Genomic DNA, 230,686 nt, shown 5'->3' on the forward strand with positions numbered 1-230,686 from the left:
TTAAAATCAATATAGCATTTCTAAATGAACTCACGGAGTGATTGTGAATTTTTTGTCACATTTAAAATAGCAGAATAATTTTTTGTGCAAATTTATACACATTATTACTATAACCAAGATCATATCAACTAAATATTCCCCAGCCATGACCCACAACTCACAATTGCATATTTTTCAAGGGAGTCATATCTTTTAAGCCCTTACTCCACAATACTTTTGAGGCGCTTGTCACCCCGTAAGCCTTTTCCCTCCTCCCAATTCCCTTTTTACCGAAAATTTGGGTCTAAAGCCTCGCCCTTCTAGGGCGACTTTTTAGTTGATTTTATTTCTATAAATATGTTATCATACTATATAGTTTAAATAGGAATTATGAAAGCTAGATTTAAGTATCGCATATATCCAACACCGGGACAAAAATACCGATTAGCCAAGCTATTTGGTTGTGTTCGTGTGGTTTGGAATGATAGTCTAGCTTGTTGTCAAGAAAAGTATCAATTAGGAGAGAAAAAACCCACTAACTCCGAGCTACAAAAACAGTTTATCACTCAATCGAAAAACACTGAAGACAGAGAATGGTTATCAGAAGTTTCTGCTATACCATTGCAGCAATCTTTAAATGATTTAAATCAGGCTTATCAAAATTTTTTCAAATCAACTAAAGGTCAGAGAAAAGGTAGACCTATTAAACCTCCTAAATTTAAAAGTAGAAAGTCAAAGCAAACTGCTAGGTTTACAAAGGGAGGGTTTAAAGTTGGTCAACATAAAGTCTATTTAGCCAAAATTGGGAAGCTGAAAATTGTATGGTCAAGAGAATTACCTACTGCTCCATCATCAGTAACAGTAATCAAAGATTCAGCTCATAGATATTTCTTGAGTTTTGTAGTAGAAATACAACCAGAAGTCTTACCTAAAACTGATAATTCAGTAGGTATAGATTTAGGTATTAAAACTTTTGCTACATTTAGCGATGGTACAAAGGTTGATGCTCCTAAGCCACTCAAAAAACGAATTAAGAAGTTAAGAAAGTTAAGCAAGTCATTATCTCATAAAAATAAAGGATCTAAAAGGTATGAAAAAGCACGGTTTAGAGTGGCTAAGTTCCATGGAAAACTGAAAGATACTAGGACTGATTTTCTACATAAATTATCTACTAAAATAATTCGTGAAAACCAAACAGTTGTTTTAGAAGATTTGAATGTATCTGGTATGGTAAAAAACCGCAAATTATCCAGAGCTATATCCGATTTAGGTTGGCGACAATTTAGAACCTTCTTAGAAGGAAAAGCTGAGAAATACGGTCGTGATTTTAGAGTAATTAGCCGTTGGGAACCTACAACTCAAGTTTGCTCAAATTGTGGCTTTAAAGGTGGGAAGCTAGACCTTCAGGTGCGAGAATGGGAGTGTCTCAACTGTGGTGCAAAACATGATAGAGACGAGAATGCAGCGATAAACATATTAGTCGCGGGCGGGCAGTCCGAGACAAAAAACGGACGTGGAGGCAAGTGTAAGACTACCGCCTACGGTAGCAGCAGCCTGTGAGACGTCAACCCACCGAAGAGCTAAGGCTCGGTAGGAATCCCCGCGCCTTTAGGCCGGGGAGGATGTCAACGGATATTTTTATACAACTCAAATAAGACTACTATAGCTATACAAAAATAGAAAATTAGAAGGGGGATTTTTTATTAAAGCTTTTCATAATGTTACCAAACTTTTAACCCCCAATCTTATAGCGCTTTTGATATAGATAGACTACAGTTAGTACGGGCAACCCAAAAGCATTTTTCTACTCCCTACTGGAGTGGCACACCTAAAACTGTGTAATAGATTTTTGTTTCTAGGTGTTTTTATCTCCCTATCTCCCCTACTCCCCTACTCCCTCTTTTGCAATATTAAAAATTTACCGAAAAGCCTATCTATAATGAAAAATATTCTATATTTTGAGAAAAAATTAGTGACTACTACACCTCTAAACCCTACTTCAACTCAACAACCAGATACCCTTGGCAGATTTGGCCAGTTTGGCGGTAAATATGTCCCTGAAACATTAATGCCAGCCCTATTTGAACTAGAAGCGGCCTACAAAAAATACAGTCAAGAACCCGCTTTTCAGAAAGAACTCCAACAACTTCTGCGAGACTATGTAGGTCGTCCTAGTCCTCTTTATTTTGCCGAACGTCTCACAACTCATTATGCCAGACCTGATGGCACTGGTCCACAAATTTACCTCAAACGGGAAGACCTCAACCATACTGGTGCGCACAAAATTAACAATGCTCTAGCTCAAGCTCTATTAGCTCTGAAAATGGGTAAAAAACGTGTCATTGCCGAAACAGGTGCTGGTCAACATGGTGTTGCCACTGCCACAGTTTGCGCTCGGTTCGGACTGGAATGTATCATCTATATGGGCGTTCACGATATGGAACGTCAATCTCTCAATGTATTCAGAATGCGACTAATGGGAGCAGAGGTACGACCAGTGGAAGCTGGCACCGGCACTCTGAAAGATGCAACATCAGAAGCTATTCGAGATTGGGTGACAAACGTGGAGACTACCCACTATATTCTTGGTTCCGTTGCAGGACCTCACCCATACCCGATGATGGTACGAGACTTTCATGCTGTTATCGGTCAAGAAACCCGCACTCAATGTTTGGAAAAGTGGGGCGGTTTGCCTGACATTTTGATTGCTTGCGTTGGTGGTGGTTCTAATGCAATGGGTTTATTCCATGAGTTTATGAATGAGTCGTCAGTCCGAATGATCGGTGTAGAAGCTGGTGGTGAGGGAGTTGAGACTAATAAACACGCTGCTACTCTGACTCTTGGTCGTGTTGGTGTGTTGCATGGAGCTATGAGTTATTTGTTACAGGATCAGGAAGGTCAGATAATTGAACCCCATTCTATTAGCGCAGGTTTAGATTATCCTGGTGTTGGACCCGAACATAGTTTTTTGAAGGATAGCGGTAGAGCTGAATATTATAGTGTGACTGATAATGAGGCAGTAGCTGCTTTTCAACGTTTGTCTCAGTTGGAGGGTATTATTCCAGCACTGGAAACTGCTCATGCGATCGCTTATTTGGAAACTCTTTGTCCGCAGTTAAGCGGTAGTCCCCGTATTGTGTTCAACTGTTCTGGACGTGGGGATAAGGATGTGCAGACAGTGGCGAAGTTTTTGGAGGGATAACGAAGTCAGAAGTCAGAAGTTATTTTTGTAAGATTTGAGCAAGCCTCCAAAAATATTTTGCCTTAGAGGTTGTCTGAGAAGTCCCATTTGCTAAATCCAAGCCCCCTAAATCCCCCAAAGTTGGGGGGCTAGGGGGCAAAATTCAGTATCAAAAAACTTTTCAGATATCCGAATTTCTCTACAATAATTTCAGAAAAAGCTTATGTAATTCCAGATATATCTGGTGTATATAAATGTAGGCATCAGCTATAAAATTAGAGAATACATTTGACTATAAGCTAATGAATAAATATTTAAAACAAATTTTCTGGAGTCTGGCAATATTGTTGAGTAGTTGTAATTATCAACAAGTCATTAAAAATTTGCCAGAAATGCCAGAAATTCAAAATTCTAGACAAACTCCTGTCTATAGAGCAAATGCAGCAGTTCCATTAAATATTAATGAGTTAGAAAAATCTGTATTTGCCCAAATAAATCAATATCGACAATCTAAAAATTTACCAGTTCTCTACTGGAATAGCACTATTGCTCAACAATCTAGAATTCATGCTGAACAAATGGCTAATGGACAAACAACTTTTAGCCATGATGGTTTTAAGGAAAGAGTAAAAGTAATTAGTCAACAAATTCCTTACAAAAGTGCTGCTGAAAACATAGCTAATAATATGGGTTATAGTAATCCTGGAGAAAAAGCTGTGGAAGGTTGGATCAAGAGTCCTGGTCATCATAAGAATATGGTAGGTGACTATAATTTAAGTGGTATTGGTATTGCTCAAAATTCTGAAGGAACATATTTCTTTAATCAAATTTTTATTAAAACTAGATAGCAAACGTTTGACTATTAAGTTGAAATAATTCAGATTATTTGATTAGTAATTAGACTATTATGAGCATAATTTTTATTGCTATTTCGAGCTGACAAAAATTGACAATCTTTTAAAGGAAACTGAAGCTTAGGAAATTTATCGGCAGTTAATAGGTGAAAGTTATCAAGATAGTAATAGTCATAGGACTTACACAAATCAACTTTTAAAACGCTGTATGTAGGGGCGAATGGCATTGGCTAACGCCAAGCTCCGCTTTACATGTCGCGGAGCGTTAACGGAGTTATACGACAGCAAAACGCCCTCTCTGTATGTAGATTCTCTGCGTAAATCCTGACATTATTAATCTTAGGATGATAACCCAGAAGAAGCAGCTATTCAACTTTCAAAACACTATAAAGTAAGGATTTAGAACAGCTAATTTATCTGCTTAACCATAATTTTTCCAGCTAAAAATTAGAGTATCAAGTATCTAAATAAGTGAATACTTAAAGGCTCAGTATAAATAATGAATATTACATTATTGGTGAAATTATGGTTACAGGTTTAGATGAAATTTATTAATACGAAAAGGTGCGCTAATAACGCACCTCGATTAACATCAACTTGCTTTTACTAACTGTTTTTTCTCAGAAGATACCAGAGGCGCACTTAAAGCTTCTTCCAGTTCAGCACGACCTAATTTTTCTTCTAAAATATTCATTACTTCACGACCAAAATCATTAGAATTTCTTTGCCAAGCTTCTAAACAAACTTCTCCGAAAAATGCACCTAAAGGTTCTGGGTTCCATAATAACTTTCTCGCAGTCCAAGGCATTAAACTCATGGGGTCATATCCTGGTTTGAGAACTTCATTTTTCAGGGCATAATCTTCTAAATGAGTGTGAGGTTGTAACCCAATAAAAAAGATAGCAGGTTCAACTTTTTCTGCTCCAAAAATTTTCTCTAATTCTCGATGATAAGCAATAGTTTGTCGAATCGTTTCGTAGGTTTCATCTATTACATTAAATGAGTAATTAACCGAAACTAAATCATTAAAACCAGCAGCTTTTAAATCTCGACAATTTTCCAATACTACCCGCAAGTTATAACCCATTCGCATTTTGCGGACGAGTTCCTGGGAACCACTGGTAATGCCAATTTCAAAATAATTCATCCCTGTCTTTGCCATGAGGTCGCACAACTCGGGAGTTAAATTATCAGCACGAATATATGCCGCCCAGTGAATATCATCCATACCTGCATCAAGGATTTTTTGCAATAATTCAACTGCATCATCCATAAACTTACGAGCAGGAATAAACTGAGCATCAGTAAACCAGAAATTACGAATACCGCGCTCGTATAGTTGCTTCATTTCTGCAACTACTTCATCCGCAGGGTTGATCCGGACTTGTTTACCTTCAATAACTGTATAAACACAGTAACAACAGTTATGAGGACAACCACGTTTAGTTTGTACCCCTATATAGAAGTCTTGGTCTTGTAAGTAGTATACAAATTCTGGCCAGATACTATTAATATAGTCGTAGTTACAGGCAGTTTTTTCAACAGGAGCAGGTTTTTCGTGAATTAAGCGATCGCGTGGTGATGTTTCTCCTACTACATAACATCGTTGATCGTTAAAATCTTCTTCTCGAAGCAGTCTTTCTAACAATACCTCTCCTTCTCCCACAGATACAATAGTACCAGTGGGTAGACTACGACCCAATTGTTCGTAAAATACACTTACCGCTCCACCACCGACTACTGCACGAGTTTCAGGTCGATAATTTCTCGCCCTCTTGAGACCCTGTTTTATTAATCCTATATTGCGCCAGAGTTCTGTATAATAGGAAACAGCTAACCGCAAACCTCCTATTGCACCTCTAAATTTAATCAGAGGGTTTTTCGCATAGTAAAACTCGAAAGCATTTTGCAGAGGGTTTCCTCCACGACCTCCTACAGGTGCATATATCTGAATATCTCGCCAGGAAAAGACTAATAGATTTGGCTTAAATTCATCAATACAATTATTTAGAGCTGTTTTATAGTCCAAAGGAGGTACTGTCCCAAGGTCAAATATTCGTTGTTCTACTTCTGGTAAGTACTTGTGGACATGATCTGCTAGATAAACAACTCCGATGGGAAAAATGGGATTACAAGGAAGACGAACGTAAAGAACTTTATTTTCCATAATCAATTTCTATTATCACATATATAACTTTTTGTAAGTATTTTTTTGAAGAAAGATCACAAAGATGGTGGACTTATTTAATTTTAGTATTTATTTTCTTAAAATTTTGATACACAATCTTAATAATCGTAAAATATAGGTGTTGCTGATTTTAAGTATGAAATTTATAATAATGTAAGTTTTAATACAAAAATTCAAGGGTGCAAATCATCACCTAATTTCCCTAAAACCGATACCCGACTATACAGAGCTACATTCATTCCCATGTATAAGAAGCTTCAATCAAACAAAAAGCTGAAAATTTGGAATAATCTTAAGATTTTATTCAGATTTATATGGGCCATGTGATGCTAATATTGTTAGTCAGTATTCAAGATTACAACTGATTGGGATCGGTTGATGTTAACTTGTAGATATAACTAAAACTTGTTTAAAGTAAAAACTTTTCAATAGACTATGACACAAATTCTTGATCCCTTACCATCTAACAGTTCAAATCAAATTCTTTGCTGCTACGTTAATGCAACAAGTCAAATCCAAATTGCGAGAATTAGTAATATACCAAATTGGTATTTTGAGAGGGTTGTATTTCCAGGACAGCGTTTAGTTTTTGAATCTGTTATGGGCGCTTCTATGGAAATTCATACAGGTATGATGGCAAGTTCTATATTATCTGATACAGTACCATGCGATCGCCTCCAAATAAATGAAGGTCCTTATTCTTCTATATCTCAGACTGAAAATACTACAGCAAAGTTATTTACTTTACCTCAAAGACGGAAAACCCCTTCAAAACCAGCAGCAGTTTTGAGTGCAGTAGATTAATTGAATTTAACTTTCCTGGCGGGAAGTCCCGCGCTTTATCTATTGATTACAGCGCCGTATGGGAGAGCCAGAACATGGTATACTGAGGGAGACAGGGGGAGGACATCACCTCTGTATAAACTGCAACTCCGCGTGCGAGTTGAAGAATCTCGCGTTGTCGCTCAAGCGCAACGTCGGGAGTATGTCAATAGTGTCGAGGATATACCAACTGAGTGATAATTATTCCATCATAAAAAAGTTGACATCCTAGATAATTAATACTCCTAAACAATGCAGGAATTTTGTGTTCTTGTATTCAATGGGGATGTTAAAGAGGGAATGGGTTTATACCTGTTTCCTCTAAAGTTTTTAATGGACAAATAATCAACCTTTTAAACTAAATATATTTAGTAAGATTTAGTAATAACAAATGTCTCAAAATCAAGATTCAGAAACTTTTATATTTAGAATTTCTCCTCTGATTAAAATAACTCTTTTAAGTTTGTATGTGGCATTGACTATACCTCTACCTTTTCTCTCTCAAGCCACAAATTCGCCGCTACCTCCTATGATTTTAGGAGTGGGACTAGCGCTAGGAGCAGTAGCATTATATGCAGCTTTAACAGAACGAGTAATTATTGATGATGAGGGAATTAAGGTATCTTATCCAGTCTGGGTGCCAGACCTGTTTCGCAAAGGTTGGTATTTGCCTTGGACAGAAATAAAAGCTCTCAAACCTCGGACTACAGGTCAGGGCGGTCTAGTATATTACTTTGTCAGTAATTCTGAAAAGGGTTATTTGTTGCCCATGCGAATAGTGGGTTTTGCCAAGTTGGTTAGAATAGTTGAGGCCAAGACAGGTATAGATACAACTGATGTATGTCCCTTATCACAGCCTTGGATGTATTTGATTTTATTCGGTTGTACGATATTGTTACTATTAGTAGATGCTTGGACTATTTCTAACGCGATCGCTATTTCCTCTTGAAGAAGGAAGAAGGAAGAAGGAAGACGGAAGAAGCAAGAAGGCAGAAGCAAGAAGGCAGAAGGCAGAAGACAGAAGGCAGAAGGCAGAGGTAAGAAGCGAAGGACTAAAAAAGTCTATGGAGATAGTATTCTACATAGAAGAAGGAAGAAGGCTAATTAACGAAGAACGGAATTTTTGTTTCTAGGTATCTTTATCAAAATAATTGGGTCGTGCAACCCCCGCCTTTTAAGGCGAAATATTTTTGGAGAGTTGCTCAAAACCCCGTGACAAAAATAACTTCTGACTCTCTTGGTGCGCGTTCCCTTGCGTCTGTCGCCGACGCGGGGTCGCACCGCTTCTGACTTCTGAATTATGACTTCGTTAACACCCCATCACCCGATCAGTGTGGGGTATTAAACTCATAAAGAATAAAGATCAAAAATGGGACAGCAGCAGAGTCAACTATATTTAGACCGAGTAAGTTTGACCGCTCCAGTTAGCTCTCAGTATTTACTGAAAGATATTTCTCTTGCTGTAGAAAAAGGTGCTAGGGTGGCGATGGTAGGTACTTCTGGAGCAGGTAAAACATCTCTACTGCGATTATTAAATCGACTAAATTCCCCCACTTCTGGTTCTATATATTTAGATAACCAGGACTATAGCAAGATTCCTGTTACTCAACTACGACAACAAGTGACAATGGTATTACAGGAGTCAAAACTTTTAGGAATGTCTGTAGCAGAAGCGATCGCTTATCCTTTAAAACTCAGAGGAATAAGGCCACCTGAAATTCAGCAAAGATGCAAATATTGGATAGAGCAGTTGCACATTCCTGAAAATTGGTTATCCAGGTCAGAATTACAACTTTCAGTGGGGCAAAAACAGTTAGTAGCGATCGCTCGTGGTGTTGTAATTCAACCTAAAATTCTATTATTGGATGAACCGACCTCATCTCTAGATGTTGGTACAGCAGATCGAGTTATAGAAGTCTTGAAAACATTAACACAGAGTGGGGTAACGGTTATTATGGTTAACCATCAAATAGATTTAGCTCAACAGTTTTGTACACAATTATTACATTTAGAGCAAGGAGAATTAATTGAAGACTCTCCTAGTAGTAAAGTTGATTGGGTTAATTTACGCCATAGTATTATTCAGGCACAAAGACAAATACAAGAAGCTGAAGAATGGAGCTAGTTTAATATGAGGCAGGTGCAACTTTTTGAGGTTGTCTGTAGTTCTGATAATTCTGTTCCCATTTATTCATAGTTAAGATTTCTCGATTAAATCTATAACCTACATTCCTAACTGTTTGAATTAGACTAGGTTGGCGAGGGTCAATTTCTATTTTTTTCCGTAGAGATAGTACATGGGTGTCTATGGTACGAGGATTATCTATAGAGTCTGGCCATGCTCTGTGTAGTAACTCTGAGCGAGTTAGAGGTATTCCCCCTGATTGAGCTAAGACATAAAGGAGACTAAATTCTTGTGGAGTTAAATCAATCAAACTGCCTTTCAAGCTCACTCTACGATGTACTAAATCAATAATCAAGTCACCATAATCTAGACTTATAGGTGGACTACAACTAATACTCCTCTGACGACGTAGTAGTGCTTCTACTCTGGCCATAAATTCTTGCATACCAAAGGGTTTGGTGAGATAGTCATCTGCTCCAGATTTTAATCCTGCAACGATATCTGCTTCAGTTGTTTGTGAGGATAGCATAAAAATTAATGACTGTTGCTGTTGCTGAACCCACTGACAAAATTCTAGACTATTTCCATCCGGTAGGTCAGCTTCCATAATTACTAGATTTGGGCAATGACTATTTATTAATTTTTTGGCATGATGAATATTCGCTGACTGATGTACCGAGTGGTTTGTTTGCTGCAAATGCCAACCAAGCAGCGATCGCAAACGCGGATTTCCTTCTACAATTAGAATACAAGCAGCTCCCACTTAATTTCTACTGACTTTCCCTATAATTAGCTACTACTAAGCTAACATAAAGTCTAGTAAGAGTTTTGTAACATAGGTCACTGCTTAGATATTTTCTCCAAAAGAGGCAGTAGGCAGTAGGCAGTAGGCAGTAGGGGAAAAGAATTGATAGTTTATGTCCGATAATTGATTGGATTTTTTATTATCACGCCTATGTCTAATAGACATCTCCTCCATGCATAGGGAGTAGGCAGTAGGTAGTAGGGGGGAAAGAATTGATAATTTATGTCCGATAATTGATTGGATTTTTTATTATGATGTATTTCGATTTTTTTCCATCTCCCCATCTCCCCATCTCCCCATCTCCCCGACCATTTAAATCTATATCAACTGTGTTCCAGGGAAAATTTTCCTTAATTCCTGATATTTTGCACAACCAAAATCAAAGTGGTGTAGTGTATTCAAAATTTCACTATATCACATATTTTATCTTTCTTCCAACTCAAGATTTTTGAATTTCTTTTGAAAATTACCGGAAAGTACAATAAATCTATTGTAGAAATAAGATGGACTGGTAATCAATAGATTTATCAGTCTACTAGAGAGTTGAGAGGGTTGAGGAAATTGTTTTAAAATAAAAGCAGCAAAAAGAATAGTCAAAAAAATGTTCAACTATAAGTGTTCCTGTAATGTGTAATACCAACTTTATAGTTAATTAACACTAATCTAAAAACAAACACTCTTTAGTTGCATTAAAAATAAAATTACATTAACCTAAAGACTAGGTTTTAACTGAAAATATAACCATTAATTCTGAGAATAAAAAGGTCATGTTAACCGACGCTCTAACAATTCGCCACTATCAAAAACTCACTGACGCCCTCGTCGAAATGTGGAACCGTGGTTACCGCTATGAGGAGATGCGTATATATTTAGATGGCTACCTAGCATCTTTAAGAATCTCCAAAGCGATCGAACCATTTTTAATTAATAGATTGGAGGAAGAAACAACTCGCTACATATACGACCCTTCAAATTTTGAAATGCCAGCATTACAAACTGAAACTGAAGTAGATTATTACTAAATTACAGTAGTTGGAATGTAAAAATGAAGGGTATTGAATAACGCCCTTCATTCTTTTTTTAAATAGTTTTAGATTGACAAATGCAGATTCTCTAAGAGGCTAAAGCAACTGCTACCTTTTGCTCTAGTTGTTCTTTATTGTTATTGAACATTTCAATTATCACATCAGAGCCACCGATAAATTCGCCACTAATGTAAACCTGGGGAATTGTTGGCCAGTTAGAATAATCCTTAATTCCTTGACGAATTTCTGGATCTCCTAACACATCAAAAGTTTCATAGGTAGCTCCTAAAATATTCAATATTTGTACAACATTGTTAGAGAAACCACACTGAGGCATCATTTTAGTACCCTTCATAAAAACCATAATTTTATTCTGAGTAACTAAGTCATCAATTTTTGCTTTCAATTCTGGAGTTAGAGTCATGGCTATTTCCTCAAATAGGTAGATGGTCATCTAAGCATTCAGCATTTAGCTGATACCAACCTATGGCTGATATCTTTGAACTAAATAGCCGAGTGCTTTTTGATTTATAGATACTATTAACTTGCCTGATATATTGGGGCAAATTATCAGAGTTAATCAATTATGGCTAATATAACCAAATAATCCTGTCTGCCTTGTAACTCAAAAGCAAAAATTAAGAAGTTTGTCCCGCAGCTTCCCACTCTTGAGGAGTATAAGTTTTTAGAGCCAAAGCATGGATAGCTTCAGAAGCCATAGGTTCTTGTACAGCAGCATAAACCATTTGATGTTGTTTAACTCGAGTTTTTCCTTCAAACTGAGACGAAACAACAGTCGCTTGTAAGTGGTCACCACCTCCGGTTAAATCTTGGACTTGTACTTGAGCATCTGGCAACTCAGCTTTAATCATTAATTCAACTTCTTCTAGATTCATTGTTCTTTCCCTGTAAAGTTACTGTTATTCTACATAATTAAAATTAACTATTCGAGAGGGTTTGGGGGAGCGATAAGTCCCGCTCCATAATCTACGATTTAGAGTCGGGATACATGGACTTTCCCAAGCTGCTTTGATCCGGTCAACCCCGGTAAAATCAGCAATTACCGGACTTATTTTTTTGTGGTAAAATTGCTTGTATGTTGATTTTGAACTACACTTATAGAATTAGAGGTCAGCGCCGGGAATGTCACGAGACTGGGATGAGTTAGGAGGTTGGTCCTCTCCAGAGGATCTAGGATAGGGAATATCAACAAATCCTAATTCTAGTAATTGTTGGTAGGCTTTTTTTCCTAGATCCCGAGTAGGTTGCTGAGAACTGATAATTTGAACAAGTAATGGTACTGCTAATTCAGGTTGGTTTTGCGCCCGGTGGACTAAAGCTAATTGATAAGTGGCCTGGTCTCTCATTTGAGCAGTGTCCAATGCTTTGGTACGTTGGTCATCTGCCAGACGATTATCAATACCAGAAAAACTAGCAGCTAATTGACTATAGAAATTAGAAAGTTGATTAAATATTTGACGAGCTTCTTGAAGTTTTTGACTAGCTAAATCATAATTCTCTGAGGCAATGGCATTATCAGCTTCGGTCATTAAACGTTGTCCTCCCTGAAGACTGAGAAGACTGTTTTGTTCATTTAAAGGACGAACATTTTCGGGTTGTGTGGGTTGTATTGGAATTGGAGAAGAAGGAAGGTTTTCTGGGTCTGTGGAGTTTTCTGGTGGAACTTGAATTGGAATTTCTTGCTGTGCGGAATTTTCAGATTGAGCATTTAGTGGTTGTTGTAAAAGAATGAAAGCTGCCATAATTGAGAGAGTAAAGCCGAATTTGGAGCGAATTAAAGGAATAGGTTGAGTAAATATCATAATTATTTAGTGGGTTCGTATAAATAAAAAACTATCATAAATGTTGAAAGAGGACTGCCGTTATAGTCCCGATATTTAACGGTGAAATTGTCAATTTTGAGATATACTATGAATTTTTCAAAAATATATGGTTTTGAAGAGGGTTGTATGTTTTAGATTTTAGGTTAATTTTTCTATCTTATAAATAGAGAATTAAAAAGTGTTTCGGTCTGGAAATGCTGTTTGCGGAGCATTCCGGTACGGAAAATGCTGATAGTTAGTTAAACTCTAATCAATTGTGGACACCGCAGGTAACGATAATATATTGTTATCTTTTCCTTTATGGATTTAATACCTCAACTTCTACACAGTGTCTACAAGTTTTTTGGGTTTTATCCACTTTTCCCTTCTTCCTTCTTCCCTCTCTCCTAGATAACTAAAGCCTTTTTTTCTTCTTCCTTCTTGCTTCTCTCCTAGATAACTAAAGCCTTTTTTTCTTCTTCCTTCTTGCTTCTCTCCTAGATAACTAAAGCCTTCTTCCTTCTTCCTTCTTGCTTCTCTCCTAGATAACTAAAGCCTTCTTCCTTCTTCCTTCTTGCTTCTCTCCTAGATAACTAAAGCCTTCTTCCTTCTTCCTTCTTCCTTCTTCCTTCTTCAAAAGAATGGTGGTAGTTGCCATAATTTGGGTTGAAATTCTGTTAAGGAATTAAGAATTTGATGGGCGGAATAAAATAAGGTTTTATCCATATCAGGATCGGGTACAACTATTACGGACATTCCTGCTGCTAAGGCAGCTTCCATTCCTGCTAAAGAGTCTTCAAATACTAAACAATTTTGGGGAGAAACATCTAATTTTTTGGCAGCTATTAAGAAAATATCTGGTGCTGGTTTTCCATGTTTAAGATTAGGGTCATCTCCTACAACAATATGATTAAATACTTGGAACCATTCTTGATGATTTTTTGTTTTTAAATTAAATGGTTCTTTGGAAGAACTGGTAGCTACAGCTTGAGGTATTTTATTTTGATATAAATGTTGGGTAAGATGAACTGCACCTGGCATTGGTTTTGCTTCAGGAAAGCGTTGATATGTGAGGGTATTTCTTTGTTGAAGATAATTTTCGGGAGTGACTGGTAGTTCTAATAATTCTACAATTGCTTTGGCAGAATCAATTGATTTCCTACCAGTAATTTTACACTTAGTTTGTTTGTCGAATTTTTTGCCATAACGACTGGTAATTTCTGAATTTACCTGAGCATGAATTGATTCTGTATCTAGTAGTAAACCGTCTAAGTCATAAATAACATGAGTGATTTTTGGGAATTTATTCATCGGTTTTTTATAGTTATAATTAATTTGTTATACCGTTTTTACGAGTTTTCGCTATAGATACTTAGGGTATTTTTAGTAGTAAGTAATCAGGAGAAATAAAATCTATCCTTTTAGTAAGATAGATATTAAAACAATTTATACCAAATTCATTAAGAAGTTGTATATAATAATATTTTAATTGTACGCTCTTTATCAAGAGCAGTTCTATTTTAATTAGGGCTTGCTGAATAAAGTCTTTTGGTAGGGGTAGGAGACAGGAGACAACCCACCCCTAACCCCTCCCAACCCACCCCTAGCCCCTCCCAGGAGGGGAGGGGAAGACAGGAGAAAAAGGAATGAGCGAGGAGGTAGGAGTAACAATTGTAAGAATGATTTTTATGCCCAACTATGCACCTAAAATACGCTCCTTTTTGAGCGTGAATAGCTGAAAATCAGGCACTTTTTTCGATCCAAAAAAGGCTACAACCTTTATCTGTAAATACTTTTAGATTTAATCAGCAAGCCCTAATTATCTTAATTATTAAAAGTGGTTGATTTCTTCTCAATCAGTCATAATTAATTGTGATAATCACTTGATTTTGTAATTTTGAAAAATCAATCTAAGATCATATAGCAGAAAAACTATTCTATTATTTTATTTCTCCGATTTACTACCTGTTAATAACTAAATTTATTGACTTATATCCAGGGTGGTTTTCATGTTTAAAATTGAGAGAAAAATTCATTAGTAATAAATTGTTAATATTACAAAAATATCATAGTTTTATATTTTTTTTGTTTAATAAACCGCCATCTATATAGCAATCCTAAATAGGTTGTGACAAATCAAAAAGTAGATAAAAAAACTGAAACTCTTACCTATTGCCTTTTGCCTGTTGCCTAAAAGTTGTAAGATTTTTATACACAAGTAAAATAGGATTGCTATAGGATGTTTACAATTGGTTGGAGTTTGAGTCCCCATCCACTTTTTCCTTTTTATTTCTTTCTTCTTCCTTCTTCCTTTTTCCTTCTTCAAGGATTATCTGAGTAAAGTGTTTTAAATCTGGAGTTTTAAAACCAACAACTTTAGCTTGGTCATCCCAAATTCTTAGTTTTACTGCATCTTTTGCATAGGGTTGATGAATAAATTGAGCAGCAGTATCAGAAGAAAATATTCCTCCTTGTAATTCTAAACTTTGTTGAGAAGCTGGTGATAAACTTGAAAAATAGTTAGGTTTTGTTGCGCAAAGATAACGTTTTGCTTCAACATGAAGACGAATTGGTTCTATTACAGCTTCTCCAAATAAATGTTTTAAATATTTGATACTACGATATTCGTGATGGTCGTTAATACCTTTGTTTGCAGCATCTTCTCCTAAGTCGTGAATTAGATGTCCTAAGTCGTGAAATAAGCAAGCGACAATTAGTTCATTATTGGCTTTTGCTGTTTCTGCTAAAGTAGCACATTGGAGAGCGTGTTCTAGTTGACTAATAGATTCTTGATTATATTGAATATGACCTTTTGAGGAAAGAATTGAAATGATTGTTTTTATATCAGGTTTCATTTTCATTTTGAGAGTAGGTTTAATAATTAATAATTAATAATTACCTCTCCTTGAAAAGAAGAGGATTGACTCAAAGGAACATTTTTTCTTCTCTTGGTCTATTGGGTATGGTTAGGAAACCTCGCCATCTCTCGACCGTTTGTTTCTCCTTTAAAGGAGAGGCTTTAAAGCTTAATTGTTCGGTAAAAAGATATAAGATATTTTGGTTTAATACCGATAATCGTTACAAACATTGCTGGACTATTATTATTACTTAATAACTGAAAGTTTTTATGAAGTATAGCATTATTTTTGGCGATTGGTATAATTAGTTCTTAGGGGTTAATTAAAACAGATTTACTGTTTACTTTATAATTCTAGTAAATGAATATTTTACCGTTATTTTATGGTGTTTTTTTGAGGTTATCTATTTCAGTGAAATGAGGGCTGTTTTAACCATTAACTAAATTTTTTTACTAGGGTCATTTCAGTTATCAGTTATCAGTTATCAGTACCTCTGCAATAAGGAAGCTTGAGATCAGGAATATTCTATTTTTTTATCCCCTTAAAAGGGGAGGCTTTAGACCAGGATTTTTCGGTAAAAATTTACTAGGGCAACCTTCATACTAAGTTTTAAAATTTTGTGAAGGGGAATTAGCCGACAATTTTTTACAGCCTAAAATACTTGATTGATTTGAAATTTCATTTTGGCAAAATATCCTTAAATTAAGACTTAAAAAAAATCCTCCCTTCTGTAAAATAAACAGTTTAAGCAACACGACGACCATTAATAATCGCTGAAGTTAAATGGGGGACTATACCATCATCATGCACTGTAATTAAATCGGCACGTTTGCCAACTTCTAAACTTCCTCTATCGTGAGATAAATTAATAGTTTTAGCTGGATTAATTGTAACTAACTTCATAGCTTCATATAAAGGTTTACCAATTTTATGACTAATAATAAAAATAGATTGTAATAAACTCCGAGGTACATAATCTGAAGAAATTACATCTACTAAATTTTGCTCTACCAATTCCATTGCAGATACATTTCCAGAATGAGAACCTCCTAATACTAAATTCGGCGCTCCCATCAATACTTGTAATCCAGAATTATGAGCTTCTTTTGCCGCTTCTAAAGTAGTTGGAAATTCTGCTAAAACTGCTCCATTTTCTAAAGCTTCTTGCACATGACTTATTGTTGCATCATCGTGAGAAGCGAGAGAAATTTCGTTTTGTTTTGCTAATTCAACTAATGCTTGACGATTTTTAGGAGCATATTGTTGTTGAGTTTCCTGACGATGAACAATAAATTTATTCATTTCTGCTTCGCTAATTCCATACTTACCCATGTAATATTCTTTATATTTTTCCACACTCACAAATTGTCTTTGACCAGGAGTATGATCCATCAAAGACATGAGAGAAAGAAACGGATTATTTGCATATTTTTCCGCAGCAGTAAATATACCTTCAAATGAAACTTCACAGCGTAAATGTAGCCGATGATCTGTCAGAAGTCTACCTGTTTTTTGCCCATCAAAAATAGCTTCAATCATTTCACTAAAACGCTTAACTCGGACAGAATTAGGTTTAATATCTCCAATGGCGATCGCGTCGCAAACTGTTGTAATTCCAGAGCTAATTAAGTCTCGGTCGTGGTAAGATACTGCTGCTGCTAAAGGCCATTTTACGGCAGGGCGAGGAGACATACATTTTTCTAGGTTATCTGTATGAAGTTCTATTAGTCCAGGCATTAAATATTCTCCTTGACCATCTTGACCAATATTAACAATTCCTGGCTGAATTTCGGCTATTTTTCCATCACGAACTATGAGGGTTCCAATAGTTTCTTGGTCTGGTAACTGTAGGCGATAGTTTGTGTAAATTTGTTCGTTCATATTTATTTAATCAACAGTTAATCTTAAATTAACCAATTGGAATTTTTAGTTTCTCTATAGTAACGTAAGCATTCAGCTATTAGCAGTCAGCTATCAGCAATGAGTAATGAATAATTACTTCTCAGGTTGAGAAAGGGGACTTTGCTAGTAACTTTTTCTTCTTTCTCAATTTCAAAGGTTACTTTTACCTTCTCCAAAATTAATAGCTGATAGCCAATAGCTGACGGCTGAATGCTTACATAGTAACTTCAATTTCTGTTAAAATACAGGAGCAGTTTTGAAAGATTGATTTATATGATAGTACATATAGTTTTATTTAAGTGGCATCCAGATACTTCAGCAGAAAATATTGCCTCGGTTATGTCTGCTTTGAAAGGAATGAAAGGGAAAGTACCGGAAATAATTGATATATCTTGTGGGAATAATTTCTCGGAGCTTTCTCAAGGTTTTCAAAATGGTTTAGTAGTGCAATTTAAGGATAAAACTGCTCTTGATGCTTATGCGAAAAATGCCCATCATCAAGAAATTATCAAGAGTTTGATTAAGCCAATTTTGGCAGATAAAATTACTATTGATTATGAAGTTTAACTGTAAGCATTTCCTACGGAATGCTGCGCAAACAGGTGTCAGTTATCAGCCATCAGCTATTAACTTAATTGTCCTTGAAGGAGGAATCAATATTGAAAGATTTAACAGAATTCAAAGTATAAAATAAATAAGCTACTTGCTCACGACTCAATATTACTCAAATCCTCAAACTACTAATTCCTGTTAACGTAGTTCCTCCGGAGGAGGAAAACTGACTGCTAATGGCTGAATACTTATCTTTAACTCTCTTAATTCCTGGGGGGAAGAGAATTCAATAATTGATAATTGATAATTGATAATTATTGCTCTGCTGATTAATTCTAAAAGTATTGACTGATATTGGTTTTAGCGTTTTAGAGTAAAAAAAAGTACCAGCTTTTCGGTGGCAAGAGCTGCATAAAGCTAGTATTTTGGGATAATTATGGCAGAAAAATTGAGAGACAATTCTTAACTCCTACCTCCTCGCTCATTCCCATTTATCCTGTATTTCCCTCCTGGGAGGGGTTAGGGGTGGGTTGTCTCCTGTCTCCTACAAAGAGCAAAAAGACTTTCCATACGCAAACCTTAATTATTAGGTAAAAATATGGCAAAAAGCAGAAGGTTAATTAAGGTTAATTATTGATATTCTATAGTTCCTAATGTTCCATAAACTCTAACTTTATTTTGCGATAAAATATAAAACTTTCAACCTTCTCATTTTTTTCTTTTTCTAGATGTTGTTTTTAAGAAAAACTACCCAATAGTCAAAAAATGATACTGTTCAATGAAAAATGTTTTAAATTCACTATTTGGTCTGGAAAATTGTTTAAGTTTCATTGTAAGCATTTCCTGCGGAATGCTGCGCAAACAGCTATTAACTGTTAGTTCGAGCGCAATAAAACTTTCCTCTGAAGGAAGTGTTTAAATGAATATAGACTTTAACCTCAAAATAACCTGCTTTTGTAAGATTTAATTATCACTGAATTCTGGCTGAATAATACCCCTTAATATGTAAGTATTTCCTGCGGAATGCTGCGCAAACAGCCATAAGCATTCAGCTATCAGCTTTTTAATCAATAAAGCAACCATCGGCTTAATTTCATAATACATTTTCAACTAATTATTGGAAATCTCTCAATTACTTTTTCCTCCTTTAAAGGTAATAAAAAAAGCTGATGGCTGATAGCTGAATGCTTACCTGAATATAGGGTTTAATAAAGCTCAAAAGCAATAGCTGATAGCTGACGGCTAAATGCTTACGTTTCATTAGACATCTTCAAAAATTAAAATAAAATCAATTATCGTACATAAATAAAATAATCAATTATTTATCCTTACTTTGTACGACGTTGTATGCAACCTCCCTACTCTTTTATGGAGACATATATTAGTTAAATTTCAAACATAATTTCTCTGGTACAAAGTCTTCGTTTTACTTCTTCATCATGGAAAATGCCGATTAAACCACAGCCATTAACTAGGCGTTTTTCTAAAAGTTCAATTACTACTTGACGATTGACAGAATCTAGAGCTGATGTTGGTTCATCTAATAATAAAATTGGATAATCAACTGTTAGGCATCTAGCCAGATTAATTCGTTGTTTTTCACCTCCAGAAAAAGTAGTAGGAGAAAGATGCCAAAGACGTTTTGGTAAATTCAATATTTCAAATAATTCTTCAACTTTTTGATAGGCTAATTTTGGCTCAATTCCTAATTCTAATAAAGGTTCTGCTGCTACTTCTAAAGCTGGTACACGAGGAATTACTCGTAAAAATTGACTGACATAACCAATGGTATTTTTTCGTACTTCCAATATTTGATGAGGTGCTAATTTAGGAATATCGACCCAGGTAGATTTATGTTTGATTAAAACCGAACCTTTATCGACTCGATAATTACCGTAAAGGCAACGCATCAATGTAGATTTTCCCGAACCAGACTTACCGGATAAAGCAATACATTCTCCTGGTGTTAAACTGAGAGAAATATTTTTTAATACCGATAATTTTACTCCACCTTGGTTGTGTAAAGTAAAGTTTTTTTCTACAGCTTCTGCTTTTAATAATAAAGAGTTTTCTGGGAAAGTATTTTCTGGCTGATTATTTGCTGTTAGTAGTTGAGTAGTCATTTCAGTTATCAATTATTAGTTATTAGTTATCAGTATATCTTTCTTCAGCAAGAGGATTTAAATCTGGAATATTATGTTTTCTCATCCCTTGAAAAAGGGAAGCTATTCACCATAAATTTTCGGTCATAAATCATTGTTCATATTTGAGTACTGTGAGATGTTGATGGTGAAAATTTTTTTTTGCTTCTCGTAAGTTGGGTAAAACCAAAAAATATGGCAAATATAGCAATAGTTAAAAGTCAAATTATTGCAATAACTGAAACTAGAAAATTTGTAAAGATTCACTTAATATTTAACTACTGTATAGTTGTTTTTGATTTTCATATTGCTGGAACAAACAAAGGGATGAGAATTTTTTCCTAATTCTTTTGCTGGTGTTTTGAGTAGTCGAGGAGTTTCGACCACACTATTTTCTAGCTGATTATTTGCTGTTAGTAGTTGAGTAGTCATCAATAATTTTTCATATTTGAGTACCGTGAAATGCTGATGGTGAAAAATTTGTTTGTTTCCCCTAGATTGGGTCAACTCAAAAGAGGTTAGATAATTTGATAATTCCTTAGTCCGTATTCAACTACTGTATTGTATAGTTGTTTTTGATTTTCATATTGCTGAAAAAAATAAAGGGATGAGAATTTTTTCCTAATTCTTTTGCTGGTGTTTTGAGTAGTCAAGGAGTTTCGACCACACTATTTTCTAGCTGATTATTTGCTGTTAATAGTTGAGTAGTCATCAATAATTTTTCATATTTGAGTACCGTGAAATGCTGATGGTGAAAAATTTGTTTGTTTCCCCTAGATTGGGTCAACTCAAAAGAGGTTAGATAATTTGATAATTCCTATTGCTGGAACAAACAAAGGGATGAGAATTTTTTCCTAATTCTTTTACTTGTGTTTTGAGTAGTCGAGAAGTTGCGACCACACTATTTTATAGCTGATGATTAGTTGTTAGTAGCTGAGTAGTCATCAATAATTTTTCATCTCTAAGTCAGGTAAGATACTAATGCTGAAAAATTGGCTTCTCATAAGTTGGGTAAACTCAAAAAATTTAACAAATATAGCAATAGGTAAAAGTCAAATTTTGGTAGAGATCAGGAATAGGCAAAAGAAAAGATGCACATCAGACAAACTAGGACAAGAAAAGATGTAATTTTGACTTTTGTCATAAATTTTTTTCTTCGCTCTTTCTTCCTTAATATTATGTCCGTTGGCGCAGGTTTGTGTAAACCCAAGCGTGAATATATACAGGAAATTAAACTTTTTTTATTACTCTTAAACCTTCCTGCCTCTTCCTTCTTCCTTCTTCCTTCTTCCCTCTTCCTTACCTCATGGAATTAATGTTGAACTAACTAATTTTTGAGTATAAGAATGTTGAGGGTCATCTAATACTTGGTCAGTCAAACCAGACTCAACAATTTGCCCATTTTTCATTACTAATAAACGGTGAGCAAGTAATCTAATTACCCCTAAATCATGGGTAACTAAAATTACACTTAAACTGAGAGTTCGCACCAGAGAACGAATTAAATCTAATAAACGAGCTTGTACCGAAACATCTAAACCTCCAGTAGGTTCATCCATTAATATTAACCTGGGTTTTGTGACTAAAATACGAGCTAATTGTAAACGTTGTTGCATCCCTCCAGAAAACATTTTTGGTAAGTCATCTATTCTATTAATATCTATTTCTACTTGGTTTAACCAATAAGTTGCTTCTTCCCGAATTTTTCCATAATTTTTTACTCCTATATTCATTAAACGTTCACCAATATTTGCTCCGGCAGTTACGTTCATTCGCAAACCATCACGAGGATTTTGTTGAACAAATCCCCATTCATTTCGCATTAATAAACGGCGACGGGTTTCTGATAGTTTTGGGAGTGTTAATACTTCTCCGCTAGAGGTAGTATAGGTGATATTTCCGCCTTCAATTGGTATGTTTCCTCCAATAGCATTTAATAAAGTAGATTTACCTGAACCTGATTCTCCTACTATTCCTAAAACTTGGGCAGGATAGAGATTGAAAGAAACACGGTCACAAGCTTTTATATTCCTATAAAACTTACTCAATTTTTCAACATTTAATAATGGTTCCATAATTCACCGTGATTTAGTTTTAATTTGGCTTTTATGTAAGCATTCAGCAGTCAGCTATTCCGTAAGAAATGCTTACGTTTTTATACTTCTTTATTTATCTGGAATTTTGGGTTTAATACCCCGCAATTTACCGAATAATTAAGGTTTAAAACCTCTCCTTTAAAGGAGAAACAAGCGGTCGAGGGATGGCGAGGTCTCCTCGCCATATCCAATCGACCAAGAGAGAAAATATTTTCCTTTTATTCAATCCTCTTCTTTTTAGGGAAAGGTAATTATCAATTATTGAAACGGTGTTTACCGAGTAATTAATAATTAATAATTGTTAATTAAATAATTCAGGTTTATTAGCCTCCTCTTTCAAGGGGAAAAAAAGTGCTAGGATATTTCCTTATATTTAATCAAGAACGGTTTTAACCAGAGGTAATTATCCATTATCGATTATCGATTATCAATTAATGAAAATTGGTTGGAGTTATCAGACGCGAAGTGGTGTATCATTTCAGTTATCAGTTAGCCTCCTATCGGAGGAACTGCGTTAACAGTTATCAGTACCTCTAGTTAAAGTATTGGGATTGAAATATTGAACTTGATTTTCTCTTAGTCGGATTGGATATGGCGAGGTTTCCTCGCCATCCCACCCTTCGGGAAGCTCCGCTACGACCGCTTTTTCATCCCCTTGAAAGAGGAGGCTATTGACTTTATTTTTGAGTCAAAGATTATCCCCATCCACTTTTTCCTTTTTCCTTTTTCCTTCTTCCTTCTTCCTTCTTCCTTCTTCCTTCTTCAAGTTTTATTTGCTGTTGATGACAATAATCTGTATCAGAACAGACCCACATTTTATTTCCTAGATCGTCTATCAAAATTTCATCCAAAAAGCTTTCTTTAGAACCGCACAACTCACAAGCTTTATTCCATTTTTCCACAGTAAAAGGATAGTCTTCAAAATCTAAACTTTTTACCTGAGTATAAGGAGGTATTGCATAAATTCGCTTCTCTCTTCCTGCGCCAAAAAGTTGCAAAGCAGGTAAATAATTCATTTTAGGATTATCAAATCGTGGAATAGGAGTCGGACTCATTATATAACGGTCATTTACCATTACTGGATAATCATGGGTTGTAGCAAAATCTCCTAATCTAGTAATATCCTCATACAATTTTACATACATTGCTCCATAATCTTCTAAAGCGTGCATTTTTCTAGTTTCTTTTTCAGAGGGTTCTAACCATCTCAATGGTTCCGGGATAGGCACTTGATAAACAATAATTTGACCTTCCTGAAGTGGAGTTTCTGGAATCCGATGACGAGTTTGAATAATTGTTGCTTCTGTAGTTTTTTCTGTTGTTTCTATTCCACAAACTTTCACAAAAAAACGACGAATATTTACAGCATTTGTTGTATCATCCGCTCCTTGGTCAATTACTTTTAAAATGTCTTTTTTTCCAATAACTGAAGCTGTAACTTGAATGCCACCCGTACCCCATCCATAGGACATTGGCATTTCTCTAGAACCGAAAGGTATTTGATGACCAGGAATAGCAACTGCTTTGAGTAAAGCACGGCGAATAGAACGTTTTGTTTGTTCGTCTAAATAGGCAAAGTTAAAACCACTTTCTGGTGAGTTATTTACTTTGCCATTTGAGCTTTCTAGATTTTGGTTATTTGACATATACAGAATTTACATTAATAGCGAATAGTTCATTCATGGATAATGGATAATTACCTCTGGTTAAAACTGAGACGATTGAATGTAAGGAAATATTATTTTTTCTCTTGGTCTCATGGATATGGCTCCGAGACCCGCTCTTATCAGAGCCACTCCGCTTTATATGTTGCGGAGCAAAACGCCATCCCACCCAACGGGTGCGCTCCGAAGATAGAACTCCGTTCCGAGATGCGCGAACGACCGCTTTTTTACCCTTGAAAGGGGAGGCTAATAAAGCTTTATTAATTGTCTTACTACAAAAGTTGGCTCCCTTGCTCTTAAAGTCAGTTGTTAATTTAAACACTGTCCCATAAGAGAGAGTCTTGTTGCTGAAGTCCGCAGTTCCTCTGTAGGAAGCTAGCTGACAGCTAATAGCGGAATGCTTGCGAATTATTTAATTAATAATTATTAATTTTTCGGTAATAGGTAATAGAAATTCGTAGCAAACATTTATCAAACTGTTACTAGGACTCATGAGTCAGAATAAATAACTTAAATATCAGGTGGTAGTGTATTGTAATAGTCTTACATTGTCATTATTTGTGTTACGAGAATAGTGGGAGTATCTTGCTCCTGTACCAAGTATTCCTTTTTGTTGTTGGCTATATTTATCTCCGAAAAAAAATATCAATACCACTTACCGAATAATTATGGTTTAAAGCCTCTCCTTTAAAGGAGGAAAAAGAAAAAATTTTCCTTTGAGTCAATCCTCTTCTTTTCAAGGAGAGATAATTGTTAATTATTCATTATTTATTGTTTAACACCTAATACCAAGGGTGAAAAAAGAATGCTTAACTTAGACGACACTTCAATCATTAAGTAATTAAGACTAGGGAATAAAATTAGGCAATTAATTTTGCCTAAGCAATTAATTGTTGATTATTAATTATTCATTATTAAATGTGTTCCTTCCTCAGCTTTCTAATTAAATTTATTTCTGCTTGAAAATCAATATAGTGAGGTAATTTTGAATGTTGTACAAACCCTTGAGCTTGAACATTATCTGAGTGATACAAAACAAACTCCGGGTCTTGAGCAGGTCCTTGTATTTCTTCCCCTAATTCTTTAGCTTGCATGGCACGGTCCACTAACGCCATTGACATTGCTTTACGTTCGTTATAGCCAAAAGTTAAACCATAACCACGGGTAAGTTGTGGTGCTGCTTCCTTACTACCTGTAAACATATTTACATTTTCAGCTTCAGTAATAGTAATCTCAGCGATCGCTATTTCAAAACCCAATTCTTCTGGACAAATAAACACCTCAACTTCGCCCATTTTAATTTCTCCAGCGAAGGGATGGGTACGACCATAACCCCTCTGAGTTGAATACCCTAAACTAAGTAAAAAACCCTCATCTGCACGAGCTAAATTTTGTAATCTCGCGTCTCTTTCTGCAGGTAATTTTAGAGGTTTTCTTGTTAAGTCATAAGGTTGTTTGTCATCCTCTACTTTTTCCTCATAAACTAATCCTTCTTTTTCTAGAATATTCATTACTCTGGGAAGGTTTTCATCCAAGTTTAAATTTTGGCTTTGAGGTGGAGTAGAGCTATTTCCTTCCGCAGCTAATTTAAAGTCTAATAGTCGATGAATATAATCAAAAGTTGGTCCTAAATATTGACCTCCGGGAATATCTTTAAATATTGCAGAAATTCGCCGTCGAATCTTCATTTTGCTAGTATCCAATGGTTGACTATAATACAGTCTTGGTAAAGTAGTTCGATATGCTCTTAATAAAAATATTGCTTCAACTAAATCACCCCATGATTGTTTAATTGCTAAAGCAGCTAAGTCTGCATCGTATAGGGCACCTTCGCACATAACTCTATCAACTGCGAGGGTAAGTTGTTGTTTAATTTGCTCTAAACTTAGTTCAGAAATATTGGGGTCTCCCCGCCGCAAAGCTTGCAATAGTGCTTCGGCATTTTTGATTGCTTCTTCTCCACCTTTTACTGCTACATAAGCCATGTTTTTTTACCTCAAATTTACATCTTAATTTGCCATTTTTTTGTAAGCATTCAGCGGTCAGCATTCAGGGTTTCAGCTATCCTCCTATGGTCGAAACTGTGTTATCAGCTTCATTACCTTTTATTGACAATTAAAGCTCGTTGTTTTTGTGCTTCAATTTTCTGGTTAAAAATGTAGTAAAACTTAAGCAAATGCTTGCTTCATTCGTTAAAGATATAGCGTTTCTCAGTAAGCGTGAGATACACTCTTATCTTTACTTTACTGTTGCCTGTTGCCTAGAGTTTTCTACCTCACTCTTTTTGGGAATTGCTATATCAGAGCTAACTCCTAATAGCTGTTTACTGAATAATTAATAATTAATAATATAATAATTCTGGTTTAAAGCCGACCCTTTTAAGAGGAAAAAGCGGTCGAGGGATGGCGATCTTCGGAGCAGCTCTGATAAGAGCGGGTCTCGGAGCCATATCCAATGGACCAAGAGAATAAATAATATTTCCTTATATTCAATTCCGTAACGGTTTTAACCCGAAGTAATTATCAATTATCAATTAATGAAGTAGCATTCCACAGGAAATACTTACATTTTTACTAATCTACTTTTAGTTGTTCTTGGTAAACCAATAACTGTATTTTGAGCAAAGAAAAATATATCTACTCCCAGAGGATAATTGTTAAAGTTAACTTCCCATTCAGACCAGAAAAAATCCGGTAATTTCGGAATTGAAATTGCTATTTCTTCTAAAATTCCCGGTCCGGTTAATATTACTTTATCGCCCGATTCTAAATTCGACCCTTGCACAAATAAAGTAGTTGAATTTTCTGGTTCTTCTGCTGTACCATGATGAAAATTTGATAGGTTGGGAATAGTTTGAATATTCTTAATTACAGCAAAGTCAGCAATTTGAGAATTGTTGGTAAAATGACAACCTGTGTGAAACAATAACCAAGCTTTTACATCTTGATGAAAATCTGAACTTAACCATACTTTTGTTTCCAAATCTAACATTGTTAAACAGGCAGCAGCACAAGCTATATTCAAGTCAGATGGTGGTGTTAATTTAGCATCTATTTGTTGATGCTTTCCTGGATAAGATAAGGCATTTAGTAGATTGAGAAAGGTTCTTTGAGAATCATCTACAATATCAGGCAATCCTGGTAGTTTAGTAATCATAAAAAAAGGAAGAATAAAGAAGGAAGAATAAAGAAGGAAGAAGGAAGAAGAAAAAATCTTAGCTTTGTGTTAGTTTTAAGTTTTTGATTTATCCTCACCTTTCCTTCGACTGCTCTAAAATTTTATTTTTGATAATTGCTGTATACCGCTTCTAGATTTTAATGACTTAAAAAAGCAAATAATCTTCTAGGTTTCGTGGTTGAAAAATTTCAGTGTAATCTTTTTTTTTTGAGAATAAAGCTTGAATTTGTAACGGGTGCATCTCAATATTTGCCAAAATACTTTTTTCCTATATATTCGCTGTTGCCTTTTGCCTTCCGGAGCTGTTGCCTAAAAGCGATAAATTTTTGGCTTTATTCACGCATTGAGATGCTCCCTTTGTAACTTGATATCTTCATCAAAAAATCATAATTAACAACAGAAATAGCACTAATAATACACCTCACACAAAAATTGATTAGTCCCCTCTGGCAATAGTAAAAAAATTAACTTTCGTAGCTTCTGTTTGTAGTTGTTGAATTTCCTTTTTTTGATTAACTTCTGCTTCAATAAATTCAAGAACGACAGACTTTACAATATCATGCCATTCAGGCAGTTGCATTAAACCATCGCACAGAGCAGCAAGTTCAGCATGACGATGCGATCGCCCTGCCACATAACCAAAACCCATAACATCCTCTATCTTGACTGTACAACGAGTAATAGTTATTTCCCCTAGATTAAATATTTGTCCCGTTCCACCAGCGCGACCTCGCACCATTGTCAGACCTATTTCTGGTGGCCTTATAAAGTTGTATGTAGGCAATTCGCCCATCTGTGCAACTTTTGTCTCTAATTGCTTCAAATTAGATTTAGCTAAGGTTTTGATCCATCCCTGTCGCATTTCTGTTTGAATGTCCATAGATTGGTTTTCCAGTCCAATTAACTAGAGCAATATTTGTCTATACAAATTCCCATATATACAATATATAATAGATATATACTTTTTATCCAAAAAAACTAACTGCTACATTTTGATCGTCAATTATGGTCAAAATATTAGTATTCAATTATCAAGTAAACGCCCATTTCTCAAAGTAATTTCTGGCAATTTAGGTGGTGGGGGTGAAATCTCTATTGTCTGAATATTTTGAATAGGTATGACTAAGAGTCGATCTTCCAACTCAATTATCAATTCTCTGGAACTCATGACTTTTTGCAGATAACTGGCCAAGTTGGGCATATTTTTTTCTAATTCTGGAAAAAACTCAAAACTTTGTTCAATACCGTTAGTATATTTAACTGTAAGAGTGAATTTTATTGATTTACTCATATTCCTGTACCTATTGCCCTTGATAATTGTTGGCTGCTCCACAATATTTATCTAAACTAGAAAAATATTAAACATAAATATATCTAAATATATTCAAGATGCCATGAGCCGTGAAATATTACCAGTTTATACTCGAATTGCTGAAGAATTACGCCAAAATATTCATCAAGGAATCTATAAAGTAGGAGATAAGTTACCAACTGAAGCTCAACTGAGCGAATATTTTTCTGTTAACCGTCATACATTGCGTAGGGCGATCGCCATTCTCAAAATTGAAGGGTTAGTGAGAGTGGACCGAGGTCGTGGGACTTTTGTCGTTGGTACACCCATTAAGTATTTTATAGGTAAAAGGGTACGCTATAATCAAACTCTTATGGCCCAAGGCCAAAAGCCTCGTTTTAGATTATTGCAAGTGGTTGAAATACCTGCTGATGCTTCTATTGCTAAAGGATTAGAAGTAGAAATAGGTACTCCTGTAGCTTTAATTGAACGTTTAGCATTTGCAGACGATCAACCTATTAATATTTGTAGTAGTCATTTTCCTTTAGCTCGTTTTCCAGGAATTATACAGGAGGAAGCAATTGAATTTTTGCAAGAGAAAGGTTCAATTTCTCAGTTGTTAAGGGAAAAATATAATAGCGATCATATTCGTCGTACAACTCATGTTTATGCTCGTATAGTCAGACATGAAGATGCTTCTGTGTTGGAAGTTCCTCTGAATCATCCTATTTTGTTAGCAGAGTCAATTAATGTCAATCAGGATGGCAATATTATTGAATATGGGGTGACTAGATTTAGAGGCGATCGGATGGAGTTGGTCTTTGAAAATGAATGAGCTTGAATATTTAAGATTGTTGAGAAAAACCTGAATCTTTCTTGATTTTTTCCAGCTGTTCCCATAGTTCCTGAATCTGTAGATAAGCAGAGCTTATTGAAATTTTTCCTGATGTTTGTAAACCACTTATATAACTTATTTTATGAGAAAATTCTTGTAATTTCGCATTGAAATTGATATTTGCTGGAGTTGCTTGTCCGTAATAGGGACTTTGTGGATATAGAAATTCACCCTTTTTCATTTCAGCTGTTCCTTAGTTTATTTCAAAAATTTTAAGTTTATTTTTTATCTTAATATAAAGCATATTATATCAATTTTGATTTGCCAATTTTTAAAGTCTTTGATTTGAGTTAATAACTATTAACTTTTTGTCAAATAAATATACTTCTTTACTGAATAATTAAGGTTTAAAGCCTCTCACTCGCTGTGGAGAAACAAGCGGTCGTTTGCGGAGCATTCCGTAGGATGGGATGGCGTTCGCGTAGCGTCCCGGAGGGAACGGTCTCCTCGCCATATCCAATCGACCAAGAGAGAAAAATTTTTCATGATTAGTCAATCCTATCCGTTTTCAAGGAGAGGTAATTATTAATTATTAATTATTAATTATTAATTGTTGAAAGTACTTTTACTCTTGGATTTAGTAGATATAAGTGTTAAAGTTTCTAGAGTTGAATCTACAAAGAAATAACTTTGATATAGAATCCGGTTATAAAGTATATGTTGATAATTCTATCCACACTTCAATATTCAATTTCCCCACCTCCTCATCTTCCTATCTCTCCCAACTATATAATAGGTATTCAAACTGATTTTATCTGATTTGTTGCAGTAACAGAATCAGCTTTTTTCAGTTACTTTTTGAGATTTAAGTAGACGGACATACATAATTAGTCATATCATGTCCGCACTTTATCGTTTGTGTAAACTCAAGGGTGAATATCTACAAAAAATTTAAGTTTTTTTGGACTTTTAAGTCTTCTGTTCTAGATAACTAAAGCCTTCTTCCCTCTTCCTTCTTCCTTAAAAATCTGGTTTTTAATTATGAAAAATAAGAGTCATACAAAATCATATTTTCGGAAAATTTTATACAACTCTTCTATGCAATATTAATCTTCAAGCAAGATTTATCTAATTGTATAATCAAATATTTTTATGGTCTGAATTATTTTCAGAGTCTGTACCTATTCCTAAATTTTCCTTAGAATTTCTCAACTGTTTCCAAAGTTCTTTGATTTGCTCGTAAGCTTCTTCAGGAGAAATTTTTCCACCAGTTTCTAAGCCACAAATTATACTCACTCGTTGAGCAAATTCTTGCAGATTTGAATTAAACACTAAGTTTTCTGGGGTGAAATTACCTTGATATCGACTGCGGGGGTACAAAAAATCATCATCAATTGCCATTTTTTTTTCCTCATAAATATCCTAAATTTGATTTAAGCTTAAAAATGAAAAATAGAATTAACTATTTACATTAACTGTTACTCCAGCCAATCTACATTTTATCTAGTTATATCATGTCCGTTGGTATCATTTGTGTAAAAGTTAGCGTGGATATCTACAGGAAATTTAAGTTTTTTTCTTGCCTGTTGCTTTCCGGAGCTGTTGCCTGTTGCCTATTTACTATACAAGACCGATGCTACCGGACATGATATTATATCAAATCCGGTTAAATACCCTCACAATCAATAGACATCTCCAGAAAATAGGGAATAGGGGGAAATAATTGATAATTTATGTACGATAATTGATTTTATTTTTGATTTTTGGAGTTCTCTAATAGCTTAAAACCCTGATTATTACGTTATATAGAATCCGGTTATACAGTATATATTTATAATTCTATCGACACTTCAATATTAAACAATATTAAATCAGACCATCTCCCCAAATTCCCCTCCACCGGAGGGGTCAGGGGTGGGTTCCCATCTCCCCATCTCCCCAAATTCCCCTCCACCGGAGGGGTCAGGGGTGGGTTCCCATCTCCCCATCTAAATTACACTGATGCTACCGAAGAGGATAATACCTAGCTAAAAACTTCTCAGCATCAGAGCGATCGCTCACCACCCCATCCAAAGTAGCAGCTAAAAGAGCATCCAACATTAACTTAAACTCACGTCCCGGTTTATATCCCATTTCCTTCAAATCATTTCCATTCAAAACAGGTTTAATATTCGCCCACTGAGTCAAATATTGCCAAACCTTACGTCGCACCCAACGCTCGCATTGTACCGCAATTAAAATCAACATCGGCAAGTCATACTCCCTCAACAACCACACCACCTGACTCGGAGTATTACATTCTGGCAAACTCTCCATCACCTTACCCTTTGCCAATTCCAACTGCTCCAGTCGCTTCACACTATCCACAGGCAACTGCAAATTTTTCCCCACCAAACCCCGATAGTCAGACTCCAAATAAGCAATCAAAACCTCCAACCGCATTTGCCAGTGAGATAAACTTTTCTGGGCATCAAAACGTTGCAGACACCTATCCATCAAACATACCTGCTGCCACAATTTCCGGTCTAGCTCCATAGTTGGATGCAGACAACGCAACGCCCCCAGACTTCCCAATAACTTTAAAGCAGGTTTCCAGTAGAGAGCTTGCAAAATATATTTCAACTCACTTTTGAGTCGAGTTTCCAAAGCAGGCACCCTTCTATTTTTTCCCGCCTTCCCAAAATTTTCGCGGTCATAAACCCCACTATTAATAGCGTAACGAATATACTCCTCTGTTTTTGCTTCAATTTCAAATCCTAATCTCACAGCAAACCGCACCGCTCGATAAATACGAGTAGGGTCCTCAATAAAACTGTTGGCGTGCAACACCCGCATTTGTTTCGCCTGCAAGTCTGACAACCCACCAAAAAAATCAAGCAATTCTCCAGCACGAGGTTCAGTCAGTCGTGCTGCCAAAGCATTAATAGTAAAATCTCGGCGATACAAGTCTTGACGAATTGAACTTGCTTCAACTTCTGGGTTAGCTGCTGGATAGGGATAAAATTCTGTGCGAGCAGTGGCAATATCTATCCACAGGGACTCTAACACCAGGTCATTGTGCCAAAGCAACGCAGCAGTTTTAAATTGACCGTGAACTTCCAAACGTGCTGTGGGGTAAATTTTTTGCAGTGCTTTTGCCAACTCCACCGCAGGAGCTTTTTCTGCTGACTCAGAGTGACAACCATCTACAACTAAATCTATATCTGTTAACAGTAAAGTCTCATCAAATTTTGATAATAATAAATCTCGCACCCCTCCACCAATTAGATATAGTTGCCAACCTCGTTTTTCTGCCAACTCAGCAACACAGGTGAGTAGTTGCCAAAGTTGAGGTGCAAGACGTTCTTGTAAAAGTTCGGCAACTGATTTACAAGTTTCACCAGGTATGCAGCCAAGTTGTATATTTTGCAGGGGTTGTTGTTGATGCAACTCCCGTAAAACATCAGTGCGGGTAACTATTCCGACTAAACGGTTATTTTCCAATACAGGCAACCGCCCAATATCATAAGTAACCATCAATTCTTCTATTTCTGGGAGTGTGGTTTTTGGGGAAATAGTTTTGAGTTGGGGAGTCATGTAACCTTTGACTGGAGCATGACTAAAACCATGGTGGAGGGCGATGTCAAGATCTCGCCGAGTAATAATTCCGACTAATTCTCTGGATGAGTCTACTACTGATAAACCAGAATGACCGTAACGTAATAGTATGCGGTGAGCTTCTTCTATAGATGTCTCAGGAGGAATGGTGCGAACTGGAGATGACATCAAATCTCTGGCGGTGGGAGGTTGAGGAATTTGATTTTTGAGTTGGTCTACCAGTTTTTCCAGGGTTGCTTCAGGGTTACTATCTCGGAGACTAACTGCTGCTGCTCGGAGATGACCTCCACCACCGAGAGGTTGTAATAGTTCGTTGAGGTTGGTGTCTGGGATACGCGATCGCCCGATAATACTTAAGCTTTTTTCTGTTGTATCTTTGAGGGAGTGGGTATGAGCTAGGAGGAGAGCGTCTATTTCTGTCAAGTCTATTAAACTAGAAGCTAAACTGGATAAACCGGGAACATATTCATCTGTGTGTAATAGTATCCACCCTATTTGATAATTTCTCACGGTGGAGCGTTGGATATTTTCCAGAGCTATTTTCAATAAATCTTGCAGTTGTGGTGACAAACCAGGTTGAATATATTCGGCGATCGCGGGTAAATTTGCCCCTTGCTGCATTAACCATGCTAAAGCTGCTGCATCTCGTGGTGTTGTATGGTCAAAAGTCAGGGAACCAGTATCAGCATGGATACCTAAAGCCATAATTGTTGCTTCTGCTGGAGTTAAGACCGGGGTGGGTTGATTTTGGAGAGTCTGGAGTTTTTCTGCGATGAGGGTTGTGGTTGCTCCCACTGCTTCTATATAAGTTTGGGTAGCTGGAATATCGGTTTGAATTTCACAGTGATGGTCGTAGATGATAATTTCTGATAGGTGGGGTAGGTCTAACCATTGGGCAGTTTTTCCAAGTCGGGAGCGAGTTTGAGTATCGACGATAAATATGGAGCGGATTTGTTTTGGGTTGACAGAGCGGCGTTCGATGATGGCAAATTCGTCTCGATGGAGAGCGAGAAATTGTTTGACAGTGGGGTAACAACCACCAGTTATTACGAGGCGACTACCTGGGTGGAGGTGAGTTAGTCCGACGGCGGCACCGAGGGCGTCGAAGTCTGCGGTTGTGTGGCATAAGATTATGTTCATTTCATATATTAAGTCAAAAGTCGTAGGGGCGAATGGCATTCGCCCTTACAAAAGTCAAAAGTGAGATTTTATAGGCTTAAAAATTTTAGGATAGCATAAATAATTAAGTCATCTTTAGATTACTAAAGGTAACTGATTTATTATAGCTAATTAATAAGACTTGATATTATTTCTATAGGATGAGATTGTTGAATAAATTCACAGAATTCGTCAAGAATACTCTCGTTCATTCAACCACGATATCGAAGCCATATTTGCTGATTTACAAAAGAAGCAAGCGGAAAGTGGCATGAAAGTTGTGGATTTATCTCGAAAGTCTGGTATAATAAAACATTGGAACAATAAAAAACTTATGATTGCTCAACCCCAAGATTATCACAAAATTAGCGCAGAAGAATATCTAGAATGGGAAGCTAAACAGGAATTTCGCCATGAATATGTAGACGGTGAAGTTTTAGCTATGACTGGGGGAACTATTCCTCATACTAAAATTTACCTCAATTTCTACAGAGCTTTGTATCCTCATTTGAGTAAAAGAGGTTGTGAAGCTTATGTTTCAGATGTGAAAGTTCAGGATAGTAAAAATAATCGTTATTTTTATCCCGATCTAGTGGTTACTTGTAATGCTGAGGATTTAAAATCTCGTGACTTTATTAAACATCCTAAAGTCATTGTTGAGGTGCTTTCCCCTAGTACAGGAAAATACGATCGCGGCGATAAGTTGAAATATTATCATCAATTTCCTAGTTTGCAAGAATATGTTTTAGTAGATTCAGAGTCAATTTATGTAGAAATTTATCAACGTGGGGAAGGAAAAATTTGGAATTATTGTGGATATACAGAAGGTGAGTCTATTACATTAGAGAGTATTGAATTTACTTCTGCTATTGAAGTTTTATACGAAGGAGTTAATTTTGAAGTTCCAGAAAAGAGGGAGCAAGTGTAGGTTGGGTATCGGAACGTTAGCGCCAGCTTATCCGTTAGGATAAACCCAACTCAACCTAACCAGAATAAAGCGTTTGTTGGGTAGAACGAAGTGAAACTCAACCTACATTACTGATACCGTTGGGCAAGAAGAAACGTAGTGCTACATTGTCGTTTCACTTATCAGTAGCGATCGCTGTCTCTTATACCAATTTGAAAAAAGTACGGTAGAACAATGGTAAGTCAAAAGTCAAAACTCAGAAGTCAGAAGTTGGAATTTAGGAGTAGGTACTAAAAGGGTATTTTAGTTTCTTAGTAGCATTATATTATCAAATTAAGATTAAATAGTCAATTACTAATGATGGAAGGAGGAGTCATAATTCAGGAGTTTGAACTGAAAATTTTAATTAACAATAATTTCAGGAGTTGATTTCTATTGTCGTGAAAAAAGCTAATAAAAAGCGGGCGGAAACTTCCGCTGCATATTCACGAAATTGGTCATTTTTATCATAATCAGCGTAATCTTGAACTCCTTTGACAATAATTATGGGAATTTCCTGAATTTCCGCTACTGCACCAATAGCTGCACCTTCCATTTCTACTCCTAATATTTTCCGTTGCATTTTTTCGATACGTTGGAAAAGTTTGGGGTCTTTTTGTACTTTGCTGGTAGTAGCAATTACACCAATATGAATTTGAGGATTTAAGGGGTCTTTGTAATGTTGCTCTGCTAAATATTCTAGTCGTTCATTTTGAATTTCCTTGAGAGCTTTTTTAGTTAATTCTAAAGAGTCTGTTTTTAATGATTCTTGTTTTCTTAAACGTTGAATTACTTCTTTCCAGTCTGGGCATTCTTTGATTTTTTCTGGATGATGCTGAGGAGCAAGATATTTGTATGGTTGTTGTTGATAATCATATAATTTGTTGAGTAACCAACTTTCTTGATGAAGGTAAGATTTTGGTCTAGGAGTTTGAATAGTATTCAGCCAATCTTGGGAGAAATTTTGAATAGGAAATTCCCATTTATGTTTCAGGTTATAGGTGCGAATATCATGGAAGATTTCTTCAGTACGAATTTGTTGATTATCTATTGATTCGTAATGAGCAACAAGTTTACCATAGTCTAGTTTAAAGACTCGATTAGCAACTATTACATCACCTAAAAAAACCTCTTCTTTATTGCCTGCACATACTCCAGTCATTGCTAAACAATGAGGTTTTAATTCGGCAACAAGTCGAGTAGCTAGATTATTAGCATAGTTTTCTCCCATTTCCACAGGTCGCGCTGCTAATATATTTAATTTCTTACCATTTTTATTAGGTAAAGTAGTTTTGTAGTAGGGATAGCCGGAATTATCTTTTAATTCTTGCCAAGTATTTCCAGATTGATTATCACAGTTTTTTAGAGCATCTAATTCATCTTTGAGAGCTGTAATAATTAGAATATCAATTGTTGATGAAGGAGGTTTGGTATCGGGTATTGGTGGAATAGGTGATGGATTATTTGGAGTTGAGGAGGGAATTAAAGTCGTTTTAATGACTTCTCTCAATCTTTTCCATGCTATTTCTCCCTTGAATTGTTCCCAAAATGATGAAGGTTGGTCATAAAAATAAAGTGTGGATTCATCTAAACAGTAAACAATAGGAACTTCATACCATAATAAATCAACATTATCATCGAAAGGATTTTCTTGGCGTATCTTAGTTTGAATTTCTGGGTCTAAATCATTAACAACAGCAATAGAAAAACAAATATTACAAGGTACTCTAAAATTATAAATTTGTGTACCAACAGACGAAGTAGCTCGATCTTTTGCATATTCTAGGCATTGAGTAGAATACTGTCTTAAAGCTTTTGTATTTATAGAGGGCAAATAATCGAGGATAAAAAAGGCATCTCCCCTCATATTAAATGCACCGAAAGGAAGTTCAAAATCAGTTATTTTTCCTATAAGTTCAAACTCAAAGTTTCCATCTTGACTTTGAAGGTTTTTTTGTATATCTAAAGCACCTTGATTTTTAAGATTTTTTTCAATTGTGTTTAAGTAATTATCTAAGCTTTGATTATTAATTTTTATTGTTTCAGGAGGTTGGTTTTGCAGAATTTTTTGAATTTGTAAATTTCCCATTTTATGCAATACTTCTAAATATTGAATATCTCCTTCTTCTAAATAAGAAAATTTTTTTCTAGGTTGATTAGTTACAAAATGTGTAATTAGTAATAGTGGATGATAATAAGGATTTTGGCGAGAGACTCTATAATTTTTTAAATCAGCAACTAATATACTTACAAATTGCTGAGGAGGTAATTTAAAATCTAGGCTATCTATAAAGTAATTATCAATACCAACATTTTGTATAAACGCCCGCCTTTCAGAAATAGAATCAAATTGTTGAAACAATTTTTGGAAGATTGATTCTAGGTGAATAATATTATCTCGGTTTAAAATAGAAAATATTATTGCTTCAGTTGTACTCATTATTTTCTCCTAGATTAAAGTTATGTATTTTTTAGTTTTTGATAGTAAACTACAAGAAAAATTTTCTAAAGGTATATATTTATCAACAGATAGACAGAAGTTAAGCAGTAGGAAGGTTAACTTAAATTGTAGCGAAAAAAGCTAATAAAAAGCGGGGAGAAACTTCCGCTGCATATTTACGAAATTGGTCATTTTGAGGGTTGAGGTTATAGGTGCGAATATCATGGAAGATTTCTTCAGTACGAATTTGTTGATTATCTATAATTACCCCTACTGACTTTTTACTTGCTAAACGCATTTTCAATGCGTCTTAGCTAACTGTTATCTGAGTAAAATAAAATTCTCTATATACTAGGGAATTAAAGTCGTTTCAATGACTTCTCTCAATCTTTTCCATATTACTTCTCCCTTGAATTTTTCCGATAATGACGAAGGTTTATTGTCAAAATAAAGTATGGCTTCATCTAAGCAGTAAATAACAGGAAATTCATACCATAATTTATAAGTATTATAATAATCAAAATCAAAAATATTTTCTTGGCTTATCTTAGTTTTAGTTTCTCGATATAAGTTTTTCACCACAGCTATAGAAAAACAAACATTACAAGGTATTCTACCATTTAAAATATCTGAAAAAACAGATGAAGTAGCTTGATTTTTTCCATATTCTACACATTGAGTAGAATACTGTTTTAAACGTTTTACATTAATAGAAGAAAAATATCTAATAAGAAAAAAAGCATCTCCTTTCATCTTAATTACATCGAAATAAAGTTCAAAATCAGTGATTTTAGCTACACGCTCAAACTCAAACTTTCCATCTTGACTATGAACGTTATTTTGTATATCTAAAGCACCTTGACTTTCAAGGTTTTCCTTAATTTTGTTTAAGTAATTATCTAAGTTTTGATTATTACTTTTTCTTGTTTCAGCAGATTGTTGATTTCTACTTAACAAAAACTTCCTTAAAACTTCAAATGCAAAAGCACTTGCATGACTAGCAGCTAGTTCTTGAGAACCCCCTTCATCTGCCTTACTTTTCCCATCAATTAAATCAGAAATACCCCGAATAATTAACGCCGAAACCTTTTGATTAGCATGAGCAGCTTGCAGAATACCACGACCTTCCATTTCCACAGCTAAAGCATCACCATAATTTTGCTGAAGAAACTTAAACAAATCTGACTCTGTATTTGCAACTACCTTTTCTCCCGCAGCAATAGGAGCAACAAATACACTAGGTTTAGCTGAATCAGAAAGTCTAGCTAACCAATCTGTTTTTCTCGCCTCAGCTTTTGCCCGTTGAATCATATTGTAATTTGAAAGACCAACATCCGGTCTTGGCCTAAAGGTCTCAGCTACCTTACCAGACTCATAACCATAAACCTTAGTAGCAGCAACCACATCTCCCAGTTGGACATCCTTAATTCCTCCAGCTATCCCAACAAATAGAATTACATCAGGCTTAAAATAAGCGATCGCCCTTTCTGCTTCTATTGCTACGGGAGAATTTCCAGTACCAGTATCTACAATACCCACTTCCCACTTTTGACCACCAATAGAAAATTTACCCCTCTCATAAATTGTCCCTTGAGGGTGCATCTCCTCCTCCAAGTCACTGAGATGAGCGCGTACTGCCATATATTCGATACGAATTGCTGTTAAAATAACCGCACAAGCCATACCTTTACCTATTAATTGAACTGCTTTCTATTATGGGTAATTTATTTTGAAATGTGTAAAAATTAAACTGCTTTTCAATAAACTTTAACTCATTTCAAATACAGGTCAATTACTAATGCTTATTGTGAATTTTATCTTCTGGCGATCGCTGATAATAATTTTAGGTTAGTAAGTCAAAAAATTAAATATTTGTAGTGCGGGTATCTTGCTCGCTATAGGAATATTTTATCAAAGTTGAATCTGCTGTATTATTGTTTGGTTTCCTTAGCGTCAACCCAACCTACTGTGTGAAAATTAAACTGCTTTTAGAGGAATTATGAAAAGTTTTTTGATACTGAATTTTGCCCCCCGAGCAAGCCAACTTTGGGGGGAACAAGAGTCAATTTTCTCCTAAAATTCCCCCAAAATTGGGGGATGCGCGGGGGCTTAGATGTAGCAAATGGGACTTTTAATAACTCCTCTTAAATCAACTTTAACTTATTTCCAATACTACTCAATTGCTTTTGTTGCCAACTTATTACTTATTACAGAAAAAAATTTCTATGAACGACCAAAAACCAATACTTCAAGTTTTTCTACTTGAATATGAAAAATTGAAAGATGAACAACTCAAACGTATTGCCTTCCGAGACCAAATAATTTATCTAACACTGGGAATATTTGGCGGAATACTCTCTTTTGCTCTATCAAATAAAACTAATTTTTATGCCCTCTTAGTTATTCCTTGGGTTTGCCTAATTCTCGGTTGGACTTATTTAGTTAATGATGAAAAAATCTCTGCTCTTGGAAAATATATTCGATTGACTCTCACCGAAAAAATCAAAGCACAAATAGATGATTCAGATATCGAATCTATCTTTGGTTGGGAGATTTTTCATAGAAGCGACGAAAGACGAAGAAGGCGAAAAATAGAACAGTTAATTATTGATGAAATTACTTTTGTGTTCTCTGGTTTAGTAGCTTTATTTGCCTTCTGGTCTCTAGGTACAAATCTTTCTCTAGTAATTTATATATTTTGTGCTTTTGAACTTATTCTATTAGTAGTTTTAGGCGTAGAAATTATTATTTATGCCGATCTAACTCAAGGCAGATAGATTTGAAGAATTAAAAATCAATAAAATCTTAGTAGTTATTACTCAAAAAAAGACTCTGTATAGAAATTATGAAAAATTTGATAAATTTGCTTTTATTAATTTTACGCCCAACCTAGTTGTTAGGAACTAATACTCTACTACCTACCTGTACAAAAAATTCACCACTCAAATTACCTTTTCTTTTGTGGCTTTAATACCCCACCGTCAACAGGGATGCTGAAAATTGTTTGGGGTTGCTAAGACACGAAGTGGCGTGTCGGAGACTATCCATAAGCAATTTTCCCTCCCGCCTTCTGCCTTATGCCTTCTGCCTTCTGCCTTATGCCTTCTTCAAGATTACCATCGCACAACTTATGATATTCTAATTTTTTATAGGATGAGTTTGTTGTTATACCGGGAGAAAAGATGTTAACATTCTTGTTTCAATTTGTACTACTTCTATTAGTAGTCTTATCTTTTGTTTTAGTAGTTGGTGTACCTGTTGCCTATGCTTCTCCTCAAATCTGGAGTCAAGGCAAACCTTTGATCTTTATTGGTTCTGGTTTGTGGGTAGCACTGGTAATTGCAGTAGGTGTTTTGAACTTTTTGGTGGTTTAGGCCAACAATTTTGATTTGAGATTGATAGAATCAGACAATTCTATTGGGCAATACCCAGAAAAAACATAGTGTAAGAGGCAAGAGATAGCAAGTTAGTGCTTGTTACTACTTGACTCTTAACTAAACATTTATACTAAAAGTTATTAGCTTTTATCTAAAAAATTTAAGTAAAAAAAGAATTCTAATATGACAGTTTTCGAGGGAACATTTACTCAAACTGAATCCTTACGCTTTGCTATTGTGATTGGTCGCTTCAATGACTTAATTACTGGTAAATTAATTGAGGGTTGTCAAGATTGTTTAAAACGCCATGGTGTAGATCCAAACCCAGAGGGTACTCAAGTAGATTATGTTTGGGTCCCTGGTAGTTTTGAGATTCCTCTAGTCGCCCGTCAACTGGCCATGAATGGTACCTACGATGCAGTAATTTGTTTGGGAGCTGTAATTAAAGGCCAAACTCCTCATTTTGATTATGTAGCTGCTGAAGTATCTAAAGGAATTGCTGCGGCAGCATTTCAAACGGGAGTACCAGTAATTTTTGGCATTGTAACTACAGATACCATGCAACAAGCTCTAGAAAGAGCTGGTATTAAAAGCAATAAGGGTTGGGAATATGCCATGAATGCTCTAGAAATGGCTAGTTTGATGCGTCAAATGAGAGGTGGTATAAATTCCTCATCTAATAATCGTAGTATTACTGGTACAACACAAGCGTTACCCATAACTTCAAACAATTTAGTAGAGTCTGATGTATCTCCAGAAGCTTAACGAAGTCAGAAGTCATAATTCAGAAATCAGAAGTCAAAAGTCAAACCACTCCTAACCCCTCCCAGGAGGGGAAGTAGGGGATTTGAGCAAGGCTCCAAAAACCCGATCGCCTTAAAAGGTGGGGTTGCGCGACCCAATTATTTTGATAAACCAAGCGATCGACAATTTTTGATCGGAAAAAATCTGCTAGGGGGTTGACAAATAAAATTATTTGTGAAATGATGAGTTATAGTTAAAAACTGCGGGTATAGCTCAGTGGTAGAGCGCAACCTTGCCAAGGTTGATGTCGCGCGTTCGAATCGCGTTACCCGCTTAATTTAAGTTAAAACTTTTATCTAATAGAGCCTAAGTTTGTCTATTAAATAGTTAGAACAATGAAATATCAAGAATAAAACTTCTTCCTTGATCCTTATTTACTCTTGCTTCTGCTATAAGTTAGAATTGAGATGATATACCTATGCTGATTATTAGATTGTCTTTTCTCTATCAAAAATGGGGCGAGAGGACTCCCGATAAATCGAAGATTATACCGGGAGATGAATCGCCACCAAACAAACAATAAGCACCCCATCATCGAGGTGTCACTGCGGTCGGGCAGATCGTAGAATAAATTGACTGTGTAGGCGTACTGTCAGGGGCTGGCAACAGTCTAGATAAGTGCCATTCAAGCAGTAAACCTAAATCGTGAGGTTTGGGAATCTCCCATTATAATATTTGATTTAACGGGAGAGAATGTCAACAACGCCAGTTCTACGATTACTTTGCGACCTCAAAAAGCTCTGAAAATTGATTTGAATGGAGATTACCCCTGTCCATGTCGGCGTAGGGGTCACTTAATTGCAATAGCCCTGACAGATGCCTTTGGCTGTAATCGCTGTCAGCAAATATTTGTGGTAAATGAAAGTGGCGATACTATTGAACAACTCTCCACTCACTATCCCTACAAACCAGCTTGGCGATGGACAGGCAAACATTGGAATCGTGCCTATTCTAATTGGAGAGCGCATTATTTACCAATAGCTCTAGTAATGATTTTAGTCCCATTAGTGATTTGGCTGCCTCTGGCCTTACACTCTCCTGGCTCTAATATAATTATTTGGGCACTGGTGGCAGTGGTTTTGGCTATGCTTCCTGCCTTGATTGTTTGGCTTGCTTATAGACGGTGATTTGAGTAGGGGAGTGTTCAACAATTAATAATTAATAATTAATAATTAATAATTACTTCTCCTTGAAAAGAAGAGAATTTACTCAAAGGAAAATTTTTTGTTTTTTCTCCTTTTAAGGATAGACTTTAAACCTTAATTTTTCAGTAAACATAACAGTAATTTGGTAGTCCTGCTCGCGTAATGATATACAGGAAAAAGGAATACCCTTCAATAATTAATAATTAATAATTAATAATTAATAATTACCTCTCCTTAAAAAGAAAAGATCAGACTCAAAGGAAATTTTTTTCTTGTTTCTCCTTTAAAGGAGAGGCTTCAAACCTTAATTATTTGGTCATGGGAGCAAGATGCTCCCACTGTTCTCGTAACAAAAATAATTACAATGCACGACCATTACAATGCACCACCACCAAGTAATTAACATGAACTGACTAATAATTATCGAAAAGGTTATTATTTCTGTGTTAATTATTGAATAATTGAAGCTTCAACTAATTTTATTGATCAGGGGAGTAGATAGCAGGGAATAGTGGGAAATTTCAGACATTTTCAAGATAATGAAGAAGAGTATTTTTACAGCATATTCTAAGCATATAAAGTACAGATATTAACAATTAAATATTTATAGTGCAGACATCTTGCCCGCAATGGTTGTACCTCACTAAAATGGGTCTGCTGTATTATAGCAATGTGCACTGGCATATTTACAAATTACAAGAACTGTCCAATAGCTAAAAGTCTTACAATATCGGTTTTTTATTCCTCCAGATGAGCTGTTGCCTGTTGCCTGTTGCCTGTTGCCTGCGCACAGCGCTATACTATTAATGAGACCTAATATCACCCTAGCAAAGCAAAAAAAGATGAAGTATTAAAGCAGAAAATAAGTAAGCATTTTGGAGGAGATACTTACAAAAATAAACCTATATGAAAAGCATCATATAGGGTAAAAAAATTAATTTAGGACTCTTATAGCAGTCGAAGTAAAGGTTAGGATAGTTCAAAAGAAAACTCAGACAACGTGAGAATTTTACTTCTTACTTCTTCCTTCTTCCTTCTTTTTTCTTCCTTCTGCTATGCTATTTTGTTGCTAGTTTCACATCAGTTGCTAAACCAAAAACTTGTAATAATTGAATCATCATCCAAGTCGTATCAATTTCCCACCATTGCAAACCATGACGTGCAGAATACTGAAAAGCATGATGGTTATTGTGCCAACCTTCACCATAAGTTAATACGGCCACCCACCAACAATTAGTCGAAGAATCACCAGCATCATAAGTACGATAACCAAACTTATGAGTGGCACTATTAACTAACCAAGTGCAATGAAAAACAGCAACTATTCTGAAGAAAATACCCCAAACTACAAAAGGCAAACCTCCTATAAGGAAAAGTAAAATGCCAAAAGCAAACTGAATGGGAATAAAGTTTACTTGCAAAAACTTATAAACAGGATCGTCTGCTATATCTTTGGTATAGCGAGGAACTTCCGATCTGATTGGTAGATGATGAAGCATCCAACCCATATGACTCCACCAAAACCCACGATGGGAGTCATGGGGGTCTTGTTCATTATCTGAATGTAGGTGATGAATACGATGTAAACCTACCCAGTCACAAACTCCACCTTGACAGGCAAGTGTACCGCAAAAAACTAAGAAGTATTCTAGCCACTTGGGAGTTTTAAAGCTGCGGTGTGTCACCATACGATGAAAGCCTAATGTAATACCTAGACCACCTGTAATCCAATGTAATAATAAGGCTAGGCCAACTGCAGTCCAACTAAAGTTACTGGGAAATAGGGCAAACAAGGCTCCAATGTGCAGGAATGCCATAAAGCCTATGATGCTCCAATCAACGGAAAGTTTTTCTGATGCTGAAATTGTCATGAAAATCTCTAGGTTAAGAACTAAATAGCTCAAAAGGAGCTAGCTTAAATCAAAGCAAATTTATATGTTCGTATAGGATATGGAAAATATTTTGGTAATAACTACTTAATCTATATCTATTAATTCAGAAGCAGAAAGTTAAAAAATATTCTTATGCCAAAATCCAGGTATTTTAAGTGTTTAAGTTTAGATTCCTAACTAATAATACAGGATAATTTTTCTTAAACCAAGCTACTATAAATATACTAAATAAATATAGTAAAATCTCTAAGTTTTAGTAATTGACTATGAAAATTTGATTAATAAAAAAAGTCAATTACTATTTTTACATTGAGTAAAACACTGCTTTGTTTTTTGAGTTTTTTTACTTCAAAATTGTCATAATTTTTTGATGACACTTTGTTCAAAAAAAAAAGCACAGCGTCAATATCTAAAATTAACTATTTGTTTAAAAAGTAATTTTAGGTTTTATGGTGAATTTGAGTATTAACAAAAATTTACACTTTGTTTAGCATATCACAAATCAAACAAATTAAATTAAAAATGAGCAGCACTAAATATCTACAAACAGCAGAACAAGAGTTATTTCCCATATTTTCCGATATTGATAGCTTAGTCAAGCAAAATCTCAGACGAGTTATAGATGCTTTTCGGGAGCATCGGGTAGGTGTCCATCACTTTGCAGGAGTTACTGGTTATGGCCATGACGATTTAGGACGGGAAACTTTGGACAAGGTCTTTGCTCAGGTTATGGGGGCTGAGGCAGCAGCGGTAAGGGTCCAATTTGTTTCTGGAACTCATGCGATCGCCTGTGCTTTGTTTGGCACTCTTAGGCCAGGGGATGAAATGTTGTCTGTGGTGGGTTCTCCTTACGATACTTTGGAGGAGGTTATTGGTCTGAGGGAGGAGGGTCAAGGTTCTCTGAAAGATTTTGGTGTTAGTTATCGGGAATTGCCGTTAACTGAGACTGGTGCAATAGATTGGCGAGGGTTGGAGTCTGCTATTACTGAGAAGACTCGTCTGGCTTTGATTCAACGTTCTTGTGGTTATTCTTGGCGGGCTAGTTTGTCTATTGCAGATATTGAGAAAATTGTCAAGATAGTTAAGGAACAAAATCCTCGGACAGTTTGTTTTGTGGATAACTGTTATGGGGAGTTTATTGAAGAGCGGGAACCTCTTGTGGTGGGAGCTGATTTAGTGGCGGGGTCTTTAATTAAAAATCCTGGTGGTACTATAGTTCCGGCTGGTGGGTATGTGGCGGGTAGGGAAGATTTGGTGGAAGCTGCTGCTTGTCGGTTAACTGCTCCTGGTATTGGTAGTAGTGGTGGGGCAACTTTTGAGCAGAATAGGTTGTTGTTTCAAGGTTTATTTTTGGCGCCTCAAATGGTGGGGGAGGCGATGAAGGGTAATCATTTGACGGCTTATGTTTTTGATAAGTTGGGTTATGCTGTTAATCCTCTTCCTTTTGAAAAACGACGGGATGTTATTCAGGGGATAAAGTTGGGTTCCCCGGAGAAGTTAATTGCTTTTTGTCGAGCTATTCAGCAATATTCGCCTGTGGGGTCTTATTTAGATCCGGTACCTGCACCGATGCCTGGATATGAAAGTCAGTTGGTTATGGCGGGGGGGACTTTTATTGATGGGGCGACTTCTGAATTTTCGGCGGATGGTCCTTTGAGGGAACCTTATGTGGTGTTTTGTCAGGGGGGAACTCATTGGACTCATGTGGCGATCGCTCTGGAGGCGGCTATTGAGGCGGTAGGGTTTTTTTGAAGTCAGAAGTTAAAAGTTAAAAGTCAAAAGTTAGAATTTTTTAATTATGAAATTTTTCCTTTTATTACTATTGAACAATAGTGGTTTTATTTGCTGAAGCTCCTAGAGATATGAGGATGAAATTTTTTCCTTTTATTACTATTGAACAATAGTGGTTTCATTTGCTGAAGCTTCTGGAGGTGGAGGATGGAAATTTTCTCTTTTATTACTATTGAACAATAGTATTTTCATTTACTGAAGCTCCCGGAGATGGAGGGTGAAATTTTTCTCTTTTATTACTATTGAACAATAGTAGTTTCATTTACTGAAGCTTCCGGAGGTGAAGGATGAAAATTTTTCCTTTTATTACTATTGAACAATAGTATTTTCATTTGCTGAAGCTTCTGGAGATGGAGGATGAGGTTTTTCTCTTTTATTACTATTGAACAATAGTATTTTCATTTGCTGAAGCTCCTGGAGGTGGAGGATGAAATTTTTCTCTTTATATTACTATTGAACAATAGTAGTTTCATTTGCTGAAGCTCTCGGAGGTGGAGGATGGAATTTTTCCTTTTATTACTATTGAACAATAGTGGTTTCATTTACTGAAGATCCTGGAGATGGAGGATGGAATTTTTCCTTTTATTACTATTGAACAATAGTGGTTTCATTTGCTGAAGCTCTCGGAGGTGGAGGATGAAATTTTTCTCTTTTATTGCGGATAGAGCAATAGTGGTTTCATTTGCTGAAGCTCTCGGAGGTGGAGGATGAAATTTTTCTCTTTTATTGCGGATAGAGCAATAGTGGTTTCATTTACTTAAGCTTCTGGGGAGGATAAAATTTTTCCTTTTATTGCGGATAGAGTAATAGTGGTTTCATTTGCTGAAGCTCTCGGAGGTGGAGGATGAAATTTTTCTCTTTTATTGCGGATAGAGCAATAGTGGTTTCATTTGCTGAAGCTCCTGGAGGTGGAGGATGGAATTTTTCTCTTCTATTGCGGATATAGCAATAGTGGTTTCATTTACTGAAGCTCTCGGAGATGGAGGATGGAATTTTTCTCTTCTATTGCGTATAGAGCAATAGTGGTTTCATTTGCTGAAGCTCCTGGAGGTGGAGGATGACATTTTTCTCTTCTATTGCGTATAGAACAATAGTATTTTCATTTGCTGAAGCTCCTGGAGGTAGAGGATGAAATTTTTCCTTTTATTGCGGATATAGCAATGTTAAATGATTTCTATAATAGGCTTAGTTAATTTATCGGAGTTTATTCAAATGGATAATGAGATGGATAATGAGAATCTAGAAATTCCACCTTTTTCTATTAATAGAAAGAACCCTTCAATCAATCTGCCTATAAACATGGAGGCTTTTAAAGAGTTCGTGGTTTCTCTTCTGGGTAAACCAGAGTCGGTTGAGGGATATGTAGAAGGTGCATTTGAGATAGGTTTTAGAGGATTTGAACAGCTTAATTACATAATTGATGACAGAATAACAAAGCAGAACCAGAAATAACCAACTACAAACCATAATAATTTCCACTATTTACTTAACACCAATTCCGCGACTAAAGGCAAATGGTCTGAACCTGTAGTTGACAAAACTTCAGCAGATTTAGAAACCCAATGATTTGAATACCAAATATAGTCAATTCTCAACAGAGGATAATTCAATTTCCAGGTAGAATTTGGAATTAGAAAATCCAGACGCCACCCCGCAGGCCAAGTTAAACCAAAACCCATTCCTGATACTCGAAAAGAATCATTTAATACTTGTCTTAAATAATAGTAGTCCTCAGATTGTTCGCTCATATTAAAATCACCCGCCACAATAACTGGCAAACTTTCTTTTTTTAGTCGTTCTATTAAGTCTTGAATTTCTAGCGATCGCTCATCAAATTCATAAACTGGAATTGTCAAAAAAGGTAAAATTTTCCGAAGTCGAATCCAAGGTGAAATTGTTTGAATATTATAGACAACTATTAGCTTTTCCTTAATTTTAATAATTGCTCGTTGTTGAACTTCTGAATGACCTGCTAAGTGTAGATTTTCCTGAAATTCTATAGGATATCTGCTGAGAATAGCTGCTCTATAACCTTTAATATCATCTGAAGTTTGATAAGGATATTCAGCTTTTAATTTAGGAAAGGATTTTGTAATATGATTTCTGGTAATTTCTTGTAAAAATACAATGTCTGGTTTTTCTCGTTTGATTATTTCTACTAGGGTTTCGGTTTCAGTCTTATGCCAACTATTATTTAAGGAGAAAATTTTCAGAGGTTGAGTATTTGCTGCGGAAATAGTTTGAGGAGAAAAATATTGTGTATGTAACCAACCAATAAGCAGCAGACAAGCAATAGATGAAACTATCAAAAACCAACGTTTTTTTATAATTAAAAATGCCGGGAGTGGCAGAATTAATATTGGGAAAAGAATTAAAGGGATAAAATTTCCAATTAAAGCTATTAGCCAGAATTTATCCCAGAATATTAGTCGGAGTATGAAGTAAATTAAAATTAATCCTGAATAACTATAGACAAATACTTTGGTAATTATTTGTAAAAGTAAGAAGAGATTCATTTGCCCATTGCCTCCAAACCTATTTACAAAAAAAGTAAGATTTGAGTTTTTTTCTTCCTTCTTCCTTCTTCTTTCTTTAAAACTTTCTTCCTTCTTTAAAAATCAGTTTTCCCTTCTTCCTTCTTCCTTCTTTTCTCTTCCTTCTTTAAAACAGCTTCTCTAAAACCTAGCACTACTAAAATATTAGATAGTGTTAGAAATACTTCTGCACTACCATGTAACCAATCAATATTTGCTAAGGCTTCGCTATAAACTTGTTTAGCATAAATTCCGGCGGGAATAGTTACACCTACAAATACTAAAGTTCCATAAAATCCAATTAAGGCTAAACGGGGTGTTTTGCCTGAACGAGTGAGAAACCAAAGAAAGCCTAAATAGGGAAATAGAGAAAGAGCAAACAGAGTATCTTTAGAAATCATATTTTTAGGAGTATAAAAAATTTTGTTGTATTAAGTAGCTAGTAGTCTAGAGTCAGGAGTGAGTATTTCAAAGACTCTAAATTTACAGATTTAAAACTATAACGTTATAGATTATCTGGTGTGGGATGCTGAAAAATAGCTTACTTCTGAATATATGTAATTTGTCAAAAAATTATAGTCTCTAGTCTAGATTCAGTTCTCAGTATTCTAAATACTCTCTCAAAACTATAACGTTATAGATATATAAGTCTGGAGTGCTGAAAAATAGCTCACTTCTGAATATATGTAATTTGTCAAAAAATTATAGTCTCTAGTCTAGATTCAGTTCTCAGTATTCTAAATACTCTCTCAAAACTATAACGTTACAGATATATAGTCTGAAGCGGGGAAAAATCACTCACTTCTGAATCTCTGTAATTTGTCAAAAAATCATAGTCTCTAGTCTAGATTCAGTTCTCAGTATTCTAAATACTCTCTCAAAACTATAACGTTACAGATATATAGTCTGAAGCGGGGAAAAATCACTCACTTCTGAATCTCTGTAATTTGTCAAAAAATCATAGTCTCTAGTCTAGAGTCAGTTCTCAGTATTCTAAATACTCTCTCAAAACTATAACGTTACAGATATATAGTCTGAAGCGGGGAAAAATCACTCACTTCTGAATCTCTGTAATTTGTCAAAAAATCATAGTCTCTAGTCTAGAGTCAGTTCTCAGTATTCTAAATACTCTCTCAAAACTATAACGTTACAGATATATAGTCTGAAGCTCTGAAAAATAGCTCACTTGTGAATATCTGTAATTTGTCAAAAAATAATAGTCTCTAGTCTAGAGTAAGTGTCGTACCGAAAAATTAACTCTCGCCACTTTCTTCTTGCTTTTCACTACTAGAAAATATCCACCAAGCAGCAGCTAATAGAGTAAAATTTCCCAACAAAGTCATTGAAGCTTGAAGAGTAACCAACCATTCCAAATTTGGGTCATTATCAAAATAATGCCAAGTACAGGCACACATCGCACTTACCAATGCAGGTAACATGGCAAAAGATAAACCATACCAGGCACGGTTATTAGTGACATTGCCATAGAGAGAAATAAACCAAATGGCAGCTATCCATTCAATAACGCTAGAAATATGAATAATCCAAGTAGGAATTGATAAAGCGTGCATATCTAAAAAATCTGAAAATTTAAGTATCAACTTTGGTATTCTACAAGGCTATATCAAAAGAATAATTACTCAGACAAATGCGAGCAATTTTATCTGGTTACTACGGAAAAGGTAATAGTGGAGATGAGGCATTATTAGCATCTTTGTTGCAGATGTTGCCCGATAATATTCAACCTTATGTTTTGTCTGGCAACCCCATCGAAACTCAAAAACAATATCAAGTCGAAGCGGGCGATCGCCTCAATACTTTTACCATTCTCCAGGCAATGAAACGTTCGGATATATTTATCTGGGGGGGTGGAAGTCTGATTCAAGATGCTACAAGTATTGCCAGTCCTTTTTATTATGCCGGATTAATGGGAATTGCTCAAAAAATGGGCTTAAAAACAATTGCCTGGGCACAGGGTATTGGGCCATTACATCATCAAAGTACCCAATTTTTGGCAAAGCAATGTTTTAAGGGTTGTACTGCGGTTAGTGTCAGAGATGCCAATTCGGCAAAAATAGTTGCCAAGTGGGAGATTCCTTTTACTTTAGCTCCGGACCCAGTTTGGGCTTTGGAAAGTTCCTCTGTCCCCGGTCTTTGGGATTTACCTGCACCGAGAGTAGCGGTTTGTTTGAGACCTCACCCACAACTTACTCCGGCACGTTTAGCAATTTTAACTGAGGCTTTGGTTTCTTTTCAAAAGGCAACTAAAGCGTTTATTTTGTTGTTGCCTTTTCAACCGATAAAGGATTTAAAAATTGCTGAATCTATTCATAACAAATTGCCTAATCATAGCAAGATTTTAACTATAGAAGACCCTAGAGTTTTGAAGGGAGTTTTTCGGGGTGTGGAAATGGTAATAGGTATGCGTTTTCACAGTTTAATTATGGGTTCTGCGGAGGAATGTCGTTGTTTTGCTATTAGTTACGACCCGAAAGTTAGTCAGTTAATGACTGAGTTGGAAATGCCTGGATGGGAATTAGCTGAATTGCCGGAAGATGCAAATTTAATTAGTAAGATGTGGATTGAAAATTATGCGAATGGGGATGCTTTGTTTCCAGAAAGAATAAATTTTTTGAGAGAGCGATCGCTAATTCATCAAGAGGTATTATCTTCAATTAATAATTAACAATTAATAATTAATAATTGTAAGCATTTCCTGCGGAATGCTGCGCAAACAGCAGTCAGCTATCAGCTATCAGTTATCATACCAAATTGATAAATGTTTGCTACAAGTAGTTAGGGTATTGATTATAATTTCCGTTTGTCATGCTCCGCAAACATAATTTAGAATTTAGAATGCACTTGGGGATAGATTGAATACCATTTTTGATGTTGCAAATTACCTTTTTCGTGAAACAGACTTGATCTGAAAGTCTTTTTATGGTGCTTATTATTCGTAACATTCTTTTTTCAAAATGGTATCAACTATCAGCTTTATTAATCTTTAGTGGAAAATTTAATTTTGCTGTTCTTGTGCTTCAATTTTTTGTTTAAAAATGTCGTAGAAGTTAAGCAAATGCTTGCTTCATTTATTAAAAAGTTGTTTGCGCAGCATTCCGCACCGAAGAGCTGACCGCGAGCTAGCTGTTTGCGCAGCATTCCGCAGGAAATGCTTACTAATAATTAGGGCTTGCTGATTAAATATCAAAACATTGACATACAGCAGAAAAATTGAGCGACAATTCTTTCGACTGCCTTCCCTGTAATACCATTACGGTTGCAGGACTGCAAAAATCTGGAAAAACTTCCACAATGAGTAGATAGAAGTCGTGCATTCTCAAGTCTGAATTATGATTCTTGATTTATCATTTTATTTTGTTTAGTAAATAGAACGTTAAATACATGGGATCTTTGATAATAATTACCGATAGTTAACTTAACTAGCTGATTAATTTTGTCTGAGGTAATTAAATAAGTTTCATATTTTAATGAACCCATAAATTCTCTTAATTCTGTTTCATTAGTTCCCATTTGTTGTAATCCAAATCTATTAATTTCACAAATAATATAGGGAACATCATACTGATAAAGTGTATTTACCCAATAATTAAGGTTTAAAGCCTCTCCTTTAAAGGAAAAACAAGAAAAAATTTTCCTTTTATTCAATCCTCTCCCTAAAAGGAAGAGGTAATTATCAATTATCCATTATCAATTATTAATTATTGAACTTTGATGCCTACTGTTTTTGCAGCTAAAACAGAATAATATCCAATATGAGCGCCAATATCAATAAAACAGTCACCATTTTGTAGGAATTTCCGAATTAATTGGAAAATTTCAGATTCATAAGCTCGCCCTTTTTGAACAGAGTCAAGCATCAATTTTTGAGTAAATTTATTAGAATCTAGGGAGAGCTTTATTTCTTGTTGTTCAGAATTAGATTGCTATTGGATACTGATAATTTTAGTAGAATTTTCTGAAGTTATAGTCGAACTATTTTTCCTCTGAATCATTGCCCAATAGATATCTGGACCTATAGGCACATTAAATTGAATATCTAATACTTGTAAAATTTCAAATCCTGTTCTTTGAATTAAATCTAACCACATCGTTTTTCCCAATACACTGTAGTGATTTTTATTAGTTTGATGTTGACAACTTGTATCAGGAGCAGGTACTTCTAAATATAGATAACCTTCGGGTTTAATAACTCTATAAATTTCTTGCAAAGTAAAATATGGAAAAATACTATGTTCTAAACAATGTCTGCACCAAACAAAGTCAAAATAGTTATCTTCAAATTCTAGAAAAGATTGATCCATTTCATAAACTTGATAACCTTTTTGTTGGCAAATAGCCACATCTTCACTATTTAGAGTAATTCCAGTTGGTGAAAAACCATGTTTTTTAAATATCTCTAAAGCTACACCTTGACCACAACCAATATCTAATATTTTGGCTGCCGGTGGTAAAAATATTTGCTTTAGACATACATCAAACATTTGCTCAGTTATTTGATTATGAAGTTTGGTTGGAGGTTCAGGATAAGTATCATTTTTAATTTTTTCTAGAAAGTTCTCAATTTTTTTTATTTGTGATGAATTTAGTTTCATAATATGTAGGTATTCAACAATTAATAACAATTAATAATTAATAATTAATAATTAGGGCTTGCTGATTAATTATTAAAGTATTGATATATAAAGGTTTGAGCATTTTTCAGGTCGAAAAAAGTGTGCCTGTTTCAGTTGAAAACGCTCAAAAAGCTAGTATTTTGGGCTGACTATGGCAGAAAAATCATTCTTACAATTGTTACTCAATCCAATAGACCAAGAGAAGAAATAATATTTCCTTATATTCAATTCCATAACGGTTTTAACTAGAGGTAATTATCAATGATCAATTATCCATTATCCATTAATGAACTACTCCCTATCTGAATTAGTGGTAAAAATTTACATAATTATCGTATAATTAGAGATTGCTGATTAAATCTAAAAGCATTGACATATAAAGACAAGTGCCTTTTTGGGGCCTTTAAAAAGTGCGCCTATTTCAGTCTAAAACGCTCAAAAAGGAGCATATTTTAGGCTCATAGTTGGGCAGAGAAATCAAGGGACAATTCTTACTCCTACCTCTTCACTCATTCCCATTTATCCTGTCTCCTGTCTCTTGTATCCTGTCTCCTACCCCGGCAAAAAGACTTTCCATACGCAAACCTTAATTATAACGCAAAAATAGAGGTATAAATTTTGGCAAGAGTCAGAGTAAGACAGCACGTTAATCCTTTCTCTAGTAAATATCAAGAGTCAGTAAATCTACCAAATTTTAGTAATATTTATTCTGATTTGAATAAGCCATTACATTTAGATATTGGTTGTGGTCGGGGTAAATTTTTATGGCAGATGGCACAGACAGAACCTGAATGGAATTTTCTTGGTTTAGAAATTCGGGAACCATTAGTTATAGAGGCTAATAATTTGCTAAATGAACAGGGTTTTAATAATTTGCACTATTTATTTTGTAATGCCAATATTTCTCTGGAAAAAATATTACAATCTTTGCCAGAGGGAATATTACAAAGAGTCTCAATTTTATTTCCCGATCCTTGGTTTAAAAGACGTCATCAAATACGGAGAGTTGTACAACCAAAATTAGTCGAAGATTTAGCAAATTATTTAACAGTGGGAGGAAAAGTTTTTCTTCATTCTGATGTAGAGAAAGTGGCAAAAGAAATGTGTAAACGCTTCTCTGCTCATAGTTCATTTTCTCGAAGTTCTGATGATTGGTTAACTGAAAATATTTTGCCAGTATTATCAGAAAGAGAAATTTTTACTTTAGCTAAAGATCAACCTGTGTATAGAGCATTATTTCAGAAGGTAGTGCCGCTCGGAAGTCAAAAGTCAAAAGTCAAAAGTATTGATTGGTAAGGCTTTTAGGATTTTCTAAATGGTTAGTTATTTCTGCCATCCTGCAGTAGTAGATAGTAGGTGATAGGTCGTAGATGTTAGATTTAATCTTCAATTTATGGGAAGATAATTATGATTAAAAGTTTCTCAAGTTATGGGAATTAATAAGGGATGAAATATCTGGTTTTTGGTGATGAGTAAAAAATTAAAATATAGAACTTCTAGATGATTCGTAGAAACTTTCCTCTTCTATCGAGACTTTAGAAAAAAATAGATTAAAAATAATCTCAAAACCTTACATAGCAATTTTTTTATCTTTAATTAAAAGACTTTTTAATATACAGGGTATTCCACTTTGATCAGGTACACCTACGCGAGCAAGATGCTCGCATTGATAGGATTTAATTATTAATATCTGTACTTCATATACTTGGAATTTGCTGTATTTAGGTTTTCCTAATCATGCTACGCAAACAGCAATTTTTAACTTTTTAAATATTTATTGTACTACTACTGGGTGGGAAGTAATTTTTGGTTAAAAATATCAAAGTACCACTATTTTCCCTTGATTGATAACTTAGTTTATAGTGTTTTTCTCAAAATAATTAGGTTGCCCAATCCCACCTTTTAAGGCGATCAGGTTTTTGGAGAGTTGCTCAAATACCCTACTTTCCCTCCAGGGAGGGGTTAGGGGTGGGTTAACTTCTGACTTCTTACTTTTGACTTCATTCTGCCTTCTTTAAATCCAAGAACGAAACCACATCCTAATCTGCCAATTTTGCGGAGATATAGGTAATCCCAAATAAACAGGCATCCAAAAAACAAAAGCAAATAAAATGATAAAAATAACTGTAACTCCTATTACTCTAAGATGAACTTGTCTACTATTTAACCACCTATCAATCCACCAAGCAAGTGCCAAAATAGCAAACACAGCAGCACCCATATAATGATAGATAAAAGTACAACGACTCACTTTTGACCAAGGTAAAAAATTGGCTAACCAATTTAATAATAAATATAGTAAAAACCACATTTCTGAGGCCGGAATAAATTTCACTTTTGCCTTGATGACAATTTTATTACGTCTAGCTTTTCGTTTTTTTTCCCAATCCAAAATACGGTTAATTAATATTAATACTAAAGATAAAATTGCTACTGCTGATAACCACCAAAGAGGGGGATTTCCCATGGCATGAACATCATAAATTAATGGATTAACTTTTGGATTTCCAATATCTGAAGATAATGGTGGTAAAGAAGGTTCCGGTTTATCTAATAATCCTGTATTTTTATAGAAATAAACCACAGGTCTGAGCATCAATGGCCAAGTAAACCATTGAGCACAATAAGGATGAATATCTGGTCCACTACCAATTCTTTGATGATAGCTGAAAATTTGTTTTTGCATTTCCCAAAATCCATATTTCGGATTGAGAATAATGTGGGGAATCCAGAGTAAACTGTAGGTTATTATGGGAATAAAAAATAAGTTTAAAGTAAATTGAACCAGATTTAGTTGAGTTAAATTTCGTAAAGGAGATATAAAATCAGACTTTTTTGGTGGTGCTAAAAATTCAAGAATCCAGGCAAATATCCAGAGTAAATAAATACTGAGCAAAAATCCTAAACCATTCCATTTTATTGCCGCACTTGCACCAAAATTTATTCCGGCTAAAGCTAACCAAACTTTTTGCTTCAATTGCCAATCTTGCAAAGCAATAATTAAACATAACTGACCTAATAATCCAAAAATTACTAGATAAATATTATTTAAAGCGTAGCGGGATTCAACTAAAAATAATCCATCTAAAGCAATGAGTAAAGCAGCAAGAAAACCATAGCTTTGACGGCGAGTTAATTGATAAGCGATCGCTCCTACTATGACTGGAATAAATGAACCAGTTAAAGCGTTTACCCATCGATAAGTCCAAGGAGCTAAAGTAGAACCTGTTTCATTATTCACTATTTCTTGTCCGAACGGCAGATGAGAACCTATCCAAATACTAATAGCAATAATATATTGACTGAGTGGAGGATGAGCATTAAAAAAATCAGTTTTAGTTAGGTAGTTGTTGGCAAATTTAGCATAATAAACCTCGTCAAAAACGAGAGTATTAAAACGACCTAATTGCCAGAATCTGAACATGATTGAAAATATAAATATACTCGCCATGCCAGCAATAAACCATCTAGATAATTTACGAGATATTAGTTGCATAAATAGAATCAAATTTAGAGTGTTTTTATTTTAGTATAAAGACATAAAAAACAGCCCTAAAGTACGAACAAATAGGGCTGTTTTTGTATAATATCATGTCCGGTTGAATTACTTATAAATAAATGAGGGAGAAGTTAGGAGTCAGTAGAGAAGAAAAAAGGAAGAGACGAAAATTTTTTGATCACTAATTAGGGTTTGCTGAAAAAGTCTTTTAGTAGGGGTAGGAGACAACCCATCCCTAACCCCTCCGGTGGAGGGGAAGACAGAAGACAGGAGACAGGAGAAATGGGAATAAGCGAGGAGGTAGGAGTAAGAATTGTCCCAAGATTGTTCTGCCCAACTATGAGCGTAAAATACGCTCCATGTATGAGCGTTTTAGACTGAAACAGGCGCACTACAATTCGACCCCAAAAAGGCACTTGTCTTTATATGTCAATGCTTTTAGATTTAATCAGCAAGCCCTAATTATCCGGACGTGATATAAATTAATAATATAATACATTCTTTTACTGAAAATGTCAAGTATTTGTCAGTAAGCTAATCCTAAAATAATTTCCTTGATTCAGATATAGCAATTCCCATATTGTTGAGGTACAAAATTCGTAATTTCTAGGGAGTAGGTAGGGATGTTGCATGCAACGTCCGTACAGAGTAGTAATTCGGCAAACAGAGGATAGCGGTGCTAAGGGTACGACAGACGCACCTGGTAGCACACTCCTGTGATATCAAATCCGGTTGAATACTTATTATATATATAGTTGGGAGTAGGGGAGTAGGAGAGTAGGGGAGTGGGGGAGATTGAAGGCTTGAAGTAATTATAGAATTATCAACATATATTATATAACCAGATTCTATATGAGAAAAGAAGAAAAACAACTGTATCTCACTTTGAGCTAATTTATAAAGACAATCTAAAAAAAGTTTGGTCTAAGTAAAATTAGCTGTTAGCGTTAAATGTATCCAAGTCAAATTGTAACTAATGAGCCGTCTACCAGCGATACGGCTAAATTCATCCTCTGCGAACGCCAACCCTAAGCCTCAATCATACCCAAGTTACTTAAGTAATTAGGGTATTGCATAGGCTAGAAGTCACTAGAAATAAAAGTAAAAGTATTAGCAATTACTAAATTTTGAGGAAAATGGAAAAAACAACAGAACTATTAGGGCCTTTAAATGAACTAGAATCTCCTCTTAACAATTTTGTTGTAGGAGATCAAGATATTATTCCCTTAGACAAATTTTCAGGTTCTGATGAGGAGACTAATTTACCTCCCGTGTTAAATGTTGAAGAGCATACTGATGATATTTTACTAACAAATATCGATTCATTTGATGGCTTCAGAAATGCAACTGACCAAAGCTCTACAGATGAGAAAGAAGTAATTGTAGGTCGGTTTGAACAAGAAGATTTGAAAGACCTTGGAACGGAAAACGCCGATTTATTAACAGGTCTACCCAAAGAAGAATCTTCTGATAATTCACCAGAAAAACCCACTGATGTTACTTTACCCAAAGAAGAGAAAATATCTGTAGATGATGGAGAAAAATCTGAAACAGATGTCGTAAATATTCCACCAGAAGGAAAATTCACAGAGACACCAAGTAGTATTGCTTCATTAGAACCAGAAGAGAAAGTATCGCCAGAAGTGTTAGAAGCGATCGCTAATGGTGAAGCCCAAGAGCTTTTAGTTTCATTAGACACCACTGAAATTGATGCACTGGTAGAAGCCCGAATGGTGGAACAAGGTTTAGAAGCAGGTAGCGATGAAATCTTAGAATACAAAGCAGAATTGCTGGCAGAACTAAAAGAAGAAGTATTCTCTGACTTACCAGAAGGATTTGAAATTATAGATGATTATGGTAATTTGCCAATTTCCTTTGTTCGGTTTGAGTCACAAGAACCTCTGCTAGAACTGTTAGAAAATGATGACGTTTTAGCAGCAGCAGTTCCTGAAGTAAATGAAACATTTCTACCACAAAGTCTACCCATCATCAATCAACCAGAAGCAGAAGCAGCAGGATATACAGGGGATGGTACAACTGTTGCAGTTCTTGATACAGGCGCTAATCCAAATGCTCCTGGCCTTGAGAATCGAATAGTATTTGCTCAAGACTTTGGCAACGATGATGGTCAAGATGACAACGATGGCCATGGAACCAATGTTAGCGCCATTGTTGCTGGAGTTGCACCAGGGACAAATATTGCAGCACTAGATGTTTTTGCTGGATTTGATGATGAGGGGAAACCGATATCTTTCTCATCAGACCAGATCGCTGCCATTAACTGGGTGATTGAGAACAAAAACACCTATAATATTGAAGCCATCAATATGAGTCTTGGTGGTCGCACAAAAATTACAGATCCACTCTCTGATGCTAGCTCTGCTAGGGGTTTAGCCATTGCTGAAGCAAAATCAGCAGGTATTCTCACCATTGTTGCATCGGGAAATAATGGCTACACAGATGGAATATCAGCACCTGCTGCTTTTGAAAGTGCAGTATCCGTTGGTGCCACCTATGACTACACAGGTAATTATGGAACTCGCGACTTCGACGTTGTACCAGATCGAGTAGCAGTTTTTTCCAACAGTGCCCAATTTCTAGACATACTAGCACCTGGAGCATTTATAAATGCAGGAGGATTAAACCTTCCTGGAACTTCAATGGCAGCACCCCATGTTGCCGGAGCAGTTGCGGTCTTATCTGAAGCCTTCCCTGATGAAAGTCCAGACGAAATTCTCCAACGGATGCTCAATTCTGGTGACCCCATTACAGACCACCGCAACGGAATTACTAAACCCAGACTGAATCTAGGTGCTGCATTAGAGGTAGAAACTACTAGACCTGACAACGATAATTTCCTAGATAGCGAAATCCTGTTTGGTACATCAGACAGCGACTCTGGTACAAATGTTAATGCTACCGCACAGTCTGGAGAACCAAACCACGTTACTTCTGTTGGAGAAAATAATTCTGTTTGGTGGAGTTGGACAGCTCCTACTTCTGGGGAAGTGACAGTTAATACTTTCGGTAGTGACTTTGATACTGTATTAGCTGCCTATACAGGTTCTTCTGTATCTAACCTCACTGCAATTACTGGTAACGACGACACTTTTGATGAAGATAATAATTCTGGTCTCCAAAGTCAAATAGTCTTTGATGTAACGGGAGGAACTACATATCATTTTGCCGTAGATGGATATTCCAACCGCACAGGCAATATTGAACTAGACCTTTCACTGGAAACAATAGCTGTAGAAAACGATAACTTATCTAACAGTATTTCTCTAAGTGGTTCATCCACTAGCGCTACTGGCAGTAATGTTGATGCTACCAAAGAATCCGGAGAACCAAATCATGCTGGAAATGATGGTGGTAGTTCTGTTTGGTGGGATTGGACGGCACCCAGTTCTGGTTCAGTAACTATAGGAACTGATGGCAGTGATTTTGATACGATATTAGGGATTTATACAGGTTCTTCTGTGTCAGACCTAACTGAAGTTGCCAGTGACGATGATGGGGGTGATGGATTACAAAGTCAGGTAACTTTTGATGTTGTTGGGGGAACAAATTATCAGATTGCGGTTGATGGATATTCTGGTTCTGAGGGTAATATTGTTTTAGATTTAGACCTGGCAACATCACAGATATCTAATGATGATTTTGCCAATAGTGCTAATCTCAGTGGTACTTCTGATAACGCAACTGCCAGTACCATCAACGCTTCCATAGAATTCGGAGAACCTGATCATGCTGGAATTTCTGGTGGTCATTCCCTATGGTGGAATTGGACAGCTCCTAGTTCAGGATTAGTAACTATTGATACATTTGGTAGCGATTTCGATACCATTTTAGCCGCCTATACAGGTTCATCAGTCTCCAACTTAACTGATATTGCTAGCAATGACGATAGTAGTGGTCTGCAAAGCCAAATTGTTTTCCCTGCTGAAGCTGGAACTAACTATCAAATTGCAGTGGATGGATATTTGGGAGCAGCAGGTAATGTGGAGTTAGCTTTGTTATTGGAAGCGGATACCTTAGCCAACGATGATTTTGCTGACAGGATTTCTTTAAGCGGTTCACAGATTAATGAAACAGCTACGAACGAAAACGCAACAGTAGAGTCAGCAGAACCTCTTCATGCTGGAAATGATGGCGGTGCTTCTCTGTGGTGGAGTTGGACTGCTCCTAGTGATGGTACTTTAACCGTCAATACTGGCGGTAGCGATTTTGATACAATACTTGCAGCTTATACTGGTTCATCCCTCTTTAACTTAACTGAGGTAGATAGTAATGATGATAGTGTAAACTACGGTCTCCAGAGTGAGATTATCTTTGATGTAGTTGGAGGTGAAACCTACAACATTGCAGTGGATGGATTCAATGGTAGCGTTGGTAATATTAATCTCGAACTGATTCTCTCTACCTTTGAAGACCAAATAGATCTATCTAGTGATGTCTTTGCAATAACTTCACAAGAAGTTGGTCCTGGTGATTCTATTGATATTGACTTCTCCGTAGAAAATACAGGCAGCGATGATGCTACTGGTTTCTGGGTAGACTTCTTCTTATCCGAGGATGGTGATATCGATCCACAGGAAGACTATCTACTTGGTTTTACCTGGGTAGAAGAGTTGCCAGGAAACAGTAATACTGGAGTACTAAGTGAAAGTTTTTTCCTACCTACTATAAACGAGTTCTCTTGGGATGAGAATGCAGATTATCAGATCGGTATGCTCGTTGACAGTTTTGATTTTGTTGCTGAGACTGACGAATTAAATAATACGATCACTGAAACGATTTCAATATCTACTACAACGTCATCAGAACCATCTTACATAAGCACCCCAGTCACAATTAATGGGGAATATGAACCCATTGCAGGTGACTTTAATGGGGACAACAATACTGATATTCTGTGGTATCGACCAGGACCAAGCCAGGATTTCATTTGGTTCTTTAACTCTGACAATAGTTACGATAGCAGTCCTTTCACCGTCAATGGTACTTACACGCCGATAGTAGGAGATTTTAACGGTGATAGCACCTCAGATATTCTGTGGTATCGACCAGGGTCAGGCCAGGATTTCATCTGGTTCTTTGATAAGGATGGAAATCGTACCAGCAGTCCTTTCACCGTTAACGGTGTTTACACCCCAGTAGCTGGAGACTTTGATGCTAGTGGTACTACAGATATTCTCTGGTATCAACCAGGTACAGCTCAAGACTTTTTATGGTCTTTCAATTCCGACGGTACTTTTGAGAGCAGTCCTTTCACCGTTAACGGTGTTTACACCCCAGTAGCTGGAGACTTTGATGCTAGTGGTACCACAGATATTCTCTGGTATCGACCAGGTACAGCTCAAGACTTTTTATGGTCTTTCAATTCCGACGGTACTTTTGAGAGCAGTCCTTTCACCGTTAACGGTGTTTACACCCCAGTAGCTGGAGACTTTGATGCTAGTGGTACCACAGATATTCTCTGGTATCGACCAGGTACAGCTCAAGACTTTTTATGGTCTTTCAATTCCGAAGGTACTTTTGAGAGCAGTCCTTTCACTGTTAACGGAACTTATACCCCCATAACTGGAGACTTTAACGGCAATGTCTTCTCTGATATTCTCTGGTATCGACCAGGTACAGCTCAAGACTTTTTATGGTCTTTTCAATAGACCTGATTTAACTGACTCCGCGACCTCAACCTTGGTTTAGTGAGTAATATAATTTCTACCGTCTGTAGGGGTAAACGGCCGTTTGCCCCTACAATTTTAGGTAGTGGTCATTGTAATGGTATAGCCAGTGGGAGCATCTTGCTCCCGTTCTAATATCAAATCTCAAAAGTTTGCTATATATCTTTAGTAATGGGGAGATGGGAACCCACCCCTGACCCCTCCTGGGAGGGGAAGGGTGGGGAGATGGTAATCAAACATAGCATTACTATTCACAAATAGACATCTCCAGAAAATAAATCTTTTAACTAGAGCAAGCTAAGGATACGAAAAATTCACCCTAAAAAATCCTTTTTCGTGCCTTTTTCATAAAAATATCTTACCTGTTGCTTTCCGGAGCTGTTGCCTGTTGCCTACTCCTGCAAAAAATCTATATCTTTTTCGGAGATGTCTAATGGGCGTTGGTAAAGCGCGTGTATGATATTAATCTTAATTAGGGCTTGTTGATTAAAGTTAAAAGCATTTACAGATAAAGGTTTTAGCCTTTTTAGGGTCGAATTGCAGTGCGCCTGTTTCAGTCTAAAACACTCAAAAATTTAGTATTTTGGCAAGATTTAGGCAGAAAAATCATTCTTACAAAACGCCCGCTCCTACCTCATCGCTCATTCCCATTTCTCCAGTATAGCTGTCTCCTGTCTCCTGTCTCCTACCCTCACCCATAAGACTTTTTCAGCAAACCCTAATTACTCAAGAGTTAACCCACCCGAGCGCCCCTCCCAGGAGGGGAAGGACCGAGTCAGGAGGGAAGAAAGAAGAAGAAAGAGGAATAGAAGGAGAAAGTTTTTTCATCGGGTAAAGGTCACGGAGTTCTATAGATATCTTATCCGGACATGATATCATACCTCAAATTACCAACGCCCAGAAATGGTATGACTACTAAATTGAAGTGAAGTTGTTCAACTAGATTTGATATTACTAAATTCTGAATTATATAGGACTTATATCATGTCCGGATAATCAGTTATAAAAAAACTTTCTCCCTTCTCTCCTTTTCTTTTCTTCTGCCTTCTGCCTTCTGCCTTACTTACTCCAAATGGTATCGTTTGTGTAAAAACTGGGGAAATATCTACTTCTTCCTGATTTCAATTTTTTTTCCTTAATTGCCAATTGCAAGCAAGATGCTCGCACTATTTATCTTTTTCTTTATGAGAAAGTTTAATATATTAAACTTTTGAACAATTTTAACATTTATTTGACAACAACTCTAATACTAATTCCTCCCTGAAAGACATAGTTTAAATGCTCAACATTTTACTAAAAACTTTTCCATGAAATTGACACTTTTTAAATTCTATCATACCATGTTCTATAAATAATTGTGGCATCGGTAAATTAGTGTATGATATTAATCTTAATTCTTTAGGAGTCAACCCACCCGCGCGCCCCTCCCAGGAGGGGAACTCAGGAGTCAGGAGTCAGGAGAGAAGAAAGAAGAAACTCCGAGTAGAAGGAGAAAGTTTTTTGGTCGCGTAAAGGTTATGAAATTCTATCGCGCTCTTATCCGGACATGATATCATACCTCAAATTATCAACGCCATAATTGTTAAATAAAATCAAAATTATTGTATACAAAAAATGTAGATTCATCACAAATAAATCATAGTTATTCGATCAGGAGGTAGAAACATAGAAGAGAGACCCCAAAAATAAATTTAGTTGCTCTAAATTCTTTAGCGTAACAGGAACAATTTTTTTTAAATACCTTGATTTCGTCAGAAATTAATACCGTATGTAGCTACTTTGCATAAAAACTCAACTGAATTATGCAATTCAAGCAAATTATTATTTTCGGCGTTGCTGATTATGGGTATGATGCAAGCCCCCCGAGCAAGCCAAATTTGGGGGGAATAAAACTCTAAAAGTCCCCCGGTTTTATCCCCCTCCCGTCCCCCGCAGGATCGGGGGAAGCCAGAGGATGCTGCGCTTTTTGTTGAAAGGGGGATGCGCGGGGACGAAGGCGAGAACCAAAAAATCGCACATTCATACTTCAATTCAGCAACGCCTTATTTTCTTAACTCAAGCTTAAACATTATCTATAAAACCCATTTGAGATCTATAATAATTATGGTAGTAAAGTCTTTTCGTGCATCAATTTTGAGGAAAAATCATCTGAAGGAGTGTTGAATTTTTTGTATTATTTCTCCCCACATCTTCCCTCTTCCCTCTTCCCTTCCCCTCCAGGGAGGGGTTAGGGGTGGGTTGTCTCCTGTCTCCAGTATAGCTGTCTCCTGACTCCGAGCTAAAAAAACTTAATATTTATGAAGATACCAAATGGGTTCTATAAAATATTTAATAAAAATCAATAAATTATGCCTGTAGAAAATCAAGAATATAAAAAAAAATTAGCAACAGCGATCGCTCGTATTCCAGCATCTCTAGACCAAGAAACTACTTTCAAAATTACTGTAACAGAGGTACGACAGTTAATCAATGCAGACCGAGTGACCTTGCTGCGCTTCTATCCTCAGTTAAATTGGCAAGGAGAATTTCTTTGCGAAGATGTAGCAGATGATTGGAATTCCATTTTAGGAGTGAAGGTAGAACATTGGCCTTTTAGGAAAGAATTGGCTGCATATAATACAGAAGGTTATATTGAGACTATAACGGATATTAAGCAAGCAAAACTCAGTGAATCTGAAGCCAAAATTTTCCAACAGTTTCAGGTACAAGCTCATTTAGTAGTTCCCATACTCACAAAAGTAGATCACACCAAAGATGCTACAACATTAACTAAACCCGAACTGTGGGGATTACTTTGTATACATCAATGTAGCAGACCTCGGCAATGGCAAGATGTGGAGATTGAACTTGCTCAGACAATGGCTCAAAATCTAGGAGTAGTCATCAAAAATACAGACCTTCTAGAAGCAGCACATTACCAAGTACAACAACAAAAAGCCTTAGCTAGAGTAATCAAGAGAATTCGTACCCCACTAGATTTAGAAGAAATTTTTAAGATTACTGCCACAGAAGTACGTCAACTACTCAAAGCTGACCGCGTGGGAGTGTTTCGTTTTTATCCAGAAAGAGACTGGGAAGGAGAATTGGTTTCTGAAGATGTAGGAACAGAGTGGAATTCAGCATTAGCAGTTAAAATATACGACCACTGTTTTGGGGAACAATTTGCTGTTTATTATCAAGAAGGTAGAGTACAAGCAGTGGCAGACATTTATCAAGCAGGATTAAGTGATTGCCATGCAGAAATTTTGGGGCAATTTCAAGTACGAGCTAATCTAGTTGTGCCTCTACTCAAAGGTGCAGGTACAGAAATATTACCCGAACTTTGGGGTTTGCTGTGCATTCATCAATGCAGTAGTCCCCGTCATTGGCAAGAGTACGAAATAGAATTTGTCCAACAAATAGCCGATCATTTTGGTGTAGCGCTACAACAAGAAGATGCTCTGATACAACTTGAAAAACAGGCAGCACAACTGGCGATAAGTAGACAAAAGGAAAAGTTATCCGAACGCCAGAAAATTGTAGGTGAATTATTTGACAAAATTCGCCGATCTTTTAATATTGAGACAATTTTTGCGGCTGCAACCGAAGAAGTAAGAAAACTTCTGCAAGCAGAGCGAGTGGCAATATATCAGTTTTTGCCTGACTGGAGTGGGGAATTTGTTGCCGAGTCTTTTGCGGAAGGATGGACTCCTCTTGTCGGAGTTCAGCCCATTATTGAAGATACTTTTTTACAAGAAACTCAGGGGGGGCGGTATGTAAACAATGAAACTTTTGCCGTTGACGATATTTATCAGGTGGGTCATGATGAGTGTTATGTTCAACTTTTAGAACAATTTGAAGCCAGGTCTTATGCACTTGTGCCAATTTTACCTGGAGAAAAACTTTGGGGTTTGCTGGCAGCTTATCAAAATTCTGCTCCTCGTCATTGGCAAAAGGATGAAGTAGACTTGCTAGCTCAAATAGCTGCTCAGTTGGGAGTTGCTCTCCAACAAGCTGAGTATTTTCAGAAAGTTCAGGAGCAGTCGGTACAACTAGCAAAAGCAGCAGAGCAGGAAAAATCAGCAGAACGTGAAAAAACTCTGGCTGCAATTGTGGGCAAAATGCGTCGTTCTCTGGATATTGAGACAATTTTTCAAACAACTACCCAAGAAGTGCAACAACTTTTAGATGCAGATAGAGTTACAATATTCCGCTTCAATGATGACTGGAGTGGAGAATTTATGGCTGAGTCAGTAACTGAAGGTTGGGTTAAGTTAATACAGGGGCAAAAGGAAAATCCTAAAATTCCTGCAAATGTTAGTAAATGTTCCGTTAGAGATTTGCCAAATTCTCTAACTGATACTTATTTACAGGAAACTGAGGGCGGAGATTTTACCAAAGGATTAGTTTATCGTACCTGCAACGATATCTATAATTCAGGTTTTAGTAATTGTTACATTGAGGTATTAGAGTCTTATCAAGCTAGAGCTTATGCCATTGTTGCTATTTATCAGGGCAAAAAACTTTGGGGTTTGCTAGCAGCTTTTCAAAATTCTGCACCCCGTGAGTGGGAAACAGCAGAGGTAGAATTATTAGCTCAAATTGGCGATCAGTTGGGAGTAGCGCTGCAACAAGCTGAGTATCTCAAACAAGTTCAAACTCAAGCAGCAGAGTTGGCGAAAGCAACGGAACGACAAAAGGCACTGTCAATTACTATTGATAGAATTCGGCAATCTCTTGATATTAATGCAATTTTTCAGACGACTACTCAAGAGGTACGACAGTTACTAGAAGTTGAGAGAGTCGCTATTTATCGTTTTTATCCAGACTGGAGTGGGGAATTTGTGGCAGATTCAATGATTGATGAATGGACTCCTATCGTTCAGACTCCTTTAGCAATTAATCCTGTAATCAGTAAACTGACTCATGCTGGTACACTTCCTAGAAATGAAACTTTTGTGCCCATTTTGCAGGGAGATCAACTTTGGGGGTTACTGGTTGCTTATCAAAATTCTAGCCCTCGTTATTGGCAAGATGAAGAAATTAATTTGCTAGCACAGGTGGGAGTGCAGTTAGGTATTGCTTTACAACAAGCTGAATTACTGGAAAAAACCCGTACCCAAACTGAAGAGTTAACAAAAACTCTGCAGGAGTTAAAACAAACTCAAGTGCAGATGATTCAGGGTGAAAAAATGGCTAGTTTAGGGCAGTTAGTAGCAGGTATTGCCCATGAAATTAATAATCCTGTAAATTTTATTTCTGGCAATCTGACTCATGTCGATGAGTATGCACAAAGCTTGCTCACTTTGATGAAATTATATCATCAACATTATCTTGATCCAGTTTCTGAAATTCAAGATTTTTCAGAAGATATTGACTTGGAGTTTATTATTAAAGATTTGCCTAAGATGATAGATTCTATGAAGATGGGAGCTGAAAGAATTCGTCAATTAGTATTATCATTAAGAACATTTTCTCGCCTTGATGAGTCTAAAAAGAAAGAAGTAGACCTCCATGCAGGGATTGATAGTACCTTGTTAATTTTGCAACATCGATTGAAACTTAAACCAGAACTTCCTCAGATTACTATTGTTAAAAATTATGGGAATTTACCTTTAGTTCCGTGTTATGCAGCTCCAATTAATCAGGTATTTATGAACCTGCTTAGTAATGCCATAGATGTATTGGAAGAAAAACTGGAAACAGATGATTTTTTTATTCCTACTATTACAATTACTACAGAAATTAATCCAGATAATACTGACACAGTTTTAATTAAAATTGCTGATAATGGTTTGGGGATTACTCAAGAGGCAAAAGACAAAATATTTGACCTATTTTTTACTACTAAAGAGGTGGGAAAAGGAACTGGTTTAGGACTTTCTATTAGTTATGAAATTATAGTACAAAAACATGGGGGTCAACTATTGTGTAATTCTCAACTAGGTCAAGGAACTGAATTTATTATTCAAATTCCAATTCATCCAGCGATCGAGTAAGTTTAACAACTGTATTAACAGGAGTCAGTCCTCAGGAGTCAGGATAAATAAAGGATTTGAATAGCATGAGTTTTTCAATTCGTATTCAATAGAATATCTCTATTACAGCGCTTTTCAAATTGATGAACCACATCTTCACACATCAAACCCTGTAGGGACGTTCCATGGAACGTCCCTACTGTGGTCTACTAATCATGAAAACCGCTGTAAGATGAATTGACTACTCCCCTGGCTAAAGCCGAGGGGATTCTAAGTTGATACTACGCAACAGGATAAATCCTTGTTGCTTCGTTTCTCCTTAGCTGACCAAAGATATATTCTTTGGGGACAATTTCATTGTGCCCCTACACAGTCGGCTTAAGTCTAAACCTAGCCTTCTGCTTACTTTTGTCTAAACGTTTGTATATCCAGATAATAGCACAGGACAACTAAAGTTGTCTAGCCTAAACGACTCGCTTGAATATAATATGTATGCTACAAAGAGAAAATCCCCGATGAACAACACAGATAACGCCCGGCTTTCCCATACGACGCTCCCCTCCGGGAGAGCGCGGGACTTCCCGCCGGGGGAGTTAAAAAGATTAGGTCAAATTATCAATTAATTATTATGTTACAACGTCCTATATATCTCGACTGCAACGCGACTACTCCTCTTGATGAACGAGTATTAAAAACAATGTTGCCTTACTTCACCGAACATTTTGGTAACCCTGCCAGTGTTACTCATCAATATGGTTGGGAAGCAGAGGCAGCAGTTAAAAAAGCTAGAGAAATTTTAGCTTCAGCTATTAACGCCACCCCCGAAGAAATTGTGTTTACCAGTGGAGCGACAGAGGCAAATAATTTAGCAATAAAAGGAGTCGCTGAAGCTTACTTCAATAAAGGTAAACATATTATTACTATTGCCACGGAACATAATGCTGTTCTCGACCCATGTACATATTTACAAAACTTGGGATTTGAAGTTACTTATTTACCTGTAAATACAGATGGAATTATTGATTTAACTTCTCTAGAAACTGCTATACGTCCCGATACAATTTTAGTTTCTGTTATGGCAGCAAATAATGAAATTGGTGTCTTACAACCCTTGGCAAAAATAGGAGAAATATGTAAAGAAAATTCCGTTATTTTCCATACTGATGCTGCACAAGCTATTGGGAAAATTCCTCTAGATATGCAGACAATGAATATTGATTTACTATCATTAACTGCCCACAAAGTTTACGGACCAAAAGGTGTTGGCGCTCTCTATGTGCGTCGTCGTCATCCCAGGGTAAAATTAGCACCTCAAATACATGGGGGCGGTCACGAAAGAGGAATGCGCTCTGGCACTTTGTATACTCCCCAAATAGTCGGTTTTGGTAAAGCTGTGGAAGTGGCAATAGCAGAAATGGAGTCAGAGGCAAAACGGTTAACTACTTTGCGACAAAAATTGTGGAAAAAGCTGCAAACAGCGGAAAATATTTTTCTCAACGGACATCCGACTCAGCGTTTGCCAGGAAATTTGAATATTAGCGTTGAGGGTGTAGATGGGCAAGCATTGTTATTGGGGTTACAACCTGTGGTGGCGGTCTCTTCCGGTTCTGCTTGTACTTCTGCAAAAATAGCGCCTTCCCATGTTTTGGCAGCTTTAGGGCGCTCAGAAAAGTTGGCTTATGCTTCCGTGCGTTTTGGCATCGGGCGGTTTAATACTGCGGAAGAAATAGACTTGGTGGCCGAACACGCGATCGCTACGATTACATCTTTACGCAAAGCAACCGTTTATAAAGATGGGAAGTAGGGGAGTGGGAGAGTGGGGGAGTAGGGGAGTAGGGAGCATTTTTCGGTGGTGGTGCATTTTCATTATTTTTGTTACCTACGGCAGTGGGAGCATCTTGCTCCCGTGCCAGACATCCTTTGTTCTTGTCTACCATTACGCTCCGCAGGACTACCCACTTTTTTACCTTTTTTCTCCTATTGTCTAACTTATATCATGTCCGGATAAGAGCGTGATAGAACTCCGTTCCGCTTACGCGACCAAAAACTTTCTCCTTCAACTCCAGTTCTTCTTCTTCCTTCCCTCTTTCCTCCTGACTCCTGACTCCTGACTTCTGACTCCTTTATTTATAACTGTTCAACCGGATAGCATAATGACAATAACACAGCCCATTTTACCAATTGAAGCATATACCTCACAAGATTGGTTCGACCGAGAACAAGAAACTATCTTTAGTCAGACCTGGCAATTTGGTGGATTTGTTGAAGACCTGAACCAATCAGGAGATTATCTGACTGTGCAAGCAGGAGTTAATAATATTTTAGTGCTGTTGGATGATAACAAACAGATGCGTGCTTTCCACAATATCTGTCGTCACCGTGGTACGCAACTACTTCGGACTTCTGGGAAACGTAAGAAAGCGATCGCTTGTCCTTACCACGACTGGACTTATAATCTTGATGGCAACCTCACTGCTGTACCAGAATGCAAAACCCAATTTCCTGACCTAGATTTATCAACCCTATCCCTCTATAAAGCTTCAGTAGGAATTTGGCGAGGTATGATTTTTGTTCACCCCGATCCTAATGCTAGGTCTTTAGTTGATTGGTTTAGCCCTATTGAACCATACTTAGGCCCTCATCAGCCAGAAAAACTGGTAGAATATGTAGAAGGTAGAATTCGTCACCAGATTAACGCTAACTGGAAAATTATTGTCGAAAATTATATTGACGGTTATCATTTACCTCACCTCCATTCTCAAACGCTGTTTATGTATAACCATAGGCGACAGCAGACTGGGTTTGTCGGCGAACATTTTCATTTTTATGAACCACTAACAAAGGATTATCTGGAAGGAATAGAGAATAACTCTCCACTACCCCTGATTAATCATGTGCCAAAAGATAAAATTGGTGCTTATGTACCGATGCTATTTCCCAATCTGGGACTAAGTGAAACTGAATCAAGCTGGTCTACGTTTCATGTAATTCCAGTTGCTCCCGATCGCTCAATTGTGGAAATTAGGTCGAAGGTGATGCCTGTATCCAATTGGAAGTATATGCAGCAGGAATGGAAATCTTGGAATTATTTTGCGCAGCGAAAATGGGATAAGTATGGTACGGGGAATGAGAACGACCCCCTCGCATCTGGCGATTTTATAGCTGAGGATATTTATGTGTGTGAACAACAACAACGGTCACTAAAGTCTCCCTATTTTTCTATTGGTGCGATCGCGAAAGATTTAGAACAATCAGTCTATCAATATCAAATAAATGTGCTAAATTATATGAAATATTCAGAAAAGAAGTCAGGAGTCAGGAGTCAGGAGTCAGGAGGAGATAGAATCACAAAGATTTAGTAGTTATGACGATTGGAGATTTTTTTTATGTCCAATTCCCCCGGGTTTGATACGATCGCGAATTACACAAATTCACCTTGAAAACGTCATATGTAGGGGCGAATGGCATTCGCCCTCACTGTATTTAGCGTTCGTCCGTAAGTCCTGATTATATCATGTCCGGATAATAGATCAAAAAACTTATCCCTTCTAAGCTTTTCTTCCCTTCTGCCTTCTGCCTTCTGCCTCCTGCCTCCTGCCTCCTGCCTTCTACCTCCTGCCTCCTGCCTTCCTTCAGACATGATATTACCACACGACTTGTAACCTTTCTGCTGCAACTCTCTGATAAACCACGTCTGTTTGTTTCGCTATCCTACCCCAACAAAATTTATACTCTAGTTCCTGATAAGCATTACTAACCAATTTTTGCATATAACCAGAGTCTCTCAACGCCTCCAAAATGCCTTGTGCCAAAGAAGCATAATTACCAACTTTCGTAACAATACCTGTTCTACCATGTTCCACCACTTCTGGCAAACCACCCGTATCCGAAACCACTACAGGCACCCGCGCGGCAAAACTTTCTAGGGCAACAATACCAAAAGGTTCGTAAAGACTGGGAAATACTGCACAGTCAGCGATCGCTTGAAACTTATCTAAATTTTCCTCAGACATAAACCCAGTAAAATGAAATCTTTCAGAAATTCCCAAATGCCAGACTTCTCTTTTCCAAAGGTCTGTTTTTCCGCCACCGATCATAATAAATTTTACCCGGTCTCCCATTTCTGAAATTACTCTCGGCGCTGCATGAATTAACACAGAAAGACCTTTTTCTGGGGTCATCCTACCTAAATAGTAGACAATTTTTTCTCGATCTTCTGCAAAATGCCTGCGGAAATTTACTGCATCAAACTCATCTCTACTTGGTTTTTTTGCCGCACAAATACCATTATAAATTATATCTATTTTATCCCAAGGACTGTCTAAAGTTCTTGCTACTTCTACCTGCATATATCTAGAGCAAACAATGACTCGCCAAGCATTATAAACTAGCTCTTTTTCCTTTTCATTTATGTACTGTTGGCTATGATTATGAATACCATTGTGACGACCATTTTCTGTGGCATGAATTGTCGCTATTAACGGTAGTTTAAAGATATGTTTAAGAGCGATCGCTGCATCGGTGACTAACCAATCATGGGCATGAATTATATCAAAATTTTTCTCTTCTTTTATTAGTTTGCCTCCATGACGACCCATAGCTTCATTCATATTTGCTATCCAATGAAAGAAGTTTTGACTTGGTCCGACTGGCACTCTATGTACTTCTATTCCTTCTACAATTTCATACATTGGCGCTTCGCCAGACTTGACTGTGATTAAATGCACTTCATGTCCTAATTTCACCATTTCTGGATATAATTCTGCAACATGACGTGCTATACCTCCAATAATTCTTGGTGGAAACTCCCAGCTTAATACAAGAATTTTCATTACTACATAACTCCTATTTTTTACAATTCTTAATCTTTAGTTATTTTACTTCAAAGATGATTTTTAAGATTTAACATTTTCTCAAGAAATTATCACCGATGCTTTAATTCAACTATTCTTGGCGATGTGAGTTAATTCCGGTTAGTTACTATACCAAAAAATATATTTAATAATGATATTTATCCTAGTGATATTTTTCTCCCGAGTGCCGCTACGCGGAAGTTAAAAGTCAGCGAACGGCATTCGCCCTTACAAAAGTCAATCATTTTTGATTTGTAATTGTTTTAGGATTTTGTAACCAGTTATTTCTGCCATCCTGCACTAGACTATTTTATAAATTTTGTCAAGATTATTAAATGACTGAAATACGAACTTGATCTTGTTATGGAGTTGTAAGCATTTCCTGCGGAATGCTGAGCAAACAGCTATTAGCCATCAGCTAGCCTCCGGAGGAGGAACTGCGGACTTCAGCAATAAGACCCTGTGCTTAAGGACGAGGTTTAAATGAATATAGACTTTTGAGCTGACTTTTGTAGCAAGATTTTTCGTTTCTCAATTAATAAAGCTTTCATCACTCACTAAAAGCAATAGCTGATAGCTGACGGCTGAATGCTTACATGGAGTTAGTATATACATGATAATTTGACTTAATATTAATAACTATTATTCCATTATCTTTTTAAGATATCATTAATTTCCCCTAACTCAAAATCTTAAGCAATCAATAAAAATAAGTATAATTATATAAGTATGAGGAATTATTAAAAAATATTAAGTCACTGCGATCGCTCTATTCAGCCTGTAAGTAATTATCTACATTAGACATCTCCAAAAATCAAAAATCAAATCAATTATCGTACATAAATTATCAGTTATTTCCCCCTCCATACCTATTCCCTATTCCCTCTTTTGGAGGAGATGTCTATTTATTCTCTCAACTCTCAAAATATCAAAATCATATGATTGACAGGCAGAATAATCAAAAATACTGGAACTAAAGGTAATCTTGCACCTGCTAATTTCATTGCTTAAAACTATGATGAAAATTTCAATGCTTTAAATATTTTTGTTTCCCAATATTCATAACGTTCAGGATAATTCAAAAGAAGTTTTGCTGCTTGATTGAGGATATTTTCTAGCAAAATATTATCTGGTATATTTTCAATTTCACTATCATCTATTAAAGGTGTTTCATAACGCTGACAACCTGGTCATAATTCCTGAATGCTTAAAATAGCAATTTCTACAATACTTTTTAATAAAGTTTTCGGGTAAATTTTTTTCTTATTTTGACTTTTTTTATTGTTTGCTGAAGTGCAGAACTTTCACTAGGAAACCAACGACCATCGCGATGAATTATCATGTTGTTTATCTGAAGCTTTTTTTCAACAACAATAGTTTTGATATATTCTGTAAGACGCTTTTGTAACTCTGGTTTTTTTATTGCTTCCTTGATGGGACCTTTACTTATAGATTCTCCAAATTGCCTATCTACTAATCTGCCTCCTGTTCCATAACTTGGGCAAAAATCTCTTTAATTCTTTTCCACATCTAACCAATTTTTTAAATTTATTCCCTCCACCCTAGACATATCAGAATCATTAGAAACTAGAGTTAAATTATGAATAATTGCCGTTGCTGCAATAAGTATATCAGCATCTTGTACTAGTCTGCCTTTCCTTCTCAAATCTATGTGAATTTCTGATGCTTTCTCAATAATTTCTAAATTGTCTAAGAATAAAATTGTAACTTCTTGACAAAATTCGTTAAACTGGGAGAGTTTTCGAGTAGCATTCACATATAATAATCCTCTTTGTACTTCATAAAAGCTAATACAGCTAATATAAATATCCTGTTCTCTAGTATATACCTCCAATAATTTATCTCTAATTTTTTGATTCTGATTCACAAACGCTGAAACTATATTAGTATCTAATAGATAATTCACCTTTCCCATCTCCCTTCTACTACAGTATTAAACATTTCTATTTCTTCTGGGGTCAAATCATTAGGTGTTGTCCATAATAATTCTGTTGCCATAACTCTCCGAACTCTTTTTTTCAACCTTTCATCATTGAGAGGTAGGAGAACTTGAGGTGACACTCTATCTAATAATGTCGAGAAAGTCTGAATAAGTTCATCTCGATCTAATTCTTGATAAATACTTTTGCTTTCCATTACTTGGTCAATCATGTCTGAAATTCTTTTAAGAACTGTATTCTTTTCTACGGAAGCTTGAGTCATAATGTACTCCTATAATTTTTTGATTCTGGTTTACAACTGCTGAAACTATACTAATATTTAGTATATCATTTACCTTAATATATCCCTTCTACTGCAGCATTAAACATTCCTATTTTTTCTGGGATAAAATCATCAAATATTGTCGATAATAACTCTGTTGACATAACTGTCTCAATCCTTTTTTTTAGTTGTTCATAATTGAGAGGTAGGAGAATTTGAAGTGACACTCTATCTAATAATTTTGAGAAAGTCTCAATAAGTTCATCTCGATCTAACTTTTAATAAAGACTATCGTTTTCCATTACTCGATCAATTGTTTCTGAAATTCTTTTAAGAACTGCATTTTTTTCCACGGAAGCTTGAGTCATAATCTCCTCCTAATAATTATATATAAATTGAAGAAGCCCCCTATTTCTAGAGAACCTCTTTAAATTATAATTGATATATTAAGATAATTGATAATCAAGTCAATAAAAAAACAATTGACTTATGCTTTAGTTTTAACTATTAGGCTCCAATAGCATTTTTTATGATTAATTTAAGTTCTAATGAAATTGGTAATCTATCAATTTCTCTACCTAGATTTGATAAAGGTTCACCATCGGATTTTCTCTGTAGATAAACTCCTTTCAACAAAGCTTCTAATCCATACTTTGCCAGTGCATCTGATGCAAGTCCTATTATTCCCAGGAATACAATACCACCAATCATTCCTCCCGGTCCTAACATTGCTAATGCTGCTGTAATTGCTGCAATCAGAATCATTAGAAACTAAAGTTAAATTATGAATAATTGCCGTTGCTGCAATGAGTATATCAGCATCTTGTATTAGTCTACCTTTCCGCCTCAAATCTATGTAAATTTCTGATGCTTGCTCAATAATTTCTAAATTGTCTAAGAACAAAATACTCCACCTTCTGCGACACAAATCATTAAAGTCAGATAGCTGTCTTGTAGAATTAACATATAATAATCCTCTTTTAATTTCATAGTAAGTAATGCAACTAATAAATAATGACTTTCCTTGGAAATTAACTAATTTTAATTTATTTATTAATCCTTGATTTTTTTTGATAATAGCTGTCACTAGATTTGTATCTAATAAGTAACTAATTCTTATTATTTACCTGCTACTCCTGCTTCAAAAAAATCTATTTGTTCTGGCGTAAAATCATCTAATAAATGAGACATTGCGTCTACTATAATTACTCCTTCTATTCTTTTTGTTAATTCCCGATTATCCAGAGAGTTTATCTCTTGAGGAGAAATTTTGTCTAATAATTTCGAGAAAGTCTCAATTAGTTCATTTCGGTCTAATTTTTGATAAATGTTCTCCTTTTCCATTATTTTATCAATAATTTCTGAAATTCTTTTAATTGCTGTATTTTTTTCCACAGAAGCTTAAGTCATCATTTCCTCCAATTATATAAAAAAATTTAAAAGGTTCTCTATTTCTAGAGAACCTCTTTAATTATAATTGATAATCAAGTCAATAAAAACAAAATTGACTGATACTTTAGTTTTCACTATTAGAATAGCATTTTTTTTTAGGTCTAGTAATTAGTAAGGGAATTTCCTCACAAATTACTAGGAGTTTTATGCAAGCTATCGCCTAAAAATTAAATCTTGATTTTTGAACAATTTATCAGGTAATATTTAGGATAATTCAATCATTAATTTCTGATTTAATTAAGCGATCGCTACATATACAGGACTACCCCTGTCCGAACCTATGATCGAGCCCGAAATTCAAAAGGCAATCCCACATCCCCGATACCTACTCCTTTTGCCAAGCCTTGCCAAACGATGCTATCTCCGTCAATCTTGAAGTTTGCATCCCTGGCAACTTGAGACCCAATTCCAACATCTCTTGAAATTGTTAATTTGCCATCAGAACCTATTTTCCCTGTAAACCCAAACTGAATTCCGCTATGCGGCCCTCCTACAAACTCACCAACGCCATTAAATTCTCCAGCAGGAAATATTTGTTGGATCGAAAATTTAACGGCATGACCATGCCAAACGCCTGAATAGTCTCCTGGTCGCAATACATTCTTCACCATCTCCAGAGGAGCGTCGCCCATCGGGTCTACGGTGTCATTAGATGCTGGTTCGGAAGCAGTTGCAGAGGGAGAGAACGATGCAGAAATTCGCTCCGAGCCGACCCCTGCCTTTTGCTCCTCCTGCCACAAATAGTAGGCTGCCTCAATATCAGGATCGACATACCAGTCGCCATATCCCTCTTGCGCTGCTGCCAGCAATCCCTCTGACCGCAGGAGGAGATAGCCGTAGTACGAATAGCCTGACGGCGAATCTTCTGACCACACGTACCACGTCTCCCAACCCTCAATGCCCGCTCTTTCTGCTATGTAGTCATCTATTGTTCCCTCTTCTACAAAATAAATGGCGATAAACGTGTCGTGCTTCTCGTCCCTTTGGAGAACCATATGCCCTCGATAAGGATCGAGAGTGATCGTCCTTTCGCGATACTGATGGGAGATTTCCTCCCATGTCCTCGGCAGCGAATACCCATTCGGTTCTAGTTGGGTTTTGCTGTATTTCTGCATCATCTGGAGTGCAGTGTGAGCTTGTTTAAGCGTCAACCTTGTCCCACTTTGCAAATGCCTAGCTAACGAATGGCCAAACCGCGAATCCCTCTCATTGAAGCCAATACTGTCTTCCAAGTTTTCATCATTACCGCTTCCTGCCAAAAATAGAATTGCATTTTCTAAACGGTGATCGAAATTTTGCTCAATACGCGCAATAATCTCCTCAATTCGCCTTGCCATTTCTTTCTCTAAGGCAAGCAATTCATCAATGGTTGAGGGAGTTGCAGAGTGAGAGAACAATCCAGAAATTTGCCCATCCTCAATCCCTGCCTTTTGCTCCTCCTGCCACAAATAGTATGCTGCCTCAATGTCAGGATCGATATACCAGTCTTCGTTAGCAGCGTATGCCAGCAATCCTTCTGCCCGCCAAAAAGGGTAGCAGCAGTTCCAATTGTCTGACGACACAGGCCAGCTCTCCCCATCCTCAATGTCTGCGTAGTCTTCTAAGCTCTCTCGTATTCCCGGGATTTCAACGTTAACGGGGTAAAGAATGGCGATACAAGCGTCATGGGCCTCATCCTTTTGGAGACCCAGATGTATTCGATAAGGATTGATCTCGATCTCCCTTTCGCGATACTGATGGGAGATTTCTTCCCATGTCCTCGGCAGCGAATACCCGTTCGGTTCTAGTTGGGTTTTGCTGTATTTCTGCATCATCTGGAGTGCAGTGTGAGCTTGTTTAAGGGTCAACCTTGTCCCACTTTGCAAATGCCTAGCTAACGAGTGGCCAAACCGCGAATCGTTCCAATTGAAGCCAATACTGTCTTCCAAATTTTCATCCTTACCGTTTCCTGCCAAAAATAGAATTGCATTTTCTAAACGGTGATCGAAATTTTGCTCAATACGCGCAATAATCTCCTCAATTCGCCCTGCCATTTCTTTCTTAAAGGCAAGAGATTCATCAATAATTCCTCTCCCTAAGAAGGAGTCGATTTTTTGGGTTTGCTTTTGCTTATTTTCGTTGTTCATGGAAACTCCTATAGTTTGCATATACAGGACTACCAAATTAAAAAGGCTCCCTATTTCTAGAGAACCTTTTTAATTATAGTTGATATATTCAGGTAATTGATAATTAAGTCAATCAAAACAAAATTGACTTATGCTTTATTTTTAAATATTAGGCTCCAATAGCATTTTTTACTATTAGTTTAAGTTCTAATGAAATTGGTAAACTATTAATTTCTCTAGAGAGATTTGATAAAGGTTCACCATCCGATTTTCTCTGTAGATAAACTCCTTTCAACAAAGCTTCTAATCCATATTTTGCTAGTGCATCTGATGCAAGTCCTATTATTCCCAGGAATACAATACCACCAATCATTCCACCTGGTCCTAACATTGCTAATGCTGCTGTAATTGCTGCTGCACCAGTGAAACCTGTGGTTGCCATTGCAATTAAAAGTATAACACCAGGTAATCCTACACCTGCTATCTTTCTTACAGCTTCATCCATAACTATTTTTCCTTTTTACCGCATAAGTTTTTTCCTAATACAATAATAACTATCTAAATCGTTGATCAGCAATAGTAAAATCACAGAAAATTAATTTATTTTTTATTAATAAAAATCAGAATAAAACCTAAAAAATACTGAAGGTAATTTCTATGTTTGACTAGGGTGAGAAAATATTATCTCAATCATATTTATCTAATTCCTAAATAATATTTACCTACGATACAACTACTACAAATAAACCCATTCTCATCATTTATATCTGTAAATTCAGTCGTTGTTATTGCATAATTTCATCTTAGAAAAAAATCCAATCAATTGCCTGATATTTCTTTCATTGTTAGCAAAAAGTTTAGCCAAGCTTGGTGCATTACCCAAAACATATACAACCCTGCTAAAGAACTACTAATAATAGTCAGCTCAAAACTTCTAACTGTCTTTGCTATAGCCATAAAGACTACCAATAGCGAGGAAATTACAATTACAGTAGATGGCTCCAGCATTATCTAAATTCTCCTTAACAAAATTAAAAAGGTTCCCTATTTCTAGAGAACCTCTTAATTATAATTAATATTTTGAGATAGCTAATGAGCAGATATAGCACTACGCACTAAAATCAAGACAACTATAAAACCTTAAAGCTATTATGTGTAAAGTTTTGACTTTAGCTGAGTGCTGAAAGCTGAGTGCTGAATGCTTATCCACCATCAAAACTAACCCAATACTTCCTTAGCTTTAGCAACAATGTTATCAACAGTGAAACCATACTTCTCCAGTACAACACCACCAGGAGCAGAAGCACCAAAAGTATCAACACTCAAAGTCGCACCTTCATCAGTCACATAACGATGCCAACCAAAACTAACACCTGCTTCCACTGCCAAACGCTTCTTCACAGATGCAGGGAACACAGACTCTTTATAAGCTGCATCCTGCTCTTCAAATAATTCCCAACATGGCATAGAAACTACCCGTACTTTCTTACCTTCAGCACGGAGTTTTTCACCAGCGTCAACACATTGGTAAGTTTCGCCACCAGTACCAATTAAGATAATATCTGGAGTACCTTCGCTGTCACTAACAATATAAGCACCCTTAGCAACCCCATCAATAGAACTACCAGCTAAATTAGGTAAACCTTGACGAGATAATGCTAACAAAGTAGGTTGAGGATGAGTTCCTTTAGCTTTTTCCACTGCAACCTTATACGCACCAGAAGTTTCATTACCATCCGCAGGACGCATTACAAGTAATTGTGGAATTAAACGTAAGGAAGCAATATGCTCAACAGGTTGGTGAGTTGGTCCGTCTTCACCTAAAGCAATAGAGTCGTGAGTCATTACCCAAATAACACCAGCTTCAGCTAAAGCAGACAAACGGATGGAGTTCCGCATATAGTCAGTGAACACCAAGAATGTTGCACCATAAGGAATTAACCCAGAACCATGTAGAGCAATACCATTACAAATTGCTCCCATACCATGTTCCCGCACACCAAAACGCATATTCCGGTTTTGATATTGACCTTTTTGGAAATCTCCTAAACCTTTGAGTAGAGTTTTGTTGGAAGGAGCTAAGTCAGCAGAACCACCAATTAATTCTGGTAAAACACCAGCTATAGCATTCAATGTTGCACCAGACTGGTTACGGGTAGCATCCTTCTTGCTTTCAGGAGTATATTTAGGTAGTGCATCTGCCCAACCTTCAGGTAATTTACCACTTACCATCCGCTCCAAAGTCGCTGCTTCTTCAGGATATTTAGATTTGTAGTCAGAGAAAAGTTTATCCCATTCTTCCTGATATTTTGCTCCTCGGTCAACTGCTTGACGGAAATGACTCAGAGCATCCGCAGGCACCTCAAATTCTGGATATTCCCAACCAAGATTTTTCCGAGTAGCTGCTACCTCATCCGGTCCCAGTGCTGCACCGTGAACATCATGAGTATCAGCTTTATTAGGAGAACCATAACCAATAAGAGTAGTAACTTTGATCATGGAAGGTTTGTCAGTAACCGCTTTCGCTTTTTCAATAGCGTCAGCGATCGCATCTAAACCAGTATTACCATCAGTAACGTGCTGAACGTGCCAACCATAAGCTTCAAAACGCTTACTTACATCTTCAGTAAAAGAAATGTCTGTATGACCATCAATGGAAATGTGGTTATCATCATAGAAAGCAATTAACTTACCTAACCCCCAATGTCCAGCTAAAGAAGCAGCTTCACCAGAAATTCCTTCCATGTTACAACCATCACCCATAATGACGTAGGTATAGTGGTCAATTAGGTTACAGTCTGGCTTATTGAACGTAGCAGCTAAATGGGCCTCTGCTGCAGCTAATCCTACAGCGTTGGCAATACCTTGTCCTAGTGGACCTGTAGTAACCTCAATACCTTCAGTGATGTGATTTTCTGGGTGGCCAGGAGTTTTGGAGTCCCACTGACGGAATTGTTTAATTTCCTCCATAGGTACGCTGTCAAAACCTGTGAGGTGCATGAGAGCATAAAGTAACATACAGCCGTGGCCAGCCGATAGAACGAAGCGATCGCGGTTTAACCATTTAGGATTTTTGGGGTTAAAGCGCATGAACTTATCCCAGAGGACAAAGGCCATTGGAGCAGCACCCATGGGTAGTCCAGGATGGCCAGAGTTAGCTTTTTGAACTGCATCAATTGCTAAGAAGCGGATTGAGTTAATACAAAGTTCTTCGAGTGATTGAGTTGCAACAACCATAGTTATCGTTTCTATATATTTGAATGTGTGAATACCGGAGCCGATCGGCCAGATATGGAATTTTTCTCAGGCCATATAGTTCATAAAAATAATAGTCAAATATCACATATCCTTATTTTGCAGGTGTTATCCTGACTGGGTGAACTACAACACCCTCTATCCCATAGTCAAATGCATTTGGGACTGCTTTTTTCATAATATTTAGAGAACCGTTCACATCAGCATTGATTAATCTTTTGCTGGCGGTACGATACAAACCTCTTTTAATTCTTTTTCCTGAAAAGGTGACATGATTTTTCTCACCTTCCTTGTACACTGGAATCAAATCATTATCTATAAAACTCGATGCGGAGGTATAAGATTCTTCTGTAATTATTACATCTATCCCTACCATTTTAGCTTTATAAGATAACATTTCTATTAATTTGTTATAGGGAACAGATACAAAGTTTTGATTATTTCTTTTCCCTAAATTTATCTTCTGCTTCCACTCTTCATTGTGCCCTATTATCAATCTTCCTATTTTCTGATTAATTAGAGTATCAATAATCAAACGAGACGCTTTATGAAGATAATCGTTGATTTTAAATTCTCTTTTATTGCACAACTTTTTCAGTCTCTTACTCGAGCTATTTTCCTGGAGTTGAGATTGTAGGCAGCTTTTAACTTTATTATAGTATTGATTTATAGATTTTAACGGTCTGCCATTTATCAAGAGCGGTTTTATTCCGGCTTGATTAAAAGTTAATGTAGCTAAATTGTTTAATCCTATATCAATACTTGCGCAACGATTTTTTTCTAGCTCGTATTGTTTTTCGCATTTCTCATAAATAACCTCTATTACATAATGGTTTATTCTAGGGACGAGACGAACTTGTTTAATTTGTGAAGTAGGTACTAATGTTTTTAGATAAATTCCTGTCTTACTAGGATTAATAATTCCTTGTTTTAATTGCCTATTGCTGATAGCTTGTGTCGTATAAACTACAATATTTCTTCCCGTTATTTTATTTTTATATCTAGGAAGGCGAGGACGAGCATTAAACTTTGATGGGTTCTGTTTATAGACTTCATTCGCTGCCAAAAAACTTTTCCAGTTTCTATCTAGTATCATCAAGATTTGTTGAGAGACTTTAGCTGGCATTGCTTGATAGTCTGATTGAGTAGAGAGTGTTTTTTGCAGGTCATAATAGTGACGACAATTATTTTCAAAGATGAAAGATTGACGAACTAAATAATTAGCATAGTTATAAAGATTTTTCGACAATAAACAAAGTCGGTCAATTTCATCATAAAACCGATGATTTGTCTGAATAATATGCCTCTCAACTAATTTCATAAACCAAGGAGTTAGAATTATATTAGGATTCGAGAAGTTCGGATTTTTTCTGATTATTTAGTCTGGAACTCTCAGGCAATTTCATTATACTATTAAACAGATGGTCGATATTTATTAAATTTTGTCAAATATTTAGTAGCTATGCTTGTACAAATCAACTAAGATATTTGACATAATTTGACTATATCTGACTATATTTATGTATAACTTTTACTCTACATTACAGATCATCTCATCATAGGGATCTCTAGGCAAGAGAAGTTATGGCGCTACGCGCAAGTCAGAAGTAGGGGTGATTTCCTCCGGAATGCTGGCGCAAACGCGTAATTAGGGCTTGCTGATTAAATATAAAAGCATTCACATATAAAGATTTTAGCTTTTTTAGGGCCTTTAAAAAGTACCTGGTATCACGTCTAAAACGCTCAAAAAGTTAGTATTTTAGGTGCATAGTTGGGCAGAAAAATTCAGGGACAAAACTTAGCTCCTAATTCCCTCTAAATTCCCATTTCTCCTGTCTCCTGTCTCCTACAAAGAGCAAAAAGACTTTCCATACGCAAACCCTAATTAGGAGCATGACCTTAGGAAATTGCCCCTACAGAAGCTGACAATCTGGATTTTAGCCCTTATTTTAAAGATTAAATCAGGTCTATTTTGTTTGTGGCACAAGATACTGACCATGAAAAAGGGGGCCTGCGCCCCCTACATAATTTCTAGTCCTAACCTCTAGACATATAGTCATTTAACTTTAGATTTAGACCAAGCTTTCTTGCTCTGAGGTAGTTTCAGAGGAAAAAACCTCTCTTTTTTCAGTTAAACTACTATCATCCTTAAATTTCTTAAATACTAGAGTGACATTATGGCCTCCAAATCCAAATGAGTTGGATAAGGCTGCTTCTACTTTGTGAGCACGACTTATATGGGGGACATAATCTAGGTCACATTCTGGATCGGGATTATCTAGATTGATAGTCGGTGGAATTTGGTCATAAGCGATCGCCATTACTGTTGCTATAGCCTCAATACCCCCAGACCCTGCTAACAAATGACCAGTCATTGACTTAGTTGAACTAATTGCTACTTCATAAGCACTTTTACCTAATGCCTTTTTAATAGCTTTTGTCTCTGTTGGATCATTTGCTCCTGTACTGGTACCGTGGGCATTTATGTAACTAATTTGTGCTGGAGTTAAAGCAGCATCTTTCATGGCCAACTGTATAGCTCTACTTGCCCCCTCTCCATTTGCAGCAGGAGCGGTCATATGATAAGCATCACAAGTCATACCATAACCAACTACCTCTGCATATATCCTTGCCCCACGACTGAGGGCACATTGCAACTCTTCTAGAAGTATAATTCCAGCACCTTCACCCATAACAAAGCCATCGCGGTCGCGGTCAAAAGGACGACTTGCATGAGCTGGGTCATCATTACGCCTGGATAAGGCCTTAGCAGAAGCAAATCCTGCCAATCCTAAAGGGGTAATGGCAGATTCTGCCCCACCACAAATCATTGCTTGAGCAAATCCCCTTTGGATCAGACGAAAAGCATCTCCTACAGCATTAGACCCTGAAGCACAAGCAGTCACACAACAAGAGTTAGGTCCTTTGGCTCCAGTATGAATTGCCGTTAGACCTGCAGCCATATTACCAATCATCATTGGAATCATAAAGGGGCTACACTTAGAAGGACCACGAGTCAGATATATCTCTTGTTGATCTTCTAATACTTTTAGGCCACCCACCCCAGTGCCAATTATTACCCCCACCTGTTCTGCGTTGAGGTCGTTGATTTCAAATTTTGCATCAGCTACAGCCTGTTTGCTCGCTGCAACTGCAAACTGGGAAAACCGGTCCATTCGTTTCGCATCTTTAGGACCAACATAGTCGTGAGGGTCAAATCCTTTTACCTCTCCAGCAATACGACATTTGTGTTTAGAAGCATCGAATCGGGTTATTAGGTCTATACCATTTTTGCCACTTAACAAGGCATCCCAATAATCAGATAGGGTGTTGCCAATAGGTGTTAAAGCACCCATTCCAGTGACAACTACCCGTTTCAACTCAGAATTTGTCATAATTTTCGTTTCCAGAAATTCCACACCCAGAAGGCAGAAACTTTGGGTTTTGGGAATGATGTTATGCTTTGGTTGTTAGTTGTTCGTTAATATAGTCCACAACAGCTTGAACAGTAGAAATTTTTTCTGCTTCTTCATCTGGAATCTCGATTTCAAATTCTTCTTCCAATGCCATAACTAACTCTACGGTATCTAGAGAATCAGCTCCTAAATCATTGGCAAAGTTAGATTCTGGTTTGACTTCTTCTTTTTCTTTTTCTAGCTGGCTGGCCACAACTGTTTGTACTTTGTCAAAAATGTCATCTTGGTTCATAAAATTTTCTCCTTTTTAGTTTGGATGTCGCGTATATCATCTTATCTGAAAACTGAGACCCCTCTATTACGGCATATAGGCAAATGAGTTTTGTAAATGCCTTTTTCTATTTTGTGGTTAAATTTTGTATCAGAATAAGCTTTTAATTATAAATAAGTAACAAAAAAATTATATATACTAATAAGTTATGTCTATAATACTTGCCTTCCTTATATAATTAGTTAATGTCATGCCCTCTCAAATACTGAAATATGCTTACTTCCCTGGCTGTGTTGCTCAAGGAGCTTGCCGGGAGCTTTACCAATCTACCCAAGTTCTTACTCAAGCTCTGGGAATAGAGCTAATAGAATTGAAAAAGGCTGCCTGTTGTGGCTCTGGTACTTTTAAAGAGGATTCTCAACTATTAGAAGATACTGTTAATGCCCGTAACATAGCTTTGGCCGAAGAGCTAAATTTAGCCTTACTAACGCACTGTAGTACTTGTCAAGGGGTAATTGGTCATGTAGATGAACGTCTCAAGGAATCTCAACAAACCAATCCTGACTATGTAGATCAAGTTAATGGCCTCTTGCAAAAACAGACTTGTTCTCCCTATCAAGGCAGCACAGAGGTCAAACATTTACTTCATGCCCTAGTTGCAGATTATGGTCTAGAAGAAATTCAAAATCGTGTTACCCGTAAACTCTCTGGCCTCAAGTGTGCTGCGTTCTATGGTTGCTATCTACTTAGAGGTCAAACTAATTTGCCATTAGATGACCCCTATCAACCAGAATCTATGGAAAATATGTTTCGGGCTATTGGGGCGACTCCAATTTATTACCGAGGCCGGACTCAATGTTGTGGTTGGCCTCTTTCTAGTTATGCCACCAATCAAGCTTTTCAAATGGCCGGAAATCATGTAAGCGAAGCTATTGACAAAGGTGCTGATTGTATGGTAACGCCTTGTCCTTTGTGTCACTTAAATTTAGATTCTCGTCAACCAGAGGTAGAAAAAGTGATTGGACGTAAGTTAGGTTTACCAGTGTTGCACTTACCTCAACTGATAGCTTTAGCTTTGGGTATTTATCCAACAGAATTGGGTTTGGATCGTCATGTAGTTTCAACTCGTCCAGTATTGGAAAAGTTAGGACTATAGCAGAAGTCAGAAGTCAGAAGTAGGGGCGAACGGCGTTCGCCCGTACATTATTGCTGTGACTAAATTTGAGAGGAGCAAGAATGTCCTAACAGTAATGGCGACTGCTATATATAGCAATGTGCGCTGGCATATTTACAAATTACAAGAACTGTCCAATAGCGAAAAATCTTATATTGTTAGTTTTTTCGATAGTCCTGCATGGTAATGGTAGGATACATATTCTTTAATTTCTCTCATACTCCCCATCTCCCCATCTCCCCATCCCCCCATCTCCCCATCCCCCCATCTCCCCATCTCCCCACACTCCTTTACCATTACTATGCACCACCACCGTTTTTTCTTCCCCCTGTTGCCTGTTGCCTGAGCACAGCGCTATAAATTCAGAGGTGTGCTTCTCTACTCTGAAAAAGTTTGGTCATTACATCACTAATTTACCCGAACATTGAGATATTTTAAGTTTTTCAACAATGTTTATCAAGGATGAGAAGTGGTGCGGTAAACTAAGTCGAAGCATTCACTTCTAAAACTTGCTGTCTCATCTGCCTTTATGCAGGTACGGCAAAATCAATTTGTTGGGAGAATTTAATTCATGTCTCATTCAGTAAAAATTTATGATACTTGCATCGGTTGCACCCAGTGTGTTCGTGCTTGTCCATTAGACGTTCTAGAAATGGTACCTTGGGATGGTTGTAAGGCAGGCCAAATTGCTTCATCTCCTCGTACTGAAGATTGCATTGGTTGTAAGCGTTGTGAGACTGCTTGTCCCACTGACTTTTTGAGTGTCCGGGTTTATCTGGGTGCTGAAACTACTCGCAGTATGGGTCTGGCTTACTAATACTCCTTTCCCTCTATTGGTTTTTGATTTTAGATTTAATAGAGGGTTGGAAAATTTTAGATATAGCAGAAGAAAGAAGGAAGAAGAAAGAAGGAAGAAGGAAAAATCTTACGTTTTCTGAGTTTTAAGCTTTTGATCTGTCCTAACCTTTCCTGCGATTTTTATAAGGTATAATAAATAAAAAATTTTGTAGAGGGAATTAATAATTTTCCCTCTATTTTTTATTTAGTTTCTACAATTATTACAGGAGTTTGGGAAAATAAAATGATGGAAAAGCCTATTCTTAAATAGGTTTACTCTTGCAAAATATTGATTCAATGGCAATTCCATGACTTATCTCTTTTGCCAAGTTTTATCTTAAGAAATATGTTTATAAAACATAGCCGTTTAAGGGGATGAAAAAAATAAACTTTAGTATCAGGACTTACGCAAAGGCAATATGTATAGAGTCCAGTAACTATTGGACAATAGTTTTGACCAGTATATATAGCGTATCTGCTTCATTAATGGATAATTGATAATTGATAATTACCTCGGGTTTTAACCGCTACGGAATTGAATATAAGGAGATATTATTTCTTCTCTTGGTCGATGGTCAGACAGCGAGGAGACCCGTTCTTGCAGACCCGTTCCGAAGATCGCCATCCGGAGACCGCTTTTTTTCCCCGATCAAGGGGCAGGCTTCAAGGCGCGAATTATTTAATTATTAATAATTAATTATTAGGTAAGTCCTAAGTATTTCAAGCCTCCCTATTGCACGAGTTACTGATAACTGATAACTGAAATGACACCCAATTTAAATGAAGTAATTAATTTTGTAGATAATACTACAAATTACAACAAGATTGCTTCAGCAATGAGAGAGCTTGTGGGTCAATTTATGCCAATTAAGGTCATCGAAGATTCTCCACCTTTTGCAGTTGCAAGGTTGGGGGTATTTTCCCGACCGGGACAAGCGCTAATTGTTGAAGAACTTGTAATGTATCTGCCTAATTCTCGTCATAGAGCTCATATCCATGATGAACCAGATGCAATTATCAAAATAATTACTGGAACTGGTGTTGTAGTTATTAAGGGAAAGCCTATACCTTACCAACCAGGTGATGTGCTTGATTTCCCAAAAAGTATTAGCCATGGTTTTGAGGTAGGAGATAAAGCTACACTTTTCCTATCGACTCAAACGCCTGGGATTATCAGGAGTGATGGCTCTGTAGACTTTAAGATATGCAGATTGAGAAGAGAGTTCTACTTCGCGGTAAAAAATTGCTTGATATTAACATAATACTTGAAATATTCAGGTAAAAAAAAGTAGTGAAATGGATTTACAAGAAGCTTTAGAAAGATATCAGGGTACTAAACTCAACCTAGATGAATTAAGCAAATATCAACAGTGGGCTTTCCGTTATTTCCATAATGAAGAAATTGTTTTGAACCCAAACCTTTCAGTAACTATACACTTAGACTTGGTAAAACCTCGTGAGGTTTATGAAAGGTCTTTTCAAAATACTCAAGGAGCATCTTTTCAAGGTTATCTTGTCTGGAATTTAGTTAAAGCTTTATCTCTGGAGTGGACTTTTTGTACCCGTAAAATTGATGGGGAATGGTATCTGTTTAAAAATCTTCCAGTTTTTTTCCCTATTGCTGTTGGTGGAGATAATAGGTTTAAAAATGTGATTATTAATGATGTTATTTCCATGGATTGGACAAAGTTTTGTAGGGTATATCGAGACTCTATTGGACACTACAACATGGATACTGATTCTGTTCCTAGACTTATATGGGAGATTTCTCATTTTATTGGCAACCTACCTTACTTAAACTTTACATCATTTCAAATGCACAGTGAAGTTATGAAAGCTGGTCGGTCTATATTTTACTTTGGACAACGCCACAATTTGTACCAAAGACAGACTGTTCCGTTAAGCATTACCTTCGACCATGCAAATACAGATCCCTATGTGTTGAACAATCTCATGCAAACCTATCAAAATTTGTTGATAACAGTTTAATTTAACTGAGGGAAACAATTTTGAACAAGGCAAGCAAAAGAATCAAAGAAAAAAATCATTTACTCACTGAGGAAATAGAATTTGAGAGAGCAAATTTAGGCTCCCAAAGTCTGGGAAACAAGAATCTCAACCAGCAAAACTCACCAGAAAATTTTCGCCCTCGTTTCCTGCGGTTCACTACTGTCAATATTCTTTCAGACATCATAGTTCCTCTAGCAGGTTTAGTAGATACAACATTCTTAGGACATTTGCCTAATATTCATCACTTAGCAGGAGTTTCTCTTGCTAGTGTAATTTTCAACTATCTTTACTGGAGTTGTCTTTTCCTATATGTAGGAACAACTGGACTAACAGCTCAAGCATCAGGACGTGGCGATCGCCATCAAGTTCTGCTGGTTTTACTACGCAACTGTTTGATAGCTTTACTTTTAGGAGTGCTGATACTGCTGTTGCAAAACCCGCTACAGAAAATAGGATTTCACTTACTTGCTGGCACTCCAGAAGTTAAAGCTCTAGGTCAAAAATATTTTCAAGGCAGAATTTGGGATGCTCCTCCCACTCTGATTAACATGGTACTGATGGGTTGGTTTGTGGCACAACAACAAGGGAATAAAATTTTAGCAATGTCATTGGTTGTAGGTGGAACAAATATATTTCTGGATTACTTATTGATAGTGAATTGGGGATGGGGGAGTTTCGGTGCCGGGATAGCAACAGCAGCTAGTCAGTATCTGACTTTGGTTGTAGGAATAATATTCTTGCCTTGGGAAAACCTTCGGGCGTTAATTCCGAGAATATATCAAAAGATATTTCAACTACAGGAACTGAAAACTACTTTTCAGCTAAAGGGAAACTTTTTTATTGCTACAGTCATATCTATCTTGACCTATGTAATTTTCATCAACCTGAGCGCAAGTTTTGGCACTTTGATCTTACTGAGTAATAGCTTAATGTTTCAAATAGTTAGTATGTCAACTAATATACTTGGGGGGCTGGCTTCAACAACGCAAGTTTTAGTGGGAAGTTATTATGGTGCTGGAGTTAATCAAAAATTACTCCCTATTCTGAAATTTTCTTTTCTGATTGGGTTCAGTTTAGTACTACCTATTGCTTCAATATTTGTCTTATTTCCAGAGCAACTCTTTGGGGTATTCACAAATAATGCTGAATTAATTGCTATTGTTAGTAATCAGGTTTTTTGGTTACTGCCACTACTTGTCTGTATGTCTATGGCTCATGTTTTGGATGGATATTTCAATGGTTTAAACAAAAGCTTGGTTGTTCTCAGAAGTAGAGCTGGTTCTTTAATTGGATTTTTGCTTGTAGCATTTATCGCTTGGCAATTAAATTCTTCCGCTCTTTTGTGGTTAGCTTTCTTATTGTTTATAGCTACAAGAGCTATAATATTAGGAATTAAGGTGTTCTTAAATAAGTAATCAGCAATCAGCAGTCAGCTCAAGAAACCATTATGAACGACTACCTCCTCTATAGCTCCCATTTCTCCTGACTCTTAACTACTCCCTACTCCCTTTTTCCCCTCCTGGGAGGGGTTAGGGGTGGGTTTATTTTCCCCTCCTGGGAGGGGGAGGGGCGAGGGGTGGGTCCCTACCTCAACAAAAAGACTTCCATCAGCAAACCCTAATTAGTGCGATGTATCCAACCATTAATAGTAAAGCGACTGTCTGCAAAAGCTTGAGATGGGCAACTTACTGGCAAAACTTCGTGTAGATAACTACTGAAGAAAAATACAATACTATTGTTTTTTGGCTCTATGGTTTTAAATGTATTAGCTGTTGAATAATATTTTCCCTGAATTTTACTGTCGTAAATTCTTAAATTTCCACCTGTAAATGCTTTGGGTTGTTGATAAAAATAGTAAACATAAGTAATAACTCTCGTATCAACAGGATATTGATTATCAACATGAGTCTTGTAGAAGTTCCGGTCGTTATGAGCCGTTAACTGAGTTTCAAATTTACTAATTGAAAATTCCGGAACATTTAATTTTGTGAATACATCTGGCAAAATTTCTTGAATTTTTTTAACAATTAATTCCTCGAATTTAGCAAAAGATGGTAATACTAAAGCACGTCGATTTTCGTTATTTTTAAACCTATTTGTGGTTGGCTCATTCGATACTACTGCCGGGACAAAATCTGATTCTTTTGGCAACACATAATTCAATAATTGTTGATTTTCTGAATAGCTGAGGAAATTTTCTCTAAGTAAATAATTAGATTCTAAAATTTCTATTTGAGGAGTTGGGTCGGGGTCAGTTTTGATATTCGGTTGAGTTTGTTGTATTTCAATGTTAGCCATTTTTTAACTCATGTGAAATTAGTAATATCATGTTCGGTTGAATACTTATAAATAACTGTTGTGAGGAGTCAGAAAGTAGGGGCGAATGGCCATTCGCCCGTACAGGATGGAAGGAGGGAAAAAAGGAGGGAAAGAGGAAATATTGGAGAATAGTATTGATAATTTCAGTATTTCTTTGGTACTGTCGGTACTGTCAGTCCTTAAATTTTATTTATAGCTGATGGCTGATAGCTGACGGCTGTTTGCGCAGCATTCCGTAGGAAATGCTTATTTACAATGTATCCAACCATTAACAGTAAAACGACTGTCTGCAAAAGCTTGAGACGGACAACTTATTGGCAAAACTTCGTGTAGATAACTACTGAGAAAAAATACAATACTATTGTTTTCTGGTTCTATGGTTTTAAATGTATCAGCTTTTGAATAATATTTTCCCTGAATTTTACTATCATAAATCTTTAAGTTACCACCTGTAAAGGCTTTAGGTTCTTGATAGCAATAGTAAACATAAGTTACTGTTCTCGTATCAATTCCAGGATGTTTATTATCAATATGAACCTGATAAAAATTCCGGTCGTTATAAGCAGTTAACCGATTTTCAAATTTACCAATTGGAAATTCTGGAATATGTAATTTGGCGAATACATCTGGTAAAATTTCTTGAATTTTTTGAACTATTAATTCCTCGAATTGAGGGAAAGATTGCAAGACTAAAGGACAATGTTGATTTTCATCAAAATTCAACCTATTTGTGCTTGAATAATTTGATACTATAGTAGGTAAAAAATCTGATTTTTTTTGCAACGCATAATTCAATAATTGCTGATTTTCTGAATAGCTGAGGAAATTTTTTTTAAGTAAATAGTGAGATTCTAAAATTTCTGTTTGAGGAGTTGATGTGGGGTCAATTTTGATATTCGGTTGAGTCTTTTGTATATTAGACATCTCCAGAAAAGAGTGAATAGGGAACAGGGAACAGGTATGGAGAGGATAGTAATTGATAATTTATCGATAATAATTGATTTTATTTTTGATTATCGGAGATATCTATTGATGTTAGCCACTTTTTACTTAATTTGAAAATTAATCAGCTTGGTCTTACACAAAGACACTCCATATATAGTATTTTCAACTCAAAAAATCCGGTGTTGCTGAATAAGGAGATTATATATAGGAACTTAGTTTCTCAAATCAGCAACACCTCAATCAATGAAATGTTAATTATATATTTTACTTATCCAGGACTTACGCATTTTTCCGACAAAAACACCATATATACCATAGTGCTATAGTTTTTATCTACTATATGTAGTGCCTTTGCGTAAGTCCTGTTATCCTAAAAATTTGCCTAATTTTTCGCTAATTTCCTACTGGAGCAGGAGGTCCTGGAGGACCTGGAATTCTCAATTCACCCTCTACTGGAGCAGGGGGTCCTGGAGGACCTGGAATTCTCAATTCACCCTCTACTAGTGCGGGAGGACCTGGAGGACCTGGAATTCTCAATTCACCCTCTACTGGTGCGGGAGGACCTGGAGGACCTGGAATTCTCAATTCACCTTCTACTGGTGCGGGAGGACCTGGAGGACCTGGAATTCTCAATTCACCTTCTACTGGTGCGGGAGGTCCTGGAGGACCTGGAACTTTCAAATCATCTTCTATAAATGGGGTGAGCTTATCCAAAACTGTTAGTTGGACCATTTTTTTAACTCCGTTTAGAATATTTCGATTTAGAGAATTTGTGCTGCAATTATATCCCATAAGGATAGGCATTTTACCTTAATTATTCGGTAAGGATAATAAGTATTCGAGAGGACATGATATAATTTATAGCTTTACTCATATCGGAGAATTTGAGAATTGTCCTAACAAAACCTGCAATTACTATGGCAAAGAAAAACCTGATTCTCCTACGGGATAACTAACTTTGAGTAAGTATTATATATAGTCAAAGTTAGTCAGAATAAAAAATAAAATGTGTGGAATTGTTGGTTATATTGGTACGCAGTCAGCTACAGAAATTTTACTATCTGGACTAGAAAAACTAGAATATCGGGGTTATGATTCTGCCGGACTGGCCACTGTTTGGGAGGGACAAATTAAATCTGTCCGCGCTAAGGGTAAACTACACAACCTGCGGGAAAAATTGGCCGGAATAGAAGCACCAGCGAATATTGGTATTGGTCATACTCGTTGGGCGACTCATGGCAAACCGGAAGAATATAATGCTCATCCTCATACTGACGATACTGGACGAGTGGCAGTAGTTCAAAATGGAATTGTTGAAAATTACCGAGAGTTACGCAAAGAATTAGAAGAGCGGGGACATAAATTTATTTCTGATACTGATACGGAAGTTATCCCCCACTCGATCGCAGAATTTTTATCTAATTTTACTGAAGGCAAAAGGGAAGCATTTTTAGAAGCTGTACGTCAGACTGTGAATAAACTGGATGGAGCATTTGCGATCGCTGTTGTTTGTGCAGACTATCCCAATGAACTTATTGTTGCTAGACAGCAAGCTCCTATATCTATTGGTTTAGGACAGGGAGAATTTTTCTGTGCTTCTGATACTCCTGCTCTTGTATCCCATACTCAAGTTGTTGTCAGTTTAGAAAATGGTGAAATGGCTCGTTTAACACCTCTGGGGGTGGAAATTTATAACTTTGCAGGCGATCGCTTGAATAAAGTACCCCGCATTCTTAACTGGAGTCCGACTTTGGTTGATAAAAATATTTTTAAACATTTTATGCTCAAGGAAATTTACGAGCAACCAAATGTTATTCGGGGTTGTTTAGAAACTTATATTAATAGTGATTGGGATATTAATAACGATGGTGTTTCTCCGACTAATTTAGAATTATCTCCTGCTCTATATCAAGACTTAGAACAAGTTGAAATATTTGCCTGTGGTACGAGTTGGCACGCTAGTTTAATTGGGAAATATTTATTGGAACAATTAGCGGGAATTTCAACTACAGTTAATTATGCTTCTGAAGCTCGTTATGCACCTTCTCCTCTGAAGAAAAATACTTTGACAATTGGTGTGACTCAGTCTGGAGAAACAGCAGATACTTTGGCAGCTTTGGCAATGGAACAACAACGACGTTTAGATAAACCAGCCGAATTTTCATCAAGGTTGCTAGGAATTACTAATCGGAGTGAAAGTTCTCTTGCTAGTTTAGTAACTCAAATTATTGATATTCGGGGAGGTATTGAAATTGGTGTTGCTGCAACTAAAACATTTGTGGCACAGGTAATGGCGTTTTATTTATTGGCTCTAGAATTAAGCTGGCAAAAACAATATTTATCTGGCAAACAAATTGCAGAAATTGTTAATGGTTTGCGACAGATACCTGCACAAATGGAACAGATATTAGAAACTCAAGATAGCCAAATAGAAGACTTTGCTCACCAGTTTAATGATACTCAAGATTTTATATTTGTGGGTAGAGGAATTAATTATCCAATTGCTTTAGAAGGTGCTCTTAAACTGAAAGAAATTAGTTATATTCATGCAGAAGGATATCCCGCTGGTGAGATGAAACATGGTCCGATCGCTTTGTTGGATGATAAAGTACCTGTAGTTGCGATCGCTATGCCTGGTTTAGTATATGAGAAGGTGCTTTCTAATGCTCAGGAAGCTAAAGCGAGGGATGCGCAGTTAATTGGGGTGACTCCTGAAAGTACCGAAGCGGATGTTTTTGATAATGTGTTGGCAGTGCCTGCTGTGGATGAGTTGTTGTCTCCGATGTTGACGGTTATTCCTTTGCAGTTGTTAGCTTATCATATTGCTGCTCATCGTGGTTTGGATGTGGATCAGCCGCGAAATTTGGCGAAGTCGGTGACTGTGGAGTAATGTTTCAGTTATCAGTTATCAGTTATCAGTATTTTCTGTTGAAATACTTGATTTTTAATCTCACCAAACTCCCCTTTTCAGTTATCAGTATCTTCTGTGGAAATACTTGATTTTTAATCCCCCCAAACCCCACTTTGAAAGCTATGCTTTATAAACATCTTTCTTAACATAAAACGTAGACAAAAAAGACAAGTTATGTGTAAGTCTAAGAGCGGCTTTTTCGGGAGAAAATTGTATTGAAAAATACACGCAAGTGTGAGGACTGTAGACAAAATTCTTACTTCCCCCTCTTCCCCCTCTTCCCCCTCTTCCCCCTCTTCCCCACCTTCCTACAAGGGTTTCAGGAGTTCCTTATAAGGGATAGCTTTGAAAGGGGGCTTAATAATTTATATTTACGGGGTAAATTTATTAAAATTAAAATGGTATGAGTAGACCACAAAGTAGGGAGGTTGGATATAATCAAGACTTACACAAAGTGTTCAAGAAACTGGGTTTATTGTCGCGATTTTGTTGTTAAAACCACGAAATTTCCGCAAATAAACTCGGTTTCTGCGTAAGTCCTATTTATAGATAGGAAATGGGTTCTATAATGATTAGGATTTAATCAGCTCTCCAAATTTTTTTGGAACTCTAAGTTAAGAAATAGAAGTATATCACCAAGGCTAATTCCAATTGTGATAAATGCGGGTAAGGTTTCTGAAAGTACGGACACCCAAAAAGGGTTTATAAAAGGAATAGTATTCAATAATTTACTAAAGACTATTTGTAATCCAATAGATATTAAACCCACTAAAAAACTGAAGAAGAAAACTCTCCACCAATTACCTTCAACTATAGAGCGACTATAAAGGAAAGAGGGTTCCCCCTTTTGGTCTCGGAGAATAAAAGCAAGCCCATAATATCCATTATTGACTAAGTAAATTATTCCTGGTATGAAAAGTAGTAGACATCGAAGAAAATAATTAATCCCAAACCTAAAACTTAATAAGAATAGAGGAACTAAGGTCACAAATATTTTTTTGACAACACTTTGATAATTGGTATTTCTTTCGTGAACATAATTATCTGTAATAACTGATACGGCTATGTAATAGATAAAACTTACAAGAATGACAAAAATCAAAAAAACATAATAAAATGCTAAAAATAATCCCGAAGGACTATTTTGAAGCTCAGTTGTCAAAGCTGACATAATTATCGAGAAAGGCAAACTTATTGTACAAAAAAGCAGTAGGATAGGTTTCAAGTTTTTCAGATAAACATAAAATCCCATAGAGATTAATTCTATTAATCCAAGTTTCCTACTTTTAAGTTCAGAGAGAATACTCATTTTTAATTACTCCATATATAGTTAAGGTTATTGAGACAGTAAATAATACGAAAGTATCTGTATCATACTGGAGGTTTATATTTCTTTTTACTGGATATTTTTTGGCCTCCTAACTTTAACTTTATTATAACAAGACTACCTGAAAGATATTTTTATAAAAGTGCTGAATATCTTGATATTACAGAGTTATGAGTGGAAAAGACTGATTTTTTTGTAAAAAAAGGAAAATAGAATCATGTTAAAACAAAAGGAAAATAGAATCATGTTAAAACAACTAGAACGAATCACTTTTGACCCGAAAGTTATGACAGGAAAAGCTTGTATTCGAGGAATGCGAATACCTGTTTCTTTAATTCAGAATTTAGTTGCTAATGGGAAACCTAATCAGGAAATTTTAGAGGAATATCCTGATTTAGAATTAGAGGATATTAAACAATGTTTGTTTTATGCTGCTTGGTTAGCTGAAGAAAGAGTTATTCCTATTGAAAAAAGGCAGGAGTTAGAATCAGTAACATGAAGTTTCTAGCAGATGTGGGTATTTCTCAAAGAACTGTATAATGGCTCCGAAATCAAGGCTATGATATTGTTCATTTAAGAGAACAAGGGTTACAAAAATTGGCAGATGAAAATATCTTAGCTAAAGCTATAACTGAGGAACGAATTTTATTAACAATGGACTTAGATTTTACCAATTTACTAGCATGGAGTGGGGGTGCTTTACCCAGTGTTATTATCTTTAGATTAAAAAATCAGAATTATAATAATGTTAACGCTCAATTAGAAAATGTTCTGAGTCAATGTCAAAATCAATTATTAGCAGCGGTAATTATTTCAGTCAGCGATGATGCTTTCCGAGTTCGCAATTTGCCTATTTAACAGTTATCAGTGCGATCGCTGATTGTTTGATAATGTGTTAGCGGTGCCTGCGGTGGATGAGTTGTTGTCGCCGATGTTGACTGTTATTCCTTTGCAGTTGTTAGCTTATCATATTGCTGCTCATTGTGGTTTGGATGTGGATTAGCCACGGAATTTGGCGAAGTCGGTTACGGTGGAATAGTATAGCGCTTCCCGTTTTTGTGAGGTACACCTATGGCGGGCAAGATGCCTGCACTACATGATTTTCACCATTTATATAGAATTTAGTCAGAGCGATCACCCAAATAAGACCCAGACCCAGAATGAATTTAATAATAGTAGGTTCTGATTGGTCAATTCCCACAATATAGAATCCGGTTACACAATATATGGGTAGTACATTAGCAAAATTTTCATTTTGTGAAGCTTCAAAAAAATCTAGAGAGGAAGATAGATTGCATTCGGTAAAAAACCGTGGTAGTATAAGTATATTGGGGTAAGTTCGCCCATACGCCTGACTTTTTATTCAACACAAAAAAAAGAGACTTTTAGACAAAAAGGAGCGATCGCTCAGATCAGTTCAAGTTTGCTCATTTTGTGAAGCTCAAAAAAATCTAGAGAGGAAGATAAATTGCATTCGGTAAAAAGCCGTGGTAGAATAAGTATATTGGGGGAAGTTTGCCCATACGCCTGACTTTTTATTCAACACAAAAAAAGAGACTTTTAGACAAAAAGGAGCGATCGCCATTCTAGCTGAACTAATAAATAATTAAATTAACTCCAACGTTGTAGTTGTAGTAAAGACAAAAGCAAAATTCCAACCTTTCCTTTTCCTTTCCTATTATTTCAACCAAGGACGAGTAACTTCTTCCAACTGATTAAATTCCTCTTGACTTATCTCCCAACCAATAGCCCCTAAATTTTGTCGAACTTGTTCAGAATTTTTACAACCAGCAATAGGAATCACACCATCTTGAAAAACCAACCAATTCAGAGCAACCTGAGCCAGAGTTTTGTCATATTTTTCACCAATTTGTTTTAACAAAAACATCACAGGATCAATTTTTTCCAAACCCTTTTTATGGAAACGAGAGTCAAATTGACGAGCGCCAGTCGGCGGTTTTTCCACAGTATATTTCCCAGTTAATAAACCTTGAGCCAAAGGACTATAAGCTAAAATTGTCACCCCTAATTCTCCAGCTGTATCTAAAATTCCTTGAGCTTCAATTTGTCGAGAAAGCAGAGAATATCTCACCTGATTAGTTGCTAAAATTACCCCTCGTTTTTCCAGAATTGCATGAGCTTGACGCATCTCTTCCGCCGAATAATTACTAACACCAACCGCTTCAATTCTGCCCTGTTTTACTTCATCAGCCAAAGCATTTAATAAAGTTTCCTGACTCATAAAAAAAGTAAACGGCCAATGTACTTGATAAAGAGTAACTTTCGGCAACATTAATCGTTTCAAACTAGCAGTAACAGCATCAGCAATAGACTCTGAAAAAAAACGCCAAGGAACAGGACCATATTTAGTCGCAATTTGCACAGTTTGTTCAGTTTTTTGCATAAATTTTCCCAGCAATTCTTCTGATAAACCATTGCCATAAACTTCAGCAGTATCAAAGAAATTTATCCCTGCTTCTAAAGAAGTTTGAAAAGCAGCTTCTACTTCATTAGCTCCATAATTACTGCCATAATTCCAGAAAAATTTATCCCCCCATGCCCAAGTGCCAATACAAATGGGATTAACAGTTATTCCTGTTTTACCTAAAGTAGTTGTTGCCATGTTCAAAAAAATCTTAATTAGTGTATAATACAAATTGATAAATGTTTGCTACAAATAGCTAGGATATTTCTTAGGAGTCAGGAGTCAGGAGTCAGGAGTCAGAATGAATAGCTTTAATAGCAGTTTTTAGGTCTGAATTTATCTTTTTTGTCCAAGAAACATCTCCTATAAAGTATTTTAATTGCCCAAATTAATTCGTAACATTCTTTTTTTACGCTTGGTATAATACTTAGAACTAGACTAACAATTTTCAGTAAAAATTCAATCTAGATAGATGTTAATTTACCAAAAAATAATTCAGTTATCAGTCTTCAGAATTGAAAATAAAATTCAGTAATGCTTCTGTATGAATAACAGGGTTTAAAAGCCCATTAAGTCATAAAATTGATAGTTTTCAATTAGTTCATAGTCAACAATCACCGAATAATTATTTTGTCTTCTAGTTTGGTAAGCATTCAGCGGTCAGCTATCAGCCATCAGCTATTGCTTTTAGTTTTAGATAAAAGCTTTACTTATTGAGTCAGAATTTGTACTTACTATAAAAGCTGGCAGAAACAGTCTATAATTCATTAAAAACCTCTGCTTTTGCTGAGAGCTAACAGCTAATAGCTGTTTGGGCAGCATTCCGCAGGAAATGCTTACTTAGTTTGTGGCAACTGACTTAAAAAATCAGGTCTCAAACCTCCCTTTTTAATGAGGATAAAACAGAAAATTTTGCATCTTCTCGCCTCCCTATTATAGGAGGTACTAAAAAAGGAGGCTATAGCAATCATAAATCATTTGTAAAAAATCTAAGGATATATAAAAATTCTGAAACTTTTACCGAATAATTAAGGTTTAAAGCCTCTCTTTTAAAGGAGAAACAAGACAAATTTTTCCTTTGAGCCAATCCTCTTATTTTCAAGGAGAGGTAATAATTAATAATTAATTATTAATTATTAATTGTTGAACCCTGTTGCCTGTTCCCTAAATTCAAAGATTTTTTTACCCGCACCTGAAATAGGATTGCTATAACTGATATAGCGTTTTCAAATGAGATGAAATGTCAAACAAGAGTTGGTTATTTACTAACAGTAAAAATCGGGTAAACCTTCTTACCTGTTCCCTGTTGCCTGTTGCCTGTTGCCTAAAAGCGACGAGTTTTTGGTACGCAACTCAAATGAAATTACTATAACTGATAACTGAATTTACTCCTTATTCAATACTTAATAATCATATAGTTATGACAATCAAAGATTCTTCCAGTCCACTCAAATTTATCAAATTAATCCAAGAAAACTTTCTATTTTTTAGATTAGGTTTATATCAAATGGGATTAGGAACAATGTCAGTTTTAACACTTGGAGTTTTGAACCGAGTGATGATTACTGAATTAACAATACCTGCCACAATTGTAGCATTTACTTTATCATTATATCAATTTATGGCACCAGCAAGGGTTTGGTTTGGTCAAATGTCTGATGTTAAACCTTTGTTTGGTCAACACCGTACAGGTTATATGTGGATAGGGGCAGTTTTGTTTACTTTAACTGCTTTTATTGCTGTACAAGTTATGTGGCAGGTTGGTGATAGTTTAGAAGTGAATGGTTGGACGAATCCCACATTTTTTTGGGTCGGAATGTTGGGTTTAATGTTTATAATTTATGGTTTGGCTTTAAGTGCAAGTTCTACACCTTTTGCTGCATTATTGGTAGATATTTCTGATGAAGATAATCGTTCTAAAGTTGTCGGTATAGTTTGGTCGATGCTAATGGTAGGAATTATTATTGGAGCAATTACCAGTAGTATTTTACTTAAACAAGTTGGGGTGGGGGCACCATTAGAAACTGTGAAGGCATCTGTTAATAGTTTGTTTATTAAAGTGCCAGCAATTGTATTAATTTTTGCCTTTATTTCCACAGTGGGAGTTGAACAAAAATACTCTCGTTATCGCACTCGTTCAACTATTGCTAATCGGGAAGATAAAGTTACTTTAGGAACAACTTTAAAAGTTTTAAGAGCTAGTCGTCAAACAGGCATATTTTTTACATTTGTATTTGTATTAATTATTAGTTTATTTATGCAGGACGCAGTTTTAGAACCCTATGGTGGAGAAATATTTTCTATGCCAATTTCTGAAACTACAAGATTGAATGCTGTATCGGGTATGGGAACTTTAATCGGATTAGGTACAACGGGATTTTTAGTAGTACCAAGATTGGGTAAGAAAAATTCTCTCAAAGTGGGATGTGTAGCAACAACAATTAGTTTTATTTTGATAGTTATGTCGGGGTTTACTGGCAACCCTGCTTTATTTAAGGGAGCTTTATTTTTATATGGTTTAGCTGCTGGTTTAACTACTACTGCTTCTCTAAGTTTAATGTTAGATTTAACCGTGGCAGAAACAGCAGGAACTTTTATCGGTGCTTGGGGATTAGCTCAAGCAATGGCAAGAGGATTATCTACAGTTATTGGTGGTGCGTCTTTAGATTTAGGTAGGCTTTTATTTAATATTCCAATGCTTGCTTATGGCTTAGTTTTTCTCATGGCAGGAATAGGAATGATACTGTCAATTTTTCTGTTAAATCGAGTCAATGTACGAGAATTTAAAGATAATTCTAAACAAGCGATCGCTACTATTTTAGAAGGAGAATTAGATTAATTAATAATTAATAATTAATAATTAATAATTAGGGTTTGCGCTCAAAAGTCTTTTAGTAGGAGTAGGAGACAGGAGACAACCCACCCGCGGGTGGGTTGGGAATGAGCGAGGAGGTTTGAAGAAGAATTCAGTATACAGAATTATGGAGAGAAATTAGGTTGGGGTTTGATGGATAAAAGTAGCAATTTTTTAGTATCCCTATCATATTTTTCCTGCTTACTTCTTACTTATAACTTCTTGCAGATAAATGGAGGGATAAAAATTTCTCAAGTAATCCTGATTAACCATCATCTAGATATGAGGTGGTGGGTGAATAAATTATTTGGGGATAGGTGGTAAAAGCTTAGTTTTGAACAAGAACTCAGAATATAGGAGTCTGGGGAAAAATTAGATTGGGGTTTGATGAACAAGAGTGGCAATTTTTCCCGATCTCCATCATTTTTTCTCTTCTTACTTCCTACTTCTTACTTATAACTTCTTGCAGATAAATGGAGGGATAAAAATTTCTCAAGTAATCCTGATTAACCATCATCTAGATATGAGGTGGTAGGTGAATAAATTATTTGGGGATAGGTGGTAAAAGCTNAGTTTTGAACAAGAACTCAGAATATAGGAGTCTGGGGAAAAATTAGATTGGGGTTTGATGAACAAGAGTGGCAATTTTTCCCGATCTCCATCATTTTTTCTCTTCTTACTTCCTACTTCTTACTTATAACTTCTTGCAGATAAATGGAGGGATAAAAATTTCTCAAGTAATCCTGATTAACCATCATCTAGATATGAGGTGGTGGGTGAATAAATTATTTGGGGATAGGTGGTAAAAGCTTAGTTTTGAACAAGAACTCAGAATATAGGAGTCTAGAGAGAAATTAGATTGGGGTTTGATGAACAAGAGTGGCAATTTTTCATTATCCCTATCATCTTTTTCCTTTTTATTTCTTAGTTCTTGTTCGCTACTTTTTGGAGATAAATTAAACGATGAAAATTCCTAGTTATTGCTGGTTAATTCTTAGGTATAAATTTAGGGTTACTCCATTTTTTTACTGACTTTAATTCGGGCTTGCTGATTAAATCTAAAAGCATTGATATATAAAGACAAGTGCCTTTTTGGGGTCGAAAAAAGTGCCTGGTATCACATCTAAAACGCTCAAAAAGGAGCGTATTTTAGGTAAGAGTTGGGCAGAAAATCTTGGGACAATTCTTACTCCTACCTCCTCGCTCCCAAGCCATTTCTCCTGTCTCCTGTCTTCCCCTCCCCTCCTGGGAGGGGCTAGGGGTGGGTTGGGAGGGGTTAGGGGTGGGTTGTCTCCTGTCTCCTACAAAGAACAAAAAGACTTTATTCAGCAAACCCTAATTCTTTCCACACCAGAATAAATATTAAATTTTTTCCCCCGCAAAAATCCAACCAAAGTAATATTAAATTCCCTAGCTATTTCTACGGCTAAACTACTAGGCGCAGAAACAGCACAAACTATCGGCACACCTACAGTTATACATTTTTGTATAATCTCAAAACTCGACCGCCCACTCACCATAACAATATGATTATTTAAAGGTAATATACCTGCTAAAAATTCTGACCCTATCAACTTATCTAAAGCATTATGTCTACCCACATCTTCTCGCAATTTTAACAATTCTCCTTGAGTATCAAATAAAGCAGCAGCGTGTAAACCACCAGTAGATTTAAACACCCTTTGAGCATTACTTAATTTCTCAGGCAAACTATAAATAACTTCCGCCGGAACTTTTGATTTTAAAGGAATAGCTGAAAAACCTTTAATATGCAGAGATTCTATACTTGCTTTACCACAAATTCCACAAGCGCTAGAGGAAAAAAAATGTCTTTCTAAGGTTTTTAAATTTGGTTTTAATTCAGACTTAAGAGTGACATTAAGAATATTTTGGAGTTGCTCCCCATCAATTTCTGGGTCTACACAATAACTAATTTTTTCAATATCTTCACGATTTTTGATAATTCCTTCACTATAGAGAAATCCTGCTGCTAAATCAAAATCATTTCCTGGAGTCCGCATAGTAACTGCTATAGTTTGTTTCGGAAAAGTCAGACGAATTTCTAAAGGTTCTTCTGTTACTAATTGGTCATAACGAGTAAAAGAAATGCGCTCTTCTACTACTAAAATTTGTGCTTTAGTTTTGCTACTAGGAGAATAGTTCATATTTTTTTTCCTAATCTTTTTCTTGTGTCTTTACTTATTGCTATTTTCCATTCACTTTTTGTTTTTTTCTGTACCATTTTGAAATTCTTTGGAGACTTTTTGCTTCATTCTCTGACTGTAAGCATTCAGCTATCAGCCATCAGCTATCAGCTAAGGTTAAAAAATTAGCAAATTTGAGCAGTTATTAAATTTTATTCGTCAAAATCGGTCAGATAATAAATAAACCATGAGCACAAAAAGTTTCAGCGTCTAGGTTTGGTTAAAGGGGAATAACTCTATTAACTAACACAATATTATAGCTATTCGTCGTAATCCACTAATGATTCTTTTCGACTAAGTATATAGGCAGGAATAAACGTAACTATGTAACGAAATATTTATGCAGTCTAAACTTTTGAGATTACTTCTTTCCACTCTGTTCCAGTCTCTTCGGACGTAGTTGTAAATTTTCCCTCCTACATACTTATATTAATAACTATTAACTAATAACTGAAATGACAGATACTATTAATCCTATTATTGATTTATTTCTCTATGACCAAAAAATAGGGTCTCAAGCCTCCCCTTGGCTGCGCCGCGAGCTACCGCTCTACAAGGGGATGAAAAAAAATCAAGTTCAATATTTCAAGCCTCTGACTTTCCTGCGGAATGCTGCGCAAACATAATTAAAACCCGATGACCGCGCTCGTTATTTTCTGCTGCCTGTTTCTGAAACTGTGCCACCTGGTCTAAAAATACTTTCAACTCATTACTTGCACCGCGCTCCAACAACAATTCATCAAACCCATCCAGCAAAAACAGAAACCGAGTGTTACAGTCTGTCAACCAACCGCTATCAGTCTTGACAAAATCCCAACCTACGGCATTAGTTAGAGTCTCATCAATATTTGCTGCAAAATTTCTGACATCCCGCAACCGAATCAAAATAGGTGTATAAATAGGATGTAATTCCTGGCGCACCCAGTCGGCAAACATTCGGCAAAATACACTTTTTCCTCTTCCCGGGCCCGCTTGAATAAATAACACCTGTTTGTCTTTGTTTTCATCGAGCAAAATTGTTTTTGCCCACTCCTGAATATTCTGAGGAGTTGCTGTTTGTTCAATCTCCCCATGAGAGTTAACAGTTTTTACTTCAAGTGGCACATAAATTTCTCGAAAAGTGAATTTTTCATCAAATACTTCTTCCTCTGGTTTAGTAGCAATATTCTTCTCTAAATATTTATCTATACTGCCATAAATTTCCAAATCTTTCTGCCACCCATCCCCATAGATTGCTGCTAATTTTTTAGCATCATCTTTCACCTCTGAAACCGCAAGGAAAAAATTTCTTCTCTTGGTCTCATGGATATGGCGCAGTTTTCCTCGCCATCCCACCCTACGGGAAGCTCCGCAACGACCGCTTTTTTCCCCTTGAAAGGGGAAGCTAATAAAGCTAAATTATTTAATTATTAATTATTCAGTAATATTAATTAGGGCTTGCTGATTAAATCTAAAAGTATTTACAGATAAAGGTTTTAGCCTTTTTGGGGCCTTTAAAAAGTGCCTGGTTTTCAGCTCTTCACGCTCAAAAAGTTAGTATAAGGACTTACCCAAATTAACGTTGAAAACGCCATATGTAGGGGCGAATGGCATTGACTAACGTTAAGCTCCGCTAACGCCCTCACTTGATTTAGTGTCTGTGCATAAGTCCTGAGTATTTTAGGCTCATAGTTGGGCAGAAAAATCTTGGGACAATTCTTACTCCTACCTCCTCTAAATTCCCTTTTCTCCTGTCTCCTGTCTTTCCCCTCCACGGTCGGGGGAGGGGCGAGGGGTGGGTTGTCTCCTGTCTGCTACCCTCACCCATAAGACTTTTTCAGCAAACCCTAATTAATAATTAATTGTTGAATCCTAACTCCTCGCTCATTCCCCGTTCCTCCTGTCTCCCCCTCCACGGTCGGGGGAGGGGCGAGGGGTGGGTTGTCTCCTGTCTCCTACCCCTACTATTCAACCGGACATAATATAAGTCAGCCTTGAGCCAAATTAGCTCTTGCAAAAATCTCTCAATAAGTATATATTCATATTAGTAATGCATTTATTCAGAAGCAAATCTGGGCAATCATAAAAATGGTATTCTATCAGCATGATTCACTTAAGTCTGAACTAAATCAAAGAGGTTGGCGTTTGACCCCCCAAAGGGAGACTATTTTACAAATGTTTCAACACTTACCTCAAGGTAAACACTTAAATGCAGAAGAAATATATAATCTGTTGTTGCATCAACAGGAAAAAATTAGCCTTTCTACTGTCTACCGAACCCTACATCTCTTGACAAAAGTAGGTATTTTGCGGGAACTAGAATTAGCTGAAGGACACAAACATTATGAGATTAACTCCCCCAACCATCATAAACATCATCATCTAGTCTGTCTTCAATGTCACAAAACTTTTGAATTTAACGATGATTCTATAACCAAAATTAGCCAGAAACAGGCTGAAAAAGAAGGGGTCCAAATGTTAGACTGCCAATTAACAGTTCATGCTGTCTGTGTAGAAGCTTTACGCAAAGGTTGGCCTGCCTTAGTACCTACAAGTTGGTCTTGCCCAAGAACTCACTTACAAAAAATGTCTAACTCAAATTCAAATCATCAAAAGGTAAAATTGGAGGAGGAGGAGGAACTACCAAATGCTCAATAACTGCTCTATGACTTTCGCGGTTAGTTTGTACTTCAGCTGCGATCGCCTCAATTTTTATTTCTAAACAACCATAAGCAATATACAGTTCTGTAATTACCTCTACTTGCCCCATGCCATTAGGAATAAAATCAGTTAACCAATGTGGTCCTGCAACTATTGTTTGAGCTTGGCGGTCGTAAACCCATATCTTAACATAAATACGAGGCAAACCCTCTGGTAATTGTACTCTAACTTTTACATCTTTTCCAGCAACTACCTCTTGAGCCAGTACTTCTAAATGAGGCACTGGCACTGGTCGGTCGTCTGGTAAAATATAAGGCTGTCTAGAAATTGATTCATCTTCTGACTGAGAAATATTTGCTAAGTCATCATTCCATTGCTTTTCTTGTCGGTCTAACTGTTCATCATGTTCATCTTCAACCACAAATTCTTGTGCTTCCCAATTAGTCTCATCAAAATTTTCACTGACAAGTTCCTCACCATCGACTATCATATTGATAGAATCACTATCTTGCAAATCATCTGTTCCATCTTTATTTTTAGAATCTGATATATTTTCTAATTCTTCAGTTGAAGATAAAGAAGAAGCCTTCATCCATTGGGACAACTCAGAATCATTAGCCAAGGAATTCAGCCGATCAAATAATTTATCCTCTAAATTCAAAGCCTTAAATGCCTCTTTTCTAGGAGCAAATTTTGTCGGAAAGGGAACAAGGTTTTGCTGGTTTATAGGTACTTCCTCTTCCTCAATAGTGTTCGACTCCGACTCCGACTCTGAATCTTTTATTTCTTCCCCTTGTAAACTTGTCTTTTCTGGAAGTTTATCTGGACCTCCCCAGACATCATCTAATTCATCTGAATCTTGAGGAGCATTTGACTTGGCCAACAACTCATTAATCAGAGTCTTGTCTTTGGCCATTTTTTCCGGTGGTGGGTTTCCAAAGGTTGGTAATTTGAGCGCTCCAGAATCTCCCTCTTCTTCAACAGGTTGATATATCTGTGGTGGTAAAGGTTGTTCTATATCGGATTCCTTTTCGGGTTTAACTTGATTAATTTTTTCTACTAACTCTTGAAAAGAAGGAGATTTTTGCTCTGGTTTTCTTGCTGGCTGAGTTATTTTATCAGCCATTCCCTGATGGTCATCTTCACTAAAATTATCATCAATTGCTGCCAACCAATTCTGTAGTGGGGCTGTAATTGTAAAAGATGTATTAGCTAAAGCAACTGTATTATTTGTGAGGATAATTTGCCCTAATATTAAATTAGTTTTAATATTTTCTGGAACATTAATTGTACAAGCAAATATAATAGGTGGAGCTTGCTCTGGTAGAGTTTGTTGTACATCAATTAAAATTTCTGAAGTTTGAGGATTACGCAGACAAATTTTCAAATTCCCATCAACAATTGGAGTATTATTTTCTGGAATGGAGGACTCATTTTTTGTTAAGGTATTCTGCGATATAAGGTGATTAAAATCTTCTGTAGATTGAAGATTTTGAAGTTGATTATCTAAGACTATCTGACCAGATAAAATTAAAGCTTCTCCTGGTTGAGCAGTATAAGATGCTTGGTCTAAGGTTAGTTTTAAAGGATAATTTATAATAGAGTTAGTCTGATTAGTAGCGTTAGTATCTGTCTCTTGATTTACCTCTAATTCTATTGCTTGTTCTTGCTCAAATTGACCAAGTATTGATGAATTATGCCTGATAGTTTCAGTTAGTTCTTGTAATTTGTTTTCTGTCTCTTTAATATCTGATATATGACTTTTATCTTCGAGTTGGTTGTGAACTTGAATACTTAAATCTTCTTCATCATCATCTAGTAAATTAGTGGGATTTTGCTCTTCAATTTGAGCATCCAATAATTCTATTTCATCTGATTTAGATGTTAATTCAAAATCTTTTTTTTCTGTATTTTGCTCTGGATTATCTATTGAGTTTATTTGACTATAAACAACAGATATATTTTCATTAGTAATCGACTCATTTGGCTGAGTTTCTGAATCTGTTAATAGATATAGTTCTTGACTCTGAACATCTAATGTTTGTGAGAAATCTGAATCATCATAATCAGTGGGTAATACTTCTAAATGGACAATATGTTGTTTTGCTTTGACAGATGATGTAGTTGGTTTACTTTGACAACGAAATTCCCATTTACCTGGTTTGAGACGGGTAAAAGGTATAATAGATATGAGACCTTGAGAGTGAGTATGACTAGAACGTTTCTGAACTCGCCTTAAGGGTGGGACTTCTTCGGTAGAATCGTGAATAATCTGAATTTGGACTTCTGTATTGGCTATATGGGTATGAGCCACAATACGATAACGACCTTCTAGAATTTCCACATCGGCTGATTCTAGAGGTAGCCAGCTTCGATCGCCTTCTTTCTGTAGCAAAAATTCCCAGTTTGACATCTATTTAAGTCTACAGAGTGTCTTTACATAATATATTACTTTAATTTATATCAGATTTTTTTTTCTGCGTAATTTTAGTCACTAAAGTTTAGAGTTTTTTGAACTTGAAGAAGTGGTCAGTAGTCAGTAGTCAGTAATTAATAGTCAGTAGTCAATTTAAAGCAATTATACCAATTCCCACTCATTAATACTATATTTAAGTAACATTTCAGTTATTAAGTAATTAACACAGGTATAATAATTTTTGGCGTTGCTGATTCTGGGTATGATGCAGAGCTACCCGAGCAAGCCAAAATTGGGGGGGAATAAAACTCTCAAAGTCCCCCATTTTTGTGGATGCGCGGGGGCGAAGGCGAGAACCAAACAATCGCACATTCATACTTCAATTCAGCAACGCCTAATTTTTGTGCTAATTAGCAACCTAGTCAATATTAATGATTCTCATGTTTAATTATCTTGTACTCCCCTCTTCCCCTCCACGGTAGGGGTTAGGGGTGGGTCCCTACTCCCCTACTTAAGAAAATGTAGAAAAGTTTTTGAGAAATGGTATTACCACTATGGAACCCAACCCAAAATTGTCTCTACTTCAGTTGCCAGAGACATAGGATCGAAAGGCTTAGTAATTACTCCATTTATTCCCAACTGCAAAAATTGATGGCGATCTTCTGAACAAACTTTCGCTGTCAGGAAAATTACTGGAATTTGCTGAGTGGCCTGATTAGCTCGTAGTTGTTTAAGAGTAGAAAATCCATCTATTTCAGGCATCATTACATCTAAGAGAATAGCATCTGGTTGTTCTGCTTCTGCTTTAGCAACAGCTTCGCTACCTGAGATACCTGTAATTACTTGCCAACCACCTACTATTTCTAGACTAAGTTGGGCGACTTCTCTAATATCTTCTTCGTCGTCTATTAGTAAAATACGTTTTTTTGCCATCCGATAAAATATATTTAATTTGACATTATTGAATTTGTGTTAGTAAACAAAAGATTAAGTAGGGTGTGTGATAGCACAGTTACCATTGCTGGAATAACTATAAAACTCCGTTCCGCTTTCCTACAGAATGCTACGCAAACGCGATCAATTTGACTTCACGCACCACGTGCTGTGGTTGGCGTGGGTTACGTAAAACTAACACACCCTACTGGACCGACACAGCTAAAATAGTGCATTAGATTTGTCATTTTAAGCATCAGTCGGATAAAACACAGATTAATTTTAGCACTCTGCGTTTTTAAGATTCCTTTTCCTGCGGAATGTTGCGCAAACAAAATTTTTGGTCAAGCTTTTACACCTTTTACCATTGTAAATAATGGCATTCAGAAAACTAATAAGTATTTCTTGAGATTGATTAGAGTCGAATATTCTTTTAAAGGCATAATCAAATTTAGGACTGATAAATCTCATAATTATAATAGTGAATAGAGCTATAAGAATATATTAATATTATAGAATATTTAAGGGAATAAAAATCATGTCTGAACTACAATAATTAAGAAAAAAAGCTCTGAATTTATCCGTAGAAGAAGGAAGAAGGAAGGAGGAAGAAGGAAGAAGGCTTAAAAGCTTGAAAAAACGTAAATTTCCTGTAGATATTCACCCTTGGTTTTACACAAACGCACCCCAGCAGACATGATATAACAGCATGACGAGTTCTAATTTACATTCTGCTCTCAATTCTGCTCTAGCTTCTTGTGTCGCATAATTTATTTTTTCTATCTTATCTTGTAACATCATCGCTCGTCGATCAAATTCCTCTAATTATAATATTTAGATAAAATAAATTTGAAGGAATAAAAATCATGTCTGAACTACAATAATTAAGAAAAAAAGCTTTGAATTTATCCGTAAGCGATCGCCTATCTTTACTCAAGGCCATTACAGATTTTTTGAATGAAGTTTGTAGGTTGGGTTGACGTAAGGAAACCCAACAAAAAGATGTATCTGTTGGTTTTTTTTCCTCAAACCAACCTACGAGAAATATTTATAGATTCTCCAACCAACTCAATAAATCTTCTAGACTATTCAAATCAAACAGTGCTTTAACTAAATTTTCTAAATTTTCACTAGACAAATTAGAAATCTGATTACTAATATTTTTATCAACCTCTCCAAAATGTTGGTTAATTAATATCATGTCCGGTAGCATCGGTATTGTAAGCGTGAAGGTAAGGAAAAAGGAAGAAGGAAGAAGGAAGAAGGAAGAAGAACTGGAGTTGAAGGAGAAAGTTTTTTGGTCGCGTAAGCGGAACGGAGTTCTATCACGCTCTTATCCGGACATGATATTACAGTTTGCTATTCCCTGTTTCCTAGCGCGTAGCGCCATATAAAAAAAAACCACGCTGAAACTTGCCAACGTGGAAAAAATATAATTTCTCAATTTTCAAGCTATTATTACTGCAATCTTTCTTGCAAATGTTCCCCTACCCGCAAAGCATTAGCAATAATAGTCAATGCAGGAGTCACTGCTGAACTTGATGGGAAAAAACTGCTATCTACAACATATAAATTATCCACATCGTGGGTACGACAGTTAATATCCAAAACCGATGTTTTCGGGTCTTCCCCAAACCGACAAGTACCACATTGGTTTGCTACAACCTCAATGGGAACTTCCCCACGGGGATAAATGCTGCCGCGCTTCAAAACAGCATTTCCCACCTCTTTGTCTACTAACTTCAATACATCCATCCAACGATGTACTAGGCGATCGTGTGCTTCCCAGTTGTTGGGGGTGTAATGGAAAAACAATTTATCCCCTTTGACTTCAACTCGGTTATTGGGGTCTGGTACTATTTCCGAATGCAACCACCAACCAATGGAACGCAATGCTAACTGTTTCAACCCAAACCCTGGCATCGCTTTTGCTAACACAGATAAAATTGGTGGAGACTCAGCAAAAGTAATATCTTGCAGCAGACCACCTGTATTTTCTATGTGACCCATGGGATAGGCAAAATTCTCATCCCCCCAATAAAAATCATTCACACTCACGCTTCTGAGAAAGTTCCCAGAATTAGGTTTGGGACTAGGTTGCACTACGGCAGTCATCAGATGTTTCATTAGGTTGCGTCCCACTTGTCCGGAACTGTTTGCTAAACCATCTGGATGTTTTTCATTAGCAGAACGTAATAGTAATGCTGCTGAATTTACTGCTCCACAAGCAAGTACGACAATATCCCCAAAAAATAGAAATGATTGTTTGCCAATTTCTACTTCTACTGCTTTAACTGTATTACCAGAGGAGTTGGTGAGTAAACAGACTACTTTTGCATTAGCTTTAATAGTAATGTTAGGAGAGTCGAGCAGTGGTGCAATACCGAATACTTCCGAGTCTCCAGTGGGGTCTTCCTCTTCGCGGGTAAGAGTTAATGGTAAAGTTTCTGGATGTAAACCTTGCCCGGCGATCGCATCGACAACTTTTTTAATTTCTGGGTCGTGGTCAACTGCGGGATAAGGATATTCTGCACTGTGGGTAGGTTCGGTTGGGTCTTTGCTAACTTGACCGTGAACTTTATAAAGTTTTTCTGCTTCAGTGTAATATGGTTCAAAGTCTTTGTATTTGAGACACCATTCTGGAGAAACTCCTTCTTGATGTGTTACTGTTTCAAAGTCTTTTTCTCGCATCCTAATGAGAGCAGCGCCATAGATTTTGGTATTGCCACCTACGGCATAATTTGTCTGAGGAGAAAAGGGTTCCCCTGCGTTGTCATACCAATTTTCGGGGGCACGATAAAGTTCTTTTTTGAAGATATCAACATGAGCTCTATTTTGAATTTCTAGGGGCATAAAATCACCCCTTTCTAAGATGAGTATTTTTTTTCCGGTACTAGCAAGTTTAGAGGCTAAAGTTCCTCCTCCTGCACCTGTACCGACAATAATTACATCATAATGTTGGTCATCAATAATCATTTGATTCTTCCTTTAATAATTTTTTTGAGGTGTATTGAATTAAGTATATAGGAGTCATAATTAATGGAATGAGAATTCAATTTAAACTATCAATATTTAATTTTTTGGTAGTGGGAGCATCTTGCTCCCATATTCAAAATCACCCCATTTTCAGATTTTGGTAGTGGTAGCATCTTGCTCCCATATTCAAAATTCTCCCATTTTTCAGAACCCTGGTATGTGGAAATTTCTCCCATTTTCAGATTTTGGTAGTGGAAGCATTTTGCTTCCATATTCAAAATTCTCCCATTTTTCAGAACCCTGGTATGTGGAAATTTCTCCCATTTTCAGATTTTGGTAGTGGTAGCATCTTGCTCCCATATTCAAAATTCTCCCATTTTTCAGAACCCTGGTATGTGGAAATTTCTCCCATTTTCAGATTTTGGTAGTGGAAGCATTTTGCTTCCATATTCAAAATCACCCCATTTTCAGATTTTGGTAGTGGTAGCATCTTGCTCCCATATTCAAAATCACCCCATTTTCAGATTTTGGTAGTGGAAGCATCTTGCTCCCATATTCAAAATTCTCCCATTTTTCAGAACCCTGGTATGTGGAAATTTCTCTCATTTTCAGATTTTGGTAGTGGAAGCATCTTGCTCCCATATTCAAAATTCTCCCATTTTTCAGAACCCTGGTATGTGGAAATTTCTCCCATTTTCAAATTTTGGTAGTGGTAGCATCTTGCTCCCATATTCAAAATCACCCCATTTTCAGATTTTGGTAGTGGTAGCATCTTGCTTCCATCTTCAAAATTCTCCCATTTTTCAGAACCCTGGTATGTGGAAATTTCTCTCATTTTCAGAACTCATGCGTGAGCGAGACGCTCACACTATCAACATTTTAAAATCTTGTAAACAGACCGCTACACAATTTATTCTGACTCCTGACTCCTGACTCCTGAATTCCTAATTATTTCACTGCCAAATATAAATCAGGATAAACAAAATAATCCAAATTACGTCAACGAAATGCCAAAATAAAGAAGTAGCATTGATGCCAAAGTGACCGTTATCATAGTTACCAGGAATAAAAGAGCGACCCAACATAATACCTTGCAACAAAATACCAGTCATAACGTGCAAGCCGTGAAAACCAGTCAACAGATAGAAAGTTCCACCGAATACTCCCGTTGTGAAACCAAATTCTAGACTATTCCACTCAATTCCTTGACCCACTACAAAGTAAGTTCCCATTGCCATTGTGGCAAACAGAAATATGCGAAACCAAGTCAAGTTATCCTTTTCTAAAGCTTTTTCGGCAAAATAGATAACGAAACTACTAGAAACCAAAACTACTGTATTAATAGCAGGTTCTCTAACTTCCAAACCAGAAACACCAGGCGGCAACCAGTCGGTAGCACTTGTTTTGTAGATAATGTATCCGACAAAGAAACTCAAGAAAATTATGCTTTCCGAAAGTAGGAAAACGATAAACCCGAACATACTATTGCCTTCTTCATCGTGAGTATGTTCGGCAACTCCTGAATGCAAAGGGTCCTGTAGTTGTTCTGATGCGATCGAACTATCCATGTTTGAATTCTCCTTTAATTTACTGATTTTATCCTTGTTATTCTCTGTTGTAGGTTGGGTTGAGGAACCCGTTAGCGCAGCTTATCTGTAAGATAAACCCAACAGACGCATATTACAGATACAGGACTTACGCAAAGGCACTACATAAGGAGTCTTGCTCAGTTACGCTAGCGCTAACACACCCTACTAGCGCGTCAAGCTTGAAATAGTGTTTTAGGAAAATTCTCCAAACCTTATTCATAGCAATAATTATACTAAAAAATTTAATACATCATTTTCAGCTTGACGCGCCACTACCAATAGCGCTCATGCGTAAGTACTAAGACAGATATTTTTGTTGGGTTGCGCTTTCGCTTAACCCAACCTACCACTGCAGGATGAACCTAACAGTTAGGTTGGTGTAGGTTTGGTCGAGTTTTGTTGGGTTGCGCTGTCGCTTAACCCAATCTACGACTACTGCAATAACTGTTAACTGTTAACTGTTAACTGCATGATGTCCGTTGGGGTCATTAGAAGTCAAAGGTTCCGACTTACCATAACCGTAGGGTTCCGCAATAATTATCGGAATTTCTTCAAAATTCTCCACATCTGGTGGGGAAGAAATCATCCATTCTAAACCGATCGCTCGCCAAGGGTTAGCAGGAGCTTCCTTACCTTGTATCCAGGAACTGACAATATTTAAAATGAACGGTAAAGTAGACATTCCTAATAAAAACGCCCCCAGACTTGCAACCAAATTCCAAAACTCATACTCAGGTGCATAAGAAGAAACTCGACGCAACATTCCCTGTAAACCTAACGGGTGCATAGGTAAAAAGTTGAGGTTTGTGCCGATGAATGACAGCCAAAAATGCAACTGACCCAAACCTTCATAGTACATTCTCCCAGTCATTTTGGGGAACCAATGGTAAATAGCAGCATACATTCCCATGGTCACGGTGCCGTAGAGAACATAGTGGAAGTGACCCACCACAAAATAAGTATTATTAACGTGAATATCTACAGGAACAGCAGAGAGCATAATGCCAGTAATACCAGCAAACACAAACATGATCAACCCACCCAAAGCAAACAACATGGGAGTATTCAGTCTAATTTTTCCACCCCAAATAGTCGCCACCCAGGCAAATACCTTAATTCCAGTAGGTACAGAAACACACATAGTTGACAACATAAAAATCATCCGCATCCAGGGAGGAGTACCACTCGCATACATATGGTGTACCCAAACTAAACCACTTACCCCGGCAATGAGCATTGATGAAATTACTACCACTTTGTACCCAAATAGTGGTTTGCGACTGTACACTGGGAATATTTCAGAAAAAATGCCGAAGATAGGCAGAATAATCACATAAACTGCGGGGTGAGAGTAAAACCAGAAAAAGTGCTGGAAGAGAACCGGGTTTCCTCCATTGGCAGGATTAAAAAATCCAGTTCCCATTGTGATGTCAAATAGTAACATCGTTGCACCTGCTGTTAGTGCTGGCAGTCCGAACAATTGAATAATCTGAGCAGCAAATACTGTCCAAACAAAAGCTGGCATCCGGAAAAATGTCATACCAGGCGCTCGCATTCTCACAATAGTTGTGACGAAATTGACCGCACCCATAATGGAGGAAACACCAGAAATGGCAACAGCAAGTATCCATAGTACCTGACCATTGATTAAATTACCCGTGGGATTTTGTATACTTACTGGAGGATAGGCCCACCAACCTGACTGTGCGGGACCACCGGGAACAAAGAAACTGGCTATCATCAGGATGCCAACTACTGGCACCATCCAAAATGCAGCAGCATTTAGACGGGGAAATGCCATATCTCGCGCCCCGATCATTATCGGTACGAGATAATTTGCCAGACCAACTAAAGATGGAAATGTCCACAGAAACAGCATGATCGTGCCGTGCATAGTGAACATTCCGTTATAAATAGTGCGGTCTACCAGGTCTGATTCTGGTGTCATCAGTTCCCCGCGAATTACCATGGCGAATATTCCACCTACTAGGAAAAATAGGAAGGAGGTAACTAGATATTGGATACCTATGACTTTGTGGTCGGTACTGAAACTGAAATATCGTCGCCAGTTAGGCGGTTGTTCGTGTTCTGGTTTTTCCGTGACATCACTGATGCCGTCAATTGTTATTTCTTTCATTGAGTAATTTTTTTCCCTTGAGTATCTAGATATAAATTTCTGTAGGTTGGGTTAAGCAGAGCGCAACCCAACAAAACAAGTACATAATTTTAGGTTTGCTTGCTTAAGTATAAGTTGGGTTAAAGGCGGCTGTCAGCCAACATAACGTCTATATGATGTTGGGTTTCCGTAAACGTCAACCCAACCTACCTTACTACCGATGCTGTCTATAGTTATTTCTTTCATGGAATAATTTTTTTCCTCGATCTCTGCAAATAGTCTCGCTCCTTTAAATATCAAATAATTGCCTGAAATTATCGTCTGATCAAAGTTTTTAGGCGTTCAAGTCTAATTTTTGACTTCTTAACTATGATAATTAACTACAGGAGGTGCAGCGGGTTTAACAGTAGGCCAACCTGCTTCCACTGGTGCTTTTGATTTTTCAATATATTCAGTAGTTGCCTGATTTGCTGCAGGAGAAAGTTCGGTATTTGCTGCTGTGGCCAACCAGCTTTGATAATCTTTAGCAGATTCAACTACTACATCTGCTTGCATTGTGGCAAAATATGTACCACTATATTGGGAGTCAGTTAGACTATATTTGCCGACACGAATGGGAGTAAATTCAAAATCTATTGAATGGTTGGGAATAATGTCTTGCTTCAGTCGGAATGCTGGAATATAAAATCCATGCAGCACATCCTCTGAATTTAATGCTACCCGTACTCGCTTATTTGCTGGTAAGTGTAGTTCGGTGCTAGTAACACCATTTTCTGGGTATTTAAATACCCAAGACCATTGTTTGGCAAAGACTTCGATTTCCTCCACAGGTTCAGTTACGGGTTTTAGTGGGTCTGCAATTGCTGATTCCATTTCTAATGGTGTATGCAGATGTACTAATTCCATCGGTCCCTGAATTCCCATTTCTCTATAAACATTGTAGCTATAAGCAGCAATCCAAAATACTAGAAAAATAGGAATTGCTGTCCAAACAACTTCTAGGGTGATGTTGCCTTCAATATGAGGGCCGTCGCTGTAGTCATATTTGGCAGCACGTTGGAATAGAACTGAATACATTAGGGTTCCAGTTACCCCCAGAAAGATGAATGTACCCAGGGTGACGAGAAAACTAAATAGGTCATCTATCAATATAGATTCTGCTGCAGCTTGAGGTGGAAGCCATGAATATGATAGGCGTCCAACCCCAATACTAACAGCTGTTAAAACGAGAGCGATCGCTCCCAATGTCAAAATAGTCCGGATTTTCATCTAAAATAGTTGCTGGAGACCTACACTATAATCTATGATTTAGTGCTAGGGGGAAAGCAACCAGCAAATAAATTACTTTCCTCCAATAAATTAGAACAATTAAATTTGTTCTCTATCAGTACCATTAAACTTTTTCTTTTTCCTTTTGACTTTTGTTTGTACTTTGCTTTGCAACGCTAACACCAACAGTAGTTAACTCAGAAGTATCAAACAAATTAAGTAGAATTGGAGTATCTAAAACTTTAACTACCTTCTTGACAAAGTTAGTACTTTCCTGTTTAACTAATTCACCAAAACTATAAATGTATCCATCTGATTTATGGATGATTTTACAATACTTATAACTAATTCCTTGCACGGTTTCAGTTTGAGTTTTGATATTAAAATTGCCAGTCTTTCTAACAGCAACTCGACCAACATAAGTGCCAATCTTTTTACCTTTAGTAACAACAGCTTTGACAATATCTCCAGTTTGAAAACCATAGAATGATTTCTGTCTTAGTTTAGGCTTTGTTTTAGGAAAACCATATTTATCTGGCTTAACCATTTGTCTATTACCTCTACCCATAGCTTTGATTATTAATGGCTGATAGTTACTAATATTTAAACTATCTGGAGTAGAAGTACCAACACAAGCAGCATCAGTCCAATGAGATTTACTAATACCATGTTGACGATATCTGGTTTTACGGTTTCTACGAAAACGTCTAACTTGTCTACGTTTAATTAATGATTCAGATATTTGAAAGCCTCTATGTTCAAGTTCAGCACACCAAATTATATTAGAATTTGATAGCAAAGCTAAACCAGTGAATTTTGCACCGGGGTCAACCTTAATTCTGTAATTTTTTGTGGGTTTTGATTCCGACTTCAAAATAATAGTAAATGGATAGTTTCTAAATACTGCTGCTTTACCTTCCGATAATAATTTTCTGGCCTTAGCAGGATGAATTGGGTCACAAGGTACTTTGTTATTATTTAGAACAAAAACTGAATTTTTGTTTAACATAAGAATCTCCTATTGCTAGGGTAATGTCCAACTTGTCAATGTTATTTAAGCTTTTTAAGGTGGCCACACTTCCAATACCCAAATAAGATGTTTAATGACTACCGATAGAGCAAAAAACTGTTGGAGCATTTGCAGGTATCGTGACTTAAATAACGTAGTGAATGAACACTTAGACGGGTCAACTAAGACTTAATTAGAGACTAGCCCTATCAAGCCTACACTATATTCTAGGAATTAGTTTTGGGTCGTTGACATCAAAATACCATACTAAATTACTTAAGTACTTGGTTGGGGTTTTCGCCTATTTTTAGCAATGCATCAGCAGTATTATGTACTCCAAACTCAGCAGCTAACTGTGCTCCCAGAGTTCCGTGAACATACATCAAAAACATGATGAATAAACCCACTGCTAAATAGCTCCACTGCACTTGTTGAAGTTTGTCCTTAGACCAGATATAGCGTTGAAATCCTCTCCAGATCGTCATCCCTACAATGAAGGCTAAAAGGAACACACCACCAACACCGTGCCAAATCATAGTATCCATAGCTCCGAATCCCCAGGCACTTTTTAGCTCTGCGGATGGTCTCGCTAGCATGATTTCATAAAACCCTGCTGCTACCGTAAAAAATGTAATTATTGATGAGGCGAGCATATTGTACCAACCTACATCAAAAAAGTTAGAACGAGTAGTGGATATTGCTAAAAGTTTAAATACTGGTTTTTGTAGAGGGAAAAGTACACCCACAATATCAAAAGCGATTCCCATAATAAACAAACCTAAAGTCAGATGAACTAAATTAGGATGAATTGGGATGCTGTATGGGAGACCATTTGCCCCTAATTGAGAACTCAAACTATCTATTAATTCTGGGTTCATTGTAAAATTCCCTCCTCGATCGCTTCCACTACTGGCACTGTATGTAACCCATATACCCAAACCAGTTTATCTCCAAGATATACCTGGAAGAAAACTATACCTACTAGCACCAACCCCAATCCCAGATATGGCATCGGCAGTTTTTCTGTATTATTTGAACGAATCACATACCGCCAACCAGTAAGTGCAGCAATGATTCCTGACAGAGACCAACCAATCAAGGTATGTAAATTTAGGACCGGTTGGACTGCTTCGTAGGGTTGTGCCAGACCTGCTTCAAACTGACCGAATATTATAGCGATAAAAATAGAAATTGTGGCGAAAAACATATTCCACCAGCTTACTTCATATAAACGGTAATTACGAGTAAAATAACCAATAAGATCGCATACGAAAGCAAATAATACCATCGCTATTACGAAGTGGACAACGATGGGATGTATTGTATCTGGATAGGGCAAGTAATGATCGTTTAATGGTGGTAGATACTCCCACATAGTCTTCTCCTTCAGTAAATCAGTAGATATGCGTGAAAAAAATGTAAACTTTATGAGTTACGACAGGCAAATATTTGCATCAACTTTTTCTCACAACGTTCTAACTGAATTTATAAAATCTGTCTGTTTTTTACCGTATCAATTCTCACAGTTTTTCTCAAAATATACTCATTTTTTTTCTTTAATCAAAGTGAAAAAGTAATGTAGTCAAGGCAACATTATTTTTTTTTCAGATTTTATGGTTTGTCATAATTAACTAAACTATTTTTATTCTGAAAAGGTAAAAAAAATCATAATCCGTAGTTCTGACAATCCTTAAAATTATATATCTTTTCTGTAATAGCTATATAGCTTAATTTCCAAAGATTATAGGCATTTAATTAGAGGGGATATTAAGTCGGATTTTGTATTAGCAATAATCGACCTCAACTCTACAAAAGCTAGATATTTAATTAAAATTTAATATTATGATATTTTCAATCTGACTCAAATCCTGTAACTAAATTTACAGAAAAAATTAATGTTTTTCAAGCTAAATCAGTCTTGCTTTCCAGATTTTTTTATGCTTTAATTAAAGATTAACATTAATCTTTATACCTTATGGGTTTAATACCTCACGGTCTACACGATGCAAATGCGGTTGGTGGGGTGAGAATTCCCATCGACCCCATTCTCCTGTACACGGTGCTGATAGTGTTTTGTACTTGGGGTTTAACTCCTGTGAGTCGGGAGAATATTGATCAATATAGCGGGTTATAGTCATTTAACTTTAGATTGAGACAAAGCTTTCTTGCTCTGAGGAAGTTTCAGACGAAAAAACGTCTCATTTTTAAGTTAAACTACTATACTACAAGAATGGGCAGTTGAGGAGATTTTGCTTTATGGCTGTAATGTCGGTAGCGATCGCCAATTTCTCTATTCTCTCAACCAGTTAACAGGAGCAAATATTGCAGCATCGGCGCATCGGGTGGGAAATATTGCGAAAGGTGGTAGTTGGCAGTTAGAAACTCGGATAGGACTGATGAAAATCTCGACTTAGCCACAGCTAACATTTTGGTGGCGTTCGATAGTGTCTCAGTGTTATTAGGAAATAGAGATGGCTCTTTTGCTGATGCTACTAATTTTGCGGCGGAAATTGCTGGTTTAGAGAGTAATGCAGGTGAAGGCTTCAGTGTGGAAACAGATTTTGCCATAGTTGAAAGTGATGATGCTGTTGCCACTAATAGTGCTTTTATTGTTTATAATTCTGCCAGTGGCGCATTATTTTATAATGCTAGTGAATCTGGTTTAGGAGATGGTGCTCAATTTGCCATTTTGAATAATGATGTTTCTCTAGAGGCGAATAATTTTCAAATTAGGTAGTAAAATTAATTAGCTAAATATTTGCTACAAAATAAGCAACTAATTAATATAAGGAATTAGGATTATCACCCAATTCCAAATGATTAATTTAAGCAGTAACTGAAGTAGTTAATGTTGATGTTTCATTTTGTTTAATCCATTCAAAAATTCGATTCAATGCCCACCAAACATCAGGATCTTGAGCATGAGCTTGACAAGAATTACTGCTAACATGAGCTACATGACCACCGTAACGAGTTAACATTAAATCAATAGCAGAATTACTGTCACAAGCAGCTTTTAAATCTGCTGCAATTGTTGGGTCAAACATGGGGTCATCTTCAGCATAAATAATCAATGTTCGTTTTTTTAAATGAGGCAAAAAATATAGAGGACTTGTTGCTTGATAGTAAGCTTCTACTGATGAAAATCCTAACTTTTCAATCACAAATTCTTCATCAAATTTCCAGATAGAATCAGCACGCTCTATTGCTTCTGGATCGATAAAATCTGGATGATGCTCGTGAATTAACCAAACTAATTTTTTGAGGTTTTTAGTAATTCCTTTATCCAAGTATCTTCCTAAAGGAGAACTATCTAAATAAGAGAGAGAACGTTGAGCTTCTAGACTGGGGCAAATAACTGCACAACCACCAATATCTGTTTCTGCTAACCCTAATTCTGGGGCCAAACTGTCTGCTACTTTTGCACCCCAAAGTGCTAGTTGCCCTCCCAAAGAATATGCAGTAAACCAAAAATTAGGCGGACAACCCATTGCTTTTGCTTGAGCAGCAATATGAACAAAATCTTGCCCTTCATAAATGCCATCTGAAGTTAGAGTTTCTGATAGTAATGCTGTCTTGCCATGGGCACGCCAATCAAATAAAATTACGGCATAACCTTGAGCATAAGCTTTACGTCCTAATAGTTTTAAGAACCATTGATTATCTAACTCTCCTGTAATTCCATAAGTCCCAATAATTGTACCTTTTGGGTTTTCTGGTATAGCCATCCAGCCAAAAATTGGCACATCATTTGCACCAATAAAAATTTTCTCTTGGTAAGAAGGCTTTGGAAATGTAGTAGTTTCTTCCCAAAAACGGGGTGTCCAAAAGGCTGCATAAAGAGTCATTGCTAAACCATTTTTCAGGAACCACGGAGGAGTATAAGAAGGATAACCCATAGATAAATGTTAATCTCATAAAACTTAAATTTGTTGATTAGATAGTATATCAGTTGGCGATGAAATTTTATAATCCAGAATTTTTCGGTCAATAATTGGTCTTTATAAGTAATTCAACCACCACTTGCCTCGATGCTTTTTCTTGTACTTAGTGAACCAGTCACAGATAATGTATAAAAGGAAAGTTATTAACAACCAAATTAGATAAATAATTGGTAAATCATACCCAAATGCTTTTGGTTTCCAATTGATGCCTACTTGGGAGAAAGTAAATAGATAGTTCTCAAATGGGTTCTATAATTATTATTTCCGATTCTCTGTTCCCTAAAAGCATAAAAATTTGTACCTCCAAAACTCGAAAACTGCTGTAATATCAATTTAGCAATTAGCATAATTATCTTTGTCCCATTAGGAGTTACATTATGTCCAAAATTAGAGAAGAAATGCCCGTATTAGTCCGCCATGAAGGAGATTGGAAAGGAACATATACAATAGTAGATAATGAGGGAAATATTATTGATAAACACAATTCTCATTTAACTTGTCAATTTCCAGATAATGGAGAATATCCCTATTTTCAAACTAATCGTTATGAGTGGGAAGATGGTAAAAAAGAAGAATATAAATTTCCTGGAATCTATCGAGATAAAAAGATTTGGTTTGATACAGAAAGGTTGGATGGTTACGCTTGGGAAGCTGATAATTCAACAATTATTTTGTGGATTACTTATAAAGGAATGCCAGATTTATATATCTATGAAATGATTAATATTAGTCCTGATAATAATCATCGCGCTAGAACCTGGCATTGGTTTAATAATCATCAAATAGTTAAACGAACAATAATTAAAGAAGAAAGAGTCATAAATTAGGAGTCAGGAGTCATAAATTAGGAGTCAGGAGTCATAAATTAGGAGTCAGGAGGGGAGATGGGGAGATGGGGAGATGGGGAGCATTGACTTAATCAGAGAATAACGATATAATACGTTAAAAAACATACTTTTAGACAAGCTGCACTTACCCATAAATGAAATCCATCATTACAAAGCTGAAACTTAATAATAAACAGAAAACTCTGATGGCTCAACACGCTGGCTATTCGCTCTGGGGTTTATAACTGGGGCTTAAGTCTGTGGAATGCTGCTTATTAGAGATGGTTATAAGCCTAATGCTTCCTGCGGAATGCTGCGCAAACGTAAGCTTAGAGAGGTTTTTACCAATCACACAAAACCACTTTATCCAAGGATAAAAAACTTGTCATCTAAAGTTTATCAATATGCTTTTCGCAACTTAGGTGAAGCATTTAAGAGGTTCTTTTCCTACGGAATGCTGCGCAAACAAGGGTTGGGTAAACGCCCAAGGTTTAAGAAAAAAGGTAAACATGATTCTTTTCCTACGGAATGCTACGCAAACAAGGGTTGATAATTGTGGAAAGCCAGTAGAATTAAACGGGTGGAATCATAAATTACCTTTTATTGGTATGGTCAAAACTTATGAACCCATTGAGGCAACAACTAAAAAAATAACTATTAGCAGACAAGGTGGTGATTGGTATCTGAGCTGTAGCTATGAATTTCAGGCCATAACCACACCCAAAACAACTGATGTCATAGGTGTAGATTTAGGTGTAAAAACCTTAGCTACTTTAAGTGATGGAAAAGTATTTGAAAGTGTGAAATCTTATCAGAGTATGACAGCTAAGTTGTCTAGGCTGCAATACCTAAATCGTCATAAAGAGGTGGGTTCTGCTAACGGTCGGGCAGCACAACTGAAGATAGCTAGGTTGCATAGAAAAGTAGCTAACATCCGCAAAGACGCACTTCATAAATTGACAACAGACTTAGCCAAAAACCACAACCCACCCCCATCCCCTCCTGGGAGGGGAGCAAGAGGGGTGGGTTCTAAGGTGGTAGTAGTAGATAGATTCTTTCCATCATCAAAGACTTGTTCTAACTGCGGTCATGTTCAGGATATGCCATTAAATCTCAGGACTTATGATTGCCCTGAGTGTGGCTTGTCAATAGACAGAGATTTAAACGCCAGTATAAAGAGCGAGAGATGCGGTCGGGCAAGACCCGTCAATGCCTGTGGACGGAGTGCTGCCGACAGTTCCGGTAGAAGCAGGAAGTAAACAGTAAAATGTCGCGCTTATGACGTTTTATATCGGTTTTATAGAGCAGTGTGGGAATAAATTAAAAAATATATATCTTCACACGTTAGCGAGCAGGACAAGCAAATAGTTTAAATAATACCATTTTGGGCGTTGGTGATTTAAGGCATGATATCATGTCCGGATAATTAGGGATAGAACTCCGTTCCGCGCTCCGCGTTAACGTGCGTTGTGCGCCAGCAAACAAAAAACTTTCTCCTTCCCCTACTGACTCCTGACTCAGTCGTTCCCCTCCTGGGAGGGGGAGGGGCGAGGGGTGGGTTGACTCCTAAGAAATATCCTAACTATTTGTAGCAAAAACTTATCAATTTGGTATAACACACAAAAAATGAAAGCAGTTCGCATACATGAATATACAGGTATTAATGGTATTCGAGTAGAAGAAACAGAGACTTTAACACCAAATATTGGTGAAATTAGAATGCGTGTAGGAGCAGCAGGAATTAATAACTCAGACCTGCAAATGACCTACGGAAAATATAAAAGACCAGGGAATGACCCACTACCTCAAACTCTGGGTCAAGAAGCAGCAGGTATAGTTGATGCAGTTGGGGAAAAAGTTGAAGGGTTTTTGCCAGGAATGCGGGTGGTAGGACACGTTAAAGGTGCTTTTGCCGAAATGGCGATCGCTCCAGCAACAGAATTATTACCTATTCCTGATGATATATCCTTTGAAGTAGCTGCCAGTTTACCTATTAACTATTTGACTGCTATTTTAGCTCTGATATATCGGGCAAAAGTTCAGGTGGGAGAGTGGGTATTAGTCCATCCTGGTAGTGGTGGTGTGGGGACGACAGCAATACAACTAGCGAAATTATTGGGAGCAAAAGTTATCGCCACTGCTGGTAATAGAGCTAAAGTGGAATACCTATTGAAACTGGGTGCTGACTATGGCATTGACTATAGCAGTCAAAGTGTAGTTTCTGAAGTCAGAAAAATTACAAATAATATAGGGGTACAGGTGGCAGTGGATGGTGCTGGTAAGGTGACATTTGCTGACTGTTTAGAAGTTATAGCTAATAATGGTCGTATTGCTTGCTATGGTACGACTACTGGTTTAGATGCTGCTTTACCAATGGGAAAATTACTGGGGCGGAATATTACAGTTTACGGTATTGCCCTTTGGTATAACAGTGATTATCAGACGAGTTGGCAAACTCTCAAAAATTTAGTTATACCAGCATTTGTAGAGGGAAAGTTACAGTCAACTATTGAGCAAGTAGTCAGTCTGGAGGGAGTGTCAGCAGCATTGACGAAAATGGAGCAGCGTCGTTTGATGGGAAAAATTATTGTAGTTCCTTAAAAATCATAAAATTAAAAATCTAACTAGGAGTTTTACCGATGAATTATATTGACGTGACAAGACAAACCAATACAAAAACTAGAATGACTAACCTATATGAAACAGATTTTGTTCAATGGACAGAAGAACAAGCAAAAGCTTTGAGTGAACATAATGAAAAAGCACTTGATTGGGAGAATTTAAAGGAGGAGATAGACAACTTGGGAAAAGAGCAAATTAACGCGGTTCATAGCTTTTTAAAACAAATCATAATCCACAGGTTAAAGCTAGACTACACTAATGAGATTCAATCGCGTGGACATTGGATTGATGAAATTGATGATTTCCAAGATGAAATTGAGAGAAGACTTACTAATACCATATTAAATAAAATCAATATTGAAGCTGAATATGAGCGAGCAAAGCGCAAAGTTTTAAAAATGTATGATGTTAGTTTACCTGATATTTGTCCTTATACTTTTGAAGATTTGATGAAAAGATTGCCAGAAAATTGATTATCGCGGTTTTCATCACGACGATCGATTATTCTGCTTTTATAGCACTACAAGAATTGGGCACGGACATTTTTTAATCCTAAAACCCTTTTACCGAAAAATTGTGGTTTAAAGCCTCCCCTTTTAAGGGGATAATAAAGAAAAATTTTCATTATTAGTCAATCCTCTTCTTTCAAGGAGAGGTAATTATTCATTATTCATTATTAATTGTTGAAAGTTTCCTATTCCCTGTTTCTTGTTCCCTATTCAAGTAGCGTTATAAAGTTTGACTAAACCGATGAATATTCCAAAATAAAGATAATTCTAACCCACCATCAACATAAATATGTTGACCTGTAATAAATTGACTTTCTGGAGAACATAAAAACCCAACCAGAGGAGCAATATCTTCCGGTTGTCCCCATCTTCCCATAGGAGTTACTTGGGGAGGCATTTTATCAATATAAGGTACTTTCTCGAGATAGCCATCCCATGCTTGAGTTTTGATATAACCAGGGGTAATAATATTAACAGTAATTCTCCGTGGAGCAACGGCGATCGCGTAATGTTTGGCCAAGGTTTCCATTGCTGCTTTTGCGGGTGCGGCCATTCCATAAACTTTTCCTGGGTTATGAACACCTGTTGCAGAAATAACAACGACCCTACCTTGACCATCAACCATATAAGTTAGAGCTTTTTCGATACAGCGAATAAATGCTTTAGGATAAATTTCTTGAGCTGCTTCATACTGTTCAAAAGTAAAATTTCCTGGGAGTGTTGCGGTAATAGCATAACCAGCGACATGAACAAAAGCTGTAAGTTGACTATTGAAGTTTTCTTCGACTACCTGAAATAAAGCATCAACGGTTTCAGATTTTTTGATGTCTCCAGCTACAGTAATAACCTTAATATTCAATTTTTCTAACTCTTTTTTAACTGCAAAAGCAGCATCATGGTTAGAATGATATCCCAGGATAAGATTAAAACCATCTTCAGCTAATTTACGAGAAATAGCTAACCCTATTCCACGAGTTCCGCCAGTAATTAAAGCAACTTTCATAAGTATTAATATAGTTAATTTTATCACCGAATTCGGTATTATATCATGTCCGGATAATTAGGGTTTGCTGATTAAATCTAAAAGTATTTACAGATAAAGGTAAGTGCCTTTTTGGGGTCGAATTGTAGTGCCTAGTATCACGTCTAAAACGCTCAAAAAGTTAGTATTTTAGGCTCATAGTTGGGCAGAAAAATCATTCTTACAATTGTTACTCCTATCTCCTCGCTCCCAAGCCATTTCTCCTGTCTTCCCCTCCACGGTCGGGGGAGGGGCGAGGGGTGGGTTGTCTTCTACCCTCACCCATAAGACTTTTTCAGCAAACCCTAATTAGACATCTCCAGAAAAGAGGCAGTAGGCAGTAGGCAGTAGGGGAAAAGAATTGATAATTTCTATGTGATAATTGATTTTATTTTTTATGATCACGCCTATGTCTATTAGTAATAAGAAACTTTCTCCTTCTGTTCTCCTTTCTTCCCTCCTGACTCCTGACTCCTGAGGACTCCATCATTAAATTAATTCTCTAATTATCTAAAAAATCAACAACTATTTTAGCAATTTCATTAGGCATTTGATTCATCATATAAACAGTACCACCTTCAACATCAACCATCTTCGCATTAGGAATTATTTCAGCAATTAATTTTCTATTTTTTGCTTCTGCAATTCCTAATTTTTCTAGTTGTTTGATGTCTTCAGTTCCAGATAATATCAAAGTTTTACAATTGATTAATCTAAATCTTTCTAAGCTTTTTTCTGCATAATTCATTATTGCAAAGGGACCATAGGGAGGATAACCATGACATTTAAACTCATCTAATAAACAACGATGATTTAATTCTAAATCTACATAACTTAAACGAACAGGCCATCTTTCTATTAGGTGAGAACCATCTTGTTTAATTTGGTAAGCTTCAGAAAATCTATTATAAAGTGTTTTTCTTTGCTCTTCCTCAAAATAATCAATACCAGATAACACAAGTTTATTAATTCTTTCTGGGTATACTGCTGCAACTTCTGCTGCCACAAAACCACCTGTATGATACCCAAGAATATTTGCTTTTTTGATTCCTAATTTATCTAGAAGTAAAATAACTGTTTTGGCATAGTCTTCAATGTAATACATTCTGGGAGGTTTATCGGATTCACCAAAACCCAAAAAATCCATAGCAATAACTAACTTTTTTTCTTTAATAAATATTGGCATTAATTCTCGATATTCATTACTACTTATTGGATTTTGATGCAGCAAAATTAGTGGTTCACCTTCTCCTCCAATTCGATAGTGTATTTGACCATCTTCTGTGTCTAAAAAAGCTCTCTTGATTTTCATAATATTTAATTTATCCTCATTTATTTTCATCTAAAAAATCAATAACAACTGTAGATATTTCTTCAGCCATTTGATTAATCATACAAATGGTTCCCCCTTTAACTTCAAAAGCTTGACTATGGGGAATTGCTTCTGATAACCAACCTTGATTTTCTGCTTTTGCTAAACCATATTTTTCTAAAGGTTCTAATGCTTTAGTTCCTGTACAAACTAAGGTAGGACATTGAATAAGTTTAAACCTTTCTTGAGCAGAAACACAATATTTACTAACTGCTAAACCAGTATAAATAGGTCCACCAAAAGTTTTTAAATCATCAATAAGACAACGGTGATTTAATTCCGCTTCCAGATAATTACTCCGTGTTAACCATCTTTCCATGAGGTGAGAACCATCTTCTTTTATGGTAAATCCTTGCCTATATCTTTCGCCAATTTTTTCAGCTTCTTCTGCATCAAAACCATGAGTATTACAAAGGATTAATTTATTCAGGCGATCGCTATAAGATACGGCTACTTCTCCAGCAATATAACCCCCCGTTAAACTGCCCAAAATACTGCATTTTTGAATTTCTAATTCATCTAACAATAAAATGACAGTTTTAGCATAGTCTGCAATAGAATATTCTCTAGGAGGTTTATCTGAATTTCCTAACCCCATTAAGTCCATGGCAATAACACGATATTTAGGAGCTAAAATTGCCATTAACTCTTGAAATTCGTCGCTACTTCGAGGAGTCATGTGCAGTAAAACTAGAGGTTCTCCTTCTCCCCCTATGCGGTAAAAAATTTGTCCGTCTTCTGTGTCTAAAAAAGCTTTTTTAATTGTTTTTTTCATTTTCCTTGAGTTATGTATATGACATCAATTTCTGTATTTTATATTAGACTACCTGTAGCATTATTTTTCATATTTTTCGGTATAGCAGAAGAAAGAAGGAAGAAGAAAGAAGGAAGAAGGAAGAAGGAAAAATCTTATGTTGTCTGAACTTTCAGCTTTTCATTTGTCCTAATCTTCCTTAAACTGCTATAAATATTAATAGACATCTCCAAAAATCAAAAATAAAATCAATTCTTATCAATAAACTATCAATTATATCAAATCTGCTCAGGTTCGGTATAAAAAAATGGGCGTTGGTAATTTGAGGTATGATATCATTTCCGAATAAGAGCGCGACAGAAGTCCATTACCTTTCTTTACACGACCAAAAAACTTTATCCTTATACTCGGGGTTTCTTCTTCTTTCTTTCCTCCTGACTCCTGACTCCTAAGTAATTAAGATTAATATCATACACTAATTTACCAACGCCAAAAATGTTCCATCCTCGCGCCATTGCCAAATCTTTCTCGGTCTCCCCACATTCCCCTCCTGGGAGGGGGAGGGGCGAGGGGTGGGTTCCCACACTCCCCATCTCCCACACTCCCCATCCCCCCATCTCCCCATCTCCCCATTTCCCCATCTCCCCATTTCCCTAGAGAAATCTAATGAATTGGCATAAACTTATAATCTTGTGCAGAACTCACTCGCCAAGTTTCATCACCCATAACTTCCAAAACTTGGTGGTGATATTGTAACAAAGTTGGTCGATGTCCGACACTAACATAAGTAGTCGATAAACTTTGCAAATGTTGGTAAAGACTTTGTTCGTTTTGCACATCCAGAGCGCTCGTTGCTTCATCTAAAATTGCATAACGGGGTTGAGTCAACAACAAACGAGCAAAAGCTACCCGTTGTTGTTCTCCCATTGACAACACACGGTCCCAATCTTCAACAGCATCTAAACCACCAAATATTTCTACTAATTTTGGCAAATTAACTTGGTTAAGCACTCGATAAATTATTTCATCAGAGATATTTAAGTCAGTGCGTGGATATAGCAGTTGATCTCGTAGGGAACCTAAAATCATATAAGGATGTTGTGGTAAAAAAAGAATCTCTTCTAATTTCGGTCGGTAAATTGTCCCAGTTCCAGAATTCCATAAACCAGCGATCGCTCGTAAAATAGAACTCTTTCCACTACCACTCACCCCCACAATTAAAAGTCCTTCTCCCGGTTGTAATTCTATAGATACATTTTTAACTAAAGTTCTTTGATAGTTAGGAGTTTGCAAAGTAAGATGCTGTAAGCTTAAACGTGATTCTTCAACAGTATCAATTGTTTGACTACCCTCCACTGGTGATGCTTTTGGTTCTTCTAGAACTTTCACAAAACTCTCTAAACGTTCAATCCCTGCGATAAAACTGGTGAGAAATTCAAACATCCTAACTATGATATTCAAGGACCTAAAGACCCTTCCAAAAGCTCCATTAGCTTCTTGTATTGCTCCCACTTCCAACCCTGGTTCCCCTGCCAAAATTCTCGGACCAATAACTAAAGCAGGTAACATCCAGGTAATATAATTATATATATTTTGAAAAATATCTAAGTTTCTCTCCCAAGTAATTACTTTATTATAAATACTTAAAACCGGAGCAAATATCTGCTTAATATAGGTAAATTCTCTATTACCTCCATGATAAAAAGCAATTGATTCAGCATTCTCTCGAATTCTCACTAAACCAAATCGAAAATTTGCCTCTCGTTTCAGTTGTTCTTTTTTAATTGGAATCAAAATTTTACCAAAACCTATAGTTGTAATTAGCATACCTCCTATAGAATATATAACTAAAATCAGAACCAAGAATTTTGATTTTTCCCAAAGTAGAATTCCAAATGCAAACAAGTTAAAAATTGCTAAAGTAAACTGCCGAAATAGCCTCACAGAACGATGACAAAATGATGTAATATCTTCTGCAATTCGCTGATCGGGGTTATCAATTTCTCGATAGAGGGTATTTATTCTATAGAAACAATCATTTTGGAAATACTTATCTAAATAAAATTTGGTTAACCACTCTCGAGAATACAGACGGATTTTATCTTCCACATACTGCCAAGTAGCAACATTAACAGCTAACACAACAGAAGCACCAATATAGAAAAATGCAGATTTCCAGAATCTCTCAGAGTCCGTATCAACTAAAGCAGAAATTAATTCTCCTTGTTGTTTGAGTTGATTAACTCCTATAGTTGAATCTAAACTGAGAAGACAAAGCAACAATATAAATAAACCAATTGCTCGCCATCTTTCTGGAGATTCCCACCAATATAGTTTACCAATTGCCCAAAACCTCTGGAAAATACTGAAATTAAGTTTTAGATTTTTCATTCTGTCTATTTACAAGGTAAGACATTTAATAAGTTTAAACCTTTCTTGAAAAGAATGCTATACTTATAGCAAAAGGAAGAAGGAAGAATCTGGCGTTGTCTGAGTTTTCAGCTTTCCTTCCTACTATTGCAAAATTTTATATCATGTCTCATTCAATAACTATAATAAACAATCTTTACCCAACCTGGTAGGGACGTTGTATGCAACGTCCCTACATTGCAGTTAATTAATGTTATATCATGTCCGGTAACATCGGTCTTGTATAGAGAAGGTAAGGAAGACCGAAGTTGGAAGAAGCTTTAAGAAAAGGAAAAATTTTACTTATATGGCGGTAGATATTTCCCCAACTTTTACACGGGACTATACCAACGGACATGATATTACTTGATATTAGGTGTGTCGCAACAGAGCGATCGCTAAACTTGCTTCCATAATACTGACAAAATCTATAGCGCTATCCTAATATGCGGATACAATTAAATTTGCTTGTATTTAATCCAATTAGAGAGGAGATTGTCATATGGAAATAGAGGAATATAGAAAAGTAATTAAGTCAATTGTCAAAAAACATTTTGAGTCCGATCCTGATGACCGGGAAGTAGAAACTCAAATTGCTTTCGACCTCTAACGCGATCGCTATCTGATGTTTCATGTCGGATGGTGTGGAGAAAAACGAGTTTTTGGATGTGTGATTCATATTGAGATTAGAGCGGGGAAAATTTGGATTCAACGAGATGGAACCGCAGTCGGGATAGCTAATGAGTTAATTGAAGCAGGAGTTCCTAAGTCTGATATAGTGCTAGGATACAAGTCGCCTTATATGCGTAAGTTTACAAATTTAGGTAGAGAGGTCTATAAATATTGAGCGATCGCTCCTAATATTAGCTTGAAGTTCAATTTCGCAATAGAGCAATAAAACCTGCTTGTTCAAAATGCTTATCATCAGCAAGTACCTATAAAATATTGTAATATTCCATTATTTGAAAAGAAACACAATCTGTAAGACTCCATTGTTTATCTACTCTTTGTTTATACAAAAATAATCCTTCTTGAAATTGACTATTTGTTTGCTTAACTACCGTAACATTAGAATGCTTATAAATATTTTCAATCAATTCTATGACAGCTTGACGAAAAAAATTACCTCAATATTTAACCATTGCGGAATAGATATTTTGGGGAAATTTGAGTAGTGATGGGAGGCGATCGCTACACTTTTATCAATCATAATACTAACGAAATCTATCGCCCTATTCTAACAATATACAAATTTATTCCATTAATTGTTGTACTTCATTTAATGGTAAATCTACTGCTTCAGCAATTTGCTCTGCTGTTAAACCCAGTTTGATTAATTTAGAGACAGTATTTAATTTATTTGTATACAAGACGTTTTCAATGGTGGGTTGGCAAGAGGTTGTCTTTTTGTCATCTGATTTAGTATTAACAAAATCCCTATTTTTTAGTTCTGTTGTTTCGGGATTATTGCAAAGATTAATATTATCAACACGAACATGATTTACTATTATATTTGCCATTCCTAAACGTTCGACTGTAGCGCAAAAATTTGACTTCTTTAGCTTTTCCCCAAAAACCTCTGATAAAAGTTGCCAGAGTTCGTATCCTTCATCTTTTGCATGACCCTTAGTACCCCCGTACATTTGCGCAATTTCCGTGTATTTCTGACCATTTAGAACTCCCTTCAAAATTGCCATTTGTAGACTATCCAAATGTTTTCCTGTTTGTTGAAAGACCAACTTATCAATTGAATTTAAAACTGTTTGCCAGTCCATTTTTTTACAATTAATTTGTTTGAATAATTTATCCGCTATTATCCTTCATTATCCGTCTTTTTCAAAGTTTTTAATAAAATCTCCTTCTTGATCCGTCCTTTTTCGAGTGGTCGATATTAATATAGCTTGATTAAAATGAGAATATCTTGAGCAATTAGTGAATCTGAACAATAAAGGATAACTAAAGTTAGGATGTATTTTATTTAGGCAAAAAAGGACATTTCTTACAAATCTTAGAGAATCAAAATGAGTAGATTAAATGTAACTAATAATACCATTACTTTGGACAATAAAGTTTATCAAGTCAGAAATATTACTAGCGTAGGAAAGTATCGAATTAAACCAAACTATTTTTTCAAGCTAAAATTCATCATTGTTGGCGTTGTCCTCAGTTTATTGGGAATTGAATGGATGAAGAATAATCCAGATGTGTCGTTGTTCACATGGAGCGTAATTATTCTTACTGCATTGGGAATTATAGAGCGATTTACTAAGGCTAAAAGATATGGCATCACCATAGAAACAAGCGCTGGAAGCACAAGATTGCTCACATCTAAGGATGAAAGTCTCATCAACAGAATTATTAACACAATTACTGAAATTATGAATAACCAGGATAAACCCGCTAATTATACTTTCAATGTTTCTGATGGAGACATAATAAACCAAAGCGGTTCCTTTGAAAATGGGGTTCAAGTTGGGTAGTTAAAACATACTATTTACTTAAATTATATGGAGGGAAAAAAATATGAATAATCAAGGACAACAAACTAATTTTAACCATGCAAAAGGAGACATTACTAACCAATCAGGAAATTTCCAGACTGGAGTTGATAAAAGAAAAATAACCAACATTAATAATTCTCCAGACCTAGCACAAGCAGCTAAAGATATTAAAGACCTACTAAATCAACTTTCAGCAGATTATCCTAACGATAGTTATAGAGATTTGAGTGATAAAGCTGTAGATGAAGTTGATAAAAACCCTCAGTTAAAAGAGCGAATTATCCGAGGAGTAAAAGCAGGAAGTTTTGCAGCTTTAAAAAAGACGATCGAGCATCCCGTTGCTCAATTTTTTATCGAAGGTGTAAATGAAGTATTGAAAAAGCATTGAATCCTTCAATGAATTGTTGAGATAGTTTTTGTAGGTTGGGTTGAGGCAACGTTAGCGTAGCTTATCCGCAGGATCAACCCAACACAAGTAATTTTTGTCAAAACCCTATATCTAAATCTATTTTAATTTGTCAGTCATAAATGCTATAATTCAACCAAAATTTGCTGTATATTTAAGAAGTTAACTTTATGTTAGTAAAAGGAATTAAAAAAGGAAAAATTATCGAGTTATTAGAGGAAATAAATTTACCAGATAACCAAGAAATTTTAATAGAAATTAAAGAGGTTAATGATTTTTGATAGGCTGACCAAAAATTTAGGGCAAAAATAGAACAAGAAGGAATTACTCTCGATGATAATACTTTTGATAACTTACGAGATAAGTCACCAGGGAGAGAGGTTGATTTATGAATTTAAAGTATTTGCTAGACACTAATATAATTTCTGAGTCTATGCGTCCTTCTCCTCATCCTCAAGTTGTTAATAAGTTTAGGATCAATAAATTAAAAATTTGTACAGCTACAGTAGTTATTCACGAGTTGTTATATGGTTGCTGGCGTTTACCAGAATCAAAGAGACGTAATTTTTTTGAGGAATATATTAACGATCTGATTTTAAATATCCCTGTATTTAATTATGATTTAAAATCTGCACAATACCATGCACAAGAGAGAAATAGATTATCTAAGATAGGTAAAACTGCTAGTTTTATTGATAGTAAAATGGCCTCTATTGCTGTTACTAACAATCTAATTTTAGTAACTAACAATGTAGTTGATTTTGAAAATTTTGAAGATTTAAAACTAGAAAACTGGTTTGTTGAATAAAGGTGAATATTCCAATAATTGATAATTGATAATTACCTCTCCCTAAAAGCTATCCCTGATAAGGAGCTCCTGAAAACCTTGTGGGAAGTAGGGGAGTAGGGGAGCAGGGAGCAGGGGAGAACAGAATCTAAAACTTATCTAGACACTATCTTCTAGCTCATCTAATAAATCAGCAATCAAATCATTCACACTTCCTATAACTGTGATTAAAAAAGCACCTACCTAAACTGTCTAATTTCCTATTTCCAATTTACCCAAAGTGATTAAACTTTCTAAATCTTCTTGTGCAGTTGATAGATAAATTTTAATAACTTCTCTAACTTTATCTAGTTCTTTTTCTTTAGCTAAACCTAACATCCGACTAATATCTGCTAAATCTTGAGTTCGACTAGCTGATAGTTTCATTAAAATTAAATATGGTAGGGCAATAATTGGTAAACCATCAGGAGCATAATTAGGATTAGCGATCGCTTCTTCTACCCAATCATCTTCTCCTTGTAAAACATCTAAAGAAGTATTATCTGGTAATTTCCATTGACTACCACTGATACTTAAATCACCTATTTTTTGACTATGAGAATTTTCTAAATCTTGGTAAATTAAATTACGGTCTTCAAATTTAATTAAAATATCAATATCTAATGTCATTCTTTCTGGCATATATAGTCTAGTTGCTACACCGTTAACTACAACAAAAGGTGCTTGTTTGATGATTAATTTTAGATTACTCACAGGATAAGTCCAAGTACGTTTTTCCAAAAATTCTAGACTGCTACCACTCCCAAATTTTACTCGTTTTTTGACTAAACCGATAAACAACTTTCTTTTTTGTCTATATATATCATTAATTAACATAAAACAAGTCTTAATATTCAAAAAATGAGGTTCTGCTTTTCCCAATCCCTCAAACGGCGATCGCTCTATATCTTTAATTAGTTCGACAATTTTACGATAATTTTTTTTATCTAATTTTGCTCACTCAGTAAAATCTGCAAAAGTAGATAATTCAAAAACAATTCTTCTGCTCATTGCAAATCTTCTAAATTAACTTCGACTAAATTTTGATGCTCTTTTACATTTTTAATAGCTTTTAATAGTCTATTTTTGTTGCTTTCTGACTTGAAAAGATAATCTGTTTCATCAAATTCTGAAACAACTATCTCAATTTCTTTTTCTCCAAATTTAGCTTGAATTTCTTCTAGAAAATGATGGTCTATTTCACTGGCTTTTAAACGATAAACTGTTGACATGATTTCTACCTATTGTTAGTTATAATAATTACAGAAGTTTGCGAAGTTATGAGATATAGAGATTAACAAGGCTTGGATGGCGAGGTTTCCTCGCCATATCCAATCGACTAAGAGAAAAGAAAATTTCCTTCCTTAAGGAGAGAATCTTGTTGCTGATAGCTGACAGCTAATAGCTGAATGCTTACACTGATAACTGATAACTGAAATAACCCACCCTAAAACTTTTTAAGAAACCTTAAATCGCATCTGAATCATTCGCCAAATTTCTCCAATCCACAACACAATAGAAGTACCTCCAATAATTACTAACCAATCTTTTAAAGATAAAGGAACTGTTCTAAATACAGCTCCACCAAATTGCACCATTAAAATTTGTCCGACAAAAATAAATGCTGCAATCGCTACAAAACTGACATTTTTACTAATATTAGAAAATGCAGATTCTTTTAAACCAAAACATTTGGCATTAAACATATTCCAAAACTGCAACATCACAAATGTGGTAAAAAATAGAGATAATTCATAAGGAGTTACTACTCTATCTTTCTGGATATAAAGTAAGAAAGCAACGAAAAATACCAGGAATACTGCAGCTACTGAAAAAATATTCACCATCATTGGTTTAGAAATAATAAAATCTTGGGAATTTCTCGGTGTATTTTCCATCACTTTTTGATTTGGTGGTTCCGTTGCTAAAGCTAAAGCAGCAAAAGTATCCATAATCAAATTCACCCACAATAATTGAGTTACCGTAAACGGCAAATTAATCCCAATAAACGGACCCAACAAAGCTATTCCACAAGCAGCAACATTTATTGTTAACTGAAATAGAATAAACTTTTGAATATTTTGGTAAAGTGACCGCCCCCACATCACAGCATTTTCAATACTGCCAAAAGAGTCGTTCAAAATAATGATATCGCTTGCTTCTTTAGCAACAGAAGTACCGCTACCCATCGACAAACCTACCTGCGCTTGATTCAAAGCAGGTGCATCATTTGTACCATCACCCGTAACTGCCACAACTTCCCCGCTACTTTGTAATAACTGTACAATACGTTGCTTATCCTGGGGTCGCGCTCGAGCAATCACTTTAACTTGTTTCAGCACCTCCAAAACTGCTTCATCATCCAGGGAACGTAATTTACTACCAGTAATACAATAATCATTAGGATCGTCCTGACTGATAATACCGATTTCGCGAGCTATTTCTACGGCAGTAAGACGACTATCCCCAGTAATCATTTTGACCTTGACACCAGCTTTTTGACAGATTTTGACTGCATTTGGCACCTCTTCCCGAACTGGGTCAGCGATCGCTACAAAACCCAACCAAATCAAATCATGATATTGTTCGAGTTCTTTTCCTTGTTGATAGTCTTGAGGGTCTCGAATATAGGCAAATCCCAAAGTACGTCTACCAATAGTTTCATACTGATTTAATTCTGCTGCAATAGATACTCTTGTAGAATCTGCAAAAGGTTTGACACCCTCCGCAGTCAGAATTTGATGACAACTCGCGAGTAGTAATTCTGGCGCACCTTTAATATGGAGTATTTTGTCCCCTGTGATGGAGGAATTTCCCATAGTTGCCATGTACTTTCTGTCTGCTGAAAAGGTTAACTGACTAACGATATCAAAATCGTCTCGTTTATCAATGTAGTCAATATTATTTTCTTCTAACCACAACAACAAAGCACCTTCTGTATGGTCTCCTAGAGGAATAGACTCTTCACCTTTTTTGTATTCTAAGTTAGCTGTACTGTTGCTACAAATTGCTTCTACTATAACGTTGTCAGCATTGATAGTCTTGTCCTCTAAGCTAGGAAAATTTACATCACTCACCTGCATTTTATTTTCGGTCAAAGTACCTGTTTTATCAGAACAAATGACTGTTGTAGCGCCAATGGTTTCACAAGCGTGCATCCTGCGGACCAGATTATTTTGTTGAGTCATTTTCTGCATACTGTAAGCTAGACTGAGAGTAACGCTCAATGCTAGTCCTTCTGGTACTGCCACCACAATGACGGCAACTGCAATCATAAAGTAGGTGAGAAATTTAACAGCGACATCTGCAGATATCCAGTCAGTGGGAGAAGTAGGAACCAATTCTAAATAGTAACCGACCCCGATACCGATACCAGATATTGCCAGAGCGAGCAAAATATTTTTTACCCAAGCTATCCCGCTATCATTTTCCAGCCACTCTGGTAGTTCGATTTCTTTACCTATTGATTCTAATCCATCTACAATTATTGGCAACCATACTCTAGTCAGAGCAACAATTAAGCTAACGGTCAGGATACTGATAATGTACCATTGTCCGGAGGTGAGATCGAGTTCTCCGGTGAAGATACCTCGTGCTACCAAGGCGATATCAATTAAGACTGCTATGACTAAACCGAGAATCCCAATGAGGTTACTCAGACGTTCTAGTTGTAGATTCAGAGGCGTTTCCACATCTGTGATATCTAGAACGCATCTAGCAGTTTTACCAATTTCTGTCTCATCCCCAACTGCTGTGATTTCGATTACTCCATGTCCATCATTGACTACAGTATCTCGCAATACTTTGTTTGGCGGATAGGCGCAACCAGTATTACCATTAGAGGATAAGTTTACATCTGCTACTTTGGCAACAGGTATTGCTTCTCCCGTTAAACTAGCTTCATTAACTTGTAGGGAAACTGCTTCTAATACTTGACCATCTGCTGCTATTTCGTCTCCTGTTTCTATCAGTACAATATCGCCTACTACTAAATCTTTTTTCGGAACTGTTGTAACTTTATTATCTCTAATTACTGCGATAGGAATTTCATCATTTACTTGATTGAGAATATCGAATTCTTTACTAGCTTTATATTCATTTAAAAAAGCAACAGAGGTAGCCAGAATAATGGCAGCGATAATGCCTAAACCTTCTACATAATTACCTTCAAAAATTCCGACAGTAATGGCAATAACGGCTGCGATTATTAGAATCCTAATTACTGGGTCGTCGAACTTTTCTAACCATAATTTCCACCATGGCGATCGCTTGGGTGGCGTTAATAAATTAGACCCGTGTTTTTGCCTATTTGCCTCAACTTCAGGCTGTGTGAGTCCTTTATAGCGGCTGTGTTTTTGCCGTGGTTCTTGAGTGGTTTTCATTAATTAATCTCCTTGCCAAAGTTAACTTTGGTGAGTATCGTTCTAATTTTAGTATTTTATTATTTTATGTCTTAACTTTATTAATATATCTTAAATGCGTGATTTTGTCTAGAAATGTTTATAATTAGGACTTACGGACGGACACTAAATAGACTGAGGGCGAATGCCATTCGCCCCTACATATGCCGTTTTTGAGGTAAATTTGCGTAAGTCCTGATAATTAGGAAAACAACTCATTTTTTTGTCTGTTTTTGCAATCAAAAGATTTGATTTTATCGTAAAAATATGCTATATTTTATTTTTCCAAAAAACTGCTTATTTTGTTTAATAAAATGTTGATTGAAGGTCTCAATAAAACACATTGGAAAACACCACCAAAACTTATCTCTTTATTTTCAGGTTGTGGAGGAATGGATTTACCATTTCATTACGCAGGATTTAAGGTTATTTGGGCAGTTGATTCTAATTTTTATGCCTGTCAAACTTTTAAGAGAAATATTGCTGATGTTATCGAGCATAATCAAATTGAAAATATAGATATTAATGCAGTTCCAGAGGCAGATTTAATTACGGGAGGATTTCCTTGTCAAGATTTTTCAATGATTTGGAAGCGTCCTGGTTTAGAGGGTACAAGAGGCAATTTATATACTTATTTCTTAGAATTTGTTAAACAGAAACAACCAAAGGCATTTATAGCAGAAAATGTCAAAGGTTTATTAAGTGCGAATAAACATCAAGCAATTCAACGGATAATCTCAGATTTTGAAAGTATATCTCCAGGTTATTTAGTTAAACCTAAACTATACAAATTTGCCGATTATGGAGTACCTCAATTTCGGGAAAGAGTAATTTTAGTAGGCATTAGAATGGATACAGGTTTTAACTTTATTCATCCTCAGTCAGAATATGGTCTTGGTCGTAAATATCCTTATAAAACTGCTGGTGAAGCACTTAAAAATGTAGAAAAAGTTCTCAACAATAATGAACATCAAAAAATTCAACCTCGAACAATTGAAATATTGAAAAGGATAAAAGCAGGAGGTAATTTTAGAGATATTCCGAAAGATAGTCCCTACTATGTAAAAGGGATGATTAGTCATGTTTATCGACGAATTCATCCAGACAAACCTTCTGCAACAATTATTGCAGGTGGGGGTGGAGGAACATGGGGTTATCATTATCCTGAACCACGGTCTTTAACAAACAGAGAAAGAGCAAGGTTACAGACATTTCCTGATGATTTTATTTTTGCAGGTTCTTTTACTGAAATTAGGCGACAAATTGGTAATGCAGTACCTCCAAATGGAATTGTTTCTATTGTTGAATCTTTGATTCCATTATTTAAAGATGATTATCATAAAATAGATTTATATAGTCTTAGTAAACATTTACAGGGTATGTCAATCAAATATAGATTAAAGTTAGCAGAATCAGAATTATAATTACAATCAATACAGTTAAATTCAGGATCAAATTTTCAGATTTATTTTATAGCTATTTAGAGTAATTATCCTTATTTATGACTAAAGTTAGTGATTGTTAAGGAAGCTATTTGTTCAATGTTGTAAACACTTAATACTTGATATATTTAAGTTTAGTAAATAGGTGTTTTAATTAATAGATTTAAAACAAAAACTTCTTTAAAACTGGCTTAAATTGTAATTTTCGTCTTCTGGATTTTAACTTTTACTGATGTTTACCTACTTATTTGACATGGGGTACTTGCTATAATGCTATAATCAGCAACATCTAGAACAATAGCAATAGCAGGGACAAAGGCATCAGTAAGAGTCGATGGCAATCCAATGTTGAAAAAACACAGATTTACACTAGCGCGTCGAGGTCAAAAAGGTCAAGCATTATTTGAGGTTCGGAAGGCGCTTGATATATACCCAAAACATAGGTTAGCTAAAGAACTTAAAGAAGAATACCAGGAAGCCGAAAAAGAACGAGCATTACCAAAAGGTTCTGGACCTTTTGCTCAAGCTAAACGTGTTGATGTCATACAAAATGATTCTAAAAAAGCGATCAAGTTGTATCATCAAGCTATTAAAGAAAACGATCAAACTGAAAGTGCAGTTAAAGATCTTGCTGCTCTTTATTTAAGGGAGGGGCGAGATGATGATGCGATCAAACTTTTGAATAAACACCACAATAAAGTTAGTAATAAACAGACCATTATTAATCAGCTTGCAGAAATTTATAAAAGAAATGGAAGATATCAACAAGAAATATCTTGTCTAGAGAATATTTTGCATTTTACGAACGATCGGCAACCTAACATTTACAAGCGTATTGCTAGAGCACAATTTAATTTAGAGCAATACCAAGAATCAAAAAAGACATTAGAAAAGGTTCTACAACAATCTCCTGCTAAATTGTAATCTCATAGCCACCTTTGCAAATAGCATCTTTAGGTATACCAGCGGGGGAAAATATGACTACACCTGCTAAATCTCCAGGTGTATCTTTATTTGCAGCATACTTAAAATCTTTCTCCTGACATATATTTTTAGCAGCAGCAACTAAATTATCAAAAACTGGTTGATCACATCCTAACATCCATTGTTTTGCTTGATTATTATTGTTAATAATTACTTCTAATTGTGTCTGTATATATTCAATGCTGCCTCCCATAACAAGAGCGGTCACAAAATCTTTATTGTTGTCTAAATCCTGCGACATAAACACACTATCAGTAATTTGTTTATACCCTGTATTTCTTTGTTTCGGTATTATACCAAAATTAGGTTCTAACTGTTTTCTACGTTTTGCTTCACCCATACAAAATTTTTCCTAAATGTATTGCGACCGCTCTCCACAAAACCTAATATTTATAATAGGAATTGTTTTGTTATAGACTATATGAATAGTATAACAAAAAATCTAATAACTAATCAAATGAAAATGAAAATACCTTTACCACTCTAGACATGGATGGCACCATTCGTAAATCTAAGTATACTTCATATTGACATTAACTATTAATGATTTTAATTGATAATTTAGTAGTAGGTATATCCAGAGACAGTAGACTATTAATTGTTAATTACCTAATTGATATTGTCGGACATTCTCTCCTAAAGTTCTCTCTTAAAATTTGTGACGGATTCCACCTTTAAATGTTATAATTATGGTGTACAACAGATAAATAAAGATGGTAGTCAATATAAAATCCGTACATCACTATTTGATATTGTTAATCATTAATTAGGAGAAAAAATACTATGAAATTTGTTAGTCCTAAGATAGATTATGCTTTTAAAAAAATCTTCGGTTCGCAGCAAAGTCAAGATATCTTAATTAGCTTTCTCAATGCCATAATTTATGGGGGAAAAAAAAATATTCAGTCTTTGACAATTGTTAATCCTTTTAATCCTGGTCAATTGCTCAGTTTAAAAGATACATATTTAGATGTCAAAGCTGTTTTAGTAGATGGTTCTATTGTAGTGATTGAAATGCAAGTAGCACGAATGACTGCTTTTAACAAACGGGTAGCTTATAACCTAGCTAATACTTGTGCCAATCAGTTAGAAACAGAAGAAGATTGTCTCCTACTAAATCCGGCGATCGCTGTGACTATTACAGATTTTATTTTGTTTAAAGATACTGAAGATGTAATTAATAAGTTTGTCTTTCAACAGGAGACTAAAAACTTTAAATTTCTAGAAGAAGAATTACAACTATTTTTTGTAGAATTGCCCAAGTTTAAGAAAAATTTGTCTGAGTTAGATAGTTTGAGTGATAAGTGGATTTATTTTCTCAAAGGTGCTAGCCGTTTAGATGAGATACCGGAGAATTTAAGAGAAGTGTCGGAAATAGAAAAGGCTTTAAATGTTGCTAATAAAATTAACATGACAGCGGAGGAGTTAGACATAGTTGAGCGTCGAGGAATAGCAATGCAAGATGAAAGAGGACAGATAACTTATGCGGAACAACAAGGGGAGCAAAGAGGAGAACAAAGAGGGGAACAAAAAGGCCAACAAAAAGGGAGAGCGCAATTAATAATACGTCAACTTAAAAAGCGTTTTGGAGAAATTCCAGAGACAATAATTAGTCAAATTGAAGATTTATCTGTTGCAGATTTGGATAATTTAGGGGAAGATTTTTTAGACTTTAATAATTTGGAAGATTTGTTGAGTTGGTGGCCGAATAATTAATAATGAATAATTAAGAGGTGATAGTTAATAATTATTCATTCAACAATTCACGCCTTGAATCCGACCATTTTTGTAATGAATAATGAATAATTACAAAGCATAAATCAAGTCAGAGACTCTCTTATTAATTATCAATGCAACGACGAGTGATAATTATTAATTGTTTGTTAATTATTCAGAACAGGTAATTATTAATTGTTAATTGTTAATTACTGAAAGGAACGATCTTGAACCACAGTAGGGAGATTTCATAGAACATCCCTACATTGATTTAGTTATTATTTGATTTGTTGCTTAGTTAAGATGTCAGTACCTCATCAAGAATTACAATGGGTAAGCCTGTGACTACCCTTAGTTGTCCATCGTTGGTGAGAAACTGGGTACAGCCAGTAGCGATCGCAGTTGCTGCATGAATAGCATCAGGTGTTTTTCATGAAGGAATAGTTGCGCGTAGTCTAGCTGCTTCACGCAGAATAGGCAAACCAACTGGGATGAGTTGCAGCACTGAAGAAAGAAGTAGCTGCTCATAGGTAGTAATCAGATTGATGTTAGATTGCCTAAATGGGAGTACTAGAGATTCCATGAGCGTAAGTTCGCTAGTAATCAACTCAACTTGTCCTGCTTGAAATTTTTGCCACAGCGGTTGCAGCAATTGCCAATAATTGGGATTGACCTCAATTGTATAAATTACAACTGAGGTGTCGATGTAAATTCTGGCGGAATCTGGTAAATTTAGTTGTCCCATGAATCTCTTTCGGCTTGCAGGTTACGGTTAATTTCTTCGGCGCTTCTGAGGGTTCCTCTGCTACGCGCCTGCTCAATCCATTCCAGAATATTTTGTCGCACTAATAGTGGTTGCTCTGGTAGCANAATAAGTATTTGATTAACTATACCCAAGTTTTTAGACTGTTCTGGGGGCGATGTTTCTGTCATTTTGAATGTTTCCTTTTGAGATGAAAAATACAATTTTCCATCATACTATAGGAAGGAAGAAGGAAGAAGGAAGAGGGAAGAAGGAAGGAGGAATAATATCATGTCCGGTTGAACAGTGATAAATAAATAACTACGGAGGAGTCAGGAGTCAACCCACCCCTAACCCCTCCCAACCCACCCCTAACCCCTCCCAGGAGGGGAGGGGAAGTCAGGAGGAAAGAGGGAAGAGGGAAGAAAGAAGAACAACTGGAGAAGAAGGATAAAGTTTTCAGGACTTACGCATAACCACTATATCTAGTAGGGGCGTTACGAAGCAAACGGCCGTTCGCCCCTACACCTGGTATATGATTTGCTATTTTGCGTAATATCATGTTCGGATGCTCACTTACAATAAAGTCATTGCGACTGGAACGGAGTAGAAGGAAGCAATCTCAAGGGTTTGAGATACCTCTTTCATCTATATCCTAATCATAACTATTCAACCGAACATGATATAAGTCCTGTAGGAAAAAAAAATCCTCCCAACCCTTGACATTTATGTAGCATAAAATATAGAGCAGTGGATATTTACAGCGGTTTTCATTTGGGTAGACCACAGTAGGGGCGAACGGCCGTTCGCCCCTACACCTGTATATGATTTGCTATTTTGCGTAAGTCCTGTAGGAAAAAAAAATCCTCCCAACCCTTGACATTTATGTAACACAAAAATATAAAACAGTGAATATTTAGGGTTTGCTGAATAAAGTCTTTTTGCCAACTCCCCACTCTCAACTCCCCATTCCCTATTTAGGCAAGATGTAGCGATCGCATGATTCAATACAATAGACCGCTATTGTCAAATTGTTCCTCGGCAAAGACAAGGAAGAACAATTTTACTCACCCTTCCTCAAAAAAATTACTCTTGTTGTTGACTTACTGCTTCTGAATGAGCAACTGCTGCTGCAAATTCTGGATTTTGTTGTAGGTCTTCTGGAACTCCTATTGCTTCATGTAAACCGATAGTATTTGACCACTTGGTTTGATTATCCCATTGGATATTACTGAGGTCGGCATGAATGAGCTTGGCCAAAATGAGGTCGGCATGAATGAGCTTGGCCAAAATGAGGTCGGCATGAATGAGCTTGGCCAAAATGAGGTCGGCATGAATGAGCTTGGCCAAAATGAGGTTGGCAAAACTGAGGTCGGCACCACTGAGGTTGGCACCACTGAGGTCGGCACCACTGAGGTTGGCATCACTGAGCTTGGCATCACTGAGGTTGGCACCACTGAGGTCGGCACCACTGAGGTCGGCACCACTGAATTCTGCAGCACTGAGGTTGGCACCACTGAGGTTGGCACCACTGAGGTCGGCACCACTGAAGTTGGCACCACTGAGGTCGGCACCACTGAGGTCGGCACCATTGAGAAAACTACCTACTATTTTCACAAAAGCAAAATTCCCAAGACATTGACTATAACCAATCATCCTCAATAGTCTTGTTCTATCAAAATCTTCACTACCAGGTTGACCGCAAGGATAAAAATGCAACTGCTCTCGCAATTCCTCCTGAGACTGCCCATAACGATGCAGCTCAAACAACAAAATCATCACATTCAACCCCGTATAAATATCCACCTGACGTTGCCCAGACTCAATTCCCCACTTCCACAACTGCCTCACCTTCTGAGATAAAGCATCCTCCATCTTCTCAATAAATTTCCCTTCACACCAGTCTAGATAAAACCCATGCAACCGCTTAAACAACACCTCCAACTTAACCTCACTTTTCACCAACAACGCCATCAAATATTCCACAACCTCCACAGTCAAACGGCCATAACCAAAGAGGTCGTAAACCTGCCGTTCCAACTCCTTATCAGACACAAAATAATTAACCTGGCCTCGTCTTTCAGTTTTCTCCGTCAAATCTTCCAGACCTTCTACCATCCGTTTTGCACAGAGAAACTCACCAAAACTCTTGTGAAAAAACTCCACTGAATTATTGGTTGCTGTTTCCGACTTCTTCAAATAAAAAGCAGCCAAAGCATTTTTCAACCCATCCTCTCGCTTATTTTGCCGAGCATTCTCAATTAAATCCTTCAACTCCTGACATCCCTGCTCCAGAAGTCGGTCTTCAATCATTTTTATAGCAGCATATTCGCCACCAGACTGCACCACACACAACCCTGCTTCTGCCAACAAAATTTCTAAATCTCTTGGCTCTAACTTTATAATTTCCGGATTAAGATTTCTGCCCTCTTCAAATCGCTGCTTCTCTAGTACCCACTCCAACGCTTGCTCATAAATCAGAATTTCGGCTCCACCAACATTAGCATCAGCAAACATCTCTGTCTGTAACTTCCCATCCCGATGCATTGCAGCTAGCAAATACAACAAAAGTGGCTCCCGTGCCAACACCTTAACCTGCTTTGGACATTGCTCGCTGTGCAAAAACTCCCGAAACTTTTCTGCCTCCACTTCCCCAACAATAGTCTGCCACTTCTCAAACCACCGTTGCTGAATATCATCATCCATTGGCAAAATACTCACCCGCTGTAAATTTTGTGGCATCAACCTTTCAATACCATAAAGTGCCAAAGGTCTACCCGTAATTAAAACTCGATGACCGCGCTCAGAATTGTCTCCTGCCTGTTTCTGAAACTGCGCCACCTGCTCTAGAAAAGGTTTCAACTCATTAGTCGCGCCACGCTCCAACAACAATTCATCAAACCCATCCAGCAAAAACAGAAACCGAGTGTTGCGGTCTGTCAACCAACCACTATCGCTAGTAACAAAATCTCTACCCACTGCATTAGCTAAAGTCTCATCAATATTTGCTGCAAAATTTCTGACATCCCGCAACCGAATTAAAATCGGCGTATATAATATATAGGATGTAATTCCCGACGCACAAAGTCAGCAAACATCCGGCAAAATACACTTTTTCCTCTTCCGGGCCCTGCCTGAATAAATAACACCTGTTTATTTTTCTTTTCATCCAGCAAAATTGCTTTTGCCCACTCCTCAATATTCTGGGGTGTTGCTGTTTCTTTAACTTTCCCATCGGAGTCAACAGGTTTAACTTTTAGTGGTACATAAATATCCTGAAAAGAGAAATTTTCATCAAATACTTTTTCCTTTGGTTTTTCAGCGATCGCCTCCTCCAAATACTTATCAATACTGCTATAAACTTCCAAATCTTGTTGCCAACCTCCCCCATATATTCCGGCTAACTTTTTAGCATCATCTTTCACCTCCAACACTGCTTCTTTCAGATAACGGTGAGTACTGCGAGAAATTCTTTCAGTGACATTTTCTGCCATATTGTCATCTAAACCAGACTCTTTCAGACGAGCAAATAAAATATCATCAAACTTTTCTCTCAACGGTGAATCATAGAAACAAATCAAAGTATCCTTAGCTTTTCGGTCATTAAAATCAATTTCTTCATCCCATTTTTTTATCTTTTTTTGCACTGCTTCTGATGCCTCAGTTTCCAGCTTTTCTGATATTTCAGGATGGTCTATTAAAAATTCTCGTAAACTTTCTAAATAAGCCGCCTGAGCCACCAATTCTACTTCATCTTCTAAAGTTGGTTCATGCCCAGTTTTTTTAATAATATAAGTAATAATTCCAGTTGCAATAGGCAAAAAAGGTAAACCCTCCTTGACAACTTGTCCCAAAGGAGAATTTAGTGCATCCAAAAGTGAATCAATATTATTAATAAAGGGGTTTAACAGACTTAACTCTGTAGCATTTTCTTGTATAACTTCTGCTATTTCAAAAACCGCTTTACCACCCTCAACCCCTCCTTTAACAGTTTCCGATTCCAGTAAATTCAATTCTATTTCTGTGTTGAGAACTCGCCAAATATTCTGCAATAATTTAAATTTACTTGTCATAGTTAATATTTCTTCCTTTAATTTTTGCCCAATATAGCGCTGTGCGCAGGCAACAGGCAACAGGCAACAGGCAACAGGCAACCCACCCCTCGCCCCTCCCCCTCCCAGGAGGGGAATAAAAAACCGTTTGCGCAGCATCTCCGTTGGAATAGTATAAGACTTTTAGCTATTGGACAGTTCTTGTAATTTGTAAATATGCCAGCGCACATTGCTATATATTTTTATATCTACAATTAAGTCTCTGTAAATTCCCGATGTTAAAAGAATTGTATTCCAGTGTAAGCATTCAGCCGTCAGCCAGCCTCCTATGGTCGTAACTGCGTTAACAGCTATTGCTTTTAATTTAGGATAAAAGCAATATTTAATTGTCTTACTACAAAAGTTGGCTCCCTTGTCCTTTTAAAGCCAGTTGTTAATTTAAACACTGTTCTATATGAGAGAGTCTTGTTGCTGAAGTCCGCAGTTCCTCCGGAGGAGGCTAGCTGACAGCTAATAGCTGTTTGCGCAGCATGACCTAGGAAATGCTTACATTATTTCTGTTTTTGATAGAAACCTAAAACCTTCTCAGTATAGCTACCAATCTCACCTTGATTATATTGATTCGGATCTCCTGCCATCCACCATGCTGCTGCTCGACGTACTGCTAACGACTCATCATTACCACTAGCAGCATATTGCTCTTTCAAAATATCTTCCATTACACATCCCAAAATTTCCCTTGCTTTTGTTGTATTTGCTTCAAACTCTTTTACAGTCATTTCCTCTCCAGTGCAAAGTCTCGACCACCTGGGAATATTATCTGGCTTAATTTGCCAGTCGCTATACAATCCATCATTTTCTGTTCCTGTTTGCGGTGCCGCTAGTCGGAGTGCTTCAACTAATGCCTGAACTTGAGTATTTGATATCTGTGCTTTTGCTGGCATTACCCAAATAGTTAGAACCGCGATTATCCCTAATATAAATCTCATAGTCTCTCACCCATAACCAGAAGTAAATTTGATTTTAAATTATATATTAACAGAACTTACACAGAGCCACCACCTGTAGGGGTTAACCGCCGTTAACCCCTACAGGTGGTATAAGTCCTGATTAAGTTATATCATGTCCGGATAATTGATGAATATCTACAAGAAATTTAGGTTTTTTTCTTGCTCAATAGTCTTTCCCCGTTCTTAGAAACCTACGATTATCTATATAAATCTATGATTATCTATAGATAGCCTGTTCTATTCCTGTTTCTACCTGGCAAGGTCGGCGTTATCCAGTCCACAGACTGTCACGGTCGTTTGCTTCGCAACGCTAGCGCGAAACGCGTTAGCGTTGCGGAGCAAACTGACCGCCATCGCTAAATTTATAGTAGATAATCTATGATTATGTCAAGCTGTTAATTACCCTCTTCCCTAAAGTAGCGTTCTTAACATCTATTCCGCAACTATATCGCTCTATTTGGCTCTAATTGATGTTAATTTTACTATTGTCCAATAGTTATTACTCCCCACACAAAGCGATCGCTCTATTTGGCTCTAATTGATGTTAATTTTACTATTGTCCAATAGTTATTACTCCCCACACAAAGCGATCACTCTATTTGGCTCTAATTGATGTTAATTTTACTATTGTCCAATAGTTATTACTCCCCACACAAAGCGATCGCTGTGTTTGGCTCTAATTGATGTTAATTTTACTATTGTCCAATAGTTATTACTCCCCACACAAAGCGATCGCTCTATTTGGCTCTAATTGATGTTAATTTTACTATTGTCCAATAGTTATTACTCTGCACTGGCAAGCGATCGCTCTATGAAAGGGATGGCTTGATGTTAATTTTACTATTGTCCAATAGTTATTACTCCCCACACAAAGCGATCGCTATGTTGGGCGACTATTGATGTTATATTTACTATTGTCCAATAGTTATTACTCCCCACACAAAGCGATCGTTATGTTGGGCGACTATTGATGTTATATTTACTATTGTCCAATAGTTATTACTCCCCACACAAAGCGATCGCTATGTTGGGCGACTATTGATGTTATATTTACTATTGTCCAATAGTTATTACTCCCCACACAAAGCGATCGCTATGTTGGGCGACTATTGATGTTATATTTACTATTGTCCAATAGTTATTACTCCCCACACAAAGCGATCGCTATGTTGGGCGACTATTGATGTTATATTTACTATTGTCCAATAGTTATTACTCCCCACACAAAGCGATCGCTCTATTTGGCTCTAATTGATGTTCTATTTACTATTGTCCAATAGTTATTGCTCTACCGATAAAACCTCAAAGCTTTTACAGGTAAAAGTTTCAGTTTTTTTTACCTCAAACATTGAAGTTATATTTAGGGCTTGCTGATTAAATCTAAAAGCATTGATATATTAAAGACAAGCGCCTTTTTAGGGTCGAATTGCAGTACCTGGTTTTCAGCTCTTCACGCTCAGAAAGTCAGTATTTTAGGCAAGAGTTGGGCAGAACAATCTTGGGGCAAAACTTAGCTCCTACCTCTTCGCTCATTCCCATTTCTCCCCTCCTGGGAGGGGTAAGGGGTGGGTTGTCTCCAGTATAGCTGTCTCCTACAAAGAGCAAAAAGACTTTCCATCAGCAAACCCTATTTATCTATTGTCCAATAGTTACAGAAGTTTCCGCGCATTATGAAGTAGATATGCACAAGCAAGTGCGGCAGCTATATACTTTCATGCAACAAAGCCATTATTAATTATTAATTAGGACTTACGCAGATACGCTATATATAGTACTCATAACTATTGTCCAATAGTTACTGGACTCTATACACAGTGTCTTTGCGTAAGTCCTGTTAATTATTCGGTAATTATTATAATTTATAACGCGAGCAAGATGCTCGCATTAATTGTCAAACACCAACCAGGTGGTTGCTATATGTTTACTACTCCCCCGCTCCCCTACTCCCCTACTCCCCCACTCCCCTACTTTCTCCTCAGTTCGCAGTTACCCAAAAGCTTTAATTTCTGCAACTAATTTATCAATTTCTGCTTCTTGAGTAAAATAATGAACACAAGCTCTTACACAATCTGGATCGAGAATAGTTCGTACCATAATTTCCTGTTTTTCTAGATATTCAACTAACTGCTGATGAGACTTACCATTAGTTAACTGAAAAGAAACTAATCCTGCTTCTGGTGGTGCAGTTCGCAAACAATTAATCTCAGGAATTTTCTTTAAATTTTCCCATAAATATGCACTTAATTCTTTTATTTTTTCATACCTTTCTTCAGCAGTTCCCCACTGATTATGTAGAGCGATCGCCTCATTTAAAGCCGGAGATAAAGGATAAGCAGAAGTCGCAATTTCGTAACGTTTACCATTAGGTTGCCAAGCAATTGGTTTACCACTTTTATCTTTAATAATACTCCGCCATCCAATAAAAGTAGGGTTTAAATTTTCCCTAGCTTCAGCACTGACATAAAGTCCCCCCAAACCACCAGGACCACACCACCATTTATGACCAGTAAAAGCATAAAAATCAACTTCTGTTTCGGCTAATTTTAAAGGTAAAACCCCTACAGATTGAGCAGCATCAACTAATACTTTAACTGGAGAAGGAGAGAAGGTGTGACACATTTTAACAATTTCAGTTAATGGCAAAACCTGACCTGTATTCCACAATATATGGCTAATTACTAATAATTTAGTATTTGAGCGTAAATTATTAGCAATAACTTCTACCGGGTCTCCTTCATTTAAAGTAGCCATAATCGGGCAAGTAGAAACCTCTATATTAAAACGTCTTTGAATCTCCTCAATTGTAGCAATAACTCCTGGATGTTCGCAGTCAGAAAGTAATATATGGTCTCCTGCTTGCCAATCAATACCCCAAAGTGGAATATTACAACCGACAGTAACATCTTCTGTCAAAGTAATAGTATCTGGAGAAACTCCTAACTCAGCAGCGATCGCTCTCCGGACTGAGGCTACTTGTTTTTCTACCCAAATTCCAGCTTTTCCTGAAAAAGGTCCGATATTTTGTAATTCTTGATAAGACTGATAAATCGCCTGTAAAGATACTTCAGGCATCGGTCCTTGCCCACCATAATTAAAATAAATTTTATTAGCTAAAGCCGGAAATTTTTGTTGATAATTTGATAATTGAGAAGGATGATGATTCATAACAATATTGCAGATTATCTAATAATTTAGTGCTTAGGAATTATACCATAAATTTTTATTTAAACGGCGTTGGTGAAAAGAGGTATGATATCATGTCCGGATAAGAGCGCGAACAAAAAACTTTCTCTTCTACTACTCTTTTCTTTCTTCTGATTTATTCCCTCCTGAGTTCTGAGTTCTGAGTTCTGACTCCTAAAGTATTAAGATTAATATCATACACAAGCTTCAGCAACACCATTTAAACTTGTGCAGGATGGCAGAAATAACTAGCCAGTTACAAAATCCTAAAAGCCTTACCAATCAATACTTTTGACTTTGAACTTTTGACTTTTAACTTCCGGGTAGCGGCACTTGTAATTCTTTTAAAATAGACTTAGCAATAACAAACTCATTTTCCAATTGAGTTAAAAGAGATTCTGCTTCTGCTTTTGTTATGGTATCAGCTTTAGCTTTTTGCTCTAAAGTTGCAGAGATTTCAGCCAAGCGCACTACTCCTAAATTGCCACAACTACCTTTCAAAGCATGAGCGCTTTCTCTTAGTGCTTCTGTGGCAGAATTATCGATCGCCTCTTTAATAGCTAGTAACTGCTGTAAAGTATCTTCAAAAAACAAATCAATCAGTTCCGTTACTATATCAGCTTCCCCCTCTATCTGTACTTCTTGGCGAATATGTTCAATAACTTCCACCATCACAGAAGGAGAACTAGAAACCCTCTCTACCTTTGGTTTAGGAGATGGTGGAGAGGGAGCTTTTTCTACCTGTTGCAGTTGTGTAGTAGGAGTTTTTTGACCTATGATTGTTTCTCCCCAACTTTCCAGAACTTCCTGTAGGTCTTCAACCTTAACTGGCTTACTAATATAATCATCCATACCCGTTTGTAGACAAATTTCGCGGTCGCCCTCCATCGCTCCTGCAGTCATGGCCACAATCACAGGTCTGTTGTTTAACTCATTGCCATATTTGTCACAAATATGTTTTGTTGCTTCCAAACCATCCATTTCTGGCATTTGCACATCCATCAACACCAAATCATAGGGTACTCTCTCTAAAGCCATCAAAGCTTCCAATCCATCACTAACCACATCAGGGCGATAACCCATTCGTCCTAACATCGACAATGCAACTTTTTGATTCACTACATTATCTTCAGCTAGTAAAATTCTTAAAGGTAGTCTGAGCGCCAGGTTGCTATCAATTTTGATCTCAGCTGAATTTTTAACCTTGACTGCCTGATTAGCAAAAATCTGCATCAGTAAGTTATATAACTGATCTGGCTTAATCGGTTTATTTAGACAAGCTTGTAAATTTCTTGTATCACCTTTGGGACAACCTACTGAAGTTAACATAACTAATGGCAGTGTTTTTAGTCGAGGAAGCTTACGAATTTCAGCGGCTAAAGTTAGACCATCTATTTCCGGCATTTGCATATCTAAAATAGCCAGATCGAACTTTCTACCTTTCTTCAGCAACTCTAAAGCTTTTGCACCACTATCTACTTCTGTAGAAATTATATTCCACTTTTTATTTTGTATTTTTAGAATTAGCCGATTAGTAGGATTATCATCAACTACTAATATTCGTTTACCATTAAGTTGAGGCTGAGGATTTTGATAAACTTTAGGAATGCTAGGAGCAGTTGTAGTTAAGATTGTAAAGTGAAATGTTGAACCCACAGCAACAGCATTTGCAGAAGCAAAATTATTTTGATTCACCCCCAAGGGATTTCCGGCCACATTTCCCCTGCTTTCTGCCCATATTTGCCCACCCATCATTTCACATAGTTTCTTACTTATAACTAAGCCTAAACCTGTACCCCCGTATTTACGAGTAGTTGAAGAATCTACTTGAGAAAAAGGTTGAAAAAGTCGCTTTAAACCTTCTGGTGCAATACCAATACCAGTATCTCTGACAGCAAAATGGATTTGGTGGGTGGGAGATTGAGAATTGTTTGAGTTAATTTCTTCGGCAGTAACATTTATTACTACTTCTCCAGAGTTGGTAAATTTAACAGCATTACTGACTAAATTTACCAGAATTTGACGCAACCGAGTCACATCACCCATAATTCTACAGGGAGTATGATCGTCTATAATGTAGGCTAAGTCTAACGCTTTATCTGTAGCTTGAGGCACTAGCAAATCTAGACAAGATTCTACACATTCTCGGAGGTCAAAAGCTTGGTTTTCTAACTCTAACTTATCGGCATCAATTTTTGAGAAGTCGAGAATATCATTAATAATGATTAACAAGTTATCTCCACTACTACGAATAATTTCCACAAAGTTTCGTTGTTGGGGATTGAGATTAGTATCTAGCAGCAAACCAGTCATCCCAATTACTCCATTCATTGGGGTACGTATTTCGTGACTCATGTTGGCCATAAATTCTGATTTCAGCTTGGCTATAGATTGAGCTTCCTTTAAGGCCGCATCTAATTCCTGATTTTTTTGTTCTAATTCTGCTGCTATTTTGGATGTTTGTTCTTGAGATTTGGCCTTCTCTTCTAGATAAACTTGAAGTTGGTTGACTGCGGGTCTAAATACAAATAGTCCCTCTGATATTAGTAGTAATATAGCAACTGTTAATAATAAATTTTCGACTCGCCTGGTTTGCTGAACCTTTTGTTGGGCTTCGGCATCATATTGGAAGACAATTTGATTCATCCGTGGGAGAAAAAGGGCCTCATTTTCTAAAATGGTTTCTACAAAAGGGCTAGTATCTTCCTGTGCTGACTGTGAGTTGATGATTACTAGCAAACCCTGAGCAGCTTTAACTATTGCCTGATAATATTCTTCCATCTCCGCAAACATTTGTTTGACTTTGGGACTATTATTATTACTGGGTAATCCTAAGTCTGAATCACCTTTTTGTAGTCCCTCATGGGAGTGTTGGAATATATCGATAACATCTTCTAGTTCCTGTTGACGTTTTTTTCTGACTTCTGAGTCAGAGCTAGACTGGATAGCTAATGCTACTTTGCTAAGTCTTTGACTCAACATTCGTTGACGACCTGCGATGTTAATTACACGAGAACTTGTAAGCTGATATTTTAGGGATGTTTCTACTAAAAATTGTTCAAATATAAATAATCCGGCAATTACGCTAAGTCCGACAATATAAAGTACTGTCAGGCGATGAGTTGGATATGGCTTGCGTAGTTTTTTTGACATTTTTTTTATAGTTATTGTTATAGAGAATTTTCTCTATACTTCACTGTTTGATGATGAAAAACACTGGGTCTTTATATCTAGATTTTATCTCAATTCAATAAATGGACTAGACTATATATATATGTATATAGTTATGCCACTTTGGACTTTTGACTACAGCAAAGTGTCTGACTCACTAACTAAATAATTAATGTTTATAACTGATTCTCAGCTACTTTCTTATCAACGTTGTCCTAGAAAAGTATTTTTGGATACCTATGGAGATTTTACGCAACAAGATTCTCCTAGTGATTTTTTGCTGAAATTAATTAAAGATAGTTCGGAATTTAGGTCGAGCATTATCAAGAATTACATTTATCAAAAGCCTGATTATCTTCGTGGAGATTTAATTGCAGGGGGAAAGGCTACGGAAGCATTAATGGCAGCAGGTATTGATGTTATTTATAAGGGAATATTAATTATTCAACAATCTTCAATCAACTCATTCTCACAAAATCAGACTATTAATTTTGTTAGCTATCCAGATTTATTGATTAAACAGCCTGGATATTCTAGATTTGGTGATTGGGTTTATATTCCCACAGATATTAAGTTAAGCAAACGTCCGAAATTAGAATATCAAATAGTTGCTACTTTTCACGCTCAAATATTAGCAAGTATTCAAGAAGTTTGGCCGGAAACTGCTTGGTTGATTCTCCGAAAGAAAGGGTTATATAAGGTTAATTTAGAAAAGCGAATTGAGCAAATGCAGGAAACTATTTCTGAGTTAATTTATATGTTGCAAAATTCTCTAGAACCAGAAGTCTTTATTTCCCGTCAAAAATGTAATCTTTGTACCTGGTATAGTAGCTGTCATGCTGTTGCTGAAACTCAAAAACATTTATGTCTTTTACCGGGAGTTACTTCTAATAGATATGCTGTGTTGAAGAGCTTGAATTTAACAACTTTAGAGTCTTTGAGTAAAACTAACCCTAATGATTTAGAAGTTTATCCTGAATTTGCTGATGGAGTCGGGATACAAGTTGTGCGACAAGCTCAATCTGTATGGGAAAATAAAGTGATTCTGAGAAATGAAAAATTTGCTGAAGAAATAGATAGTGAAACTTTACCTGTTAATTATTACAAATCAACTAAGCTAGTTAATGCTCCTGTAGAAATATACTTTGATATTGAAGCTCAACCAGACATTAATCTAGATTATTTACATGGTGTATTAGTAGTTGATAAACGCCAAAATACAAAAAAATTTTATGTTCATTTAGCCGAAAATCCTTTAGATGAAGAATTGATTTGGTATCAATTTTTAGACTTAGTTTGGAAATATCCTATCGCTCCAATTTATCACTTCTGTGAATATGAAACTCAAACTGTAAAAAAATTAGCTAAACTTTATAACACTCCAGATTATCTGTGGAAACCATTGTTAAAAAGATTTGTAGATATTCATCAAATTGTTACTCAAACTATTATATTACCTGTAGAAAGTTATTCCCTCAAAAATATTGCTCGTTGGTTAGGTTTTGAATGGCGGAACCCCGAAGCTAATGGCGCTCAATCTGTTTGTTGGTATGCAGAATGGTTGAAAACAGGCGATCGCTCTTTATTAGATGCCATTATTATTTACAATGAAGATGATTGTTATGCTACTTATTATATTAAAGAATGGCTATTACAATTTTTAGAATAAGTTAAGAAGGAAGAAGGAAGAAGGAAGAAGGAAGAAGGAAGAAGTTAACAAGGAAAAAGTAATAAGCAAGAAAGAAGATACAAGAAGCTAATAAGGAAGGAGTAAGAAGCAAGAAGGAATAAGGAAGAAGCTAACAAGGAAAGAGTCAATAATGAATAATGAATAATGAATAATGAATAATTACCTCTCCTTGAAAAGAAGAGGATTGACTAATCATGAAAATTTTTATTTATTATCCCCTTAAAAGGGGAGGCGCATACCCACAATTTTTCGGTAAGAAGCAGTTATTCAATATTTTAGAATAAGGAAAAAGTAATAAGCAATAAAAAATACAGAAGAAGTTAACAAAGAGGCAAATAAGTAAGAATAAATTATTCATAATCAAGAAAAAATAAAGTGAAAAAAGATCGTGTTATTTATATCAATAGTAAATAATATCAGTTTGAGAGATGTTTGCTACAAATCTCTTTTCCTAGCTCCGGTGTTCCCTGTTCCCTTTATTCATCATTAAGAAAAAAGAAGGTGAGAAAGTATTATGTTATCTATATCAATATCAATAGAAAATCCTACCACTTTGATAAATTTTTGCTACGAATCTCTTTTCCCTATTCCCTATTCCCTGTTCCCTATCAGAATATATGAATATCTTTAAACATAGAACTTATAAATACCTAATTTTAACCTTAATTACTTGTTTGATTATTGCTGTAATTACAGGCAGAATAATTAATTCAGTGACTCAAGCAACTCTTCCTAAAATCACTTTTTTAGGAGAGGTAAACTTTCCCACAAGATTAGAATTTAAAAATACAGAAGCTGGTGGGCTTTCTGCCATAACTTACAATCCAGAAAAACAAATTTATTACACAATTTCTGATGACCGTAGTAGCAAAGCACCAGCTAGATTTTATACTCTAAAAATTGACCTAGAGCAAGATGAAATTTCAGAGGAAACAGTAACTTTTACAGATGTCACAACTTTATTAAATGAAACAGGTAAACCATTTCCCACTTTGAGTATTGACTCAGAAGGAATTGCTTTTACAGGAGAGACTTTATTTATTTCTTCTGAAGGAGATAGAAAACGTCAAATACAACCATTTATTAGAGAATTTTCTCTCACAGGTAAACAACTACAAAATTTGCCAATCCCTGAAAAATTTCTCATACAATCAAACAGTGGAATTAGAAATAATCTAGCACTTGAAAGTTTAACTATTACTCCAAGTCAAAAATATCTCTTCACCGCTACAGAAAATGCTTTAGTTCAAGATGGTGCAGAAGCCACTTTTAGTCTGGGTAGCTACTGTCGAATTATACGGTATGATTTAGCTAAAGGTCAGCCAGAAACAGAATTTCTATACATCACAGAACCTATTGCTACTAATTCTAATAATGTAGGTGGTTTTAGTACCAATGGTTTAGTAGATTTAATCGCGTTAGATGATACTCATCTTTTAAGTTTAGAAAGGTCTTTTTCCCTAGGAACAGGAAATGTAATTAAACTTTTCCAAATAGATTTATCAGATGCAGATAATATTCAAAAAATTGATGGCTTAAATAATCAAATTACTGAGATTTCTCCAGTGCAAAAAAAATTACTCTTAGATTTCAGCACTCTAGAAATAGTCTTAGACAATATTGAAGGTATAACTTTTGGCCCAGACTTGACAGACGGTCAGCGATCGCTCATCCTAATTAGCGATAATAATTTTAACCCTCTACAAATTACTCAGATTCTGATTTTTAGCACTAATCTTTAGTCAGCAGTCAGTAGGTGGAATAAAAACTATAGTGCCATAGTTAATTTAGGGTAGACTACCACTTTGACTATTCAGTAGTCCGTAGATTTCTGTTTGATCCCTAAATATCTGACCTAAATAATGCCGTAAAAAGGTAAGTATCTAAACCTTACTCTAGTCTTAGGTTTCAGCTCTTAGAAAAACACAGAGAAAAAAAATTTAGAGAAAAGCTTGACAAATCAAAAGAAAAACTACATAATTGTAAAAGGCTAAAAAAACAAGGGACTGTAGTTCAACTGGTTAGAGCACCGCCCTGTCACGGCGGAAGTTGCGGGTTCGAATCCCGTCAGTCCCGTAAAGAAACAACTTAAACCTCAGAATATACTGAACATAATACGAACAGTAACTACTGTTTGGTGAAACTCCATACTTTATGATAAAAGTAGGGAATCAAATAAGTATCGAAATTGTAGATTTTAATATCATTCTGGTAAATCTGGTAAGATAAACATTTTCTCAAATTGAACCAGAATGGACAGAAAAAATCTAAAAACAAAAAAACAAAATAGAAATTGATATGAGTGTTAGAGTTCGTCTGGCCCCAAGTCCAACAGGAAACTTACATATCGGTACAGCCAGAACAGCTGTATTTAACTGGTTATTTGCCCGAAACCAGAAAGGAAAATTTATCCTCAGAATAGAAGATACAGATATAGAGCGATCGCGTCCAGAATATACAGAAAATATTATGGAGGGGTTGACCTGGTTAGGATTAGAATGGGATGAAGGGCCATCCTACCAGTCTCAACGGTTAGAATTATATCAAACAGCCACTCAAAAGTTACTAGACAAAGGATTAGCGTATCGCTGCTATTGTACCGCAGCAGAACTAGAGGAAATGCGGGAAGCTCAGAAAGCGAGAAAAGAAGCACCCCGCTATGACAACCGCCACCGTGACCTTACACCTAAACAACAAGCAGCTTTTGAAGCAGAAGGAAGACAGCCAGTAATTCGGTTTAAAATTGACAATGACCAAATAATTACCTGGAAAGACCAGGTAAGAGGGACAGTAACCTGGAAAGGCAGCGACTTGGGTGGAGATATGGTCATCTCTCGTGCCGCTAGTGGAAAGACAGTAGGACAACCCCTCTACAATATGGCAGTGGTAGTAGATGATATGGATATGGAAATTACCCATGTAATTCGTGGTGAAGACCATATCGCCAATACAGCTAAACAAATATTACTTTATGAAGCCCTAGAGGGAAAAGTACCAGAATTTGCTCATACACCTCTAATTCTTAATCAAGAAGGACGCAAACTGTCAAAACGGGATGGAGTAACTTCAATTTCTGATTTTAAGGAATTAGGTTTTATCCCGGAAGCACTAGCAAATTATATGTGTTTGCTTGGGTGGACACCTTCAGACTCAACCCAAGAAATATTTACCCTGACAGAAGCAGCTCAACAGTTCACTTTTGAGAGAGTGAATAAAGCAGGGGCTAAGTTTGACTGGGGTAAGTTGGATTGGATAAATAGTCAATATTTACATAATTTACCAGTAGGACAACTGACTGATAGATTAATTTCCGTATGGCAAAAAGCAGGATATGAACTAGACCCACAGAGCGATCGGCCTTGGTTAGAACAATTGGCCGCATTGATTGGACCTAGCTTGACTCGTCTCACAGATGCAGTAGAAATGAGTAAGTTATTCTTCTCCCCCACTGTAGAACTGGATGCAGAAGCCACTGAACAAATGCAGAAAGAAGATGCTGTAAAATCTATTAATGCTATTATTGAGGCGATGGATACTGATGCACCTCTGCGAGTGGGTGATGCACAAAAAATTATTAAAGGGGTGACTCAGGAAATTGGTGTTAAGAAAGGTATTGTTATGCGCTCTCTAAGGGCGTCTTTAACTGGTGCAATGCAAGGACCAGATTTAATTCAGTCATGGTTACTCCTACATCAAAGGGGTTTTGATATATTACGCTTCAAAAAAGCTATAGGTCAGAAGGTTGAAGAAAGTAAAAAAGTAAAGACTCCTGCTAATAGTAGTAATAAAGGGTTTGCTGAAATAAAAACAGCAACTTCAAAAACGTCTGTTCCACCAAAACAACAAGCTCAGAAAATAAAAGCATCAATTACTCTTGCTGGTGAGTCTCAAAGTGTTAAACCAACTACAGATAAAACACAAACAACTACTCCTACGGGAAAATCTAAAGTTGTTGAACCGACTGTAGAGAAAAAGAAACAACCTACAACTCCTACAAGTGAATCTAAAAGTGTTAAACCAACTATAGATAAAGCACAAGCAACAACTCCAACTGGGGAAACTAAAGGGGTAAAACCTGCTGTAGAGAAACAGACACAACCTACGACTCCTGTAGATAAGTCTAAAAGTGTTAAACCAACTATAGATAAAGCACAAGCAACAACTCCAACTGGGGAAACTAAAGGGGTAAAACCTGCTGTAGAGAAACAGACACAACCTACGACTCCTGTAGATAAGTCTCAAAGTGTTAAACCAACTATAGATAAAGCACAAGCAACAACTCCAACAGGGGAAACTAAAGGGGTAAAACCTGCTGTAGAGAAACAGACACAACCTACGACTCCTGTAGATAAGTCTCAAAGTGTTAAACCAACTACAGATAAAGCACAAGCAACAACTCCAACTGGGGAAACTAAAGGGGTAAAACCTGCTGTAGAGAAACAGACACAACCTACGACTCCTGTAGATAAGTCTCAAAGTGTTAAACCAACTACAGATAAAGCACAAGCAACAACTCCAACAGGGGAAACTAAAGGGGTAAAACCTGCTGTAGAAAAGCAAGCAACAGCAACACCTACAGTTCCAACAACTCCAACAGGGGAAACTAAAGGGGTAAAACCTGCTGTAGAAAAGCAAGCAACAGCAACACCTACAGTTCCAACAACTCCAACAGGGGAAACTAAAGGGGTAAAACCTGCTGTAGAAAAGCAAGCAACAGCAACACCTACAGTTCCAACAACTCCAACAGGGGAAACTAAAGTGGTCAAACCTGCTGTAGACAAACAAACATCAAAAGAAACAACTCTTACTACGAAACCGCAAACCGAAGAACAAAAAACTTCTGCTCAAGTTGAAACTTCAACCTTAGATGACCAACCATCTGTAGAAACAACAACTAATGAAACCGTAGAGAGCGATCGACTACAAAAGATTAAAGAAAAATTGATCGATACTTTTGCTTACTTTCCTGATTACATTAGTCAATTCTATCAAAAATATCAACGTCAGCTTAAAGTAATTGGTTCGCTGATCTTAATCATATTAACCTTCAGGTTAATTCTTGGTTTCCTAGAAGCTTTAGAAGGAATTACTACTTTATCAATTAGCTTTGAATTGATAGGTATGGGATATTCAGTATGGTTTGTTTACCGTTATTTGCTGCGGAAATCTAATCGGCAAGAATTATTAGATAAAATTGAAGATATCAAAGCAGATATTGTTGGTAAAAAATCTTAAACTTCTAATAACTTTAGATACTGAAAACAACATGGGGGAAATTAAAAATCGAAGTAAACCAGAAAAATGTTTGTTTCAAATTCCCCCAATAATTAGGGTTTGCTGAAAGAGTCTTGTTTAAGGAGTAGGGGACCCACCTCTAACCCCTCCCAGGAGGGGAAAAAGGGAGTGGGGGAGTAGAGAGTAGTTAGGAGGAAGGGAGAATAGAATTTAAATAGGAGGTATTCATAGATATTTGTTCCTTGATTTTTATGCAATTATTCTGCCTTTTATGCTAACTTTTTTAGGGTTTTGGGCTGAAAATTTGGCACTTTTTTCAACCCCAAAATAGTTTGAGCTAATATCAATCAATGCTTTGAGATTTAATCAGCAGAGCAATAATTATTTTGTAAGCATTTCCTGCGGAATGCTGCGCAAACAGCTATTAGCGGTCAGCTCTTCCTAGGTCATGCTACGCAAACAGCTTTTTAATAAATGAAGCAAGCATTTGCTTAACTTCTGCGACATTTTTAAACAAAGAATTGAAACACAAGAACAGCAAGCTTAAATTCTCCACTAAAATTAATAAAGCTGATAGCTGTTAACGAAGTTCCTCCGATAAGAGGCTAGCTGATAGCTGACTACTGAATGCTTACATTATTTTGAATCTCTTTATCCTAAAACAGGACTCTAAATGAATAAAAATAAACGAAGAAAAACAATATTATTTTTAGTAGTATTATTTTCATTAGCTGGGATACAGAAAATCAGTCCTGTTTTATCCCAAGATTTACAATTGACACCTATATTTGAAGATGTAAATCTATATCCAAAATCTCCTCAAAACCGAATGATTATTAGAGGATTAAGTGGAGGTCCTGTATCTGCAAAAGAGACAACAGGTAGAAATGATACGGTAACTGGACCTTGCGTAGGTTTTATCGATCGAAAACCAGATCATAGATTAATTTTAAATGGTTTTTTTCAATCCCTAAAACTTGAAGTTAAAAGTAGTGAAGATACAACTTTAGTAATTAGAGGTCCTGGGGGTAGTTGGTGTAACGATGACTTTGAAGGAAAAAATCCTGGAATTATGGGTCAATGGTTTTCAGGTACTTATGAAATATGGGTAGGTTCTTATCAAAGAAATAAATATTATCCCTATGTTATTAAAATTACTAAAGAAGAAGATTGATATATTCCCTGGGGTGAAGTTATGGAGATTTTCATTTTAAGAATAATTCTTGGTTCAGCGAAAAGAACAAAAGTAAAGATAATTTCAGTATTTATTTGGTACTGTCAGTTCTGAAATTTTATTTATAATTGACCCGTCCGTTAGCGTAGCTCCCCCGGAGGGGGAATATGATATTAGTCTTCTATAAAATTACGCTTTTTTTCATCTTCAATCCACTTCTTAAAATACTTAATTTCTTTTTCTACATATTCTTTGTGTTGCAGAAGGTCTATTGTATTAAAAATTGGTTGTAATGATTCAAGATATTCTATGATTTTATGTGTTGCTTCAATATTCTTAGAGCTACTCAAAATATAATCTTCTGAGGAAATTTCCTTATCATTCTTAACATAAGGTTCTAGGGGAAGTTTCTTAAAATCCTGAAAATTTTGATTGTTCTGACAAAATAGATCGATAAATTGATAACGTCTTTCGTAGGGAAATGTTGTAGTTACGCTAAACAATAATTGCATCAAATCAATATCTGTATATCTATTTTTAATCAGACTTTTTAGCAGTTGATTTTGTCTATCCTCAAAAACAACTTTCTCTTCTTCTGTTACTTCCAAAAAAAATATTCTTTCGAGGATAGTATTACTAAATCCAGAGTTAGATAATTCTTTTTCTTTCTGATAAATATGCTCAACTACTAGAGTGATTAATTCCTGATAATTTTCAGATTGCCAAAGAAATGTATAGTTTAGGTCATCTTGGAAGTTTGAGAACTTTCTTTCCTCATCGTATACCCAGTCAATATATTCAATTATAAAATTTTGGTCAGCAGCAAGAATGCGAGTAAATATGTCTTCAAAATTAGATGAATACCTCGGAATTTTTTGACTTAAGAAATATATTTCTTTTAGGACATCAAGTTTTTCTGTGAATAGCTGAATTAAAAGCTGATTTGCTTTAGTGTAAGGATTAAATAAAGACGTAAAAATATCGGAATAATTTATCTCTTCATTAATCTTACTTACCATAATTTCTGTCACCTTAGCAAATAGATTGAACAGTTCAATTGAAAGCTGATTTGCTTTAGTAAAAGGATTAAACAAACACTTAAAAGGAATAAAATTATCTATCTCTTCATTAATCTTACTCAGAATAATTTCTGTTACCTGAGCAACTACATTTTTATCTATGTGACGATATTTAAGAAGAAAGTCAAAATCTTGTGGCATTTCACTAAGTTTGCTTTCCCTATATAAGTTATAGAGTTTCTCCAAATAATCGGATGTAATTTTATCTTCAGGTAGTAAGTTGTAAAATCCAAATAACCATTTTCTTTTTGAAGCAAAATCAAATTGATTGAGCAATTCAAAAGCTTTTTCAACTCCAGAAATTTCTATTAACTTCTGAACTAATGGAAATGGAAAGTTATTAATTTGAAAAGGATCGGCACGTTTGAGATAATCTTTCAGCACATCTAAATAAAGCTCTGATTTTTTGCAGGCAATAAAAATAAATACTTCTACTACTTTATGACTAGGAAATTCAGGTACTTTATAAGTAGGAGATTGAAAATCGTAATTGTTTTTCAGTTCTGTTACAGCTTTGATCTCATGGCATTTAGCAAAGAAATCCTGATAATCCTTAAAATCGTAATTGGCAAAATATTCTTTGATTTGATTTTGCTTAAATTTATCATATTCTTTCCAGTCTAAGTTTAAGTTTTTTCCCTTATTTCTATCAGCTAAAAGTATCCTAGACAGCTCATAAGTTTCATTGACAAATCGTTCTCTTAGTTCATTATTAAATTCAATTTGACGAGACTCTAGAAAATCCAAATATTTCTGAACTATAAGACAATGAGAATAATCTTTAGGATTTAACTGATTTGCAATAAAGTCAAGCACTTCTAGAGTATCCTGCTTAATAATTTCACCGACAGGAAAATTAGAATATGATTTGCTATATTGATGAATTATATTGATTACCTCTTTCTCAAAAATATCTATCTGATAAAGCTGAAATACTCCCTGCCAAATTTTCTGTCTCAAATTAAGTAATTCTGGTGTAGGTAGTGGGGGAAATTGACGCAATAAAAACTCTCTTTTATTTTTAAGCTTAGAAGTATTAAATTCAAGTTTGAGATATTTTTCCGCTACACCAAAAAATAGTTTGACAAATAATTTGTTTTTTCCTTGATTTACTTTTTCCAGTAGCTTGTCAATGACTATAGACTGACTAATAAATTTTGTTATGTAGGAATCATATTCAAATCCAAACACCTCAATAAGAAGGCGAAACACCTGTAATAGTTCCTGTGGTTTTTTTGTCAGATATTCAAACAGCAAATCTATAGCAATCTGAAAATTTTGTTCGTCAAAATTACTCGATAAACTAAGTAAGTCGAGAATAGAATATGGTGGAATGTCAATATTAGAATTAGACGGAATATCTAAAGTTGAAATATCTACTGATTCGACTTCCATCTGGTCAATACAATTTTTAGCATATATGAGAATTTCTGTCTGTTTAAAAAACCAAAAAAGTTTCATCAGTTGAATTAAACTCTTCTCCTCTTTTGCCTCCTCATAAATTTTCCAAACTCTGTCTACATCTGGACTAAGTATTTTGATAATCTTCCCACTATCAAAAGCATTTAAAACAGGATTAAGAGCATCAACAAAATTATATTGAAACTGAGGAAAGAAATTATCTAAGAGAACGGAAAATTTCCACAATTTCTCCTTGAAAAAAGTAAGATAAAACAGATATGTAGCTAGAACCTGGTCAGATATTCTGGCAATCTCATCTTCATACATATCTACTAACTCAAATTCATATAATTTACGAACTGCTTCCCAGAAAATTTCCCTGTCAATTTTGAATGCTGTTTGAATCCTTTCCATCATTTCATCGTTAGACTTATCTACTACTTGAAAAAAGGCAACAATACCAGCAACTTCCAATAAACTTCTATCCCTAAAATCTGTAATATCTTGTCTAATTGAAGAATAATATATATCGTAAATATCAGATACATTGCTGATACTTTCAATGGTTTTTTCTCGCTCTACTACCAAAGCAGTCATTATTGCCAGACGAGGATTACCTTGAGCTATATCAACAATTCTTTCTATATATAATTGATTCTGAATTTTGTATTCTTCTTTAACTATTTGCTCAATTTGCTTATCTGTTAATGAGTCAATTTTTACTAGCTCTAAATTATTATCATAAGAACGCGCTACTTCTTTAATTTGCTCAACTGCATAGTCACGAACCGTAGCGATTATTTTAGTTTGCTGATTTTCACGTTTATCAAAAAGAAGATGAATAAAATACTCAAAATTTTTGACCCGGTTAGCATCATCTAAAAAAATTAGATAACTTCCATCATCTGATAAATAAACACGGATATCCTCATAAATATCGACTCCTTTATCAAAAATACACTTAACTTTGTACTCAGAATATTTCTCTAAAAATTTCCTACAACACTCTAAAACAAGTCGAGATTTACCTACTCCTGCTTTACCAGAAACTATAACTAGATTATTTTCCTCAAGTCCTTGTAATATTTCCTTTATTTCATTTTCCCGAAAGCAAAACTTTGTATCTAGAGGAGCAACAAATTTTCTTTTATTATAAGTAGTAATAAACTCATCAAGATCAACTATTTGACCAGTATCTACCTCAACTCCAAGAAAATCTTTAGCAATACCAGGATAATTTTGATAAAGGTCAAAAGAAATAGAGTCAATATCAAATATATCAAGTTCAACTCTATGCTTGTGACATTTCTCTTTCAGAGAATTCTCTTCTTCTGTAGTCAGAGTAGAATTATGGCATAAAACAATCTTTTCTATTTCTGTTATTGATATTCCAGTTTTTTCCTCATCAAAACATTTGCCGAGGTCTTTCTTAAATTTTTCACAGACTCCTTTTTTCTCTGTTGTATATTCTGCCAAAATATACTTTCCATTTTCCAGAATAATTAAAGTATCTGGAGTTCCTGTTCTTGTTTTGTTAGCTCCTGACACAGACCCTAATGATTTAATTGATTTAACCTGTTCAATTTTTTTATGAAGGTAAACATCAGCAAATTTTTGAAACTCACCACCACTTAATTCTTTGAGTTTATTTTGAATTTCATTAATTTTTTCAATAGTAATTTTATAGAGATAAAAATAATATCTTCTTCCTCAACTTGAAAGTAGCGATCGCCTTTCTGTGCTATCTCTATTTTAGCAATTAAATTTTTACTCTCAAGTGCCAAAAAGTAATATCTGGAGTTCCTTTTCTGATTTTTTTTAGTTCCCGATACAGACCCTAATGATTTAATTTACTTAACTTGTTCAATTTTTTTATGAAGGTAAACATCAGCAAATTTTTGAAACTCACCACCACTTAATTCTTTGAGTTTATTTTGAATTTCATTAATTTTTTCAATAGTAATTTTATAGAGATAAAAATAATATCTTCTTCCTCAACTTGAAAGTAGTGATCGCCTTTCTGTCCTATCTCTATTTTAGCAATTAAATTTTTACTCTCAAGTGCCAAAAAGTAATATCTGGAGTTCCTTTTCTGATTTTTTTTAGTTCCCGATACAGACCCTAATGATTTAATTGATTTAACCTGTTCAATTTTTTTATGAAGGTAAACATCAGCAAATTTTTGAAGCTCACCACTACTTAATTCTTTGAGTTTATTTTGAAGTGTGATTAATTTTTTCAATAGTAATTTTATAGAGATAAAAAAAATATCTTCTTCATCGACTTGAAAGTAGCGATCGCCTCTCTCTATTTTAGGAATTAAATTTTTACTCTCAAGTGCCAACTGGAGTTCATTTTCTTATTTTTTTTTTAGTTCCAGGTGCAGACCCTCATGATTTAACCAACTTGACCTGTTCAATTTTTTTTGAAGGTAAACATCAGCAAATTTTTGAAGCTCACCACTACTTAATTCTTTGAGTTTATTTTGAAGTGTGATTAATTTTTTTCAATAGTAATTTTGTAGAGATAAAAAAAATATCTTCTTCATCGACTTGAAAGTAGCGATCGCTTCTCTCTATTCTCTCTATTCTCTCTATTCTCTCTATTTTAGCAATACAGATAAAAATAATTATTCTTCCTCAACTTAAAAGTAGCGATCGCCTTTCTCTCCTATCTCTATTTTATATGAAATCTGGTTATACAATTATCCCACTCTCTACTTCCATTCAACACAGACAAAAAATGTAGGTATATCCCCAGATAATTCCCACTCTTATTCTTCCTTTCTTCTTTCTCTTTTCTCCTGAATAATACGATAACGAACTATCCAGAATATTTTGAAAAGTTTGCCTCTATAAATGTAGCTGAAAACTATAAGCACTCGAAGGAAAAGGCGCGGAAATATCAAAAGCTTAAAACTCAGACAACACAAAATTTTTTCTTCTGTCCTAGATAACTAAAACCTTCTATCCTAGATAACTAAAGCCTTCCTCCTCCTACTCACTTCAGACAATAAAAAAGAGCTAGAGATACCTACACAAATAAAACATCCCTAACTCTTAGTTTTTTCCACTTATATTTTATAAATTTATCCTTTTCTTTTGGGTTTAATAACCCATCATCACTCGCGGTTTTTACAATTGGTTGAGGTTTAAATCCCTTCCACTTTTTCCAATTTCAGTCTTTCTTTCTTCTTCCTTCTTCTCACGTTTCAGAAGCAGAAGATTGACTGAGAAAAGGAGTCAAATAAGCAACCAAAGCACCAATCAGAAAAGCTGCTACATTACGAGTCAATGGCAACCAATCTGAAGTTCTCGTCACTACTGGGCCAATTCCGAAAGCAATGAACAAAATTCCCCACAATGGAGAAAATATTAACGCCCACTGCCAAGAAAAAGCTTGGTCCGGTTTCCGGGGTTGAGCTGCAAAACCACAAATTACTCCGCCAAGCGCTGATGTAATTAAAGTTAAAATCCATTGCTCCCTTGGTAAACCTGGTACAACATTACAACCACCTTGACGTAAACAAGTTTTGATAGATTCTAATGATTGGATAATAGATTGGTCTTCACCTTGGTCTCGCACAAAAAATTGATTACCGTAGCGAGTTTGTAACTCCACCCAAAATGTCCGAGGTAGAAATTCATAGAGAGCGCGACCCACATTAAAGTTCAGAATATTACCACCACGGGAGTCAGCTACTAATAAGACACTTCTATTATCAAGTTCCCAAAAATCTTTAACTGCTCTACCAGGAGTACGGTCAAATTGAGTCAAAACCCTCAGTTTCCAACCAGTTTCAGTTTCAAATTGCTCTAAATCTTTGGCTAGTATATCTTCTTGAATGTCTGTTAAGTTTCTTGCTAAGTCAATAATTGGTGTTTGCTCTTCAGGAAGTAACTGAGGATTATCATAAGCATTGGCAACTCCAGGAGTTAGAGCAAAAATTGATAATGCCACGAAAATTACTGTAATTAATACAGAAAAATTTTTCAAAAAGTTTTTTTTCATTTTATCTTTAGTTTCAAACTTAAAAGTGGACAGTAAATGCTTGTATTAAAAAAAGTTCAGAAAAATCTCATATTTCTTTACATTTATTTACTTTAACTTACATTTGTATAAAATGTAGAGCAAATATTAATATTTTTGAAACTTTTGACTGAATAATATTGACTATTGGTAATACAAATAAGAATATAATTATGTATTAAAGATCACTATTTTTATTTTTTATCTCAACGTTGGTTGAAGACCCGCGCTCTCCCGTTGGCGGAGCCTAGCGGCAGCTATTAGGGGAACATCGGGATGAATGCGAGCGCATTCCGGAGGAAAAACCAATCAATCTTGCAGTTTTACAGATAATTTGTTAAAATAGAGGACTAAACCAAAAACCAAGGTTGAGATTACTATTGTTTTTTTCAAGTCCCGTCGCCGAGGGGCACGCCTCCTCCGGAGGAGCTGCGCTAACGGAGAGGTTAAACGGACACAGAGGAAGCGTGTTTACTGGCATTGCCAGCATTTTCCAGTGAGGTGTCAACCCGCCCTGAGTCGTTCAGTCAGCTTAGTCTGTTTGATTGGTGGATGGGAATCGGTGCGCTGTCTCGCAGAGCAGCGTCGGGAGGATGTCAATAAAATAATATGGGTCTAAAACCCAGCCTTTTAAGGGGAAATATTTTTGTAGAGTTGCTCAAATCCCCGGTATAAAAATCACTTCTGACTTGGGGACTTCTGACTTGGGAACTTCTGACTTCGTTAAGCTCACCTACTTAATATTAGAGTTAAGTAGGGCTTGCTGATTAAATATCAAAGCATTGACTGATATTGGTTTTAGCATTTTTTGGTTAAAAAAAATTTCAGCTTTTCAGCTCAAAGAGCTGCATAAAGCTAGTATTTTGGGATGATTATGGCAGAACAATCTTGGGACAATTTTTCCGACTACCTCCTCTATAATTCCCATTTCTCCTGTCTTCCCCTCCTCGGAGGGGTTAGGGGTGGGTTGTCTCCTATCTCCTGTCTCCTACCTCCTACCTCCTACCCCTACTAAAAGATTTATTCAGCAAACCCTAAGTAGCAGAACTCTAGATTTCACTCAACCAACTTGCGGCCAAAGCAATTGCTAAAGCATCAGCAGCATCATCTGGTTTAGGAATCTCATCTAAATCTAATTCTCTTGCTACTGCTTGTTGAACATCAGATTTATTTGCATTGCCATAACTTGTTAGTGCTTTTTTAATTTGTGCAGGTGTAAACTCTATTAATGGAATTCCATGTTGGGCTAATACTAACATTAAAATTCCTCTAGCTTGGGCAACTAAAATTGTATTGCCCATACGATAAAAAAATAGTTTCTCTGTAGCTGCTAAGTCTGGTTTAAAGGTATTAAATATCGTATGTAAATCTTCATAAATTGTGATTAAACGCTCGCCCATTTCTTGTTTTTTTGTGGTTTTAATCACTCCAAAATCAACTAGAGAAGTAGAGTCTATCTTGTCTGTTTTTGAATTATAAACACATTTAATTACTCCAAATCCTAATATTGCAAGACCTGGATCTAATCCAATAATTAACTTTTCCAATTTTAGACTTTTGATTCTTATAGTAAATTTGTTGGTTGTAGGGAATCGGATAAAATTATCAGCTCTTATCCAATATTACATTTTGTCAGTTTTTCCGCTATATAATACCAAATCTCAAAAGTCTTGCTACATCTCCTTGAGAGTAGGGAGTAGGGAGTAGGGTTAAAAGACATAAGATATGTTGGTGTAATGACGATAATCGTTACAAACACTGCTGAAACATTATTATTACTTAATAACTGAAGTTCATCGGAAGTATAGCATTATTTTTGGGAATTAGTATAAGGAATGCCTAAATTCCGAACATGAGTAGTAGCTCTAATTTTTCTATGGTGTATCTGCCATTATTTAATAAAGTACCTGGTTGCCAGTTGTTCATCATTGTTAAATTCATAACTTAACTTAAGTGAAAAAAATCATAAAGTGGTGCATCTCAATATTTGTAAGTTGAGGACTCAGGTAAGCAGATAATAAAAGTTTCAGGGGTGCATCTCAATTTTGAATAAAGCCAAAAAATTATCGCTTTTAGGCAATAGGCAACAGCTCATCTGGCAACAGGCAACAGGAAATATATAGGAAAAAAGTATTGTTGCAAATATGAGATGCACCCAGTTTCAGCCTTAGATAAAACCTGTTTTTATAAATTAGTATTAGTCGCTTTGTAGGTGTTTTGACTATAACTATTTTTTTTAATTTGGTATCAATAATTTTTAATCTCTCAATCTTGAGAATACAATAGGACTAATTGTGACTAATACTGTCACTAATAAAAGTGCTATTTTTTGTTCAAAAGTTGTCCTTTCGCAAACTTCTCCAAAACCTATAGTTATAAAAGCTGTGCGACTATCCTTCTTGCGCCACATGAGATTGCTTCCTTCCACTCCGTTCCAGTCGCAATGACGAATACAGTGACTAATTACCCATATTCTATATAACTGCTAATTGCTATATTAAAAGATTTAATATTTTTAATTCTCTGAAAAACCAGCCATAATTTAATCAAAATAGGAGAAGCACTGATAAGAGTTTTTCATAATTGTTAAATAGCTAATTTTTCACCTCAAAAAATCGCTTTTATCAATCTGCTTCTCCCTAAAAAATTCAACTACAATTAACGAAGATTAATTATTAAATTATCCTTCTACATCTGCCAATCCAAAAACTCGATTAAAAACTTTCTTTACCTTATCACCAGAATCAATACTTTCCAATGGATCTTTTCGTAGTCGATGCCTTAAACACATTGTAATAACACGACCAATATCTTCCACCGTCACTTCTGTCTTACCCTCAAAAGCAGCTAGAGCTTTTGCCGCACGGTTAGTAACAATATCTCCCCGTAAACCATCCACATCTAACTCAGAACAAACTTGAGAAATTTTCACTCGTAAATCATAATCAACTTCCACTGACTTCAGCTTTTGTTGAGCACCTACAAGCTTATCTTGTAATTCTTCCTGTTGTATTTGGTAATTTAATAAAAATTCTTGAGAATTTTGGTCAAAAGCTGAACGTTGCTCAACAATTTGAACTCGTAATGAAGGGTCTTTAACAGTCCTAATTTCGGCGTGCATTCCAAATCTGTCCAGTAATTGAGGCCGTAATTCCCCTTCTTCTGGATTTCCCGAACCCACAAGCACAAAACGAGCAGGATGACGAATAGAAATACCCTCCCTTTCTACAGTATTCCACCCACTGGCTGCTGAGTCAAGCAAAACATCAACTAAGTGGTCATCCAAAAGATTAACCTCATCAACATATAAAATGCCACGATTTGCCTTAGCTAATAATCCAGGTTCAAAAGCTTTGACCCCTTCTGATAAAGCCTTTTCAATATCAATAGTACCACATACCCGGTCCTCAGTAGCCCCTAATGGTAAGTCCACCATTTGGACTTTTCTTTTAACTATGGCAATTTCTTGCTGTTGTGCCAATCTATCTTGGACAGCATCACTCATTAGATCGGGGTCTTGAGGGTCGCTGTTGAAAGGATCGTCTAGAACAATGTCAATTTCTGGGAGCAGATCGGCTAAAGCACGGATAGTAGTAGATTTACCAGTGCCACGATCGCCCATAATCATCACACCCCCTATTTTGGGGTCAATTACATTTAATAACAAGGCCAGTTTCATTTCTTCCTGGCCGACAATTGCAGTGAAGGGAAAAACAGCCCGAATTCTGGGGACGGCTGGTTTAACAGATGTATTTACCTTATTATTGGCTTGAGCGGTTGGACTCACAGTAGACTCTAAATTCTGATTACTAATTTTTATTTTTGCACATTGACGGACAATTAGAGTTTATTACTGTACTTTTATCTATATGTAGGGTTTGCGCTTCACTAGTCTTTTAGTAGGGGTAGGAGACAGGATACAGGATACAGGAGACAACCCACCCCTCGCCCCTCCCAGGAGGGGAGAAATGGCTTGGGAGGGAGGAGGTAGGAGCAAGAATTGTCAGAGTGATTTTTCTGCCCAACTATGCGCCTAAAATACGCTCCATGCATGAGCATGAAGAGCTGAAAACCAGGAACTTTTTAAAGGCCCAAGAAAGGCACTTGTCTTTGATATGTCAATGCTTTTAGATTTAATCAGCAAGCCATGTATTTGACACTCCACGGGATAAATCCGCGTGGATTCGTTACTAGGAGTTGTAAATCGGGTTAAAACCACGATTTTCACATTGCTCGTAACAACCACATTGCCAGTACCGTACCGTAGTACGTATACAGCAGCAGTCCACGCTTACGGTGCCAATTGCCACTACTCTCTCCGGCCAAAAGACCATTGAGGCTACTTTTTAAGTTTTCAAGTTAATTATAACACATTTTTTGACTACGGATTAAAATCCGCGCCCGTCGTTTCCATCCACCGCTTAAAAGAGGGTGGTTTCCCACTTACCGAAATTTTACGATGAAAGGGAAGAGGGAATAGGGAATAGGGAATAGGGAACGGAGAAGACAAATGTCTGTGCAATATTTGCGTAGCGCTATAGATAAAATGCTCTAAAATGCCTATGTTTACTCCTAGTATTATTGATAGAAATTATGACAAGCCAAAGTTCGACTCCAGTAATTGTTAATGGTGCTGCGGGCAAGATGGGCCGTGAAGTAATAAAAGCTGTAGCAAATGCTAGTGACATGACTCTTTTTGGTGCCATAGACCGCCAACCTGAGTATCTTGGTAAAGATGCTGGCGAATTGTGTGGTTGTGGAGAACTAGAAGTGCCAGTGATGGATGATTTACAGGGGATGTTAGTCATGGCCGCCCAGGAAAAACAACCAGCAGTAATGGTTGATTTTACTCACCCAGATAGTGTTTATGAAAATGTTCGTTCTGCTATTGCTTATGGTGTCAGACCAGTGGTAGGAACTACAGGTCTTAGTCCAGAACAAATTCAGGACTTAGCAGAATTTGCAGAAAAAGCCAGTATTGGTACACTAATAATTCCTAACTTCTCTATTGGTATGGTTTTGCTCCAACAAGCAGCGATCGCCGCTTCCCAGCATTTCGATCATGTAGAAATTATTGAGTTACACCACAATCAAAAAGCTGATGCTCCTAGTGGTACTGCAATTAAAACTGCACAAATGCTATCAGAACTAGGAAAAACTTACAATGTACCTAATGTTGAAGAAACAGAAAAAATAGAAGGGGCCAGAGGTTGTTTAGCAGACGAAGGAATTAGGATTCATAGTGTACGCTTACCTGGTTTAATTGCTCATCAAGAAGTAATATTCGGTGGGCCTGGTCAAATTTATACCTTACGACACGATACATCAGATAGGTCTTGCTATATGCCTGGAGTTTTGTTAGCCATTCGTAAAATCCAATCTTTAACCAAACTAATCTATGGTTTAGAAAAGGTACTTTAGACTAAGAACTACTGCGCCTACTACGTCTACTTTGGCGAGAACGAGTGGAGATATCGTATTCTAAAACTGCACCTATGCCAAACAAAATCGCAGTAAATACAAAGAATACCTCTAATAAACCCCCACTTTCATAATCTCCTTCAATGCGGGAATCTGACCACTTAAAATACATATCAGCAATGTAAAGTGAAAATGTAGCAGCAGCAATCATCCGCCAAGACTGAGAAAAACGTCCACCCCAAAAAGCTAGAAGTAAAGCAGTAGCAATAATTAGTAAAAATACATCAGCAATGATATAGAACAAGTTTATGCTATAAGCAAATGGTTCTAACTGTCTATCTATACTTAGTACCCAAGACGGAGCCAAATTGGCCGATACTTCTTCTATATCTACCTCTTCTAAAACTGAAGTATCTGGAATAGATAATAGGCCAAATAATGAAGGATCGGCGACCCAAATAGCCAAAGCAATTCCTGCAACTGCTACTCCTGCCAAAACTCCCCACTGCCAAAATTCTAGATTTAGTCGTTTGGAAGTGACAGCCAAAGTCATACCCCAACCAATGAACAGGTAAGAAAAAATGTAGAAAATATCTGCTAGTGAAACATCGGGGTCTAGTTCCCAAAGTAGTTCCCAACAACCAAAAACTACACCAGCAATAAAGTAGAATAATAATCCTAGACCAATGCCCATCCATACATTGCGCCCACTAACCATTTGAGGACTTTGCCAATTTCTCAAGCAAACTATAGAGGCTAATAAGTAAGCTCCCAGTTCAAATATGTAAGTACCAACAGAGTACCAAAAAGGTAATTCTTCGCCTGGTAAAGGCACACTAAACAGAAGAAAAAATAATAGGGCAAGTACACCCCAAATAAGACCAGTAATTACAATAGTCTGGGCTGAGAATAAGGACTTAGTAAGGGATGTAGATGATTTTTCTGAAGTGCTGCTCATAGGAATATTCTCATCAAGCTTAACTTTGGACACATATTTTTTCTCCATTTTTCACCATTTTTAGTCTTTTTTTGAGATTTATCAAAGGTATTAAGGAGATAAAAATAGACTTACTTTGTTTTTTTGACCGATCAATATTAAAGAAATAGACTTTTTTCATCAATCAAATTTAAATTAATGAATTTAACCTAGTATTAATTAAGATTGGACAAAAGAAGATCTTGATAGACTCTTTGATTTTAAATGCTGTTTAAACAGATAAATACGATCTGATGCCAAACTTATTATGTAGCAACATTTTATTTTATTTAGACCGACCAATATCAATTTTTTACCGAAAAATTGTGGGTATGCGCCTCCCCTTTTAAGGGGATAAAAAAAGAGAATATTTCAGATTTCAATCCCAAGGCTTTCCTAGGTCATGCTGCGCAAACAGATAGAGGTACTGATAACTGATAACTGAAATGACCTAACTCCAGAAGTGATACTGGCAAACTTTTTAAATTACTTTACTGCCCATTGTTTACCTTCAGGAAATTGATTTAGCCAAGCCATGAACTGAGTTTTCTCAGAATTAGGCATAGATTCTAAGATTTCATCAATACCTTCAGCAAAATTGGAATTACCAAAATATTGTTCACCTAAATGATGGACTTCTTGCAGTAAAGTGTATAGATGAACTTCCCGCCAAGAAGGTAGTGGTAATTTTTTCACAGGATCGACAGTTAATAAAGCTTTAGTTGCATCAGGAGAATCAGTGTTAGGAAAGTTTCTGTTTTGAAGAAGCTTGGTAAAATCCTTATGAAAGGACTTGGCCTGTCGATTACCTAATAAATCTTCTACATCAAAGTAAAGAGCTTGTACTAGCAACAAACAACCTTGAATAAAGGAAGGAGTAATGGCATCCTCATCTTTTGAGTCTTCATTACTAAGTTGCTCTAAGCGGACTTTTCCCCAAACACTATATCGATCAGGTTCCTCTAGTAAAACACAAGCTTTACCACGATTATCTGTTAAATCCCGCCAGAAGGATCTAGCTTCTTCAGCTTGCTCGGCCTTAAAAAGACTGATTAAGCGAAAAGTTTGCCCTTGATAACTAAGAATAGGGATCTGTTGATCCTTTTTTGGGTGTTGAATACTTGTAATTTCAACATCTTGCCTTTTCAGAATAAACATGACACTTTACATTTGACTCCCATAATTACCTGGGGTACTATTGGGTAATTGTAATCTGTTTGAGATTTGTTAACATTTGTTTACAAATACTTCCTGTTTCTAGCTAGAAGTGTCGGCACCACCTAGTCCACAGGGTTTGACTGTCACACCTGACCACCAATTAAAAACACGATCTGAAAAAAATTTCTATTTTCTTCCCTAGTTAGCTCCCTAGTTAGAATGGTTTGATCAGCTTTCAAAGCATTTAGCATATCCTTACCAATAATTAATGAATCCTCTCGCATAGATTTAATTTTATGTATATTTTTCTATAAAAGTAATAGGTATTTTGGCAAGCAAAGTTTTAAGCTATGCTTTGCTGATATACAACTTGCGATTTTTCAATCTATATGTGGTATTAGTAAACAAGTAGTAATTTTTACAACTTGCCTCCTAAGCATAAATAAGGATGTACTCATAAATATCTTTACATATTTAGGACTACCCTATAAATAATATAACTCCCTCAAACAAAAGCTAAAATTGTATTGGATATTGTTAATGTTATAGATATTATGAAAGATTTACCATACTTTATAATACTATTGTGTCGGAGGTTAGGGCAATTAAACTCTTGGGGCGTGGAGTATCAAATAACTATCACAAAAATAGAATTTTAGAGATTTTTAATTTTTTGGGGGGTCATTTGACATAATAATTATCCTTAAGGATAATATTATTCTCAATTCTTAAGATACTTGTACTTAAATTAATCTCAAGATCGATGATCGACTTGCGTATTTGGAGATTTGCCAACTAAATGTCGCTCTTGGCCTCCCATTATCATCTCCGATTTAACGGCAGAGGAATCGTCACCTGCAAAAAAACTCATCTCTACAGTAAAGTAAAAAGAATTATGCTATAATTAATCTCATCAGGATTAGCAATAATAGGCACCTGATTGCAGAACCGAGGCAACTCAAGCTCTGGGGTTCAACTGGTGAAGTCCTAGCAATTTCCGATTTGTCGGTAAAATCTTGAAGGTAGCTAGGTGAGTGCAGAACTGGACAGTACAAAATGGCAGTTGGTCTCATCGTTGCTGCCTGTGGACGCTCGCGAGGATGCTCAACCAGCAGAAGCAGGAAGCCCTTTTCCGTGAGGGAGGGAAGCTCTCGTTAAGCTAGCGCTATAACGAGGGATAATGTCATTTAGAATAATAAAGAGTAATTTCAATCTGATGGTTGAAAATTGGGTGCGTAACTCAGTTGGATAGAGTAGCGACCTTCTAAGTCGCGAGTCGCAGGTTCGAATCCTGCCGCACCCGTAGATGCTGAATTTAAAAGTTTCCTAGATACAGCAAATATTTTAGGTTTTCTCTAGTTACCTCCTTGACTATTGAGTTTAAATCTCAGTCACAGCAATAATTTAGCTTTTGACCTTTCATTTTAGACTTTTGGCTTTTATGATATAACTGCGATCTAGCACTAATTTCATATAAACTGTGGATTGATTCATACCACTAGGAGAACATTGTAAACAAAAATGGAAATAGGTCAGAAAGTAAAAGTAAAAGGTATCAAACAAAAGCCTATACCACCTGCAACTATCATTGACCAACTGAAGAAAAGTCCAATTGGTACAATAAAGGAATTCAGAATGGTAGACGGTAGTGGAATCGGCTTTTGGGTCGAATTTGAAGAAAACATAGGTACTTGGTTTTTTGAAGAGGAATTAACGCCTATCTCTTAACAGCTTTGAAAAACCTAGCCAAAGAAAGGACATTTCTAAGGTTGTCTCTCAAGGGTTGCAGATCGAGTCTGAAGTGACTACGTTGGCAGGTCACGACCACCATAAGTGAACTCCAGCACATAAGCTGGTCGCTCTAAATTAAGGACAGCGTTTAATAGCGCCAATTGGAAGTGGGTTTGACACCGAAGCGTGTTTAGAGCATGAACAAGCCTGGCCAACACGATCGAGGAACACTTTACTGAAAAGGAATAGACACCACAATGTCTAATTAAAAGTTGTGCATAAATAAAGATGGTTATACCTATACATTATTGTCCACAATTGTCTATAAATGTCCAGGAAAATGCTGTCTAAAACTTAACAGATGCTGTAGCAGAAGGAAGAAGGAAGAAGGCAGAAGGAAAAATCTGATGTTGTCTGAGTTTTCCGCTTTTGATATGTCCTCTTCTTTCCTTCGACTGCTATCTAAAATGGAGCTTTGAGGACTCCCGGTATAATCTCCGATTTACCGGGAGATGAATCGCGACGAAAATAAAAACAGATACTGACCAAGACTAGCAAGAGTTTAACTTAACATCACACTCAGATAGAACCCACATTTTGCACTACAAAATGTAGTATACAATCAGGAGGACTGAGTCATATCATGTCCGGTTGAATAGTTACACTTTGGAGGAGTTCATTAATGGATAATGGATAATGAATAATGGATAATAATTACCTCTGGTTAAAACCGTTACGGAATTGAATATCAGGAAATATTATTTCTTCTCTTGGTCTCATGGATATGGCGAGGTCTCCTCGCCATCCCACCCTGCGGGAAGCTACGCTTTTTCCTGACGGAATGCTCCGCAAACATGTCGCGTAGCGTTAACGGAGTTGTGCGCCAGCAAAACGACCGCTTTTTCCCCTTAAAAGGGGAGGCTTCAAGGCGCGAATTATTTAATTATTAATTATTAATTATTCGGTAATATAGAAAAAAAGTATTGCTTTTAGTATCAATTTATATCATAAATTACTGATCCCTATTATATAGAATCCGGTTATATACTATATGTTTATAACCATACTTCAAGCCTTCCATCTCCTCTACTCCCCTACTCCCTTACTCCCCTACTCCCTTACTCCCCTACTCCCCTACTCCCCCAACTATATAATTAAGTGTTCAACTGCATTTGATATTAGAGCGGGAGCAAGATGCTCCCACTGACTATACCGTGAGCAAAATTATCAGAACGGGAGCAAGATACTCCGACTGATTATACCATTACAATGTATCACTAGAAGCTTTTAACTCACAAACCATTCCAGAACAAGCGGGGTCTTGGGGTCCCATCTCTGGTAATTCACTCGCTAACACATAAGCATTCATCAACTCGGAAAAATTATCGGACTTGCGACGACGCAATACATCTTCTTGCATTTTTTCATATTCCTCCTGAGATATGTGTTCAAATGGCAACCGGGGAAACGGTGCATCAAACCGCGCTAACAACGCTGAGGAAATATAACCCTCGTCATCGCGAATTGCTTCATAAATGCGTTTGCCCAAAGGTTCAATTTCTGCTTCCGTTAATAAAATGGTACTACTGCTGTTGTGAGTCGTCCAATGTTGTTGTACTCCCATGTAAAAATCAAACATAGCAGTAGCGCTGAACTTCTCAATGGCAATCTCTTCAACTCCAGGTAAATCTATCCAAGATACCTGTACTGGAATTTCTACTAACCATTCTTTAGCGCGATCGTCAAAAGGATCGTTCAGTAAATTTCCATTTTCATCTTTGCTTGACTGCCCAGGAATCACGGAATAACCGTAGTCAAGACAAGCTAATGCTACGGGGTCATTTTTGGCAAAAGTAATCCGTCGTACCCACCACAACCCAAAAGGAGGATGCCAACCGGGAGCTGCATTTGTTAGCAGAGATTTGGTGCCACTGGGTTGAACTGTTGTACAACGGTTTGGACGTTTGAGGTTGTGGCGATCGCAATAATCCCATACTCCCCGATGTACTATTTCGCGCCAACGGGTCAAATATTCTGCTTCCTGTTGTTTAAATTCTAGACCTTGAATAGTTGCTGGACGACCTGCTTGCCACCAACGCAACCATTCAATGCCAAAAGCTTTTACAAAAAAGTCAAATAAACCTGTGAAAGATACTCCCACAATTGGGTCTAATTCTCGACTATAACGATAGCGAGGTTCGACGAATTTATGGTTAAGTAAGGTTGCCACAGAAAGGGCGCCTGCGGTAAAAGCTTCTTCTTGTTCTTTGTGGTTATTTGGGTCAATTTGATTGAGATGAATTTCTGACAAATTACAATTTCCTGTCAAGGTATTGCCAAAAACACCTTTATGAAATTCTGGTTCTTCAAAACAATAAGTGTCATGTATTCCTGGTAATTCTTCAACACTTTCAATTGTTTGATTGTTCTGTTTTAACTCTGTAGACTGGGCATCTTGCCCGGTCATCAATTTACAAGGAATTTCACTACAATCAGTTATTTGTAAGTAGTAAAGGTCTTTATTTCTTTCTCTTAAATTTGTAGTAGAACCGCGACTTGTCATTGAATTTACTGATGCACGAATACCACATTTTGTCAACAGTAATTGTAGTCTTTTTGCCTGCTCATAATCAGACAAATAAATTATAATTCCATGACCTTTAGTATTAGAACCGTCTGCATCTGCTAATCCGGCGATAAAAGCTAGAATAGCTGGTTTATTCCAATTAGCAATGGTATTTAAAGCATCAGGTTCAGTTTGTAGACGACGCAGTAATTCTTCAGAGAATCCTAAATCTGTGACATCAACAAAAGCAGGTAGATAATTATAGTTTCGTTCTACTGACTTATTACCAGCAACAATTAATTCAGCTTTGTGAGAATCAAGCCGAATTTTAGCATTACCATTTTTGTCTAATGTTCCATCACCTACTGCCACGCCTAGTGTATAGGCGTAAGATAAATTGATAGAATTTCCATCCTGATAATCTATGACAAAAGGTTCGGTATGTAAAACATATTTGCTATGAGTTAGCAAATCTTTTGTTTGTACTTCTTGATAGTTTTTACCAAACCTATCTTTAACAAAAAATCGGTGATATTCTGTCACATCTAGATAGGAACCATCCCCAAATTTAACCCGGTATAATTTTCTGTCTTTTCCTGTTTTAAAAGGAATTATTTGACTCCAATTTTTGCCGTTCCAAATTTCAACTTTTTGACCAACAACATCTTTGATTTTGTGAATACTGTCGCGAGTAATTAATAGAGTATCTCCGCTGACACAGTGAAAATTTGAACCAATAATTTCGCCGCAATTGTGAGTTAAACAACCATTAGCAATGAAAGAATTAGTTAAAGGAACGTGCAAATCATAAACAACTTCTTCTCCAAATTCTTCAACTTTTTTCACCTTTGAGGTAAACTTAGAATTAATGGTTGACTCAAAATAATTAGGTAATGGTTTTAGCAGCCATTTTTCAGCTTTAATATTCTTACTTGGCGATAGTGGAAAGCCAATTAATTGTTGAAATAAATTAAAGTTAAAAGTAGAGAGAAATAGTCCATAACTGCCTCGGTATAAGCTGATTTTCTCAGTTCCATCAACAGTTGTATAAGGCACACCTCTGTAACCTTTTTCCCTAATTAATCGAACTGTACTAATAATGCCTAAATTAGATAGAATCAATTGAATTTGTTGGAGTAGCTTTTCCGAACGCATAGTTAGTTTGATTCTTCTGGAATCTTTATCTACTGAACCATCAGCACTAAAAATTCCTTGTAAAAAACCAATTAAAACTTCCTGAGATTGACTAAGAAAATTATTAGGAAGTTCTTCTTTTCCAACTATACCTAGATCGGTAAAAAACTTTTCTAATTTAGGAGATTGAGTCTGGAATTCATAGGACTTACGGACGGACACTAAATTTACTGAGGGCGAATGCCATTCGCCCCTACATATGGCGTTTTCAAGGTGAATTGGCGTAAGTCCTGATTCACAGACTCCTTTATGCGGTGTAGTTACATATTCTTTTCCTGTAATAACTGCTTTTCCAATAATATTGTAGGCAGTTTCATACTCATCTTGATTAAAAACAAACCCTTTAGCAAAGTGGTCTTGCTTCCTATGAAGGGGAAATGTTTTTGGAGAGTTGCTCAAATCCCCACAAAAACAACTTCTGACTTCTGACTTCCCCTCCTGGGAGGGGTTAGGGGTGGGTTGACTTCTGACTTCGTTAAATCCATCTCCGTACCACCAACCAAGCATTTGAGCTTGAGCAACAGAAATAGTACCTTTGCCAAAATTACCTGCTCCTCTCTGAATATAAATATTGTCGTCATCAGTTAAATCTTTAGTGCTAACCCAACCTCGACTGGTAAAATGTTGATGGTTTGCAGTACATCGCATTTGCATTCCATTGGTTAGAAGAATTTTGTAGGTGGTTTTAACTCCTGTAGAAAAAGCGATCGCATCTGTTAACTTCACACCGGATAAACCTACGGAACGCAAATCTACCAATGCTTTGAATTGTTTACCTACTAAATCCTGAATCGGAATTAACCCTTGGTCTGTAGATACTAAAGTATCCCCTGAATGGCAAGGGTTCAACCCTAATCTTGCTAACCGATGTTCAAGTTCATCATTACTAATATTTGGATAATGTTCTTGAAACCATTTTTTGGCGTTATCTTGTCCATAAGCTTTAATAAAATCACTCTTTATTTCTGGGGTGGAAAGTAGATCGCGATTAGCACGAGCAACTGCTTCACCTGCCCACTGAATAGCACCTTCACCAGAATAAAACTGTTTTCTCACTGCCTCAACACATTCTTCTAATGTTGGTTTGTGGTGGAAAACATGGGTATGATTTGCCATTCGCAGAGCATCTCTTTCCGGATCAATACCCCAGTTACCGTTTTCATCTTGTCGCCAGAGATTATCCTTCGCTACAGCAAAGAGGCGATCGCTACTATTGCCCTGGCGCATTCCGGCACTGTTATGCACCAGTAAACCATCAGCAATAAATTCGTGGTCTCCCTCTACTTCGATATCATAAGTTTCAGCTTCACCAGCAGCAGCAACAAATTGTACTTCTATCGGCAACCAGTGAGGATTAACTAAATCTTCTGCTATCAAAGTATCCCAGTTAGCATCCCGGAACTTTCCTGGTCTGTGTTTTGGATCGACCCAAATTACATTAGCACAAGACACAGTATTCGGTTTCCATCCGGCAGCAGCTAGCTCTTTCACAAATTGATAAGGTAATGTTAGACCATTCTTTTTAGCTAACCTGATAGAAAAGCTATCGCGAACAGCAAACTGATTAATCAAGCCAACTGTAACTGCTTGAGACTGCAAACCCTGAATGTGAAGATAGTGGCATCCATCATAAAGTTTATCTCTTCCTTTGATTGTTCTTGGTTGACGTTCGTGTAACTTTGTCGCAATTCCCAAAGAAAGAGCTACTTTTTGAATTTCTCGTAAAAATTCTAACTTGTTCGAGTTTACCAGTACATTTCGCGAGGGAGTGCCATCAGCATCACTTAAACCTGCTAAGAAAGCAGCCCGAATTTCTCGACTACCTCTCCAAACAAACTCAGGAATTACAGGGCATCCCCAAGGTTGTTTATATTGTCCGAGTTCTATGGCTAGTTCTTTGCGATAAACATTGATATTACAATGACTACCTTGAATCTTGATAGCAGGATTATAACCCATGCTACTAAGGATTCTCAAAACCTTTTGTCCTAAATCTCCCTGTAAGCGTTCAGTGGAAAGGGCAAAGCTAACTATTCCACCTCCACCATTACGTCGCTTAGTAGACTCTATATCAGCATGACCATCACCAATAAAGAAGCCTACTAACCAAGCATGATCTGTCGTTGCACAAGGCATTCCTTTAGTATGAGGAACTGAAATTAAGCGATCGCCTGGTTGAAGTTCGCTTGCATATTTCCAGGTGTAAGATTTTAAACTATTGTAGACGGCAACTCGGTGGTTAGTAGTACAACGAATCGAGGTAACGTGAGTACGAATTTCCACAATACCCTGTTTACCTTGAATAAATTTATTGACTACCGGACGATATTCACCCCTGGAAGTTAAAACTAAGTCTCCCACTTGAATATCTTGAATATTTTTCATGCCATCAATCGCCGAAACCTTTGTTTCATAAGCAATACAGCGACGAATATTGCCGGCGACCACACAGGCTGCTGCTTCGTCAATTAGCAAACAACACTCCACAGAATTTAATTGTCGCCCAATTGCTTGATTTAAAATATTCCCACAACGTTGATACAATTCTGGCAATTTTACCGGATTCGCAACACCACCAAATCCTTTTAACTTTTCTCCCGCAGGTCTGACATCGTTCAAGTCAATAATGACTTTGACTTCACCGGAAAATCGTTCATTAGTTGACAATTCTAACAAAGCTTGATATGAACCTACCCAACCTTGACGACTGTCTCCAACATAAATTTCTGCCTCGTCTCCATCGAATTTTAGTTCTGTGAACTCCCGACGTAATTCAGCAGGAGTAGAACCAATTTCACCCCGCAATATAATATTTAGGTGATTTCTAATTGGTGGCAGTTGATTTATATAATCTCCTTCCAATACTGCTCCGGTACCGCAACCCATCATTGCTAAGTCCATTAATAGACCAAAGGCACGCCAGTCCATTATATTTGTGGACGAACAATTGTAGGCCCCTGAAAAATTCTGTGGTTGTGTAATCCATTCTGTGCCCCCTACCCACAACCAACGGCCAGAAGACATGGCTTTTAGTTGACTCTGCATCCGATAGAGCAAGTCTGTTTCTTCGGGGGTAAGTTGGCCTAATTTTCTCAGGCCATTAATTGTGCGATCGCATACTTCTACCCAAGTCTCACGGCCATTTTCTGTTTTACGGCTATAAGTTCGATAAAATACTGGATTTGCTGTAGGTGCTGTTTTGGGAAATTCACCCTGATGTACTCTCTCTAGTTCTCGTACCATTTATAAAATAGAATTTTTTTGGAAATAAGTGACAGACTATGAGTGTAGCGCGATTTTTTATATATAGCGTCAAAGTATTGACAAACTTCACCTTTAACTCTATATGTTGATTCAGATTCCGATAAATTAGAGTATGTAAGAGTTATTGTTTGTAGTTAGGCTTTGGCCCTCATTGCTTGTAGTCCTTGAGAGGTGTGCTTTTTGGAACTCATCGCGCTTCAGTCAAAGCTTTCGGTTAAATCGGTCCCTACTATCAGAAATTCTATATTGGGCAACAATGGGTCTTGAACTACTCCTACTCCTTGGAAGCTCCACCTTTTGAGTATTGTTTTTAACTGAGTAGCTGGAATAGATTCAATGGCGAAGCGATCGCTCAAGTCTGGAGCGTGGGTATTTAAGTAGCTGTGGGCGTCAAAGTCTTCTTGGAATAATAATAAAAATTTAACAGTCGAATCTGAGTCTGGATTGGCACTAATATAACTACCATCAACTTTAGAACGGAGTAGGTAATAGATTTGGGATAACATGAGAAAATTGTTATTTGAGATACTAAAGTTTTTTACTACTTATGCTGGTGTTTTTCAAGGCAGGGCTGTTTGATTTTTCAACATTTGAATATGCAAACTTTGGAAACCCTAATCCCTACTTAGGGATTGAAACTGTAAGTGCTGGATTGGTCATAAATTATTGCAATCGTAAACCCTAAACCTAAAGTCCCTAAAATAGGGATTGAAACAATTTTTCACCCCTAACTCCAGAACTAACAATGAAACAAATAACCCTTGCAGAACTTCCCGAACCCATCCAAAACTTACAGCGCTTTTCAGATTAATAAACCACATCGCCACAACCAAAACCCTGTAAGGGCGCCATTCGGAGCTTTGCGTTAGCAAATGGCCATTCGCCCCTACTGTGGTTTACCCAAATGAAAACAGGTGAACCCTTAACTATCATCCAAGATGGCATTCCCTACTATTCCTCCAATATTTCCTCTTTTCCTCCAATATTTCCTCCTGACTCCTGACTCCTGACTCCTGACTCCTTAAATCACTTCAGATTTTCCAATTTAATCCTTGGATCTACAGCTTTCAACAACAAATCTGCCAATAAATTACCCACAATTAACATCAAAGCACCCATCATTAAACTTGCCATAACTAAATACAAATCCTGATTTCTTACTGCCTCCAAAATTAAAGTTCCTAAACCAGGCCAATTAAAGAAATATTCGGCTATAAACGAACCACCTAATAAACTGGCAAATTCAAATCCCAATAATGTGATTAAAGGGTTAATGGCATTTCTCAAGGCATGAACATAAATGACTCGATTCTCTGGAAGACCTTTAGCTCTCGCTGTTTGAATATAATTTTGTCGCAAAACATCCAATAATTGCCCCCGCATTAATCTCTGTAAACCAGCAAAACTGGTAATGCTTAAAGCAACAGTTGGTAAAATCATGTGCCAACCCATATCTAAAATTTTACCTACAAAAGATAGCTCATCATAATCAATACTTTGCATTCCTCCCACTGGTAATAAAGGAGAAAGATTTTGAGCTAAAAATAATAATAATAGAGCAGTAATAAAACTAGGAAAACCTTGACCAGTGTAACTAATTAATTGGAGAAAACGGTCTAAAAAACGATTTTGATTAACTCCAGCAATAATACCAAGAGGAATAGCGATCGCCCAGGTCATTATTAAGGAAGAAATTGACAAAACTAAAGTAGCTGGTATTCGCTCCCATAATAGATCGGCAACTGGTTGTTGAAAGACAAAACTTCTACCAAAATTGGCACTGGTAATAATTTGTGTTAACCAACGTAAATATTGTTCTAAAGGCGACTTATCCAAACCAAACTGTTGCTCAAGTTGTTTAATAGTATCCTGAGAAATTTGAGGATTTTGACTTAAAGTATCTATATAACTACCTGGAGCTAACTGAATTATGGCAAAACAAAGAGCAGATGCCAGAAATAAAGTCAAAATTGCTTGTAATAATCTCTTTAAAACATAAGCAAAAGTTTCACTGGCAATTAGTTGTTTTAGCTTGTTATACTTCAATTTTTTATTCATTAACTTGCAGAAGGAAGAAGGAAGAAAGCTTTAGTTATCTAGGGGAGAAGGCATTTATATTCGGATAATTACTGATAATAAAGTTTTTGTTTGTAGTTGGGCTTTAGCCCTTACAATAGTTACCAAATAATTAAGGTAAAAATCCTCTCCTTTAAAGGAGAAACAGCGGTCGTTTTGCTGGCGCACAACTCCGTTAACGCTACGCGACATGTTTGCGGAGCATTCCGTCAGGAAAAAGCGCAGCTTCCCGTCGGGTGGGATGGCGAGGTTTCCTCGCCATCCCACCCGACCAAGAGAAGAAAAAAATTTCCTTTGAGTCAATTCTATCCGTTTTCTTTTGAGAGGTAATTATTAATTATTAATTACTAATTATTAATTGTTGAAAGCAGACTCCACTAAGCGTGAGGTATACCCTGAAGTGGGCAAGATGCCTACTGTTAAAGGAAAAATCTAACGTTGTCTAAGTTTTACAGCGCTTTTGCTAAATAACCAAAACCTTGTAGGGGGCGAATGGCATTCGCCCCTACTGCCACTGCTATATTGCTCGTATTTTATAGTCAATTAACGGAAATTACCTTAGCTTCTGACTTCTAATTTTCAATTAATATTCAATCAAACTAACAATTGGCACTTCAGGCAACTTCTGACGCCCACCCAAGTCTTTTAACTCAATAACAAAGCCAAAACCCACTAATTCACAGTTAGCTTTTTCAATTAATTGAGCTGTAGCTGCTGCCGTACCACCTGTAGCTAATAAATCATCAATTACTAAAACTCTACTGCCTACTGCCATGGCATCTTGGTGCATTTCCAGCGTGTCTTGGCCATACTCTAAATCGTAAGTAACTGAATATACTGCTGCTGGTAATTTTCCCGGTTTGCGGACTGGTACAAAACCTACATTCAACTGATAAGCCAAAGGGACACCAAAAATAAAGCCCCGGGATTCCATACCCACTATATAGTTTGGTTGAAATTCTGAGCATTTTTCTGTCAAAATGTCAATAGTATAACGTAGACCTTCTGGGTAACTCAGAAGGGTAGTAATATCTCGGAATAAAATTCCTGGTTTGGGAAAATCGGGAATTTCGCGAATTAAATTTTTTAGGTCCATAAATTTTAGTCAAAAGTTATAAGATTTAGATAAATTCAAAAAAATTCCTCTGTGGGAAAAGTATATCTTTAAATGTAGACCTGAGTTTCTATTGACATTAACGATGCTGTTTAGACTGATTACAAAATCTATAATTGGGTGCTATTCTTGATAATAATTAATATTATTTAGTTATATTGACATTTTTACCAAAATAGTATAACGAAGTATTGAATATTGGCAATAAATAAAGTAATGGAATTGAAAACTGCCCCCAGTCCGTCCACACCATTAATATTGAATAATTTACCAGATATACTTCTTCCCGATAGTGGGTGTCCCCGTAGAACTAAAACCCAAATTGATTTAATTCTTTTGGCAGTTGAAGCTTTGCAACTTGGAGGAGCTGAAGTTATGTTAAAAGTAGTCAAAGACCTAGAGCTACAAGAGATTATTCCAAATCGGGTTTTTTTGTGGCGACTGCGTAGTACAAATCCTCTACGCCTGAATAGTCAACGTCGTCCATTAACATTGAACGAGGCTAAAGCTTTAGTGATTATTACTGGTCATTTGGCCAAACGTTTAACTGTTCCGATTCGGAAACTATTGTTTGACTACCAGCAGTTAAATCAAAAACAGTTACCTATAGAAAATCATTTACAATTATCCTTTTATTTAGAACAGTTTAGAGCACATTTTCGCAGTCGTATGAACCCCAGGCGGTCTGGTGTAATGGCTTACAATTCAGAGGAAAAGTTAAATCAACTAGGATTAGAGTTATTGGGTAAATTACTATTCTGTACTGGTACAACAGGTATGCAAAGGTTTTGGATTAGTCTGTTTGATGGAGAAGTGAGTTAGTTGAAAATGCCTTCAAATCTAATAGACATCTCCTCCAAAAGAAGGAGTAGGGAATAGGGGGGAAAGAATTGATGAATAAGAGTGCGATAATTGATTAGCATATTTCGGGCAAATGAGGTACAGGGTAAATGATGAAAATATTGTAGTGAGGTAATCTAGCCATCTTCGGGGTGTACCTCATAAAAACTGGAAGCGCTGTATTCTTTATTAGTGGAGATGTCTAATCCCTAAATTAATTTGAGAATGTCAATTTTTATGAGTTATATAGAATCCGATTATACAGTGTATGTTCATAATTCTATAATTACTTCAATCTCCCCATCTCCCCATCTCCCCATCTCCCCATCTCCCCATCTCCCCATCTCCCCATCTCCCCCAACTATATAATAAGTATTCAATCGGTGATTTTTATGGAGCAGAAGTGCAATGACGATTCAACGTCAGTATAGTTTGCCTAACTGTAAATTGGTTTTACAAGGTTTGAGTGAAACTGGAAGTCCTAATTTAAGTCAAGGACAGGTATTATCTATTTTGACTAATGCTGAATGTCATATTCAAGGTCAAGAACCATCATTAACTGGGGGACGAGATTTTTTTGAAAGCTTGGTAAGACAGGTGAGTAGCTATGCTCAAGAATTTCTCAGTGGAATATCTTTGCCTAGACACCAAAGTGAAAGTCAAGAGTTGGTGCATTTACAGAAAATAGATACTAATCTACACAGATTGACAGTTTTTGACGGCAATGTTCCAGAGCAAAAACCTGGAAGAATTGTTGATTTAAACACAGTCCAACTATTTGATTTGGTTGAGGCGGTGGACCAGTTTTTTGCTGATTCTTTGACTTTACCTGGTTTCTCTCTAGCAGTAAGACCTATTTCTCGAAAGGAGGCAAAATTAGGAGAACCTGTAGCTCAGAAAGTTATACCTGCTGCTGTGGGAATGTCTGGTTTGGCATTAGCTAGCTTGGCCTTATTCTTGCTCCCTATTCCAGAAGTACAACGTCCTAAAGATCCTCAACCACAGTCAAATGAAAGTATCGATAATTTAGAGGCATCTCCTAACAGTACTTCAGAACCTGGTTTTAATCCTACCCCCACACCTGAAGGTTTGGACTCATCACCAGATGCCACTATTAATTCATCAGATGAAATGGATGCGGTAGATACTTCTGAGGAGACGGTGACTGAAGAAAATTCAGAGACATCTTTGACTACCAGTTCCAAAATTACTGACCAAGCAGAGATTCAACGATTAGAGAATTTACTCTTAGAAAAAATTAATAACGCTTGGACAATAGGAATCAACGAAGCTTTGATTTATCGTGTCACAGTAGCTTCAGATGGTTCTATAATTGGCTATAAACCCATAAATCCGGCCGCTGCTGATGAGGTAGATAAAATTCCTCTGCCAGATTTGTTAAATAAGCAAGCATTAGGTGAGGAGAATAATCAATCCATTGTTGAGTTTAAGGTATTGTTTCAAGAAAATGGTTTATTGGAAGTAGAGCCTTGGTAACTGAAGAAGGAAGAAGGAAGAAGGCAGAAGGCAGAAGGCAGAAGGCAGAAGTTAACCCACCCCTAGCCCCTCCCAACCCACCCCTAACCCCTCCCAGGAGGGGAGGGGAAGTAGGGGGTTTGAGTAACCCTCCAAAAATATTTCGCCTTAAAAGGCGGGGTGGCGCGACCCATATTATTTTGATCAGAAACTTCTGAAAATTTTGTGGGGAGTAGGGGAGTAGGGGAGCAGGTGAGTAGGGAGCAGGGGAGAAGAGAGAAAGAGCCAATTTAGCTAAGTAAAACTACTTAAATTTTCAAAAAAATTTACTTTTCAATACATGATTTTTGAGGAAAAAGCCTCTCAAACACAAACACATAATTTGTTTATTTTGTCAAGTTTAATCTTAAGAAAGATGTTTATAAAGCATAGGACTTTAGCCAGAGGTACTAATAACTGAAATGACAGTGGGGTATTCAACCCGCAAAAGAAAAGATAAAGTTATACTCCGGTATATTGTCTTATTTCTCAAATTCAGTTTTTGAGGTAGTATCAAATCAGAATAATCATCCAATGGGAAAACCGTGAGTAAATCTTCTCCCGACCGGACTCCTAATACTAGGTCTCCGGGCATGGGTTTATTAATACTATCGTTAATATTTCGATTTTTACTGCTGGTGGTAACTAGCGGTTTTTCCTGGGTTTTAGGAATGGCGATCGCTTTTCAATATCCTTCTACTACCCAAGAGATACCCATAGCAGAAAAATTACTCCGTGGTGTTAGAAGTATAGTACTTCAGAAAAAGTTACCTCACTCCTCAAGGTCTACCCCCGCTTCTACTCCAGATATTATTATGCCTCAAGTTGAATTGACTGAGGCACAAAGAAAGGAATTACAAACAGAGCTTCAAAAGTTACAAACACAGTTAAATAGTTTAATTAGTCGTACCAGGAATTTAGAAAATCAACTGGGTGTGAGAAAATCGGATGGAAATTTAGAGGCAAGATTGGACTTAATATCTCAACAGTTAGCTTTGCCTATCTCTGCTAGTAAGAATAAACAAGTAATAAATAAGCCTTCTCAGCCAGTTTTTAGTGAAAATACAATGATGGTTACTCTTCCTAGTGATGTTTTGTTTAAGTCTGGTAGTAATACAATTCGTTCTGAGGGAAGGTCAATTTTAGATAATTTAATTGGTGAATTGAAAAATTATCCAGAAATGACAATTAGTGTTTCTGGTTATACTGATAATCTAGGTAAAATGAAGGTCAATCAGGAAAAATCATTTTTGCAGGCAGAAAGAGTGGCAGAATATTTCTCAAAAAGTATGGGCGATCGCTACCGTTTCTTGGTTATTGGTTATGGAGAATCTAGTCCTATAGTAGAAAATAATTCTAAAACTAATCGGCAACGTAATCGTCGAATTGAGGTTAAGATTCATCAAAAATAAGGAATAAGGAAAAAGAAAGAAGGTAGAAGGAAGAAGGCAGAGGGAGGAGGATTAACGAAGTCAGAAGTCAGAAGTTATTTTTGTAATGGGGATTTAACAAAAATAATTGGGTCTTAAAAGGCGGGTTTTTAGACCCAATTATTTTGATAAAGAATTGATAATTTGGCGTTGGTGCTTTTAGCTATGATTGTGCTTTAATGGCAGTTGCCTAATATTAACTGAAAAGCATTTTATATTTGGTAAAATTTAGGTTTCATAGCTTGATTCACCAACGCCGATAATTTATAGATAAGAATTGCTTTTATTTTCAGAAGGAAGAGGAAAGAGGGAAGAGGGAAGAGGGAAAAATTTTGCTTTGTCTGAGTTTTAAGCTTTTTTCTCTCTTGTCCTTCAAGTCTAGTCAGATCGAATTAGTCGGAGTAATATACAGCGCTTCCCGTTGTTATAAGGTACAATAAGTGGACTTTTGACAGGGTAAATATTTTTTGCTTGTTTCCCTACTCCCGGACCTATCCGTGTATCCGTGCCATAATCAGTGTGAGCTACTCCCCCACTCCCGGACCTATCCGTGTATCCGTGCCATAATCAGTGTGAGCTACTGCATCAATACAGTTTGTTCAGTATTATCAGATTTAGTATCAACTTCAAAGCGATCAGCATCAGGCAACTCTCTCTCTACCCGTCGTAACTCTGGAGTACGATAGGCGACTAATACTGCCCCAATATTCAATAGACCCATCAATACAAATAATAAAGCCATTCCCCGGCCATCTCCAACTCCAATAATTCTTCCTACGCTACTTGCTAACATTCCATTTTCACTCATCAACGGCTTAAACATAAACTCCACTAAAGGTGCTGCACTTAAGTGAGTAACTACTAATAAAGACTTTTCCATCATATTCTGCAACGCAAAAACTCTTCCTTGTAAATCTTGAGGTACTTTTTGTTGCCAAATAGTATGATTCAAACTAACAATAACTGCCCTAGAAAATAAATAGCCAAAACCGCCAATGGCAGCTAATACTACAGCAGTTTTAAATCCTCCTAAACATAAACATAATCCCTGAATAAATGCAAAGATTAAAATTCCCTCTATTCGACGCTTAGTACCTCCCCATAAACTTACTGCGACACTACCTAACAACATTCCAATGCCACTAACAGACATTACTATTCCTAATTCTTTTTCAGAGGCAAAACTTAATACCATTGGCAAGAATAAAACTTGCAATATTCCCGCACTTAGGTAAATAACACCAAAGAATATAGTCAGCTTCCGTAAACCAGAACGTATCACTACATAATTCCAACCTGAAACAACTTCCTGCCACAACTCTTCAATACTTGTTTTACGTCTGGTAAATTTCTTTTCTCTTCTAGGGAATTTGATACTCAATAGAGTCAGCAAACCAAACAGATAAGTACCAAAATCTACTAATAATACTCCGTGAAGATGAATTTTAAGAATCAACAACCCCGCTATACTTGGACCTAGTATTCTTGATGTTGCTATTGCACCTTGTACCATCCCATTAGCGCGACTCAGGTGTTGTATTGGTACAAGTTGAGGGATAGCAGAGGTATAAGCTGGCCATTGAAAAGCATTGCAGACAGAACTAATACCTACTGCTATATAGATATGCCAAACTTGCAGTTGCCCCGAGAAGACCAATAACATTATTGCAAATGCTGTTACTCCGGTGATTGAGTCACTGACAATCATTACTCTACGCCGACTCCAGCGGTCTACCATTGCACCAGCAAATGGTGAAATGAAGAGACTAGGTAGATGAATGAATAAGGACAACAGAGCATAATGGGTAATTGAACCTGTTGTTTGATAAACCCATACTGCTAGAGCGAATTCACTCAGACTAGAACCGAATAGGGAAACAATTTGTCCCAACCATATAAATAAGAATGTTTGCATAACCTTGAGTTGCTAGAGGAATGAAAATAGAATGAAATAGCATTGATTCAGTAAACTTTTTAATACTTAATTATAACTTTAACAGACTAAAGTTATCGGATTAAGTATGTACGAATCTGTTGATTTTTTTGATGACTGCTACAGCTATTAAAAATTTCGTTTTTGCCCGTATCGATTAATTTTCTGCTAGCTATTCAAGTAGATTTACCTAATTAAGTTAATAACTACAATTATTTTGTTTATTAGGTTTTTTAACTAATAGTATCTCTTAGTATCTCTATTTACTTTAACTGGATATTTTTTAAGTAGCTTAAAGATTATATTGTCTTAATATTTTTATAAGTAAGTTTTATCAAATATTTTCTGTAATACTATTGTTTAAAGGAATTCAAGAAGTATTGTTGCAAAAGACACAAAAAAATATAGAAAATTCCATAGATATTTCAGGATATAATTTTGAGAAAAACAATCAGAATGTTATTTAAGTTAATTCATATATACAAAGTTAACTTTTGGGAAAAACTGGAGAAATTTTTCAAGTAAATTTAGATTAGGGTGGGGTTGAAGACAATTATCTGTAGTTAATATCAAATTTTAAGTAGTTTCTCCTTGAGATTTTTCTCTATTCCAAATGTCTATAATTAGGGTTTGCGCTTCACTAGTCTTTTAGTAGGGGTAGGAGATAGGAGACAACCCACCCCTCGCCCCTCCCCCTCCCAGGGGGGGAAGACAGGAGATAGGAGAAATGGCTCGGGAGCGAGGAGGTAGGAGTAAGAATTGTCAATTTGGGATTTTTCTGCCCAACTATGCGCCTAAAATACAAGCCACCCATGAGCATCAACAGCTGAAAAATTTGCACTGCAATTCGACCCCAAAAAGGTACTTTTCTTTATCTATCAATGCTTTTAGATTTAATCAGCCAGTCCTAATTAGGATAGTTATACCAATTTGGTAAGTATTTACTACAAAAAAAAGCATCGATATTATTAGTTATATATGCCTATTTTTCTTCTTTTTCAGTATGAGAATTGCTATAGCAATCCTATTTTATTTGTGTATAAACATCTTACCGCTTTTAGGGAACAGGAAACAGGGAACATATGGGAGTTTCAGTTTTTTTATCTACTTTTTGATTACCCGCAACTTATTTAGGATTGCTATATAAGTAGTAAAAGTAAATTAATTGTATATTTGATTGTTAACTTAAATCAGTAGGAAAAATTATTTTTAGTTCCACTGGTAAGGCATACAAGTATATTTTTTTCCATAGGTTACCAATCCAACAGTTCTCCTACTAGATTTACAAGTGTAAGTGTTAAATTAATTTTGCACCGATAGTTATCTTTTTTTGATATGAGATGTTTTTTAGCTAAAAAAAACCAACTTAACTAGAGTTTATGAAGTTTTTTATCTTATACCATTTCTCCATGAAGCTTCGCTTAATCAAAGATAACAGCTATTAGTAAAATTCAGGTTTTGGTAAGAATTATTAAGCGCATTTTTACAGATAAATGGTATTATCTTATTGAACCAATATTAGGCTGTATTAAGATTTGAATAAAATTCAAGGTAGTCCTGCGGAACGTAATAGTAGATGGGGATGAACAACGGCGCTTCATGGGAGCAAGATAAGAGCAAGGGAGCAAGATTTTCCCACTGCTTTTGTCCTTGACCAAAATAATTACAATAGACCACTATTACAATGCACTACCACCAAATTAAAGAAGCAAAAGTTGATGACTGATATGTTTCGTTACTAATTTTTATCTTTGTTCCTTTGGGTTTAATATTCTGCACCTGATGAGCAGTGTTTATACCAATTCTCCATGAAGTTGTGCTTAATAAAAGATAACAGCTATTAGTAAAATTCAGGTTTTGGTAAGAATTATTAAGCACATTGTTACAGAGAAATGGTATTATAATTAGTTGGAGTTATCAGACACAAAGTGGTAGGTCGTTGACTGTCCACATCCACTTCTTCCTTCTTCCTTCTTCTTTCTTCCTTCTTCAAGAGACTTGAGTAATTTGCTCTTGCCAAATTTTCACTAGGTTAGCGACTGCATTATCCCAACTATATTTAACAACAGATTCTTGGGCATTAATACCCATTTGAATCCGTAGATTACTATCTTCTATTAATAGCTTCAATTTCTCACAAAAGTTTTCCTGATTTCTTGGTGTAAATAATAAACCATTCCATCCATCTTGAATATTTTCCACGACTCCTCCTGCTTGAGGAGCAACTACTGGAATACTTGCGGCAAAAGCTTCTAATACTGTTAAACCTCTGGTTTCTTTTTCTGAAGCTGTGACATGAAAATCGCTATTTTTCAAAATATTAGGTATATTTTCTGGAGGTACTCTACCTAATAAATATACATTTTTTGTCAGTTTAGTTAATCTATTTGATATTTCGTCGCGCATCGGACCGTCACCAACGATTATTATGGCAATATTTTCTAGATTTACTAATTGCTGAAGTTTGGTAAAAGCATCTAAGGTAAATTGCCAACCTTTATCTTCGGTTAATCTGCCTAAAAAAACTATTTTTACTTTGTTGGTTAAATTAGGAATTTGATAATTTGATTCCCAAAAATTAGTTGTTATTGTGGCTGACTCAAATTTTTCCATGTCAAAACCATGAAAATTGGTATATTTGACGTTTTTGATACCCATATTCACAATTTTTTGATAGGTGACACTGCTAGAAACCAAGGTTAAGTCATATTGGTTGTAAATAGAAACAAAACTTTTTTCAAAGATTAATTTCAACATCAAGTTAATTCCTTTTGGCAAAGGTAAAAAATCTTCAAAATAGTCTAAAAAATTAGTTCTGAAAGTACAAACACAGGGAATATTATTTTTTCGAGCAAATTCGATGCCAGCTAAACGAAAAAAAGCAAAAAATAACCTTTCTGGTTCATCTACATGAATAATTTCCGGCTGAAATTTTTCTAATTCTCGGCGGACTATTTTATAAGTATTAAATCCCACATTTCTCTCAAAATCTAGGAATGGCGTACTGGGTAAATTAATGATTTGAACTCCAGGAAAAATATTACCTGTATAATCCTTCCAATTAGGATACAAATGAGCAAGGGGACTATAGTCTGGGCAAAATAATAAAACTTGATGTCCGAATTGACTTAGTTTTTGGACTCGGTAAAAACCACTGACAGTTACTCCATCTAATACAGGTAAAAATCCAGAGGCAATAATAGCAATTTTCATAAATTCAGGAAGAAGGAAGAAGGAAGAAGGAAGAAGTAAGAAGTAAGAAGTAAGAAGTAAGAAGTAAGAAGTAAGAAGTAAGCTAAATCTTAAGTTTCTGCTAATTATTGTTCAAAAAGAGATTCTAAATTACGATATCCACTAACTACTCTCACAATTTGAACACCATTATCTATTAAACGATAGTTTAGGTTTGTTAAAGTCAAAAGACCTCGATTACTATGAAGATCAAAAAGAACTTTTCAGGGAACATTGTTTAAGCTGCCTGAAATCCTTAGATATTGATAATTCAGATACCTACAGGCTAGAAAATAAACTTCTATAATTTTTAGCCCCTATCCCATATCCAAAAAAAAATTGAGGCTATTTACAGATAATATTAAACTTACACACAAAGTTATTAAAAATGATTATAAAATCAAAAGTACATAATAATCAAAGTTTGTTTTTTTCACTTTTACTTGACTTGAAAAAAAGTAGAGTGTGTTAGGAAGTTTAGTTGCAAAAAATAGATAATTTAGTAATATTTTCAGCCGTAACGCACCGCACTTATAAATTGATAAAGTTTGGTTTCTTTTGATCGCATTATTGTTTATGATTCAATTTTGATTGAAAAATTGCCTCAATTTCTTCTCTATCAATTTCTGATGGTGGAGGATACTTAAAATTTTCCGTTTTGCGACTTATTAATAGTTCCAATGCTTGGCTAAATTTTTCTTCATCATTACGATTTTCTGAAAGATATTGACGAAGTTCTTGATTCTTCATTTGCGAAAGTGATTTGTTCATATTTCAAAATCCCAATTTCCATCTTGGCTGATTACAATTTCTAAACCATCATTCATTCAGGCTAAAATGTAAATTATTTTTAGTTTTTGGTCATAACGAAATAAATTTATGGATTGATAAAGATTAGGTAAGCATTGAGCCGTCAGCTATCAGAAGAGTGCTTTTAGTCAGTGATAAAAGCAATATTTAATTGAGAAACGAAAAATATGACTACAAAAGTCAGCTCCAAAGTCTATATTCATTTAAACCCGATCCTTAAACACAAAATGTTATTGCTGAGAGCTGATGGCTAATAGCTGAATGCTTACAAGATTAGATAGTAACTGACAAATAAAAATTGCAGTTTATTTTTGTTTATCTGTGGGCAATAATTAACTCCTTATTATTAAAGCAGGGTGTTACCTTTGATTAACAAACTCTACTTGACTGACACTTTAGCTAACTTAGTCAACCCTGAAGCTTTATTAGCAGTTTGGTTTCAAATAGATAGTAAATTATCATGTACTTCTTTGATTAACTTTTTTGTTAATTCTGGTTCTTCAACTATTACCTTCCAATAAAACTGATGCTTTTCGTTTAACTGCATCCTGATATATCCAAATGGGAAACCTACCCACATACTTAGTTCATTAAACATGGCAATAGGATCTTTTGTCATATTGTCAAATAGTTTTAGTTTTCGATCTTCTGGGTAAAAATGTAAAGCCTGTACAGCCCAATGTATTTTTTCCTCAATGATTTTTCTATCATCATTCATATATCTGTGACATAAAGCCATCAGTAAACAGATGTATAGATGTATAGATCTTTATATTGCCATTCAAACAATTGTCCAAAATTAAGTCCTATAGAAAATCCATTGAAACTGTTCACAACAGAAAGCGCAGAACGCTTAAACAACTCATGTGCACTTTCGAGATGCACTAACGCACGATTAAGAGCTTTTCCCTGATCGGCAAATGAATTTAAATTCTTAAAAATGTTTGATGCTGCAATTAACTCAGCATCCCCAACTTCTGAGAGAACTTTGCCTAACACATCACCTTCAATAAATTGTTTCAGTGCTGGTAAAGTTTTAGATACTGTCAGGAGATTTTCAAAAGACAAGAAGTCAGACATAAGCTTTTTTCTGAACCTATAGATTTGAATTATTTTGTATAGGAGTATGTGTACTCTAGCTTGTAATTATATCCTACTTTAAAAGTAGGGTGATTTAGGGAATTTAGTTGAAAAAAATAGATAATTTAGAAATATTTTTACTCGTCACACACCTGATAGATTAAAAATAGTTTTTTTTCTTTTGATCGAGAGTTTTGGTTAATAATGGTTTAGTTTTTTTTGTAGATAGATAGTAGGTTAAATTTCATTAACGCACTATACTAAACTACCTAATAAAAAAAATCACCAAATAATTTCCTGCATCAGTTGTTCTTCATTAAAAGCTTGACACTTAGCTTTTTCAAACTCTTTTTATGCTTCTTAAATATCTCTAATTTTTTCTGTTCTATATCGTTATCGCAGACTATTTCTTGACATCTCCATTCAATTTTCTTGATATTCTGGATAAATTTCATCTACCACTTCTAAGATTTTCAGAAAAGTTATTATTGTCATTATCTTTTTTCCCTTTTCCATCATCTTGTTATGTCTCTGATGATAATTTCAGATTTATCAAAAGTTTTACTTATTAATCTAAGCTTTTATGATAGAACATTTTAAAGATTGTCATCAACCTCTGACAAAAATCTGACAAAAAATCGCCAAAAATCCTGAAACTCCTAAACATAGTTTCAATGGTTTCAGCCTTATTTTTCAAATTATGTGATCTTGTATACTTAGTGTATAATCTATAGCTCTTTTATTACCTAATAAAATTTTAAAGCCTGAAATACCTATAAATTCGTTGTTTAAACCAGCGGTCGCCTCATTTTCGTTTGAGGATAGCGATCTAATTTTTCCAACTTCCTCTAATAGTGATTTGACCTATTTAGAACTATGTGGTAAGCATTAAAAACTTATCAATACAATTGAAAAAATCCTCAAATCGCTAAATACTCAACAATACTAGATATCCTAAACGCTCGCTCACAAAATCTACCGAATCAAATTGCTTATACATTTTTGCCAGATGGAGAAACCAAATCTGGAAGCTTAACTTATCAACAATTAGACACACAAGTACGAGCGATCGCTGCCCACCTCTAATCATTCATCAGTCTAGGAGACCAAATATTAGTTGAGTTGTTTATCCCTACACTGCTAGGTCATTTCAGTTATCACTTATCAGTTATCAGTACCTCTACCCGAAGTCAGGGGCTTGAAATATTGAACTTGATTTTCTCTTAGTCGATTGGATATGGCGAGGTTTCCTCGCCATCCCATCCTACGGAATGCTCCGCAAACGACCGCTTTTTCATCCCCTTGTAGAGCGGTAGCTCGCGGCGCAGCCAAGGGGAGGCTTGAGACCCTATTTTTTGGTCAAGAATGGTTTGGTTTCTTCTTGTCGGTGGGTGGTACTTTACATTTCATTTACACACCCTACAAGATCGGCGATCGCACTCCAATTTAATTGTTGAATCAAAAATGATGTAATCGTTATTTTTTGAAGATAAAGTTTTACTTATCAATCTCAGCTTCTTTGACAGAAAATTTAAAAGATTGTCATCAACTCCTGACAAAAAATTGTCAAAAACCCCTAAACTCTTCAACATAGTTTCAATAGTTTCAGGCTTTTTGCCCTATCCTGTGATAGTATAATTCAAGGTAAAATCCAAAGGAATTTTATTGCTTAATCAAATTTAAACGCCCGAAACACCTATAATTTCATTGTTTAAATGACCGATCGCCTCATATTCATTTAACCATGATGAACTAATTTTCCTCAGCCCCTCTAACAAGGATTTGACCTATCTACAACTATGTGGTAATCCAGAAAAACTGACTAATACAATACTCTAATTATTAATCTGCTGAAAAAATACTCAAATGGCTAAATACTCAACAATACTAGACATCCTAAACCATCGCTCACAAAATCTTCCTAATCAAACTGCTTATACATTTTTGCCAGATGGAGAAACTGAGTCTGGAAGCTTAACTTATCAACAATTAAACACACAAGTACGAGCGATCGCTGCTCACCTCCAATCAATCATCATCCCACAAGACCGAATATTAGTCGTTTATCCCTACACCGCCGGACTAGAATTTATCGCCAGTTTCTTTGGTTGTATCTGTGCAGGAGCGATCGCCGTTACCAGTAACCCTCCCCTCAACAACGACGCAATAGTCAAACTCCAGGAAAGAGTTGAATCTTCCCAACCAAAAGTCATTCTCACCACAGAATCTTTTTTACGCGAAATTCAAGAAAAATTAGCCAAAAATCCAGAATTAGCTCCTAAACTCAACCAATTACCCTGGATAGCCACAGATAAAATTGATTTTTCTGAAGCACCCCATTGGATAGAACCAAGAATAGACCCAGAAACCCTGGCCTTTTTCCAATACACCTCCGGTTCCACAGGCAAACCAAAAGGAGTAATGGTCACTCACCGCAACGTATTGCATAACTCAGAAATTATTTATCAGTCATTTGAACATACCCCAGAAAGTCAGGGCGTAATATGGCTACCCATGTTCCACGATATGGGATTAATTGGTGGAGTAATACAACCTTTATATGGAGGTTTTCCCGTTACCCTCATGTCACCCGTAGCTTTAATCCAAAAACCCATACGTTGGTTAAAAGCTATTTCCCAATACAAAGCAACAACCAGTGGCGGACCCAACTTTGCTTACGACCTAGTTTCTCGGCAAGTAACGCCAAAACAACTGAAAAATTTAGACTTAAGTAGTTGGAGTGTCGCATTTTCTGGAGCTGAACCCGTGCGAGCTGCAACTTTAGAAAGATTTGCCGAGACTTTTGCACCATGCGGGTTTCGCCCAGAAGCTTTTTATCCTTGCTATGGAATGGCAGAGACTACATTATTTATCAGTGGCGCAACAAAAACAAAACCTCCAGTTATTAAGTATGTGGATGCCGAAGCTTTAGCAGAGAACCGAGTTGTGGTTGGCGGTGAAAAAAGTAGAGCAGTAGTTAGTTGTGGTTTTGCTTGGTTGGGCGATGAAATTATGATTGTTGACCCAGAATCTTTAGTTCCACGTCCAGATGGTGAAGTTGGGGAGATTTGGGTATCTGGCGCTGGTGTAGGTAGGGGTTATTGGAATCAGTCAGAGGAGACAGAGCGAACTTTTAATGCTTTTTTGGCAGATAAAGGACCTTTTTTACGAACGGGAGATTTAGGATTTTTACAAGATGGGGAATTATTTATTACTGGTCGGATTAAAGATGTGATGATTTTGTGGGGTAGATATCGTTATCCTCAAGATATTGAGCTGACGGTGGAAAGGTGTCATCCCGCTTTACGGTCTAGTTGTGGAGCAGCTTTTTCTATAGAGGCAGAAGATGATGAGCGGTTGATAATTGTTCAAGAGGTGGAACGCAGTTATTTACGGAAGTTGAATGTTGAGGAAGTAGTTGGAGCTATTCGTCAGGCAGTTGCTGAGGAACATACGGTGGAAGTTTATGCGATTAATCTGTTAAAGACTGGTAGTATTCCTAAGACTACCAGCGGTAAGATTCAGCGTGGAGTTTGTCGGGGTCAATTTTTGGAAGGTTCCCTAAATGTAGTAGGTCAATGGCAACTTCAGACTGAAAGAGGTAGTGTATCGGAATTAGCTGGTAATTATATATAGCAGGGAGTAGGGGAGTAGGGGAGTAGGGGAGTAGGGGAGTGTGGGAAGTGTCGGAAGTGTGGGAAGAAATTAAAAAATATATATCTTTACCATTACCAGAGCAGGACAACCAAAAAATTAAATCAATTATCGTACTCTTATTCATCAATTATTTCCCCCTACTCCCTACTGCCTCTTTTGGAGGAGATGTCTAATAGACATCTGGTAAAAATCCAAAATAAAATCAATTCTCACACAGAAATTATCAATTATTTCTCCCTACTGCCTACTCCCTCTTTTGGAGGAGGTGTCTAATGGTCAGCATATCAACTTTCTAAAATTCCCACCATAATCTGTAATAACTCCGTCAAGTTTGCTGGAACTCGATATACATTTGTATCTTGTATAACTCGTTTTTGTTGAGTATCCAAAACAGCAAATTGCCAAATATTACGAAAGATGGACGAGAGTTTGAAAGCCACGTCTTTTTAAAGCTTGGATGAAAAACGAATGGGGGATTTTAATTGCCTTAAAAGTTTGTCATTTTCTATCCTTTAATTTTATCCTGTTAAAGGAGGTGATAAAGATGTATGGATGTCAGCAAGAGTTAATTAAAATTCCCGAAATTATTCCGTTTTTAGAATACTTATGTACCACGGCAAATCAACTCATTAATTGCGGGATTTATTTGGCTAGGCAATGGTATTTTAAGTTGGGCAAGATGCCGGGGAAATATAACTTAGAAAAGAAGTTAAAGTCTAATAGTAATTATCAGTTTTTGTATTCTCAAGCAGCACAACAAACTCTTGGAGGAGTAGCAGAAGTATTTAAGTCTTATCAAGCACTTTCTCAGAAGTATCTCAAAGGAGAATTAACTGATAAACCCCAACTACCAAAATATCGCAAAAAGGGGGGAATGGGAGTAATAACTTATCAAAAACTTGCTTTAAAGCTGGAAAATGGTCAAGTTAAAGTACCTCTGGTCAGAAAGGTTAAAGCAGCATTTAAAGTTGATAGTTTTCTCTTAGATTTCCCTAGTAATCTTGAGTTTAAAGAAATCAGAGAAATTAGAATTTTACCTCGTAACTTCTGTTTTTATGTTGAATGGGTTTATGAGTTAAGAGTCGATAGACCTCGGCTAGATCAATCCAAAGTTATAGGCATAGACCACGGAGTTGATAATTGGTTAAGTTGTGTCTCTAATGTAGGGACAAGTTTTATTATTGATGGTAAACACCCACCCCTTTAGTTCCCCTCCCGGGAGGGGATAGGGGTAGGTTGGTACAACAAACAAATAGCTACAATTAAAGATAATAAACCCCAAGGATTTTGGTAAAATAAATTAGCGTGCATAACTGAAAAACGCAATATACAAATGCGCGATGCTGTTAATAAAGCAGCAAGATTGGTGATTAATCATTGCCTTAAACATGGAATTGGTCGAATAGTTTTTGGTGGGAATAAACGACAAAAAGATAGTATTAATATCGGCGCAAAAAATAACCAAAAGTTTGTACAAATCCCCACGGCTAAACTCAAAGAAAGAATTATTCAGTTATGCGAATTATACGGCATAGAGTTTATTGAAACTGAAGAATCGTATACCTCGCAAGCTAGCTTTTTAGATGATGACTTCTTGCCAAACAGGGCGTGAAAAACCCGGAAGTTGGAAGCCATCAGGCAAGCGAATTCAACGAGGACTCTATCAAACTCAAAAGGGTTTGTTAGTTAATGCCGATTGTAATGGGGCAGCTAATATCCTCAAAAAAGTAGCGGCAACTTTAAGGTTTTCCCTTAAAGAAGTCAGTAGAGGCAGTTTGATCATGCCTTTAAGAATCCAGTTTTGGATTGCTTAAGAATCCCTTGTGCTTCCGCCAGGGGAATATCAACCATTGAAACTGCACCATATAACAAAGAATAGTTGGCAAATTCTGCTTTTTCTACAGCAATTAATTCCACTGCTAATTGTGTGAAACCCTTTTGTAAGTCTGCATTTTTCGCTTCAATAACTAGAAACTGAGTTTTGGTCTGGAGAAAATAATCTAATTCTCCTTTCAACTGTTCGTTAATTTTTAAAGAATACCCCACTTTGATTTTGACTTGAGTGTAGTGAATTAATTCCATCAAAACAGGAGCAATCAGAAATTCTCTTCTAGCCATTTCGCTAGTTAAACTGACATAGGGTAAAATTTCTTGTAAGCGTTGTTTTAAATTATCTAAGCGTTCGAGTTGACGATGGGTTTGGGGTAAACTTAGCGATCGCGATTCATAACCATAGCCAAAGTATGATAGAATATCGTCTGGTTCAGAGTTTAATTTAAAATAATCAGCAAAGGTATAAGACTGAGTCGGATTAATAATTGGAATTATAGACATATTTCAACCCCAAAAAAGCTAAAGCCTTTATATATAGATGCTTTAAGATTTAATCAGCAAACCCTAATTAATAACTGATTTTATGGTAGCCAGTTTATATCTAATAATTGTTCAAGACTATCAGGGCAGTTTTCTGGAAAAATTATCTCATATCCTGTCTTTTGCTTGACATATTTTAATGCTTTTTCATAAAGTTTTGCTTGGTTTTCCTGTAAATAATTTCGTAAATTTTGAGTTAATTATTCATTGATTTGGGTTCTAAAACCCATAATTTCAGCTAGCCAATGATTGACATTATACTCATATTCAACAGTCCAATATTCCAGAAGAAGCAAATGTCTGATTATCTGTTCGAGACACCTTTCAACTATTTTTTTCTCTCGCCGACTCTGCTCTTCTAATTCCTCAATTAAATGTTCTTTATCTAATTCATTGAATCGGTTTTCTTTTAATAGATTAATCGTTTCTACTAACCATTGTTCATATTCATTTTCGTAAAGGGGTATTAAATTACTTTTATAGTAGTCGCCAAGGTGCTTAGGACATAAAGGAGAAACATAGCGATCGCCTTTATAAGATGGTCTAATAATTTTATATTTTTCTCTGTCCTAACTGCCCTGTCAGTTGCTATAACTGTGATTTTTACCTCATATTATTGTGGTGGTGGTTAGGAGTCAGGAGTCAGAATTTGCTCATGTTTTCAGCTCAAATTAATTACAGCATATTTCGGGCAAATGATGTACAAGGTAAATGGTGAAAATCTTGTAGTGTGGGCATCTTGCCCGCGATGATAGACCTTATTTGATATTACTACTCCAATCCAAACATACTTACCAAAGCGGGCAAAGTTCCCTTCGCTGTTTCTGCCAGTTTAGCAACGGCAGGCAGTCCCGAGAATATACCCGTCAGCATTTGTATCGCACGCTTGGCCTCCTTTTTCATACCTCCATCGCCTGGATTATTGGCAGCTTGGGCCAACTCTTGTAAGTTTTCGAGTGCAGTTTCCTTATCATCTTTGCTTAGATTTGACTCGGAAGCGATCGCCTCTTTTAGCTGAGTCAACAACTCTTTAATTCCTGCTTTCTCTGTTTCTGGGGAGTCTGGTGACTGAATTATTACCTGCTTGTTACTGTTTTCGCCACCAAGAAATGGTAGCCAGTTTATATCTAATAATTGTTCAAGACTATAAGGGCAGTTTTCTGGAAAAATTATCTCATATCCTGTCTTTTGCCTGACATATTTTAATGTTTTTTCATAAACTTTTGCTTGGTTTTCCTGTAGATAATTTCGTAAATTTTGAGTTAATTATTCATTTATTTGGGTTCTAAAACCCATAATTTCAGCTAGCCAATGATTGACATTATGCTCATATTCAACAGTCCAATATTCTAGAATAAGCAAATGTCTGATTATCTGTTCGAGAAACCTTTCAACTATTTTTTTCTCTCGCCGACTCTGCTCTTCTAATTCCTCAATTAAATGTTCTTTATCTAATTCATTGAATCGGTTTTCTTTTAATAGATTAATCGTTTCTACTAACCATTGTTCATATTCATTTTCGTAAAGGGATATTAAATTACTTTTAACTGTCATTTTTACCTCATGTCTTCAGATCAAATCATGAAATAACGCTTGACAAATTCGCCAATTTTATTATTACCGAATTATTAATTATTAATTATTAATAACTAAATAATTCTGGCTTAAAGCCTCCGCTTTTAAGGAAAAAAAAAGCGGTCGTTTTGCTACGCAACATGTTTGCGGAGCATTCCGTAGGAAAAAGCGTAGCTTCCCGTAGGGTGGGATGGATGGGTTTCCTAACCATATCTAATCGACCAAGAGAAGAAATAATATCTCCTTATATTCAATCAAGGACAGTTTTAACCAGAGGTAATTATCAATTATCCATTATCAATTATCAATTAATTAATCACCCACAACTTTTTTCATATAATCTCCCCATAACTGAGCTGCTTGTCCGCTACTGCTATAAGTAGGAGAGTTATCATCATTTCCTAACCAAATACCTGTCTCCATTATTTGGGTGGATTACTGGGGAAGAGTGAAAGAAAAAACATATCTCCTTTTTGTTAAAAATTCTAATTTAGCACTCCTTAACAAGTTTTATCTATATGTTACCTTCCTCGTAACCTTGCCTTAGCTGAGAGAGTTGATAATAATTCTGCTAACTACTCAAATGCATAAAATAAATTATCGGGTAGTCTCTCACTTGTGGGAGAGAGTCTAGAGAGTCTAAAGAGTTTATCTATATTAGTCCACAAATAAAGTCCATCTTCTTTTATTTCAATTCGATCTAACTTATTTCTACAAAGAGCTAATTTATTTTTAACACCATTATTTTGATTTATTAAGTCTAATATACTCTTATCGCCTTGTCGTACAAAGTATTTTAGATCGCCGTTTTTTTGATAATTTTTCTTAAATATTCCCCCAAAAAATTCCCGCCAACTTTCCGCTCCAATTATCGATATATATCTCTCTTCTATTATTATGGGTGCATACAAACGATAATATAACCAAGCAGTAATATTTCTATTGTCTATTGCAACGCATTGATCTACTTTAATTGTAATTTTCTGACAGTGAATTCTAATTGAAGAAGCTCCAATAGCTGCACGTCTATTAGATTCACTTAATAAGGAACGCCACGAATTATCTTTTATTTGGTAAACGTCATCAGACTCTTCTGTCTCCAAACAGTTTACCTTACCAATTATTGCCTGGCAATATTGAAAAAAACTTTTGCGAGAAGTAGATTGAACTAAATCTGTAGTCTGTCTAGGCACAGGAAAAAAATTAAATAAAAGTTGAGATACAACACGATCTTTTAATCCTAAATTATTGTCATAAATTACGGTATTTTCTCTAGCACAAAAAGCATGATATAAATATTTTTCAATTAACCTTAAATCGTCCTTTTTTTTTATAATATATAAATGCTATTAAACAACAAATATAATAATCAGCTTCACATAACTGACCAGAATTCAAAGGATTAGTATTTTCTACCCTAGCTATATAGCAACATTTATGGGCAGAATATAAATTATTTAATGTTATAGATAAGCTTTCTTCTCTTGATAAGTATTTTTCTTCTTTGAGAGCTTCAAAAGCTGCCCTAACTTGACAATGAGCCACTTTTTCTAAAGCTTTAACTACAGGACTACTATCTATTACTTTATAAATTGCATTAATTGCCAGAAAATATGGTTTTCCTGTCGAAATAAGTTCTAAAAATTCATCGCTCATACTTGTTTTATTACTATTTGAAAATTACATTAAACTTCTATCCTCACTAACTCCTGAAAGTCAGAATTTAATTTCTGACTTGGTGACTTGGTGACTTGGTGAATAATACCAATTTGATAAATGTTTGTTACAAATGGTAGAAGTAATAAAGAAGGAATAAAGAAGAAGGAAGAGGGGAAAAATATTTAAAAAAAGGGAAAAAACGATAGATATAAATATCTAAAATGAACTAGGGCAGCTATTTTTAAGCATATCCGATCAAACTCTACCCTTTTGTAGCATTCTTTTTTCAAAGTGGTATAAATTATATTAATTGCCAGAAAATATGTTTTTCCTGTGGAAATAAATTTTCAAAATTCATCCCTTATGCTTGTCTTATTAGTATTTGAAATTTATATTAAACTTCTATCTTAACTAACCCCTGAAAGTAAGAATTTAATTTCTGACTTATGAATAAATTATATTAATTGCCAGAAAATATGTTTTTCCTGTGAAAATAAATTCTCAAAATTCATCCCTTATGCTTGTCTTATTAGTATTTGAAATTTATATTAAACTTCTATCCTAACTAACCCCTGAAAGCAAGAATTTAATTTATGACTTGGTGAGTAAATTGTATTAATTGCCAGAAAATATGGTTTTCCTGTGGAAATACATTCTCAAAATTCATCCCTCATGGTTGTCTTATTAGTATTTGAAATTTACATTAAACTTCTATCCTAACTACTGAAAGTAAGAATTTAATTTCTGAGTTGGTGAATAAATTGTATTAATTGCCATAAAATATGGTTTTCCTGTGGAAATACATTATCAAAATTCATCATTGTTTTATTACTATTTGAAAATTACATTAAAGTTCTATCCTAACTAACCTCTGAAAGTAAGAATTTAATTTCTGACTTCTGACTTCTAACTTCTAACTTCCAACTTCTAACTTCGTTACTCCCCTACAACTTTTTTCATATAATTCCCCCATAACTGAGCCGCTTGTCCGCTAGTACTATAAGTAGGAGAATTATCATCATTTCCTAACCAAATACCTGTCACCATACTCTTGTTAGGAATATAACCAACAAACCATAAATCTACTCCTCTATTAGTCGTACCCGTTTTACCTGCTTCATCCAACCCTAAAGAAGCTCCACGACCAGTACCATATTGCACTACTCCTTGGAGCATTTGAGTCATGGTATCTGCTATTTGTGGTTTTAATATCTGGCGGTTAGCTTGAATATCCCCTTGAGGGTTTTCACAGCTTGGATCTGAATTATAGGAATAAATACAACGACAAGTGTAGATATTATCGCGATCGCTACAGTCGCTACTATCAATAATCTTTCTAATAGTATGAGGGCGGTTTCCTACTCCACGGTTAGCGATCGCTCCATAAGCGCCAGTTATTTCTAAGACGTTAACTTCATTTTGACCCAATATTAATCCTGGTACAGCATCTAACTTAGATTTAACCCCTAAACGCTTTGCCATCCTGACAACATTACCTAAACCTACTTGTTGAGCAACTCGCAAAGCTACCACATTTTCAGAAAGTGCTATTCCAGTGTACATATTTGTATTGCCACCACTGCGTTGACAACCTCCGTAAGTTTGACCCATCCATCTCATGGAACTACAAGAATATATTTTTGTTGGTGGTATCCCTCTTTCCAGAGCAGCAGCATAGGCAAATACTTTGAAGGTAGAACCTGGTTGACGTTGTGCTTGAGTTGCCCGGTTAAACTGACTCTGTTGATAATCTGCACCTCCAGTCAAGGCAATGACTTCTCCATTTTTAGAGTCTATTGTGACTATAGCGCCTTGAGAAAAATTAGCATAAGATCCAGCATTGTTAATTGCATCTTTTAAACTTGTTTCTGCTTTAGTTTGAATTTCAGGATTTAAAGCTGTTTGAACAACAAAATTTCCCTCTCTAGCTAAATCTTCTCCTAATAATTCTTCCAGTTCACTAAATACATAACTATAATAATAAGGTGCTATTGTACTTTGGAGAATTTCTATAGCTTTAGGATTAATTTCTACCCGCGATCGCCTCGCTCTATCCGCTTCTTGTTGGTCGATCATGCCCAAAGTGAGCATTCGATAAATTACTCCATCTCTTTTTTCTATAGCTATTTGATAATTTTCTACAGGATTAAAAGTATTAGGTGCTGGTAAAATTCCTACTAATGTTGCTGCTTCTGATAAAGTTAAATCTTGAGCGCTTTTACCAAAATAAAATCTAGAGGCATCTTCAAATCCATATAAATCTAACCCCAAATAAACCTTATTCAGATAATTTAATAATACATCGTTTTTACTATAAAAAGCCTCTATTTTGAAAGATACTATTGCCTCTCGTATTTTCCTACCCAAAGAATCTTCTGTACCTACATAGTCACGAAAGACACTTCTTGCTAATTGTTGAGTTACTGTACTTCCTCCTTGGCTTATACCATCTGCCCTCAAATTTGTCAATACTGCTCTAGTAATTCCGATGGGGTCTACGCCGAAATGCCAATAAAAGCGACTATCCTCAGAAGCAATAACCGCATCAGGTAAATATTTAGAGAATTTAGATATGCGCCCTAATTCATAATGAGCATTTCTGTAGGTGGGACGTAGAGGAGTTTGCCCATCACGAGCATAGACAACTACTGGGCCAGTAATTGGATTGGGTAAAGGGTCTACCTGAAATTTTGTCCATTCAAGTAGAATCATTAAACTGATTAGAGCGGTTAATCCAGAAAGACCAAAGACAGTATAACGAAATGCTTGAAAATACCAGGCAGGAGGGTCTACATAACGAATTTTAACAGTATCAGCTAATACTGGTGGTCCTAAAGTTAGAACATCGCCATGACGTAGAGACATACGAGAAACTTGTTTTTTCCCATTGTAGATACCATTAGCAGAATTCTCGTCTTTAACTACATAAGAAGCTTTAGATTTATTAGTATTTTTCGAGACAGACAGATGAATTTTACTAATCAGGGGATTACGAATGACAATATCACAAGCTTGGGAAGAGCGGCCTAGTAAATAGCGATCGCCTAAAAGAGGATATTTTTTAGCTGGAGTATTCTCTGTTTCCTGTATCCAGAGTTCGGGTAATTTAGCATTAGGTCTCAGTGCTAGTCGGGAAAAGTTAACATTGGCATGAATAGTTTGAACCATCTGGGTAATATTGCCCAAGAGAGTTTGAGAGTTACGAGGAGGTCGTGGATAATTCATCGTAAAATTTCGGTAAGTGGGAAACCACCGTCTTTTAAGCGGTGGATGGAAACGACGGGCGCGGATTTTAATCCGTAGTCAAAAAATGTGTTATAATTAACTTTAAACTTAAAAAGTAGCCTCAATGGTCTTTTGGCCGGAGAGAGTAGTGGCAATTGACACCGTAAGCGTGGACTGCTGCTGTATACGTACTACGGTACGGTACTGGCAATGTGGTTGTTGCGAGCAATGTGAAAATCGAGGTTTTAACCCGATTTACAACTCCTAGTAACGAATCCACGCGGATTTATCCCGTGGAGTGTCAAAACTGGAGGGAACAGGGAACAGAGAGTTGACGAAGTCAAAAGTCAAAAGTCAGAAGTCAGAAGTTATTTTTGTAACGGGAATGCGTGAGCAACCCTCCAAAAATATTTCGCCTTAAAAGGCAGAGTTCTAGACCCAATTCTTTTGGTAAAAAAGCATTTCGTCAGGAAATGCTCTGCAAACAGATACCTAGCTCTATACACTACCTTTTTAGGCTGATAGCTGACAGTTAATAGCTGATAGCTAGTTAACCCAATTTTTCAGTAATTTGCTTGAGAATTAATTGACATCCTAAGCTACAACATAATAGAAACTGTAACTAAGGATGTCTACAATATGCTTAATTAATTTTACTGGTAAATATCACAAATTGATGTTAATCATACCACACTTTTAATCTAATCCAGCATCAGTTACTGCCCCTAAACTACTAGAAGATACTAACTTCGCATATTTTGCTAATACACCTCTGGTATACCGGGGTGTTGGAGGTTGCCATGCTTGACGACGCTGTTGTAGCTCCTCATCAGAAATATTTAACTGTAGCAAACGCTGGTGAGCATCAATAGTAATCATATCTCCTTCCTTGATCAGAGCGATCGCTCCACCTACTGCTGCTTCTGGAGCTACATGACCAACTACCATACCGTAAGTACCACCAGAAAACCTACCATCAGTAATCAAACCTACTTTATCTCCTAAACCAGCACCGATAATAGCCGAAGTTGGTGCCAACATTTCTCGCATTCCCGGTCCGCCTTTCGGTCCTTCATAACGGACGACAATAATATCTCCTGCTTGAATTTTGCCTGCTAATATTGCTTCTAAGCAAGCTTCTTCTGACTCAAATACTCTTGCTGGACCTGTTATTTCTGGGTTCTTGACTCCTGTAATTTTAGCAACTGCTCCCTCTGTTGCCAGATTTCCTTTTAAAATAGCTAAGTGTCCTTGAGCATACATCGGATTATCCCAAGGGCGAATCACATCTTGGTTAGAAGGTGGTTCAGAAGGTATATCTGCTAACTGCTCTCCAATAGTCTTACCTGTAATAGTTAGAGCATCTGGGTGGAGTAGGTCATGTTCGAGGAGCATTTTCATTACTAAAGGAATGCCACCTGCTTGATGTAAATTTGTTGTAACGTATCTACCACTAGGTTTCAGGTCACACAATACAGGAACTCTTGCTCGAATAGTTTCAAAATCATCAATAGATAATTCTATATTAGCAGCATGAGCAATGGCTAATAAATGTAGAACTGCATTAGTGGAACCCCCAACTGCAGTAATTACCGAAATTGCGTTTTCTATAGCCTTGCGGGTAATTATTTGACGAGGTAAAATTTGTTTGCGGATAGCCTCTACTAGAACTTTGGCAGACTCCTCAGTACTATCAGCTTTTTCTGCATCTTCCGCCGCCATAGTTGATGAATACATCAGACTCATACCCATTGCTTCAAAAGCTGAAGACATAGTATTTGCGGTGAACATTCCTCCACAAGACCCAGCACCAGGACAAGCTCTACGTTCAATTTCTTTCAGCTCTGTTTCATCAATTTTTCCGGCACTGTATTTTCCTACTGCTTCAAAAGCACTAACTACGGTTAAATCTTCACCATTATAGTTACCTGGTTTAATAGTACCACCATAGACAAATATCGCCGGAATATTCATTCGAGCGATCGCTATCATTGCCCCTGGCATATTTTTATCACACCCGCCAATGGCTAAAAGTCCGTCCATGGCCTGGCCATTACAAACTGTTTCGATGGAGTCGGCAATAACATCTCTAGAAACGAGAGAATATTTCATCCCCTCAGTGCCCATAGAAATACCATCGCTAATAGTAATTGTGCCAAATATCTGTGGCATTGCCCCTGCTTGTTTGGTTCCTGCCATGGCTCGCATGGCCAAATCATTGATGCCCATATTGCAGGGGGTAATAGTGCTATAAGCGTTAGCTACTGCGACGATCGGCTTAGTAAAGTCTGAATCTTCAAAACCTACAGCTCTGAGCATAGCTCGGTTAGGAGCACGTTGTACTCCTTTTGTGATTAATTGGCTTCTTACATTCTCTGGCATAGTATTTTTTTTGTTGTACTGTCTGATATTCTTGATTTTCTCAGAAGATAAGCGTGGTTTTTGAGATATTTACAATAAAGTTACTAAACTTAGGCCCTTAATTTGGTGTATGTATTTTATTGGAATATATTAGGAAAGCAAAAAGTTTCACAGAAAAAGCTAGTTAACTAAGTTAATAATTAGGGCTTGCTGATTAAATCTAAAAGCATTGATAAGTAAAGGTTTGAGCCTTATTGAATTCCCAAGGGGTGCGCTCTTAAGTAGTCTAAAACCCTCAAAAAGTTAGCATAGAAGGTAAACTAAGCACAGAAAAATCTTAGGACAAAACGCCCGCTCCTACCTCCTCGCTCCCGACCCATTTCTCCTGTCTTCCCCTCCACAGTCGGGGCCCGCGGGTGGGTTGTCTCCTGTCTCCTGTCTCCTACCCTTACCCATAAGACTTTTGAGCACAAACCCTAATTAGGTATATAGAACCCTTATGGGATATTTACCCACGTAAAAATTTTTGAGTTACGAGTTGGAACTGGAGTAGAGGCAATACAGGAAATTTGATTAATGCAGCGTAGGGTCAGACCAAACCCCACACTCCCCACATTCCTCCTATATTTTTCAATAGATCCCAAATGCCTTCTATGATAGGGTTTCTATTTACTTTTGTAAGTTAGTAATGTCCTAGTTTAAATATAAAATATAAAATAGAAAATAGTTTGAGGCGGTGCAAATGGAGGCGGAAGAACTTCTAAAACAGTATGCAGCAGGGGAAAGAAATTTTAAAGGTATTACCCTGGTAGAAGTAGATTTAAGAGGGGCTGATTTAAGTAATGCTAACTTTACTAGGGCAAACTTCCGTAATATTAAACTTATGGATGCTAACTTATGTGGGGTGAATCTCAGAGAGGTGAATTTAGGGGATGCTTATCTCAATGGGAGTAATTTGAGTGAAGCTAATTTGATTGGAACGAGTCTGGTGAAAACTGACTTAACTAATGCTGATTTGAGTGAGGCTAATCTACGGGGTTCTAATTCTAGGGAAGCTAATTTAAGTCAAGCTAATTTAAGAGGTGCTAATCTGACGGAAGCTAATTTAAGTCAGGCTAATTTAACTGCAGCTAATTTAACGGCAGCTACGATGATTCGCGTTAATTTGATCAGAGCTATTTTAAATGGCTCAAATTTAGAGTCTGCGAATTTAACAAATGCTTTGATGAATGAGTCAATCTTAGAAGAGGCCAATCTAAGTAATGGCATTCTGAGTGGGGCGATGTTAAGTGGGGCTAATCTGAGTGAAGCTGAATTGAGCAAGTCTACTACTATTGGAGCTACTTTGAGTGAAGCTAATTTAAGTGGAGCGAAACTACGAACTGCTAATGTTAGTTGGACTACTTTTCGAGGAGCTAATATGAGTGGGGCTAATTTATTTCGGGCTAATTTAAGTTGGTCAAATCTGACGGGAGCAATATTAATTAAGGCTGTATTGATTGATGCGAAGCTAAATAAAACTAATCTACGAGATGCAGATATGAGGGGAGCAATTATGCCTGATGGTACAACTTGTCCTTAAATAGATATTATTGCTGCTTACTATATAAGAATTTAAGCTCAGGAAAAATATAATAAAACAATATATTTCCATGGTTTCATACCATGTCTGGTTGAATACTTATAAATAACGATGAAGGAGTCAGGAGTCAGGAGGGAAGAAGAGAAGAAAGTTTTTTGTCACTAATTAAACGGAGATAATACAATAAGATGATTATTGGCATAATTTCAACTTCCTTTTAATCACAATTATTAATAAATAAAGTTGGATGATATACTTTTTTATAGGCTACAAGCTGAATACTTAACACCATAATTTTAAGATTTTTTGATTAAATTATATGTTTTATTTGACAGAGAATAATGATCTTAAAAGATGTATTGAAGAATTAACTACAGCTAATGTGCTTTGGATTGATACAGAGGTTGCTGATTATAATACTCGTAAACCTAGATTGTCTTTAATTCAAGTATTAGCTGATTCTCAAGATTTGATTGGCGATCGCGTTTATATTTTGGATGTTTTAGATAATCCTGATTTAACTAATTTTTTTATCGATAAAATCATGGTTGATCCTAACATTGAGAAGGTATTTCATAATGCTAGGTTTGATATTAAGTTTTTGGGTAAAAATCAAGCTGAAAATATTACTTGTACTTGGGAAATAGCGAAAAAATTACCTTATTATATTTTGCCACTTCCGAATTTAAAACTGAAGACATTAGTTGAAAATTTAACTGATTTTAAAAATATAGATAAAGAAATACAAGGTAGTGATTGGGGACAACGACCGCTGACAGAAAAACAATTAGAATATGCGAAAATGGACTGTGTTTATTTAGCTCAAGTACATTTAGCTTTGTTAAAATTAATTAAACAAAATAATTCTGAACCTACTGCTGAAAATTTAGATGAACTAGGTCAAAGATATCAAGATATTTTACATGAATGGAAATTGTTAGATTCAGAAATTAGTCATATACTTGAGCGGATAAAATTAGCTATGCAGGCACAGAATATTTCTGAAACTTCAACTTTTAAATTATCACCTACAGAACGAATTACTCAAAAAGTTAATTTTGCTGAGTTGGCAATGATAGTAAAAAATCAGGAAATAGACTTAGATTTTCCGATTACTGTCACTCAAAAACTACAAAAAGATTTTGGAGATATTATGAATAAAATTTCGGTAAATAAAGAGAAAAGTTCTAGCTGGAAATTGACTGTTAAAAATTTGTCCGATATTGACTAGCTGTCAGCTTGGGTTGAAATACCTTATTACTTAGGAGTAAACCCACCCCTAACCCTTCCCAGGAGGGGAAGTCAGTAGGGGCGAATGCCATTCGCCCGTACAGGAGTCAGGAGGGAAGAAAGAAGAAGAAACAGGAGTAGAATTTGTAGACTAAATAACTCTTTTATCTTACTCTTAAATTAATAACTAAAGCTGCTAAATATTGGTAGCTTAAATATCAATAACTAAATACATATTATTGAGGAAAAGTCAAGATGATGAAAGCTAAAGATATTATGACGACAGAGGTTGAAACAATTCGCGGTTCAGCAACGGTAGCTGAAGCTGTGAAGAAAATGAACGATCTCTGTCTGCGCGCTCTAATTGTAGAACGCCGTCACGACCAAGATGCTTATGGTATTATCACAGAGACAGATATTGTTTATCAGGTTGCTGCTTACGGCAAAGACCCTAAACAAGTGCGAGTTTATGAAATTATGACTAAGCCTTGTATTGTTATTAACCCTGATTTAGGTGTAGAGTATGTAGCGAGATTATTTGCTCATACAGGTATACATCGAGCGCCTGTGATTAAGGATACGTTACTTGGTATTATTTCAATTACAGATATTTTAAGCAAGAGTGATTTTGTGGAGAAACCAAAATCTGTATTGCTTGAAAGGAGAATAGAGGCAGCTATTGAAGAAGCAAGGAGTATTTGCGAGCAAAAAGGTGTTACTTCTAAAGAATGTGCAGCAGCTTGGGATATTGTAGAAGAGTTACAAGCTGAAGCTGCTCATCAAAAGGCAGAAAGGATGGAAAAAAGTGCTTTTGACCTCTATTGCGAGGATAACCCAGAAGCTGCTGAAGCACGAAATTACGATGTTTAGGGTTTGCGCTCAAAAGTTTTTTAGTAGGGGTAGAAGACAGGAGACAGGAGACAGGAGAAATGGGAATGAGCGAGGAGCTAGGAGCTAAGTTTTGTCCCAAGATTTTTCTGCCCAAATCTTGACCAAAATCCCAAATTTTTGAACCATTACCACTTAAAACCTCGCACTTTTTGATACTGAAAAAGGCTAAAACCTTTATCTATAAAGACTTTTAGATTTAATCAGCAAGCCCTATTTAGTTTCAACTTTTTCGCGATCGATGTTAGCAGGGAACAAGCAATAGTGGGAAAACATTTCCCTGTCTAAGGTCGATCATCATTTCAGTTATCAGTTATATCAATTTTATAAATGTTTGCTACAAATAGGTAGGGTACTTCTTAGGAGTCAGGAGTCAGGCGTCAGGAGTCAGAATGAATAGATTTAATACCAGTTTTTAGGTTATAAATTCTCTTTTTCTCTTGGTGCGCGTTCCCTTGCGACTGGCGTCGTCGCGGGGTCGCACCGCTTTGTCAAAGGGAAATTTCCTGCAAAATTTTTTTATTGCACTTATTATTCGTAACATTCTTTTTTCAAATTGGTATTATATCATGTCCGGATAATTAGCGATAGAACTCCGTTCCGCTCACGCGACCAAAAAACCTTATCCCCTTAAACTTTTCTTTCCCTTCTTCCTTCTTTCTTCTTTCTTCTTCCTTCTTCAAGATGATAATTTATCCACAAAATTTTGATGTTCTGCTGTAGCTAACCCCAGTTGTACAACTTCAATTACTTTAATTAATTTTCCTGTTAATAAAGCTGCTTTATCTAACCATAAACTAGGAAAAACTTCACTACAAATTATTCCCTCGGAATTAGGTTGAAGCTGAATATATTCCCCTTCTTTTAAGCTATACCAATCAATTTCTCCATCTTCGACGCGCCAAACCAAATATTCTTGAACTTGATTACGACGATAGATTTTCTTTTTTTCATGCACATCAATAGAAACAGTACTAGCAGCAATTTCTACTATTAATTCTGGCGCTCCTTCCACATAACCATCCTCACTAATAATTGACTGCCCATCATTTTCAATTCGTAGTAAAGCATCGGGTTGAGGTTCATTATCTCCATCCAAACGAACAGTAGAATTATCTCCAAGTTGTACTCCTGGTGTTGAAGCACGATAGAGTAATAGCCATCCCATAATTGAAGCATGGGGTTCGCCATGTTGGGTAATTCGTAAAGGAGATGCCATATAAACTATTCCCTCAATTAATTCTGCTTTTTTAACATTTGACTTAGTGTAACGATTTTCAAATTCAATTCGAGTTAAGCGATCGCCATTTTCTAGAGTAGGAATTGTTGATTTTAGTACTTTATTTTCTAATCCACTTGTCATAACTATTTGGCCTCAATATGTTAAATTTTGTTAGTACATATATAATATAAAATATTAGTTTTTGAGGTGTGTTGAATTGTCAAGGATAGGCAAAGTTGAGTTATTCATACTATTGTTAAATGTGGTGTAATTTGACTATCTAAATTAGAAGCGATCGCTAATTTTAATCATGCTTCTGTTTGAGCTTGGTTAATGCTTGCTTTGCTGGAAAAGTGCGTCCCTCTTGCACTGAATTTAAACCTGCCTGAATACCTTCTATTGCTTGTATGCGGTCTACTAATTCTAGTAATTTTTGGTATGACTCGGCTTGAGGTTCTATGGGTTCTTCCATCTGCCAAATTCTTCTCAAAGCTTTTAAAGCTTTTTCATTAGCAGGAGACACTGCTAAAACGCGAGTCCATAATTGTCTAGCTAATTCAATATTTTTCTCTACCTCGGCTTGATAAGCATCATTTTCTAGTGTGGCAATATCCTTCAATTTTGCCTGTTTGTCGAATAAAATCAAATGGTATTTAGTAGCAGGTTCAACTACAGTATAAGGAGTTTGCCGAGGTTTTTCAAACTGAAGATTAATATCAGGAACTCGATAAGACAAACGATTATCTAATCTTTCAACAGTAGCACAATTACCTTCACCTTGAATTCTTAAAGATTCTAATAAAGTATAGGTAAAAGAGCCTTGTTTTATGTTTTCATCCTCAATTTCATAAGACCTTTCATTAGGACTACAAGAAAAAAATGTAATTACACCTTTCTGCTTTTCCTTTCCTATACCTAAACCTTTTGAACTTTCCTGACTGCGACAAGCATCCAAAAATAAAATAACATTATCGGCTCCACATCGCCTCAATCTTTCTGTCACAAAATAAAGAGGAATAGCAGTATCTTCTACTCCATCTGGATGGGGGTCAGCATCAGTAGGCATTAAATAATCTCGGTCATTAAAACGCATTCCATGGCCGCTATAAAAGAACCAAAAATTATCACCTGCGGATAAAAATTCCTCGTCAAATCTTTCTCGTAAAAATCTTTTTAGCGTGCCATAAGTAGGTTGAGAATTAAAAGGTTTACCCGCATCATTAATTTGAGGAGAATTATCCGTAAATAAATAAACATTCTCTTTTTCAAAACCTGCCTCATTGAAAAAATAATTCCGCATTAATTCAGCATCTCTCTGAGCATACTGAAGATTTGGCATATTATCGTAATTATTAATCCCAATACAAATAGCGTAATTTCTTGCCATACTTTAAGATTCCTTGCGTACTAATTTTAATTTAATTGCACCTTTACTTCCTGCTTTTCCACCAATACCAAATAAAGTAACTTGACCTTCCCCATTAATTTCAACTGATAATTCTATTTCTTGTAATTTAACATTAGAAGATTCTCGATTTGTTTGGTCAAATACATATTCAATAACTTCAAGAAATTCAGACATTTCTCGTTTCAAATCTTCAGCTTTAACCTGAAATCTTTTTCTACTTGATTCGGGAGATTCTGCTGGCAAATCATCATAATCAGGTCCCGTATCTATTGAATTTTTTCCTCCAGAAGTTTCATCGGCAATAATCCAAATTTTCTTGTCTTTCATAATAATAATTAGTTCTGATTCTTAAAGTTTTGGTTATTTTTCAGTGGTTGCCCAGAGATAATCTCTATATTTTAACTTATTTTATTTTTAGATAAACTCTGGAGAGCTTACAAAGTTTTTTGAGACTGAATTTTGCCCCCCTAGCCCTCAATTTTGGGGGGGAAAAAGAGTCAATTTGCTTGCTCTAGTCCCCCAATTTTGGATGATTTAGGAGGCTGTGAAATTTGCCCCCCTAGCCCCCCAACTTTGGGGGGAACAAGAGTCAATTTGTTTCTCAAAGTCTCCCAGAATTGGGAGATTTAGGGGGCGAGCGATCTAGTAACTTTCAGAGGATATCTCAAAAGTTTTTTGAGACTGAAATTTGCCCCCTAGACCCCAACTTTGGGGGGAAAAGAGTCAATTTGCTTGCTCTAGTCCCCCAGAATTGGGGGATTTAGGGGGCGAGTGATATCGCAAATTTCTCAGGCAACCTCTCATACAAATTAGTTGGAAACTTTTGGTAGGAATTTTCCCCTAAACTTCCTTCAAAAATTTATTTGACTGATAACTGATAACTAAATTTTACCCCCCTAGCCACCCAAAATTGGGAGAAAAAAGAGTCTATTTGCTATCTTTAAGTCCCCCAGAATTGGGGGATGTAGGGGGCTATAAGTTTTGTCAATTTTTCCCTATTAAACTAACTCTATTCCACCACTTTTTCCTCCTCTTCATTCAAACTAATTTTTGTATCTTCATCAGACTTTTCCGCAGCTTTTGTCAATTCAAAAATTGGTGGTTCTAAATCAGGAATAGGTACTTCAAAACCAGGTGGTAAAGGCGGCAGTTGTGGTACACCAGAATCTAATTCTTTAGTCTGTTTCACCAACTCATTAATACTTATTTCCGGTACAGGTGGTATTTCGGTAATTTTCAACGCTGTCATCAAATTCGCCAAGGCAAACTGAATATGAGTATCTGGGTTTTTCGCAACCCACCCATCCTTTGTTAACTGTCGCATTTCAAAATGTAAGTGCGGACCTGTAGACATTCCCGTACTTCCAACGCGACCGATAACTTCACCTTGTTTGACAACTTCCCCTGGTTTCACAAAAATTTCTGATAAGTGACCGTAGAGAGTTTCCAATGATTTTTTCTGGTGGTCTAACACCACAGTTACACCATAACCTCCTAACCAGTCAGCGATCGCTACTTGACCTGCATAAGTTGCAACTACTGGGGTTCCTGTTGGCGCTCCTAAGTCTGTACCTGTGTGAAATTTCTTATAACCTAATATTGGATGTTGTCTCCAACCAAAAAATGAAGTGATGGGTGCGGGGATAGATAGAGGAAATATTAATCTAGTGTTACCATTTCCTGGTACTGCTGGGGGTCGCATGGTGCGGTTGTAATATGCTAAACCTGACTGAGTAATGGGGTGATCAAATAAACCCTGCACCTGAGCGGGTAAAACTGCAGCGACTTCTACTCCTTGTGATGACCCTGAGTAATGACTTGGAGTATAGGAAGTGCTGGCGTAATAACTGCTTTGACTGGAGGATGAACCAGAGTAGTAGCTACTTTGACTATAACTAGAAGTGTCTGAATAATAATTGTTGTTGGAGGAGTAATAGTTGCTTTTGGAGGATGAGTAATAGTTGTTATCGTAGGATGAGTCTTGATAGTTATTTTGAGAATAGTAACTTTGTTGAGTTTCCCCACTCCATGAATTGTTGGATGCTGTTTGAGCAGGAGCGCTCCAGTTATTAGTCTGAGCAGGGGCGCTCCAATTATTTGTTGCAGTTGTAGAACTCCAGTTATTAGTTTGAGCAGGGGCGCTCCAATTATTATTTTCGGCGACAGCACCCCAATTTTTATTATTTGTTGGATATTCGGCGACGTTATCTGTGGAACGTTCGGAGAAAACTACTGTACTTGGTGCTTCATAACTTTCTGTTGCACCAGTTTTGTATTCTGTATTATCTATATAAGCGTTAGTCGAACCGTCATAATAATAAAGTTTTTCAGGTTTTGGTAATGTTAGAGGTGGTAACTCCTGATATTTTTGTTGTTTTGATAGGTTGAGTCCTGTATTCGTCGGAGGTGCGACATACAAATTTTTCGGCAGATAAATACCACTGTCAGGTTCCGGTTCCGGTTCCGGTTCTGGTTGGGAATAATAATAAGGTTCCGGTTCGTAATAACTTGGTGCTGGTTGAGAATAATATGGTTCTGGTTCGTAATAACTTGGCGCTGGTTGAGAATAATAATATGGTTCTGGTTCGTAGTAGCTCGGTGCTGGTTGAGAATAATATGGTTCTGGTTCTGGTTCGTAATAGTATGGTTCCGAATAGTATGGTTCTGAATAACTTGGTGAAGCAGAATAATAAGGTTCTGGTTCGTAATATGGTTGTGAATAATAAGGTTCTGGTTCGTAATATGGTTCCGGTGTATATGAAGGTGCTGGTTCGTAGTAGGGTTCCGGTTCGTAATATGGTTCTGGTGAATAGGATGGTTCCGAATAGGATGTTTGGGGATAATAGTTATCTACTGGAGCAGGTTGATATGATGGCTCATAGTCATACACTTCTATTTCTAAAACTGCCTCCGCTAAAACTATACCTCTACTCAACATTCCTAGACTAGCTAGACAACAACCAAGCTGCATAAGAGACTTATGAGTTAGAAGTTTGGTCTGAATAATATTTTGGTTTTGCTTTTTAGTTGTTTCCTGTAATTCAGTTTTAGACTCTACTGACAGGTTTTGGTTCTCTGATACCATCATTTCCTCACACTATACTTATTACTTTGACAGGACTTACCCATGGACACTAAATCAATTGAGGGCGAATTAATTAGCCCCTACATATGGCGTTTTTAAAGTGAATTTGCGTAAGTCCTATTTGAATTGACAATTAATGCAGTTTAATAAAAATTAACTTTAACATTGAAGAAGGCATAAGACATAAGGTAGAAGACAGAAAGCAGAAGGGAAAATTGCTTATGGATAGTCAAAGACCGACTATGAGCGTGTCTTATAGGAGAAGGAAGAAAGAAGAAAGAATAAGGAAAAATCTGACGTTGTCTGAGTTTTAAGATTTTGATATATCCGCGTCCTTTACTTCGACTGCTATATTAATTTCCCTAGTAGAAAAATCTACTTGCTATATTTGACTTCAACTACAGCGCTTTTCATTTAACATTGAAGTAGACTACACAAAATTATTTTTGGTTAGGAAGTAGACAGTAGGAAAATGATTTAGCCGCTGTAGTCTATCTATATTGAAAAACCGCTATATGATTTTTTTCTGGTAATTAAATTGATTTGTTGCCCAAAAAAAATATTGCAGTTTCTTACTTTTTACCTTCTTATACCAAGGGTGAAAAAAGAATGCTTAACTTAGGTCACACTTAAATAATTAAGTCAGGACTTACGCACGGACACTAAATCCAGTGAAGAAGGCGAATGCCATTCGCCCCTACTCCCCCGCTCCCCCACTCCCCTACTCCCCTACTCCCCTACTCCCTACCTACTTCCGGGAAGTGGTTGGCCATAGCCCAGATTGATTGTACCGGGTTTTAGGAAAATTTCTGAGGAAGATATTTGAGGCTGAGTTAGCGGACTAGCTGAGTCTTGGTTAAACTTGACTCGTAATTCCCCATTAGTCGTTACTCCCACAATTGTGCCAATACGATCTTCTACTACTACTTGCTGCCCAATATTTATTAGTAGTTGCTGATAGGAAGGTAAGATACTTTCTATTCCTGACTCTAAAAGTTGTTTAATGCCAGAATCTAGTCCATGAAAGACTATAGCAGCTAACATTTCTAAAGAGAATATTTCCGATTTTGACTGTTTCCTATAATAGCTTTGTAAATTAATTCCTGTGTCTGGTACAGAATTAGCCCAATTAATTCCTACGCCAATTACTGCCTGAGAAATTTTTTTCTTGTGTATCCTGGTCTCTGTGAGGATGCCACCTAATTTTTTGTGTTCTAAAATTAAGTCGTTAGGCCACTTAATCTCAACTGGTACACCATAATTCCTCAAACTAGAGGCTATACCCCAAGCACTTGATAAAGTTAGCTGAGGAGTTTGGGATATAGAGATATTAGGAGTGATGGTATTGCTCTTGGCGATCGCTATTGACATATATAGGCCACCAACAGTTGACTGCCAATTTCTTCCCCATTGACCACGCCCTGCTGTTTGTTGACTGGCAATAACAATGCTTGATGGGTTTCCAGAGTCGATTAACTGCCAAAGAGTTTGATTTGTTGAGGGGAGGCTCAGAAAAATATGGAGATTAGCGAATGTTGAAGCGGTGAATTTATCTGAAACTCCTTGAATATTTGACAAGCTGTCTATAAATTTTTCTTTGTTAAATTCTGCTACTGACAATTTTCCTAATATTGGGTCAAAGTATAGATATCAACACTTTATAGCAGAAGGAACAAGGAAGAAGAAAGAAGGAAGAAGGAAAAGTCTTACTTTATCTGAGTTTTAAACTTTTGAACTGTCCTAACCTTTCTTTTCATTCTGTGAAGCACTCGAAGTTGGAGGTGTTACTTCTGCTTCTGTTGCGGATGCCGCAATAGTCATTTCATTCTTTGAAGCACTCGGTGTTGGTGGGTGAGTTCTACTTCTGTTGCGGATGTCGCAATAGTCATTTCATTCTTTGAAGCACTCGGTGTTGGTGGGTGAGTTCTACTTCTGTTGCGGATGCCGCAATAGTCAGTTCATTGTCTGAAGCACTCGGTGTTGGTGGGTGAGTTCTACTTCTGTTGCGGATGCCGCAATAGTCAGTTCATTGTCTGAAGCACTCGAAGTTGGGGGTGTGAGTTCTACTTCTGTTGCGGATGTCGCAATAGTCATTTCATTGTCTGAAGCACTCGGAGCTGATGACTCAATTATTAGTTCTACTTCTGTTGCGAATGTCGCAATAGTCATTTCATTGTCTGAAGCACTCGGGTTGGGGTGTGACTTCCGCAATAGTCATTTCATTCCGTGAAGCATCCAGGATTGATGATTTAATCCTTTTCTCTACTACTGTTACCGATGTAGCAATAGTCAAATTCATTCTGTGCAGCACTCTGGCTTTGAGTAAACTTCCAATCCTGTGCAGTAGAGCGAACAAAAATGTCAAAATAAACCAAGGCACTTATGCTGAGGTCAGGAGTAAGAATTTCCTTCTGCCTTCTGCCTTTCCTGATAACTGATAACTGATAACTGATAACTGAAATGACTGTAACTGACTCTGACTCACAACAATTAAATAGATACTATCAAATTTTGGGCGAGAATAATACCACTTGGCATTGGCAAAAATGGCAAGGATTATCTTACCTAACTTGTAGCCTCTTGGAAAATTGGCCTCATGGCTTTTTTACTCACCATTTCTGGCCTCGCACACCAGGAGAATTAGTAGAAGTATTCCCTTCTTCTGCTGAGGTATATCGTGTGAAACAAGTACATGGCAATACTGTACTAACAACAGGGAAAGCTACTCAGGTAGAGATGCCTAATTCTGATGTTGAAAAAACTTATGCTGAAGCTGATGGTTTAATAACTCAAACAACAAAACAAGCAGTTTGGGTTTGTAGTGCAGACTGTGTACCTGTTTTGATTGCTGACAAAACAACAGGACAAGTGGCAGCAGTTCATGCCGGATGGCGTGGCACGGCCGCTAAAATTGTTCCCGTAGCATTGGCAAGTTTTCAAGCTCAGGGTAGTCAATTATCCGATTTATTATTTGTTCTTGGCCCTGCTATTGCTGGAGAGGTTTATCAAGTTTCTGAAGATGTGGCAGCTGAAGTTGGGACGACTGTTGTTCCACAAATAGAGAGAGCAACTACTGAAGATATTTTGCATTCTCTGGAGCTTTTGCCTAATTCACCAGTTTTATCCGATCCTGAACCGGGAAAGGTGCGCTTGGATGTGCGTATAGTTAATGTTTTACAGTTGGAGCAATTGGGTATTGATCATTCACAGATGGCGATCGCTCCTTATTGTACTTATCAACAACCGGATTACTTTTTTTCTTATCGGCGTGAAAA

General features: G+C 36.4%; 175 protein-coding genes, 3 tRNA genes and 9 pseudogenes (1 of these 187 running past the window's edge). 71 read left to right on the forward strand and 116 right to left on the reverse strand.

Features of this window, described 5'->3' with window-relative positions; genetic code table 11:
• Nucleotides 1-369: 369 nt before the first annotated feature.
• The 3 genes from F6K15_RS01445 (at nucleotide 370) to F6K15_RS01455 (ending at nucleotide 4,008) form a co-directional block, all read left to right on the forward strand.
• Entirely contained in the window at nucleotides 370-1,539 is a 1,170-nt protein-coding gene (locus F6K15_RS01445; protein ID WP_293056186.1) for an RNA-guided endonuclease TnpB family protein, read from the forward strand.
• Nucleotides 1,540-1,951: 412 nt separating this feature from the next.
• Nucleotides 1,952-3,181, forward strand: a complete 1,230-nt coding sequence (gene trpB / locus F6K15_RS01450) for a tryptophan synthase subunit beta (protein WP_293057118.1) — start codon at nucleotides 1,952-1,954, stop codon at nucleotides 3,179-3,181.
• A 281-nt stretch (nucleotides 3,182-3,462) separates the two neighbouring features.
• Nucleotides 3,463-4,008 (forward strand): CAP domain-containing protein, encoded by a 546-nt coding sequence (locus F6K15_RS01455; RefSeq protein ID WP_293056188.1) that lies wholly within the window; start codon nucleotides 3,463-3,465, stop codon nucleotides 4,006-4,008.
• A gap of 598 nt (nucleotides 4,009-4,606) precedes the next feature.
• Here the strand turns inward: F6K15_RS01455 and F6K15_RS01460 are convergent.
• On the reverse strand, nucleotides 4,607-6,181 hold the full coding sequence (locus F6K15_RS01460) for a photosystem II high light acclimation radical SAM protein (RefSeq protein WP_293056190.1): 1,575 nt from the start codon (nucleotides 6,179-6,181) through the stop codon (nucleotides 4,607-4,609).
• Between the two features lie 456 nt (nucleotides 6,182-6,637).
• Between F6K15_RS01460 and F6K15_RS01465 the strand changes: the two genes are divergently transcribed.
• The 4 genes from F6K15_RS01465 (at nucleotide 6,638) to F6K15_RS01480 (ending at nucleotide 9,149) form a co-directional block, all read left to right on the forward strand.
• Nucleotides 6,638-7,006: a DUF1830 domain-containing protein gene (locus F6K15_RS01465; protein WP_293056193.1), complete on the forward strand. Its 369-nt coding sequence runs from the start codon at nucleotides 6,638-6,640 to the stop codon at nucleotides 7,004-7,006.
• A 409-nt stretch (nucleotides 7,007-7,415) separates the two neighbouring features.
• Complete coding sequence (locus tag F6K15_RS01470; RefSeq protein WP_293056195.1) at nucleotides 7,416-7,973, forward strand: hypothetical protein; 558 nt, start codon at nucleotides 7,416-7,418, stop codon at nucleotides 7,971-7,973.
• A complete protein-coding gene (locus F6K15_RS01475) occupies nucleotides 7,933-8,157 on the forward strand; it encodes a hypothetical protein (RefSeq protein ID WP_293056197.1) in 225 nt (74 codons plus the stop codon). The genes F6K15_RS01470 and F6K15_RS01475 overlap by 41 nt, the downstream gene beginning before the upstream one ends.
• Before the next feature lie 236 nt (nucleotides 8,158-8,393).
• The gene (locus tag F6K15_RS01480) at nucleotides 8,394-9,149 is read left to right on the forward strand and encodes an ATP-binding cassette domain-containing protein (protein WP_293056199.1); all 756 of its coding nucleotides are present in this window, start codon (nucleotides 8,394-8,396) and stop codon (nucleotides 9,147-9,149) included.
• A 1-nt stretch (nucleotide 9,150) separates the two neighbouring features.
• Here the strand turns inward: F6K15_RS01480 and F6K15_RS01485 are convergent, their stop codons facing one another.
• A complete protein-coding gene (locus tag F6K15_RS01485) occupies nucleotides 9,151-9,912 on the reverse strand; it encodes a response regulator transcription factor (RefSeq protein ID WP_293056201.1) in 762 nt (253 codons plus the stop codon).
• Between the two features lie 262 nt (nucleotides 9,913-10,174).
• The gene (locus F6K15_RS01490; protein WP_293056204.1) at nucleotides 10,175-10,327 is read right to left on the reverse strand and encodes a hypothetical protein; all 153 of its coding nucleotides are present in this window, start codon (nucleotides 10,325-10,327) and stop codon (nucleotides 10,175-10,177) included.
• 394 nt (nucleotides 10,328-10,721) lie between these two features.
• On the opposite strand from F6K15_RS01490, the gene F6K15_RS01495 reads away from it, so the two are divergent.
• Nucleotides 10,722-10,976, forward strand: coding sequence for a DUF6761 family protein (locus F6K15_RS01495; RefSeq protein WP_124146783.1), 255 nt, complete (start codon nucleotides 10,722-10,724; stop codon nucleotides 10,974-10,976).
• Nucleotides 10,977-11,067: 91 nt separating this feature from the next.
• Here the strand turns inward: F6K15_RS01495 and grxD are convergent, their stop codons facing one another.
• From grxD to phnM, 6 genes are all read right to left on the reverse strand, one after another.
• Complete coding sequence (gene grxD / locus F6K15_RS01500; protein WP_293057121.1) at nucleotides 11,068-11,403, reverse strand: Grx4 family monothiol glutaredoxin; 336 nt, start codon at nucleotides 11,401-11,403, stop codon at nucleotides 11,068-11,070.
• Between the two features lie 214 nt (nucleotides 11,404-11,617).
• Entirely contained in the window at nucleotides 11,618-11,875 is a 258-nt protein-coding gene (locus F6K15_RS01505) for a BolA family protein (protein ID WP_293056207.1), read from the reverse strand.
• A 228-nt stretch (nucleotides 11,876-12,103) separates the two neighbouring features.
• Nucleotides 12,104-12,802 carry a hypothetical protein gene (locus F6K15_RS01510; protein WP_293056209.1) on the reverse strand — a complete coding sequence of 233 codons (699 nt, stop codon included), beginning with the start codon at nucleotides 12,800-12,802 and terminating at the stop codon, nucleotides 12,104-12,106.
• Nucleotides 12,803-13,435: 633 nt separating this feature from the next.
• A complete protein-coding gene (locus tag F6K15_RS01515) occupies nucleotides 13,436-14,113 on the reverse strand; it encodes an HAD-IA family hydrolase (protein WP_293056211.1) in 678 nt (225 codons plus the stop codon).
• A 932-nt stretch (nucleotides 14,114-15,045) separates the two neighbouring features.
• Nucleotides 15,046-15,663, reverse strand: coding sequence for a phosphonate degradation HD-domain oxygenase (locus F6K15_RS01520; protein ID WP_293056213.1), 618 nt, complete (start codon nucleotides 15,661-15,663; stop codon nucleotides 15,046-15,048).
• Nucleotides 15,664-16,404: 741 nt separating this feature from the next.
• On the reverse strand, nucleotides 16,405-17,541 hold the full coding sequence (gene phnM, locus F6K15_RS01525) for a phosphonate metabolism protein PhnM (protein ID WP_293056215.1): 1,137 nt from the start codon (nucleotides 17,539-17,541) through the stop codon (nucleotides 16,405-16,407).
• A 294-nt stretch (nucleotides 17,542-17,835) separates the two neighbouring features.
• Between phnM and F6K15_RS01530 the strand changes: the two genes are divergently transcribed.
• The gene (locus F6K15_RS01530; RefSeq protein WP_293056218.1) at nucleotides 17,836-18,129 is read left to right on the forward strand and encodes a Dabb family protein; all 294 of its coding nucleotides are present in this window, start codon (nucleotides 17,836-17,838) and stop codon (nucleotides 18,127-18,129) included.
• Between the two features lie 1,370 nt (nucleotides 18,130-19,499).
• Here the strand turns inward: F6K15_RS01530 and phnL are convergent.
• The 9 genes from phnL to F6K15_RS01575 all read right to left on the reverse strand — a co-directional run bounded on the left by phnL (nucleotide 19,500) and on the right by F6K15_RS01575 (nucleotide 28,483).
• Nucleotides 19,500-20,237, reverse strand: coding sequence for a phosphonate C-P lyase system protein PhnL (gene phnL, locus F6K15_RS01535; protein ID WP_293056220.1), 738 nt, complete (start codon nucleotides 20,235-20,237; stop codon nucleotides 19,500-19,502).
• Nucleotides 20,238-20,522: 285 nt separating this feature from the next.
• Nucleotides 20,523-20,687: a hypothetical protein gene (locus tag F6K15_RS01540; RefSeq protein ID WP_293056222.1), complete on the reverse strand. Its 165-nt coding sequence runs from the start codon at nucleotides 20,685-20,687 to the stop codon at nucleotides 20,523-20,525.
• A 217-nt stretch (nucleotides 20,688-20,904) separates the two neighbouring features.
• Nucleotides 20,905-21,042, reverse strand: coding sequence for a hypothetical protein (locus F6K15_RS01545; RefSeq protein WP_293056224.1), 138 nt, complete (start codon nucleotides 21,040-21,042; stop codon nucleotides 20,905-20,907).
• A 517-nt stretch (nucleotides 21,043-21,559) separates the two neighbouring features.
• Entirely contained in the window at nucleotides 21,560-22,330 is a 771-nt protein-coding gene (gene phnK, locus F6K15_RS01550; RefSeq protein ID WP_293056226.1) for a phosphonate C-P lyase system protein PhnK, read from the reverse strand.
• 716 nt (nucleotides 22,331-23,046) lie between these two features.
• Entirely contained in the window at nucleotides 23,047-23,997 is a 951-nt protein-coding gene (locus F6K15_RS01555) for an alpha-D-ribose 1-methylphosphonate 5-phosphate C-P-lyase PhnJ (RefSeq protein ID WP_293056228.1), read from the reverse strand.
• Between the two features lie 932 nt (nucleotides 23,998-24,929).
• Nucleotides 24,930-26,000 carry a carbon-phosphorus lyase complex subunit PhnI gene (locus F6K15_RS01560; RefSeq protein ID WP_293056230.1) on the reverse strand — a complete coding sequence of 357 codons (1,071 nt, stop codon included), beginning with the start codon at nucleotides 25,998-26,000 and terminating at the stop codon, nucleotides 24,930-24,932.
• A 577-nt stretch (nucleotides 26,001-26,577) separates the two neighbouring features.
• Nucleotides 26,578-27,171 (reverse strand): phosphonate C-P lyase system protein PhnH, encoded by a 594-nt coding sequence (gene phnH / locus F6K15_RS01565; RefSeq protein WP_293056232.1) that lies wholly within the window; start codon nucleotides 27,169-27,171, stop codon nucleotides 26,578-26,580.
• A gap of 457 nt (nucleotides 27,172-27,628) precedes the next feature.
• Entirely contained in the window at nucleotides 27,629-28,072 is a 444-nt protein-coding gene (gene phnG / locus F6K15_RS01570) for a phosphonate C-P lyase system protein PhnG (protein WP_293056234.1), read from the reverse strand.
• Nucleotides 28,073-28,216: 144 nt separating this feature from the next.
• Nucleotides 28,217-28,483 carry a hypothetical protein gene (locus F6K15_RS01575; RefSeq protein WP_293056236.1) on the reverse strand — a complete coding sequence of 89 codons (267 nt, stop codon included), beginning with the start codon at nucleotides 28,481-28,483 and terminating at the stop codon, nucleotides 28,217-28,219.
• Between the two features lie 103 nt (nucleotides 28,484-28,586).
• On the opposite strand from F6K15_RS01575, the gene phnF reads away from it, so the two are divergent.
• Nucleotides 28,587-29,318: a phosphonate metabolism transcriptional regulator PhnF gene (gene phnF, locus F6K15_RS01580; protein WP_293056238.1), complete on the forward strand. Its 732-nt coding sequence runs from the start codon at nucleotides 28,587-28,589 to the stop codon at nucleotides 29,316-29,318.
• A gap of 10 nt (nucleotides 29,319-29,328) precedes the next feature.
• Here phnF and F6K15_RS01585 read toward each other — a convergent pair whose 3' ends face one another.
• The 3 genes from F6K15_RS01585 to F6K15_RS01595 all read right to left on the reverse strand — a co-directional run bounded on the left by F6K15_RS01585 (nucleotide 29,329) and on the right by F6K15_RS01595 (nucleotide 34,055).
• Nucleotides 29,329-29,559, reverse strand: coding sequence for a hypothetical protein (locus F6K15_RS01585; protein WP_293056240.1), 231 nt, complete (start codon nucleotides 29,557-29,559; stop codon nucleotides 29,329-29,331).
• An 899-nt stretch (nucleotides 29,560-30,458) separates the two neighbouring features.
• Nucleotides 30,459-30,719, reverse strand: a complete 261-nt coding sequence (locus tag F6K15_RS01590) for a hypothetical protein (RefSeq protein WP_293056242.1) — start codon at nucleotides 30,717-30,719, stop codon at nucleotides 30,459-30,461.
• A 603-nt stretch (nucleotides 30,720-31,322) separates the two neighbouring features.
• Nucleotides 31,323-34,055, reverse strand: coding sequence for a CBS domain-containing protein (locus tag F6K15_RS01595; protein WP_293056244.1), 2,733 nt, complete (start codon nucleotides 34,053-34,055; stop codon nucleotides 31,323-31,325).
• Between the two features lie 352 nt (nucleotides 34,056-34,407).
• Here F6K15_RS01595 and F6K15_RS01600 point away from each other — a divergent pair, with 352 nt between their 5' ends.
• A complete protein-coding gene (locus F6K15_RS01600; RefSeq protein WP_293056246.1) occupies nucleotides 34,408-35,001 on the forward strand; it encodes a Uma2 family endonuclease in 594 nt (197 codons plus the stop codon).
• 397 nt (nucleotides 35,002-35,398) lie between these two features.
• On the opposite strand, the gene F6K15_RS01605 is transcribed toward F6K15_RS01600, so the two are convergent.
• From F6K15_RS01605 to F6K15_RS01615, 3 genes are all read right to left on the reverse strand, one after another.
• Nucleotides 35,399-37,459: a hypothetical protein gene (locus F6K15_RS01605; RefSeq protein WP_293056248.1), complete on the reverse strand. Its 2,061-nt coding sequence runs from the start codon at nucleotides 37,457-37,459 to the stop codon at nucleotides 35,399-35,401.
• A gap of 121 nt (nucleotides 37,460-37,580) precedes the next feature.
• On the reverse strand, nucleotides 37,581-37,757 hold the full coding sequence (locus F6K15_RS01610; RefSeq protein ID WP_293056250.1) for a hypothetical protein: 177 nt from the start codon (nucleotides 37,755-37,757) through the stop codon (nucleotides 37,581-37,583).
• A 53-nt stretch (nucleotides 37,758-37,810) separates the two neighbouring features.
• Nucleotides 37,811-39,142, reverse strand: coding sequence for a 5'-methylthioadenosine/S-adenosylhomocysteine nucleosidase (locus F6K15_RS01615; RefSeq protein WP_293056253.1), 1,332 nt, complete (start codon nucleotides 39,140-39,142; stop codon nucleotides 37,811-37,813).
• Between the two features lie 542 nt (nucleotides 39,143-39,684).
• On the opposite strand from F6K15_RS01615, the gene F6K15_RS01620 reads away from it, so the two are divergent.
• From F6K15_RS01620 to F6K15_RS01640, 5 genes are all read left to right on the forward strand, one after another.
• Nucleotides 39,685-40,236 carry a hypothetical protein gene (locus F6K15_RS01620; RefSeq protein WP_293056254.1) on the forward strand — a complete coding sequence of 184 codons (552 nt, stop codon included), beginning with the start codon at nucleotides 39,685-39,687 and terminating at the stop codon, nucleotides 40,234-40,236.
• A 405-nt stretch (nucleotides 40,237-40,641) separates the two neighbouring features.
• A complete protein-coding gene (gene psbZ / locus F6K15_RS01625; RefSeq protein WP_293056255.1) occupies nucleotides 40,642-40,833 on the forward strand; it encodes a photosystem II reaction center protein PsbZ in 192 nt (63 codons plus the stop codon).
• Between the two features lie 186 nt (nucleotides 40,834-41,019).
• Nucleotides 41,020-41,601: a 6,7-dimethyl-8-ribityllumazine synthase gene (gene ribH / locus F6K15_RS01630; protein WP_293056257.1), complete on the forward strand. Its 582-nt coding sequence runs from the start codon at nucleotides 41,020-41,022 to the stop codon at nucleotides 41,599-41,601.
• A gap of 241 nt (nucleotides 41,602-41,842) precedes the next feature.
• Nucleotides 41,843-41,914: transfer RNA gene (locus F6K15_RS01635), tRNA-Gly, on the forward strand.
• A 448-nt stretch (nucleotides 41,915-42,362) separates the two neighbouring features.
• A complete protein-coding gene (locus tag F6K15_RS01640; RefSeq protein WP_293056259.1) occupies nucleotides 42,363-42,767 on the forward strand; it encodes a hypothetical protein in 405 nt (134 codons plus the stop codon).
• Nucleotides 42,768-43,843: 1,076 nt separating this feature from the next.
• Here F6K15_RS01640 and F6K15_RS01645 read toward each other — a convergent pair.
• Entirely contained in the window at nucleotides 43,844-44,656 is an 813-nt protein-coding gene (locus F6K15_RS01645; protein ID WP_293056261.1) for an acyl-CoA desaturase, read from the reverse strand.
• 543 nt (nucleotides 44,657-45,199) lie between these two features.
• Here F6K15_RS01645 and F6K15_RS01650 point away from each other — a divergent pair.
• Nucleotides 45,200-46,429: a methionine gamma-lyase family protein gene (locus F6K15_RS01650; RefSeq protein WP_293056263.1), complete on the forward strand. Its 1,230-nt coding sequence runs from the start codon at nucleotides 45,200-45,202 to the stop codon at nucleotides 46,427-46,429.
• A gap of 1,251 nt (nucleotides 46,430-47,680) precedes the next feature.
• Nucleotides 47,681-47,920 carry a hypothetical protein gene (locus F6K15_RS01655; protein WP_293056265.1) on the forward strand — a complete coding sequence of 80 codons (240 nt, stop codon included), beginning with the start codon at nucleotides 47,681-47,683 and terminating at the stop codon, nucleotides 47,918-47,920.
• A gap of 26 nt (nucleotides 47,921-47,946) precedes the next feature.
• Here the strand turns inward: F6K15_RS01655 and F6K15_RS01660 are convergent, their stop codons facing one another.
• The 3 genes from F6K15_RS01660 to F6K15_RS01670 all read right to left on the reverse strand — a co-directional run bounded on the left by F6K15_RS01660 (nucleotide 47,947) and on the right by F6K15_RS01670 (nucleotide 50,573).
• Nucleotides 47,947-48,984, reverse strand: coding sequence for an endonuclease/exonuclease/phosphatase family protein (locus tag F6K15_RS01660; RefSeq protein WP_293056267.1), 1,038 nt, complete (start codon nucleotides 48,982-48,984; stop codon nucleotides 47,947-47,949).
• Nucleotides 48,985-49,079: 95 nt separating this feature from the next.
• Complete coding sequence (locus tag F6K15_RS01665) at nucleotides 49,080-49,403, reverse strand: DUF3593 domain-containing protein (RefSeq protein ID WP_293056270.1); 324 nt, start codon at nucleotides 49,401-49,403, stop codon at nucleotides 49,080-49,082.
• An 852-nt stretch (nucleotides 49,404-50,255) separates the two neighbouring features.
• The gene (locus F6K15_RS01670; RefSeq protein WP_293057123.1) at nucleotides 50,256-50,573 is read right to left on the reverse strand and encodes a DUF2499 domain-containing protein; all 318 of its coding nucleotides are present in this window, start codon (nucleotides 50,571-50,573) and stop codon (nucleotides 50,256-50,258) included.
• Between the two features lie 77 nt (nucleotides 50,574-50,650).
• On the opposite strand from F6K15_RS01670, the gene csaB reads away from it, so the two are divergent.
• A complete protein-coding gene (gene csaB / locus F6K15_RS01675; protein WP_293056272.1) occupies nucleotides 50,651-51,688 on the forward strand; it encodes a polysaccharide pyruvyl transferase CsaB in 1,038 nt (345 codons plus the stop codon).
• A gap of 662 nt (nucleotides 51,689-52,350) precedes the next feature.
• Here the strand turns inward: csaB and F6K15_RS01680 are convergent.
• The 3 genes from F6K15_RS01680 to F6K15_RS01690 form a co-directional block, all read right to left on the reverse strand.
• Nucleotides 52,351-52,533, reverse strand: coding sequence for a hypothetical protein (locus tag F6K15_RS01680; RefSeq protein ID WP_293056274.1), 183 nt, complete (start codon nucleotides 52,531-52,533; stop codon nucleotides 52,351-52,353).
• Nucleotides 52,534-52,721: 188 nt separating this feature from the next.
• Nucleotides 52,722-52,880 (reverse strand): hypothetical protein, encoded by a 159-nt coding sequence (locus tag F6K15_RS01685; RefSeq protein WP_293056277.1) that lies wholly within the window; start codon nucleotides 52,878-52,880, stop codon nucleotides 52,722-52,724.
• A gap of 66 nt (nucleotides 52,881-52,946) precedes the next feature.
• On the reverse strand, nucleotides 52,947-53,615 hold the full coding sequence (locus tag F6K15_RS01690) for a bifunctional 2-polyprenyl-6-hydroxyphenol methylase/3-demethylubiquinol 3-O-methyltransferase UbiG (protein WP_293056280.1): 669 nt from the start codon (nucleotides 53,613-53,615) through the stop codon (nucleotides 52,947-52,949).
• 639 nt (nucleotides 53,616-54,254) lie between these two features.
• On the opposite strand from F6K15_RS01690, the gene trmB reads away from it, so the two are divergent.
• The gene (gene trmB, locus F6K15_RS01695) at nucleotides 54,255-54,932 is read left to right on the forward strand and encodes a tRNA (guanosine(46)-N7)-methyltransferase TrmB (protein WP_293056283.1); all 678 of its coding nucleotides are present in this window, start codon (nucleotides 54,255-54,257) and stop codon (nucleotides 54,930-54,932) included.
• Between the two features lie 718 nt (nucleotides 54,933-55,650).
• Here trmB and F6K15_RS01700 read toward each other — a convergent pair.
• On the reverse strand, nucleotides 55,651-57,132 hold the full coding sequence (locus F6K15_RS01700; protein WP_293056285.1) for a dolichyl-phosphate-mannose--protein mannosyltransferase: 1,482 nt from the start codon (nucleotides 57,130-57,132) through the stop codon (nucleotides 55,651-55,653).
• Nucleotides 57,133-58,271: 1,139 nt separating this feature from the next.
• Between F6K15_RS01700 and F6K15_RS01705 the strand changes: the two genes are divergently transcribed.
• The 4 genes from F6K15_RS01705 (at nucleotide 58,272) to F6K15_RS01720 (ending at nucleotide 72,138) form a co-directional block, all read left to right on the forward strand.
• On the forward strand, nucleotides 58,272-62,804 hold the full coding sequence (locus F6K15_RS01705) for a S8 family serine peptidase (RefSeq protein WP_293056287.1): 4,533 nt from the start codon (nucleotides 58,272-58,274) through the stop codon (nucleotides 62,802-62,804).
• 2,366 nt (nucleotides 62,805-65,170) lie between these two features.
• Entirely contained in the window at nucleotides 65,171-68,800 is a 3,630-nt protein-coding gene (locus F6K15_RS01710; protein ID WP_293056288.1) for a GAF domain-containing protein, read from the forward strand.
• Nucleotides 68,801-69,407: 607 nt separating this feature from the next.
• Complete coding sequence (locus F6K15_RS01715; RefSeq protein WP_293056290.1) at nucleotides 69,408-70,583, forward strand: IscS subfamily cysteine desulfurase; 1,176 nt, start codon at nucleotides 69,408-69,410, stop codon at nucleotides 70,581-70,583.
• 349 nt (nucleotides 70,584-70,932) lie between these two features.
• Complete coding sequence (locus F6K15_RS01720; RefSeq protein ID WP_293056293.1) at nucleotides 70,933-72,138, forward strand: aromatic ring-hydroxylating dioxygenase subunit alpha; 1,206 nt, start codon at nucleotides 70,933-70,935, stop codon at nucleotides 72,136-72,138.
• A 285-nt stretch (nucleotides 72,139-72,423) separates the two neighbouring features.
• Here the strand turns inward: F6K15_RS01720 and F6K15_RS01725 are convergent, their stop codons facing one another.
• From F6K15_RS01725 to acpP, 13 genes and pseudogenes are all read right to left on the reverse strand, one after another.
• Nucleotides 72,424-73,611, reverse strand: coding sequence for a glycosyltransferase family 4 protein (locus tag F6K15_RS01725; RefSeq protein ID WP_293056295.1), 1,188 nt, complete (start codon nucleotides 73,609-73,611; stop codon nucleotides 72,424-72,426).
• Nucleotides 73,612-75,145: 1,534 nt separating this feature from the next.
• The gene (locus tag F6K15_RS01730) at nucleotides 75,146-75,568 is read right to left on the reverse strand and encodes a type II toxin-antitoxin system VapC family toxin (protein ID WP_293056297.1); all 423 of its coding nucleotides are present in this window, start codon (nucleotides 75,566-75,568) and stop codon (nucleotides 75,146-75,148) included.
• Complete coding sequence (locus F6K15_RS01735; protein ID WP_293056299.1) at nucleotides 75,556-75,855, reverse strand: hypothetical protein; 300 nt, start codon at nucleotides 75,853-75,855, stop codon at nucleotides 75,556-75,558. Before F6K15_RS01735 ends, F6K15_RS01730 begins: the two co-directional genes overlap by 13 nt.
• 507 nt (nucleotides 75,856-76,362) lie before the next feature.
• A complete protein-coding gene (locus F6K15_RS01740; RefSeq protein ID WP_293057161.1) occupies nucleotides 76,363-76,620 on the reverse strand; it encodes a hypothetical protein in 258 nt (85 codons plus the stop codon).
• A gap of 40 nt (nucleotides 76,621-76,660) precedes the next feature.
• A pseudogene (locus tag F6K15_RS01745) lies at nucleotides 76,661-76,942 on the reverse strand (VapC toxin family PIN domain ribonuclease); the annotation flags it as partial.
• A 32-nt stretch (nucleotides 76,943-76,974) separates the two neighbouring features.
• Nucleotides 76,975-77,199: a hypothetical protein gene (locus F6K15_RS01750; RefSeq protein ID WP_293056301.1), complete on the reverse strand. Its 225-nt coding sequence runs from the start codon at nucleotides 77,197-77,199 to the stop codon at nucleotides 76,975-76,977.
• 386 nt (nucleotides 77,200-77,585) lie between these two features.
• Nucleotides 77,586-79,433 (reverse strand): hypothetical protein, encoded by a 1,848-nt coding sequence (locus F6K15_RS01755; protein ID WP_293056304.1) that lies wholly within the window; start codon nucleotides 79,431-79,433, stop codon nucleotides 77,586-77,588.
• A 148-nt stretch (nucleotides 79,434-79,581) separates the two neighbouring features.
• Nucleotides 79,582-79,917 (reverse strand): hypothetical protein, encoded by a 336-nt coding sequence (locus F6K15_RS01760; protein ID WP_293056306.1) that lies wholly within the window; start codon nucleotides 79,915-79,917, stop codon nucleotides 79,582-79,584.
• Between the two features lie 314 nt (nucleotides 79,918-80,231).
• A complete protein-coding gene (locus F6K15_RS01765; protein WP_293056308.1) occupies nucleotides 80,232-80,420 on the reverse strand; it encodes a hypothetical protein in 189 nt (62 codons plus the stop codon).
• 210 nt (nucleotides 80,421-80,630) lie between these two features.
• A complete protein-coding gene (gene tkt / locus F6K15_RS01770) occupies nucleotides 80,631-82,649 on the reverse strand; it encodes a transketolase (RefSeq protein ID WP_293056310.1) in 2,019 nt (672 codons plus the stop codon).
• A gap of 112 nt (nucleotides 82,650-82,761) precedes the next feature.
• The gene (locus F6K15_RS01775) at nucleotides 82,762-83,988 is read right to left on the reverse strand and encodes a transposase (RefSeq protein ID WP_293056312.1); all 1,227 of its coding nucleotides are present in this window, start codon (nucleotides 83,986-83,988) and stop codon (nucleotides 82,762-82,764) included.
• A gap of 751 nt (nucleotides 83,989-84,739) precedes the next feature.
• Nucleotides 84,740-86,062, reverse strand: coding sequence for a beta-ketoacyl-ACP synthase II (gene fabF, locus F6K15_RS01780; RefSeq protein WP_293056315.1), 1,323 nt, complete (start codon nucleotides 86,060-86,062; stop codon nucleotides 84,740-84,742).
• Nucleotides 86,063-86,123: 61 nt separating this feature from the next.
• Nucleotides 86,124-86,375, reverse strand: a complete 252-nt coding sequence (gene acpP, locus F6K15_RS01785) for an acyl carrier protein (RefSeq protein WP_293056317.1) — start codon at nucleotides 86,373-86,375, stop codon at nucleotides 86,124-86,126.
• Between the two features lie 229 nt (nucleotides 86,376-86,604).
• Between acpP and F6K15_RS01790 the strand changes: the two genes are divergently transcribed.
• A complete protein-coding gene (locus F6K15_RS01790; RefSeq protein ID WP_293056319.1) occupies nucleotides 86,605-87,510 on the forward strand; it encodes a CoB--CoM heterodisulfide reductase iron-sulfur subunit B family protein in 906 nt (301 codons plus the stop codon).
• A gap of 168 nt (nucleotides 87,511-87,678) precedes the next feature.
• Here the strand turns inward: F6K15_RS01790 and F6K15_RS01795 are convergent, their stop codons facing one another.
• Nucleotides 87,679-87,825, reverse strand: a complete 147-nt coding sequence (locus F6K15_RS01795) for a hypothetical protein (protein WP_293056321.1) — start codon at nucleotides 87,823-87,825, stop codon at nucleotides 87,679-87,681.
• A gap of 274 nt (nucleotides 87,826-88,099) precedes the next feature.
• Here F6K15_RS01795 and psaC point away from each other — a divergent pair, with 274 nt between their 5' ends.
• From psaC to F6K15_RS01815, 4 genes are all read left to right on the forward strand, one after another.
• Nucleotides 88,100-88,345, forward strand: a complete 246-nt coding sequence (gene psaC / locus F6K15_RS01800; RefSeq protein WP_006616272.1) for a photosystem I iron-sulfur center protein PsaC — start codon at nucleotides 88,100-88,102, stop codon at nucleotides 88,343-88,345.
• A gap of 784 nt (nucleotides 88,346-89,129) precedes the next feature.
• Nucleotides 89,130-89,627 (forward strand): cupin domain-containing protein, encoded by a 498-nt coding sequence (locus F6K15_RS01805; RefSeq protein WP_293056383.1) that lies wholly within the window; start codon nucleotides 89,130-89,132, stop codon nucleotides 89,625-89,627.
• 34 nt (nucleotides 89,628-89,661) lie between these two features.
• Entirely contained in the window at nucleotides 89,662-90,354 is a 693-nt protein-coding gene (locus tag F6K15_RS01810; protein ID WP_293056385.1) for a CatA-like O-acetyltransferase, read from the forward strand.
• Nucleotides 90,355-90,374: 20 nt separating this feature from the next.
• Nucleotides 90,375-91,790 carry an MATE family efflux transporter gene (locus tag F6K15_RS01815; protein ID WP_293056387.1) on the forward strand — a complete coding sequence of 472 codons (1,416 nt, stop codon included), beginning with the start codon at nucleotides 90,375-90,377 and terminating at the stop codon, nucleotides 91,788-91,790.
• Between the two features lie 202 nt (nucleotides 91,791-91,992).
• On the opposite strand, the gene F6K15_RS01820 is transcribed toward F6K15_RS01815, so the two are convergent.
• From F6K15_RS01820 to F6K15_RS01830, 3 genes are all read right to left on the reverse strand, one after another.
• Nucleotides 91,993-92,673: a 2OG-Fe(II) oxygenase gene (locus F6K15_RS01820; RefSeq protein ID WP_293056389.1), complete on the reverse strand. Its 681-nt coding sequence runs from the start codon at nucleotides 92,671-92,673 to the stop codon at nucleotides 91,993-91,995.
• 267 nt (nucleotides 92,674-92,940) lie between these two features.
• Nucleotides 92,941-93,618: a 2OG-Fe(II) oxygenase gene (locus tag F6K15_RS01825; RefSeq protein WP_293056391.1), complete on the reverse strand. Its 678-nt coding sequence runs from the start codon at nucleotides 93,616-93,618 to the stop codon at nucleotides 92,941-92,943.
• Between the two features lie 414 nt (nucleotides 93,619-94,032).
• Nucleotides 94,033-94,371, reverse strand: a complete 339-nt coding sequence (locus F6K15_RS01830) for a hypothetical protein (protein WP_293056393.1) — start codon at nucleotides 94,369-94,371, stop codon at nucleotides 94,033-94,035.
• A gap of 274 nt (nucleotides 94,372-94,645) precedes the next feature.
• Here F6K15_RS01830 and glmS point away from each other — a divergent pair, with 274 nt between their 5' ends.
• The 4 genes and pseudogenes from glmS to F6K15_RS01850 form a co-directional block, all read left to right on the forward strand.
• Complete coding sequence (gene glmS, locus F6K15_RS01835) at nucleotides 94,646-96,529, forward strand: glutamine--fructose-6-phosphate transaminase (isomerizing) (RefSeq protein WP_293056395.1); 1,884 nt, start codon at nucleotides 94,646-94,648, stop codon at nucleotides 96,527-96,529.
• A gap of 1,565 nt (nucleotides 96,530-98,094) precedes the next feature.
• On the forward strand, nucleotides 98,095-98,376 hold the full coding sequence (locus tag F6K15_RS01840; protein WP_363267101.1) for a DUF433 domain-containing protein: 282 nt from the start codon (nucleotides 98,095-98,097) through the stop codon (nucleotides 98,374-98,376).
• 53 nt (nucleotides 98,377-98,429) lie between these two features.
• Nucleotides 98,430-98,735, forward strand: a pseudogene (locus tag F6K15_RS01845) (DUF5615 family PIN-like protein); the annotation flags it as partial.
• A gap of 22 nt (nucleotides 98,736-98,757) precedes the next feature.
• Nucleotides 98,758-98,880 (forward strand): annotated as a pseudogene (locus tag F6K15_RS01850) (hypothetical protein); the annotation flags it as partial.
• 675 nt (nucleotides 98,881-99,555) lie between these two features.
• Here F6K15_RS01850 and F6K15_RS01855 read toward each other — a convergent pair.
• Nucleotides 99,556-100,500 (reverse strand): aldo/keto reductase, encoded by a 945-nt coding sequence (locus tag F6K15_RS01855; RefSeq protein WP_293056400.1) that lies wholly within the window; start codon nucleotides 100,498-100,500, stop codon nucleotides 99,556-99,558.
• A 1,222-nt stretch (nucleotides 100,501-101,722) separates the two neighbouring features.
• Between F6K15_RS01855 and F6K15_RS01860 the strand changes: the two genes are divergently transcribed.
• Complete coding sequence (locus tag F6K15_RS01860) at nucleotides 101,723-103,141, forward strand: BCD family MFS transporter (protein WP_293056402.1); 1,419 nt, start codon at nucleotides 101,723-101,725, stop codon at nucleotides 103,139-103,141.
• Nucleotides 103,142-104,481: 1,340 nt separating this feature from the next.
• On the opposite strand, the gene fdhD is transcribed toward F6K15_RS01860, so the two are convergent.
• The gene (gene fdhD, locus F6K15_RS01865; RefSeq protein ID WP_293056404.1) at nucleotides 104,482-105,321 is read right to left on the reverse strand and encodes a formate dehydrogenase accessory sulfurtransferase FdhD; all 840 of its coding nucleotides are present in this window, start codon (nucleotides 105,319-105,321) and stop codon (nucleotides 104,482-104,484) included.
• Nucleotides 105,322-105,815: 494 nt separating this feature from the next.
• Here fdhD and F6K15_RS01870 point away from each other — a divergent pair, with 494 nt between their 5' ends.
• Nucleotides 105,816-105,986, forward strand: coding sequence for a hypothetical protein (locus F6K15_RS01870; protein ID WP_293056406.1), 171 nt, complete (start codon nucleotides 105,816-105,818; stop codon nucleotides 105,984-105,986).
• Here the strand turns inward: F6K15_RS01870 and F6K15_RS01875 are convergent.
• A complete protein-coding gene (locus F6K15_RS01875) occupies nucleotides 105,946-106,695 on the reverse strand; it encodes a hypothetical protein (RefSeq protein ID WP_293056409.1) in 750 nt (249 codons plus the stop codon). The genes F6K15_RS01870 and F6K15_RS01875 overlap by 41 nt on opposite strands.
• A 732-nt stretch (nucleotides 106,696-107,427) precedes the next feature.
• On the opposite strand from F6K15_RS01875, the gene F6K15_RS01880 reads away from it, so the two are divergent.
• The gene (locus F6K15_RS01880; RefSeq protein ID WP_293056411.1) at nucleotides 107,428-107,997 is read left to right on the forward strand and encodes a Fur family transcriptional regulator; all 570 of its coding nucleotides are present in this window, start codon (nucleotides 107,428-107,430) and stop codon (nucleotides 107,995-107,997) included.
• Here F6K15_RS01880 and F6K15_RS01885 read toward each other — a convergent pair.
• The 14 genes and pseudogenes from F6K15_RS01885 to F6K15_RS01950 form a co-directional block, all read right to left on the reverse strand.
• Nucleotides 107,930-110,413, reverse strand: a complete 2,484-nt coding sequence (locus F6K15_RS01885) for a hypothetical protein (RefSeq protein WP_293056413.1) — start codon at nucleotides 110,411-110,413, stop codon at nucleotides 107,930-107,932. The two genes, F6K15_RS01880 and F6K15_RS01885, sit on opposite strands and share 68 nt — an antisense overlap.
• Before the next feature lie 555 nt (nucleotides 110,414-110,968).
• Entirely contained in the window at nucleotides 110,969-111,349 is a 381-nt protein-coding gene (locus F6K15_RS01890; RefSeq protein ID WP_293056415.1) for a response regulator, read from the reverse strand.
• Between the two features lie 360 nt (nucleotides 111,350-111,709).
• Nucleotides 111,710-111,820 (reverse strand): annotated as a pseudogene (locus tag F6K15_RS01895) (PD-(D/E)XK nuclease family transposase); the annotation flags it as partial.
• A 577-nt stretch (nucleotides 111,821-112,397) separates the two neighbouring features.
• The gene (locus F6K15_RS01900; protein ID WP_293056418.1) at nucleotides 112,398-112,550 is read right to left on the reverse strand and encodes a DUF4351 domain-containing protein; all 153 of its coding nucleotides are present in this window, start codon (nucleotides 112,548-112,550) and stop codon (nucleotides 112,398-112,400) included.
• Between the two features lie 257 nt (nucleotides 112,551-112,807).
• The gene (locus tag F6K15_RS01905) at nucleotides 112,808-114,325 is read right to left on the reverse strand and encodes a GMC oxidoreductase (protein WP_293056420.1); all 1,518 of its coding nucleotides are present in this window, start codon (nucleotides 114,323-114,325) and stop codon (nucleotides 112,808-112,810) included.
• 89 nt (nucleotides 114,326-114,414) lie between these two features.
• Nucleotides 114,415-114,597 (reverse strand): hypothetical protein, encoded by a 183-nt coding sequence (locus F6K15_RS01910; protein WP_293056422.1) that lies wholly within the window; start codon nucleotides 114,595-114,597, stop codon nucleotides 114,415-114,417.
• Between the two features lie 20 nt (nucleotides 114,598-114,617).
• Entirely contained in the window at nucleotides 114,618-114,815 is a 198-nt protein-coding gene (locus tag F6K15_RS01915; RefSeq protein WP_293056424.1) for a hypothetical protein, read from the reverse strand.
• A gap of 84 nt (nucleotides 114,816-114,899) precedes the next feature.
• Nucleotides 114,900-115,160: a hypothetical protein gene (locus F6K15_RS01920; protein WP_293056426.1), complete on the reverse strand. Its 261-nt coding sequence runs from the start codon at nucleotides 115,158-115,160 to the stop codon at nucleotides 114,900-114,902.
• Between the two features lie 118 nt (nucleotides 115,161-115,278).
• Nucleotides 115,279-115,893, reverse strand: a complete 615-nt coding sequence (locus F6K15_RS01925; RefSeq protein WP_293056428.1) for a heme-copper oxidase subunit III — start codon at nucleotides 115,891-115,893, stop codon at nucleotides 115,279-115,281.
• A 475-nt stretch (nucleotides 115,894-116,368) separates the two neighbouring features.
• Complete coding sequence (gene ctaD / locus F6K15_RS01930) at nucleotides 116,369-118,051, reverse strand: cytochrome c oxidase subunit I (RefSeq protein WP_293056430.1); 1,683 nt, start codon at nucleotides 118,049-118,051, stop codon at nucleotides 116,369-116,371.
• 342 nt (nucleotides 118,052-118,393) lie between these two features.
• Nucleotides 118,394-119,299, reverse strand: coding sequence for a cytochrome c oxidase subunit II (locus F6K15_RS01935; RefSeq protein ID WP_293056432.1), 906 nt, complete (start codon nucleotides 119,297-119,299; stop codon nucleotides 118,394-118,396).
• A 295-nt stretch (nucleotides 119,300-119,594) separates the two neighbouring features.
• Nucleotides 119,595-120,308, reverse strand: a pseudogene (locus F6K15_RS01940) (RRXRR domain-containing protein); the annotation flags it as partial.
• A 272-nt stretch (nucleotides 120,309-120,580) separates the two neighbouring features.
• On the reverse strand, nucleotides 120,581-121,246 hold the full coding sequence (locus F6K15_RS01945; RefSeq protein ID WP_293056434.1) for a DUF2231 domain-containing protein: 666 nt from the start codon (nucleotides 121,244-121,246) through the stop codon (nucleotides 120,581-120,583).
• On the reverse strand, nucleotides 121,183-121,683 hold the full coding sequence (locus tag F6K15_RS01950; RefSeq protein WP_293056436.1) for a DUF2231 domain-containing protein: 501 nt from the start codon (nucleotides 121,681-121,683) through the stop codon (nucleotides 121,183-121,185). The genes F6K15_RS01945 and F6K15_RS01950 overlap by 64 nt, the downstream gene beginning before the upstream one ends.
• 600 nt (nucleotides 121,684-122,283) lie before the next feature.
• On the opposite strand from F6K15_RS01950, the gene F6K15_RS01955 reads away from it, so the two are divergent.
• The 3 genes from F6K15_RS01955 to F6K15_RS01965 all read left to right on the forward strand — a co-directional run bounded on the left by F6K15_RS01955 (nucleotide 122,284) and on the right by F6K15_RS01965 (nucleotide 123,045).
• Nucleotides 122,284-122,442: a hypothetical protein gene (locus tag F6K15_RS01955; RefSeq protein WP_293056439.1), complete on the forward strand. Its 159-nt coding sequence runs from the start codon at nucleotides 122,284-122,286 to the stop codon at nucleotides 122,440-122,442.
• A 115-nt stretch (nucleotides 122,443-122,557) separates the two neighbouring features.
• Complete coding sequence (locus F6K15_RS01960) at nucleotides 122,558-122,722, forward strand: DUF4347 domain-containing protein (protein ID WP_293056441.1); 165 nt, start codon at nucleotides 122,558-122,560, stop codon at nucleotides 122,720-122,722.
• The gene (locus F6K15_RS01965; RefSeq protein ID WP_293056444.1) at nucleotides 122,677-123,045 is read left to right on the forward strand and encodes a hypothetical protein; all 369 of its coding nucleotides are present in this window, start codon (nucleotides 122,677-122,679) and stop codon (nucleotides 123,043-123,045) included. Before F6K15_RS01960 ends, F6K15_RS01965 begins: the two co-directional genes overlap by 46 nt.
• A gap of 88 nt (nucleotides 123,046-123,133) precedes the next feature.
• Here F6K15_RS01965 and F6K15_RS01970 read toward each other — a convergent pair whose 3' ends face one another.
• A complete protein-coding gene (locus F6K15_RS01970; RefSeq protein WP_293056446.1) occupies nucleotides 123,134-124,207 on the reverse strand; it encodes a YheT family hydrolase in 1,074 nt (357 codons plus the stop codon).
• Between the two features lie 422 nt (nucleotides 124,208-124,629).
• Here F6K15_RS01970 and F6K15_RS01975 point away from each other — a divergent pair, with 422 nt between their 5' ends.
• The 4 genes and pseudogenes from F6K15_RS01975 to F6K15_RS01990 all read left to right on the forward strand — a co-directional run bounded on the left by F6K15_RS01975 (nucleotide 124,630) and on the right by F6K15_RS01990 (nucleotide 128,174).
• Complete coding sequence (locus F6K15_RS01975; protein ID WP_293056448.1) at nucleotides 124,630-125,079, forward strand: DUF3598 family protein; 450 nt, start codon at nucleotides 124,630-124,632, stop codon at nucleotides 125,077-125,079.
• A 155-nt stretch (nucleotides 125,080-125,234) separates the two neighbouring features.
• Nucleotides 125,235-126,338, forward strand: a pseudogene (locus F6K15_RS01980) (RNA-guided endonuclease InsQ/TnpB family protein).
• Between the two features lie 367 nt (nucleotides 126,339-126,705).
• The gene (locus F6K15_RS01985; protein ID WP_293056450.1) at nucleotides 126,706-127,680 is read left to right on the forward strand and encodes an NADPH:quinone oxidoreductase family protein; all 975 of its coding nucleotides are present in this window, start codon (nucleotides 126,706-126,708) and stop codon (nucleotides 127,678-127,680) included.
• Between the two features lie 38 nt (nucleotides 127,681-127,718).
• The gene (locus F6K15_RS01990) at nucleotides 127,719-128,174 is read left to right on the forward strand and encodes a DUF29 domain-containing protein (protein ID WP_293056452.1); all 456 of its coding nucleotides are present in this window, start codon (nucleotides 127,719-127,721) and stop codon (nucleotides 128,172-128,174) included.
• Nucleotides 128,175-128,430: 256 nt separating this feature from the next.
• Here F6K15_RS01990 and F6K15_RS01995 read toward each other — a convergent pair whose 3' ends face one another.
• From F6K15_RS01995 to F6K15_RS02005, 3 genes are all read right to left on the reverse strand, one after another.
• Entirely contained in the window at nucleotides 128,431-129,213 is a 783-nt protein-coding gene (locus F6K15_RS01995) for an SDR family NAD(P)-dependent oxidoreductase (protein ID WP_293056454.1), read from the reverse strand.
• A gap of 520 nt (nucleotides 129,214-129,733) precedes the next feature.
• Complete coding sequence (locus tag F6K15_RS02000; RefSeq protein ID WP_293056456.1) at nucleotides 129,734-130,543, reverse strand: alpha/beta fold hydrolase; 810 nt, start codon at nucleotides 130,541-130,543, stop codon at nucleotides 129,734-129,736.
• Nucleotides 130,544-130,559: 16 nt separating this feature from the next.
• Entirely contained in the window at nucleotides 130,560-131,378 is an 819-nt protein-coding gene (locus tag F6K15_RS02005) for an alpha/beta fold hydrolase (protein ID WP_293056458.1), read from the reverse strand.
• An 18-nt stretch (nucleotides 131,379-131,396) separates the two neighbouring features.
• Here F6K15_RS02005 and F6K15_RS02010 point away from each other — a divergent pair, with 18 nt between their 5' ends.
• Entirely contained in the window at nucleotides 131,397-131,525 is a 129-nt protein-coding gene (locus F6K15_RS02010; RefSeq protein WP_293056460.1) for a hypothetical protein, read from the forward strand.
• A 312-nt stretch (nucleotides 131,526-131,837) separates the two neighbouring features.
• On the opposite strand, the gene F6K15_RS02015 is transcribed toward F6K15_RS02010, so the two are convergent.
• Nucleotides 131,838-131,990, reverse strand: a complete 153-nt coding sequence (locus tag F6K15_RS02015; protein ID WP_293056462.1) for a hypothetical protein — start codon at nucleotides 131,988-131,990, stop codon at nucleotides 131,838-131,840.
• A gap of 30 nt (nucleotides 131,991-132,020) precedes the next feature.
• Nucleotides 132,021-133,748 (reverse strand): ABC transporter ATP-binding protein/permease, encoded by a 1,728-nt coding sequence (locus tag F6K15_RS02020; protein ID WP_293056464.1) that lies wholly within the window; start codon nucleotides 133,746-133,748, stop codon nucleotides 132,021-132,023.
• A 640-nt stretch (nucleotides 133,749-134,388) separates the two neighbouring features.
• On the opposite strand from F6K15_RS02020, the gene F6K15_RS02025 reads away from it, so the two are divergent.
• Complete coding sequence (locus F6K15_RS02025) at nucleotides 134,389-134,613, forward strand: XisI protein (protein WP_363267196.1); 225 nt, start codon at nucleotides 134,389-134,391, stop codon at nucleotides 134,611-134,613.
• 406 nt (nucleotides 134,614-135,019) lie between these two features.
• Here F6K15_RS02025 and F6K15_RS02030 read toward each other — a convergent pair whose 3' ends face one another.
• Nucleotides 135,020-135,541: a hypothetical protein gene (locus F6K15_RS02030; RefSeq protein ID WP_293056466.1), complete on the reverse strand. Its 522-nt coding sequence runs from the start codon at nucleotides 135,539-135,541 to the stop codon at nucleotides 135,020-135,022.
• Nucleotides 135,542-135,787: 246 nt separating this feature from the next.
• Between F6K15_RS02030 and F6K15_RS02035 the strand changes: the two genes are divergently transcribed.
• From F6K15_RS02035 to F6K15_RS02045, 3 genes are all read left to right on the forward strand, one after another.
• Entirely contained in the window at nucleotides 135,788-136,246 is a 459-nt protein-coding gene (locus tag F6K15_RS02035; protein ID WP_293056469.1) for a DUF6232 family protein, read from the forward strand.
• A gap of 43 nt (nucleotides 136,247-136,289) precedes the next feature.
• The gene (locus F6K15_RS02040) at nucleotides 136,290-136,655 is read left to right on the forward strand and encodes a hypothetical protein (RefSeq protein WP_293056471.1); all 366 of its coding nucleotides are present in this window, start codon (nucleotides 136,290-136,292) and stop codon (nucleotides 136,653-136,655) included.
• Nucleotides 136,656-137,076: 421 nt separating this feature from the next.
• Nucleotides 137,077-137,481: a type II toxin-antitoxin system VapC family toxin gene (locus F6K15_RS02045; protein WP_293056473.1), complete on the forward strand. Its 405-nt coding sequence runs from the start codon at nucleotides 137,077-137,079 to the stop codon at nucleotides 137,479-137,481.
• Nucleotides 137,482-137,712: 231 nt separating this feature from the next.
• On the opposite strand, the gene F6K15_RS02050 is transcribed toward F6K15_RS02045, so the two are convergent.
• The 3 genes from F6K15_RS02050 to F6K15_RS02060 form a co-directional block, all read right to left on the reverse strand.
• Nucleotides 137,713-138,336 (reverse strand): hypothetical protein, encoded by a 624-nt coding sequence (locus F6K15_RS02050; RefSeq protein ID WP_293056475.1) that lies wholly within the window; start codon nucleotides 138,334-138,336, stop codon nucleotides 137,713-137,715.
• Nucleotides 138,337-138,506: 170 nt separating this feature from the next.
• The gene (locus F6K15_RS02055) at nucleotides 138,507-138,731 is read right to left on the reverse strand and encodes a hypothetical protein (RefSeq protein ID WP_293056478.1); all 225 of its coding nucleotides are present in this window, start codon (nucleotides 138,729-138,731) and stop codon (nucleotides 138,507-138,509) included.
• A 225-nt stretch (nucleotides 138,732-138,956) separates the two neighbouring features.
• Entirely contained in the window at nucleotides 138,957-141,881 is a 2,925-nt protein-coding gene (locus tag F6K15_RS02060; protein ID WP_293056480.1) for a calcium-translocating P-type ATPase, PMCA-type, read from the reverse strand.
• Nucleotides 141,882-142,213: 332 nt separating this feature from the next.
• On the opposite strand from F6K15_RS02060, the gene F6K15_RS02065 reads away from it, so the two are divergent.
• Together F6K15_RS02065 and F6K15_RS02070 are read left to right on the forward strand one after the other, a co-directional pair.
• Nucleotides 142,214-143,323: a DNA cytosine methyltransferase gene (locus tag F6K15_RS02065; RefSeq protein WP_293056482.1), complete on the forward strand. Its 1,110-nt coding sequence runs from the start codon at nucleotides 142,214-142,216 to the stop codon at nucleotides 143,321-143,323.
• A 363-nt stretch (nucleotides 143,324-143,686) separates the two neighbouring features.
• Nucleotides 143,687-144,265, forward strand: coding sequence for a tetratricopeptide repeat protein (locus F6K15_RS02070; RefSeq protein ID WP_293056484.1), 579 nt, complete (start codon nucleotides 143,687-143,689; stop codon nucleotides 144,263-144,265).
• Here the strand turns inward: F6K15_RS02070 and F6K15_RS02075 are convergent.
• On the reverse strand, nucleotides 144,255-144,665 hold the full coding sequence (locus F6K15_RS02075; protein ID WP_293056486.1) for a hypothetical protein: 411 nt from the start codon (nucleotides 144,663-144,665) through the stop codon (nucleotides 144,255-144,257). The two genes, F6K15_RS02070 and F6K15_RS02075, sit on opposite strands and share 11 nt — an antisense overlap.
• Nucleotides 144,666-145,108: 443 nt before the next feature.
• On the opposite strand from F6K15_RS02075, the gene F6K15_RS02080 reads away from it, so the two are divergent.
• Nucleotides 145,109-146,041, forward strand: a complete 933-nt coding sequence (locus tag F6K15_RS02080; RefSeq protein WP_293056488.1) for an Rpn family recombination-promoting nuclease/putative transposase — start codon at nucleotides 145,109-145,111, stop codon at nucleotides 146,039-146,041.
• Between the two features lie 430 nt (nucleotides 146,042-146,471).
• Here the strand turns inward: F6K15_RS02080 and F6K15_RS02085 are convergent, their stop codons facing one another.
• The 6 genes from F6K15_RS02085 to F6K15_RS02110 all read right to left on the reverse strand — a co-directional run bounded on the left by F6K15_RS02085 (nucleotide 146,472) and on the right by F6K15_RS02110 (nucleotide 158,181).
• Nucleotides 146,472-146,786 (reverse strand): PIN domain-containing protein, encoded by a 315-nt coding sequence (locus F6K15_RS02085; protein ID WP_293056490.1) that lies wholly within the window; start codon nucleotides 146,784-146,786, stop codon nucleotides 146,472-146,474.
• Nucleotides 146,787-147,869: 1,083 nt separating this feature from the next.
• Nucleotides 147,870-149,816 (reverse strand): pentapeptide repeat-containing protein, encoded by a 1,947-nt coding sequence (locus F6K15_RS02090; protein WP_293056492.1) that lies wholly within the window; start codon nucleotides 149,814-149,816, stop codon nucleotides 147,870-147,872.
• Between the two features lie 5 nt (nucleotides 149,817-149,821).
• Nucleotides 149,822-150,994, reverse strand: a complete 1,173-nt coding sequence (locus F6K15_RS02095; RefSeq protein WP_293056494.1) for a hypothetical protein — start codon at nucleotides 150,992-150,994, stop codon at nucleotides 149,822-149,824.
• 392 nt (nucleotides 150,995-151,386) lie between these two features.
• Entirely contained in the window at nucleotides 151,387-151,824 is a 438-nt protein-coding gene (locus tag F6K15_RS02100) for a hypothetical protein (protein WP_293056495.1), read from the reverse strand.
• 2,007 nt (nucleotides 151,825-153,831) lie between these two features.
• Complete coding sequence (locus F6K15_RS02105) at nucleotides 153,832-155,010, reverse strand: aminotransferase class V-fold PLP-dependent enzyme (RefSeq protein ID WP_293056496.1); 1,179 nt, start codon at nucleotides 155,008-155,010, stop codon at nucleotides 153,832-153,834.
• Between the two features lie 330 nt (nucleotides 155,011-155,340).
• Entirely contained in the window at nucleotides 155,341-158,181 is a 2,841-nt protein-coding gene (locus F6K15_RS02110; protein ID WP_293056498.1) for a response regulator, read from the reverse strand.
• 190 nt (nucleotides 158,182-158,371) lie between these two features.
• Between F6K15_RS02110 and F6K15_RS02115 the strand changes: the two genes are divergently transcribed.
• The 6 genes and pseudogenes from F6K15_RS02115 (at nucleotide 158,372) to F6K15_RS02135 (ending at nucleotide 166,298) form a co-directional block, all read left to right on the forward strand.
• Nucleotides 158,372-159,868 (forward strand): TM0106 family RecB-like putative nuclease, encoded by a 1,497-nt coding sequence (locus F6K15_RS02115; RefSeq protein WP_293056500.1) that lies wholly within the window; start codon nucleotides 158,372-158,374, stop codon nucleotides 159,866-159,868.
• Nucleotides 159,869-160,506: 638 nt separating this feature from the next.
• Nucleotides 160,507-161,631 (forward strand): esterase-like activity of phytase family protein, encoded by a 1,125-nt coding sequence (locus F6K15_RS02120; RefSeq protein WP_293056502.1) that lies wholly within the window; start codon nucleotides 160,507-160,509, stop codon nucleotides 161,629-161,631.
• Nucleotides 161,632-161,891: 260 nt separating this feature from the next.
• A tRNA-Asp gene (locus F6K15_RS02125) sits at nucleotides 161,892-161,965 on the forward strand.
• A gap of 222 nt (nucleotides 161,966-162,187) precedes the next feature.
• Nucleotides 162,188-163,621, forward strand: a pseudogene (gene gltX, locus F6K15_RS38970) (glutamate--tRNA ligase); the annotation flags it as partial.
• A gap of 1,026 nt (nucleotides 163,622-164,647) precedes the next feature.
• On the forward strand, nucleotides 164,648-165,124 hold the full coding sequence (locus F6K15_RS38975) for a CAAD domain-containing protein (RefSeq protein ID WP_375341039.1): 477 nt from the start codon (nucleotides 164,648-164,650) through the stop codon (nucleotides 165,122-165,124).
• A 673-nt stretch (nucleotides 165,125-165,797) separates the two neighbouring features.
• The gene (locus F6K15_RS02135; protein ID WP_124145184.1) at nucleotides 165,798-166,298 is read left to right on the forward strand and encodes a hypothetical protein; all 501 of its coding nucleotides are present in this window, start codon (nucleotides 165,798-165,800) and stop codon (nucleotides 166,296-166,298) included.
• A 173-nt stretch (nucleotides 166,299-166,471) separates the two neighbouring features.
• On the opposite strand, the gene F6K15_RS02140 is transcribed toward F6K15_RS02135, so the two are convergent.
• The 5 genes from F6K15_RS02140 to bchI all read right to left on the reverse strand — a co-directional run bounded on the left by F6K15_RS02140 (nucleotide 166,472) and on the right by bchI (nucleotide 176,594).
• Nucleotides 166,472-170,326 carry an ATP-binding protein gene (locus F6K15_RS02140; protein WP_293056513.1) on the reverse strand — a complete coding sequence of 1,285 codons (3,855 nt, stop codon included), beginning with the start codon at nucleotides 170,324-170,326 and terminating at the stop codon, nucleotides 166,472-166,474.
• A 367-nt stretch (nucleotides 170,327-170,693) separates the two neighbouring features.
• Entirely contained in the window at nucleotides 170,694-171,122 is a 429-nt protein-coding gene (locus tag F6K15_RS02145) for a hypothetical protein (RefSeq protein WP_293056515.1), read from the reverse strand.
• A gap of 860 nt (nucleotides 171,123-171,982) precedes the next feature.
• Nucleotides 171,983-172,789, reverse strand: a complete 807-nt coding sequence (locus F6K15_RS02150) for a TPM domain-containing protein (RefSeq protein WP_293056518.1) — start codon at nucleotides 172,787-172,789, stop codon at nucleotides 171,983-171,985.
• A 1,067-nt stretch (nucleotides 172,790-173,856) separates the two neighbouring features.
• The gene (gene ruvC / locus F6K15_RS02155; protein ID WP_293056520.1) at nucleotides 173,857-174,354 is read right to left on the reverse strand and encodes a crossover junction endodeoxyribonuclease RuvC; all 498 of its coding nucleotides are present in this window, start codon (nucleotides 174,352-174,354) and stop codon (nucleotides 173,857-173,859) included.
• A 1,133-nt stretch (nucleotides 174,355-175,487) separates the two neighbouring features.
• A complete protein-coding gene (bchI, locus tag F6K15_RS02160; RefSeq protein ID WP_375341034.1) occupies nucleotides 175,488-176,594 on the reverse strand; it encodes a magnesium chelatase ATPase subunit I in 1,107 nt (368 codons plus the stop codon).
• Between the two features lie 806 nt (nucleotides 176,595-177,400).
• On the opposite strand from bchI, the gene dapB reads away from it, so the two are divergent.
• Nucleotides 177,401-178,228: a 4-hydroxy-tetrahydrodipicolinate reductase gene (gene dapB / locus F6K15_RS02165; RefSeq protein ID WP_293056522.1), complete on the forward strand. Its 828-nt coding sequence runs from the start codon at nucleotides 177,401-177,403 to the stop codon at nucleotides 178,226-178,228.
• A 1-nt stretch (nucleotide 178,229) separates the two neighbouring features.
• Here dapB and F6K15_RS02170 read toward each other — a convergent pair whose 3' ends face one another.
• Nucleotides 178,230-179,186: a hypothetical protein gene (locus F6K15_RS02170; protein WP_293057130.1), complete on the reverse strand. Its 957-nt coding sequence runs from the start codon at nucleotides 179,184-179,186 to the stop codon at nucleotides 178,230-178,232.
• A gap of 504 nt (nucleotides 179,187-179,690) precedes the next feature.
• Nucleotides 179,691-180,362: an Npun_F0813 family protein gene (locus tag F6K15_RS02175; RefSeq protein WP_293056524.1), complete on the reverse strand. Its 672-nt coding sequence runs from the start codon at nucleotides 180,360-180,362 to the stop codon at nucleotides 179,691-179,693.
• Between the two features lie 1,229 nt (nucleotides 180,363-181,591).
• Here F6K15_RS02175 and F6K15_RS02180 point away from each other — a divergent pair.
• Together F6K15_RS02180 and F6K15_RS02185 are read left to right on the forward strand one after the other, a co-directional pair.
• A tRNA-Arg gene (locus F6K15_RS02180) sits at nucleotides 181,592-181,665 on the forward strand.
• A gap of 218 nt (nucleotides 181,666-181,883) precedes the next feature.
• Entirely contained in the window at nucleotides 181,884-182,090 is a 207-nt protein-coding gene (locus F6K15_RS02185; protein WP_293056526.1) for a DUF2862 domain-containing protein, read from the forward strand.
• 1,267 nt (nucleotides 182,091-183,357) lie between these two features.
• Here F6K15_RS02185 and nrdJ read toward each other — a convergent pair.
• From nrdJ to F6K15_RS02205, 4 genes are all read right to left on the reverse strand, one after another.
• The gene (nrdJ, locus tag F6K15_RS02190; protein ID WP_293056528.1) at nucleotides 183,358-189,096 is read right to left on the reverse strand and encodes a ribonucleoside-triphosphate reductase, adenosylcobalamin-dependent; all 5,739 of its coding nucleotides are present in this window, start codon (nucleotides 189,094-189,096) and stop codon (nucleotides 183,358-183,360) included.
• Between the two features lie 218 nt (nucleotides 189,097-189,314).
• Nucleotides 189,315-189,623, reverse strand: a complete 309-nt coding sequence (locus tag F6K15_RS02195; protein WP_293056530.1) for a hypothetical protein — start codon at nucleotides 189,621-189,623, stop codon at nucleotides 189,315-189,317.
• 520 nt (nucleotides 189,624-190,143) lie between these two features.
• Nucleotides 190,144-191,175: an ABC transporter permease gene (locus tag F6K15_RS02200; RefSeq protein ID WP_293056533.1), complete on the reverse strand. Its 1,032-nt coding sequence runs from the start codon at nucleotides 191,173-191,175 to the stop codon at nucleotides 190,144-190,146.
• 601 nt (nucleotides 191,176-191,776) lie between these two features.
• Entirely contained in the window at nucleotides 191,777-192,289 is a 513-nt protein-coding gene (locus F6K15_RS02205) for an adenine phosphoribosyltransferase (RefSeq protein ID WP_293056535.1), read from the reverse strand.
• Nucleotides 192,290-192,523: 234 nt separating this feature from the next.
• On the opposite strand from F6K15_RS02205, the gene F6K15_RS02210 reads away from it, so the two are divergent.
• The 4 genes from F6K15_RS02210 (at nucleotide 192,524) to F6K15_RS02225 (ending at nucleotide 196,074) form a co-directional block, all read left to right on the forward strand.
• A complete protein-coding gene (locus F6K15_RS02210) occupies nucleotides 192,524-193,129 on the forward strand; it encodes a DUF3038 domain-containing protein (RefSeq protein WP_293057132.1) in 606 nt (201 codons plus the stop codon).
• Between the two features lie 426 nt (nucleotides 193,130-193,555).
• Nucleotides 193,556-194,644, forward strand: a complete 1,089-nt coding sequence (locus tag F6K15_RS02215) for a DUF4335 domain-containing protein (RefSeq protein ID WP_293056537.1) — start codon at nucleotides 193,556-193,558, stop codon at nucleotides 194,642-194,644.
• Nucleotides 194,638-194,841 (forward strand): hypothetical protein, encoded by a 204-nt coding sequence (locus tag F6K15_RS02220; RefSeq protein ID WP_293056539.1) that lies wholly within the window; start codon nucleotides 194,638-194,640, stop codon nucleotides 194,839-194,841. The genes F6K15_RS02215 and F6K15_RS02220 overlap by 7 nt, the downstream gene beginning before the upstream one ends.
• 366 nt (nucleotides 194,842-195,207) lie before the next feature.
• The gene (locus F6K15_RS02225) at nucleotides 195,208-196,074 is read left to right on the forward strand and encodes an OmpA family protein (RefSeq protein ID WP_293056541.1); all 867 of its coding nucleotides are present in this window, start codon (nucleotides 195,208-195,210) and stop codon (nucleotides 196,072-196,074) included.
• 595 nt (nucleotides 196,075-196,669) lie between these two features.
• On the opposite strand, the gene F6K15_RS02230 is transcribed toward F6K15_RS02225, so the two are convergent.
• From F6K15_RS02230 to F6K15_RS02255, 7 genes are all read right to left on the reverse strand, one after another.
• Nucleotides 196,670-198,007, reverse strand: a complete 1,338-nt coding sequence (locus F6K15_RS02230; protein ID WP_293056544.1) for an MFS transporter — start codon at nucleotides 198,005-198,007, stop codon at nucleotides 196,670-196,672.
• Nucleotides 198,008-200,014: 2,007 nt separating this feature from the next.
• Nucleotides 200,015-201,238, reverse strand: coding sequence for a glycosyltransferase (locus F6K15_RS02235; RefSeq protein WP_293056546.1), 1,224 nt, complete (start codon nucleotides 201,236-201,238; stop codon nucleotides 200,015-200,017).
• Nucleotides 201,239-201,823: 585 nt separating this feature from the next.
• Nucleotides 201,824-202,027 (reverse strand): DUF6887 family protein, encoded by a 204-nt coding sequence (locus F6K15_RS02240; RefSeq protein ID WP_293056547.1) that lies wholly within the window; start codon nucleotides 202,025-202,027, stop codon nucleotides 201,824-201,826.
• A 56-nt stretch (nucleotides 202,028-202,083) separates the two neighbouring features.
• Nucleotides 202,084-202,173 (reverse strand): hypothetical protein, encoded by a 90-nt coding sequence (locus F6K15_RS38980; RefSeq protein WP_375341040.1) that lies wholly within the window; start codon nucleotides 202,171-202,173, stop codon nucleotides 202,084-202,086.
• A 332-nt stretch (nucleotides 202,174-202,505) separates the two neighbouring features.
• Nucleotides 202,506-202,805, reverse strand: a complete 300-nt coding sequence (locus tag F6K15_RS02245; RefSeq protein WP_293056549.1) for a hypothetical protein — start codon at nucleotides 202,803-202,805, stop codon at nucleotides 202,506-202,508.
• On the reverse strand, nucleotides 202,805-203,146 hold the full coding sequence (locus tag F6K15_RS02250) for a hypothetical protein (RefSeq protein WP_293056551.1): 342 nt from the start codon (nucleotides 203,144-203,146) through the stop codon (nucleotides 202,805-202,807). Before F6K15_RS02250 ends, F6K15_RS02245 begins: the two co-directional genes overlap by 1 nt.
• A gap of 928 nt (nucleotides 203,147-204,074) precedes the next feature.
• A complete protein-coding gene (locus F6K15_RS02255) occupies nucleotides 204,075-204,236 on the reverse strand; it encodes a hypothetical protein (RefSeq protein WP_293056554.1) in 162 nt (53 codons plus the stop codon).
• Between the two features lie 776 nt (nucleotides 204,237-205,012).
• On the opposite strand from F6K15_RS02255, the gene F6K15_RS02260 reads away from it, so the two are divergent.
• On the forward strand, nucleotides 205,013-206,782 hold the full coding sequence (locus tag F6K15_RS02260) for a fatty acyl-AMP ligase (protein WP_293056556.1): 1,770 nt from the start codon (nucleotides 205,013-205,015) through the stop codon (nucleotides 206,780-206,782).
• 305 nt (nucleotides 206,783-207,087) lie between these two features.
• Here the strand turns inward: F6K15_RS02260 and F6K15_RS02265 are convergent, their stop codons facing one another.
• Nucleotides 207,088-207,243 (reverse strand): hypothetical protein, encoded by a 156-nt coding sequence (locus F6K15_RS02265; RefSeq protein ID WP_293056558.1) that lies wholly within the window; start codon nucleotides 207,241-207,243, stop codon nucleotides 207,088-207,090.
• A gap of 104 nt (nucleotides 207,244-207,347) precedes the next feature.
• Here F6K15_RS02265 and F6K15_RS02270 point away from each other — a divergent pair, with 104 nt between their 5' ends.
• The gene (locus tag F6K15_RS02270; protein ID WP_293056560.1) at nucleotides 207,348-208,010 is read left to right on the forward strand and encodes a transposase; all 663 of its coding nucleotides are present in this window, start codon (nucleotides 207,348-207,350) and stop codon (nucleotides 208,008-208,010) included.
• 126 nt (nucleotides 208,011-208,136) lie between these two features.
• The gene (locus tag F6K15_RS02275) at nucleotides 208,137-208,415 is read left to right on the forward strand and encodes an IS200/IS605 family accessory protein TnpB-related protein (protein ID WP_293056562.1); all 279 of its coding nucleotides are present in this window, start codon (nucleotides 208,137-208,139) and stop codon (nucleotides 208,413-208,415) included.
• A gap of 167 nt (nucleotides 208,416-208,582) precedes the next feature.
• Here the strand turns inward: F6K15_RS02275 and F6K15_RS02280 are convergent, their stop codons facing one another.
• The 8 genes and pseudogenes from F6K15_RS02280 to ilvD all read right to left on the reverse strand — a co-directional run bounded on the left by F6K15_RS02280 (nucleotide 208,583) and on the right by ilvD (nucleotide 218,017).
• Nucleotides 208,583-209,137 (reverse strand): hypothetical protein, encoded by a 555-nt coding sequence (locus tag F6K15_RS02280; protein WP_293056564.1) that lies wholly within the window; start codon nucleotides 209,135-209,137, stop codon nucleotides 208,583-208,585.
• Between the two features lie 80 nt (nucleotides 209,138-209,217).
• Nucleotides 209,218-209,727, reverse strand: a pseudogene (locus F6K15_RS02285) (DUF29 domain-containing protein).
• A gap of 220 nt (nucleotides 209,728-209,947) precedes the next feature.
• Nucleotides 209,948-210,202 carry a hypothetical protein gene (locus tag F6K15_RS02290; protein ID WP_293057163.1) on the reverse strand — a complete coding sequence of 85 codons (255 nt, stop codon included), beginning with the start codon at nucleotides 210,200-210,202 and terminating at the stop codon, nucleotides 209,948-209,950.
• Nucleotides 210,203-210,301: 99 nt separating this feature from the next.
• Nucleotides 210,302-210,730 (reverse strand): annotated as a pseudogene (locus F6K15_RS02295) (DUF29 domain-containing protein); the annotation flags it as partial.
• A gap of 596 nt (nucleotides 210,731-211,326) precedes the next feature.
• Nucleotides 211,327-211,944 (reverse strand): hypothetical protein, encoded by a 618-nt coding sequence (locus F6K15_RS02300; protein WP_293056566.1) that lies wholly within the window; start codon nucleotides 211,942-211,944, stop codon nucleotides 211,327-211,329.
• A 109-nt stretch (nucleotides 211,945-212,053) separates the two neighbouring features.
• Nucleotides 212,054-212,407 carry a hypothetical protein gene (locus tag F6K15_RS02305; protein WP_293056568.1) on the reverse strand — a complete coding sequence of 118 codons (354 nt, stop codon included), beginning with the start codon at nucleotides 212,405-212,407 and terminating at the stop codon, nucleotides 212,054-212,056.
• Between the two features lie 939 nt (nucleotides 212,408-213,346).
• Nucleotides 213,347-215,635 carry a PBP1A family penicillin-binding protein gene (locus F6K15_RS02310; protein WP_293056570.1) on the reverse strand — a complete coding sequence of 763 codons (2,289 nt, stop codon included), beginning with the start codon at nucleotides 215,633-215,635 and terminating at the stop codon, nucleotides 213,347-213,349.
• A 696-nt stretch (nucleotides 215,636-216,331) separates the two neighbouring features.
• A complete protein-coding gene (gene ilvD, locus F6K15_RS02315; protein ID WP_293056572.1) occupies nucleotides 216,332-218,017 on the reverse strand; it encodes a dihydroxy-acid dehydratase in 1,686 nt (561 codons plus the stop codon).
• A gap of 721 nt (nucleotides 218,018-218,738) precedes the next feature.
• Between ilvD and F6K15_RS02320 the strand changes: the two genes are divergently transcribed.
• The 3 genes from F6K15_RS02320 to F6K15_RS02330 all read left to right on the forward strand — a co-directional run bounded on the left by F6K15_RS02320 (nucleotide 218,739) and on the right by F6K15_RS02330 (nucleotide 221,678).
• Complete coding sequence (locus F6K15_RS02320) at nucleotides 218,739-219,578, forward strand: pentapeptide repeat-containing protein (RefSeq protein ID WP_293056574.1); 840 nt, start codon at nucleotides 218,739-218,741, stop codon at nucleotides 219,576-219,578.
• A gap of 319 nt (nucleotides 219,579-219,897) precedes the next feature.
• Entirely contained in the window at nucleotides 219,898-220,809 is a 912-nt protein-coding gene (locus tag F6K15_RS02325; protein ID WP_293056577.1) for a ribonuclease D, read from the forward strand.
• 254 nt (nucleotides 220,810-221,063) lie between these two features.
• Complete coding sequence (locus F6K15_RS02330; protein WP_293056579.1) at nucleotides 221,064-221,678, forward strand: CP12 domain-containing protein; 615 nt, start codon at nucleotides 221,064-221,066, stop codon at nucleotides 221,676-221,678.
• 697 nt (nucleotides 221,679-222,375) lie between these two features.
• On the opposite strand, the gene F6K15_RS02335 is transcribed toward F6K15_RS02330, so the two are convergent.
• The 6 genes from F6K15_RS02335 to F6K15_RS02360 all read right to left on the reverse strand — a co-directional run bounded on the left by F6K15_RS02335 (nucleotide 222,376) and on the right by F6K15_RS02360 (nucleotide 229,580).
• Complete coding sequence (locus F6K15_RS02335) at nucleotides 222,376-223,059, reverse strand: Uma2 family endonuclease (protein ID WP_293056581.1); 684 nt, start codon at nucleotides 223,057-223,059, stop codon at nucleotides 222,376-222,378.
• A 163-nt stretch (nucleotides 223,060-223,222) separates the two neighbouring features.
• Nucleotides 223,223-224,305 carry a caspase family protein gene (locus F6K15_RS02340; RefSeq protein ID WP_293056583.1) on the reverse strand — a complete coding sequence of 361 codons (1,083 nt, stop codon included), beginning with the start codon at nucleotides 224,303-224,305 and terminating at the stop codon, nucleotides 223,223-223,225.
• Nucleotides 224,306-224,308: 3 nt separating this feature from the next.
• Complete coding sequence (locus F6K15_RS02345; RefSeq protein ID WP_293056585.1) at nucleotides 224,309-224,653, reverse strand: hypothetical protein; 345 nt, start codon at nucleotides 224,651-224,653, stop codon at nucleotides 224,309-224,311.
• 682 nt (nucleotides 224,654-225,335) lie between these two features.
• Nucleotides 225,336-227,414, reverse strand: a complete 2,079-nt coding sequence (locus tag F6K15_RS02350) for a peptidoglycan DD-metalloendopeptidase family protein (protein WP_293056587.1) — start codon at nucleotides 227,412-227,414, stop codon at nucleotides 225,336-225,338.
• Between the two features lie 741 nt (nucleotides 227,415-228,155).
• The gene (locus F6K15_RS02355) at nucleotides 228,156-229,031 is read right to left on the reverse strand and encodes a biotin--[acetyl-CoA-carboxylase] ligase (RefSeq protein ID WP_293056590.1); all 876 of its coding nucleotides are present in this window, start codon (nucleotides 229,029-229,031) and stop codon (nucleotides 228,156-228,158) included.
• Between the two features lie 333 nt (nucleotides 229,032-229,364).
• Entirely contained in the window at nucleotides 229,365-229,580 is a 216-nt protein-coding gene (locus tag F6K15_RS02360) for a hypothetical protein (RefSeq protein WP_293056592.1), read from the reverse strand.
• A 291-nt stretch (nucleotides 229,581-229,871) separates the two neighbouring features.
• On the opposite strand from F6K15_RS02360, the gene pgeF reads away from it, so the two are divergent.
• Nucleotides 229,872-230,686 carry the 5' portion of a peptidoglycan editing factor PgeF gene (gene pgeF / locus F6K15_RS02365; RefSeq protein WP_293056595.1) on the forward strand. 46 nt of this gene lie beyond the right edge of the window, so only the first 815 of its 861 coding nucleotides appear in the window; it begins with the start codon at nucleotides 229,872-229,874; its stop codon lies off the right edge, out of view.

The sequence above is a fragment of the Okeania sp. SIO2B3 genome (genome assembly GCF_010672525.1).
Taxonomy (GTDB): Bacteria; Cyanobacteriota; Cyanobacteriia; order Cyanobacteriales; family Microcoleaceae; genus Okeania.

Excerpts from the sequence above, each read along its gene's own strand:
- F6K15_RS01445 (WP_293056186.1), top strand. The coding sequence starts at position 370 with ATGAAAGCTAGATTTAAGTATCGCATATATCCAACACCGGGACAAAAA.
- F6K15_RS01455 (WP_293056188.1), top strand. The coding sequence starts at position 3,463 with ATGAATAAATATTTAAAACAAATTTTCTGGAGTCTGGCAATATTGTTG.
- F6K15_RS01460 (WP_293056190.1), bottom strand. The coding sequence starts at position 6,181 with ATGGAAAATAAAGTTCTTTACGTTCGTCTTCCTTGTAATCCCATTTTT.
- F6K15_RS01465 (WP_293056193.1), top strand. The coding sequence starts at position 6,638 with ATGACACAAATTCTTGATCCCTTACCATCTAACAGTTCAAATCAAATT.
- F6K15_RS01470 (WP_293056195.1), top strand. The coding sequence starts at position 7,416 with ATGTCTCAAAATCAAGATTCAGAAACTTTTATATTTAGAATTTCTCCT.
- F6K15_RS01475 (WP_293056197.1), top strand. The coding sequence starts at position 7,933 with ATGCTTGGACTATTTCTAACGCGATCGCTATTTCCTCTTGAAGAAGGA.
- F6K15_RS01480 (WP_293056199.1), top strand. The coding sequence starts at position 8,394 with ATGGGACAGCAGCAGAGTCAACTATATTTAGACCGAGTAAGTTTGACC.
- F6K15_RS01495 (WP_124146783.1), top strand. The coding sequence starts at position 10,722 with ATGTTAACCGACGCTCTAACAATTCGCCACTATCAAAAACTCACTGAC.
- grxD (WP_293057121.1), bottom strand. The coding sequence starts at position 11,403 with ATGACTCTAACTCCAGAATTGAAAGCAAAAATTGATGACTTAGTTACT.
- F6K15_RS01505 (WP_293056207.1), bottom strand. The coding sequence starts at position 11,875 with ATGAATCTAGAAGAAGTTGAATTAATGATTAAAGCTGAGTTGCCAGAT.
- F6K15_RS01510 (WP_293056209.1), bottom strand. The coding sequence starts at position 12,802 with ATGATATTTACTCAACCTATTCCTTTAATTCGCTCCAAATTCGGCTTT.
- F6K15_RS01515 (WP_293056211.1), bottom strand. The coding sequence starts at position 14,113 with ATGAATAAATTCCCAAAAATCACTCATGTTATTTATGACTTAGACGGT.
- F6K15_RS01520 (WP_293056213.1), bottom strand. The coding sequence starts at position 15,663 with ATGAAAATGAAACCTGATATAAAAACAATCATTTCAATTCTTTCCTCA.
- phnM (WP_293056215.1), bottom strand. The coding sequence starts at position 17,541 with ATGAACGAACAAATTTACACAAACTATCGCCTACAGTTACCAGACCAA.
- F6K15_RS01530 (WP_293056218.1), top strand. The coding sequence starts at position 17,836 with ATGATAGTACATATAGTTTTATTTAAGTGGCATCCAGATACTTCAGCA.
- phnL (WP_293056220.1), bottom strand. The coding sequence starts at position 20,237 with ATGACTACTCAACTACTAACAGCAAATAATCAGCCAGAAAATACTTTC.
- F6K15_RS01540 (WP_293056222.1), bottom strand. The coding sequence starts at position 20,687 with ATGACTACTCAACTACTAACAGCAAATAATCAGCTAGAAAATAGTGTG.
- phnK (WP_293056226.1), bottom strand. The coding sequence starts at position 22,330 with ATGGAACCATTATTAAATGTTGAAAAATTGAGTAAGTTTTATAGGAAT.
- F6K15_RS01555 (WP_293056228.1), bottom strand. The coding sequence starts at position 23,997 with ATGTCAAATAACCAAAATCTAGAAAGCTCAAATGGCAAAGTAAATAAC.
- F6K15_RS01560 (WP_293056230.1), bottom strand. The coding sequence starts at position 26,000 with ATGGCTTATGTAGCAGTAAAAGGTGGAGAAGAAGCAATCAAAAATGCC.
- phnH (WP_293056232.1), bottom strand. The coding sequence starts at position 27,171 with ATGATTACTAAACTACCAGGATTGCCTGATATTGTAGATGATTCTCAA.
- phnG (WP_293056234.1), bottom strand. The coding sequence starts at position 28,072 with ATGGACATTCAAACAGAAATGCGACAGGGATGGATCAAAACCTTAGCT.
- F6K15_RS01575 (WP_293056236.1), bottom strand. The coding sequence starts at position 28,483 with ATGAGTAAATCAATAAAATTCACTCTTACAGTTAAATATACTAACGGT.
- phnF (WP_293056238.1), top strand. The coding sequence starts at position 28,587 with ATGAGCCGTGAAATATTACCAGTTTATACTCGAATTGCTGAAGAATTA.
- F6K15_RS01585 (WP_293056240.1), bottom strand. The coding sequence starts at position 29,559 with ATGAAAAAGGGTGAATTTCTATATCCACAAAGTCCCTATTACGGACAA.
- F6K15_RS01590 (WP_293056242.1), bottom strand. The coding sequence starts at position 30,719 with ATGGCAATTGATGATGATTTTTTGTACCCCCGCAGTCGATATCAAGGT.
- F6K15_RS01595 (WP_293056244.1), bottom strand. The coding sequence starts at position 34,055 with ATGAACATAATCTTATGCCACACAACCGCAGACTTCGACGCCCTCGGT.
- F6K15_RS01600 (WP_293056246.1), top strand. The coding sequence starts at position 34,408 with ATGATTGCTCAACCCCAAGATTATCACAAAATTAGCGCAGAAGAATAT.
- F6K15_RS01605 (WP_293056248.1), bottom strand. The coding sequence starts at position 37,459 with ATGAGTACAACTGAAGCAATAATATTTTCTATTTTAAACCGAGATAAT.
- F6K15_RS01610 (WP_293056250.1), bottom strand. The coding sequence starts at position 37,757 with ATGCGTTTAGCAAGTAAAAAGTCAGTAGGGGTAATTATAGATAATCAA.
- F6K15_RS01615 (WP_293056253.1), bottom strand. The coding sequence starts at position 39,142 with ATGGCTTGTGCGGTTATTTTAACAGCAATTCGTATCGAATATATGGCA.
- F6K15_RS01620 (WP_293056254.1), top strand. The coding sequence starts at position 39,685 with ATGAACGACCAAAAACCAATACTTCAAGTTTTTCTACTTGAATATGAA.
- psbZ (WP_293056255.1), top strand. The coding sequence starts at position 40,642 with ATGTTAACATTCTTGTTTCAATTTGTACTACTTCTATTAGTAGTCTTA.
- ribH (WP_293056257.1), top strand. The coding sequence starts at position 41,020 with ATGACAGTTTTCGAGGGAACATTTACTCAAACTGAATCCTTACGCTTT.
- F6K15_RS01645 (WP_293056261.1), bottom strand. The coding sequence starts at position 44,656 with ATGACAATTTCAGCATCAGAAAAACTTTCCGTTGATTGGAGCATCATA.
- F6K15_RS01650 (WP_293056263.1), top strand. The coding sequence starts at position 45,200 with ATGAGCAGCACTAAATATCTACAAACAGCAGAACAAGAGTTATTTCCC.
- F6K15_RS01655 (WP_293056265.1), top strand. The coding sequence starts at position 47,681 with ATGGATAATGAGATGGATAATGAGAATCTAGAAATTCCACCTTTTTCT.
- F6K15_RS01660 (WP_293056267.1), bottom strand. The coding sequence starts at position 48,984 with ATGAATCTCTTCTTACTTTTACAAATAATTACCAAAGTATTTGTCTAT.
- F6K15_RS01665 (WP_293056270.1), bottom strand. The coding sequence starts at position 49,403 with ATGATTTCTAAAGATACTCTGTTTGCTCTTTCTCTATTTCCCTATTTA.
- F6K15_RS01670 (WP_293057123.1), bottom strand. The coding sequence starts at position 50,573 with ATGCACGCTTTATCAATTCCTACTTGGATTATTCATATTTCTAGCGTT.
- csaB (WP_293056272.1), top strand. The coding sequence starts at position 50,651 with ATGCGAGCAATTTTATCTGGTTACTACGGAAAAGGTAATAGTGGAGAT.
- F6K15_RS01680 (WP_293056274.1), bottom strand. The coding sequence starts at position 52,533 with ATGGGAACTAATGAAACAGAATTAAGAGAATTTATGGGTTCATTAAAA.
- F6K15_RS01685 (WP_293056277.1), bottom strand. The coding sequence starts at position 52,880 with ATGCTTGACTCTGTTCAAAAAGGGCGAGCTTATGAATCTGAAATTTTC.
- F6K15_RS01690 (WP_293056280.1), bottom strand. The coding sequence starts at position 53,615 with ATGAAACTAAATTCATCACAAATAAAAAAAATTGAGAACTTTCTAGAA.
- F6K15_RS01700 (WP_293056285.1), bottom strand. The coding sequence starts at position 57,132 with ATGCAACTAATATCTCGTAAATTATCTAGATGGTTTATTGCTGGCATG.
- F6K15_RS01705 (WP_293056287.1), top strand. The coding sequence starts at position 58,272 with ATGGAAAAAACAACAGAACTATTAGGGCCTTTAAATGAACTAGAATCT.
- F6K15_RS01710 (WP_293056288.1), top strand. The coding sequence starts at position 65,171 with ATGCCTGTAGAAAATCAAGAATATAAAAAAAAATTAGCAACAGCGATC.
- F6K15_RS01715 (WP_293056290.1), top strand. The coding sequence starts at position 69,408 with ATGTTACAACGTCCTATATATCTCGACTGCAACGCGACTACTCCTCTT.
- F6K15_RS01720 (WP_293056293.1), top strand. The coding sequence starts at position 70,933 with ATGACAATAACACAGCCCATTTTACCAATTGAAGCATATACCTCACAA.
- F6K15_RS01725 (WP_293056295.1), bottom strand. The coding sequence starts at position 73,611 with ATGAAAATTCTTGTATTAAGCTGGGAGTTTCCACCAAGAATTATTGGA.
- F6K15_RS01730 (WP_293056297.1), bottom strand. The coding sequence starts at position 75,568 with ATGGGAAAGGTGAATTATCTATTAGATACTAATATAGTTTCAGCGTTT.
- F6K15_RS01735 (WP_293056299.1), bottom strand. The coding sequence starts at position 75,855 with ATGACTCAAGCTTCCGTAGAAAAGAATACAGTTCTTAAAAGAATTTCA.
- F6K15_RS01740 (WP_293057161.1), bottom strand. The coding sequence starts at position 76,620 with ATGATTCTGATTGCAGCAATTACAGCAGCATTAGCAATGTTAGGACCG.
- F6K15_RS01750 (WP_293056301.1), bottom strand. The coding sequence starts at position 77,199 with ATGGAAAAGGAGAACATTTATCAAAAATTAGACCGAAATGAACTAATT.
- F6K15_RS01755 (WP_293056304.1), bottom strand. The coding sequence starts at position 79,433 with ATGAACAACGAAAATAAGCAAAAGCAAACCCAAAAAATCGACTCCTTC.
- F6K15_RS01760 (WP_293056306.1), bottom strand. The coding sequence starts at position 79,917 with ATGGATGAAGCTGTAAGAAAGATAGCAGGTGTAGGATTACCTGGTGTT.
- F6K15_RS01765 (WP_293056308.1), bottom strand. The coding sequence starts at position 80,420 with ATGCTGGAGCCATCTACTGTAATTGTAATTTCCTCGCTATTGGTAGTC.
- tkt (WP_293056310.1), bottom strand. The coding sequence starts at position 82,649 with ATGGTTGTTGCAACTCAATCACTCGAAGAACTTTGTATTAACTCAATC.
- F6K15_RS01775 (WP_293056312.1), bottom strand. The coding sequence starts at position 83,988 with ATGAAATTAGTTGAGAGGCATATTATTCAGACAAATCATCGGTTTTAT.
- fabF (WP_293056315.1), bottom strand. The coding sequence starts at position 86,062 with ATGACAAATTCTGAGTTGAAACGGGTAGTTGTCACTGGAATGGGTGCT.
- acpP (WP_293056317.1), bottom strand. The coding sequence starts at position 86,375 with ATGAACCAAGATGACATTTTTGACAAAGTACAAACAGTTGTGGCCAGC.
- F6K15_RS01790 (WP_293056319.1), top strand. The coding sequence starts at position 86,605 with ATGCCCTCTCAAATACTGAAATATGCTTACTTCCCTGGCTGTGTTGCT.
- F6K15_RS01795 (WP_293056321.1), bottom strand. The coding sequence starts at position 87,825 with ATGGTAAAGGAGTGTGGGGAGATGGGGAGATGGGGGGATGGGGAGATG.
- psaC (WP_006616272.1), top strand. The coding sequence starts at position 88,100 with ATGTCTCATTCAGTAAAAATTTATGATACTTGCATCGGTTGCACCCAG.
- F6K15_RS01805 (WP_293056383.1), top strand. The coding sequence starts at position 89,130 with ATGACACCCAATTTAAATGAAGTAATTAATTTTGTAGATAATACTACA.
- F6K15_RS01810 (WP_293056385.1), top strand. The coding sequence starts at position 89,662 with ATGGATTTACAAGAAGCTTTAGAAAGATATCAGGGTACTAAACTCAAC.
- F6K15_RS01820 (WP_293056389.1), bottom strand. The coding sequence starts at position 92,673 with ATGGCTAACATTGAAATACAACAAACTCAACCGAATATCAAAACTGAC.
- F6K15_RS01825 (WP_293056391.1), bottom strand. The coding sequence starts at position 93,618 with ATGTCTAATATACAAAAGACTCAACCGAATATCAAAATTGACCCCACA.
- F6K15_RS01830 (WP_293056393.1), bottom strand. The coding sequence starts at position 94,371 with ATGGTCCAACTAACAGTTTTGGATAAGCTCACCCCATTTATAGAAGAT.
- glmS (WP_293056395.1), top strand. The coding sequence starts at position 94,646 with ATGTGTGGAATTGTTGGTTATATTGGTACGCAGTCAGCTACAGAAATT.
- F6K15_RS01840 (WP_363267101.1), top strand. The coding sequence starts at position 98,095 with ATGTTAAAACAAAAGGAAAATAGAATCATGTTAAAACAACTAGAACGA.
- F6K15_RS01855 (WP_293056400.1), bottom strand. The coding sequence starts at position 100,500 with ATGGCAACAACTACTTTAGGTAAAACAGGAATAACTGTTAATCCCATT.
- F6K15_RS01860 (WP_293056402.1), top strand. The coding sequence starts at position 101,723 with ATGACAATCAAAGATTCTTCCAGTCCACTCAAATTTATCAAATTAATC.
- fdhD (WP_293056404.1), bottom strand. The coding sequence starts at position 105,321 with ATGAACTATTCTCCTAGTAGCAAAACTAAAGCACAAATTTTAGTAGTA.
- F6K15_RS01870 (WP_293056406.1), top strand. The coding sequence starts at position 105,816 with ATGACAGATACTATTAATCCTATTATTGATTTATTTCTCTATGACCAA.
- F6K15_RS01880 (WP_293056411.1), top strand. The coding sequence starts at position 107,428 with ATGGTATTCTATCAGCATGATTCACTTAAGTCTGAACTAAATCAAAGA.
- F6K15_RS01885 (WP_293056413.1), bottom strand. The coding sequence starts at position 110,413 with ATGTCAAACTGGGAATTTTTGCTACAGAAAGAAGGCGATCGAAGCTGG.
- F6K15_RS01890 (WP_293056415.1), bottom strand. The coding sequence starts at position 111,349 with ATGGCAAAAAAACGTATTTTACTAATAGACGACGAAGAAGATATTAGA.
- F6K15_RS01900 (WP_293056418.1), bottom strand. The coding sequence starts at position 112,550 with ATGATATTAATTAACCAACATTTTGGAGAGGTTGATAAAAATATTAGT.
- F6K15_RS01905 (WP_293056420.1), bottom strand. The coding sequence starts at position 114,325 with ATGATTATTGATGACCAACATTATGATGTAATTATTGTCGGTACAGGT.
- F6K15_RS01910 (WP_293056422.1), bottom strand. The coding sequence starts at position 114,597 with ATGGAAGCAAAATGCTTCCACTACCAAAATCTGAAAATGGGAGAAATT.
- F6K15_RS01915 (WP_293056424.1), bottom strand. The coding sequence starts at position 114,815 with ATGCTACCACTACCAAAATCTGAAAATGGGGTGATTTTGAATATGGAA.
- F6K15_RS01920 (WP_293056426.1), bottom strand. The coding sequence starts at position 115,160 with ATGAGAGAAATTTCCACATACCAGGGTTCTGAAAAATGGGAGAATTTT.
- F6K15_RS01925 (WP_293056428.1), bottom strand. The coding sequence starts at position 115,893 with ATGGATAGTTCGATCGCATCAGAACAACTACAGGACCCTTTGCATTCA.
- ctaD (WP_293056430.1), bottom strand. The coding sequence starts at position 118,051 with ATGAAAGAAATAACAATTGACGGCATCAGTGATGTCACGGAAAAACCA.
- F6K15_RS01935 (WP_293056432.1), bottom strand. The coding sequence starts at position 119,299 with ATGAAAATCCGGACTATTTTGACATTGGGAGCGATCGCTCTCGTTTTA.
- F6K15_RS01950 (WP_293056436.1), bottom strand. The coding sequence starts at position 121,683 with ATGTGGGAGTATCTACCACCATTAAACGATCATTACTTGCCCTATCCA.
- F6K15_RS01955 (WP_293056439.1), top strand. The coding sequence starts at position 122,284 with ATGGGTTTAATACCTCACGGTCTACACGATGCAAATGCGGTTGGTGGG.
- F6K15_RS01970 (WP_293056446.1), bottom strand. The coding sequence starts at position 124,207 with ATGGGTTATCCTTCTTATACTCCTCCGTGGTTCCTGAAAAATGGTTTA.
- F6K15_RS01975 (WP_293056448.1), top strand. The coding sequence starts at position 124,630 with ATGTCCAAAATTAGAGAAGAAATGCCCGTATTAGTCCGCCATGAAGGA.
- F6K15_RS01985 (WP_293056450.1), top strand. The coding sequence starts at position 126,706 with ATGAAAGCAGTTCGCATACATGAATATACAGGTATTAATGGTATTCGA.
- F6K15_RS01990 (WP_293056452.1), top strand. The coding sequence starts at position 127,719 with ATGAATTATATTGACGTGACAAGACAAACCAATACAAAAACTAGAATG.
- F6K15_RS01995 (WP_293056454.1), bottom strand. The coding sequence starts at position 129,213 with ATGAAAGTTGCTTTAATTACTGGCGGAACTCGTGGAATAGGGTTAGCT.
- F6K15_RS02000 (WP_293056456.1), bottom strand. The coding sequence starts at position 130,543 with ATGAAAATCAAGAGAGCTTTTTTAGACACAGAAGATGGTCAAATACAC.
- F6K15_RS02005 (WP_293056458.1), bottom strand. The coding sequence starts at position 131,378 with ATGAAAAAAACAATTAAAAAAGCTTTTTTAGACACAGAAGACGGACAA.
- F6K15_RS02010 (WP_293056460.1), top strand. The coding sequence starts at position 131,397 with ATGACATCAATTTCTGTATTTTATATTAGACTACCTGTAGCATTATTT.
- F6K15_RS02015 (WP_293056462.1), bottom strand. The coding sequence starts at position 131,990 with ATGGGGAGATGGGGAGATGGGGGGATGGGGAGTGTGGGAGATGGGGAG.
- F6K15_RS02020 (WP_293056464.1), bottom strand. The coding sequence starts at position 133,748 with ATGAAAAATCTAAAACTTAATTTCAGTATTTTCCAGAGGTTTTGGGCA.
- F6K15_RS02030 (WP_293056466.1), bottom strand. The coding sequence starts at position 135,541 with ATGGACTGGCAAACAGTTTTAAATTCAATTGATAAGTTGGTCTTTCAA.
- F6K15_RS02035 (WP_293056469.1), top strand. The coding sequence starts at position 135,788 with ATGAGTAGATTAAATGTAACTAATAATACCATTACTTTGGACAATAAA.
- F6K15_RS02040 (WP_293056471.1), top strand. The coding sequence starts at position 136,290 with ATGAATAATCAAGGACAACAAACTAATTTTAACCATGCAAAAGGAGAC.
- F6K15_RS02050 (WP_293056475.1), bottom strand. The coding sequence starts at position 138,336 with ATGTTAATTAATGATATATATAGACAAAAAAGAAAGTTGTTTATCGGT.
- F6K15_RS02055 (WP_293056478.1), bottom strand. The coding sequence starts at position 138,731 with ATGTCAACAGTTTATCGTTTAAAAGCCAGTGAAATAGACCATCATTTT.
- F6K15_RS02060 (WP_293056480.1), bottom strand. The coding sequence starts at position 141,881 with ATGAAAACCACTCAAGAACCACGGCAAAAACACAGCCGCTATAAAGGA.
- F6K15_RS02065 (WP_293056482.1), top strand. The coding sequence starts at position 142,214 with ATGTTGATTGAAGGTCTCAATAAAACACATTGGAAAACACCACCAAAA.
- F6K15_RS02070 (WP_293056484.1), top strand. The coding sequence starts at position 143,687 with ATGTTGAAAAAACACAGATTTACACTAGCGCGTCGAGGTCAAAAAGGT.
- F6K15_RS02075 (WP_293056486.1), bottom strand. The coding sequence starts at position 144,665 with ATGGGTGAAGCAAAACGTAGAAAACAGTTAGAACCTAATTTTGGTATA.
- F6K15_RS02080 (WP_293056488.1), top strand. The coding sequence starts at position 145,109 with ATGAAATTTGTTAGTCCTAAGATAGATTATGCTTTTAAAAAAATCTTC.
- F6K15_RS02085 (WP_293056490.1), bottom strand. The coding sequence starts at position 146,786 with ATGGGACAACTAAATTTACCAGATTCCGCCAGAATTTACATCGACACC.
- F6K15_RS02095 (WP_293056494.1), bottom strand. The coding sequence starts at position 150,994 with ATGCTGCGCAAACGGTTTTTTATTCCCCTCCTGGGAGGGGGAGGGGCG.
- F6K15_RS02100 (WP_293056495.1), bottom strand. The coding sequence starts at position 151,824 with ATGAGATTTATATTAGGGATAATCGCGGTTCTAACTATTTGGGTAATG.
- F6K15_RS02105 (WP_293056496.1), bottom strand. The coding sequence starts at position 155,010 with ATGAATCATCATCCTTCTCAATTATCAAATTATCAACAAAAATTTCCG.
- F6K15_RS02110 (WP_293056498.1), bottom strand. The coding sequence starts at position 158,181 with ATGTCAAAAAAACTACGCAAGCCATATCCAACTCATCGCCTGACAGTA.
- F6K15_RS02115 (WP_293056500.1), top strand. The coding sequence starts at position 158,372 with ATGTTTATAACTGATTCTCAGCTACTTTCTTATCAACGTTGTCCTAGA.
- F6K15_RS02120 (WP_293056502.1), top strand. The coding sequence starts at position 160,507 with ATGAATATCTTTAAACATAGAACTTATAAATACCTAATTTTAACCTTA.
- F6K15_RS02135 (WP_124145184.1), top strand. The coding sequence starts at position 165,798 with ATGAATAAAAATAAACGAAGAAAAACAATATTATTTTTAGTAGTATTA.
- F6K15_RS02150 (WP_293056518.1), bottom strand. The coding sequence starts at position 172,789 with ATGAAAAAAAACTTTTTGAAAAATTTTTCTGTATTAATTACAGTAATT.
- dapB (WP_293056522.1), top strand. The coding sequence starts at position 177,401 with ATGACAAGCCAAAGTTCGACTCCAGTAATTGTTAATGGTGCTGCGGGC.
- F6K15_RS02170 (WP_293057130.1), bottom strand. The coding sequence starts at position 179,186 with ATGAGCAGCACTTCAGAAAAATCATCTACATCCCTTACTAAGTCCTTA.
- F6K15_RS02175 (WP_293056524.1), bottom strand. The coding sequence starts at position 180,362 with ATGTTTATTCTGAAAAGGCAAGATGTTGAAATTACAAGTATTCAACAC.
- F6K15_RS02185 (WP_293056526.1), top strand. The coding sequence starts at position 181,884 with ATGGAAATAGGTCAGAAAGTAAAAGTAAAAGGTATCAAACAAAAGCCT.
- nrdJ (WP_293056528.1), bottom strand. The coding sequence starts at position 189,096 with ATGGTACGAGAACTAGAGAGAGTACATCAGGGTGAATTTCCCAAAACA.
- F6K15_RS02195 (WP_293056530.1), bottom strand. The coding sequence starts at position 189,623 with ATGTTATCCCAAATCTATTACCTACTCCGTTCTAAAGTTGATGGTAGT.
- F6K15_RS02200 (WP_293056533.1), bottom strand. The coding sequence starts at position 191,175 with ATGAATAAAAAATTGAAGTATAACAAGCTAAAACAACTAATTGCCAGT.
- F6K15_RS02205 (WP_293056535.1), bottom strand. The coding sequence starts at position 192,289 with ATGGACCTAAAAAATTTAATTCGCGAAATTCCCGATTTTCCCAAACCA.
- F6K15_RS02210 (WP_293057132.1), top strand. The coding sequence starts at position 192,524 with ATGGAATTGAAAACTGCCCCCAGTCCGTCCACACCATTAATATTGAAT.
- F6K15_RS02215 (WP_293056537.1), top strand. The coding sequence starts at position 193,556 with ATGACGATTCAACGTCAGTATAGTTTGCCTAACTGTAAATTGGTTTTA.
- F6K15_RS02230 (WP_293056544.1), bottom strand. The coding sequence starts at position 198,007 with ATGCAAACATTCTTATTTATATGGTTGGGACAAATTGTTTCCCTATTC.
- F6K15_RS02235 (WP_293056546.1), bottom strand. The coding sequence starts at position 201,238 with ATGAAAATTGCTATTATTGCCTCTGGATTTTTACCTGTATTAGATGGA.
- F6K15_RS02240 (WP_293056547.1), bottom strand. The coding sequence starts at position 202,027 with ATGAACAAATCACTTTCGCAAATGAAGAATCAAGAACTTCGTCAATAT.
- F6K15_RS02245 (WP_293056549.1), bottom strand. The coding sequence starts at position 202,805 with ATGGCTTTATGTCACAGATATATGAATGATGATAGAAAAATCATTGAG.
- F6K15_RS02250 (WP_293056551.1), bottom strand. The coding sequence starts at position 203,146 with ATGTCTGACTTCTTGTCTTTTGAAAATCTCCTGACAGTATCTAAAACT.
- F6K15_RS02255 (WP_293056554.1), bottom strand. The coding sequence starts at position 204,236 with ATGATTAGAGGTGGGCAGCGATCGCTCGTACTTGTGTGTCTAATTGTT.
- F6K15_RS02260 (WP_293056556.1), top strand. The coding sequence starts at position 205,013 with ATGGCTAAATACTCAACAATACTAGACATCCTAAACCATCGCTCACAA.
- F6K15_RS02270 (WP_293056560.1), top strand. The coding sequence starts at position 207,348 with ATGTATGGATGTCAGCAAGAGTTAATTAAAATTCCCGAAATTATTCCG.
- F6K15_RS02275 (WP_293056562.1), top strand. The coding sequence starts at position 208,137 with ATGCGCGATGCTGTTAATAAAGCAGCAAGATTGGTGATTAATCATTGC.
- F6K15_RS02280 (WP_293056564.1), bottom strand. The coding sequence starts at position 209,137 with ATGTCTATAATTCCAATTATTAATCCGACTCAGTCTTATACCTTTGCT.
- F6K15_RS02305 (WP_293056568.1), bottom strand. The coding sequence starts at position 212,407 with ATGAGCGATGAATTTTTAGAACTTATTTCGACAGGAAAACCATATTTT.
- F6K15_RS02310 (WP_293056570.1), bottom strand. The coding sequence starts at position 215,635 with ATGAATTATCCACGACCTCCTCGTAACTCTCAAACTCTCTTGGGCAAT.
- ilvD (WP_293056572.1), bottom strand. The coding sequence starts at position 218,017 with ATGCCAGAGAATGTAAGAAGCCAATTAATCACAAAAGGAGTACAACGT.
- F6K15_RS02320 (WP_293056574.1), top strand. The coding sequence starts at position 218,739 with ATGGAGGCGGAAGAACTTCTAAAACAGTATGCAGCAGGGGAAAGAAAT.
- F6K15_RS02325 (WP_293056577.1), top strand. The coding sequence starts at position 219,898 with ATGTTTTATTTGACAGAGAATAATGATCTTAAAAGATGTATTGAAGAA.
- F6K15_RS02330 (WP_293056579.1), top strand. The coding sequence starts at position 221,064 with ATGATGAAAGCTAAAGATATTATGACGACAGAGGTTGAAACAATTCGC.
- F6K15_RS02335 (WP_293056581.1), bottom strand. The coding sequence starts at position 223,059 with ATGACAAGTGGATTAGAAAATAAAGTACTAAAATCAACAATTCCTACT.
- F6K15_RS02340 (WP_293056583.1), bottom strand. The coding sequence starts at position 224,305 with ATGGCAAGAAATTACGCTATTTGTATTGGGATTAATAATTACGATAAT.
- F6K15_RS02345 (WP_293056585.1), bottom strand. The coding sequence starts at position 224,653 with ATGAAAGACAAGAAAATTTGGATTATTGCCGATGAAACTTCTGGAGGA.
- F6K15_RS02350 (WP_293056587.1), bottom strand. The coding sequence starts at position 227,414 with ATGATGGTATCAGAGAACCAAAACCTGTCAGTAGAGTCTAAAACTGAA.
- F6K15_RS02360 (WP_293056592.1), bottom strand. The coding sequence starts at position 229,580 with ATGACTATTGCGACATTCGCAACAGAAGTAGAACTAATAATTGAGTCA.